The 226,646-nt window shown below is 72.2% G+C and carries 213 protein-coding genes and 2 tRNA genes (2 of these 215 only partly in view); 67 read left to right on the top strand and 148 right to left on the bottom strand.

All coding sequences use genetic code 11. The features are described from left to right. Window positions 1-1,175: the 5' portion of a DNA gyrase/topoisomerase IV subunit A gene (locus tag H9X71_RS08015; protein ID WP_191146622.1), read on the bottom strand. The gene continues 1,372 nt to the left of window position 1, outside the view; only the first 1,175 of its 2,547 coding nucleotides appear in the window; its start codon is at window positions 1,173-1,175; its stop codon lies beyond the left edge, outside the window. 84 nt (window positions 1,176-1,259) lie between these two features. On the opposite strand from H9X71_RS08015, the gene H9X71_RS08020 reads away from it, so the two are divergent. Further along, window positions 1,260-2,399 carry an alkaline phosphatase family protein gene (locus H9X71_RS08020; RefSeq protein ID WP_191146623.1) on the top strand — a complete coding sequence of 380 codons (1,140 nt, stop codon included), beginning with the start codon at window positions 1,260-1,262 and terminating at the stop codon, window positions 2,397-2,399. 67 nt (window positions 2,400-2,466) lie between these two features. Here H9X71_RS08020 and sepH read toward each other — a convergent pair whose 3' ends face one another. Beyond that, complete coding sequence (gene sepH, locus H9X71_RS08025) at window positions 2,467-3,675, bottom strand: septation protein SepH (RefSeq protein WP_191146624.1); 1,209 nt, start codon at window positions 3,673-3,675, stop codon at window positions 2,467-2,469. A 326-nt stretch (window positions 3,676-4,001) separates the two neighbouring features. On the opposite strand from sepH, the gene H9X71_RS08030 reads away from it, so the two are divergent. Continuing rightward, window positions 4,002-4,295, top strand: coding sequence for a DUF4193 domain-containing protein (locus H9X71_RS08030; RefSeq protein ID WP_012038342.1), 294 nt, complete (start codon window positions 4,002-4,004; stop codon window positions 4,293-4,295). A gap of 48 nt (window positions 4,296-4,343) precedes the next feature. Here the strand turns inward: H9X71_RS08030 and H9X71_RS08035 are convergent, their stop codons facing one another. Next, window positions 4,344-4,793, bottom strand: a complete 450-nt coding sequence (locus H9X71_RS08035; protein WP_191146625.1) for a DUF3093 domain-containing protein — start codon at window positions 4,791-4,793, stop codon at window positions 4,344-4,346. A gap of 38 nt (window positions 4,794-4,831) precedes the next feature. Here H9X71_RS08035 and dut point away from each other — a divergent pair, with 38 nt between their 5' ends. The 5 genes from dut to dxs all read left to right on the top strand — a co-directional run bounded on the left by dut (window position 4,832) and on the right by dxs (window position 11,906). Continuing rightward, window positions 4,832-5,302: a dUTP diphosphatase gene (gene dut / locus H9X71_RS08040; RefSeq protein WP_191146626.1), complete on the top strand. Its 471-nt coding sequence runs from the start codon at window positions 4,832-4,834 to the stop codon at window positions 5,300-5,302. Further along, window positions 5,299-5,988 carry a DUF3710 domain-containing protein gene (locus H9X71_RS08045; RefSeq protein ID WP_191146627.1) on the top strand — a complete coding sequence of 230 codons (690 nt, stop codon included), beginning with the start codon at window positions 5,299-5,301 and terminating at the stop codon, window positions 5,986-5,988. Before dut ends, H9X71_RS08045 begins: the two co-directional genes overlap by 4 nt. Before the next feature lie 2 nt (window positions 5,989-5,990). Beyond that, entirely contained in the window at window positions 5,991-6,818 is an 828-nt protein-coding gene (locus H9X71_RS08050) for a DUF3159 domain-containing protein (protein WP_191146628.1), read from the top strand. A gap of 207 nt (window positions 6,819-7,025) precedes the next feature. Continuing rightward, entirely contained in the window at window positions 7,026-9,839 is a 2,814-nt protein-coding gene (gene acnA / locus H9X71_RS08055; RefSeq protein WP_191146629.1) for an aconitate hydratase AcnA, read from the top strand. 114 nt (window positions 9,840-9,953) lie between these two features. Beyond that, window positions 9,954-11,906, top strand: coding sequence for a 1-deoxy-D-xylulose-5-phosphate synthase (dxs, locus tag H9X71_RS08060; RefSeq protein ID WP_191146630.1), 1,953 nt, complete (start codon window positions 9,954-9,956; stop codon window positions 11,904-11,906). A gap of 60 nt (window positions 11,907-11,966) precedes the next feature. On the opposite strand, the gene H9X71_RS08065 is transcribed toward dxs, so the two are convergent. The 7 genes from H9X71_RS08065 to H9X71_RS08095 all read right to left on the bottom strand — a co-directional run bounded on the left by H9X71_RS08065 (window position 11,967) and on the right by H9X71_RS08095 (window position 19,759). Continuing rightward, window positions 11,967-14,096, bottom strand: a complete 2,130-nt coding sequence (locus tag H9X71_RS08065) for a 3-hydroxyacyl-CoA dehydrogenase NAD-binding domain-containing protein (RefSeq protein ID WP_191146631.1) — start codon at window positions 14,094-14,096, stop codon at window positions 11,967-11,969. Next, on the bottom strand, window positions 14,093-15,304 hold the full coding sequence (locus tag H9X71_RS08070; RefSeq protein ID WP_191146632.1) for a thiolase family protein: 1,212 nt from the start codon (window positions 15,302-15,304) through the stop codon (window positions 14,093-14,095). Before H9X71_RS08070 ends, H9X71_RS08065 begins: the two co-directional genes overlap by 4 nt. 71 nt (window positions 15,305-15,375) lie before the next feature. Beyond that, window positions 15,376-16,968, bottom strand: coding sequence for a ribonuclease D (locus H9X71_RS08075; RefSeq protein ID WP_425321395.1), 1,593 nt, complete (start codon window positions 16,966-16,968; stop codon window positions 15,376-15,378). Then, window positions 16,965-17,561: a DUF3000 domain-containing protein gene (locus H9X71_RS08080; RefSeq protein WP_191146633.1), complete on the bottom strand. Its 597-nt coding sequence runs from the start codon at window positions 17,559-17,561 to the stop codon at window positions 16,965-16,967. The genes H9X71_RS08075 and H9X71_RS08080 overlap by 4 nt, the downstream gene beginning before the upstream one ends. 106 nt (window positions 17,562-17,667) lie before the next feature. Continuing rightward, on the bottom strand, window positions 17,668-18,354 hold the full coding sequence (locus H9X71_RS08085) for a dihydrofolate reductase family protein (RefSeq protein ID WP_244961511.1): 687 nt from the start codon (window positions 18,352-18,354) through the stop codon (window positions 17,668-17,670). Between the two features lie 56 nt (window positions 18,355-18,410). Then, window positions 18,411-18,851, bottom strand: a complete 441-nt coding sequence (locus tag H9X71_RS08090) for a SufE family protein (RefSeq protein ID WP_191146635.1) — start codon at window positions 18,849-18,851, stop codon at window positions 18,411-18,413. Further along, window positions 18,848-19,759: a sulfurtransferase gene (locus H9X71_RS08095; protein WP_191146636.1), complete on the bottom strand. Its 912-nt coding sequence runs from the start codon at window positions 19,757-19,759 to the stop codon at window positions 18,848-18,850. The genes H9X71_RS08090 and H9X71_RS08095 overlap by 4 nt, the downstream gene beginning before the upstream one ends. A 156-nt stretch (window positions 19,760-19,915) precedes the next feature. On the opposite strand from H9X71_RS08095, the gene zapE reads away from it, so the two are divergent. The 10 genes from zapE to H9X71_RS08145 all read left to right on the top strand — a co-directional run bounded on the left by zapE (window position 19,916) and on the right by H9X71_RS08145 (window position 30,501). Continuing rightward, the gene (gene zapE / locus H9X71_RS08100; protein WP_191146637.1) at window positions 19,916-20,980 is read left to right on the top strand and encodes a cell division protein ZapE; all 1,065 of its coding nucleotides are present in this window, start codon (window positions 19,916-19,918) and stop codon (window positions 20,978-20,980) included. 250 nt (window positions 20,981-21,230) lie between these two features. Beyond that, entirely contained in the window at window positions 21,231-22,517 is a 1,287-nt protein-coding gene (locus H9X71_RS08105; protein WP_191146638.1) for an ammonium transporter, read from the top strand. A gap of 243 nt (window positions 22,518-22,760) precedes the next feature. Further along, on the top strand, window positions 22,761-23,600 hold the full coding sequence (locus tag H9X71_RS08110) for an aldo/keto reductase (RefSeq protein ID WP_191146639.1): 840 nt from the start codon (window positions 22,761-22,763) through the stop codon (window positions 23,598-23,600). A gap of 194 nt (window positions 23,601-23,794) precedes the next feature. Continuing rightward, window positions 23,795-24,226 carry a MarR family winged helix-turn-helix transcriptional regulator gene (locus tag H9X71_RS08115; protein WP_191146640.1) on the top strand — a complete coding sequence of 144 codons (432 nt, stop codon included), beginning with the start codon at window positions 23,795-23,797 and terminating at the stop codon, window positions 24,224-24,226. Window positions 24,227-24,236: 10 nt separating this feature from the next. Then, on the top strand, window positions 24,237-25,082 hold the full coding sequence (locus H9X71_RS08120) for a putative protein N(5)-glutamine methyltransferase (protein ID WP_191146641.1): 846 nt from the start codon (window positions 24,237-24,239) through the stop codon (window positions 25,080-25,082). A gap of 166 nt (window positions 25,083-25,248) precedes the next feature. Next, window positions 25,249-26,532, top strand: a complete 1,284-nt coding sequence (locus tag H9X71_RS08125; RefSeq protein WP_191146642.1) for an endo-1,4-beta-xylanase — start codon at window positions 25,249-25,251, stop codon at window positions 26,530-26,532. Window positions 26,533-26,818: 286 nt separating this feature from the next. Beyond that, window positions 26,819-28,708 (top strand): endo-1,4-beta-xylanase, encoded by a 1,890-nt coding sequence (locus tag H9X71_RS08130; RefSeq protein WP_244961513.1) that lies wholly within the window; start codon window positions 26,819-26,821, stop codon window positions 28,706-28,708. 139 nt (window positions 28,709-28,847) lie between these two features. After that, window positions 28,848-29,597 (top strand): SAM-dependent methyltransferase, encoded by a 750-nt coding sequence (locus H9X71_RS08135; RefSeq protein WP_191146644.1) that lies wholly within the window; start codon window positions 28,848-28,850, stop codon window positions 29,595-29,597. Window positions 29,598-29,660: 63 nt separating this feature from the next. Continuing rightward, complete coding sequence (locus H9X71_RS08140) at window positions 29,661-29,906, top strand: hypothetical protein (RefSeq protein ID WP_244961515.1); 246 nt, start codon at window positions 29,661-29,663, stop codon at window positions 29,904-29,906. Window positions 29,907-29,943: 37 nt separating this feature from the next. Beyond that, window positions 29,944-30,501, top strand: a complete 558-nt coding sequence (locus tag H9X71_RS08145) for a hypothetical protein (RefSeq protein ID WP_191146645.1) — start codon at window positions 29,944-29,946, stop codon at window positions 30,499-30,501. Window positions 30,502-30,603: 102 nt separating this feature from the next. On the opposite strand, the gene H9X71_RS08150 is transcribed toward H9X71_RS08145, so the two are convergent. Next, entirely contained in the window at window positions 30,604-31,047 is a 444-nt protein-coding gene (locus H9X71_RS08150) for a DoxX family protein (protein WP_191146646.1), read from the bottom strand. 493 nt (window positions 31,048-31,540) lie between these two features. Then, entirely contained in the window at window positions 31,541-31,867 is a 327-nt protein-coding gene (locus H9X71_RS08155; RefSeq protein WP_213003934.1) for a DUF1330 domain-containing protein, read from the bottom strand. Between the two features lie 191 nt (window positions 31,868-32,058). On the opposite strand from H9X71_RS08155, the gene H9X71_RS08160 reads away from it, so the two are divergent. The 3 genes from H9X71_RS08160 (at window position 32,059) to H9X71_RS08170 (ending at window position 34,035) form a co-directional block, all read left to right on the top strand. Next, window positions 32,059-32,688, top strand: coding sequence for a TetR/AcrR family transcriptional regulator (locus H9X71_RS08160; RefSeq protein ID WP_213003935.1), 630 nt, complete (start codon window positions 32,059-32,061; stop codon window positions 32,686-32,688). Between the two features lie 235 nt (window positions 32,689-32,923). Further along, entirely contained in the window at window positions 32,924-33,565 is a 642-nt protein-coding gene (locus H9X71_RS08165) for a recombinase family protein (RefSeq protein ID WP_191146647.1), read from the top strand. A 227-nt stretch (window positions 33,566-33,792) separates the two neighbouring features. After that, window positions 33,793-34,035: a hypothetical protein gene (locus tag H9X71_RS08170; RefSeq protein ID WP_191146648.1), complete on the top strand. Its 243-nt coding sequence runs from the start codon at window positions 33,793-33,795 to the stop codon at window positions 34,033-34,035. An 81-nt stretch (window positions 34,036-34,116) separates the two neighbouring features. Here H9X71_RS08170 and H9X71_RS08175 read toward each other — a convergent pair whose 3' ends face one another. Continuing rightward, window positions 34,117-34,596: an anthrone oxygenase family protein gene (locus tag H9X71_RS08175; protein WP_191146649.1), complete on the bottom strand. Its 480-nt coding sequence runs from the start codon at window positions 34,594-34,596 to the stop codon at window positions 34,117-34,119. A gap of 12 nt (window positions 34,597-34,608) precedes the next feature. After that, entirely contained in the window at window positions 34,609-35,469 is an 861-nt protein-coding gene (locus H9X71_RS08180) for an NmrA family NAD(P)-binding protein (RefSeq protein WP_191146650.1), read from the bottom strand. 128 nt (window positions 35,470-35,597) lie between these two features. Between H9X71_RS08180 and H9X71_RS08185 the strand changes: the two genes are divergently transcribed. Next, entirely contained in the window at window positions 35,598-36,617 is a 1,020-nt protein-coding gene (locus tag H9X71_RS08185; RefSeq protein ID WP_191146651.1) for an AraC family transcriptional regulator, read from the top strand. Between the two features lie 333 nt (window positions 36,618-36,950). On the opposite strand, the gene H9X71_RS08190 is transcribed toward H9X71_RS08185, so the two are convergent. From H9X71_RS08190 to H9X71_RS08205, 4 genes are all read right to left on the bottom strand, one after another. Further along, entirely contained in the window at window positions 36,951-37,352 is a 402-nt protein-coding gene (locus H9X71_RS08190; protein WP_191146652.1) for a hypothetical protein, read from the bottom strand. Between the two features lie 98 nt (window positions 37,353-37,450). Further along, complete coding sequence (locus H9X71_RS08195; protein ID WP_191146653.1) at window positions 37,451-38,053, bottom strand: hypothetical protein; 603 nt, start codon at window positions 38,051-38,053, stop codon at window positions 37,451-37,453. 378 nt (window positions 38,054-38,431) lie between these two features. Further along, window positions 38,432-38,830 carry an SdpI family protein gene (locus H9X71_RS08200; protein ID WP_191146654.1) on the bottom strand — a complete coding sequence of 133 codons (399 nt, stop codon included), beginning with the start codon at window positions 38,828-38,830 and terminating at the stop codon, window positions 38,432-38,434. Between the two features lie 142 nt (window positions 38,831-38,972). After that, on the bottom strand, window positions 38,973-39,476 hold the full coding sequence (locus H9X71_RS08205) for a helix-turn-helix domain-containing protein (protein WP_191146655.1): 504 nt from the start codon (window positions 39,474-39,476) through the stop codon (window positions 38,973-38,975). Between the two features lie 206 nt (window positions 39,477-39,682). Between H9X71_RS08205 and H9X71_RS08210 the strand changes: the two genes are divergently transcribed. Next, window positions 39,683-40,444 (top strand): alpha/beta fold hydrolase, encoded by a 762-nt coding sequence (locus tag H9X71_RS08210; RefSeq protein WP_244961519.1) that lies wholly within the window; start codon window positions 39,683-39,685, stop codon window positions 40,442-40,444. A 342-nt stretch (window positions 40,445-40,786) separates the two neighbouring features. Here H9X71_RS08210 and H9X71_RS08215 read toward each other — a convergent pair whose 3' ends face one another. Continuing rightward, window positions 40,787-41,215 carry a hypothetical protein gene (locus H9X71_RS08215; RefSeq protein ID WP_191146656.1) on the bottom strand — a complete coding sequence of 143 codons (429 nt, stop codon included), beginning with the start codon at window positions 41,213-41,215 and terminating at the stop codon, window positions 40,787-40,789. On the opposite strand from H9X71_RS08215, the gene H9X71_RS08220 reads away from it, so the two are divergent. Both H9X71_RS08220 and H9X71_RS08225 read left to right on the top strand, forming a co-directional pair. Beyond that, window positions 41,205-41,699, top strand: coding sequence for a hypothetical protein (locus H9X71_RS08220; protein WP_191146657.1), 495 nt, complete (start codon window positions 41,205-41,207; stop codon window positions 41,697-41,699). The two genes, H9X71_RS08215 and H9X71_RS08220, sit on opposite strands and share 11 nt — an antisense overlap. Before the next feature lie 5 nt (window positions 41,700-41,704). Further along, window positions 41,705-42,172 carry a hypothetical protein gene (locus tag H9X71_RS08225; RefSeq protein WP_213003936.1) on the top strand — a complete coding sequence of 156 codons (468 nt, stop codon included), beginning with the start codon at window positions 41,705-41,707 and terminating at the stop codon, window positions 42,170-42,172. Window positions 42,173-42,196: 24 nt separating this feature from the next. Here the strand turns inward: H9X71_RS08225 and H9X71_RS08230 are convergent, their stop codons facing one another. The 5 genes from H9X71_RS08230 to cmtR all read right to left on the bottom strand — a co-directional run bounded on the left by H9X71_RS08230 (window position 42,197) and on the right by cmtR (window position 45,495). After that, window positions 42,197-43,027 carry a CorA family divalent cation transporter gene (locus H9X71_RS08230; protein WP_191146659.1) on the bottom strand — a complete coding sequence of 277 codons (831 nt, stop codon included), beginning with the start codon at window positions 43,025-43,027 and terminating at the stop codon, window positions 42,197-42,199. Continuing rightward, on the bottom strand, window positions 43,024-43,572 hold the full coding sequence (locus H9X71_RS08235; RefSeq protein WP_191146660.1) for a hypothetical protein: 549 nt from the start codon (window positions 43,570-43,572) through the stop codon (window positions 43,024-43,026). The genes H9X71_RS08230 and H9X71_RS08235 overlap by 4 nt, the downstream gene beginning before the upstream one ends. Before the next feature lie 200 nt (window positions 43,573-43,772). After that, window positions 43,773-44,423 (bottom strand): DsbA family protein, encoded by a 651-nt coding sequence (locus tag H9X71_RS08240; RefSeq protein ID WP_191146661.1) that lies wholly within the window; start codon window positions 44,421-44,423, stop codon window positions 43,773-43,775. 41 nt (window positions 44,424-44,464) lie between these two features. Next, window positions 44,465-45,145, bottom strand: coding sequence for a cation efflux transmembrane domain-containing protein (locus tag H9X71_RS08245; RefSeq protein ID WP_213003937.1), 681 nt, complete (start codon window positions 45,143-45,145; stop codon window positions 44,465-44,467). Continuing rightward, window positions 45,142-45,495 (bottom strand): Cd(II)/Pb(II)-sensing metalloregulatory transcriptional regulator CmtR, encoded by a 354-nt coding sequence (gene cmtR, locus H9X71_RS08250; RefSeq protein WP_191146662.1) that lies wholly within the window; start codon window positions 45,493-45,495, stop codon window positions 45,142-45,144. Before cmtR ends, H9X71_RS08245 begins: the two co-directional genes overlap by 4 nt. A gap of 40 nt (window positions 45,496-45,535) precedes the next feature. On the opposite strand from cmtR, the gene H9X71_RS08255 reads away from it, so the two are divergent. Next, window positions 45,536-45,799, top strand: a complete 264-nt coding sequence (locus H9X71_RS08255; protein WP_191146663.1) for a hypothetical protein — start codon at window positions 45,536-45,538, stop codon at window positions 45,797-45,799. A gap of 179 nt (window positions 45,800-45,978) precedes the next feature. Here H9X71_RS08255 and H9X71_RS08260 read toward each other — a convergent pair whose 3' ends face one another. The 10 genes from H9X71_RS08260 to H9X71_RS08305 form a co-directional block, all read right to left on the bottom strand. Further along, window positions 45,979-46,851, bottom strand: coding sequence for a cation-transporting ATPase (locus H9X71_RS08260; protein WP_191146664.1), 873 nt, complete (start codon window positions 46,849-46,851; stop codon window positions 45,979-45,981). Window positions 46,852-47,138: 287 nt separating this feature from the next. Beyond that, entirely contained in the window at window positions 47,139-50,252 is a 3,114-nt protein-coding gene (locus H9X71_RS08265) for a S8 family serine peptidase (RefSeq protein WP_191146665.1), read from the bottom strand. A gap of 484 nt (window positions 50,253-50,736) precedes the next feature. Next, on the bottom strand, window positions 50,737-51,141 hold the full coding sequence (locus H9X71_RS08270; RefSeq protein WP_191146666.1) for a nuclear transport factor 2 family protein: 405 nt from the start codon (window positions 51,139-51,141) through the stop codon (window positions 50,737-50,739). Window positions 51,142-51,300: 159 nt separating this feature from the next. Continuing rightward, on the bottom strand, window positions 51,301-52,083 hold the full coding sequence (locus tag H9X71_RS08275; protein WP_191146667.1) for an L-threonylcarbamoyladenylate synthase: 783 nt from the start codon (window positions 52,081-52,083) through the stop codon (window positions 51,301-51,303). An 885-nt stretch (window positions 52,084-52,968) separates the two neighbouring features. Further along, a complete protein-coding gene (locus tag H9X71_RS08280) occupies window positions 52,969-54,900 on the bottom strand; it encodes an acyltransferase family protein (protein ID WP_342355626.1) in 1,932 nt (643 codons plus the stop codon). Between the two features lie 126 nt (window positions 54,901-55,026). Beyond that, window positions 55,027-55,524 carry a hypothetical protein gene (locus H9X71_RS08285; RefSeq protein WP_191146669.1) on the bottom strand — a complete coding sequence of 166 codons (498 nt, stop codon included), beginning with the start codon at window positions 55,522-55,524 and terminating at the stop codon, window positions 55,027-55,029. Between the two features lie 613 nt (window positions 55,525-56,137). Beyond that, window positions 56,138-56,887: an MBL fold metallo-hydrolase gene (locus H9X71_RS08290; protein WP_191146670.1), complete on the bottom strand. Its 750-nt coding sequence runs from the start codon at window positions 56,885-56,887 to the stop codon at window positions 56,138-56,140. A 651-nt stretch (window positions 56,888-57,538) separates the two neighbouring features. Beyond that, entirely contained in the window at window positions 57,539-58,636 is a 1,098-nt protein-coding gene (locus H9X71_RS08295) for a sensor histidine kinase (protein WP_191146671.1), read from the bottom strand. Window positions 58,637-58,647: 11 nt separating this feature from the next. Further along, window positions 58,648-59,301: a response regulator gene (locus tag H9X71_RS08300; protein ID WP_191146672.1), complete on the bottom strand. Its 654-nt coding sequence runs from the start codon at window positions 59,299-59,301 to the stop codon at window positions 58,648-58,650. Window positions 59,302-59,703: 402 nt separating this feature from the next. Beyond that, a complete protein-coding gene (locus H9X71_RS08305) occupies window positions 59,704-60,222 on the bottom strand; it encodes a hypothetical protein (protein WP_244961521.1) in 519 nt (172 codons plus the stop codon). Between the two features lie 1,154 nt (window positions 60,223-61,376). On the opposite strand from H9X71_RS08305, the gene H9X71_RS08310 reads away from it, so the two are divergent. The 6 genes from H9X71_RS08310 to H9X71_RS14840 all read left to right on the top strand — a co-directional run bounded on the left by H9X71_RS08310 (window position 61,377) and on the right by H9X71_RS14840 (window position 66,664). Next, window positions 61,377-62,204: an ABC transporter substrate-binding protein gene (locus H9X71_RS08310; protein ID WP_244961523.1), complete on the top strand. Its 828-nt coding sequence runs from the start codon at window positions 61,377-61,379 to the stop codon at window positions 62,202-62,204. 16 nt (window positions 62,205-62,220) lie between these two features. After that, a complete protein-coding gene (locus tag H9X71_RS08315) occupies window positions 62,221-63,285 on the top strand; it encodes a FecCD family ABC transporter permease (protein ID WP_191146675.1) in 1,065 nt (354 codons plus the stop codon). Next, complete coding sequence (locus H9X71_RS14830) at window positions 63,282-64,328, top strand: FecCD family ABC transporter permease (protein ID WP_213003938.1); 1,047 nt, start codon at window positions 63,282-63,284, stop codon at window positions 64,326-64,328. Before H9X71_RS08315 ends, H9X71_RS14830 begins: the two co-directional genes overlap by 4 nt. Continuing rightward, window positions 64,325-65,125 carry an ABC transporter ATP-binding protein gene (locus H9X71_RS14835; protein ID WP_213003939.1) on the top strand — a complete coding sequence of 267 codons (801 nt, stop codon included), beginning with the start codon at window positions 64,325-64,327 and terminating at the stop codon, window positions 65,123-65,125. Before H9X71_RS14830 ends, H9X71_RS14835 begins: the two co-directional genes overlap by 4 nt. A gap of 728 nt (window positions 65,126-65,853) precedes the next feature. Continuing rightward, a complete protein-coding gene (locus tag H9X71_RS15105; RefSeq protein WP_244961525.1) occupies window positions 65,854-66,321 on the top strand; it encodes a hypothetical protein in 468 nt (155 codons plus the stop codon). Continuing rightward, window positions 66,308-66,664, top strand: a complete 357-nt coding sequence (locus H9X71_RS14840) for a hypothetical protein (RefSeq protein ID WP_213003940.1) — start codon at window positions 66,308-66,310, stop codon at window positions 66,662-66,664. Before H9X71_RS15105 ends, H9X71_RS14840 begins: the two co-directional genes overlap by 14 nt. A 494-nt stretch (window positions 66,665-67,158) precedes the next feature. Here H9X71_RS14840 and H9X71_RS08335 read toward each other — a convergent pair whose 3' ends face one another. Beyond that, entirely contained in the window at window positions 67,159-67,998 is an 840-nt protein-coding gene (locus H9X71_RS08335) for an SDR family oxidoreductase (RefSeq protein WP_191146678.1), read from the bottom strand. Between the two features lie 45 nt (window positions 67,999-68,043). Here H9X71_RS08335 and H9X71_RS08340 point away from each other — a divergent pair, with 45 nt between their 5' ends. Further along, on the top strand, window positions 68,044-68,490 hold the full coding sequence (locus tag H9X71_RS08340) for a winged helix-turn-helix transcriptional regulator (RefSeq protein ID WP_244961526.1): 447 nt from the start codon (window positions 68,044-68,046) through the stop codon (window positions 68,488-68,490). A 565-nt stretch (window positions 68,491-69,055) separates the two neighbouring features. On the opposite strand, the gene H9X71_RS08345 is transcribed toward H9X71_RS08340, so the two are convergent. From H9X71_RS08345 to H9X71_RS08400, 12 genes are all read right to left on the bottom strand, one after another. Beyond that, on the bottom strand, window positions 69,056-69,862 hold the full coding sequence (locus tag H9X71_RS08345; protein WP_191146679.1) for a DsbA family protein: 807 nt from the start codon (window positions 69,860-69,862) through the stop codon (window positions 69,056-69,058). A gap of 25 nt (window positions 69,863-69,887) precedes the next feature. After that, window positions 69,888-70,532, bottom strand: coding sequence for a vitamin K epoxide reductase family protein (locus H9X71_RS08350; protein WP_191146680.1), 645 nt, complete (start codon window positions 70,530-70,532; stop codon window positions 69,888-69,890). Further along, on the bottom strand, window positions 70,529-71,767 hold the full coding sequence (locus H9X71_RS08355) for a Dyp-type peroxidase (protein ID WP_191146681.1): 1,239 nt from the start codon (window positions 71,765-71,767) through the stop codon (window positions 70,529-70,531). The genes H9X71_RS08350 and H9X71_RS08355 overlap by 4 nt, the downstream gene beginning before the upstream one ends. Next, on the bottom strand, window positions 71,764-72,318 hold the full coding sequence (locus H9X71_RS08360) for a copper chaperone PCu(A)C (RefSeq protein ID WP_191146682.1): 555 nt from the start codon (window positions 72,316-72,318) through the stop codon (window positions 71,764-71,766). Before H9X71_RS08360 ends, H9X71_RS08355 begins: the two co-directional genes overlap by 4 nt. Window positions 72,319-72,355: 37 nt before the next feature. Further along, window positions 72,356-73,012: a copper resistance CopC family protein gene (locus tag H9X71_RS08365; RefSeq protein WP_191146683.1), complete on the bottom strand. Its 657-nt coding sequence runs from the start codon at window positions 73,010-73,012 to the stop codon at window positions 72,356-72,358. After that, window positions 73,009-75,093: a bifunctional copper resistance protein CopD/cytochrome c oxidase assembly protein gene (locus tag H9X71_RS08370; protein WP_191146684.1), complete on the bottom strand. Its 2,085-nt coding sequence runs from the start codon at window positions 75,091-75,093 to the stop codon at window positions 73,009-73,011. The genes H9X71_RS08365 and H9X71_RS08370 overlap by 4 nt, the downstream gene beginning before the upstream one ends. A gap of 168 nt (window positions 75,094-75,261) precedes the next feature. Further along, the gene (locus H9X71_RS08375; protein ID WP_191146685.1) at window positions 75,262-75,657 is read right to left on the bottom strand and encodes a hypothetical protein; all 396 of its coding nucleotides are present in this window, start codon (window positions 75,655-75,657) and stop codon (window positions 75,262-75,264) included. 537 nt (window positions 75,658-76,194) lie between these two features. Beyond that, the gene (locus tag H9X71_RS08380) at window positions 76,195-76,749 is read right to left on the bottom strand and encodes a GNAT family N-acetyltransferase (RefSeq protein ID WP_244961529.1); all 555 of its coding nucleotides are present in this window, start codon (window positions 76,747-76,749) and stop codon (window positions 76,195-76,197) included. Window positions 76,750-76,868: 119 nt separating this feature from the next. Next, complete coding sequence (locus H9X71_RS08385) at window positions 76,869-77,222, bottom strand: hypothetical protein (protein ID WP_213003941.1); 354 nt, start codon at window positions 77,220-77,222, stop codon at window positions 76,869-76,871. Beyond that, on the bottom strand, window positions 77,219-77,743 hold the full coding sequence (locus H9X71_RS08390) for a hypothetical protein (RefSeq protein WP_244961531.1): 525 nt from the start codon (window positions 77,741-77,743) through the stop codon (window positions 77,219-77,221). The genes H9X71_RS08385 and H9X71_RS08390 overlap by 4 nt, the downstream gene beginning before the upstream one ends. Further along, window positions 77,740-78,105 carry a hypothetical protein gene (locus H9X71_RS08395; protein WP_213003942.1) on the bottom strand — a complete coding sequence of 122 codons (366 nt, stop codon included), beginning with the start codon at window positions 78,103-78,105 and terminating at the stop codon, window positions 77,740-77,742. The genes H9X71_RS08390 and H9X71_RS08395 overlap by 4 nt, the downstream gene beginning before the upstream one ends. Then, window positions 78,102-78,755 (bottom strand): DJ-1/PfpI family protein, encoded by a 654-nt coding sequence (locus H9X71_RS08400; protein WP_191146686.1) that lies wholly within the window; start codon window positions 78,753-78,755, stop codon window positions 78,102-78,104. The genes H9X71_RS08395 and H9X71_RS08400 overlap by 4 nt, the downstream gene beginning before the upstream one ends. Before the next feature lie 112 nt (window positions 78,756-78,867). Here H9X71_RS08400 and H9X71_RS08405 point away from each other — a divergent pair, with 112 nt between their 5' ends. Next, complete coding sequence (locus H9X71_RS08405) at window positions 78,868-79,806, top strand: GlxA family transcriptional regulator (RefSeq protein WP_191146687.1); 939 nt, start codon at window positions 78,868-78,870, stop codon at window positions 79,804-79,806. A 309-nt stretch (window positions 79,807-80,115) separates the two neighbouring features. Next, the gene (locus H9X71_RS08410) at window positions 80,116-81,330 is read left to right on the top strand and encodes an MFS transporter (protein ID WP_191146688.1); all 1,215 of its coding nucleotides are present in this window, start codon (window positions 80,116-80,118) and stop codon (window positions 81,328-81,330) included. Window positions 81,331-81,458: 128 nt separating this feature from the next. Here H9X71_RS08410 and H9X71_RS08415 read toward each other — a convergent pair whose 3' ends face one another. Next, a complete protein-coding gene (locus H9X71_RS08415) occupies window positions 81,459-81,863 on the bottom strand; it encodes a nuclear transport factor 2 family protein (RefSeq protein ID WP_191146689.1) in 405 nt (134 codons plus the stop codon). 75 nt (window positions 81,864-81,938) lie between these two features. On the opposite strand from H9X71_RS08415, the gene H9X71_RS08420 reads away from it, so the two are divergent. Then, window positions 81,939-82,316 carry a winged helix-turn-helix transcriptional regulator gene (locus H9X71_RS08420; RefSeq protein ID WP_244961533.1) on the top strand — a complete coding sequence of 126 codons (378 nt, stop codon included), beginning with the start codon at window positions 81,939-81,941 and terminating at the stop codon, window positions 82,314-82,316. A 148-nt stretch (window positions 82,317-82,464) separates the two neighbouring features. Here the strand turns inward: H9X71_RS08420 and H9X71_RS08425 are convergent, their stop codons facing one another. Genes H9X71_RS08425 through H9X71_RS08435 form a run of 3 tightly spaced genes read right to left on the bottom strand, consistent with a single transcriptional unit; the run spans window position 82,465 to window position 85,849 of the window. After that, a complete protein-coding gene (locus tag H9X71_RS08425) occupies window positions 82,465-82,938 on the bottom strand; it encodes an NUDIX hydrolase (protein ID WP_191146690.1) in 474 nt (157 codons plus the stop codon). Further along, window positions 82,935-85,022, bottom strand: a complete 2,088-nt coding sequence (locus H9X71_RS08430; RefSeq protein WP_191146691.1) for a S9 family peptidase — start codon at window positions 85,020-85,022, stop codon at window positions 82,935-82,937. The genes H9X71_RS08425 and H9X71_RS08430 overlap by 4 nt, the downstream gene beginning before the upstream one ends. A gap of 47 nt (window positions 85,023-85,069) precedes the next feature. After that, complete coding sequence (locus H9X71_RS08435) at window positions 85,070-85,849, bottom strand: SDR family oxidoreductase (RefSeq protein ID WP_191146692.1); 780 nt, start codon at window positions 85,847-85,849, stop codon at window positions 85,070-85,072. A gap of 176 nt (window positions 85,850-86,025) precedes the next feature. Here H9X71_RS08435 and H9X71_RS08440 point away from each other — a divergent pair, with 176 nt between their 5' ends. Genes H9X71_RS08440 through H9X71_RS08450 form a run of 3 tightly spaced genes read left to right on the top strand, consistent with a single transcriptional unit; the run spans window position 86,026 to window position 87,585 of the window. Then, complete coding sequence (locus H9X71_RS08440) at window positions 86,026-86,343, top strand: hypothetical protein (protein WP_191146693.1); 318 nt, start codon at window positions 86,026-86,028, stop codon at window positions 86,341-86,343. Between the two features lie 27 nt (window positions 86,344-86,370). Further along, entirely contained in the window at window positions 86,371-87,159 is a 789-nt protein-coding gene (locus H9X71_RS08445; protein WP_191146694.1) for a glycerophosphodiester phosphodiesterase family protein, read from the top strand. Window positions 87,160-87,219: 60 nt separating this feature from the next. After that, window positions 87,220-87,585, top strand: a complete 366-nt coding sequence (locus H9X71_RS08450; RefSeq protein WP_191146695.1) for an RNA polymerase-binding protein RbpA — start codon at window positions 87,220-87,222, stop codon at window positions 87,583-87,585. Window positions 87,586-87,695: 110 nt separating this feature from the next. Here H9X71_RS08450 and lnt read toward each other — a convergent pair whose 3' ends face one another. From lnt to H9X71_RS08495, 9 genes are all read right to left on the bottom strand, one after another. Continuing rightward, on the bottom strand, window positions 87,696-89,288 hold the full coding sequence (gene lnt / locus H9X71_RS08455; protein WP_191146696.1) for an apolipoprotein N-acyltransferase: 1,593 nt from the start codon (window positions 89,286-89,288) through the stop codon (window positions 87,696-87,698). Further along, a complete protein-coding gene (locus tag H9X71_RS08460) occupies window positions 89,285-91,747 on the bottom strand; it encodes a DEAD/DEAH box helicase (RefSeq protein WP_191146697.1) in 2,463 nt (820 codons plus the stop codon). Before H9X71_RS08460 ends, lnt begins: the two co-directional genes overlap by 4 nt. Window positions 91,748-91,851: 104 nt before the next feature. Beyond that, window positions 91,852-92,604, bottom strand: a complete 753-nt coding sequence (gene tatC / locus H9X71_RS08465; protein WP_191149134.1) for a twin-arginine translocase subunit TatC — start codon at window positions 92,602-92,604, stop codon at window positions 91,852-91,854. A gap of 54 nt (window positions 92,605-92,658) precedes the next feature. After that, a complete protein-coding gene (tatA, locus tag H9X71_RS08470) occupies window positions 92,659-92,994 on the bottom strand; it encodes a Sec-independent protein translocase subunit TatA (RefSeq protein WP_191146698.1) in 336 nt (111 codons plus the stop codon). A gap of 197 nt (window positions 92,995-93,191) precedes the next feature. Further along, complete coding sequence (locus H9X71_RS08475; RefSeq protein ID WP_191146699.1) at window positions 93,192-94,181, bottom strand: helix-turn-helix transcriptional regulator; 990 nt, start codon at window positions 94,179-94,181, stop codon at window positions 93,192-93,194. Beyond that, entirely contained in the window at window positions 94,178-95,185 is a 1,008-nt protein-coding gene (locus H9X71_RS08480) for a helix-turn-helix transcriptional regulator (RefSeq protein WP_191146700.1), read from the bottom strand. Before H9X71_RS08480 ends, H9X71_RS08475 begins: the two co-directional genes overlap by 4 nt. A 48-nt stretch (window positions 95,186-95,233) precedes the next feature. After that, window positions 95,234-96,280, bottom strand: a complete 1,047-nt coding sequence (locus H9X71_RS08485; RefSeq protein WP_191146701.1) for an FKBP-type peptidyl-prolyl cis-trans isomerase — start codon at window positions 96,278-96,280, stop codon at window positions 95,234-95,236. A gap of 61 nt (window positions 96,281-96,341) precedes the next feature. After that, entirely contained in the window at window positions 96,342-97,415 is a 1,074-nt protein-coding gene (locus tag H9X71_RS08490) for a tRNA (adenine-N1)-methyltransferase (RefSeq protein ID WP_191146702.1), read from the bottom strand. Next, a complete protein-coding gene (locus H9X71_RS08495) occupies window positions 97,412-98,110 on the bottom strand; it encodes an HAD family hydrolase (RefSeq protein ID WP_191146703.1) in 699 nt (232 codons plus the stop codon). The genes H9X71_RS08490 and H9X71_RS08495 overlap by 4 nt, the downstream gene beginning before the upstream one ends. Window positions 98,111-98,201: 91 nt before the next feature. Between H9X71_RS08495 and H9X71_RS08500 the strand changes: the two genes are divergently transcribed. Then, window positions 98,202-99,152 (top strand): PAC2 family protein, encoded by a 951-nt coding sequence (locus H9X71_RS08500; protein WP_191146704.1) that lies wholly within the window; start codon window positions 98,202-98,204, stop codon window positions 99,150-99,152. Window positions 99,153-99,241: 89 nt separating this feature from the next. On the opposite strand, the gene mshC is transcribed toward H9X71_RS08500, so the two are convergent. The 3 genes from mshC to H9X71_RS08515 are packed head-to-tail and all read right to left on the bottom strand — an operon-like array spanning window position 99,242 to window position 102,704. Continuing rightward, entirely contained in the window at window positions 99,242-100,528 is a 1,287-nt protein-coding gene (gene mshC / locus H9X71_RS08505; RefSeq protein ID WP_191146705.1) for a cysteine--1-D-myo-inosityl 2-amino-2-deoxy-alpha-D-glucopyranoside ligase, read from the bottom strand. 4 nt (window positions 100,529-100,532) lie between these two features. After that, window positions 100,533-101,351 (bottom strand): undecaprenyl-diphosphate phosphatase, encoded by an 819-nt coding sequence (locus tag H9X71_RS08510; RefSeq protein ID WP_191146706.1) that lies wholly within the window; start codon window positions 101,349-101,351, stop codon window positions 100,533-100,535. A gap of 42 nt (window positions 101,352-101,393) precedes the next feature. After that, window positions 101,394-102,704 (bottom strand): M20/M25/M40 family metallo-hydrolase, encoded by a 1,311-nt coding sequence (locus H9X71_RS08515; protein WP_191146707.1) that lies wholly within the window; start codon window positions 102,702-102,704, stop codon window positions 101,394-101,396. 116 nt (window positions 102,705-102,820) lie between these two features. Here H9X71_RS08515 and H9X71_RS08520 point away from each other — a divergent pair. The 3 genes from H9X71_RS08520 (at window position 102,821) to H9X71_RS08530 (ending at window position 105,071) form a co-directional block, all read left to right on the top strand. Continuing rightward, a tRNA-Leu gene (locus H9X71_RS08520) sits at window positions 102,821-102,906 on the top strand. Between the two features lie 138 nt (window positions 102,907-103,044). Further along, on the top strand, window positions 103,045-104,061 hold the full coding sequence (locus H9X71_RS08525; RefSeq protein WP_191146708.1) for a magnesium and cobalt transport protein CorA: 1,017 nt from the start codon (window positions 103,045-103,047) through the stop codon (window positions 104,059-104,061). A 44-nt stretch (window positions 104,062-104,105) separates the two neighbouring features. Next, a complete protein-coding gene (locus H9X71_RS08530) occupies window positions 104,106-105,071 on the top strand; it encodes an NAD-dependent epimerase/dehydratase family protein (protein WP_191146709.1) in 966 nt (321 codons plus the stop codon). Window positions 105,072-105,078: 7 nt separating this feature from the next. Here the strand turns inward: H9X71_RS08530 and H9X71_RS08535 are convergent, their stop codons facing one another. Continuing rightward, a complete protein-coding gene (locus tag H9X71_RS08535; protein ID WP_191146710.1) occupies window positions 105,079-106,419 on the bottom strand; it encodes a J domain-containing protein in 1,341 nt (446 codons plus the stop codon). A 246-nt stretch (window positions 106,420-106,665) separates the two neighbouring features. On the opposite strand from H9X71_RS08535, the gene H9X71_RS08540 reads away from it, so the two are divergent. The 4 genes from H9X71_RS08540 to H9X71_RS08555 are packed head-to-tail and all read left to right on the top strand — an operon-like array spanning window position 106,666 to window position 110,348. After that, window positions 106,666-107,307, top strand: coding sequence for an ABC transporter permease (locus tag H9X71_RS08540; RefSeq protein ID WP_191146711.1), 642 nt, complete (start codon window positions 106,666-106,668; stop codon window positions 107,305-107,307). After that, window positions 107,300-108,571 carry an ABC transporter ATP-binding protein gene (locus tag H9X71_RS08545; RefSeq protein WP_191146712.1) on the top strand — a complete coding sequence of 424 codons (1,272 nt, stop codon included), beginning with the start codon at window positions 107,300-107,302 and terminating at the stop codon, window positions 108,569-108,571. Before H9X71_RS08540 ends, H9X71_RS08545 begins: the two co-directional genes overlap by 8 nt. After that, a complete protein-coding gene (locus tag H9X71_RS08550) occupies window positions 108,568-109,338 on the top strand; it encodes an ABC transporter permease (protein ID WP_191146713.1) in 771 nt (256 codons plus the stop codon). The genes H9X71_RS08545 and H9X71_RS08550 overlap by 4 nt, the downstream gene beginning before the upstream one ends. Further along, window positions 109,338-110,348 carry a glycine betaine ABC transporter substrate-binding protein gene (locus H9X71_RS08555; protein ID WP_191149135.1) on the top strand — a complete coding sequence of 337 codons (1,011 nt, stop codon included), beginning with the start codon at window positions 109,338-109,340 and terminating at the stop codon, window positions 110,346-110,348. The genes H9X71_RS08550 and H9X71_RS08555 overlap by 1 nt, the downstream gene beginning before the upstream one ends. Window positions 110,349-110,367: 19 nt before the next feature. Here the strand turns inward: H9X71_RS08555 and H9X71_RS08560 are convergent, their stop codons facing one another. The 3 genes from H9X71_RS08560 to H9X71_RS08570 form a co-directional block, all read right to left on the bottom strand. After that, complete coding sequence (locus H9X71_RS08560) at window positions 110,368-112,176, bottom strand: DEAD/DEAH box helicase (RefSeq protein WP_191146714.1); 1,809 nt, start codon at window positions 112,174-112,176, stop codon at window positions 110,368-110,370. A 199-nt stretch (window positions 112,177-112,375) separates the two neighbouring features. Next, window positions 112,376-113,566, bottom strand: a complete 1,191-nt coding sequence (locus H9X71_RS08565; RefSeq protein ID WP_191146715.1) for an acyl-CoA dehydrogenase family protein — start codon at window positions 113,564-113,566, stop codon at window positions 112,376-112,378. A 51-nt stretch (window positions 113,567-113,617) separates the two neighbouring features. Further along, window positions 113,618-114,469 carry a VOC family protein gene (locus H9X71_RS08570; RefSeq protein ID WP_191146716.1) on the bottom strand — a complete coding sequence of 284 codons (852 nt, stop codon included), beginning with the start codon at window positions 114,467-114,469 and terminating at the stop codon, window positions 113,618-113,620. A gap of 152 nt (window positions 114,470-114,621) precedes the next feature. On the opposite strand from H9X71_RS08570, the gene H9X71_RS08575 reads away from it, so the two are divergent. Then, on the top strand, window positions 114,622-115,413 hold the full coding sequence (locus H9X71_RS08575; RefSeq protein WP_191146717.1) for an SGNH/GDSL hydrolase family protein: 792 nt from the start codon (window positions 114,622-114,624) through the stop codon (window positions 115,411-115,413). Window positions 115,414-115,476: 63 nt separating this feature from the next. Here the strand turns inward: H9X71_RS08575 and H9X71_RS08580 are convergent, their stop codons facing one another. Then, on the bottom strand, window positions 115,477-116,691 hold the full coding sequence (locus H9X71_RS08580) for a D-alanyl-D-alanine carboxypeptidase family protein (protein ID WP_191146718.1): 1,215 nt from the start codon (window positions 116,689-116,691) through the stop codon (window positions 115,477-115,479). Continuing rightward, window positions 116,688-117,497: a TrmH family RNA methyltransferase gene (locus tag H9X71_RS08585; RefSeq protein ID WP_191146719.1), complete on the bottom strand. Its 810-nt coding sequence runs from the start codon at window positions 117,495-117,497 to the stop codon at window positions 116,688-116,690. Before H9X71_RS08585 ends, H9X71_RS08580 begins: the two co-directional genes overlap by 4 nt. A gap of 154 nt (window positions 117,498-117,651) precedes the next feature. Here H9X71_RS08585 and H9X71_RS08590 point away from each other — a divergent pair, with 154 nt between their 5' ends. Both H9X71_RS08590 and H9X71_RS08595 read left to right on the top strand, forming a co-directional pair. Next, window positions 117,652-118,506, top strand: coding sequence for a Sir2 family NAD-dependent protein deacetylase (locus tag H9X71_RS08590; protein WP_191146720.1), 855 nt, complete (start codon window positions 117,652-117,654; stop codon window positions 118,504-118,506). Further along, the gene (locus tag H9X71_RS08595) at window positions 118,503-119,138 is read left to right on the top strand and encodes a histidine phosphatase family protein (RefSeq protein WP_191146721.1); all 636 of its coding nucleotides are present in this window, start codon (window positions 118,503-118,505) and stop codon (window positions 119,136-119,138) included. The genes H9X71_RS08590 and H9X71_RS08595 overlap by 4 nt, the downstream gene beginning before the upstream one ends. A 7-nt stretch (window positions 119,139-119,145) precedes the next feature. Here the strand turns inward: H9X71_RS08595 and H9X71_RS08600 are convergent, their stop codons facing one another. Together H9X71_RS08600 and H9X71_RS08605 are read right to left on the bottom strand one after the other, a co-directional pair. Beyond that, window positions 119,146-120,240 carry a glycosyltransferase family 4 protein gene (locus H9X71_RS08600; protein ID WP_191146722.1) on the bottom strand — a complete coding sequence of 365 codons (1,095 nt, stop codon included), beginning with the start codon at window positions 120,238-120,240 and terminating at the stop codon, window positions 119,146-119,148. After that, window positions 120,237-121,133, bottom strand: coding sequence for an alpha/beta fold hydrolase (locus H9X71_RS08605; protein WP_191146723.1), 897 nt, complete (start codon window positions 121,131-121,133; stop codon window positions 120,237-120,239). The genes H9X71_RS08600 and H9X71_RS08605 overlap by 4 nt, the downstream gene beginning before the upstream one ends. Before the next feature lie 139 nt (window positions 121,134-121,272). On the opposite strand from H9X71_RS08605, the gene treS reads away from it, so the two are divergent. Further along, window positions 121,273-122,994: a maltose alpha-D-glucosyltransferase gene (treS, locus tag H9X71_RS08610; protein ID WP_191146724.1), complete on the top strand. Its 1,722-nt coding sequence runs from the start codon at window positions 121,273-121,275 to the stop codon at window positions 122,992-122,994. Between the two features lie 10 nt (window positions 122,995-123,004). Beyond that, window positions 123,005-123,706 (top strand): 3'-5' exonuclease, encoded by a 702-nt coding sequence (locus H9X71_RS08615; RefSeq protein ID WP_191146725.1) that lies wholly within the window; start codon window positions 123,005-123,007, stop codon window positions 123,704-123,706. Between the two features lie 105 nt (window positions 123,707-123,811). On the opposite strand, the gene H9X71_RS08620 is transcribed toward H9X71_RS08615, so the two are convergent. The 3 genes from H9X71_RS08620 to glgA all read right to left on the bottom strand — a co-directional run bounded on the left by H9X71_RS08620 (window position 123,812) and on the right by glgA (window position 126,225). Further along, window positions 123,812-124,066, bottom strand: coding sequence for a type B 50S ribosomal protein L31 (locus H9X71_RS08620; RefSeq protein WP_191146726.1), 255 nt, complete (start codon window positions 124,064-124,066; stop codon window positions 123,812-123,814). Window positions 124,067-124,197: 131 nt separating this feature from the next. Beyond that, window positions 124,198-124,986, bottom strand: coding sequence for an ABC transporter ATP-binding protein (locus H9X71_RS08625; RefSeq protein ID WP_191146727.1), 789 nt, complete (start codon window positions 124,984-124,986; stop codon window positions 124,198-124,200). A gap of 54 nt (window positions 124,987-125,040) precedes the next feature. Further along, a complete protein-coding gene (gene glgA / locus H9X71_RS08630; RefSeq protein ID WP_191146728.1) occupies window positions 125,041-126,225 on the bottom strand; it encodes a glycogen synthase in 1,185 nt (394 codons plus the stop codon). 46 nt (window positions 126,226-126,271) lie between these two features. Between glgA and H9X71_RS08635 the strand changes: the two genes are divergently transcribed. Both H9X71_RS08635 and serB read left to right on the top strand, forming a co-directional pair. Continuing rightward, window positions 126,272-127,513: a glucose-1-phosphate adenylyltransferase gene (locus H9X71_RS08635; protein ID WP_191146729.1), complete on the top strand. Its 1,242-nt coding sequence runs from the start codon at window positions 126,272-126,274 to the stop codon at window positions 127,511-127,513. Then, window positions 127,510-128,202: a phosphoserine phosphatase SerB gene (gene serB, locus H9X71_RS08640; RefSeq protein WP_191146730.1), complete on the top strand. Its 693-nt coding sequence runs from the start codon at window positions 127,510-127,512 to the stop codon at window positions 128,200-128,202. The genes H9X71_RS08635 and serB overlap by 4 nt, the downstream gene beginning before the upstream one ends. A gap of 39 nt (window positions 128,203-128,241) precedes the next feature. Here the strand turns inward: serB and H9X71_RS08645 are convergent, their stop codons facing one another. Continuing rightward, window positions 128,242-129,198 carry a phosphotransferase enzyme family protein gene (locus H9X71_RS08645; protein WP_191146731.1) on the bottom strand — a complete coding sequence of 319 codons (957 nt, stop codon included), beginning with the start codon at window positions 129,196-129,198 and terminating at the stop codon, window positions 128,242-128,244. 23 nt (window positions 129,199-129,221) lie between these two features. After that, window positions 129,222-129,932 (bottom strand): 3-oxoacyl-ACP reductase FabG, encoded by a 711-nt coding sequence (fabG, locus tag H9X71_RS08650; RefSeq protein WP_191146732.1) that lies wholly within the window; start codon window positions 129,930-129,932, stop codon window positions 129,222-129,224. Window positions 129,933-130,051: 119 nt separating this feature from the next. Here fabG and H9X71_RS08655 point away from each other — a divergent pair, with 119 nt between their 5' ends. From H9X71_RS08655 to H9X71_RS08665, 3 genes are read left to right on the top strand one after another with little or no spacing between them, the layout of a single operon-like run. Next, complete coding sequence (locus tag H9X71_RS08655) at window positions 130,052-130,525, top strand: DUF3099 domain-containing protein (protein ID WP_191146733.1); 474 nt, start codon at window positions 130,052-130,054, stop codon at window positions 130,523-130,525. Then, complete coding sequence (locus H9X71_RS08660; RefSeq protein ID WP_191146734.1) at window positions 130,522-130,779, top strand: hypothetical protein; 258 nt, start codon at window positions 130,522-130,524, stop codon at window positions 130,777-130,779. The genes H9X71_RS08655 and H9X71_RS08660 overlap by 4 nt, the downstream gene beginning before the upstream one ends. Further along, on the top strand, window positions 130,776-131,621 hold the full coding sequence (locus H9X71_RS08665) for an SURF1 family cytochrome oxidase biogenesis protein (protein ID WP_191146735.1): 846 nt from the start codon (window positions 130,776-130,778) through the stop codon (window positions 131,619-131,621). Before H9X71_RS08660 ends, H9X71_RS08665 begins: the two co-directional genes overlap by 4 nt. 69 nt (window positions 131,622-131,690) lie before the next feature. Here the strand turns inward: H9X71_RS08665 and H9X71_RS08670 are convergent, their stop codons facing one another. From H9X71_RS08670 to sufB, 6 genes are all read right to left on the bottom strand, one after another. Further along, on the bottom strand, window positions 131,691-133,289 hold the full coding sequence (locus H9X71_RS08670; RefSeq protein ID WP_191146736.1) for an ABC-F family ATP-binding cassette domain-containing protein: 1,599 nt from the start codon (window positions 133,287-133,289) through the stop codon (window positions 131,691-131,693). A gap of 224 nt (window positions 133,290-133,513) precedes the next feature. Continuing rightward, window positions 133,514-133,843, bottom strand: coding sequence for a metal-sulfur cluster assembly factor (locus tag H9X71_RS08675; RefSeq protein WP_191149136.1), 330 nt, complete (start codon window positions 133,841-133,843; stop codon window positions 133,514-133,516). Window positions 133,844-133,845: 2 nt separating this feature from the next. Then, complete coding sequence (gene sufC, locus H9X71_RS08680) at window positions 133,846-134,616, bottom strand: Fe-S cluster assembly ATPase SufC (protein ID WP_045528103.1); 771 nt, start codon at window positions 134,614-134,616, stop codon at window positions 133,846-133,848. A gap of 13 nt (window positions 134,617-134,629) precedes the next feature. Then, window positions 134,630-134,950, bottom strand: a complete 321-nt coding sequence (locus H9X71_RS08685) for a non-heme iron oxygenase ferredoxin subunit (RefSeq protein ID WP_045528105.1) — start codon at window positions 134,948-134,950, stop codon at window positions 134,630-134,632. Further along, entirely contained in the window at window positions 134,947-136,155 is a 1,209-nt protein-coding gene (gene sufD / locus H9X71_RS08690) for a Fe-S cluster assembly protein SufD (RefSeq protein ID WP_191146737.1), read from the bottom strand. Before sufD ends, H9X71_RS08685 begins: the two co-directional genes overlap by 4 nt. Continuing rightward, window positions 136,156-137,574, bottom strand: a complete 1,419-nt coding sequence (sufB, locus tag H9X71_RS08695) for a Fe-S cluster assembly protein SufB (RefSeq protein ID WP_191146738.1) — start codon at window positions 137,572-137,574, stop codon at window positions 136,156-136,158. A gap of 323 nt (window positions 137,575-137,897) precedes the next feature. Here sufB and H9X71_RS08700 point away from each other — a divergent pair, with 323 nt between their 5' ends. Then, a complete protein-coding gene (locus H9X71_RS08700) occupies window positions 137,898-138,848 on the top strand; it encodes a COX15/CtaA family protein (RefSeq protein WP_425321396.1) in 951 nt (316 codons plus the stop codon). 331 nt (window positions 138,849-139,179) lie between these two features. On the opposite strand, the gene H9X71_RS08705 is transcribed toward H9X71_RS08700, so the two are convergent. After that, window positions 139,180-140,100 carry a heme o synthase gene (locus tag H9X71_RS08705; RefSeq protein ID WP_191146740.1) on the bottom strand — a complete coding sequence of 307 codons (921 nt, stop codon included), beginning with the start codon at window positions 140,098-140,100 and terminating at the stop codon, window positions 139,180-139,182. 174 nt (window positions 140,101-140,274) lie between these two features. Here H9X71_RS08705 and tkt point away from each other — a divergent pair, with 174 nt between their 5' ends. From tkt to pgl, 6 genes are all read left to right on the top strand, one after another. Next, window positions 140,275-142,365 carry a transketolase gene (tkt, locus tag H9X71_RS08710; protein WP_191146741.1) on the top strand — a complete coding sequence of 697 codons (2,091 nt, stop codon included), beginning with the start codon at window positions 140,275-140,277 and terminating at the stop codon, window positions 142,363-142,365. A 153-nt stretch (window positions 142,366-142,518) separates the two neighbouring features. Further along, window positions 142,519-143,634 carry a transaldolase gene (gene tal, locus H9X71_RS08715; RefSeq protein ID WP_191146742.1) on the top strand — a complete coding sequence of 372 codons (1,116 nt, stop codon included), beginning with the start codon at window positions 142,519-142,521 and terminating at the stop codon, window positions 143,632-143,634. Then, a complete protein-coding gene (locus tag H9X71_RS08720) occupies window positions 143,631-145,226 on the top strand; it encodes a glucose-6-phosphate isomerase (RefSeq protein WP_191146743.1) in 1,596 nt (531 codons plus the stop codon). The genes tal and H9X71_RS08720 overlap by 4 nt, the downstream gene beginning before the upstream one ends. Window positions 145,227-145,264: 38 nt before the next feature. Beyond that, complete coding sequence (gene zwf, locus H9X71_RS08725; protein WP_191146744.1) at window positions 145,265-146,806, top strand: glucose-6-phosphate dehydrogenase; 1,542 nt, start codon at window positions 145,265-145,267, stop codon at window positions 146,804-146,806. Next, on the top strand, window positions 146,803-147,801 hold the full coding sequence (locus tag H9X71_RS08730) for a glucose-6-phosphate dehydrogenase assembly protein OpcA (protein WP_191146745.1): 999 nt from the start codon (window positions 146,803-146,805) through the stop codon (window positions 147,799-147,801). Before zwf ends, H9X71_RS08730 begins: the two co-directional genes overlap by 4 nt. Next, entirely contained in the window at window positions 147,798-148,571 is a 774-nt protein-coding gene (gene pgl / locus H9X71_RS08735) for a 6-phosphogluconolactonase (protein WP_191146746.1), read from the top strand. The genes H9X71_RS08730 and pgl overlap by 4 nt, the downstream gene beginning before the upstream one ends. Window positions 148,572-148,738: 167 nt before the next feature. On the opposite strand, the gene H9X71_RS08740 is transcribed toward pgl, so the two are convergent. From H9X71_RS08740 to polA, 16 genes are all read right to left on the bottom strand, one after another. Next, window positions 148,739-149,107 carry an RNA polymerase-binding protein RbpA gene (locus H9X71_RS08740; protein ID WP_053774592.1) on the bottom strand — a complete coding sequence of 123 codons (369 nt, stop codon included), beginning with the start codon at window positions 149,105-149,107 and terminating at the stop codon, window positions 148,739-148,741. 11 nt (window positions 149,108-149,118) lie between these two features. Beyond that, window positions 149,119-149,370 (bottom strand): preprotein translocase subunit SecG, encoded by a 252-nt coding sequence (gene secG / locus H9X71_RS08745; RefSeq protein ID WP_012299313.1) that lies wholly within the window; start codon window positions 149,368-149,370, stop codon window positions 149,119-149,121. 142 nt (window positions 149,371-149,512) lie between these two features. Further along, a complete protein-coding gene (gene tpiA, locus H9X71_RS08750) occupies window positions 149,513-150,316 on the bottom strand; it encodes a triose-phosphate isomerase (RefSeq protein ID WP_191146747.1) in 804 nt (267 codons plus the stop codon). Continuing rightward, window positions 150,307-151,521, bottom strand: coding sequence for a phosphoglycerate kinase (locus H9X71_RS08755; RefSeq protein WP_191146748.1), 1,215 nt, complete (start codon window positions 151,519-151,521; stop codon window positions 150,307-150,309). Before H9X71_RS08755 ends, tpiA begins: the two co-directional genes overlap by 10 nt. Before the next feature lie 6 nt (window positions 151,522-151,527). Next, window positions 151,528-152,535, bottom strand: a complete 1,008-nt coding sequence (gene gap / locus H9X71_RS08760; RefSeq protein WP_191146749.1) for a type I glyceraldehyde-3-phosphate dehydrogenase — start codon at window positions 152,533-152,535, stop codon at window positions 151,528-151,530. Between the two features lie 127 nt (window positions 152,536-152,662). Continuing rightward, window positions 152,663-153,289: a superoxide dismutase gene (locus H9X71_RS08765; protein ID WP_191146750.1), complete on the bottom strand. Its 627-nt coding sequence runs from the start codon at window positions 153,287-153,289 to the stop codon at window positions 152,663-152,665. 166 nt (window positions 153,290-153,455) lie between these two features. Further along, on the bottom strand, window positions 153,456-154,436 hold the full coding sequence (gene whiA, locus H9X71_RS08770) for a DNA-binding protein WhiA (protein ID WP_191146751.1): 981 nt from the start codon (window positions 154,434-154,436) through the stop codon (window positions 153,456-153,458). 29 nt (window positions 154,437-154,465) lie between these two features. After that, window positions 154,466-155,341, bottom strand: a complete 876-nt coding sequence (gene rapZ, locus H9X71_RS08775; protein ID WP_191146752.1) for an RNase adapter RapZ — start codon at window positions 155,339-155,341, stop codon at window positions 154,466-154,468. A 76-nt stretch (window positions 155,342-155,417) separates the two neighbouring features. Continuing rightward, window positions 155,418-157,346, bottom strand: coding sequence for an excinuclease ABC subunit UvrC (uvrC, locus tag H9X71_RS08780; protein WP_191146753.1), 1,929 nt, complete (start codon window positions 157,344-157,346; stop codon window positions 155,418-155,420). After that, window positions 157,346-160,267 carry an excinuclease ABC subunit UvrA gene (gene uvrA, locus H9X71_RS08785; RefSeq protein WP_191146754.1) on the bottom strand — a complete coding sequence of 974 codons (2,922 nt, stop codon included), beginning with the start codon at window positions 160,265-160,267 and terminating at the stop codon, window positions 157,346-157,348. Before uvrA ends, uvrC begins: the two co-directional genes overlap by 1 nt. A gap of 91 nt (window positions 160,268-160,358) precedes the next feature. After that, complete coding sequence (uvrB, locus tag H9X71_RS08790) at window positions 160,359-162,425, bottom strand: excinuclease ABC subunit UvrB (protein ID WP_191146755.1); 2,067 nt, start codon at window positions 162,423-162,425, stop codon at window positions 160,359-160,361. 10 nt (window positions 162,426-162,435) lie between these two features. Next, window positions 162,436-163,050: a dephospho-CoA kinase gene (gene coaE / locus H9X71_RS08795; RefSeq protein WP_191146756.1), complete on the bottom strand. Its 615-nt coding sequence runs from the start codon at window positions 163,048-163,050 to the stop codon at window positions 162,436-162,438. Between the two features lie 88 nt (window positions 163,051-163,138). Then, window positions 163,139-164,593: a 30S ribosomal protein S1 gene (rpsA, locus tag H9X71_RS08800; protein ID WP_086513559.1), complete on the bottom strand. Its 1,455-nt coding sequence runs from the start codon at window positions 164,591-164,593 to the stop codon at window positions 163,139-163,141. Window positions 164,594-164,776: 183 nt separating this feature from the next. Beyond that, window positions 164,777-166,456, bottom strand: a complete 1,680-nt coding sequence (locus tag H9X71_RS08805) for a DUF885 domain-containing protein (protein WP_191146757.1) — start codon at window positions 166,454-166,456, stop codon at window positions 164,777-164,779. Continuing rightward, the gene (locus H9X71_RS08810) at window positions 166,453-166,911 is read right to left on the bottom strand and encodes a PTS mannitol transporter subunit IIA (protein ID WP_191146758.1); all 459 of its coding nucleotides are present in this window, start codon (window positions 166,909-166,911) and stop codon (window positions 166,453-166,455) included. The genes H9X71_RS08805 and H9X71_RS08810 overlap by 4 nt, the downstream gene beginning before the upstream one ends. 37 nt (window positions 166,912-166,948) lie before the next feature. Next, window positions 166,949-169,633: a DNA polymerase I gene (gene polA, locus H9X71_RS08815; protein ID WP_191146759.1), complete on the bottom strand. Its 2,685-nt coding sequence runs from the start codon at window positions 169,631-169,633 to the stop codon at window positions 166,949-166,951. 54 nt (window positions 169,634-169,687) lie between these two features. Here polA and H9X71_RS08820 point away from each other — a divergent pair, with 54 nt between their 5' ends. Continuing rightward, on the top strand, window positions 169,688-170,122 hold the full coding sequence (locus H9X71_RS08820) for a PaaI family thioesterase (protein ID WP_191146760.1): 435 nt from the start codon (window positions 169,688-169,690) through the stop codon (window positions 170,120-170,122). A 55-nt stretch (window positions 170,123-170,177) separates the two neighbouring features. On the opposite strand, the gene H9X71_RS08825 is transcribed toward H9X71_RS08820, so the two are convergent. Next, window positions 170,178-170,786 (bottom strand): ANTAR domain-containing response regulator, encoded by a 609-nt coding sequence (locus H9X71_RS08825; protein ID WP_191146761.1) that lies wholly within the window; start codon window positions 170,784-170,786, stop codon window positions 170,178-170,180. An 84-nt stretch (window positions 170,787-170,870) separates the two neighbouring features. Between H9X71_RS08825 and H9X71_RS08830 the strand changes: the two genes are divergently transcribed. Further along, a tRNA-Leu gene (locus tag H9X71_RS08830) sits at window positions 170,871-170,953 on the top strand. 106 nt (window positions 170,954-171,059) lie between these two features. On the opposite strand, the gene pyk is transcribed toward H9X71_RS08830, so the two are convergent. The 48 genes from pyk to H9X71_RS09070 form a co-directional block, all read right to left on the bottom strand. After that, on the bottom strand, window positions 171,060-172,505 hold the full coding sequence (pyk, locus tag H9X71_RS08835; protein ID WP_191146762.1) for a pyruvate kinase: 1,446 nt from the start codon (window positions 172,503-172,505) through the stop codon (window positions 171,060-171,062). A gap of 88 nt (window positions 172,506-172,593) precedes the next feature. Beyond that, window positions 172,594-174,051: a glutamate synthase subunit beta gene (locus tag H9X71_RS08840; protein WP_191146763.1), complete on the bottom strand. Its 1,458-nt coding sequence runs from the start codon at window positions 174,049-174,051 to the stop codon at window positions 172,594-172,596. Next, window positions 174,044-178,618 carry a glutamate synthase large subunit gene (gene gltB, locus H9X71_RS08845; protein WP_191146764.1) on the bottom strand — a complete coding sequence of 1,525 codons (4,575 nt, stop codon included), beginning with the start codon at window positions 178,616-178,618 and terminating at the stop codon, window positions 174,044-174,046. Before gltB ends, H9X71_RS08840 begins: the two co-directional genes overlap by 8 nt. A 101-nt stretch (window positions 178,619-178,719) precedes the next feature. Beyond that, complete coding sequence (gene lgt / locus H9X71_RS08850) at window positions 178,720-179,742, bottom strand: prolipoprotein diacylglyceryl transferase (RefSeq protein ID WP_191146765.1); 1,023 nt, start codon at window positions 179,740-179,742, stop codon at window positions 178,720-178,722. A gap of 71 nt (window positions 179,743-179,813) precedes the next feature. After that, entirely contained in the window at window positions 179,814-180,629 is an 816-nt protein-coding gene (gene trpA, locus H9X71_RS08855; protein ID WP_191146766.1) for a tryptophan synthase subunit alpha, read from the bottom strand. Continuing rightward, window positions 180,626-181,840, bottom strand: a complete 1,215-nt coding sequence (gene trpB, locus H9X71_RS08860; RefSeq protein ID WP_191146767.1) for a tryptophan synthase subunit beta — start codon at window positions 181,838-181,840, stop codon at window positions 180,626-180,628. The genes trpA and trpB overlap by 4 nt, the downstream gene beginning before the upstream one ends. Then, window positions 181,837-182,613 (bottom strand): indole-3-glycerol phosphate synthase TrpC, encoded by a 777-nt coding sequence (gene trpC / locus H9X71_RS08865; RefSeq protein WP_191146768.1) that lies wholly within the window; start codon window positions 182,611-182,613, stop codon window positions 181,837-181,839. The genes trpB and trpC overlap by 4 nt, the downstream gene beginning before the upstream one ends. Beyond that, window positions 182,614-182,850, bottom strand: a complete 237-nt coding sequence (locus H9X71_RS08870) for a DUF6704 family protein (protein ID WP_191146769.1) — start codon at window positions 182,848-182,850, stop codon at window positions 182,614-182,616. It lies immediately after the preceding gene. A 40-nt stretch (window positions 182,851-182,890) separates the two neighbouring features. Further along, complete coding sequence (locus tag H9X71_RS08875) at window positions 182,891-183,580, bottom strand: Trp biosynthesis-associated membrane protein (protein ID WP_191146770.1); 690 nt, start codon at window positions 183,578-183,580, stop codon at window positions 182,891-182,893. Continuing rightward, window positions 183,580-185,130 carry an anthranilate synthase component I gene (locus H9X71_RS08880; RefSeq protein WP_191146771.1) on the bottom strand — a complete coding sequence of 517 codons (1,551 nt, stop codon included), beginning with the start codon at window positions 185,128-185,130 and terminating at the stop codon, window positions 183,580-183,582. The genes H9X71_RS08875 and H9X71_RS08880 overlap by 1 nt, the downstream gene beginning before the upstream one ends. Then, window positions 185,127-185,537, bottom strand: a complete 411-nt coding sequence (hisI, locus tag H9X71_RS08885; protein WP_191146772.1) for a phosphoribosyl-AMP cyclohydrolase — start codon at window positions 185,535-185,537, stop codon at window positions 185,127-185,129. The genes H9X71_RS08880 and hisI overlap by 4 nt, the downstream gene beginning before the upstream one ends. After that, window positions 185,534-186,316, bottom strand: coding sequence for an imidazole glycerol phosphate synthase subunit HisF (gene hisF, locus H9X71_RS08890; RefSeq protein WP_191149137.1), 783 nt, complete (start codon window positions 186,314-186,316; stop codon window positions 185,534-185,536). The genes hisI and hisF overlap by 4 nt, the downstream gene beginning before the upstream one ends. Window positions 186,317-186,339: 23 nt before the next feature. Beyond that, entirely contained in the window at window positions 186,340-187,179 is an 840-nt protein-coding gene (gene hisG, locus H9X71_RS08895) for an ATP phosphoribosyltransferase (protein WP_191146773.1), read from the bottom strand. A 48-nt stretch (window positions 187,180-187,227) separates the two neighbouring features. Then, the gene (locus H9X71_RS08900; RefSeq protein ID WP_012038459.1) at window positions 187,228-187,491 is read right to left on the bottom strand and encodes a phosphoribosyl-ATP diphosphatase; all 264 of its coding nucleotides are present in this window, start codon (window positions 187,489-187,491) and stop codon (window positions 187,228-187,230) included. Window positions 187,492-187,600: 109 nt separating this feature from the next. Continuing rightward, entirely contained in the window at window positions 187,601-187,969 is a 369-nt protein-coding gene (locus H9X71_RS08905) for an FKBP-type peptidyl-prolyl cis-trans isomerase (RefSeq protein ID WP_063071764.1), read from the bottom strand. Between the two features lie 34 nt (window positions 187,970-188,003). After that, window positions 188,004-188,672, bottom strand: coding sequence for a ribulose-phosphate 3-epimerase (gene rpe / locus H9X71_RS08910; protein WP_191146774.1), 669 nt, complete (start codon window positions 188,670-188,672; stop codon window positions 188,004-188,006). Window positions 188,673-188,681: 9 nt separating this feature from the next. Beyond that, entirely contained in the window at window positions 188,682-190,157 is a 1,476-nt protein-coding gene (locus H9X71_RS08915; protein WP_191146775.1) for an RsmB/NOP family class I SAM-dependent RNA methyltransferase, read from the bottom strand. Then, window positions 190,154-191,071 carry a methionyl-tRNA formyltransferase gene (gene fmt / locus H9X71_RS08920; protein ID WP_191146776.1) on the bottom strand — a complete coding sequence of 306 codons (918 nt, stop codon included), beginning with the start codon at window positions 191,069-191,071 and terminating at the stop codon, window positions 190,154-190,156. The genes H9X71_RS08915 and fmt overlap by 4 nt, the downstream gene beginning before the upstream one ends. Window positions 191,072-191,174: 103 nt before the next feature. Then, entirely contained in the window at window positions 191,175-193,289 is a 2,115-nt protein-coding gene (locus H9X71_RS08925) for a primosomal protein N' (protein ID WP_191146777.1), read from the bottom strand. Between the two features lie 41 nt (window positions 193,290-193,330). Then, on the bottom strand, window positions 193,331-194,542 hold the full coding sequence (metK, locus tag H9X71_RS08930; protein WP_191146778.1) for a methionine adenosyltransferase: 1,212 nt from the start codon (window positions 194,540-194,542) through the stop codon (window positions 193,331-193,333). A 41-nt stretch (window positions 194,543-194,583) separates the two neighbouring features. Further along, window positions 194,584-195,798 carry a bifunctional phosphopantothenoylcysteine decarboxylase/phosphopantothenate--cysteine ligase CoaBC gene (gene coaBC / locus H9X71_RS08935; protein ID WP_191149138.1) on the bottom strand — a complete coding sequence of 405 codons (1,215 nt, stop codon included), beginning with the start codon at window positions 195,796-195,798 and terminating at the stop codon, window positions 194,584-194,586. A gap of 81 nt (window positions 195,799-195,879) precedes the next feature. Further along, on the bottom strand, window positions 195,880-196,149 hold the full coding sequence (gene rpoZ / locus H9X71_RS08940; protein ID WP_012038467.1) for a DNA-directed RNA polymerase subunit omega: 270 nt from the start codon (window positions 196,147-196,149) through the stop codon (window positions 195,880-195,882). Window positions 196,150-196,197: 48 nt separating this feature from the next. Continuing rightward, entirely contained in the window at window positions 196,198-197,106 is a 909-nt protein-coding gene (gene gmk, locus H9X71_RS08945; protein WP_191146779.1) for a guanylate kinase, read from the bottom strand. Further along, window positions 197,103-197,999: an orotidine-5'-phosphate decarboxylase gene (pyrF, locus tag H9X71_RS08950; protein WP_191146780.1), complete on the bottom strand. Its 897-nt coding sequence runs from the start codon at window positions 197,997-197,999 to the stop codon at window positions 197,103-197,105. The genes gmk and pyrF overlap by 4 nt, the downstream gene beginning before the upstream one ends. Beyond that, the gene (gene carB / locus H9X71_RS08955; protein ID WP_191146781.1) at window positions 197,996-201,286 is read right to left on the bottom strand and encodes a carbamoyl-phosphate synthase large subunit; all 3,291 of its coding nucleotides are present in this window, start codon (window positions 201,284-201,286) and stop codon (window positions 197,996-197,998) included. The genes pyrF and carB overlap by 4 nt, the downstream gene beginning before the upstream one ends. Then, window positions 201,286-202,455 (bottom strand): glutamine-hydrolyzing carbamoyl-phosphate synthase small subunit, encoded by a 1,170-nt coding sequence (gene carA, locus H9X71_RS08960; RefSeq protein WP_191146782.1) that lies wholly within the window; start codon window positions 202,453-202,455, stop codon window positions 201,286-201,288. Before carA ends, carB begins: the two co-directional genes overlap by 1 nt. 5 nt (window positions 202,456-202,460) lie before the next feature. Continuing rightward, entirely contained in the window at window positions 202,461-202,988 is a 528-nt protein-coding gene (locus H9X71_RS08965; RefSeq protein ID WP_191146783.1) for a PH-like domain-containing protein, read from the bottom strand. Further along, a complete protein-coding gene (locus H9X71_RS08970) occupies window positions 202,985-204,397 on the bottom strand; it encodes a dihydroorotase (RefSeq protein ID WP_191146784.1) in 1,413 nt (470 codons plus the stop codon). Before H9X71_RS08970 ends, H9X71_RS08965 begins: the two co-directional genes overlap by 4 nt. After that, window positions 204,394-205,350 carry an aspartate carbamoyltransferase catalytic subunit gene (locus H9X71_RS08975; protein WP_191146785.1) on the bottom strand — a complete coding sequence of 319 codons (957 nt, stop codon included), beginning with the start codon at window positions 205,348-205,350 and terminating at the stop codon, window positions 204,394-204,396. Before H9X71_RS08975 ends, H9X71_RS08970 begins: the two co-directional genes overlap by 4 nt. Next, window positions 205,347-205,925: a bifunctional pyr operon transcriptional regulator/uracil phosphoribosyltransferase PyrR gene (gene pyrR / locus H9X71_RS08980; protein ID WP_191146786.1), complete on the bottom strand. Its 579-nt coding sequence runs from the start codon at window positions 205,923-205,925 to the stop codon at window positions 205,347-205,349. The genes H9X71_RS08975 and pyrR overlap by 4 nt, the downstream gene beginning before the upstream one ends. Window positions 205,926-206,039: 114 nt before the next feature. Then, window positions 206,040-208,079: an acetate--CoA ligase gene (gene acs, locus H9X71_RS08985; RefSeq protein WP_191146787.1), complete on the bottom strand. Its 2,040-nt coding sequence runs from the start codon at window positions 208,077-208,079 to the stop codon at window positions 206,040-206,042. Window positions 208,080-208,152: 73 nt separating this feature from the next. After that, window positions 208,153-209,070, bottom strand: a complete 918-nt coding sequence (locus H9X71_RS08990; RefSeq protein ID WP_191146788.1) for an ABC transporter permease — start codon at window positions 209,068-209,070, stop codon at window positions 208,153-208,155. Further along, window positions 209,067-210,122, bottom strand: coding sequence for an aliphatic sulfonate ABC transporter substrate-binding protein (locus H9X71_RS08995; RefSeq protein ID WP_191146789.1), 1,056 nt, complete (start codon window positions 210,120-210,122; stop codon window positions 209,067-209,069). Before H9X71_RS08995 ends, H9X71_RS08990 begins: the two co-directional genes overlap by 4 nt. Before the next feature lie 75 nt (window positions 210,123-210,197). Then, a complete protein-coding gene (locus H9X71_RS09000; protein ID WP_191146790.1) occupies window positions 210,198-211,064 on the bottom strand; it encodes an ABC transporter ATP-binding protein in 867 nt (288 codons plus the stop codon). Between the two features lie 119 nt (window positions 211,065-211,183). Next, window positions 211,184-211,597, bottom strand: coding sequence for a transcription antitermination factor NusB (nusB, locus tag H9X71_RS09005; protein WP_191146791.1), 414 nt, complete (start codon window positions 211,595-211,597; stop codon window positions 211,184-211,186). A gap of 4 nt (window positions 211,598-211,601) precedes the next feature. Beyond that, a complete protein-coding gene (gene efp, locus H9X71_RS09010) occupies window positions 211,602-212,165 on the bottom strand; it encodes an elongation factor P (protein ID WP_063071749.1) in 564 nt (187 codons plus the stop codon). 114 nt (window positions 212,166-212,279) lie between these two features. Then, window positions 212,280-212,720 carry a type II 3-dehydroquinate dehydratase gene (locus tag H9X71_RS09015; RefSeq protein ID WP_191146792.1) on the bottom strand — a complete coding sequence of 147 codons (441 nt, stop codon included), beginning with the start codon at window positions 212,718-212,720 and terminating at the stop codon, window positions 212,280-212,282. Between the two features lie 21 nt (window positions 212,721-212,741). Continuing rightward, a complete protein-coding gene (locus H9X71_RS09020; RefSeq protein WP_191146793.1) occupies window positions 212,742-213,524 on the bottom strand; it encodes an SDR family oxidoreductase in 783 nt (260 codons plus the stop codon). Next, complete coding sequence (gene aroB, locus H9X71_RS09025; RefSeq protein ID WP_191146794.1) at window positions 213,521-214,684, bottom strand: 3-dehydroquinate synthase; 1,164 nt, start codon at window positions 214,682-214,684, stop codon at window positions 213,521-213,523. Before aroB ends, H9X71_RS09020 begins: the two co-directional genes overlap by 4 nt. Beyond that, window positions 214,681-215,172, bottom strand: a complete 492-nt coding sequence (locus H9X71_RS09030; RefSeq protein ID WP_191146795.1) for a shikimate kinase — start codon at window positions 215,170-215,172, stop codon at window positions 214,681-214,683. Before H9X71_RS09030 ends, aroB begins: the two co-directional genes overlap by 4 nt. Before the next feature lie 2 nt (window positions 215,173-215,174). After that, a complete protein-coding gene (gene aroC, locus H9X71_RS09035) occupies window positions 215,175-216,413 on the bottom strand; it encodes a chorismate synthase (protein WP_191146796.1) in 1,239 nt (412 codons plus the stop codon). Between the two features lie 51 nt (window positions 216,414-216,464). Further along, window positions 216,465-217,355, bottom strand: a complete 891-nt coding sequence (locus H9X71_RS09040) for a shikimate dehydrogenase (protein WP_191146797.1) — start codon at window positions 217,353-217,355, stop codon at window positions 216,465-216,467. Further along, a complete protein-coding gene (gene mltG / locus H9X71_RS09045; RefSeq protein ID WP_244961536.1) occupies window positions 217,348-218,793 on the bottom strand; it encodes an endolytic transglycosylase MltG in 1,446 nt (481 codons plus the stop codon). The genes H9X71_RS09040 and mltG overlap by 8 nt, the downstream gene beginning before the upstream one ends. A 184-nt stretch (window positions 218,794-218,977) precedes the next feature. Further along, complete coding sequence (gene ruvX, locus H9X71_RS09050; RefSeq protein WP_191146798.1) at window positions 218,978-219,463, bottom strand: Holliday junction resolvase RuvX; 486 nt, start codon at window positions 219,461-219,463, stop codon at window positions 218,978-218,980. Continuing rightward, on the bottom strand, window positions 219,463-222,120 hold the full coding sequence (alaS, locus tag H9X71_RS09055; protein ID WP_191146799.1) for an alanine--tRNA ligase: 2,658 nt from the start codon (window positions 222,118-222,120) through the stop codon (window positions 219,463-219,465). The genes ruvX and alaS overlap by 1 nt, the downstream gene beginning before the upstream one ends. A gap of 5 nt (window positions 222,121-222,125) precedes the next feature. Then, entirely contained in the window at window positions 222,126-222,347 is a 222-nt protein-coding gene (locus H9X71_RS09060; protein ID WP_191146800.1) for a hypothetical protein, read from the bottom strand. A gap of 192 nt (window positions 222,348-222,539) precedes the next feature. After that, window positions 222,540-223,169, bottom strand: a complete 630-nt coding sequence (rpsD, locus tag H9X71_RS09065; protein WP_012038492.1) for a 30S ribosomal protein S4 — start codon at window positions 223,167-223,169, stop codon at window positions 222,540-222,542. A gap of 247 nt (window positions 223,170-223,416) precedes the next feature. After that, on the bottom strand, window positions 223,417-224,844 hold the full coding sequence (locus H9X71_RS09070) for a replication-associated recombination protein A (RefSeq protein WP_191146801.1): 1,428 nt from the start codon (window positions 224,842-224,844) through the stop codon (window positions 223,417-223,419). Between the two features lie 73 nt (window positions 224,845-224,917). Here H9X71_RS09070 and H9X71_RS09075 point away from each other — a divergent pair, with 73 nt between their 5' ends. Further along, window positions 224,918-225,196, top strand: coding sequence for a dioxygenase (locus tag H9X71_RS09075; protein ID WP_191146802.1), 279 nt, complete (start codon window positions 224,918-224,920; stop codon window positions 225,194-225,196). Between the two features lie 258 nt (window positions 225,197-225,454). Next, window positions 225,455-226,646, top strand: the 5' portion of a protein-coding gene (locus H9X71_RS09080) for a DUF349 domain-containing protein (protein WP_191146803.1). It continues 41 nt past the right edge of the window; only the first 1,192 of its 1,233 coding nucleotides appear in the window; its start codon is at window positions 225,455-225,457; its stop codon lies off the right edge, out of view.

The raw sequence follows: 226,646 nt of genomic DNA on the forward strand, positions 1-226,646 counted from the left end.
AGCAGGCCGAGCACGAGGTGCAGCCGCTCCTGCCGCCGGGCGAGGCGGTAGCGCGTGCGCCGCGTGACGACGTCGAGCCGGTGCGCCACGTAGACCTGCAGCAGCTCCTTCAGCCCCAGCGTCTGCGGGCTGCCGTCGACGAGCGCCACGTTGTTGATGCTGAAGCCGTCCTCGAGCGGCGTGTAGCGGTAGAGCTGCTCGAGCACGGCCTCGGGGTTGAAGCCCGTCTTGATCTCGATGACGAGCCGCAGCCCGTGTGTGCGGTCCGTGAGGTCGGTGACGTTCGTGATGCCGGACAGCTTCTTGTTCTGGACGCCGTCCTTGATCTTCTCGATGACCTTCTCGGGGCCCACGAGGTACGGCAGCTCGGTGACGACGAGGCCCGACTTGCGCGGCGTGAGGCTCTCGACGGAGACGCGGGCGCGCGTCTTGAAGCTGCCGCGCCCGGTGGCATAGGCGTCCTTGACGCCCGACAGCCCGATGATCGTGCCGCCGGTGGGGAGGTCCGGCCCGGGGACGAAGGCCATGAGGTCGTCGAGCGTGGCGTCCGGGTGGTCGATGAGGTGGCGGGCGGCGCCGACGACCTCGATGAGGTTGTGCGGCACCATGTTGGTCGCCATGCCGACCGCGATCCCGCTGGCGCCGTTGACGAGCAGGTTCGGGAACGCCGCGGGCAGCACGGCGGGCTGCATGAAGGCGTTGTCGTAGTTGGGCACGAAGTCCACGACGTCCTCGTCGAGGCCCTCGACCATCGCGAGCGCCGACGCCGCGAGCCGGGCCTCCGTGTACCGGGGGGCGGCCGGCCCGTCGTCGAGCGACCCGAAGTTGCCGTGCCCGTCGATGAGCGGCACGCGCAGCGTGAACGGCTGCGCCATGCGCACCATCGCGTCGTAGATGGCCGAGTCGCCGTGCGGGTGGAGCTTGCCCATCACCTCGCCCGTGACGCGCGCGCTCTTCACGTGCCCGCGGTCGGGGCGGAGGCCCATCTCGCTCATCTGGTAGAGGATGCGGCGCTGCACGGGCTTCAGCCCGTCGCGCGCGTCGGGCAGTGCCCGGGAGTAGATGACCGAGTAGGCGTACTCGAGGAACGAGTTCTCCATCTCGGTGGAGACGTCGACGTCCTCGATCCGCTCGGCGGGCTCGTCGGGCGTGGTGTTCGTGGTGGAGGGACTCATGGACTCTCTGGGTCGGGATCGGCGCTGCGACGATCGGCGTCGTAACGCGGATGCGCGCCGGGCTGCTGTGGCAGACTGGGCCGGATGGCCCCCATGCTACCGGCGCCCGGATCCGGCCGGATGAGCCTCACCGCCGTGATGCCCGGCTGCCTCGCCGCCCTCGCCGGGGAGGAGTCGGAGGCCGGCCTCCCGGCCGTCGACCGGGCGGTCGTCGTCCTCGTCGACGGCCTCGGATCCGCCGCCCTCCGCGCGCGCGCCGGACACGCCCGCCACCTGGTGCGGGGCTGGCGCAAGAAGGACGTCGTCGACGTCGGCTTCCCCACCACGACGGCCGCGAGCATCACCTCGCTCACCACGGGCGTGCGCGCGGGCGAGCACGGCCTCGTCGGCTACAGCGCGCTGGATCCCGCGCACGACCGCGTCGTCAAGCTCCTGTCGGGCTGGGACGCGATGAGCGTGCCGGAGGAGTGGCAGCCCGTGCCCACCGTCTTCGAGCGCGCGACCGCCGCGGGCGTGCCCGCCTTCGTCGTGGGCGCCGCCCGCTACTCCGGCTCCGGCTTCTCGCGCGCCGCGCTCCGCGGCGCCACCTACGTGCCCGCTGCGTCGATCGCCGACCGCTTCGCCGCGACGCGCGCGCTGATGGACCGGGAGCCCCGAGCGCTCGTCTACCTGTACGTCCCCGAGCTCGACCAGGCCGCGCACTCCCACGGCTGGCAGTCGGACCGCTGGCTCCGCGGCCTCGAGGAGCTGGACGCGGCCGCCGGGCCGTTCCTCGACCGGCTCGGCCCCCGCGAGGGCGCTCTCATCACCGCCGACCACGGCATCGTCGACGTCCCCGCCGCATCCCAGGTCCTGTTCGACCGCGTGCCGGAGCTCGTGGCGGGCGTGCGCCACGTCGCGGGCGAGCCGCGCTGCCTCCACCTGCACCTCGAGCCCGGCGTCGACGCCGACGGCCTGGCGGAGGCCTGGCGCGCGTCCGAGGGGGCCCGCGCGCACGTCGCCACGCGCGCCGAGGCGATCGCCGCCGACTGGTACGGCCCGGTCCGCGACGGGGTCGCGGAGCGCATCGGCGACGTGGTCGTCGCGACGCGCTCGCTCATCGCGTACTACGACGGGCGACCCCGCGACCAGGGCGCACGACGCATGGTCGGGCAGCACGGCTCCTTCTCCGACGACGAGCGGCTGGTCCCGCTCATCCGCGCGGGCGCCTTCACCCGGGGCTGAGCCGACCCCGGGGCCGGCTCGACGGCGGCGGGACGGCCCGCGGAGGGGCGCCCCGCCGCCCCGCCGATCAGGCCAGGTGGTCGTCGTCGCTGCGCGCGCCGAAGACGATCTCGTCCCAGCTCGGCATGGCCGTGCGGCCCCGACGACCGGACGGCTTCCCGGATCCCCGTCCCTCGCCGGCCCCGGGCGTGCGCAGGCCCTCGTCCTCGGCGTCGTCGCGGGCGCGGTCCCGACCGCTGTCCACGCGGCCGATGCCGGGGATGACGGCGGAGCGCAGCGGCGGCACCGAGCGCTGGCCCCCGCGCGGGCGGGACAGCGGCTCGTCGCGGCGGGCGGCGGGCGCGGGGGACGCCGCGGGCGCGGGCGCCTCGTCGACGGCGTCGTCGCCCTCGTCGTCGCGGGGCACGGACTCGCGCTCCCCGCGGCGGCGGCGCAGCGCCTCGAGCAGGTCGGCGGTCTCGTTCAGCTCCGCCTGCGCGACCCGCGCGGGCTGCTGCGTGCCGGCCGGGTGGTTGCCCTGGCGGCCGAGGTGCGCGACGGACGCACCCTCGTCCCGGCGGGGCGCCTCCCACTGCTGCGGGGCCGTGTCCTCGGTCGCGGACGCGGTGGACTCAGGGAGACGGAACGCGCCGCTGTCGAAGCGGGTCACCCCGTCCTCCTGGTGCGTCGCCACGGCCTCGGGCGGCAGGGCCCGGAGACGCGGGATGAGGGCTCCGCGGATCTCGCCCTGCTGCGAGAGCGTGATGGCCTCGTTGTTGCCGGGGGAGAGCGCGTGCTTCTTCGCGTCGTAGGACCAGCGCGCGTCGTGGTCGATCTCCTCGCTCGTGAAGGCGACCTTCACGACCCATCCGCCCAGCTGCTCCTTCCAGCTGCTCCAGCGCACCTCGGTCGCGCCGAGTGACTCCAGGCGCTCCTCGATGACCTGGCCGAAGAGCGTGCCCTGGCCCATGGGGTCGACCTCGATGGCCGTGTGCACGGGCACCTTCATCGCGCTGCGGACGACGTGCTCGCGCTCGGCGACGACCGGACCCTCGAACTTGCGGACGTACTCGACGGACGCGCCGGTCTCCCGCGCGACGTCCTCGGCGCTCATGCCCTGCCGGATGAAGGACTGGATGATGCGCGGGGCGGCCTTGCGCGTGGCGGCTCCGTCCCCGGACTGGCGGCGCAGCGCCTGGCGGAACGAGTCGTCCATGACGAGGCGGTGCCGTTCACCGCCCGCCGTCTCGACGACGAGGGCGCCGTCCTCGACTCCGACGATCTTCAGATCCTGCATGTGTTCCACGCCTCTCGCGCTCACTGGACGATTCACGATGACACGAGTCGGCCCCTCTTCCGGGGAATACGCGTGGCGCGCCGCGACTTGTGTCCGACGAGAGCGCCGGGAGGCGGGATCACGGCCCCGGACGGCACTCAGTTAGTGCGCGAACGGTGTACCGTGTGAGTCCGCATCCACGGCTCGGGGACGGGCCGGCTCCCCGCATCCAAACCGCCGATCAGGAGCCCCGTCAGGGGCTCGGAGGACGGTTTGCTATCCGGATGCGATTCATGCAAACTGTGCCCGCCGATTCCGTTCGGCGGTTATTCGAGAAGTGGACAGGAATGGCAACTGATTACGACGCCCCGCGCAAGACGGAGGACGACTCCGACTCGATCGAGGCTCTGAAGGAGCGCGTCCCGGACCGCATGTCCGGGGTCGTGGACGTCGACGATGCCGACAACCCCGGGAGCTTCGACCTCGCCGGAGCCGACCTCTCGGACCTCGAGCTCGAGACGGTGGTGCTGCCTCCGCAGGCCGACGAGTTCACCTGCGTGAGCTGCTTCCTGGTGAAGCACCGCTCGCAGATCGACCACCAGGAGAAGCTCGGACCCATCTGCCAGGAGTGCGCCGCGTAGAGCGACGCCGGGCGAGAGCCCCGCAGAGGTCCCCGACCTCACCGCACGTCATGATCGCCGCGATCCCCGGATCGCGGCGATCAGTCGTTCCGGGGTGCGGGTGGAGAGCAGCCAGTACGGAGCGGGATCCGACGCGTCGAGGAGCGGAACCCGCACGACCGGATCCACCCAGCCGCGGATGACGAGGTGGGCCCGCGCGTGCAGCCGCGTGCCGCGTTCCGCCGTCGCCTCCGCCCCGCGGAAGCCCTCCGGCTCGCCGAGCTGGTCGACGTCGATCGACGCGCGGCCCGCCCGCAGCCGGCCGTCGGCCACCTCGAGCACGGGGCTCGTCATGACGAGGATCGCCACGACGCCCGCGTACAGCACGATCGCGACGACCACCCCGGCCAGCACGCTGATGGGGAGGAACACGAGCAGGCTCGCGGGGATGACGAGGGCGGTCGCGACGAACAGCCAGGGAGCCGGCCACAGCCGCTCCCGGTAGGGGGAGGGGTGCATGCGCCTATTCGATCAGATTCCTGCACTAGCCTCGGACCGTGCCCGATCCCGTCGACGTCCTCATCGCGGGCGACGCCCCGATCCCGGCCTACGCGCACCCCGGTGACGCGGGAGCGGATCTCACGAGCGCGGAGTCCCTCCGCCTCGATCCCGGCCAGCGGGCGACCGTGGGCACGGGCGTGTCCATCGCCCTCCCCGACGGGTACGCCGCCTTCGTGCTCCCGCGCAGCGGCCTCGCGGCCGAGCACGGCATCACGATCGTGAACGCGCCCGGGACCGTCGACGCGGGCTACCGCGGCGAGATCCGCGTGACCCTGCTCAACACGGACGCCGACGCCGCGTACGATGTCGCGGTCGGCGACCGCATCGCGCAGGTCGTCGTCATGCCGGTCAGCCGCGTGCGCTTCGTGCCCGTGGAGAAGCTGCCCGGGAGCCACCGCGGCTCGGGGGGCTTCGGCTCGACGGGCAGCGGCGCCCTCCCCGCCCGAGAACCAGGAGACCTGACATGACCGACGAGAACCTCCCCCAGCCGGACGCCGCCGTCGACGAGGACGCCGAGCACGTCCTGGACGCCAAGTCCGCTCCCGACGACCGCGCCGACGAGGGCCCGCTCGACGAGACCGAGGCGAACCCGGTCCGGCCCTACGTCGACCTCGGCGGGATCAAGATCCTGCCCCGCGAGGGTCTGCACCTCCGGCTCGAGGTCGCGGAGGGCACGCAGCAGGTCGTGGCCGTCGGCCTCGACTACGCCGAGTCCAGCCTCCAGGTGCAGCCGTTCGCGGCGCCCCGTTCCAGCGGCCTCTGGCACGAGATCCGCACCACCATCGGTGAGCAGATCCAGCGGCAGGGCGGCACGACCCGCCTGGCCGACGGCCCGTTCGGCCCGGAGCTCCACGCCGTGATCCCCGTGGTGCAGCAGCCGGGACAGCCGGCGGCGAGCACGCGCGAGGCGCGCTTCATCGGCGTCGACGGCCCGCGCTGGTTCCTGCGCGGCGTCATCACCGGCCGTGCCGTCTCCGACGCGGACGCCGCCGCCGCGGTCGAGGACCTGTTCCGCAGCGTCGTCGTCGTGCGCGGCACGTCGCCCATGCCGCCGCGCGACCTCATCCCGCTGAAGATGCCGGCCGCGCAGGTCGGCACGACGCCCGGCGCCGCGCCCCTCGGCGAGAGCCCCGCCCCGGCCCTGGGCTCCTGAGCGTGACGGGCGACGGCCCGCTCGACCGCGATCCCGCGCGGGCCGAGGACGAGACGGCCGCACGACGGGCGGAGGCGACCCCCTCGTCCGCCGCCGACCACGCGGACGGCGGACCCCGCCCACCGGCGCCCGCGACCGCGCCTGGCGAGGCCCTCGGCGCGAGCATGGCGCAGGCCGCCGAGCGCGCCGGCCTCGGCCAGGCCGCTCGCGGCGAGACCATGACCGCCTCCGCGCTCCTCACGGCGATGGGCGGCGTCCGCGGCGTGCTCGAGGCCATCGTGCCCGGGCTCCTCTTCCTCGTGGCCTTCACCATCACGCGCGACGTCGTCCTCTCGGTCGCGGTACCGGTGGCGGTCGCGGTCGTGGCCGTCGTCGCCCGGCTCCTCCAGCGCTCCGCCGTCGCGCCCGCCGTGGGCGGCCTGGTGGGCATCGTCATCTCCGCGTTCCTCGCCCTCCGGTCGGGGGAGGGCCGGGACTTCTACGCCCTCGGGCTCTGGACCAACGGCGCGTACTTCGCGGTGCTGCTCGTCTCCGTCGTCGTCGGCTGGCCGCTCGTGGGCGTGGCCGTGGGGTTCCTCATGGGCGACGGCACGGCCTGGCGGCAGGACCGCCGGAAGGCCCGCGCCCTGCGGCTCCTCACGCTCGTCTGGGTCGGCTTCTTCGCGCTGCGCCTCGCGGTGCAGCTCCCGCTCTACCTCGCCGACGCCATCGACGCGCTCGGCGTCGCCCGCCTGGTGATGGGCACGCCCCTCTACGGCGTGCTGCTCGTGCTCTCCTGGCTCTTCGTCCGCGCCGTCTACGCGAAGGACCCCGCCGCACCGACGGCGTGAGCCCGACGGGCCGACCGCGCGGCGGGGCGTGATCCCCGCGGCGCGGTGGTAGATTCATCTCGACGTCGAGATACATCGGCGCCGTCCCGCCCCGCGTCGGCGCGCCCGTTCAGGGTCGCCTTACTGGACCCGGCCGCGGCGGGCGACCAAGATCGGGTGACGGGCGGAACGGGATTCCGCGCCCATCCAACGAGGGAAGAGGGCCACGTGTCTGCAATCAACAGCTTCGGCGCGAAGGACACACTCCGCGTCGGGGACACCGACTACGAGATCTACCGCATCGACACCGTGCCGGGCCACGAGCGTCTCCCGTTCAGCCTCAAGGTGCTGCTGGAGAACCTCCTCCGCACCGAGGACGGCAAGAACGTCACCGGGACGCAGATCAGCGCCCTCGGCGACTGGGTGCCCGAGTCCGAGCCCGACACCGAGATCCAGTTCACGCCGGGCCGCGTCGTGATGCAGGACTTCACCGGCGTGCCCTGCATCGTCGACCTCGCCACCATGCGCGAGGCCGTCGGCGAGCTGGGCGGCGACCCGACCCGGATCAACCCGCTGGCGCCCGCGGAGCTCGTCATCGACCACTCCGTCATCGCCGACCTCTTCGGCTCCGAGGACGCGCTCGAGCGCAACGTCGACATCGAGTACGAGCGCAACGGCGAGCGGTACCAGTTCCTCCGCTGGGGCCAGACGGCGTTCGAGGACTTCAAGGTCGTCCCGCCCGGCACCGGCATCGTCCACCAGGTCAACATCGAGCACCTCGCCCGCGTCACCATGACGCGCGAGGTCGGCGGCGTCCTGCAGGCCTACCCCGACACGTGCGTCGGCACCGACTCGCACACCACCATGGTCAACGGCCTGGGCGTGCTGGGCTGGGGCGTCGGCGGCATCGAGGCGGAGGCGGCCATGCTCGGCCAGCCGGTCTCGATGCTCATCCCCAAGGTCGTCGGCTTCAAGCTCGCGGGGGAGATCCCCACGGGCGTCACCGCCACCGACGTGGTGCTCACCATCACGCAGATGCTGCGCAAGCACGGCGTCGTCGGCAAGTTCGTCGAGTTCTACGGATCCGGCGTCGGCGCCGTCCCGCTCGCCAACCGCGCCACCATCGGCAACATGAGCCCCGAGTTCGGCTCGACCGCCGCGGTCTTCCCCATCGACGACGTCACGCTCGAGTACCTGCGCCTCACGGGCCGCAGCGAGGAGCAGGTCGCGCTCGTCGAGGCCTACGCCAAGGAGCAGGGCCTCTGGCACGACGCCGCGGTGGAGCCCACCTTCAGCGAGTACCTCGAGCTGGACCTCTCCACGGTCGTCCCCTCCATCGCCGGCCCGAAGCGCCCGCAGGACCGCATCGAGCTCACCGACGCCAAGTCGCAGTTCGAGCGCGACCTCAACGACTACGCGAAGGTCGACCACGACATCGTCGACCTCGCGTCGGCCATGAGCTTCCCCGCGTCCGACCCGGGCGAGCTGCAGCCGGAGGACGAGCACTCCACGCACGAGACGCACCACGCGTCGAACAGCCCCGCGAGCGTCACCAAGCCGACGCGCGTCACCCTCGAGGACGGGCGCGACTTCACGCTCGACCACGGCGCCGTGGCCATCGCGGCGATCACGTCGTGCACCAACACGTCGAACCCGTCGGTCATGCTCGCCGCCGGGCTCCTCGCCCGCAACGCCAGCAAGAAGGGCCTCAAGGCCAAGCCGTGGGTGAAGACCACGCTGGCGCCGGGATCCAAGGTCGTCACGGACTACTACGAGAAGTCCGGCCTCACCACGTACCTCGAGGACCTCGGCTTCTACACGGTCGGCTACGGCTGCACCACCTGCATCGGCAACTCCGGACCGCTGCTCGACGAGATCTCCACCGCCGTGCAGGACAACGACCTCGCCGTCACGGCCGTCCTCTCGGGCAACCGCAACTTCGAGGGCCGCATCAACCCCGACGTGAAGATGAACTACCTCGCGAGCCCGCCGCTCGTCATCGCCTACGCGCTGGCCGGGTCGATGAACTTCGACTTCGACGCCGACGCGCTCGGCACCGACACCGAGGGCAACGAGGTGTTCCTGAAGGACATCTGGCCCGACGCGGCCGAGGTCCAGTCGACGATCGACAGCTCCATCGACACGGGCATGTTCACGCACCAGTACGCCGGCGTCTTCGACGGCGACGAGCGCTGGCGCTCGCTCCCCACTCCCACGGGCGCCACGTTCGAGTGGGACGCGGAGTCGACCTACGTCCGGAAGCCCCCGTACTTCGAGGGCCTGACGATGGAGACCACGCCGGTCTCGGACATCACGGGCGCGCGCGTGCTCGCCAAGCTGGGCGACTCGGTCACGACCGACCACATCAGCCCGGCCGGCTCGATCAAGGCGGACAGCCCCGCCGGCCGCTACCTCGACGAGCACGGGGTGGGCCGCAAGGACTACAACTCCTACGGCTCGCGTCGCGGCAACCACGAGGTCATGATCCGCGGCACGTTCGCGAACATCCGCCTCCGCAACCAGCTGCTGGACGGCGTCGAGGGCGGCTACACGCGCGACTTCACGCAGCCCGACGGCCCGCAGTCGTTCATCTACGACGCCGCGCAGAACTACGCGGCCTCGAGCACCCCGCTGGTGATCCTCGCGGGCAAGGAGTACGGCTCCGGCTCGTCGCGCGACTGGGCGGCCAAGGGCACGAGCCTGCTGGGCGTCAAGGCGGTCATCACCGAGAGCTTCGAGCGGATCCACCGCTCCAACCTCATCGGCATGGGCGTCGTCCCTCTGCAGTTCCCGGCGGGCGAGACCTGGGACACGCTCGGGCTCGACGGCACCGAGGAGATCAGCATCACCGGTCTCGAGGAGCTGAACTCGGGCACCACGCCGCGCACCGTGCGCGTGGTCGCCGCCCCCACCGCCGACTCGCCCGCGGGCAAGCAGACGGTGGAGTTCGACGCGCTCGTGCGCATCGACACCCCCGGCGAGGCGGACTACTACCGCAACGGCGGCATCCTGCAGTACGTGCTGCGCAGCCTGGTCGCGTAACAGGAGGCTGAGGAGGCCGGGCGGCGACGCCCGGCCTCCTTCGTGCATGCAGGGCCCTGCGTACACTCGATGAGGCGGACGTCGCGACATGGCGTCCGATGGAAGGCGGTCAGCATGGGAATCCTCGAGACGATCACGGGACCCCGGGACCTCGACCGGCTGAGCGGCGAGCAGATGCTCGAGCTGGCCGCGGAGATCCGGCAGTTCCTCGTCGCGGAGGTCTCCAAGACGGGTGGCCACCTGGGGCCGAACCTCGGCGTCGTGGAGACGACCCTGGCGATCCACCGGGTCTTCGACTCGCCCAAGGACCCGATCGTCTTCGACACGGGCCACCAGTCGTACGTCCACAAGCTCCTCACGGGCAGGCAGGACTTCTCCCGGCTCCGGGAGTCCGACGGCCTCGCCGGGTACCCGCAGCGCTCCGAGTCCGAGCACGACATCGTCGAGAGCTCGCACGCGTCCAGCTCGCTGAGCTGGGCCGACGGGATCTCCCGCGCGTTCGAGATCACCGGGCAGACCGACCGCCACGTGGTCGCGGTCGTCGGCGACGGGGCGCTCACGGGCGGGATGACGTGGGAGGCGCTCAACAACATCTCCGACGACAACACGCGGAAGCTGATCATCGTCGTCAACGACAACGGCCGCTCCTACGCGCCGACCATCGGCGGCATGGCGCGCTTCCTCAACACCGTGCGCACGCGCCGCTCGTACCGCGGCCTGTACGAGACGAGCCAGCGGGTCTTCGGCGTCTTCGGCGCGCCGGGCGACAGCCTCTACCGCGGGCTCCGCGGCGGCCTCCACGGCTTCCTCACCCGCGTCACCGACAACGAGGCGCTGTACTCGAACCTCGACATCAAGTACCTGGGGCCCATCGACGGGCACGACCAGCAGGCGATGGAGGAGGCCCTCGAGCAGGCGCGCGACTACGGCGCGCCCGTCATCGTGCACGCCATCACGGAGAAGGGCCGGGGCTACGAGCCGGCCCGCCGCGACGTCGCCGACCAGTTCCACGCCGTGGGGCAGATCGACCCGGAGACGGGTGAGCCCATCGACGCGTCGCACGCGGTCAGCTGGACCAGCGTCTTCGCGGACGAGATCCTCGCCCTGGCCGACGAGGATCCGCGCATCGTCGGGATCACGGCCGCCATGCTCCGCCCCGTGGGCCTCCACCGCTTCGCCGAGAAGCACCCCGAGCGCGTGCACGACGTCGGAATCGCCGAGCAGCACGCCGTGACGAGCGCGGCCGGCCTCGCGTTCGGCGGCCTGCACCCGGTCGTCGCCCTCTACGCCACCTTCGTCAACCGCGCCTTCGACCAGGTGCTCATGGACGTCGCCCTGCACCGCGCGGGCGTGACCTTCGTGCTCGACCGCGCGGGCGTCACCGGCCCCGACGGCCCGAGCCACCACGGCATGTGGGACCTCGCGCTGCTGCAGATCGTGCCGCACATCCGCCTGAGCGCCCCGCGGGACGCCACGCGCCTCCGCGAGGAGCTGGGCGAGGCGGTCAGGGTCGACGACGGGCCCACGGTCGTCCGGTTCTCCAAGGGCACGGTCGGCGACGAGATCGAGGCCGTGCGACGGCTCGACGACGGCGTCGACGTGCTGCTCGAGTCGGCGTCGAAGGACGTGCTCATCGTCACGGTCGGACCCATGGCGGCCATGGGCATCGAGGTCGCGGAGCGGCTGGCCGCCCAGGGCATCGGCGCGACCGTCGTGGATCCCCGGTGGGTCGTCCCCGTGCCCCGGAGCGTCGTCGAGCTCGGCGGCACCCACCGGCTCGTCGTCACCATCGAGGACGGCGTCGTCGTCGGCGGCATCGGCACGCGCATCCGCCAGGACCTGCGCGCGGCCGGCATCGACACGGGCGTCACCGAGCTGGGGCTCCCGGACGAGTTCCTCGACCACGGGTCGCGTTCGCAGATCCTCGAGCGCGTCGGCCTCACCCCGCAGCACATCGCGCGCGACGTGGTGGCGCAGGTGCTCGGCAGCCGCGTGCCGTCCGCGCGGCCCCTGCCGGAGGACGCCGACCGCGTCTCCATCGCCCACGAGGACGACGACCAGGTCTAGCCCGGGCGACGACGAAGGGCCCGGCCATGACGGCCGGGCCCTTCGTCGTGCGCTGCGGCCCTACTCGACGCCGCGGATCACCGGGTGGTGGAACGTGTCGCCGAAGGCGCGCTCGCTCGCCCCGACCCGGTCGAGGTACGGCGTGAGGCCGCCCATCTGGAACGGGTAGCCGGCGCCGAGGATGAGGCACAGGTCGATGTCCTCCGCCGCGTGCACGACGTCGTCCTCGAGCATGCGGTGCACCTCGTCGGCGAGGCCCGTCTCCACCCGCTCGCGGATCCCCTCGGCCGTCATGGGCGAGTCCCCGCCCTTCACGATGCGCACGGCCTCCTTGTCGAAGCCCGTGGGCCGGCCCTTGGCGTCGCGCGCGTAGATCCGCCCGAGGTCCGCCAGCCGGTGCAGGTTGGGGCTCTCGAAGAACCGGTCGGGGAAGGCGGCGTGGTGCGTGTCGAGCACGTGCGCGCCCACCTTGAGCCCCACGAGCTCGAGCAGCTCGAAGGGGGTCATGGGCAGGCCGAACGGGGCGAGCGACCGGTCCACGACCTCGAAGGGCGTGCCCGTGTCGACCGCGTGCATGGCCTCGCCGAGCACCTTCGCGAGGATCCGGTTCACCACGAAGCCCGGGGTGTCCCGTGTGATGACCGCGTTCTTCTTCAGCTTCCGGGCAACCTGCATGGCCGTCGAGAGCGTCGCGTCGGTCGTCCGCGGGGTGCGCACGACCTCGATGAGCGGCATGACCGCCACGGGGTTGAAGAAGTGGAAGCCGACGACGCGCTCGGGGTGCGCCAGCCGCTCGGCGATGCGCTCGACCGACAGGCTCGACGTGTTCGTGGCGAGGATCGCGGTCTCGGAGACGTGCTGCTCGATCTCGGCGAACACCGCCTGCTTGACGCCCAGCTCCTCGAACACGGCCTCGATGACCCAGTCCGCGTCCGCGAAGTCGGCCTTGTCGGTCGTGCCGGTGACGAGCGCGGCGAGCCGGTTGGCCTCGTCGGGGGAGACGCGCCCCTTCTCGGCGAGCTTCCGGATCTCGCCGTGGATCCCCGCGACGCCCGCGTCGACGCGCGCCTGGTCGAGGTCGGTGATGACCACGGGCACCTGGAGGCGGCGGACGAACAGCAGCGCGAACTGCGACGCCATGAGCCCGGCGCCCACGACGCCGACCTTGGTGACGGGACGCGCGAGGTCCTTGTCCGGAGCGCCGGCCGGGCGCTTGGCCCGCTTCTGCACGAGGTCGAACGCGTAGATGCTCGCGCGGAACTGGTCGCCGGAGATGAGGTCCGCGAGGGCCTCGTCCTCGGCGGCGAAGCCCTCCTCGCGCGTGCTCCGCTTGGCGGCCTGCAGCAGGTCGAGCGCGCGGTACGGCGAGAGCGCCACCGTGCCGATGCGCTGCTCGAGCGACTTCCGCGCGATGCCGATGGCGATGTCCCACTTGGCGAGGCGCTCGAGGCGGCCCGGCGCGTTCGGGCGCTTCACCTCGACGGCGCCGGAGAGGACGCCGTCGGCCCAGAGGATCGACTGCTCGAGGAACGACGCGGACGGGAAGGACGCGTCGGCGATGCCGAGCTCCATCACGTCGGCGGCCTTCAGCGTGCGGTTGTTCTTGAGCGGGTTCTCGATGATCACCTTGAGGGCGTTCTCGATGCCGATGAGGTTCGGCAGCAGCCACGCGCCGCCCCAGCCGGGGATGATGCCGAGGAAGACCTCGGGCAGCGCGACCGCGGGCACGGACTCGTCGACCGTGCGGTAGTCGGAGTTGAGGCCGATCTCGAGCCCGCCTCCGAGCGCGAGACCGTTGATGAACGTGAACGAGGGCACGCCGAGGCGGTGCAGGCGGCCGAGCGTGTCGTGGCCGAGCTGCGCCATCTGGCGCCCGACCTCGCGGCTCGGGATCTCGCCGACCTTGCTGAGGTCGGCGCCGGCGGCGAGGATGAACGGCTTGCCGGTGATCGCGACGCCGCGGACCTCCCCGGCGGCGGCGCGCGCCGCGAGCCGGTCGAGCACGTCCGCCAGCTCGATCAGCGTGGCCGGGCCGAGCGTGGACGGCCGCGTGTGGTCCCGACCGTTGTCGAGCGTGAGGAGCGCGAGCACCCCGCCGGAGGGCAGGGGCACGTCGCGGACGAACGAGTGGGTGACGACCTCGTCGGGATCGAGCGCCACGAGCTCCCGGAAGCGGCTGGTGTCGGTCACTTGTTCCTCTTCTTCCTCTTGCCGGTGAAGTGCGGGTTCTCCCAGATGACGCTGCCGCCCTGGCCGAGGCCCACGCACATCGCCGTGAGGCCGTAGCGGACCTCGGGGTGCTGCTCGAACTGGCGCGCGAGCTGGTTCATCAGCCGGACGCCGCTGGAGGCGAGCGGGTGGCCGACGGCGATGGCGCCGCCGTACTCGTTGACGCGCGGATCCGCGTCGTCGATGCCGAAGTGGTCGAGGAGGCTGAGGACCTGGATGGCGAACGCCTCGTTCAGCTCGAACAGCCCGATGTCGTCGATGGTGAGGCCGGCCTTGCGGAGCGCCTTCTCGGTGCTCGGCACGGGTCCGATGCCCATGATCTCGGGCTCGACGCCCGCGAACGCGAAGGACACCAGCGTCATCTTCGGCGCGAGGCCGAGCTCCTTCACGGCGTCGCCGCTCGCGAGCAGGGCGGCGGTCGCGCCGTCGTTGAGGCCCGACGAGTTGCCGGCCGTGACGCGGCCGTGCGGGCGGAACGGGGTGCGGAGGCCGGCGAGGCCCTCGAGCGTCGTCTCCGGGCGCATCGCCTCGTCGCGCGTGGCGAGACCCCAGCCCTCCTCGGAGCGGGTGGCGACGGGCACGAGGTCCGGCTGGATGTGGCCGTTGGCGTAGGCGAGCGCCGTCTTCTGCTGGCTGGCGAGGGCGTAGCGGTCGGCGCGCTCCCGGGTGAGCGCGGGGAAGCGGTCGTGGATCCGCTCCGCCGTGCTCCCCATGTTGAGCGCGTCCTGGCTCACGATCCGCTCGGCGAGGAACCGGGGGTTCGGGTCGGCGTCGAAGCCCATCGGGTGGCGGCCCATGTGCTCGACGCCGCCGGCGATCGCGAGGTCGTAGGCGCCGAACGCGATGCCGCCGGCGGTGGCGGTGACGCTCGTCATGGCGCCCGCGCACATGCGGTCGATGGCGAAGCCGGGTACCGAGCGGGGGAGCCCGGCGAGGAGCGCGGCCGTGCGGCCGAGCGTGAGGCCCTGGTCGCCCGTCTGCGTGGTGGCGGCGATGGCGACCTCGTCGATGCGGTCCTTCGGCACCTGCGGGTTCCGCTCGAGCAACCCGATCATGGCCTTGACCACCAGGTCGTCGGCGCGGGTCCGCCAGTACATGCCCTTCTCACCCGCTCGTCCGAACGGGGTGCGGACCCCGTCCACGAAATGGACTTCGGCTCTCTCGACCACTGACGCCTCCTCGCATCGCTTTCCCCCACCCTAGGGAGAGGCCGGTGGGGAGCCGAATCCGTTGACTGTTCCTACGAGGCCCCGTCGTCGGTCGCGTCGTCGGCTTGGTCCGCATCCACAAAGGCCGCGGCCACGGGAGCGGCGGTCGCCTCGATCTGCCAGGGACGCGCGCCCCAGGACGCGAGCGCCTCGGCGACGGCCTCCGGCGCGAGGTCGGCGGGCGGCGTCCAGGCGACACGGCGCAGGACCTCGGGCGTGAGCAGGTTCTCCTGCGGGACGGACATCGAGGACGCGACCTCCTGCACGGCCACGCGGGCGCGCTTGAGGCGGCGGTCGGCCGCCGGGTCCTTGTCGGCCCAGGCCTTGGGCGGCGGCATGGTCTCGCCCGTGCCGCGCAGCTGCGGGAACTCGGTCGCGGCGAGCCCGCGCTCGACGGCGGCCCACCAGCGGTCGATCTCGCTGCGGCTCGCGCGGCCCGAGAACTCCCGGACGGCGGCGAGGTCGCGCTTGGACTGCGGGAGGACGCGCGCGACGGCGACGAGCGAGCCGTCCGGCACGAGCCGGCCGGGGCTGGTGTCGACCTCGCGGGCGTAGGCGTCGCGCGCCTCCCACAGCTCCTTGGCGACGGCGAGGTTGCGACCCCCGCGCACGCCGTGCAGGCCGCTCAGGCGACGCCACGGCTCGACCCGCGCGGGCTTCGCCTCCTTGGCGATCGTCGCCTGGAACTCCTGCTCGGCGATGCCCGACTTGCCCTGCTCCTCGAGCCGGCGCGCGATCTCGTCGCGCACGTCGACGAGCAGCTCCACGTCGAGCGCGGCGTAGACGAGCCAGGCGCGGGGGAGGGGGCGGGTCGACCAGTCGGCCGCGGAGTGCTCCTTGGCCAGGTGGATCCCGAGCAGCTCCTCCACCACGGTGCCGAGCCCCACGCGCGGGAGACCCAGCAGGCGGGAGGCGAGCTCGGTGTCGAAGATGCGCTGCGGGTCGAGGCCGACCTCGCGCAGGCACGCGAGGTCCTGGCTGGCGGCGTGCAGCACCCACTCGACGTCGCGGATCACGTCGTCGAGCTCGGAGAAGTCGCCCACCGCCGGCGGGTCGAAGAGGAAGGTGCCGGCGCCGCGGCGGAAGACCTGGATGAGGTAGGCGCGCTGGCTGTAGCGGAAGCCGGACGCGCGCTCGGCGTCGACGGCGACGGGACCGGTGCCCCCCGCGATCGCCTCGACGGCGCGCAGGTACTCCTCGCGGGTGTCGATGACCGTGAGGTCGCCGGTGGCGGCCGCCTCGCGGAGGGGCGCGCGCGGGGGCGCGGCGGCGTCCGATGACGCGGCGGCGGCCTGCTCCTCCCGCGGGGTCGCCGCGGCGGGCGCGGTGGACGCGCGGCGCGCGGACCGCGGGGCGCGCGGGCTGTCGACCGTCGGATCCGCGGCCGGGGCGCCGTCCGCCGGCGCCGGCGCCGGCTGGACATCCTCGACCGGCTCGCGCCGCGTGCGGGTGCGGGTGCGGGACCGCGCGGCGACCGCGTCGGTGGCGGTGGAACCGGGGACGTCCGAGAAGAGCGACGCGCCCATGGCCGGGCGGCCGAGCGGGACGGCGGGCGGGGCCGCGGCAGGGGAGTCGCGGACGGGTGCCGCGGACTCGGGGTCGGGGATGTCGGACGGGGCGTTCACGTCCGGGTGCGTCGCGCTGATAGCAGTGTCACTCCTTCGCCCGCGGGAGGCAGCCCGGCGAGCATGCACAGTAGTTCCCCCCAGCCTTCCACATGGGCGGTCACGTCCGCGTCCGCGGGGGTCCACGAGGCGCGCAGCTCGATCTTCGCGCCGCTGCCCTGGCGGGCGAGCTCGCCGTAGCCGGTGCTGATTATCCGGGTCGCGGTGCCCGAGGGCGCCGAGTAGCGGGCGCCGCGCGAGGCGAGGCCGTCGACGAGCCACGACCAGGCCACGTCGGCGAGGAACGGATCCGTGCCCATGTCGGTCTCGAGCGGGGCCTGCGCGAAGCAGACGATGCGGAAGGAACCGCCCCAGGCGTCCGGCTCCTCGGGGTCGTGGAGGAGGATGAAGCGGCCCGTGCCGAGCTCCGAGTCGGACGCGTGGCCGGACGGCGAGACGTCGGCGGCGAGGGCGACCGCGTAGGGCGCGAGGCCGCTCGACGGCGAGGGGATCTCCGTCAGCACGAGCTCCGACCGCGTCGTCGCGCGTCGCAGCGCGTCCAACGCCGCGCGGAACTCGGGCGGATCCTCGGGACTGTCACGGGTCTCTACCACGTGTGCAGACTAGGGTCCGGCGCGCCGCGTCCCGGGAGCCACGCCGGGACGCATCCGGCCGACGGACGCGCGCGACGACGCGGCGGACGGCCCGCTGACCGGGGGATCAGGCCCGGCGGACCGCCCAGCGCGCGTACGTGCGGTGGTCGTCGTCGACGAGCAGCTGCTCGAGCGACATGGCCGCGTGCACGCCGGACCCGGCGGGGACGAGGGGCGTGAGCGGCGTCACCAGCTCCGGCGACGTGGTGAGGCAGAGCTCGTCGACGCGCCCCGCCGCGAGCAGCGACGCCGCGAGCGCGGGCCCGCCCTCGCAGACCACGTGCGCGAGACCGCGACCGGCCAGGGCCGCGATCACGTCGTCGCCGCCGAGCCGTCCGTCGGCCGCGGCGCCCAGGGGGACCGGCACGATCTCGGCGGGCACGCCCCCGAGCGTCGCGACGGCCCGGTCGCGCGCCTCCGGCGGGCACAGCACGAGGAGTCGGCCGTCCGCGGCGTCGGGATCGAAGCGGTGGCCGTCGAGGTCGCCGGTGGAGGTGGCGACGGCCAGCGGCGTGCGGCGGGGCAGCACGTAGCGCTCGGCGCGCACCGTGCCGGCGCCCACGAGCACGACGTCGGCCAGCTCGCGGATCACCCCGAGGATCCGTCGGTCGACGGCGCTGCTCAGGCTGTCCGACGAGCCGTCGGCACCGGTGACGCTGCCGTCGACCGACGCCACGAAGTTCAGGCGCACATGCGTGGCGGATGCCGGCCGGTACAGGTCCTCGAGCCAGTCGCGCGTGCGGTCGTCGTCCAAGGCCCGGGAGGCTTCGGGCTCGCCGACCCCGGCCACGGGGAGGATCCGCGTGATCCTCACCCCGCGAGCCGCTCGCGCACCTGGCGCTTGACCCGGCCGAGCATCGCCGTCATCCCGCGCATGCGCAGCGGCGAGACGGCGGCGTCGAGGCCGATGGTGGAGGGGTAGTCGTCGGGCACGGCCAGCACCTCGTCCGCCGGCAGCCCGTCGAGCCCCTGCGCGAGGATCGACGCGAAGCCGCGGCTGGTCGGCGCCTCGGCGGGCGCCTGCGCGTGCACGTGCACGTCGCCGTCGACGACCTCGACGAACATGAACACCGGCGACTGGCACTCCTCCACGCGCTCGAGGAGGTCCGGGTGCTCGGCGTAGCGCGGGGGCAGCTCGGGCAGCTCGTTGCTGAAGTCGAGCAGGAGCAGGAGCCGGTCGCGCTGGCCGAGCGCGAGGAAGTCGTCGCGGATCTCGGCCAGCGCGGCGGGCAGGGCGGGGGAGCCGGTCATCGAGCGGGCAGCTCCCCGGGCTCGGCGCCCTGCACGATGGGGACGCGCACGGCGGAGCCCCACTCGGTCCAGGAGCCGTCGTAGTTGCGGACGCCCTCGAAGCCGAGGAGGTGCGTGAGCACGAACCACGTGTGGCTCGAGCGCTCGCCGATGCGGCAGAGGACCACGACGTCGTCGCCGTCGCCGAGGCCCGCGCCTTCGCGGTAGACCGCGTCGAGCTCGGCGCGGGACCTGAAGGAGCCGTCCTCGGCCGCGGCCTTGGCCCACGGCACGTTGCGCGACGTGGGGATGTGGCCGGCGCGGAGCGAGCCCTCCTCGGGGTAGGCGGGCGCGGTGGTGCGCTGGCCCGTGTACTCCTCGGGGCTGCGGACGTCGATGAGCGGGTTGCCGAGGTGGGCGAGGACGTCGTCCTTGAACGCGCGGATCTCCTCGTCGCGGCGCTCGACCACGGGGTACTCGACGGGCGCGACCTCGGGCTGGTCGGTGGTCATGGGACGGCCCTCGGCGATCCACTTGTCGCGGCCTCCGTCGAGGAGGCGGACGTCCTCGTGGCCGAACAGCGTGAACACCCACAGGGCGTACGCCGCCCACCAGTTGCTCTTGTCGCCGTAGATGACGACGGTGCTGTCCCGGGCGATGCCGCGCTCGGACATGAGCTGGGCGAACCGCTCGCCGTCGACGTAGTCGCGCTGGACCGGGTCGTTGAGGTCGGTGTGCCAGTCGAGCTTCACGGCGCCCGGGATGTGGCCGGTCTCGTAGAGGAGCACGTCCTCGTCTGACTCGACGACCACGAGGCCGGGCGTGAGCGCGCCGTCCGCGAGGCGCTCCTGCAGCCAGTCGCCGCTCACGAGCCGCTCCGGGTGGGCGTACTCGGCGAACCTGGGGGTGGTGTCCGGCTCGACGGCCATGGGGCTCTCCTGATCTCGCGGCCGCGGGGGCCGCGCTGGGTGGGACGCGATTAGTCTGGGGGTCTTCCGCGGGCGCTCGGCGCACCGCGACGACCACCATCCACGGTAACGGTTCACGCTGCGCGGGACCTTCCCATGACAGCCGGAGATCCACCTGTGACCAACGCCGACATCGGATCGCGGAGCCACGACGAGCGCGGGGCGGGACCGGGCGCGCTCGTCGGGCGCTCGCCGAGCATCTCGGGCGCGGAGATCGCGGCGCACCTCGTGCCCCCGCGCCAGTTCGACGAGGCGCGCTTCGACACCTACCGGCCCGACCCGGAGTACGACACGCAGGCGCAGGCCGTGGAGCTGCTGCGCGCGTTCTCGGGCGACCGGGCGGGATCCCGCGGCGGGCTGTTCTCCCGGCGGAAGGCCCCGGCGCCGAAGCCCGGCGTGTACCTCGACGGCGGGTTCGGCGTGGGCAAGACCCACCTCCTCGCGTCGCTCTGGCACGCCATGCCGGGGCCGAAGTACTTCGGCACCTTCATCGAGTACACGGCGCTCGTCGGCGCGCTCGGCTACCAGGGCGCCGTCGGGATCCTCCGCGGGGCGACGCTCGTGGCCATCGACGAGTTCGAGCTCGACGACCCGGGCGACACCATGATGATGACGCGCCTGCTGTCCGACCTCGTGGCCGACGGCACGCGCATCGCCGCGACGAGCAACACCCCGCCGAACGCCCTGGGCGAGGGGCGCTTCGCCGCGGCGGACTTCCTGCGGGAGATCCAGGCGATGAGCGACCGGTTCGACACGATCCGCATCGACGGCCTCGACTACCGCCGCCGCGCCTTCGAGGGCCACGCGGTCACGGTCGACGACGCCGACCTCGCCGCGCGCGCCGACGCGGCGCAGGCGGCCGGCCGCGCGGTGACGCTGGACGGCTTCGCCGAGCTCGTCGCGCACCTGTCCCGGCTGCACCCCTCCAAGTACGTCAAGGTCATCGAGGGCGTGGACGCCATCGCGCTCCGCGACGTGACCGAGCTGACGGGCCAGACCGACGCGCTGCGCTTCGTGGCGTTCGTGGACCGCGTGTACGACGCGCAGATCCCGCTGCTCGCCTCGGGTACGCCCTTCGACGAGGCGTTCTCCGCGGAGATGCTCGCCGGCGGCTACCGGAAGAAGTACCTGCGGGCGATCTCGCGGCTCATCTCGCTCACCGCGGCCGGACGCGACCTCTAGCCGCGCGGCGCCCGCCGCGCCAGGTCGGGCGCTCGCCCGGGAGGATCCCCGAGGCCCGCGGAAACACGATGTTCACACGGCCGGCGTCCGTGTAACGCGCTCGAAACACGTCCGGCGAGCCGGCGAAACCTCGTCCCCGGACACTGGACGCGTACCCGGCACCCGGCTCGCGCCGAACCCCCCGACCACACGGGCGGCCGCTCGCCTCCGTCGGTCCGACCCCTGCACGATCTACGAGAGGTGAAACACCATGGATCAAGGCAACACCGCCTTCCTCCTGATCGCCGCGGCGCTGGTCCTCCTGATGACGCCGGGTCTGGCGTTCTTCTACGGCGGGCTCGTCAAGGCCAAGAGCGTCATCAGCATGATGATGATGAGCTTCGGGGCCATGGGCCTCATCGGGCTCCTCTGGGTGCTCTACGGCTATGCGGTCACGTTCGGCAACGGACCGGACGGCGCCGCGGGCAACCCGCGCTTCGTCGGCATCGACGGCGTCCTCGGCGTCGACCTCGGCCAGCTCGGCCTCGGCGACGCGTACACGGCGGCCCTCGGCGAGCAGACCTCGGCCTACCCCACGCTCGCGTTCGCCGCCTTCCAGGCGACCTTCGCGATCATCACGGTCGCCCTCATCTCCGGCGCCATCGCCGACCGCGCGAAGTTCGGCGCGTGGATGGTCTTCGCCGGCGTGTGGGCCACGGTCGTCTACTTCCCGGTCGCCAGCTGGGTCTTCAACTTCACGCTCGCCGACGGCGCCACCGTCGACGGCGGCTGGATCGCCTACAACGTGGGCGCCATCGACTTCGCCGGCGGCACGGCCGTCCACATCAACGCCGGCGCCGCCGCCCTCGCGCTGTCCCTCGTCCTCGGCAAGCGCGTCGGGTTCGCGAAGGGCATGCACGTGCCGCACAACCCGCCGTTCGTCCTCCTCGGCGCCGGCCTCCTGTGGTTCGGCTGGTTCGGCTTCAACGCGGGCTCCGAGCTCGCGGCCGACGGCATCGCGGCCATCGCGTTCCTCAACACCATCGCGGCGCCCGCCGCGGCCATCCTCGGCTGGCTCGTGGTCGAGAAGATCCGCGACGGCAAGCCCACCTCCGTGGGTGCCGCGTCCGGAGCGGTCGCGGGCCTGGTCGCCATCACCCCGGCCTGCGCCGCGCTCTCGCCGATCTGGGCGATCGTGCTCGGCCTCGTCGCCGGCGCCGTCTGCGCCGTGGCCATCGAGCTGAAGTTCAAGCTGGGCTTCGACGACTCGCTCGACGTGGTGGGCATCCACCTCATCGGCGGACTCATCGGCACGCTCTACATCGGCTTCTTCGCCACGAACGTCGGCCTCATCTACTCGGGCTCGCTCGCGCAGCTCGGGAAGCAGGCCCTCGCCGCCGGCGCCGTGCTCGTGTACTCGTTCGTGCTGTCGTACCTCATCGGCACGATCATCCAGAAGACCATGGGCTTCCGGGTGAAGAACGAGGACGAGATCGCGGGCATCGACACGATCGTGCACGGCGAGGAGGGCTACGTGCTGGAGACCTCCGGCCGCTGACCCGATCCACCGACGGGCACCACGGGCGCCGCACCTCGCGAGAGGGCGGCGCCCGTCGTCGTGTCCGGGGCGCCCGTCCGCCGGACGAGGCCGCGGCTGGGGGTGTGTTCGCCCAGCGCGGAGCGAGCGCCCCGGGCTGCCGCCCGGGTGCGGGCCGGGCGTACGGTGGACGGATGCGGTGAGGTGCGCACGACGGCGCCTCCCGCACCACCGTGACCATCGAGACGAAGAAGACGAGAGCACATGGCATCCCCCCTCATCACCCTGAACAACGGCGTCACCATCCCGCAGCTGGGATTCGGAGTCTTCCAGACCCCGCCCGCCGAGACCCAGCAGGCCGTCGAGCGCGCGTTCGAGGCGGGCTACCGCCACATCGACACCGCGGCCGGCTACTACAACGAGGAGGGCGTGGGCGCCGCCATCAAGGCGACGGGCATCCCGCGCGAGGAGCTCTTCATCACCACGAAGCTCCGCAACGGCGACCAGGGCGCCGACAGCGCCCGCACAGCCTTCGAGGACAGCCGCCGCAAGCTCGGCGTCGACGCGGTGGACCTCTACCTCATCCACTGGCCCTACCCCAAGCACGGCCTGTACGTCGAGACCTGGAAGACGTTCGAGGCGCTGCACGCCGAGGGCCTCATCCGCGCCATCGGCGTCTCCAACTTCCTCCCGGAGCACCTGGAGACGCTGGCGGCCGAGAGCGACGTCGTGCCCGCGGTCAACCAGATCGAGGTGCACCCGACGTTCCAGCAGCACGACCTCTCGACCTTCTCGGTCGAGCGCGGCATCGAGGTCGAGGCGTACAGCCCGCTCGGCCAGGGCGCCGACCTCGAGTCGGAGATCGTCACGCGCCTCGCGAAGGAGCACGACGCCACCCCCGCCCAGATCGTGCTCGCGTGGCACCTGGCGCAGGGCCGCATCGTGATCCCCAAGTCGGTCACGCCCGAGCGCATCGTGCAGAACTTCCAGAGCATCGAGGTCGAGCTGTCCGTCGAGGAGCTCGCCGAGATCGACACCCTCGAGACCGGCACGCGCCTCGGCGCCGACCCGGCGACGGCGGACTTCACGCAGTTCCCGTCCTGATCCACCCGCCGGTCCGCCGGCACGACGACGCCCGCCCGGCACACGCCGCGGCGGGCGTCGCCTTGCCACCCGGAGGCCCGTCCGCGGTGCCGCGGACGCGGATCCCCGACAGGGCTAGCGTGAGCGGCACGACGCTCCCGAGGGCCGGGACCCTGCGTCCGGACCGATCCGGGGGTGCCACCGTCAGGAGCACCGTGACCGATCCCACCTCCCCGCACGCCCGCCTCTCGGACGCGCTCGTCGCCATCGCGGAGCGCATCGACACCTCGGTGGACGCGAGCTGGGACGGTCTCACCGGGGTGCAGATCCTCATCCTGCGTCGCCTCTCCGGCGTCGAGCGCATGGACCGCGCCTCGCTCTCCCTCGACACCCGCACCGCGCGCGCGGCGACGGTCCCGAGCCTCGCGTCGCTGATGCAGAAGGGCCTCGTCGTGGAGTCCCAGGACGCCGCGGGCTCCTACCTGCGCCTCACCGACGGCGGACGCGCACTGCTGACGGGCGTCGGCGTGGCGCGCGCGGCCTGGATGGAGCGCGCCGCCGCCCAGGCGGAGCCGCCGGTGCGCGGCGACGACCTGGTGCGGGCCGCCGCGCTGCTCGAGCACCTCGGCAGCGCGGGACTCGAGTGAGCGCAGCGGCGTGAGCGGCGAGGCGGGGCTCGACGGACTGGTCCGTCGCCTGCGCGCCGCGGGTTGCGTCTTCGCCGAGGAGGAGGCGGCCCTGCTCGTCGCGGAGGCCGCCGATCGTCAGCCGGCTCACGCCGGCCGCGACGTGACGCGCGCCCGAGCCGCCGTGCTCGAGGCGATGACCGCCGCCCGCGTCGCGGGGGAGCCGCTCGAGACCGTGCTGGGCTGGGCTCAGTTCGCCGGGCGGCGGATCCTCGTCGACCCGGGCGTCTTCGTGCCGCGGCGCCGCACCGAACGCCTCGCCCGTGCCGCCGTGCAGGCGGCGAGCGCCGTCGTGCACCCCGTCGTCGTCGACCTCTGCTGCGGGTCCGGAGCCATCGGGGCCGTCCTCGCGGACGACGTGCCGGGCGCCGTCGTGCACGCCGCCGACGTGGATCCCGTCGCCGTCGCCTGCGCCGCCCGCAACCTCGCGCCGCGCGGCGTCGCCGTGCACCGGGGCGACCTGCTCGACGCGCTGCCGGACGAGCTGCGCGGCCGCATCGACGTCCTCGTCGCGAACGTGCCCTACGTGCCGCACGCGGGCCTCGACCTCATGCCGCCCGAGGCGCGCCTGCACGAGCCGGCGGCCACGCGCGACGGCGGCGACGACGGGCTCGACGTGCTGCGCCGGGTGGCCCGGGACGGCGGATCGTGGCTCGCGCCGGCCGGCGTCGTCCTCCTCGAGGTGGCCGACGCGCAGGTGCCCGCGGCCCGGCAGGCCCTCGCGGCGGCCGGGCTGGAGGCGCGCGTGGATCCGCGCGCGGAGAGCGAGGACGAGGACGACGGCACGCGCGTCGTGTCGGGCCGCCCCGCACGCTGAGCCGTGGACCCGGGGTCCCGCGCCGCGGACCGGCAGCGGTGCTGGTGTGGAGCGCCGCTTGCGCGGACGCGTCGCGCAGATGGTGGCTCCCTGTCCACAATCGGCTCGCCGCCGTGACGACCCTCCGTAGGGTCGCCGTGTCCCGTCCACCCCTCGAGAGGAATCCATGACCCCGTCCCCACCCCGTACCGACGCGTGCCCGTCCCTTCCCCCGCGCGACCCGCGCCGCCGCCCCCGCCTGGGCGTCGCGGTCCTCGCCTCCGCCGCCGCCGTGGTCACCGCCGCGGCCGTCGGCGTCCCGGTCGCCTCCGCGTCCGCCGCGGCGCCGAGCTCCCCGGTCCCCGGCATGGAGGTCCCCGCGCTCAAGGACGTCCTCGGCGACGCCGGGATCGAGCACGTCGGCGTGGCCATGGGCAGCGGGGAGGTGCAGGGCACCTCGGCCGACCTCATCGCCCGCCACTTCAACGCGATGACCCCGGAGAACGAGGGCAAGGCGGACGCCATCCAGCCCGTCGAGGGCCGCTTCGACTTCACCGGCATCGACAGGCTGCTTGACTTCGCCGATGCCCACGGCATGAAGATGTACTTCCACGTCGACTTCTGGATGCCGCAGACGCCCGACTGGTTCTTCCTCGACCACGGTCGTCCGCTCACGGACAGCCCGGCCGACCAGGCGCTGCTCAAGGCCCGCATGGAGGCCCACGTCAAGGCGATCTCCGACCACATCGCGTCCCGCTACCCGAACGGCGGCAGCCCGATCTGGGCGATGGACGTCGTCAACGAGGTCATCGGCGACGGCCCCACCGGCAACCCGCACGACCTGAAGGACACGCGCTGGACCCAGGTGCTGGGCGAGGGCTTCGTCGACGAGGGCTTCCGGCTCGCGAAGAGGTACTTCCCGGGCGTCAAGCTCTTCATCAACGAGTACAACACCGACGTGCCGAGCAAGCGCGCCGACTACCTCGGGCTGATCTCCGACCTCCTCGGTCGGGGCATCCCCGTCGAGGGCGTGTCGCACCAGAGCCACGTCGGCATCCGCAGCGACATCGAGGAGCTCCGCACGTCGATCAAGGCGGTGAAGGCGCTCGACCCGGACCTCCTCGAGGCCATCTCCGAGCTCGACGTCGGCGCATCGCAGGCGGCGGCGACCGGTGACAGCGAGAACCGCAACCACACGGCGCCGATCTACTCGAACCCGGACGACACCGCCGCGGCCGTCGGCTGGTTCTACAAGGACCTGTTCACGATGATCCGGCAGGAGGCCGGCGACCTCGACTCGGTCACCTTCTGGGGATCGGACGACTCGCGCACCTGGCTGCACGGTCCCGCGATCGACCAGCCCTGGGAGCAGCCGCTGCCGTTCGGGATCCACCAGGAGGCCATGCCCGCGTACTGGGGCATCGTGAACCCCGGCCTGCTCCCGGCGCGTCCGCCCCTCCCGAAGGGCTGATCCCCGCCCGACGCTCCCCGCGGCCCCCGTCCTCCTGGAGGACGGGGGCCGCTCCGCGTTCGTTGCCTCACGCAACAAAGGTTTTCGAAACCCCACCCCCGGAAGGGGGAGGGTGCCTACGGTGCGAGCATCCGACATCGACGTCGGACCACATGGAAGGTGTTCGACGATGAGCATTCCCCGCACCACCCCGTCCGCGCTCGCGGACGTCAGCCCTCCGCGCCCGGACCGCAGCAGGTCCGCAAGCGCACTCCCCGGCGGCACCCGTCGCGTCCGCCGAGGGGGAGTGGCCGCCCTCACCGCCCTCGGCCTCGTGGTCGCCGCCGGCGCCCTCGCCACCCCGGCCGCGCAGGCCGCCGTCGCCGCACCCGCGGGCGTCGGCTCCGACTTCGAGTCCGGCACCGGCGCGTGGGCGCCGCGCGGCGACGGCGTCCGCATCGCGCCGAGCACGACCGCGCACACCGGATCCGGCAGCCTCCTCGTCACCGACCGCACGCAGGAGTGGCACGGCGCCGCGCTCGACGTCACGTCGTCCCTCGCCGTCGGCCAGCAGGTCGAGGTCACCGTGTGGGCGCGGCTCGCGCCCGGCGAGGAGCCGGCGTCGCTCAAGCTCTCCGTGCAGCGGGACCTCGGCGGCGGCAGCGGGTACGACGGCGTCGCGGGGGCAGCCGCGCGCGTCACCGCGGACACGTGGACCGAGCTCACCGGCACGTACACGCTCGGCGGCCCGGTCGACAAGGCGCAGGTCTACGTCGAGGGGACGGTCGGCGCCGACTTCCTCATCGACGACTTCCAGCTCGGCGACGCCGTGGGGACCCCCGTGCAGACCGACATCCCCGCGCTGGACGACGTCCTCGGCGCCCGCGGCATCGAGCACGTGGGCGTCGCCATCGACGGTCGCGAGACCGTCGGCGCGGGAGCCGACCTCGTGACCCGGCAGTTCGACGCCTTCACCCCCGAGAACGCCGGCAAGCCCGAGAGCATCCAGCCGGAGGAGGGCCGCTTCACCTTCGGGCAGATCGACCAGCTCCTCGACTACGCCGACCGGACGGGCACGCAGGTCTACTACCACGTGCTGTTCTGGCACTCCCAGACGCCCGCGTGGTTCTTCCTCGACGGCGAGCGCCCGCTCACCGACAGCCCCGCCGACCAGGCGCTGCTGAAGGCGCGCATGGAGGCGCACGTGAAGGGGATCGCCGATCACATCGCGGCGCGGTACCCCGACGGGGACAGCCCGATCTGGGCGATGGACGTCGTGAACGAGGTCATCGACGACGGCCCCAACGACAACGCGCACGACATGCGCGACAGCCGCTGGTACCAGGTGCTGGGGGAGGGCTTCGTCGACGAGGGCTTCCGCCTGGCGCGCGCCTACTTCCCGGACGTGAAGCTGTTCATCAACGACTACAACACCGAGCTGCCGACGAAGCGCGCCGACTACCTCGAGCTGATCTCCGCGCTCGTCGCCCGCGGCGTGCCCGTCGACGGCGTCGGGCATCAGGCGCACGTCGACTTCGCCCGGCCCGTGCAGTGGCTGCGCGACTCCATCCGGGCGGTGGAGCGCATCGACACGCGCCTGCTGCAGGCGATCACGGAGCTCGACGTGAACGCGTCGAACCAGAACGAGGGCGCCGACGTGAGCGGCGCGCCGCAGGATCCGTACACGCCGGTCTACGCGGACGACGCCCAGGCGGCGGCCGAGGTCGGCTACTACTACCGCGACCTGTTCCAGATGATCCGCCAGCAGTCGGCGTCCATCGACTCGGTCACCTTCTGGGGCGTGAGCAACGCGCGCAGCTGGCTGCGCACGTGGCCGATCGCGCGGCCCTGGGAGCAGCCGCTGCCGTTCGACGACGACCTGCAGGCCGCGCCCGCCTACTGGGGCATCGTGGATCCGAGGCAGCTCCCGGCCCGACCGGCCGACCTGTCGGCGCCGCGCATCGCGGACGTCGACGACATCACGGCGGTCGCGACGAAGGCCACCGGCGTGCGCGTCGCGTACGCGCTGCCGTCCGCCATCGACACGCGCGACGGGAACGTCCGCGTGGTGTGCGCGCCGCCCCGCAGCGGGATCTTCCCGGTCGGCACCACCACGGTCACCTGCACCGCGAAGGACCGCGCCGGCAACGTCCGGACGAGCGACTTCGACGTGATCGTGACCCGCGCCGGCTCGTGACGCGCTGACGCACGGCACCGCACCGCACGACGCGGCCCTCGTCCCTCGCGGGGCGGGGGCCGCGTCGTGCGCGGGACGCAGCGCGTCGATCCGCCGCGGCGGGACCCGGACGCACGTCGGACCGCCCTAGGCTGACCCCGTGGACAGGGACCGGATCAGCGACCTCGCCCACGCGGACCACCCCATCGCCTCGCCGCTGGGCGACGACAGCGTCGATCGCCTCCTGGCCCTCGCGGTCGCCGGGCGCGGCACGGTCCTCGACCTCGGCTGCGGCGACGGCAGCTGGCTGCTGCGCGCGCTGCGTCGCGAGCCGTCGCTCACCGCGGTCGGGGTGGACCGCTCCGACGCGGGCTTCGACCGGGTCCGGGAGGCGGCCGCGCGCGAGGGCCTGTCCTCGCGCCTGGAGCTCGTCCGCGCCGACGCACGCTCGTGGACCCATGACGAGCGGTTCGACGTCGTGCTCAGCGTGGGGGCGACGCACGCGTTCGGCGGGCTCGAGCCGACGCTCGCCGCGGTGGAGGGGCACCTGCGTCCCGGCGGTCGAGCCCTCGTCGGCGAGTGCTTCTGGGAGCGTCCGCCGTCGCCGCAGGTGCTGGATGTGCTCGGCGCTCGGCCGGACGACTACGGCGACCTGGCGGCCACCGTGGAGGTCGCCGCCGCGAGCGGATGGGTGCCGCTGCAGGGGCACGTCAGCACCCTGCAGGAGTGGGACGACTACGAGTGGTCGTGGACGGGGGCGCTCGCACGTTGGGCGCTGGAGAACCCCGGCGACCCGGACAGCGAGCAGGTGGCGACCGCGTCGCTCGAGCACCGCCGGGCCTGGCTGGAGGGGTACCGCGGCACTCTCGGCTTCCTCACGATGCTGCTCGGTCGTCCGCCGGCCGCGTGAGCGCTCCGCGGGATCCTCCCCGCGATGGATCCGCGCCCGGCGCCTCGCCCGTACCGTCGGACCATGCACATGATGCGGAGGAACGCCCCGCTGGCCCTCGGCGCCGCCCTCGCAGCGCTCGGGACGGCGGTCACGGCGCTCTACGCGTTCCAGCCCTGGCGCACGTGCCCCTCCGACGACAGCGCCGCCGGCTGCGGGATGCTCCCCGGCGACGCGGCCGTGATGTCGGTCGCCGTCCTCATGGCGCTGGTGGGCGTGATCGTCCTCCTGGCCGGCGCGCGGAGGCGGTGGGGGAGAGGTGGCCGATGAGGGCGCGCCCTCCGGTGGCGTCGGGCCGGCAGGTCGGATGAGGCGGCTCCTCGCTGCCGCGGCGCTGGGGAGCACCTTCGCGCTCCTGCAGGTGGGCGTGTTCGCCGTCGCGGTCTCGCCCGAGGGGATCCGGTCGACGACCCTCGTGCAGGCGTTCGCGTTCCTCGACCTGGGCTCGATGTGGGCCGTCGTCGGCCTGGTCGGCGGGGGCCTGATGCCGCGGATGCGGGGGTCGATCGTCGCCGGAGCGCTCACGCTGCTCGCCGCGGTGTGGTCCTACTACGGGGTCCTCTGGCTCGGCACCCCGGGGACGCGCTCGTCCCTGTGGCCCGTCGCCGTCTGGTCGTCGGCCGCGGTTGTCGGAGGGCCGGTCCTCGGCGCGGTCGGCGCCCTCGGGCGCCGTCGTGACGGCTGGTCCCTCGTCGCGTGGATCGGCGGCCCCCTGCTCGTCGTCCTCGAGACCGGCCGGGAGGTGCTGGTCGGCGATGAGGGGGGATACGTGCCCCTGCACGTCGCCGCATGGATCCTGACGGGCATCGCGGCCGGCATCGCCGCTCGCCGCTTCCGGGTGGCGTCGCGCACGGAGGCGGCCTGACCCCGCGCTCCCCGTCGATCCTCACGGCGTCGACGAGGGGCGCGAGCCCTGGGCCCGCGCCCGTCTCACGGGTCCCGGGGGATCCTCGTGATGCGCTCGCGCTCAGGCGGTCCGACGGCGTCGACTGACGAGCTGGTCGAGGCTGATGCGGCCCGCTCCGAGCAGCGCGACGACCACGAGGTCGGCGATCAGGGCGAGCACGAGCTCGTAGCCCCCGCCGTCGACGAAGACGCCCTTGCCGGCGTGCACGATGACGAGGGCGCCGATCAGGTTGAGGACGTTCAGCGCGGCGGCCACCGGCGTGAGCAGACCGAGGATCAGCGCCGCCCCGCCGACGGTCTCGACGGTCGCGGCGAAGACCGCCGAGAACCCGGGGGCCGGCACGCCCATCTGCGTGAAGGAGGCGGCCGTCCCGTCGAGGGTGTACTCGAGGTACTTCTGCAGCCCGTGCGCCATCAGGATGAAGCCGATGGCGACGCGGGCGATGAGCAGTGCGGCGTCCTGGAGGACGGGCGACGTGCGGGCGGGGTGGAGCATCGTGCGCATGCGGGTTCTCCTCTTTTCGGTGATGAGCGGGAGGCGGGGGAGTGCGGGCCCGGGTGCTGCCCGTCGAGGTGCGCCGGAGCGGCCGCCGGGACCGGGGCTCGCGATGGCGCCGCGCTCGGAAGGCGGCTCCGACGTCGCGGCCCGGAGCGGATCCCGTCCGCCGGACGGGCAGGCCGGACAGCATCTCCGGGCGCGCACCAGTGGGGAGGGTGCTGCCGCGTCGCGCCTGCGCTTGGGCGCCTGACACGTCGCGGCATGCTCCGGCGATGACGCCCTGCCGGACGGCGCTGCCGTGAGCATCGCCTCCGACGGCGACCCGGACTTCCCCCCCCCCCGTTTTATTGAACTTTCAATCACCGTACGGCGCGGAGTCACGAGTGGTCAAATCCCGTCGCCGTGACGAGCGCGCGGGTCGTCGCGGGGACGCCCGGGCGGCCGCCTCCTGCACCCGCCTCCACGAGTCGCGGAGCCGAGCCGCGCGGGGACGCCGCGGTCACTCCGCGGCGGGGACGCCGGGGAGGAAGGTGAGGCGGCGCCGCATCGCGGTCGCGGCGATCTCACGGGCCGGGGCGTAGTCGGGGGAGTCGTACCAGGTGGTGAGGCTCTCCATGTCGGGCCACTCGACGACGGCCACCGCGATGCCGGCGTCACCCTCGGCGGCGACGGGGGAGGCGCCCATGACGACGAAGCGACCGCCGAACCTCTCGACGACACCGGGGGTCAGCTCCGCGTAGCGCTGGGCGCCGGCGGGGTCGAGGATCTCGAGGACCTCGGTGATGCTGTAGGCCGGGATGCGGGCGCTGGTGGTGGTGTCGGACATGGTGTTCTCCTCGGTCGTCGGGGGAGGCCCAGGAGCCGACCCCGCTTTTAATGTCGAGCGACATCAAAGTGATGATGACAAGCGACAGCGCGGGAAGTCAAGCCCGATCGCGCCCTCGTCGACCTCTTTGATGTCATGTAACATCGAAAGCTCGTGAGGGCCGACCTCACCCATCCGGATCGGGTGTCGACGTGCAGGAGGTGGCCGAGGTGCCGCGCATCACCCAGGAGCAGAAGCAGCTCAACCGCGAGAGGATCGTCAGCGCGGCGAGCGAGGGCTTCAAGCTCCATGGCGTCGACGGCGTCGGCATCCAGGACGTCATGAAGACCGCCGGCATGACCAACGGAGGGTTCTACAACCACTTCGCCTCGAAGGAGGAGCTCGCCCTCGAGGTGTACCGGCGCGGCTTCGCCGACTCCCTCGACGCCCTCACCCGCATCCGAGCCGCGCACCGCGACTCGGCCGCGGACGCGCTCGAGGACATGGTGGACGCCTACGTGACGGACCGCCACCGCGACCACCCGGAGACCGGCTGCCCGTCGGCCGCCTTGCCCGTGGACGCCGGTCGCCACGGCGTCCTGCCCCAGGGCGAGTACCGGATCGGGCTCGAGGGCCACATCAGCACGATCGCCGACATGGTCCTCGACCGTGCACGCGAGACCGGCGTCGAGGTGACCGCGGCGGAAGCCCGTGAGCGGGCCGTCGCGATGTTCTCCCAGATGGTCGGATCGATGATCGTGTCCCGTGCGGTGGCCGACGCGGACCCCGACCTGTCCGACGAGATCCTGGCCGCCAACCGGGCGCAGCTCACGCGCGGCTGACGCGGCGCGCCTAGTCCGGTCGCGCCCCGACGGGACGGGAGGGGTTACTCCGCCCCCACATGTCGCGAGAAGGGTCACCGGCGGCCTGACCGAGCGGTGACGGCGCGTGGCAGCGGCGGCGCGACTCGGGAGCCTCGGGTCGCATGACGCCTCACGAGCCGCCCTCGGGGTGCTGCTGCTTCCTGGTGGGGGAGTGTCGCTCGACCATGTGATCCACGTAGGTGCCTGATCGGCTGTGCCACCGTCGGGTGCGAGACAGGTCGGTCGCCGGGGGAAGCTCATCAGGTCCGCGCGGCTGTCGACGCGGCAGCAGGACGCGGATCGACGGACCACCGACCTCCTCGCCGCCGGCATCCGGCGCGATGACCTCCACGTCGACCACGGCGTCTCCGGAGCTCGCGCGTCGCGGCCTGCCTTCGACGAGGCGCTGCGCGCGCTGCACGACGGCGACACCCTCGTCATCACGACCCTCGACCGCCTCGGTCGGTCCACGCAGAACATGCTCGCTCTCGCGGAGGACCTGCGGGGGAGGGGTGCGTCGCTTCGGGTGCTGAACCTCGGCGGGGGAGACGTCGACACGGCGACCCCGATGGGGTCGATGGTCTTCACCGTGATGGCGGCGCTCGCGCAGATGGAGCTCGAGATCAAGCGGGAGAGGATCACCGACTCGGTGTCGAAGCGTCGGGCCGCGGGCAAGGACCTGGGCGGCCGGCGCCAGGCCTTCACCGATAGCCAGGTCAAGAACGCGGCCCGGCTGATCGATGCCGGCGAGCCGGCCGCCCAGGTCGCGCGCGACATGGGCATGTCGAGGGCGACGCTATACCGCCGACGTCGGGACATTCAGAGAGCCGAAGCCGCGGCCGCGATCACGAGCTGAGAGGCCACGGAGGGTGTCTCGCTTAGCCCCCCTTCACCGGACTCTTCAGCGGACTGGTCTGTTGAGACACCGCGCCGTGTCGGGGCCTCGACCGGGCGCCAGTCGTCCGCGGCGTCCGGTGAAGGGTCCCCTAGCGGACGCCTCGCGTCGTGCCGGCATGGCCCGTCTGATCGCCTTGCATTCCCACCGCCCATCGGCCATGAACGACAGGCGGCTACGTTGGCGGCATGGACAGCGAGAAGTTTCCGCGGTGGCTCCACCGGTTGGAGTGGATGTGGTTTGCCGTGGGCGTGCTGATGGTCGTCGGCACTATCGCAAGCATCGTCATCGACCCCAACCCAAGCTTTCTATGGCTGCAAGGCGTGCTGGGGCTGATTTTCGCGAGCTCTGGACCGAAGTTGATCCGTGACCTCCGCGCGCGTCGCGTCGCCGAGCGACGAGCTCGTCTTGATCGCACGACGCACGACTGACATCCGGGAAGCCATCCCCATCCGGACACTGCCCCACGCACCGTGCAGCATCGAGGGAGACGTGCGTAGTCGGTAGGCGGTTCACGATGCGACGGCGGCCCATCCGAGGGTCAGGACGGCGGCTAGGCACGCGACCGTGCGTGCGGCGTTCGCGCGGTCCCATCGGTCGGCGAAGCGGTCGCGGGCGATGAGGGCCCGCGCGTCATCGCCCGCGTAGGACTCCTCGAGGGCGCGGTTGAGAGGGACGTTGACGGCCACGGTGATGACGAAGGCGGTCAGGGAGCACGCTGCCGCGACGATCCCGGTCACCTGGCACGTCGCTGACGACCAGGTCATGACCGCCGCCGCGACAGCGGTGACCGGCGCCCCGAAGAACAGGGTCAGGAAGACCGGGTTGACGATGACGCCGTTGATGCTGGCGAATGCCTGCACGTGGGTGCGTGCGTCGAGGCGGCGGAGGGCGGGGGAGACGGCGACCGCGAACGCCAGGTAGACGCCGGCGAGCAGACCGTTCGCGGTGATCGCGACGAGGAGGATCACGTCCGGGGCGTAGGGGCTCACCGGGTGCGTGCCTCAGCGGGCGAGCAGCTGCTCGATGGTGGCTGCGATCCCGGTGCTCACGTGCACGCGCCTGTCGCCCCGCGGCGCGAGCAGCCCGTGCGCATCCGCGTGATGCAGCTCCACGAGGCTGCGGGAGGCGTGCGGCGGGAGGCCGGCGTCCATGAGCGTGGTGAGCCATGCGGCCTCCTCGATCACCTCCACGTGCAGCTCCCCACCGAGGGCCGCGCCCAGGACGGCGGCGACCTCCCTCTCCGACCACGAGGGGCCGACGATGTCGACGGCTTCGCTGACCGCCGGCGGATCCAGCAGGCTGCCGGCGGCGATCGGACCCACGTCAGCGGCGGCCACCATCGGCACGGGAGCGTCGGCGGTGGGCGCGAGGACGGGGAACACGCCCGCGGTTCTGGCGGTGTCGATGACGTCGGCGACCTTCTCCTGGAAGTGCCCGGGTCGGAGCGCGGTGATGATGGCGCCGGTGGACCGGAGTGCCCGCTCCAACCGGTGCAGGCCCGCGATGGGACCGGTGTCCGTGGGGAGATCGGCGCCGCCGGAGGAGAGGGCGACGACGTGGGGGACGCGCTGGTCGGCGACGGCTCCCGCGATCGAGGCGATCAGCGCGTCGGCGTGCGCGTCGAGGTCGTCGACGGACGGGTCGAACGGCAGCAGGACGAAGAAGCCCGCGCATCCGCGCAACGCCAAGTCGAGCGCGTCCCTGTCGACGAGGTCGACGATGTGCGCCTCGGCTCCCCGACCCCGCCAGTCCTCGGCGTCCGCTGCTCGGCGGACGAGGACCCGGATCTCGGCCCCCTGTCCCAGCAGGGCGCGCGCGGTCGCGCCTCCGACTCGTCCTGTCGCTCCGGCGATCACGTGCATGGCTCGTCCTCTCGTCGTCGAACTCCTGATCCGACAGTAGGGAGCGCGCGCGGCGGCAGGATGCTGCTCCGTCGCCTGATCTTGCTCATCCGTCCGAATCCTCTCGTGACGGGTGGGAGGATCGAGCCATGACAGTGGACCCGGACGCTGATCCGCGTCGCCGGTTGGACCGGGTGCTGCATTCCCTGCGCATGACGGGAACCTTCTACTGCCACGCCGAGCTCCGGGACCCATGGGCGCTGGAGATGCCGGCGGTCGCCGACTCCGTCAGCTTCCACGTCCTCACCAGCGGCGTGTGCTGGCTGCGTCTGCCGGGCGCGGAACCGATCGAGCTCCGCCCGGGTGACCTCGCGCTCGTGCCGCATGGGCTCGGCCATCACCTCCTCAGCGCTCCTGACGGCGGACGCGGTGCGCGGGTGGACCTGCTGCCGCAGCGGTACCTGAGCGACCGCTTCTCCGTGCTCGAGCACGGGGGAGAGGGGGCGGTGACGCAGTTGATCTGCGGGATCGTCGCGTTCGAGGGTCCCGCTGCCCGGCAGCTGATGCGCGGGCTCCCAGAGGTGCTGCGAGTGGAGGACGCTGATGCCTCGGCAGGCGCCTCCATCCACGACACCGTGCGGCTGATGGCCGACGAGCTCTCGACCGTCCAGGTCGGCGGCGACACGGTCGCGACACGACTCGCCGACGTCCTCGTGGTCCAGGCGCTCCGCTCCTGGATCCGACGGGACGAGGCCGGCTCCGCCGGGTGGATCCGAGCGCTTCGGGATGAGCGCATCGGCCGCGTGCTCGAGGCCGTGCATGCCCAGCCGGGGAATGCATGGGATCTCGAGCGCCTCGCGCGCACCGCCACCATGTCCCGATCCTCGTTCAGTGCGCGCTTCGCAGAGCTCGTGGGCGCGAGCCCCATGGCCTACATCGCCCGGTGGCGGATGGACGTCGCGCGGCACCGACTGACGACCGAGGACATCACGGCGTCACAACTCGCGGGGGAGCTCGGCTACCGCTCCGAGGCCGCCTTCCATCGGGCCTTCACCCGGATCGTGGGTACCACGCCAGGGGGTGTCCGTCGCGGCCGCGACGGTCTGACGAGGCCGGCGGCGTCCTCGCCGTCACGTGACGGGTCGTGGCGCGCATCCGAGTCCGGGTAGGGATCCCTTCGCGGTCATCCTGAGGAACCAGTTGACGTCCACGGTGCAGACGTCCGGTCGGTGCACATGGAATGGGCGCTCTGAGGTGTGCGACCTCAGAGGACACCGACACCCCAGTACGGTCGCAACGCGGGTAGGAAGAAGCGGCCGCAGGCGGCGGACTACGGGCCAAGAGGCCGCACGGTCAACGCAAGAACCCCAAGCCGGGGATAGGGGTTCGCGGGGTGCAAGACCCCGTGAGCGACTCCGAAGAAGATCGCAGAGGGCCCGCCTCAAGAAATGCGAGCCACGGCTTCTGTGCCACCGAGGTGCTGCACGGCCTGTGTGACGTCATCAAGCGCTGTCGAGACCCTCTGGCGAGTCGGGCGTCTCACGCCGCAGTGCGTACCGTGCCGCGCCCGCGGCGATGGCAGCGAGCACGACGGAGATGACCAGCAGAGTCACGGCGTCGATCACGGCCTCGGGCGACAGGAGCAGGCGTGGTCCTCCGACGGTGAGGACGACGAGCATGATGATGGCGAACGTGCGTCGGGAGGAGCCGAAGAAGTAGGCCACCAGCGGTCGGGATGCGATCGTGATCGCTGGCACGGCAAGGAATCCGGCGATGACTGCTGCACCCAAGAGCCATGGCGCCGCATCTCCCGTGCCCTGGCGCCATGCGGTGACGGCGGCCCAGAGGCTCCCCCACGCGCCGCCCAGCAGAAGCGGATACAGCCACCGTGCGAGGTCTCTCATCGGTCCACTCTCCTATCTCGTCCAAACGGGTATCTCGTCCAAACGGGCCGGGACGGCGAGGTCGGGGGCACGTGATGACGCCCCCGACCTCGAGGAACTCAGTCGTTGTTGCGCTGGAACGTCTCGATGACCTTCTTGACCGCCGGTCGGAGGGTGTCCTTGATCGGCTGCGTCAAGGTCTTCTTCGCTGCAGCGCCGATGGCGCCGCCGGGCACGGCGCCGAAGACGCAGTCCACGCCGATGCCGAGGGCGATGTCGGTGGCACTGTCCACACCACCGGTGCGCAGGGCGTTCTTGACCTGGTCGGCTCCCTCGCCGAGCATGACGCTGCCGGCGCATCCGATGATGGCGGCTGCCGCCCACACAGGGAGCGCCTGCGTCGACACCTCGCCACTACCGCCGCTGCCGGTGGTCAGCAGGTGCTGGCGGAATGCTGCCGCGTCCGCCGCAGTGATCTCACCCCGCGCTTCTGCCGCCGCTAGCGCAGCCTCCGCCTCGCGCACGATCGCGTCAGCGTCCTCTCTGGTGAGGCCCACTTCCGCGAGCTCGGCTTCGGTCAATGTCGGTGCGCTGGTGGATGCCGGCGCGATGACGGCATTCGTAGCTGTCGGGGCGGCGGATGCCATCGACGTCGACGTCAGCACCAGGCCCCCGGCCAAGAGGACTGCGGTGGGGATGCGATAACGGTGCGCGTTCATCATTCTCCTTCATCGAGTACTGATTGGTGTCACCGAACGTACGCAGGGTGCGTCCAGCTCGACAAGCAGCCGACCACCACCGCGCACGTCCCCTATCTAATGAATCCGGCTCTCGTCAGGCAGTTGGGCCGTTGCTCCAAAAAACCTGGCAATGCCTAGGTGAGGCGATGAAGCTACAATCGCTGAACTGAACACGGCGAATCCCATCTTTAGGGACCGTCTACCTGATGGAATCTTGAGGAATCTGCGGTTGGCCACTGCATGACCAATTGGTGATGAGGTGGATCAGCGACGTGATTTCCGTTTCTGGCCGTGCCCGCTTGCCTGGCGCGAAAAGATTCTGCGGTCCAAGTCTCACGCGGGTCAGTACCTTTTCCCGGCTCAGTGCCCCCGGTCGCGCTCCGGCCTCCGCCCGTGCTCGCTCTGCTGCGCCTCGCGTGCTGCCCGCCCGCCGACGACCGTCCCATGGATCGCGAAGCCGAGCATCGCGAGGCACCCGGCGAGAACCGTGGCCAGCACTGCTCCGAACGGCACGGGCAGCACCGTGGGCACCGCCGAGGCGATCGCGCACGCGCCCGCCGCGAGGGTCGACCGCTTTGCCCGCTGATGCGCGGCGAGCCAGGCGGCGTCGCTCGCGAGCGTCGACGCCGTGCGGATGCCCGCGACCTGGTTGCGCCCCAGCCTCCCGTTCGCCGTGCTGTGCGCGACCCGGATGACCAGTACCCCGCTGGCGACCATGACCAGGCCCAGCACGATCCGTCCGATCACGTCCTCGTCCATCTTCCGAGCCTAGGAAGGGCCGGCCGGGACGACGAATCCGCTCCTCCCGCTCCAGGCGCGCCCGTCGGTGCACTCCTCCCGCGGCGTCCCGGCACGCATCCCTCGCCGACGCGCCGGTGCAACGTGGTCCGTCGTGCCCGGCTCAGGTTCGCGCGTCGGATGTCGGCGGCTTCCGGTTGCGCGACAGCGGGTAGCGGCGGTCCAGGCGTGGGCTGAGGATGACGAGGAACAGGAATATCGAGAGCAGCCATCCGGCGATCCAGTAGGCGGGGATGAGGAAGATCGCGAGGTTCGTGAACGTGTTCGAGGCGACGCCGACGATGACGGCGATCGTGAACAGCGCGCCGATGCCGTAGTAGAGGGCCTCGAGTCCGTCGGTGATGGTGTCGCGGCGTTCCTGCTGCCGTGCGGCTCGGGTGTCGAGGGCGGTGACGGAGCGTCCGTAGTCGCTCTGGTCGACGGTGGCGAAGAGGTCCCGCACGGGGACCTCGAGTGCCTTGGCGACGCGGGTGAGGGTGTCGAGGCTGGCGTCGTTGCCGGCTTCGAGGCGCTGCACCGTACGGACGGTGATGCCGCTGGTCTCGGCGAGTCGTTCCTGGGTCCAGCCGCGCTGTGTGCGGAGGTCGACGATTCGTATCTCGTTCATGCTCTCCACGGTAGGGACGGGCATCCGCGCGCACCACGACATGAACCCGACAGCACCCCGACAGCCACGCGACAGGCCGCGGAGGGCGACCCGGTCCACCCCATGAGGGAGAGGTGGGAGCCCCGGAGGAGACGTCCGATACGGGATACCCGTCCGGGCTGGTGGAGGCGACGACCGCCCGCCACCTGATTTGCCGGGATGCGATCATGACGACCATGCACATCGCCAGGTTCGGCACGGACACCAGCGCTGCCGTCCTGCTCCTTCACGGCGGTGGAGTAGCCGGCTGGATGTGGACCTCGCTGCGGCAGCACCTCGAGTCCACGCATCTCGTGCTCGTTCCCGACCTGCCAGGACACGGCAACAGCGCTGACGAGCCCTACCGCGCACATGCAGCCACAGTGGATGCTCTCGCCACGATGCTGAGCCGTAACGCCGAGGGACCGGTCGCCGTGATCGGCTTCTCTCTGGGTGCCCAGCTCGCCATGCAGCTTGCGTCCGAACATCCACACCTCGTCAGCCGAGCCATGATCGTAAGTGCCCAAGCGCGCCCGATCCCGTTCACGCGACTCACGCTGAACGCACTGGCGATCTCGGCGCCTCTAGCGCGACGCCGCTGGTTCGCCCGCCTCCAAGCCCGCGAGCTCTTCATCCCTCCTAAGCTGATGGAGGACTACATCGCGACGAGCGCCGCCATCACCCGACCCACTCTGCTCAAAGCCGTCGAGGAGAACATGCGCTTCCAGATCCCGACGGAGTGGCCAGCCTTCCCCGGTGTAGCGCTTGTTCTGGCCGGGCGGAAGGAGCGGGCCGTGATGCGCGAGTCTGCGACGGCGACCCAGGCGGCGCTGCCCGGTAGCGCCCTGGAGCTCGTTGACGGTGCCGGGCGCGGCTTGCCCCTTCAGTGCGCGGAGTGGTTCAACGCTCGCGTCTCTACTTGGCTATCCGCGAGCACGCCCGCAGTCTGACGCCAATGGCGGTCACTGCCTTTGGATTTACGGCCGTGCGTGTCCGGGTATGGATCCCCTGCCGGACGCCGAGTCCTTCGTCGCGGCGGGACATGTGAGCGGGTCGTGATGATCCCGACGATAGGCGTGCGCCTTTTGTGAGGGTCCCTTTCTCGAGTGCATGCGCAGCGTGATCCTGAGGTCATGGAGTCGTCTGTGAGGGATCGTGTGGTGCCTGTCGGTGGGGATGTCGTGGTGCGGGGTCTTTCGCTCCTGCGGCTGGTGGAGCTCTGCGGCACCCCGTGCGTGCACAGTGAAGAGGCCCAGCCCGCGGACGGACAGCATCCGGTCGGCGGCTCCGTCCTAGTGCGGGTCACGGCCGTGTTCGACGATGAGGAGACGGGTCGCGTCGTGTGCATCGACGCCCACCTGGACCGTGTCTCGCCCGACTGGGGTCGCGCTCGGGTCCTCGGCCGCGTCCCGGCAGCGATGTCGGCGCCGACGTGGATCGTCGCGGGACGCGCGGACGCAGGTCCAGGCATGTGCCGGCCGTCGCTCCCGCAGGACCTCGTTGTCGGCGACGTCCTCGTCATCCCCTGCCGCGATGACATCACGCTCCACGACGTGCGCTTCTCCGAGGAGGTGCACCCCGTCCTGCCCCGTGACGCCCGCCCATGGGCTGACGCCCGTCGCGTGCCGCCGCGTCGACGTCGCCGGTTCTGACTTGATGCCGTGGATAGGCGTGCCTTGCTCGATGCCGTCTTCCCGTGTCCTGGCCTCGATGGCCGGCATCGGCTCGTGGCCTGAGGGGACTGTCCACGTCGATGGCGATGTCGTCATCGACGGCGTCTCGCTCACGGCCCTGGCGGCGGAGGCCACTACGCCGTACCCCTGTGTGAGGGCGTTGATCGAGCCCTGGTCGGACGGTGTCGTGACCTCACCGGTCGCGTTCATCAGCGCAGTGCTCACGCACGTGACGGCCGTGGAGGGTGATGCGCGCGGACGGCGCGTGATCGTGGTGGATGCGGCGCTTGAGGGGCGTGCGGCGATCCTGTCCGAGGCTTGTCTCATCGGGCGGAGCACCGCGAGGGTGCGTCGCGTCCGGGCACGGGTCCGCTTCGCGGGCTCGTCGTCGACTCACCGCATCTCCCTGCCCCTCGACGTGGGCGTGGGCGAGCTGCTGGTGATCCCGTGCGACGGCACTCTGCTCCGCGCTGATCTCGTCGGCGAGGAAGTGCGAGCGCCTGCGGATCCGCGGCCCTCGTCGCATCCATGACGCGCATGACTGCTGCATCCGTGACACCGCGGGTGGCGTTCAGCGGTGATCCCCTCCGGATCCTCAGCGCGAGGAGCGAAGGCGGCTTGCCGCTGCACGAGGCGCGAGTCGTGGTCATCGGCGTGGACGCACGGCAGCGAGGACTGCGCAAGCGGCTCCGATCCCTTGGCGTCCCTCAGGGGCTCTCGCCACTGCGTCACCTGGTGTTCGTCATCGACGTCGACCCGACCCGGGGCGCGTGGCGTGCCGTGGACGCCTTCGTCGGAACAGTCCAGGCGCGGGTGGAGCGCGAGGTCGGCAGGCGCATCGTCGTCACCGGCATCCTGGCGGCGGGATGCCCGTCAGCGGAGCTGCTCGAGGCGCGAATCGTGCATCTGGTGACCCACCCGCTCGTCGTGCCGCGGATCGTGGTCAGCTGGGCGGATATCCGGCGTCGAGACATCCGGGACGTGGCCCTCGAGGAGTGGTGCTGATCCTCCGGCGTCACGCGGGGAGGGTCAGAGCCAGCCGCGTCGGCGGAAGATCAGCCACAGGGTCACACCCATCGCGATCATCGCGGCGACCGCCAGGGGGTACCCGTAGACGAAGTCGAGCTCGGGCATGTGGCGGAAGTTCATCCCGTAGACGGTGCCGATGAGGGTGGGCGCGAACAGGATCGCCGCCCACGAGGAGACCTTCTTGCTCTCATCGGCACGCTGAAGGCTGAGCTGGGCGAGGTCCCTGGTCTCCTGGCTGAGCGTCAGGCTCGCTTGCGAGAGGGCACGCAGCTCCGCGCCCTGCTGCTCCGCCATCAGGGCCGAGTGGATCGCGAGGTCCTCGCGCACCTGGTGCCGGATGCCGCCGAGGCGTCCCGTGAGCGCGACGATGCCATCCTCTGTGCGGCGCCGGTAGCCGGCGTCCAGCTGCGACCGACCGTGCGTCCCGCTCGCGGCGTGGATGGCGGCGACGGCCCGGGTCTGGGAACGGAGCGCCCGTTGCAGGACCGCGATGTCATCCAGCACCCGGCCCATGATCTGCGACCCGTCCTCGGATGGGGCGAGCACGACGTCACCGGCTTCATCCGCATGAGTGGCGAGGTCGGAGATGAACCCGTCGATGGTGGACACGGATGCGGTCAGGAGGCGAGCAGTCTCCCGGATGCGCGGACCCGAACGCGCCATATCGCCGATCAGGATCCGCCGCTCCGACAGGACGAGCGCGCCCTCATCGCCCCGCTCCACGAGAGCGAGGAGGAGGGTGCGGGGATCCTTCGTCGGGGTGGCTTCTGTCCCCGGTCCGGCAGGAGAGGCGTCGCCGAGGTCGGCCGCCGTCGCGGCGCGCGTCGTCATGCCGCGGTCACGGGCAGTGGGACCGCACGGAGACCTACGGTCACGTGCTCGCGTCGGATGCTCCCTGCCGCCGGTACCGCCAGGAGGTCTCCGGTGCACAGGTCGGCTGGAAGGCCGGACCCCAACCGGAGGAACGGAGCGCCATGCGCGGACGGCACCTCGTGGACGAGGAACGCCGGCGCGTCATGAGCGGTCGAGACGCGACCGAGCAGCCGCATCTCCTCCAACGCGGCAGGGACTCCGGACAGGTCCGCATCGACGTGCAGGAGCAACGCGCCGCCTGGATGATGAGCGACGAAGAGCACGCGCAGCACGATCACCGTCGCCCGCATCCCCGTCGCGATGCGCAGACCCTGCGTGCGGCGCACGCATGCGTCGCCCTCACGCAGCAGGGGAGTCCCGTGCATCTGCGCAGCCTCGGTCATCGATGCGCCTTCCACGATCAGGTCGTCGACCCTGGCGATCGTGCCGGCAGGCCACGCATCGCGGTCCATCGGATCCGGAAGGGAGCGACGAAGTGACGGGAGGATGTCGGTCAGGGTCATTCCCTCAGGTGTAGCCGCCTCGGGGGGCGGATCTGCACATCCTCACGAGGCTCCTACGGCTCGCACACGATCCCATCGAAACCCTCATGGGCGTGGCCTCATCGCCTCGGAAGACCACGGTTGCAACGGAGATGTCAATCGATGGAGGAGGGCGAGTGGCGGGCATCTCCTGTCGCCCGTGGTTGCGTTCGGCCCGGCGACTACTTGTTCGCTACCGCCTCTTCGAGCTGGGCGCGGAGGGCGTCGGGGGAGGTGAGCTCGATGGGCTGGTCGTCGAGGAAGATCGTGGGTGTTCCTGTCACGCCGAGCGCGATGCCGGCTTCGAAGTCCTGCTGCACGCGGGCTTCGGTCGCGGGATCGGCGATCGCCGCGTCGTACTCGGTCATGTCGAGCCCGAGGTCCTTGGCGAAGCCGCGGAACACGTCCGCCTTCGAGTCCTGCTGCTCGCCCCACTGGGTCTGGGTGTCGAACATGCGCTGGTACATGGCCTCGAACTGTCCCTGCTGGGCGGCGGCCTCGACGGCGACGGCGGCGTTCATCGAGTTCTTGTGCGCGGGGATGGGGAAATACCGGGTGACGAAGGTGACCTGACCGGCGTACTCCTCGCGGAGCTCCTCGACGTAGGGGTGCACGGCGAGGCAGACCTCGCACTCGAAGTCGAGGAACTCGGTGAACACGACCGAGCCATCCGGCGCCGTGTCCAAACGGTGGCTGTTCTCCGCCACGACCGTGACCGTGGCCGCGTCCACGGTCGACTCCGGTTGCGCACGGCTGATGACGAACGCGGACGCGAGGACCGCGACGACGAGGCCGGCGGCGAGAGACAGCTGGATCTTGGTGGTGCGCTTCATGGATCTCCGTACGGTGATGCGGGGTCAGGGGAGGTGCGGGGTCAACAGCAGTCGCAGGCCTCGACCTCACGCTCACCGGTGAGGGCGGACACTGGCGTCTTGCACGCATCCCCGCGCCACGCCTCCAGGCCCTCGCGGACGGCGAAGACCACGATCACGAGCCCGGCGACGGGATCGGCCCAGGTCCACCCGAGGGTGAGGTTCAGGACCAGGCCGAGGAGCACGGCCGCGGACAGGTAGCTGCAGATCAGGGTCTGCTTCGAGTCCGCGATCGCAGACGCGGACCCGAGCTCGGTGCCGGTGCGGCGCTCCAGCAGGCTGAGGAACGGCATCACGGCGAGGCTGACCGCGGCGAGCACGATGCCGATGGGGGAGTGCTCGGGCTCGCGGATGCCGGTGAGGGCGAGGACCGCGTCGGTGCTCACGAATGCGGCGAGGCCGAAGAAGGAGACCGCGATGACGCGGAGGGCGACGCGTTCGCGCTTCTCCGGGTCGGGGGCGGCGAACTGCCAGGCGACGGCGGCGGCGGACAGGACCTCGACGATGGAGTCGAGGCCGAAGCCGATGAGCGCCGTGGAGGACGCGATGGTGCCGGCGGAGATCGCGACGATCGCCTCGATGACGTTGTAAGCGATCGTCGCGGCCACGATCCACCGGATCCGGCGCTGGAGGACGAGGCGGCGGGCGGCGGAGAGCGCTGTCGGGCTGATGAGGGTGCTCACGGGGTCGGCTCGCAGCACAGGGGCACGTCGCAGTCCGCGTCGGCGCAGGGCAGGCCGTCGTCGACGGCGAGCACGACGTCGACAAGCGCGGTGAGCGCCCGGGTCAGGTGCGCGTCGGCGATCTCGTACCGCGTCGACCTGCCCTCGGGTACCGCGACGACGATCCCGCAGCCGCGCAGGCACGTCAGGTGGTTCGAGACGTTCGAGCGGGTGAGGCTCAGCTCCTCGGCCAGAAGGCTCGGGTAGCCCGGGCTGTCGAGCAGGTGCAGCAGGATTCGAGATCTCGTCGGATCGGCCATCGCCCGGCCCAGGCGGTTCATCACGTCGACGCGCGAAGCAAGAGTCAGCATGCGCTGACTATACAGTCCACGCTGACGTTTCGAAGGTTTCATGAGTCTGACCATGACCACGCGTCTTGATGGTCCGGCTAGCCGTCCTTACCCGGACCCGAACTCGTCAGGGACGACGTCGACCGGCACGGAGGTTCCGTCGTCGAATGATCCGGAGCCCTACGAACGTGACGACGAGGACGACGCCTGCTCCCAGCGCCATGCGAGGCAGCAGCTCGACATTCGAAAACGCCTGAACTCCGGCGGCGATGAAGACAGTAATCACCATGAGGGTCATCGCCTGCCCAACGGATGCGCGCCCTGAGCTCCGTCGCTCCTCTTGGCCGTCCCGGTCAGTCTCTAACTCGCCAGCCATACACAGACCCTGACAGATGAGGGTCGAGATGCATCGACGCGTCCGGATGGGGACCGGCTAACGGACACGGCCGTCTTGGGCCCTCACTTGAGCCTTCCGGCTGGTGAGCAGGCGCGGCAGGCGAGCGCTCAGCGGTCGAAGAAGTCGCCCAGCCCCGGGATCTGGAAGTGCTCGCCGAGCCCGCCGACCTGGTCGCCGATGCCGGTGAGGTACTCCTCGCCGCCCTGCGCGATGCCGCCCATGCCCTCGGACAGTCCACCGAGGTCGGGGAGGCCGTCGAGCCCGAAGCCCTCTGTGAGGTCGGCGAAGTCGATCCCGTCCGCCATGGCCCCCGACAGGAGCGGGCCGGCCGCCGCGCTGAGCGCGGCGCCGGACGCGACCGCGACCGCCACGCCCCCGATCGCCGCCACCCCCACGCCCGCAGCCGCGCCACCCGCGAACATGGCGGCACCGTTGCGGCTCCCGCGGTTCGACGTCCTATGGCCGCCCAGCACCCTCTGCATGAGGCCCGGTCGGCTGGTCTGCCCTCGGGTGGCCGCGCGGGCAAGGTCGGCGGCGCTCCCGCTGCGGGGCCGTTCGTGAGCGGGGAGCTCCTCGGTGAGACGTGCGAGGACGAGCTCGCGCTGCGCGGGGGTGAGGCGCTCGAATGCGTCCTGGTGGACCTGCTCGAGCTGCTCCGGGTCCGCGGTGCGGAGGAGGTAGTCGTACTTGCCGAGCGCGATGCGGTCGGCCTCGGTCAGCTGGCCGGCCTGGCGCCGGCCGTATTGTTGCTGTTCCGGGTGTCCCGAGCCCCGCTGCCCGTCGCCCTGCCCGGGATCGGCGCCACGGACCTGATCGCGCTGAGTGCGCTCGTCCCCGGTGAGCCTGTCTGCCGCGGAACGGACGACGCTGCGCCACTCGGTATCACCGCCGCGAGACGGCTGCTGCCGGTCGTGGCTGGAGGAGGAGTGGTCGCCTAGCGCTCTCGCGGCGGCACCGAGGAGACGGCGGAAGTTGGGCATGAGCATCATCCTGCTGTGCGGCGATGTGTGAAACCCGGGGGGGGCAGCGGTTGAGGCGACACCGGCGCGTGCAAGCTGACCTCGCGTGTCAGTCCCGAGAGCGTTACGGCGCGCTCGTTCCGCTGGGAAGGAAACTGCCGCGCAAGAGGGGCTCGCGGCGAGCACGGATTCCACAGGCCGGGCACCTGCTCTGTCCCGCCGGGGCCGCTACGGCCGCTGGTCGTACTCCTCCACCGCCCCCGTTCGAGTACTTCGCCGTGCAAGCCACTTCCGCCTCGGGGCTCGGGTCATGGTTCGTTGGGAGGCTCCGAAGCGGTCGGCGTGATCGAGGGATGCGCCCGCTTCGAGTGCGGGGACGCGGAGGCTGAAGAGGTATCGACGTCGACGATCGTCGTCTGAGGAGATCCCGCATACGACACGACTCCGACGTACTTCGCATCGGGTTCGAGCCCTGTCCAAGATGCCCGGAATGTCGCCTTCCTCCCCTGCTTCACAGGGATGGATGTCGGCGACGCGGAGAATGCTCCCTCATGTGTGTCGCTGTCGATGCGGTACTGCGTGACGTTGAAAGCCGCAGCGGTGCCTGCGGTCCCGCCGGGCTCGACCACGATCGTGTACTCGCCCGCCGATAGATCGGAGGCGATGATCCATTCCGTCAGCGATGGCGACTCGGCGATCTGCACGGCTTCGAGTGCGCCGTCGTCGTCGCGACGAGCGAGCACAAGGTCCATGTCCGTCTTCCCATCGACAGGGGCGACATCGAGTACCAGCGTGCGGAGCGATGAGGCCAGGGTGAGGGGGTACATGAGCGATTCACCCCGTGCGCCTCTGCCAGTCGGCGTCCCCGGTCCCTGTCCGGTACCCGTCAGATGCTCGCCCCGTGCCAGCCCGGCCAATGCGGGAGTGACGCGTCCCCTGACACCTCCCGTGACGGTGATGCTCGTCGATCCGGACGATCCGGACGATCCGGTCCCCGTCGCTGAGGCAGGAGCGTCGATGGCCTGCGGGTTCACCGCGACAGGAATTCGCGCTGTAGTGGTCCCATCGGTCCACGTGAGCGAGCCCGTGGACCACGTGTCCGTGTCCGCGCCGTTCCTTGTGGTCAGACGAACGGAGAATGTGCGCGTCTGCCCTGCTGCCGAGAAGGACAGCGTCTTGGGCGTCACCTTCGCATCGACGCCGTCGAGCCCCTGCACCGAGGGCTTCCATGTGCCGGCTCTCGTCGAGGTGACGGTTCGCATGACGGTCTGGGTGTCGAGGAGCTTGCTGACGGCGATGCTGGGTAGGTTGAGCTGCGAGGCAGGTACGGCCTTCGCTGGTCTGGGGAGTTGTAGTCCCACTGCCGCCGCATAGCCAGCCCACTCCTTGGGCCCACTGAGGTACAGCAGACCGGGGTCCAGGTAGCGCTTCGGCAGGACCTCTCCGGCACCTTGCGCGAATGGATCCGTGACCACCGTGCCCCTGTTGTCGAGCGTGTCGTACGCCGTGGTCATCATGGCGGACTTCACCTCCGCGGGTGAGGCCTTCGGGTGCTCGCCGAGATAGAGGAGTCCGAGACCCGCGATGTGCGGTGACGACATGGACGTCCCGGATTCGGCGCCGAAGGCCGGTTTCCCATCCACGTCTGCGACCGCGGCGACGATGCCGCTGCCGGGCGCCGCGATGTCGGGCTTCACGACATCCCCACCCTCGTCCTGCTTCGGTCCGCGCGAGCTGTAGTTGGCGATCTGGGGCGCCGGCTCGCTCGTGCCGGTTGTGTTGCCCGGTACCAGGGTGGCTGTCGCGCCCATCTGCGCGGCGTAGTCGGTGATCTTCTGACGGGCGCCGGAGTCGAAGTGGATAGTCGGAACGGAATGCGCGTCCAGGTCCACTGAGTCGGCCGTGGGGTTGACGAGGACCATCCCGATGCCCCCCGCACGCCGCACCTCGGCGCTCTTGTCGACGCGATTCACGGTGCCGCGGTCGCACACCACGATCCGGCCTGACACCTTCGAGCGGTCAAGGGTCATCGGCCCGCAGAGCTCCGGCTGGACGGCACCGGAGACGCCTGACATGGCGGCGAGGGAGAGGTAGCCGGACACTGGAGACACGACCGTGACGGACTGCCCAGCCAGACGGTGGCCGTCCCCCAACACGAGCGTTGAGGAGTAGTTGTCCGGCACGGTGCTTGCTGCGACCGTGGTCACCCAAGGTTCGGCGTTCCCGACGGTACCGGCGTCGGGGCCGCCGTTTCCGGCGGACGCCGCGACGAATACCCCCGCAGATGCCGCGCCGAGCAACGCGCGCCGGGTCTCTGCATCATCGGTGTCGCCCTGGAACGACATGTTGATGACGTCGACCCCGTCCTTCGTCGCCTGCTCGATCGCGGCGATGATGTCTGAGTGCGCGCATCCGTCATCGGCGTCGGACGACGCGTCCGGTCCGGCCCAGCAGGCCTTGTATGCCGCGATCTTTGCGGCGGGGGCCACACCGGAAATCCGGTCGATTACACGCCCGGCCACCGTCGCCTCGACGTTCGCGTTGCCGGCCGCCGTACTGGCCGTATGGGAGCCGTGGCCGCGCGTGTCGAGTGGAGAGCGGGGCTCCTGCATCCCGTTCGCCTCCGCCGCTGCGTCTCGGCCGGCGATGAAGTACCGGGCGCCGATCACCTTTGTGGAGCAGTCGGCGGACGTGAAGCCCTCGCCTTCCTGGCAGACGCCGTGGAACACGCCGCCGTCCGACTTCCGGAAGGAGATGCCGGCTCCGTCGCGCCACGGGTCCGCGCCGGCTTTCGAGCCGAGCGGCGCACCGGCGAAGGACGGGTTATGTGGTGCTATGCCGGTATCCAGGACGCCGATCACGGTACCCTCGCCGGCTCGATCCTGGCCGCCCGTCTGCGCCCACACTCCGTCGTCGCCGTCGAGGCCGAGCGAACGGATGGAGGGTGTCGACGCTGGATGCATCACCGCATCCGGCTCGACGCTCAGCACGTCCTGCGAGCTCCGGAGGCGTCTCACTTGGGCAGCGGTGAGCGAGGTGGAGAAGCCGTTCGTCGTGAGCGAATAGTCCTCTGATATGGACGCCCCGACGCTGCTCACCGTCGTCGCATGCAGATCCTCGAGGTGGGAGCTGTAGCGCTGCACATCGTCCGATGTGGCATCGAGGCGACCTCCAGGAGCCACGCGAGTGGCCGCGAGCCCCTCCACGTCACCGTCGTACGACGCCGCTGGCTCGTCACGGAGCGTGACGATGTAGTGACCATCGGTTGCGGGTATCGCTTCGACGTGATCCACCTCGGCAGCCGATGCGGTCGAGCCGGTGGAGAGGACGACGGTCGCAAAGACGACCCCGACGGCGACGGCGCGGATGGTGCTGCCACCTCGTCGCGTGCGCTTCGAGGAGGCCTGATGATGGACTGACATGGAAGATCCTTGCTGCCGCTGGAGTCGGCCTCGGAACGAACTCTGAAATGCGGCGTAGCCGGGATGCTCAGCGTCTGGGAAGGACAGCCATGCCGAAGTGGCGGCAAAAGTCGTCCCTTTCGGTCTGACCGGATCGACTCGCATCAATGATGTGCGTGTGGGCGCAAAGCGTCGCGGGCGACGCCCGCGGGAGACATCACAAGTAGAAGACGGACACGCCTCACATGACATCGACCCGGAGGGTGACACTCATCGGCGCATCGGCGGCTGCCGGACAGTCGATTGGAGCGCATTCGCCGCCAACAGGTCGGGGGAAGAAGCACAGACGCGTTACGGGGCCCTTCCCTTGGCGAGCGTCCGGACTCTTAGTGAGAAGCGAGCTGGCGGACCGAGCTCGATCGATCCGCCAGCGCGACTTCGACAGGGAATGGCGAGCATCAGAGCTGCGACTGAGCCGCTGCCCGCATGATTCCGGTGGTGTCCTCTAGACGGCGTCGCCCCAGAATGCATCTTCGGCGGTGCCGTCCTCGGAGAAGAGGCGAACCTCGGCGATGTGGCCGTCGCGGACGGTGAGGAGGTCGACGCCGGCCATGTCCATGCTCTTCTCACCGTAGAATCCGGTGAAGCGGATGGGTACGGCGACGTCATCGCCGTTCACCATGGGCGCGCCGGTCACGGTGAGCTGGAAGGTGCCCCGGCTCGCTTCCATCATCCCTCCGAGGAGGGCTCCGACTCCGTCGGCACCGCGGTGGGTCCCGGAGAAGCGGTTGGCACCGGGCTGGTGCCAGATGACGTCGTCGGCGAACTGCGCCATCACGGTGGGGATGTCTCCGCGGCCGAGCGCCTCGAAGTAGGTCGTGGCCACGTGGGCGGCAGTGTTCTCAGACATATGAAACTCCTAATCAGATGGGGTGGGACGTGATCTTCAAAGCGCCGTAGATGGATCCAGAGCGGGGGAACGGCGCGTATTCGCGTGCATCGGTCAGTGCGCCGGCGCTCAGTGCCGATGTTCTGCACTCGCACATGGAATCGATGGAGGGAGTCCAGGTCAGTAGTACTGGCCGTGGCGGTAGTCCCACGACGGGAACGACCGGGCGAGCGCCGACATGATGGTGTCCACCGCGAGGCCGCGGCGGATGAGCGTCGGGTTCGGGCTGACCGAGCGCTCACCGCGCTGCTCGGGGATGAGCGCGCCGGACGCGTCGACCATGGACACCATCACGCCCTGCTCGTAGCGGCTCGTCTCGTCGAGGCCCGGCTGGATGGACGCGACGTAGTCGTCGGCCGCGACGATCACGTCGGCCTGCCGCTCGATGCGCTCCCCGATGCCCTCGACCCGGCCGCGGTTGCCCTTCCCGGATGGATTCGCGGAACTTGCGAACGAGACCCGGCGGCTCTTCCAGAGGTGCTCGGCGATCTGCTCGGACGGGCGGCCGAACTTGATCACGAAGCAGCTCGTGCCGCGGCGGTCCATGGCGAGCTCGCCGGCGACCTCGTCGGGGATGAGGTGCTTCGCGTCCTCGCGCCACGGGAGGATGCAGCCGAGCAGCACGTCGGCGTCCCAGTGCTCCTGGTAGAACGCGAGGATCTCGTCGTTCAGCACCGCGAGCTCCTTCAGCTGCTCGATGCTCGTGCAGAGCACCACGCCGGGCTTCTCGCGGTTGCGCTGCTTCGCGTCGAACTTGCGCTCGAGGCCGGCGCCGTCCGTGGTCATGAGGATGTAGCCGACCTTCGTGGCGGCCACGACGAGGCCGCCGGGTGCCTCGAGGGCCCGGGCGGCGCGGTCGTCGAGGGAGCCGTCCCAGGGGATCGTGCGGGTGGTGTCGGTCATTGTGCTTCCTATCTCTCTAAGGGAATGTGCTACCTGCGGAAGCCCAGGCGATGGGAGTTCTACCCGGGAATGCAGGGAGTAGGACGTAAAACGCCGCACAAGATCACGTGCCTTCGCGACGAGGGTGGTGTCTTGTGTCGTGGCGGAAGTTTGAGCTAGTTCGACCAGAGGTCAGAGGCAGGCATTGGCCCCGAGGGGCGGAGTTGGGCACTATTTGAGCAGTGCGTTCGCTGGCTTGTCGTAAAACGCAACGTTGCCCGCGGTGCCGTATTCGCGATGCGGCTCCTCTGGCTTGCCTCGCGGCTGCCGAGAGGCGCGAGTGTCAAATGTACATCGCCTGGTGTTCATTCTTCGAAATCTTGTCCTGTGGCCAGCGTGATGCATCCAACGCGTCGCGGCCCATCCCGTCAGCACGAGATGGGGGATACGTCCCGAGCCGGGCGCTACTTGGCGGACCAAATCAGCAGCATGCAATGGATTCGAGCCAACAAGCGTTATGTGCCGCACCGCGCATCGCGGCAGGTCAGGACCAGGCCGGTGACGAGACAGACGGTGGTGTTCTGATCGCGGATACCTCGGGGGGCGGGAAGGCGCCCGAGGACGAGAACATGACGGGAGCCGCCAGAGCGCTGGCGGCAACAGTCACGAGGGTGATTCGAAAGGAAAGGGCGAGGGTCATCTGGATCTCAAATCTATAGTGGGCAGTTTTGGCGTTCGAGTTCGAGCGTTTCATGCTCGAGATGTAGTACATGTTAGATTGTCGCCGCCATGAGTGGGAGAGCCATCCACAGGCGGCACCGCGTCCTTCGGCGCCGCACGACGTGCGGAGCCGAATGGGCCGCGCCGCCGTCGATAAGGCACTTTCCGAGGCCCAGCGTGCATCACTCAATCCAGTCGGTCATCCGAAGAAGCGGAGTGTATTGCTGCCTTTATTGCAGACACATACAGATCGGCAGCACGAGGGCCAGGATGGATGCGATCTCTCGCGAGGAGATCGGGATGCGCACTGGCCTCTGCTTGCCATTTGGCGACATGGACATTCCGGCGATCTCTCGCGGCGTCATACACCATCTCGTTGACTCGCGTCGTCCAGGACATAGGACCCGCGACATCCACGAGCACGACCTCGCGAGCTCCTGCGGCATCGATCGCCTCGGCGAGGTCGCGGCTGGTACCTGCGCCGTTCGTGCCCAGCCCGATGATCACCACCTTCGCCGCAGGCCGGTCAGCGAGAAGCGCGCGTATGTACCGCGCGGAATGAGGTAGCTGGCGGCTCACGACCGCATCGATGGCGATACCGGGGAAGGCCTGCTGGAGAGCGCGCCCCGAAGCGAGCATGACCGAGTCGCCGACCGCGATCATGGACGCGCCATCTACTTCGCTCGGCGGCACGACCGGTTGCGTGGGGGAAGCCTGGGGGGAAGGAGCGGCGGTCTGCGGCGTCGCGGCGGGTGGCGATGGTGATGCCAGCTCCATACCGCCATCAGGTCCCGGCGCGGTCTGATCTGTCATGCCGTCGTCGCCTGGGGAGGCGAGCCCTGTGCTGCCCTCCTCGACGAGCCGCTGCGCCTCGGTTCGACCGGGATCGGCGTGGACCGTGGCAGCAGCCGATGCCCCCAGGCCGATTACCAGGGCGACCGCGAGCATGGCAGCAGCTGGTCGCTGCAGCGTCAGCCGGAACCCTTGCCGAATGACGGGAAGCTCCAACCACCTGTAGCTCGCTGCTGCGGCGATGACAGACACCCCGATGGCGGCCAGCGTGCCCAAGGCGGCCTCCCAGCCGTCGGCATCGGGCACAGCGTTCGCCACGAGGACGACCATGGGCAGATGCCAGAGGTAGAGCCCGTACGACCGTCGGCCGATCCATCCGATGGGCCCCTCGTCGACCCGGGCCAGGAAGCGCTCACCTGACTGCACGCAGGCCACCACCATGGTCGTGCCAAAGGCGGCGCCGAGTACTGTCACCGCGGCGCGGGAGGACGGATCGGCTGCGATCGGAGCCAGGATCATGCTCCCGAAGCCGACCAGCGAGATTGACCCCGCTACCATCCATACGCGTCGGGTGCGCCGTGATCTCTGGGTAGGTGGCACGTGCCGTCGCCGAATCGACACGGCGAGGGCTGCGCCCGCCATTAGCCCGAAGGCGTGTGCTGGGCTGGCGAGGTAGGCGGCGTTCGGCATACCTGCCAACGTGAGGAGCAGGGGGACTGCTGCAGCTACCGTCGCTGCCACCCAGAGCCACCGGCCACGGAGCGTCCGTTTACCACGCATGACCCCCGCCAGCACGAGAGGCCAGATGACGTAGAACTGCTCCTCGATCGCGAGGGACCAGAAGTTGTCGAAGAGGCCCGCGGTCGTGTGTTGGAAGTAGTCGACGCCTGCGAGGAGCATCTGCCAGTTGGTCACGAACAGCGCCATGCTCAGCAACTGAGCTGGCAGACCGACCAGCACGTCTCCACCCACGGCGACGGCGCACGATGTTGCGATCAGGACGACCACCGTGGCGGCTGGAAGGAGCCGTCGGGCGCGCCGGGCTGCAAAGGCTCCATAGCGGATAGTGCCGGTAGCGCCCCACTCCCGCAGCATCAAGTCCGTGATGAGGAAGCCGCTGATGACGAAGAACACATCGACACCGGCGTACCCCCCAGGCACTGCCGTCGGTGCTGCATGGAAGAGGATCACGGCCGTGAGCGCGACTGCGCGTAGAGCATCGAGCCCTTTGTGCCTCGGCGACTCTGTCAGTGCAACGACAGACTGCCTCCGAGTCGTTGCTCCCCACGCAAGGTGGGCGGGCTGAACCGGCATCCAAGTCTCCATCTCTTCTTCAATAGGGCTGCCTGCCGCAGATCGGCATGATCGACGTCCGTCTTGGCCCCGGGCCAGTGCGGCACCCGAGGGGGAGCGGGCGCCGACAGAGGGATCGGCACGGGCCGCATGTCGCGCCTAGGCAGAGATGATGGGGGCGTCCTTCGACTCGACGTCGTTGTGCTCGGCGCCGCGTTTGATCGAGGTGTCCGTGGGATCGCCGGCGTCGGGTGTCTGGGTGAGCAGCGACCAGGTCCAGACGCCCACCCCGAACATGCCCTTGTAGACGGTGGTGACCTCTGCAGGTCCGCGCTCTCTTAACAACGGGTTCCTTGTCGCCGTGCACGTGATGATGACGGTCTGGCCGAGGACGCCGGAGCCGCGGATCGGGGTGCACGCATTCGCGCCGATGCAGATCGAGGGAGGGGCGATCGCCAGGGCCCTGTCCTCGGAGGGGCTGGTGAGGTGCGTCGGCGTGGGCAACGCGGTCCAACTGGAATGGGCGGCCGGGGCGGCATAGGCGCGTATGCGTTCGTCGGCCTGAGTGGCCGCCGGCGCGATGAAGCCGATCGACAGGCATCCGGTGATGGCGATGGCCGCCGCCGCCGCTGCGAGCCCGCTGGTGGCGATTCTCATGTTGTCTCCGAGCTTCATCGGGTGAGTGACGTGCCTCCCTCAGGAGGAGCTCCGCAACGTCAGCTTCAGAGCGGCGGGGCTTGACCAGTATCGGAAGACGGTCCCTCGTCGCGCGTCCTTCCCGAGAAGCGTTCTCTGCAACCGATCGGCGTGACCGTCCAGCCGATCGGCCGTGGGTGGTACGGCCCGCGACGACCTAGTCGACGGATGCGGGAGTACACGAATCGTTCCTGGCGGACCTGCTCGCCCATCCCCCCACAATTGGCTCCCGGCTCGTGGCGAGGGTGATCACCAGCAAGCGCAAGCCCCTCGCTACGCGCGCCGGCCACCCCTATTCGGCGGGCTCCTGAGCATCGGGCTTTCGTGCCCTTCGCCGACGTGGTATCGCCGCGCTAGCCCTGGCCTGGCCTGGCCCGGTGGCGAAGCTCGACGGTGCTCCTCGTACCCGCCGCGTACAACGTTCCCGCTCGAGATCCTGTCCGTGGTGTGCCGAGGGCATCCCCTGCCGACATCATGCGCGAATGCCCTCTGCTGCGCGGCAGGCACGCCCCTGGCCGCGAACACGCCACCCTCGGATCAGGGACGATCGACCATCGTGCGTCCACATCTTGGATCAGCTGTACCGGGACGTCGCCATGGGCCCGTGGCCCGGGACGTAGCGGACCGGGCGCGGCCACGCCACCAGTCGTTCGAAAGATAATCGAGTGGCATCCGCATCCGCATTGAACATGTCGTGGAGCACCTGCGGGCCGGCCTCCCTCGACGTGGCGTGACCGGTGATGAGCGCATCACCCGTGACCAGAACCGCAGCGCGCTCGAGTGAGAAAGAGGTGTGCCCAGTGGTGTGTCCAGCGGTCCCGAGCGATGTCGGCCGGCCGGGGACGTCGAGCACTGCATCGAGACGGAACTCCCCGACATTCGGGAACCCGACCTCCTCGAGGCCGCCGTGCCGCACTGCGGCGAGCAACCACCCGAGCACACGTGGGTCGTATGCATGACGCAGTGCCTGGCCCAGAGTCACCTGCTGGACGTAGTCGCGCCGGACGTGGCCCACCTCGAGGGGCGAGCAGAGGACGCGAGGCGGCTGCGGCATCGCGGCGAGGACGCGCCCGAGGCCGCCGATGTGATCCGTGTGACCGTGCGTGAGCAGGATGGCCTCGAGGTCGCGTGCCCCTGTGCGCCTGCTCACGTCCGCGAGGCTGGCGAGGACAGCGTCGGCGTCCCCCGGGTACCCGGTGTCCACGAGGGTCATGGCCGATCCCTCCGTGAGGATGGTCCAGTTGACGTGCGTCCCCTGGACGAGGAACACATCCGACTCGACCGGGACGATGGTGTAGGCGTCTGCGATGCGGGTCCCGTGCATGGACTGTTCTCCATCTGTTCGTCGAGGTGGCCACGGTGATGTGCAGGCGCGCGGGAGGTGAGTTGGCGCCGATGCGAGCGACGGCGCCGCACCTGCACGGTAGGGGATGTCGATGTCCACGCGTTCGCTGGACTGACAGCCCTGCTGATTGCTCGCCTCCGGATTCGGACCCGCTCAGGCCCGCACAGCTGCATCCACTCACGATGGGCCCAGGGTCTCCTTGATCGGGAGGAGATGCGGTTCCGCATGCCGCTTGGGTACCACCGAGTTGCCGAGGACTGCGAGAAGCGCTCCGTCGTCCGTCGGGCACCTAGGTCTTCCCCGCGACCATCAGCCGCGACTCCGTCTTGCCGGTCACGACCGTGCTGGACCGACGCCCACACGGGATTGGGCCACGTGCATTCCAGATTGCCGTCCCGACGTCCGCCGAATGTCGCGAGTCCGTGATATTCGCCGCGATGCGTGGAGATCCGCCGTCCACGCCGCCGCCGCCGAGGGGCTGACGGCCATCCGATCAGGGTCGGCAGCGGAGAGGAAGGCGGGTCGGCGATGTGATCCGGCGACAGGCCCTCGAACTCGAGATAGCAGGAGGCGGGCACGGACTCGTGCTCGTCCCGGTGTGCGGCTTCGTCGGGACTTGAGTGGTCCGGATCAGACCGGGAGACGGAGCCGCAGGTCGTGAGAGCCGTCCGGGCGAGTGCCGCTCGTGAGCGTGCCGCCGAGGAGCTGCGCCCGCTCTCGCATGCCGGTGAGACCGTAGCCGCCGCTCGGGAGATCGAGGAGCGGCTCTGTGGCCACGCCGGCGTGGACGTCGACGACGACCACATCCGCCTCGAGCCACCCGGTCACTGTCACCGCGCCACCGGTCGAGTGCTTGCGCGCGTTGGTGAGGCCCTCTTGCACGGTCCGGTATATGGCGCGCTGTACCGCTGGGCTGAGGCTGGCTGGTAGATCCAAGGAGCACGTGACGTCGATGCCGCTCGACGCGATGAGCGCCGGGAGGTCGTCAAGAGTCGGCTGCGGCGCGATTGGACGATCGGTACCTCCCGCGTTGCGAAGCACGCCGACCATCGACCGGAGCTCGTCCAGAGTGACCGTGCTCAGCCCTCGGATCACGCGCGCGACGTCCTTCGCCTTCGGATCCTCGGATGCCACCTGCAGCGCGCCCGCTTGCACGGCGATGAGGCTCACCTGATGCGACACCACGTCGTGCATCTCCCGTGCCAGCACGGCCCGCTCCCGCGCCAGCGCCATCTCCGCTGCCTGGCTCTGCCCGAGGGCCTGCGCCTCCTGGAGCGCGTCGAACTGCCTTACAACGATTCGCCGCTCGCGCAAGATGTCGCCGAGCATCGTCGGTACGACGGTGAACGGGGAGGCGTACAGCACCAGTTCGAGGATGGCCTCGGGAGCCACGGAGCCGCCGACGGTGCCGAACGCCACGCCCACGGCGAGGCTGGCGGCGTAGGCGTGCCATCGCTTTCGCCTAACCAAGCCGATCTGGAGCTGCGCCACCATGACGGGCACCAACGCTATTCCGGTCATGAATGCCGGGACGGCCAGGACGAGGCACACCCACGGCAGCCGCCGACGCAGGAACAAGCCGAGGAACGCTGCCGCCGCGGCGACCACGGCCGGTGTGTCCGGGCCAAGAAGCAGGAAGGGCGTGGAGAAGGCGGTCGCGGCAGCGACGATCACGACGTCGACGAGGATCGGGTGTTTTCGGATGATGTGCGCGAGCGCCGCGCGCATCCGAAGGAGTGTCACGGGCGCGGCACGAGCCCCGCGCGAGCGGCGACGATGGCTGCCTCCACACGGGAACCTACGCCGAGAGTCGAGATGACGGAGCTGACGGTCTCCTTCACGGTTCCCAGCCTCATCCCGCATTCCGTGCCGATGTCTGCGTTGGAGAGGCCGCGGGCGAGGGCGCGCAGCACGGCGATCTCGCGTTCTGTGAGATGCGAGAGCAGATCGGCCTGAGCCAACTCGTCGGGGGAACGGAACAGCCGTTCGGGAGGCAGCCCTGCCGCGAGGACTGTGCCGCCGGCAGCGAGCGTCAGCACATGCCGCACGAGCTGCTCCGGGTCGGTGTCCTTCAACAGGAAGCCGGACGCGCCCCGGTGCAGTGCCTCGAGGACGTGTTCGTCCAAGCCGAATGTCGTGAGCATGGCGATCACGGGTGGAGCGGGCTCGGCCATCAGGCCCCGCAGGATCGTCAACCCGTCGGGTTCGGGCATCCGGATGTCGACGAGCACCACATCGGGCACATGCTGGCGGACGGTGTCGACCGCGGTCTTGCTCGAGGTGGCCGCCAACACGGTGATGCGCGGCGATGAGTCGAGCACGAGTGAGATGCCCGAGCGCACGAGCGCCTCGTCGTCGACGACGACGACGCTGATGACGGGATCGGCGTCCATGGGCCTGCCTCTCTAATGCGGCGTGCGGTTTGCTGTGTACGGTGTACGCGCCGGGAGCGGGCGCTGGCGCTGAGGCTAGTGGGTGCGGGTCTCCCAACACGGTGGCGTATCCCCATAGTGAGGACACAGCGACGGAACGACAGTGCCCCGCCTCGTGCCTCCCCCAGCGATCGGCGGCGCCGGCTCGCTCATGGGCTGAGCTATGGGGCGTTCAGCCGGGACGGCCCACCGATCGGCATCCCGGTAGGTCGCGTCGGGCTTTCTGTCCCCAGGAAGCGCAGGCAGGTAGACGGTGGATGCGGCCAGCGCTACGGCCATGTGGATCACATACGACATCTTCATCCTCGAGGACCCGAGAGGCACGGCGTCTGTGCGGGCCGAGGGCCCCACCGCCAGCCGGGTTCAGAAGAGCAGGCCGGCCTTGACCAGCGCGACGCCGATCCCCACGAGAGCGAGCACGACACCTGCTACGAAGGTCCGCAGGGATGGACGCTCCCCGCGGAGCCGCGAGACCACGGGGCCGAGGAGGGCGAGGCGGATCACGAGGTATGCGATGGCGATGATCTCGGCAACCAAACCGGGCATGTCGGTCAGCCATGCGTAAGCGAGGATGGCGGCGGGGAGGAGGCTTGAGGTCAGCACAGGCACCGAGTCGCGAAGCTCGGCTCGGATGGTCGCCGCGGTCAGCCGATGGTCACCCCTCGCTCGACGGCCGACGGATTCGGCGAACGTGTGCGCGAGGAAGGTAGAGAACGCGGTCGCGAGCACGTATGCCAGCCCCTGACCGCTCTCGGCGGCGTCGATGGTCATGGGGGCGATCGTGGCGAGGGTGACTATGTTGCCGTACACGTAAGCCGTGGTGCGGCTGGCCGCGTCCTCGCGAGTCAAGCGCTTTTGTCTGGCGGATGTCGACTCGGGCATGGCGCTCACCCTAGGCGAACGGGGACCGACGACGTCGCGGCTGTCGTCATCTCACGGCCCGTCTGTGAGCGCGGCCCTCGTGAGCGATGCATGCATGTGGACCGCCGGTACGTCGAGAAGACTACGAAGGGCCTCACCGGGCACGGGTGCAGGGCGTCTCTGGCCGCGACTCGTGTCACGTCTGCCTGTCAGCGTGCCACCTCGCCCCATAAACGAGGCTGTTCGTGCCAAGTAGCCGAACTGGGGCAGCAAAGGGTTGAGAATTGCGCCACGGAGGCCGCAGGATCGGTGCTCGCTCATCCGCCGGCGATCCCGCTCTACAGCGTGGCACCGGCCGCAGGCACCAAGTCGACGAGCACCTGGCTGCTCACGGATGACACGCAGATCGTGGTGCCAGCTCCCCCCTCGAGTCGACCCTCTCCCCAGAACCGCCCATGTCAGGCAGGAGAGGCATTGAAGCGTCGGCGGGGAGGGGCGCTCCGCCAGCCGTCCGGACAGCGAAGGCGCCTGCCGAATGCCGAAGCTCTGTCCGTGCCTGACGCTGTGATGCGCATAGCCAAACTACGGCCACCAGTGCCCAGCAACGACGAGTGACGGGCCCAGCCATCGCTCGTGACGGTCGGCTTGCCCGACAGGTAGCGATCTGTAGAAGGCCGCCTCCAAACGTGCATCGCCACGGACTGCGCACTCTCGCTCTCTCCGCCGCTAGGGAGCACGAACACGACCCCGCCGGTCGCGTCGCTTTTGCGGCGACCACCGGCTACGGCGCGCTCCCGGTAGGCCGACCAAAACCATCACAACGGTGATGCTGGGACGCTCACACTCTTACCCGTCTTCGGGCACGCGCTCCTGCTTCTACGGGATCGGGATCGGGACCGGGACCGGGACCGGTGCCTGGTGGGGCTGGTAAACGAATTCGCGATCGACCCCAAAACCCGCCTCGATGGAGCTCCTCGGGCTCGAACTTAACAGGATCCTCCGCTGTATCACGCGGCGTAGACGGTTAGGTTCGGCTAACCTCCATGACGACGTTTCTCAGCCGCCCTCTTGTGCACTTTGCCGCCGTGGTCGTGGTTGTGGCTTTCGCTGGTTGCAGCACGTTCGATTCGCGGGAGGGCGAGTCGGGTGGTCGCACCGTCGCTACTGTGCTCGGCGTGGTGACGGTGCCTCGGGAGATCGAGTCGGTGGTCGTGATCGAGGGGCGCCGCGACCTGGACATCGTCCTGTCGCTCGGCCTGCCGCTCGTGGGGCACCCGTACGACGAGGAGGGCTCGCTGGATCTGCCGTCGCCGCTGGAGGAGCCCCTCGCGGCGGCGAGCGACGCGGGCGCCGAGGGCCTGTTCCTCGCCGACGAGATCGACGTCGAGGCGATCGCCGTCGCGGCGCCCAGCGTGATCATCAGCCGCGCGGAGGACGTGGAGCCCCTGCTCGACGAGCTGAGCGCCATCGCCCCGGTCGTCGCGATCGGCGACCAGGACACGAGCACGTGGCAGGAGGACCTGGCGCTGGTCGCCGAGGCCACGGGGACGCAGGCCCGTGCCGCGGAGCTCGTGGCCGCATACGACGCCCGCGTGGCGGACATCGCGACCCGGTACGCCACGCAGCTCGCGGAGACGACCATCGCCCCCGTCGGCATCGACTCGGAGGGCTCGCAGGTGCGGCCATCGCGGCTGCTCTCCACCGCGCTGCGCGACGTGGGCGCGACCCCGTCGGCCGCCTTCCAGCAGGCCATCGACACGGGCGAGGGCGTCGAGTACGGGCCGGAGCAGCTGGTCGCCGGGTTCGGGGACGCGGAGGCGGTCATCGCGCTCGTGAACGAGCCCGATGTGTGGGCCTCCACGCAGACGTCGCCGCTCTGGCTCCAGCTGCCCGCCGTCGCGGAGGGGAACGTCGTCCGCTCCGACAAGCGGACGCACGAGGGCGCCGCGCTCACGGCGATGTGGTCGTTGGACGTCATCGAGGACCTGCTCCAGACGCTCTGATCCCGCTCCCCTCGACATGACGCCCTCTACGCCCGCGCTGGTGGCGCGCGCCCGCACGGGCGGCGACGTCCGTCGCCGGCTCCTCGTCGTCCTCGGCGCGTGCCTCGCGGTGGCCGCGGTGACGGCGCTCGGGCTGCTGCTCGGATCCCGGTCCCTGGATCCCGTGACCGTCCTCCGGGCCCTCGCGGCCGGCACCGACCGCGACGGGTCGGAGGCCGCGGCGATCGTCGTCGGCCAGCGGCTGCCCCGCACGCTCGTGGGCCTCGCGGGAGGCGCCGCCCTCGCGGTGGCGGGTGCCGTGATCCAGGGCCACACCCGCAACCCGCTCGCCGACCCGGGGCTCCTCGGCGTCACGAGCGGGGCGTCCCTGGCGGTGGTCGCGGCCATCTCGTTGCTCGGGATCACGGCTCCCGCCGGCTACGTCTGGTTCGCGTTCGGCGGCGCCGCGGCCGGGACCGCGGTCGTCGTAGCGGTGGGCATGGCGGCCGGGCGGCGGAGCGACGCGGGTCCGGCGTCGCTCGTCCTCGCGGGCGCCGCCGTGTCGGCGTTCCTCGGCGCGGCCACCGGCCTGCTGCTGCTCGTCGACGTCGCCGCCCTCGACGCGTACCGCTTCTGGTCGGTGGGGTCCCTGGCGGGCGGACGGGGGCTCGAGACGCTGGCCAGCGTGGCGCCCGCCCGGGTCCTCGGGGGCGCGCTCGCCCTCGTACACGCGCGCGCCCTCGACGCCCTCGCCCTCGGCGACGACTCCGCGCGAGCCCTCGGACGGCGGCTCCTCCCCACCCGGCTGCTCGGCCTCCTCATCGTGACCGCGCTGGTGGGCGGGGCGACGGCGATCCTCGGCTCCCTCGGCTTCGTCGGGCTTCTGGTGCCGCACATGGCGCGATGGATCGTGGGCCACGGGCACCGTGCGCTGATCCCGCTGTGCGCCGCGCTCGGCGCCTCGCTCACCGTCGCCGCGGACATCGTGGGGCGACTCGTCGTGCTCCCTGCGGAGCTGCCGGTCGGCGTCGTGCTGGGCGTGCTCGGCGCACCCGCGTTCATCGTGCTGGGGCTCCGGGCGCGGGGAGCGGGTGCCGCGTGAACCCGGTCGCCGTACGGCAGCGCCCCGGCCGGGCGCGAGCGCGTCTCGCCCTCCTCGGGGCGACGGCGGGCGTCCTCGCGGCCGGGCTCGCGGGCCTCGGCGTCGGCGAGGTCGCGTTCACCCCGTGGCGCGTGGCGGCCGTCCTCCTGGGCGACGGGAGCCCGCTGGAGGCCCTGATGGTGCAGGACCTGCGCCTGCCGCGCATCGTGCTCGGAGCCGTGGCCGGCGCGTCCCTCGGCATCGCGGGCGCCGTCACTCAGACGACCGCACGCAACGCGCTCGCCAGTCCCGACCTCCTCGGGGTGACGGCGGGCGCGGGGGCAGGAGCTGTCGCCGCCATCGTCCTCGGAGGCGGAGGAGCCGCAGGGCCTGGGGTGCTGGGGACGCTGGCGCTCCCGGGGGCCGCGCTCGTCGGCGGGCTCGTCGCGGCCGCGCTCGTCGGCGTCCTCCTGCGGGTGGGAGGAGGCCGGGGGCTGCGTCCCGTGCTGCTGGGAGTCGCCGTGTCGACCTTCTTCTCCAGCCTCACCAGCTGGATGCTCATCGAGGCGTCCATCGACGACGTCGAGCGGGCGACCGCATGGCTCACCGGATCCCTCGGCGGCGGGCGCAGCTGGCCCGAGGTCCTGACGGTGGCGGGTGCCCTCCTCGTCGCCACCGCACTCATGATCCCCGCGCGGCGCGGGCTGGACGGCCTGCAGCTGGGTCTCGACGTCGCCCGGTCCATCGGCGTGCGCGTGCCCCGCACGGTCGCCGTGCTGCTGGGGTCGGCCGTCCTGGTGACGGCCGTCACCGTGTCGGCCGTGGGGCCCATCGGCTTCATCGCGCTCGTGGCCCCTCACCTCGCGCACCTGGTGAGCGGGACGTCCCGCCCGCCCCTCGTGGCGTCCGGCCTCGTCGGAGCCGGCCTCCTGTTGGCGGGCGATCTCGTCGCGCGCACCGTGATCCCCGCCTTCACCGTCCCGACCGGGGCCGTCACCGCCCTCGTCGGCGCGCCCTTCCTCGTCTACCTCCTCGTCCGCCGGGCGCCGGGGGGAAGCAGGTGAGCGCCGGGTTCGAGGTCGAGGACGTGGCGGTGCGCTTCGGCGACCACGCGGCCGTCGACGGGGTGAGCCTGCGGATCCGTCCCGGGCGGATCACCGCGGTCATCGGCCCCAACGGGTGCGGCAAGTCGACCCTCCTCCGTGCCGTCGCGCGTCTGCACGTGCCCGATGCAGGCCGCGTCACGCTGGACGGCGCGGACGTGCACCGGATCCCGCCGGGGGAGTACGCGCGTCGGGTCGCCGTGCTGCCCCAGGCACCGATTGCCCCGGCCTCACTCACGGTCGCCGATCTCGTCGCGAGGGGCCGGGACCCCCATCGTCGCTGGTGCGACCGCTGGTCGGCGGCGGACGAGACCGCGGTCCACGAGGCGCTCGCCCAGACGGGCCTCGTCGAGCTCGCGGATCGGGCGCTCGAGTCGCTCTCGGGCGGTCAGCGCCAGCGCGCGTGGATCGCGCTGGCGCTCGCGCAGCGCACCGGGGTGCTGCTGCTGGACGAGCCGACCACCTACCTCGACATCGCGCATCAGCTGGAGGTACTCGACACGGTGCGGCTCCTGCATCAGGAGCGCGAGGTGACGGTCGTGATGGTGCTGCACGACCTCAGCCTCGCGGCGCGCTACGCGGACGACCTCGTCGCGATGCGCGACGGACGGGTGATAGCGACGGGCCCGCCCGCGGAGGTCATCACCCCCGAGGTCCTCCGCGAGGTGTTCGGGGTGGAGTGCCGCGTGCTCGTCGACGAGGACGACGGGCACCCCATTGTCGTCCCCCGATCCGTCGTGTCCTCATCGCCGGCCTAACCTCTTGATGAGGATCGCCGAACAGGCAGCCCTTATTCACGGCGCCGCATCGTGTCCGGGTAGCCATCCCTCACCGGACGCTCGCGAGCTCCCGCCAGAGCATGACGCCTCGCGCGCCCGGCGCTGCACTGATCGAGCAGATATGCCGTCTCCTCAGACGTTTCGGTCTCGGCCGGACATGAACAAGATGAGACCGCGACCGGAAGACCACGTGATCTGTCTCGAAAGTGCCGTTGGTAGCTCAGCCCCAGTTTGTCTGCCCCAGCCACTTTTCGCCGTTCAATATGGTAGCGACGTCGGGCCGGGTAAGGCCTGCAAGATCGATGGCATCTTGATTGAGGGGATTGGATGCACAGAGCCCTGTAATAGTTTGCATGTTCGCTCGGATGGTTTCGTACTGGCCTTGCCATTCAGGTGCAGGAGTTGTGTTTTCCATTTGGGCTGCAACATATGCCGTGTATTGGCAGTCGTCCGAGGTTGGGGACGATGAAGCCGATCCTGCTAATGCGCCGATGGCAAGGCCCAGCTGAGTAACCGCGCCAGAATGATCAGCGGATGCCGAGGGGCGCGAAGTCGACGGCGATTGCGTGGGAAGATTGACGGTGATACATCCAGCGAGGGACAGCGCCAGTAGGGGGACGAGCACCGTCACTCCTATAACCCGATGCTTCACGCGTATGATCATAGTGATTGCTAGTTCGCCGTAGGAGCTCGCCACGGGTCAGAGCGTGCACCGCCGCCAGGGCCAGCTCGACGCGCACGCCGTGACCGTGCCGGAACCGCCGCAGGAGTTCCGGTTCCCGGATCTCCCAACGCGCACCGGGGCGGCGCTGCTCACGGCGGACGGCGTGAGCGTCGACGGTCGGCTGCCGGAGGCGACCTCACTGGGTCTGTCGCATCGGGGACGGCTCTTGGTGACGGGCCGAACGCGATGTGCGAGACGGCCCAGCAGTGGAAGGGCTTCGACCCCCGCGCGGGTAGCGGCCGAGACGACTGCACGCGAGTTCCAGCAGCGCTACGGCACTGACATTACCGATCCGAAGGCGAACCCGGACGACGTGCGCGCGGCCCTCGCCCGGGCCGAGGTGGAGCATGCCGGGGCCGCCCTGGCGTCGCAGAATGCGCAGGCCGAGAGCGGTGGTCGCGGTGGGGAAGCCGTCGAGTTCACGCTCGCCGAGCAAGTTGTGGGAGGCTGAACGGCTCGACACCCGTGCCTCAGACGAGCGGGTCGGCACCTCCGCCAGCACCGACGACAACACCGACGGCAACCTGGACCAGGCCCGCATCGACCAAGCCGATGCGCTCGAGCTCCAGGCCCGCGAGTACGACCAGGAGGCTGTCCCCCTCGGCACTCCCACGCAGAACCCGGGAGAGCTTCGTGAACTCGCCGGCGACGCCCGCGCACAGGTCCAGCTCCACCGCACCGACGCAGAGACCAGCCATGACACGAACACCGCGCAGCAGCCCGCGCAAGCCAACTCCGAGATGAATGCGGCCAGTGACCAGGGCCCGCGCCAACGCGGAACGCACGGCCGGTGAGGTGAAGTACGACAGCACAGAGCGTCGGGCGGGCATGGCTGCGCAGATGAGCGAGCAGGGCATCCCGCAGGAGACCATCAACCTCCGCGTGCGGCACGAGATCGCCCAGGGCCGACCCGCCTCTGAGGCGCCTGCCCAGGGGCATCGCGTGGATGTCCCGCAGACCAGGCGTGGACGCGGGGCGAACCGCTCGACTGAGCGCACGCAGCAGAGCCGCTAGCGGAGGCACGAGGAGGGGGGAGCACAAACGTGCTCCCCCCTCACGTTTATTGCTCGCGAGCTCCCGATAAGTCGGCAGCAACATCGGGCGTTGGCAACTGATTAGAGGTCGGCGAGGTCATACCTTGCCATTCCCTGCCATCGCACTAATAGTGCTCGGCGCCGCGCCGCGTCGGCTCTGGTTGCGCCGCTGACGGTTGCTGGTGCGTGAAAGGAGCGGCTAGATGGCGATCGCTTCTCGCTGCCACTTCGTTTACGAGTGAGCGATCGAGGGTTTAGGAATCGAGATCCTGCAGCCATTCCTCGACCGACCGCGGCGAGAGATCCAGCAGGACTTGTGCACTGCGCGCCTCCTCGATCAGCTCGTCCGGCTGCGTGGCGCGCCAGCGATACGAGTCGATCACGGGGGTCATCCCCTGTTCGCCGAAGAGGGGGATCGTCATGGCACCGAACTCGTCTGGGGTTTGCGCGTGGAAGACCACGTCCTTACCGAAGTATCGGGTGAATCCGACAGCGAGGTCCTCGCCCAGCAGCCCAGGCAATGCGCCGACGGCGACGACGCCGGTTACGTCGATTCGCTCGAACAGGCGCACTGCGGCGTCGGCGACATCGAGGTGCGAGCTCCAGGACACGCGGAAGTCATCCCGGATCGGGTACGGGAGGACGGCCTGCTCGCGGACGGAAGCGATGACGGGCGAAAGGAGGAGATTCTCCAGGTAGAGGCGGGGCGCGAGTACCGCAGTCGAGACGCCCGTGGCGGCGAGCCCGCGCGCGAGAACCCCGTGCGGGCTGTCGTCTGTCTCCCCGAGCAGATAGCCACTGGTCGAGAAGACCACGCGTGCGGGGCGGGCGCGGTCGACAGCCGCGACGATCGTCTGAGCGTGCTCGAGCTGCTGCGTCGGAGAGCCCAGTGCCAGGTGGACGAAGACACCTTCGGCGCCCATGTATGCGGCGACAAGGCTGTCGACGTCGGCGGCGTCGACAGCGACCGCAGGTCCAGCGGTGTAGGCGCCGGGAGTGCGGATGGCCGCGGTGACGGTCTTGCCGGAGCGGAGGAGGGCGGCGGCAACGGGAGCGCCCTGCGCACCAGTTGCTCCGTGGATGATGTATGTCATGAGGCCATTACTGCATATACTGCATCAGTTACGTCAACTGCAGTAATGGAGATGAAGGTCGATTCCATGTCTTTTTCCGCAGATCAGTGGCCCGAGTGCGGGATCGCGCGCTTCCTGACTCTCTTGGACGGCCCCTGGGCAACGCTCGTCATCCGCGAGCTCCTCAGCGGCCCGATGCGGTTCGGCGACCTGATGAAGGCGCTACCGGGAGTGAGCGCACACACCCTGACCAACCGGCTGCGGCGCTTCGAGGCGTACGGGCTGGTCACCCGCACCGCCTACTCGGAGATCCCGCCAAGGGTCGAGTACGAGCTGACCCCGGTCGGCCACGGTTTGCGGAGCGTGCTCGACGCCATGAACGACTGGGCCGGAACCGTGCCTCGAATCGACGGCGAGCACGCAGTGCCCGTGCCGGCATCGTGTTCCGGCGTTAGTCCCTCCGCCGCCGATCGAGACAGCATTACCGCCGACCTGCTGCCAGCGCGGCGATGATGGATCCGGGACAAGGGCACAGTTCGCTCCCCAACGAAAATTCCGCTGGATCATCCCCTGTTGGACGGGGTCGTCCTTTTGAGTCCGGCTTGTAGTGCAGAGGGCTGCAGCCCTGAAGGAGATCAGTCGATCCGTGGATTTATGCGGGCAAGCGTCCCGATGGGGAAGCTAGATCGGTGGTTCATCGGAAAGCGGGTCGCATCCTTTTGCGATAGCTCGGCGCGGACCATCGATGAGCCGGGAGCCGCGCCTGGGGTTCGCCATCTCCGTCTCCGTAGACATCAGGACCTCGGCGTTCGTGGGGCTCGGGGCATGGGCGTCGTCATCGCCGGCCGTCGTCACGACCATGGTTCGCGCGGACGGGCCCGAGGAGCGCGTCCAGTGGCTTGATCAACTCGGGCATGCGAAGTGGAGCGCCGCCGAAGCGCTGGCGGTGAGGACCGTCGCGCAGTGGTCGGACGCTCTGAGGCTGTGAGGACTCACTCTGCTCGTCTGTCCGCCGGGCTCGCGCAGTGGCTGAGACGTTTCCCGATGAGCCTGTAGGTGCTCGAGCATGCGAGGCCGCTCATCCCGCGGTGATCCCCGTGGGCAGCGTCGCGCCGGCGGCGGTGAGTGCGTCGACGAGGTCCTGACCGCTGACGGTCGCCGTCTCCTGCCCGTCGATGCGGAGCGTCGGGGTGCCGGTGATGTCGGCGGCGGCCGCGGCCTGCGTGTTGGCGGTGATCCATCCGGCGAAGGCGCCCTCCGTCGTGCAGTTCAGGGCGTCGGCGTCCGTGACGCCCTGGGAGGTGAGCCAGGAGGAGAAGTCGGCGCCGGTCCACGAGTCGGTCTCGGCGGAGTGGTTCGCGAACAGGGCGGAGTGCACGCCCGGCCAGGCGGCCGGGTCGTGCTGGAGGACGCAGGCGGCGGTGCTGCCGGCGGCGCGCCCGTAGTTGGTCACGATCTGTATCGGGTGGTAGACGACGCGGACCTGCCCGGATTCGGCCAGCCGGTCCAGGAGCGGCCCGGTGGCGGCTTCGTACTCCTGGCAGTGGGGGCAGGAGTAGTCCTCGTAGATGTCCAGCATCACCGGGGCGTCCGCGGCGCCGACAGAAACGGCATCTGCTGCGGCGGTCACCCGCGCCTGGCCGCCGCTGGCCAGCTCGACGGTAGCGTCGGCGGTGGGCGGCATGCTGCCGGCGGCGGCCTGGTCGCGCAGCAGGCTCGCGCCGCCCCAAATGCCGGCTACGAGGATCACGACGGCGGCGGCGACGCCGAGCTGGGTGAACAGGCGTCGGCGCTTCCGCTTGGCCTCGTCGAGTCGACGTTGGGCGTTGGCCTTCTCTTGGATCTCGCGGGTGCGGTCGCGGTCGGCGGTGGTCTTCTTGCTCATGGTCGGGTGCTCCTGTCGGGGTCGGTCAGGGGAGGAGAGAGGGGATCAGGGCGGGGAACTGGGTGATGATCGCGATCGCGATGACCGCGTAGTTCAGCACCACCACCGCCCACGTGTACGGCGCGACCGCGGTCGCGATGCGGCGGACTGCGGCGGGCGCGGGGATGTGTCCGTGCTGCAGGGCGTGGACGAACGTGGTCCACCAGAGGGGGATCATCGCGGTCCACACGAGGAGGCAGTACGGGCAGAGGGCGCCGATGACGAAGACGGTCTGTGTGAACAGCCACGTGATGAACACCCACCCCGTGAACAGCCCCGCGGTGAAGACGGTCCAGAACCAACGCGCGTAGCGGGCGCCGGCGAGTAGTCCCATCCCGACGACGATCGGCGCGATGAACGCCGCCACGCCGATGAGCGGGTTCGGGAATCCGAGTAGCGAGGCTTGCGGGGACTGCATCACCGTGGCGCAGGACACCAGCGGGTTGATGTCGCAGGACAGGGCACGGTCGGGGTGCTCGAGCAGCGACATGCGCTCGAGCACCAGGACGAACGAGCCCAGCCAGCCGAGGACCCCGGTGAGCACGAGCAGCACGGCGAGCCCCACCGGCCGGCGGTTGCCGGCCGACACTGCCGCCACGCTGTTCGGGCTCTGCTCAGTGAGGGAGCTCATAGGAGGGTGTCGCCGATGTACCCGTCGGGTGCGCATCCGGGCGGGATGGCGAACACGGCGGAGCCGACGGGGGTGACCCACTGGTTGAGGAGGTCGAGCTCGTCGAGCCGCTTCTGCAGCGGCACGAACTGGGCGTCGACGTCGGCCTGGTAGGAGACGAACAGGAGCCCGGAGTTGGACACGCTCGCACCCGGCACCGCGGTGTCGTCGTAGTTGTACGCGCGGCGGAAGATCCGCTCGTCCGGGTTGTCGGAGCGGGCCCGTCGCATGTGGGAGAACTCCGGGATGACGGGGAACCCGATGGAGGTCGTGGCGGTGAAGTCCGCCTCGTCGGTCTCGTTGACCCCGGTGAGCGGGGCACCGTTGGCGAGGGTGCGGCCGACGGACTGCTCGCGGCCCGACCGGTCGAGCTCGTCCCATTTGTCGAGGTCCATCGCGATGCGCCGCAGCACGAACCCGGTGCCACCGGCCATCCACGCGGGCCCCGTCTCCCGCCACACGAGCTGCTCGAAGTCAGCGCTGCCGGGGGCGAGGTTCACGGTCCCGTCGACCTGCCCGAACAGGTTCCGCATGGTGGTGCCGGGCTTCTCGGAGCCGGTCGCGCGCCGGAACCCGGTCTGGGTCCAGCGGAGCGTCGCGAACGAGCGGGTGTCCTTCAGGAGCATCCGGCTCGCGTGGGCGACGGTGAGCGGATCGTCGGCCGCGATGTGCAGCAGCAGGTCCCCGTCCCCGTACGCCGGATCGAGCCGATCCACCGTGAACGCGGGCAGCGGGCGCAGCCACGATGGGACCGCCGCGTCCCCGGCGGCACGAGCGACAAGCCCCGGGCCGAAGCCGAAGGTGACGGTCAGGCGCGCGGGGACGACGGCGAGCTCCGGCTCGGAGTCCGCGAGAGCGGACGTTCCCTGGCTGAGCCTCGCGGCGTCATCGGTGAGGATCCGCATCAGCCGCCGCAAGGCCGCGCCGTCGGTCTCGTCGCGGAGATCCAGGGCGTGGTAGACCGCATGCGCCTGCGGGGCGGTCTCGACCCCGGCCTGGTGGGTGCCGTGGAAGGGCACGGTCTCCGACCCGGTCAGCGCTGCAGCCGGGGTGGTCGCGGGTGCGCCGGGGCCGCGGCCGAGGAGATCGATGCCGACCGCGCCGGCCGCGCCGAGGGTGCCGGCGGCACCTCCGAGGAGGAGGTGCCGCCGGCTGAACCGGCGACCGGTCGGGGGCTGCTCGTCACCGTGTGTCACTGGTCCATGTCCATGTCCATGTCGCCGCCCTCGTACGTCTCGTTCGCGCCGGAGTAGTCCTTGACGGGGGCACTGAAGTCGTACGTGGAGCCGTCGGAGAGGGTGAGGGTGACGTCGATCTCGTCGCCGGCGGCCAGGGGAGCGGTAAGTCCCATCAGCATGAGGTGGTTCGCCCCCGGGGCGAGCTCGAGGGAATCGCCGGCAGGGATGGTGAATCCGCCGTCGCGGGGCCGCATCACCATCTCGCCGGCGTCGTTCGCGACGGTCTCGTGCAGCTCCATCATCGGTGACGCGGGGGAGTCCGCGGAGACGATGGTGACGTCCTGGGCGGAGTCGTTCACAATCGTGCCGAAGGCGGCGGACATGCCGCTCTCAGCGGATTTGACCCACGCGTCGTCGACCTCGAGCTCCGGCGCAGCCGCCGCCGCGGTGGCGGACGGGGCCGCAGCGGGTGAGGCGCCGCTGCTCTGGGCAGGGCTACCGCAGCCGCTCAGGGCGAGGACGAGGATCGCGCTGGTCGCGAGCGTGGTGGTGAGGGTGGTGGTGCGCATGGTGTTCTTCCTTTGCTAGGTGATGGATCGAGGTGGTCTAGGAGGTGCGGCGGCGGCGGCCGTACTTGACGGCGGCGGCGAAGATGCCAATGCCGAGGAGCGCACCGATGGTGCCGACGCCGACCGTCGTCGCGGTGCGGCTGCTGGCATCGTCCGGGGCAGCGGCCTCGTCGGCCGGCGCCGAGGGCGCGGACGCATCTTCTGCTATGACTTCAGGGGGCGGGGTCGCAGCAGCTGCGCTGTCCGCGGCGGCTTCTGCAGGGGCGGCGGCCGAGTCTGCCTCTCCGACGGCGAATGCGTACGTGCCGGCGATGGGGTGCCCGTCGCTGGAGACGACGCGCCAGCGGACTTCGTACATCCCGTCCGGCATGCCGGCGCGCAGTGGTTGGACGGCGTCGGTACCGGCGAGCGTGACCGGCCCATCGGCCCAGTCCGTGCCGTCCTGATCGACGACGACGACGGCTGCGCCGACCCCGATGAGACTGTCGGTGTAGAGCATCGACACCTCAGAGGGAGCGGTCTCGACGTGACCGCCGTCGGCGGGCGTGGTGGAGATGATGCTGTCGTGTGCCCACGCGGCGCTGGTCGGTCCGGGTGCGACGGCGCTGGTGATCGCGAGTGCGACAGCGGGCAGCAGTACGCGGGCGGCTCGTCGCACCCGTGAGCGGCGGCGGGGGTGGTTGTGCGGTGTCATGGGATCCTCCGGGGGTCGTGGGTGTGCTCGTCGAGGGCGGAGAGGCGGGCGTTGTAGGCGTTGAGCTCGGCGTCGCCGTCGCGGGCGGCCGCCCGGTCGTAGCGCTTGGCGGCGCGGGTCTCGGAGGTGGACCACTGGCGCACCACCATGAGGGCGACGAGGACCACGGGCAGCTCGCCGGCACCCCAGGCGATGCCGCCGCCGGCGGCCTGGTCGGCGAGCAGCTGCGCGTCGGGCTCGAGCCCCAGCTGGTGCCACCAGTCGATGGCGAGGATCTCGGTGCCCGACATGATCGCGAGGCCGAAGAAGGCGTGGAACGCCATCGTGGCGAGCAGGAGCATCAGGCGGATCGGGTACGCCGGGCGGCGGGGTCCGGGGTCGACGCCGATGAGGACGAAGAAGAAGAGGTACCCGCTGATCAGGAAGTGGACGCTCATGATCATGTGCCCCTGGTGCGTGGAGAGGGACCACTCGAACCAGGGCGTGTAGTAGAACGCGACGAGGCTCCCGGCGAAGACCACGGCGGCGACGACGGGATGCGTCACGAGCTGCGCGTAGCGGGAGTGGGTGCCAGCGAGTACCCATTCGCGGATGCCGCGGCTGCTGTCCTGTCGGGCGGGCAGCACCCGCAGGATCAGGAGGATCGGGGCGCCGAGCACGAGCAGCGGCGGTACGTACATCATCAGCAGCATGTGCTGGATCATGTGGGTGCTGAAGTGCACGGCCCCGTACACGCCGGGCCCGCCGCTGGTGGCGTAGACGAGCATCGCGCAGCCCAGCATCCACGGGACGGTCCGGGCCGCGGACCATGCGTCACCGCGTCGCCGCAGGCGCGCGACGCCGACGAGGTAGAGGCCGGCCATCACCGCGGCGACGCTGAGGAAGAGGAAGTCCGGGTGGAAGGCGGTGAGCATCCGCAGCGGGGTGACGGGGTCGGGGAAGGTGAAGCCGATCAGCGACGCCAGGGGGTCGACGTCCGCGATCGTCGTCTGCGGCACGGGCGGCTCGCTGCGGGACAGGGCGACGGAGATGCCCATGGCGACGGACATGACCACGACCTCCCCTACGGCCAGTCGGATGAACGCGGTTCGGCGGGTCGCGTCCCGGACGAGTCCGGGGATCACGATGCGGCGATGCGCGAACCCGGCGAGGCCCAGCGCGATCAGGAACGCGGTCTTCACCAGCAGGAGCGCCCCGTATGCGGTGGTGACGAGGTCCAGGGGCGTCCCGATCCGCAGGGACGCGTTGACGATCCCCGACAGGGCGACGGCGGCGAACGACCATCCGGCGAGCATCGAGTAGCGGCTGACGACGGTGGGCAGCGACGCCTTGGCGAGGCCCTGGCAGAGGATGACGGCGACCAGACCGCCGGCCCACACGGTGACGCCGATGAGGTGGATCCCGAGGCTGTTCACGGCGTTCGCGTGCTCGTAGGTGCCTGCCGCGTGCCCGGAGAGGGACAACGGCAGCAGCGAGGCGAGGGCCACGCCGGCGGCGATGCCTGTCCCGGACGTGCGCCGAGTCCAGACGCTGATGCCGAACACCACGGCCACGCACATCAGCGATGCGAGGAGCGTCTGCCCGAGCTCGAGCTGGAGGGTGAAGTATCCGAACTGTCCGCGGAAGGTGGGGGATGTCAGCGGCACCCCGATGACGTTCGCTCCTGACAGCCCGAGCACGGCGATGCTGGCGGCCAGCCACACGGCGGCGGCGTGAGAGGCCCATCGGGTCGCCTTCCACTGCGCGAAGCTCGCCATGCCGGGGTGCTTCCGTTGTCCCGGGAGCGCGAACGCGGCCACCACGAGCAGGCCGATGGTCACCGACGCCGCTGCGTCGTGGATGACGCGCGCGGTGGGAAGCGCGTAGGTGACGAAGTCACCCGGGTAGACCAGCAGGGTCCGGGCCGTCGCGCCGGTGAGGGCGGCGGCGGCGAGCATCACGGCGACCGCGAGCGGCAGGGATGCCCACAGCGCGACGTCCCGGGGGCGGACGCGGGGGAGGGCCAGGGTCCGCTGCTCGAAGACGGGATCGTCGGGATGGGTCCCGGGGTCGACGGAGGGCAGGGGGGAGTGCGAGGGCACGGAGGTACGTCCTGAGGTGGGTGCCGCGCGAGCAGCACGGAGGGCCGAGCGCGGCCGGGGCCGCGGACCGGTTCAGGCCGCGTCAGGCGACGCGGAAGTCGCACGGCGCACGCAGAGGCGCCATGCAGTCTCGGGGCGCGGGGGAGCGCTCCGGACGTGGAGGTCGGGTCAGGCGGTCGCCGGTGGCCCGCGATGCGGGGACGTGTCCACGCACACGCCGAGCTCGCGCATCTCCGACCGCAGGACGCGGGGGACCCGGTGTCGCAGCTCAACCCGGGGGACGATCACGAGCGCGACGACGCGGAACACGACCGCGAGGCTCGTGCGGGCGAGGGCGAGGAGGTCCCAGAAGGCGCGCTCTCCGAACCGCAGCGCGACGATGGTGACGACCGCGGCGAGAGCGTGGGCGACCCACATGGAGGAGCCGGTGTGCATGCCGGCCATGTCCGCCATCCCGGGAGCGGCGGAGCCGGTCGTGATCAGGTGGCCGCCGTGGCCGTGATGTCCGCCGAGGACCTGCACGGTCATCGCCGCCGGGGTGCCGACGGAGAAGAGCAGGTGCATCACCGCTTGGCTGCAGGCCACTGCCACGGACAGCCGGACAGCGGAGACGGCGCGTCCGGCAAGCAGGATGCACATGGGGACGGCGAGAGCGGCCGCGAGGACCAGCCCGACGGCGCCGGGAGCATGCCCCCCACCGGCCATGTGGGACAGCATGGCGACCAGGATCGCGAACACTGCCGTCACGGTGCCGCGCACCACGCGCGTGCCCCGTCCGGCCGATCCCAGCGTCCCTGATTCCATCATCTGTAGAACAGCGTAGGTGCGGCAGAGCGATCGCGCACCCCTCGTGGGGCAGGGACTCTTACGGAACGGCCGTCCATCGGCGACTCGCCATCTCGTCGTGGCGCGGAGCTTCGATCACGCACGAGAGATGGTGGAGGTCTACGAGGCGTGGCTTCAGGGCAGAGCCTCGGCCGCGACACTGAAGGGTCGGGACTGCGCCTGCGTGCGCCGGTCGTTGGAACCATGCCGTCGTGTCCTGGACGGTCTCCGAGAACTGCCGTGCCCGGAGCGGACGCGCGTCTCCTACGTGCGGAGTCAGATGTGCGGTGGTGTCGGCGTTTCGACGTCACTGTGGTCGATGCTGCCGGCTCGGCGCTCGATGAGAAGCGTGTCACGCCAGACACCAGCCTGAGGACCCGCGAGGGCAGCGGCGATGCGTTCCCGGCGGCCGACGACACGAAATCCGAAGCGGTCGTGCAGAGCGAGGCTTGCATGGTTCTCGGGAAAGACGACCCCTTGGATGGTCCAGATTCCCGCAGCCTCGGTGGAGGCGATGAGCGCCTCGAGCAGGGCCGAGCCGATGCCGCGTCCGGCTGCGGCGGCACCGACGTAGACGGAATGCTCGACGACGCCGGCGTAGACGGCGCGAGAGGACACGGGGGCGACAGCGGCCCAACCGAGGGCCTTTTCTGCATGGTCCACCGCTACCAGGCGATGCTCGTGTGAACGGTGAGCGTCGAACTGCGCCCATGTGGGGGACTCGGCTTCGAACGTCGCCGCACCTGAGTCGATGCCCTCCCGGTAGATGCGCTCCACCTCCGGCCAGTCGCGTTGATGCATCTGGCGGATGGTCGGACTGATTCTGGTCATCACGGTGCCCTCGCAGATCGTCGGCGGAAGGGCATGAGCGCGGCAGCGGGCTGCGCCTGACGATCCCGTCGTCGGTCAAGGATGGCAGGGAAAACCCCCGAGACGATCGACACGACCGGCTAGCTGGCGTCCGTGGCGTCTCCATGCTCCGTTCGACGTGCAGGCCGCTGGGGTACCTCGATGGCGCCGCGCTCAGCACCAGGGAGAGCAGTGCGCGCCCGTTCACGTCGGACGTTGATGAGGGTGAGCACGCCGCCGAGCAGGGGCACCAGCGCCAGCAACCGCGTGCGGAGCAGCAGCCCGCGTCCGAGGAGGGCCGTGACCGCGACCGCGAGGTAGAGGGCGCCGTGCACCGGCCCGAGGACGGCCGCGAGCCCCGGGACGTGCACCGTGACGAGGTTCCCGAACAGGGCCGCGATGCTCACGAGCTCCAGCATCGACAGGACCTCCAGGGTCCGGAGGAGAGGCCTCATCCGTACGCCCCCGGCCGGAGGACCATCAGCACGACCACCGTCACCCACAGCAGGTTGAAGATCCCGGTCAGCGAGCGGAGGGCGCGCAGGTCGGCCGGGGCCGCCGGCCGATCCAGCGTGTCGGCCTGGAGCGGAACGATGCGGAGGGCGAGCAGGCCGCCGGCGACCGCGGTGAGGACCATCGCCGCGACGATCCAGACCTCCGTCAGCCGGCCCTGCGTCGCCGCGAGGACCAGCCCGATCACGGGCACGGCCAGGGCGGCGACGGCGTACGTGCGGGTGATCCGGTGCAATGTCGCCGCCACGGGTGCGCTCTCCCTCCGCTGCATCTGTCGCGGGAGGTATCCGCTGACGCCGCCTGTCTCGGTGCCGGCGCCGCCGCCAGCGCCGACCACGGCGCCCGCCGCTGCCGGCGCCTCCGACGGCACGACGCGGGGGAACATGCTCGTCGTCACGGCGACGGGCCCGACGAACAGGATCCCGGCCACCACGTGCGCGGCCAGGAGGATGCCCTCGATCATCGGGCGACCACGCGCGTGCCGGTCACGGCGGTGCCGGGGAGCCGTCCCGCCCGTGACCGGCCCGACATCCGGTCCCCGTCCACCACGACCTCGAAGTCGAGATCGAGGCGCAGGGGCTTCGTGATGGTCTGAGACCAGGTCACCCGTAGGCCTGCGTCGGTGGCTGCCGTCCGGATGTCCCGGAGCTGCACCGTCTCCCCCTTGCCTGCGGCGGTGCCGACCACCGTCCCGGTCTCGTCACGGAACGCGAGCGTCGCGTGCATTGTGCCGACGGGCGTGCGCATCGCGAGCTCCCAGGTGCCGAGGAGGGCGCGCGTCGTGGGGTCCCCGGGCGCGGCCGCGGGGGAGCGGTCGGCGTTCACGCGGGCACCGCCTCGAGACCGCGCGCGGCCCACACGGTGCCGCGGCGCTCGTGTTCGAACAGCACCTCCACCGCATGCGCGATGCGCGGGCCGAGCTCCCGCTCGAGGAGGTGCAGGGCGAGGTCGAGCCCGGAGGTGACGCCACCGGAGGTGACGAGGTCGCCGTCGTCGACCACCCGCGCGCGGACCACCTGCGCACCCGTGGCCTCGAGCACGTCGTTCCCGAGGTGGTGCGTGACGGCGGTCCTTCCCTCGAGGAGGCCCATCATGCCGAGCGCGAGACCGCCGCCGCAGACGGTCGCGACGATCACGTCCGGGGCATCCAGCGCGCGGCGCATGAGGTGGGGGAGGGCGGTGGTGGCGAGCCCGGCGAGGACGACGGGGATCGTCCGCACCTCGTCCGGGTCGCCCGCGACGGGGCCGGCGGCGCCGGGGAGGATCACGATGCCCGGCGACTCGGGGTCGAGCACGTGCGTCGCCGTGAGTGCGAGGCCGCGCGTGCCGCCCACCACGGGACCGGCGGAGTCCATCCCGACGAGGCGGACGTCGAGACGGCCGCCCGCCGCGTCGGATCCGGCGGCGAGCACCTCGAAGGGGGCGATGACGTCGAGCGGGTCGAACCCGTCGAACAGGATGATCTGGGCGAGCAATCGTTGTCCTCTCGTTGACCCTGCCGACGCTACGGACGCCGGAACTCCGCCACGAGTGGCGGATCCGACTCCTTCCGCCGGATTCTCGCCAGGACGGCCCTATGGTCGGAGCATGCATCGGATCGTCGTGCTCGCCCTGGATGGCGTCATCGCCTTCGACCTCGCCACGCCCGTCGAGGTGTTCGGACGGGCGGTCGACGACGCGGGACGGCCCCTGTACGACGTGCGCGTCGCCGGCCCCCTGGCGTCAGCGGGTTCGGGGCCCCTGCGGATCGGCATCCCGCACGGCCTCGACGCACTCGACGACGCGGACACCGTCGTCGTCCCTGGACGCTACGACCCCACGGCGCCCGCGGACGCCGCGGCCCTGGACGCCGTCCGGCGCGCGGCGGGACGCGGCGCCCGGGTCGCGTCGATCTGCGTCGGAGCGCTCGACCTCGCCGCCACGGGTCTCCTCGACGGGCTGCGCGCAACCACGCACTGGCGAGCGGCCGGCCTCCTTGCAGCCCGGCACCCCGCCGTGGACGTGACGCCCGACGAGCTGTTCGTCGACAACGGCCAGATCCTCACCTCCGCGGGAGCGGCGGCCGGCATCGACCTGTGCCTGCACCTCATCGGCCGGGACCACGGCGCCGCTGTCGCCGCCGACGCGGCCCGGGCCGCCGTCGTCCCGCTCACGCGGGAGGCCGGCCAGGCGCAGTACGTGAAGGACGACTCCCTGGGGGCGACGAGCCTCACGGCGGCGCTCCGCTGGATCGACGCCCACGCCGCGGAGCCGATCACCGTCGCGGACATCGCGGCAGCCGCCTCGGTCAGCACGCGGACCCTGAACCGCCGCTTCCTCGCGGAGCTGAAGCTGCCGCCGACGCGCTGGCTGATCCGCGCGCGCGTCCGCATCGCCCAGCGGCTCCTCGAGACGACCGACCTCGGCATCGACCAGGTCGCCCAGCGATCGGGCCTCGGCTCCGCCTCGAACCTGCGCGAGCACTTCGCCCGCGTCGTCGGGACGACGCCGGGCCGCTATCGACGAGCCCTGACGATGGCGCGATGACGCGTGAATACGGATCGGCGGCCATCTCCTGGACGTCGGCGCTGCAGGCCACTGGTGAGGGAATGTCCCGTCCACCAAGCTCCTGTGCCGCTGGGCGGGTCGGACGGGTGGCGACGAAACGATGACACCTGGTCGCCTCGGGCCACGATGACCCTTCCGCTCCGTCGGGTTCTTCCGCCCCCGCGGGAGTGGCGAGCACTCGACAAACGAGCGGCGGTTGTCGCGGTTCGAGGCACGGTGCCGGGCGAAAGTGACAGCCAAGCGGCTCGGGCCCTAGGCTAATTTTACAACGTTGTAATCGGAGGTTCCATGTACCGGATCGACCCCTTGCGAGCACGGCGGCGTTGGCTCCTCGCCATCCTGGGCGGGTTCGCGCTGGGCGGCTTCACTCTGTCGAGCTGGGCCGCCCGGCTCCCGTCCATCCGCGCGGGGCTCGACCTGAGCGACGCGGAGCTCGGGTTCGTCCTGCTGGCGACGACCGCGGGATCCGGCGCGGGCCTCGTCGCGTCGCGCCTGCTGCTCGGCGGAGGGGGAGCCCGGCGGTCATTGGCAGTCGCGGCCCTCGCGATGGCCGCGGGCGTCGGCATCGTGGGGGCGGGCGTGGCGGTCGAGAGCGTCCCGGTCCTCCTGGTCGGGTTCGCGATCGCGGGGGCGGGGGTCGGCGCCACCGACGTGCTCATCAACATCGACGGCGCCGTCATCGAGCGCCTGTCGCGCCGCACCCTCATGCCCCTCATGCACGCGGCCTGGCCCGCCGGCGCGGTCGTCGGGGCCGGGGTGGGCGCCGGATGCGCGGCGCTGGGGATCGCCGCCGAGGCCCAGTTGATCGCGCAGGCCGCGGTCATCGCGGTCGCCGGGCTCGCGCTGGTGCGGGCGGTGCCGGCCGGCAGCCGCGGGACCCGTCGCGCGCGGCGACGACGCGGCCAGGCGCGGGCGCGACGGGCCCCGCACGTGGACGCGCGCCTGCTGGCGATCGGCGTCGTCATGCTCGCCGCGGAGTTCGGCGAGGGGGCCGCGAACGGCTGGATCAGCGTCGCCGTCCGCGACGCCATGGGCCGCCCGGAGGCCTTCGCGGCCGCGGCCATCGGCATCTACGCCGCGGCCCAGGTGGTGGTGAGGGTCGCCGCCGGCCCGCTGGTGGACCGGTTCGGCCGTGCCGCGATGATCCGCTGGACCTCCGCGCTCGGCCTCGCGGGCGTCATCCTCTTCATCCTCGACCTCGGCACGGTGCCGCTCGTGATCGGCGTCGTCCTCTGGTCCGTCGGCGTCTCGATGGGCTTCCCGCTCGGCATGTCCGCCGCGGCCGAGGGCGACGACCCGACCGCGCGCGTGACGCTCGTCGCGAGCGTCGGATACGTCGCCAGCTTCATCGGCCCGCCACTCATCGGCCTGCTGGCCCAGGGGTTCGGGCTCCTGCCCGCGCTGCGGCCGGTCGCCGTGCTGTTCCTGGTCGCGGTGCTCCTGGCCCCAGCCTTCGCGCCGCGCCGCCGCGGGACGGATCCCGTGGTCGGCGCGTCGGCCTGAGGCGGCGGGCCCGTCGCGCTCACCGGTATGCGGAGCACCCCTCGCCCGACTCCACGCCGAGCTTGCCCTGGTCGAGGTACTCGCTCGTGAGGTGCGCGGCCCCGGCCCGCGCGCCGCGCAGGTCGGTTCTAGGCCTGCGTACCCCAGAACGCGTCCTCTGCGGGGCCGTCCTCAGAGAACAGGCGGACCTCGACGATACGGCCGCCCCGGACCGTGAGCAGGTCGATGCCGCTCATGTCCATGGCGACGTCGCCGCGGGACCCGCTGAAGCGGATAGGGACGGCGACGTCGTCGCCGTTGAGCATGGGGGTACCGGAGACGACGAGCTGGAAGGTGCCCTGGCTGGCTTCCATCATTCCGCCGAGGAGAGCCCCGATGTCGCTCGTGCCGTGGTGCTCGCCGGAGAAGCGGTTCGCGCCGGGCTGGTGCCAGACGACATCGTCCGCGAACTGCGCCATGACGGTGGGGATGTCGCCCTGCGCAAGCGCGTTGAAGTAGGTGGTAGCGACGGTGGTGGGGGTGATCTCGGACATGTTGTCTCCTTCGTGGATGGAATGCTTGATGGTCACATCCAGTAACCTGTTACTTCAACGTAACTAGGAGGATCTGTGGAGAACGAGCCACCTGTCTGGAACGTGATGCTGGCGACGTGCCCGTCGCGGACCTCTCTGGCCCGCATCGCGAACAAGTGGACAGCCATGATCGTCATCGCCCTGAGCAACGGACCGCTGCGTTTCGGCGCCCTCAAGGACGCGGTAGGTGGGATCAGCGGCAAGGTCCTCGCGGACACTCTGCGCGATCTGCGACGCGACGGAATCCTCACACGCACCTCCTACGACGAGATGCCGCCGCGGGTCGAGTACGAGCTCACTCCACTCGGATTGACGCTCCGAGCCCCGCTCACGGCCCTCGGCGAATGGGCGGAGCGTCACATTAGAGAGGTGCTGGATGCCCGCTCCGCCTACGACGACGACTCCTTGCGCTGACAGTGGCCTGACGCTGTCGTGGAGCGCGACAAAGCCATGCTCGCCGGGCATCATCCGAGCCCAGCATCCGCTATCGGACATAATGTGCATTATCAGCGCACCACTGGCGACCCGAGAGGGGCCGAGCGCGCAGCCGCACCGCCCCGCGTCAGACGTCGCGGGACAGCACGCCGCGCGCGACCTCCACGAGCTCCGCGGGCTCGATCGGATCCTCCGTCGTCGCGAGCTCGTCGAGCCCGAACCAGCGGTGCGCGTGGATGTCGTCGAACTCGTCGGGCATCCAGTTGTCCGACACGGGCGCGAACGCGTCGACCCGCACGAGGTAGAACGTCGAGTGCCCGACGTCGAGCCCGCCGTCGATGCGTCGGCGCGCGTAGTCGTGCTCCCAGACGGGCTCGCCGACGGATTCGACCCGGAGCCCGGTCTCCTCGAACAGCTCCCGGCGCGCGGCGACGGCGGGCGTCTCGCCCGGGTCGATCCCGCCGCCGGGCGTGAGCCAGCGCGGCGGCAGGTCGACGTTCGTGGAGTAGTTCGTGAGGAACAGCAGCAGCCGGTCGCGCTCATCGACCAGGAGGATGCGCGCGGTGTCCCGGACGTGCCGCACCGGCCCGCCGTCGGTCATCGGGCGCCGCCGTCGACGGGCAGGTGCGTCGCCCACCAGTCGAGGATCGCCTCGAACCGCTGCACGCGGTGGCGCGGCCGACCGGAGCGGCTGAGCTCGTGGTCCTCGCCCGGGAAGACGAGCATCTCGGTCTCGACGCCGGCGCGCACGAGCGCCAGGTGGTACCGCTCCGCCTGCGACAGCGGGCAGCGGAGGTCGTCCTCGGAGTGCACGACGAACGTGGGCGTCCGCACCCGGTGGGCGACCGCCTGCGGGCTCTGCGTCAGCCGCGTCTCGGCGTCGTGGCCCGTGTACTCCTCGCCGAAGAACGTCCCGATGTCGGAGGTGCCAGTGAACAGCTCCGGGTCGAGGAATCCGCGCTCGACGATGGCGCCCTGGAATCGGTGCTCGTGCGCGATGGTCCAGGCGGTGAGGTACCCGCCGTAGGACCCGCCCATGATGCCGGCGCGGGATCCGTCGATGGAGTCGTGCACGGCGATCGCGCCGTCGAGGAAGTCGAGCACGTCGTGCATGTCGACCGTGCCCATGCGCTCCTTGATCACCCGTCCGTGCGCCTGGCCGTACCCGGCTGCGCCGCGCGGGTTGCAGAGCAGGACCGCGTACCCGGCATCGGCGTAGACCTGCGCCTCGTCGAACAGGTGCACGCCGTACGCCGCGTACGGCCCGCCGTGGATGACGAGGAGCACGGGGTGCGGCCCCTCCCCCTCCGGCCGCACGACCCAGCCGTGCACCGGGTAGCCGTCGCGGCCGTCCACGACGAGCTCGTGCAGCGGGCGGATCCCCGTCTCGCGCAACGCCGCCGAGAAGTCGGTGAGGGGCTCGAGGGCCGATTGCCCGTCGGCGGGGCGGTCGGTCCGGACGAGCGCGAGGTCGCCGTGCGTGCGCGGGTCGGTGAGGGCCACGACGACCGCCCCTCCCCCGAGCCCGACGCCCGTGACCTCGACCTGGTCGTCCACGAGCGCCTCGACGGCGCCGTCCGCGGTGACGCGCAGCAGCTGCACGGTGCCGCGCGACGCGTTGAGGACGAGGACGGCGTCGCGGTCCTCCACGGTGATGTCGCTGCCGCCGAGGTCGACGGTCTCCGCGTCGGTGAGCGCGCGCGGCGCGACGTCGTCCGCGTCGAGCACGTAGAGCGCCGTGTTGCGGGCGACGAAGTCGACGCCGCGCTCGCCCAGATCCTGCGCGAGGAGGTAGACGCGTCCGCCCGGGACCGACGCCACGGCGTCGACGCCGAGCCCCGCCTCGTGCGACACGATCGTGCGCACCTCGGGCACGCCAGAGGGGGTGTCGCCCGCGGCGGGGACGGCGACGGCGTAGGCCCCTGCGAGCAGGTCGTCGTCGCGACCGTCGTGCCGGGACGCGACGAAGAGGACCTCGGTGCCGTCCGCGGAGAACCGCGGGGACCGGTGGTCGACGGGCTCGTCGGTGAGCCGGATCACGGGGCCGACGCCCGCGCGCTCGGCGGCGGTCGGCGTGGCGTCGGCGCCCTCGCCGCGCACGGCGGGATCCGCGGCGTCGGGGTACCCGGAGGGGACGGTCGCCGCGAAGGGCTCGGCGTCCAGCGCCGGCAGGTCGACGAGGAACAGCTGCACGTGCCGGTCGACGGACCAGCCGAGGCCGTTGGCGAGGTACTTCGTGGTGCGGATCCGGCGTGCGGCCTCGGCCGCGGCGGACACGCCCTCGACGCTCCCGTAGCGGCCGGGCTCGGCGACACGCGCGGCGTAGACGATGCGGGTGCCGTCGGGCGACCAGTCGAACGCGCCGACGCCGAGGAGCTCGTCGGTCAGCGCGACGGGCTCGCCTCCGGTCGCCCGGACGACGTGCAGCTGCGGCGGGCCCTTCGGCTCGGCCCGCAGGAACGCGATGACCGCGCCGTCCGGCGAGAGCCGCGGGGCGGTGTCGCGGAAGCCGCGCGTGATGCGGCGGGGCGGGGCGGATCCGTCCGTCGTCACCTCCCACAGCTGGCCGGTGTACGCGTCGGCATGCACCCGCGGGCGCGTCACCGAGACGACGGCCAGGCGGCCGTCGGGCGAGACGGCGGGGCGGGAGACGGAGGTGAGGAGGTCGAGATCCGTGGTCTTCATCGGATCGAGCCTAGCCCGGGCGCGTCACGCCGCCCGGGCGGCGCCGCTCACTCGGGCTGGAAGCTGCCCGTGTCGCCGACGAGGCGCGTGTGGTCGGCGGGGATCGGGTCGACGACCGCGCGCGCGACCTCGGCCGCGAACTGCGACACGTTGTAGAGGCCGCCGGACGCCTCCTTGCGCTGCTGGATCGCCTCGGGGTTCATCCGACTGAGGAGGGTCGCGGTGATGGTGCCCTCGATCATGTCGCCGGAGACGACGACGAAGCCGATGCCGCGCGCGTCGAGCTCGGGAAGGAGCTCGCGGAGGGCGTCCTCCCCCGCACGCTTGCTGCGCGCCACGCCCTCGTACTCGGGCATGGTCGGGGTGGTGCCGATGAAGTGGGCCTGGTGGCTCGTGACGAAGACGACGCGCCCGCCCTCCGACATCAGGGGCAGGGCGCTCCGCAGCACGTTGACCTGCGCGTCGCGGTTGAGGGTCATGGCGTAGTCCTCGGCCATGCCGCTCTCCATGCCGCCGGAGGCGTTGAGCACGAGCACGTCGAGGCCGCCGAGCTCGGCGCGGACGGTCTCCATCAGACGGTCGACGGACGCGGGGTCCGTGAGGTCGGCGCCCACCGCGATGGCCTTCGTGCCGCCCTCGACCAGCTTCGCGACGAGCTTCTCGGCGCGCGCGGCCTTGTTGCGGTAGTTGACGACGACGTCGGCGCCCGCGTCCGCGAGGTACGCGACGGTGTCGGCGCCGATGCCGCGCGAGGAGCCGGTGACGAGGGCGCGGCGGCCGCGGAGCTCGTCGGGGGCGAAGGGGCGGATCTCGTCGACGGTGCTCACAGCGGTACTCCTCCAGGGATGCGCACCGGTCGGGGCGCGTGACGGGTCGTCCGGCGAGGGACGGGACGGGCCGCGCGGGCGAGGCGCCACGCTGACGGCCTTGAGAGCCTACCGCCCGCGCTCCGCGAGGTGCGTTAGGTTCGGGGCGTCCGATCCACGTACCGAGGGAGCAACGGGTGACGGTCCTCCTCGACGACCACATGTGGATCGGCTGGCTCGTGCTGATCCTCGGCCTCATCGTGGTGGAGATGCGCCGACTCGACCTGGCCGCCCTCTGCGGCGGGGCCGCCGCCCTGGCCGCCCTCCTCGCGGGCCTCCTCGGCGCGCACTGGTGGCTGCAGGTCGTCGTGGCCCTCGCCGCCGCCGTCGCGCTCCTCCGCGGTGCCCGCCCCGCGCTCCTGCGCGCCCTCCCGGTCGACTCCCCCTCCTCCGAGCGCCGGCGCCACGCCGACGACCCCAGGTCCGGATCCGACGACGAACCGGGCGCCCCGTGAGGCGCCGCCGCGCGCGATGACGTCGCCGTGAGCGCGGTCCGCTACTTCGACGGCGACGGCCCGCGGGTGCTCGCGCACCGCGGCTGGACGGGATCCGGCGCCGTCGAGAACACGCTCGGCGCCTTCCGGGCGGCGTGGGACCTCGGCGTCACCCACCTCGAGACCGACGTGCACGCGACGGCGGACGGCGCCTGCGTCCTCTGGCACGACGCCGACCTCCGTCGGGTCGCGGGCCGCCGCGTGCGCGTGCGCGACGTGACGCTGGCCGAGCTCCGCGCCGTCGACCTCGGATCCGGGACACGCGTCGCCACGCTCGGGGAGCTGCTCGCGGCCCTGCCCGACGCCCGGGTCAACGTCGACGTGAAGGGCCGGGGCGCCGCCGAGGCCGCGGCCCGGGAGATCCGCGCGGCCGATGCGGTCCACCGGGTCCTCGTGACCTCGTTCTCCGCCGGCCGGCGGCGCCGCGCCGTCGCCCTGCTCCCCGGCGTGGCCACGTCCGCCGACGCCGTCCGGCTGGTCGCCGCCGTCGTCGCGGCCCGGCTCGGGATCGCGTCGCTCGTGCGCGTGGCCCTCCGCGGCGTGGACGCCGTGCAGATGCCCGGCCGCGTGCTGGGCATCCGCACCGAGTCCCCCGACATGGTCGCCCGCCTCGCGCGCGGCGCGCGCGAGGTCCACGTGTGGACGGTCGACGACCCCGAGGAGATGATCCGCCTGGTCAGGGCCGGGGTGCGCGGGATCGTGACCGACCGCCCCGATCTCGCGCTCGCCGCCCTCGGCGCCAGGGACTGGGATTCGCCTGGGAACCGGTCGTCCTGAGAAAGGATCCTCACAGCCGCGCGGTTTACAACGACAAGTGCATCGCGAGAGGAGACCACCATGGCAGATCGCAGCTTGCGCGGGATGCGGCTCGGGTCCACGAGCCTGCAGAGCGAGGAGGGCGTCAGCTTCTCCCCCCGGCAGAGGAAGACCTACCGCACGTCCGACGGCACCACCTTCGAGGTCGTGTTCTCGGCGGACGCCGAGGTCCCCGAGGTCTGGGAGTCGCCGAAGAGCGGCTTGGAGGGGCGCCTGCTCGACGCCGAGGGCGCGCCCGTCGCCCACGACGAGGTCGAGGCGAAGGTCCCCCGGAGCCACTGGGACATGCTGCTCGAGCGCCGGACGCGCGCCGAGCTCGAGGAGCTCCTCGAGGAGCGCCTCGCCACCCTCCGCGCGCGGCGCGGTCAGCACCGCATCGGCGCCTGACCCGACCCCTCCGCTCGCGAACGGAACCCAGGAGCACCCCCGGCATCGCCGGGGGTGCTCCTGTACGTGGGCGCTGCCCGCCCGGCGCGACGCCGCGGAACCGTCGTCGCTCAGCGCGCGGAGCGCCGCCCGCGCCGACCCAGGGCGATCCCGGCCACGGCCAGGGCCCCCAACCCGAGCCCCGACACGAGCCACTCGATGTCGCGCCCCACGAGGATCGCCGGCGTCACCACGTCGGCGGTCGGCACGTCGACCACCATCGATCCCGCGGTGAACCAGGGCAGCCGGTCGAGGTCGCGCCCGTCGGGGCCGACGATCGCGCTCGTGCCGACGGTGGAGATGTTGACGACGCTGCGGCCCGTCTCGAGCGCACGCATCCGCGCGATGGCCAGCTGCTGCACGCTCTCGTCCGTGCGCCCGAAGTCGGCGTTGTTCGTCTGGGCGAGGATCAGGTCGGCGCCCTCGTCGACCATGTCGGTCGTGAGCTGGTCGTCGACGATGTCGAAGCAGATGGCGATGCCCGCCGTGACGCCGGCGACGTCCATCACCTGGTCGGTGGTGCCCGGCGTGTACTCGCGCTGGATGAGGCCGATGAGGTCGGGCGCGAAGGGCTCCCAGAACGCGCGGTCGGGCACGTACTCGCCGAACGGCACGGGGTGCTTCTTGTCGTAGTGGTCGGTCGCCCCTCCCCCGGTCCACACGAGCGACTCGTTGTAGTACCGGCCGTCGCGCTCGGTGACGGTGCCGACGACCAGGGGCGCGTCGAACCGCGCGACCACGCGGTCGAGCGCGGCGGCGGAGCCCGGGTCGCGGAGCGGATCCGCGTCGGCCCCGTTCTCGGGCCACACCACCATGTCCACGTCCGCGTCCGTCGGGATCTCTGCGGTGGCGGCGAGGTGCGCCCGGAGGATGTCGCCGTAGCGCGCGCCGTCGAAGTAGCCGGCCTTCGCGTTGCCCTGCACCGCGGCGACCCGCGTCGTCCCCGTCGTCGTCACGGGGAACGCCGGCACGACGAGCACCAGCGCGACGGCGATCCCGGCCACGAGCGCCCGGCTCGACGCGCGCACGCGCCCCTCCGCGGCGAGCTCGAGGAGGAGCGCGACGAGCAGGACGAGCACGAAGGACAGGCCGGACAGGCCGATCCAGGTGACGAGGTGCGCGAACGGCCCCTCGGACTGCGACAGGGAGACCCGACCCCACGCGAAGCCGCCGTACGGCCAGACGGCGGAGATCGCCTCGCGCGCGGTCCAGAGTCCGGCGACGGCGACGGGCAGGAGCACGACGCGGCCCGCGATCGTGGGGAAGGCGCGCGGGATCCAGCGGGTGGTCGTCGCGATGGCCATGGCCCCGGTCGCCACGAAGAGCGACTCGAGCGCGGAGAGGGCGATCCACGGCACGGGCCCGAGGTACAGCGAGGCCCACTCGATGTGGGTCAGGTAGAAGGCGAGGCCGGCGACGAGGCCCACGAGGAACGCCGGCCCGGCACGTCGTCCGCGCAGCGCGAGCAGCACGAGCGCGATGCCGGGGAACACGAGCGGCCAGAGCCCGCGGTCGGGGAAGGCGGCGTCCAGCACGGGGCCGGACGCGGCGGCGGCGAGGAACGCGCCCCACAGCGGCAGCGGCGGACGGACGGGCGCCGGCGCGAGGGCGGCGGACGGGACGGCAGCGCGCTCCCGACGGGGCGCGCGAGCGAGCGCGGTCACACCGAGGAGTACGCGACGATGCCGCGCCGGATGCTGTCGAGGGCCGTGCGGGCGTTCCGGGACACGGGGCCGTCCGCGACGATCGAGAGCTGGTCGAGCAGGTCGATGGTCTGCTTGGTCCAGCGCACGAAGTCGCCGGCGGCGAGGTCGGCCTCGTCGAGCACGGCGTCGAGGCTGCCGCCGCGCGCCCACCGGTGCATGGGCGCGCAGAGGCCGGTGGACAGCGGCTCGGTGGTCGGCAGGCGGCGCTCGCGCTCCACGTCGTCGAGCCGCGACCAGATCTCCTCGGTGCGCTCGAGCGCCGGCCGGAACGCCCCGCGCGGGAGGTTGCGGTCGTTGCGGTCGCCCTCGTCGCGGCGCGGCTGGTAGACGAGCGACGCGGCCATGGCGGCGAGGCCGGCCGGGTCGAGGTCCACCCAGACCTGCGTGCGCAGGCACTCGGCGACGAGCAGGTCGCGGTCGCCGTAGATGCGCTTGAGCATCCGGCCGTTGGGCGTCGGCGCGACCTGGCCGTCGGCGGCGCGCTTGAGGTACCCCAGCGACAGCAGCAGCTCGGTGACGCGGTCGAAGACCTTCGCGACGGCGTTGGTGCGGGTGCGGATCTGCTGGCCGAGGGCATCCGTCTGCCGCTTGAGGCGCCACCAGCGCTCCGCCCAGCGCGCGTGCGACTCGCGGTCCTTGCACGCGTGGCAGGGGTGCGCCTTCATCCGGCGGCGGAGGTCGGTGAGCTGGCGCTGGCGCTTGTCGCGCTCGCCGTGCTGGCCGGGCTGCTGCATGTCGGCGCGGGCGGCGGTCGCGCGCTCGAGGTCGCTGAGCTCGCGGCGGAGGCCGGAGTACTCGCGGAAGTCGCCGAGGTGGCAGACCATCGCCTTCTCGTAGCCCGCCAGCGACTCCTCCTGCGTGCGGACCTTGCGCGCCAGGTCGACGACGGCGCGGTCGGCCTGGAACTGCGCGAACGACGACTCGAGCACCTCGCGCGTGCGCTCTCGGCCGAACTGGTCGATGAGGTTGACGGCCATGTTGTACGTCGGCCGGAAGCTGGAGTTGAGCGGGTACGTGCGGCGGGAGGCGAGAGAGGCGACGGCCTGGGGGTCCAGCCCGTCCTTCCACTGGATGACCGCGTGGCCCTCGACGTCGATGCCGCGGCGGCCGGCGCGGCCCGTGAGCTGCGTGTACTCCCCCGGCGTCAGCGGCACGCGCGCCTCGCCGTTGAACTTCTCCAGCTGCTCCAGGACGACGGTGCGCGCGGGCATGTTGATGCCGAGCGCCAGCGTCTCCGTGGCGAACACGGCCTTCACGAGCTTGCGCTGGAACAGCTCCTCGACGACCTCCTTGAAGGCGGGCAGCATGCCGGCGTGATGGGCGGCGACCCCGCGCTCGAGGCCCTCGAGCCACTCCCAGTAGCCGAGGACGGCGAGGTCCTCGTCGCGGAGCGTGCGGCAGCGCTCCTCCACGACGGCGCGGATCTCGTCGCGCTCGTGCGCGTGGGTGAGGCGCACGCCGGCGCGGAGCACCTGCTTGACGGCGGCGTCGCAGCCAGCGCGGCTGAAGATGAAGAAGATGGCGGGCAGGAGGTTGCGCTCCTCGAGGAGGGCGACGACCTCGGGGCGGTCCATGCGCCCGCGATCCCATGGTCCGGGTCCGCGCCGGCCGGCGGCACCCGCTCCTCCGCGGCCGCGTGCCTGGCCGCCGCGCACCCGCACGGCCTCTCGGCCGCCGCCGTGCGTCATGCGGACGAGCTCGGGGTTCACGCGATGGGTCGCCGCGAGTCCCGACGAGTCGAAGAGGTCGACCATGCGGTGCCGCACGATGACGTGCTGCTCGAGCGGCACCGGCCGCTCCTCGGAGACGATGACGTCGGTCTCGCCGCGCACGGCCTGGAGCCAGTCGCCGAACTCCTCGGCGTTCGAGACCGTGGCGCTCAGCGAGATCATCCGCACGCTCTGGGGCAGGTGGATGATGACCTCCTCCCAGACGGCACCGCGGAAGCGGTCGGCCAGGTAGTGCACCTCGTCCATGATCACGAAGGCGAGGTCGCGCAGCAGGTCGGAGTCCGCGTAGAGCATGTTGCGCAGCACCTCGGTCGTCATCACGACGATGCGCGCGCGGCTGTTGACGTTGGTGTCGCCCGTGAGCAGGCCCACCTCGTCCGGCCCGTACGCGGCCACCAGCTCGGCGTACTTCTGGTTGCTGAGCGCCTTCATGGGCGCCGTGTAGAAGATCTTCGCGCTCGGGCGCTGCATCGCGAGGTAGACGGCGAACTCGGCGACGACGGTCTTGCCGGCGCCCGTGGGCGCGGCGACCAGGACGCTGCGGCCGTTCTCCAGCGACTCGGCGGCCGCCCGCTGGAAGGGGTCGAGGTCGAAGCGCAGCCCGCTCGCGAACGACTCGAGGAGCGGGAGGCTCCGGCGGTTCCGGGAGGCGGCGTAGCGTTCGGCGGGCGAGAGCTGGTCTGTCACGATGCCGCCATCCTAGGCTCCGGATCCGGGCGTCGACCACGTGCGGACGCGACGACGCCCGCCCCCGGAGGGACGGGCGTCGGAGGCGGTCGGATGCCCGCGGGTCAGGGCAGCAGGTCCTCGGCCATCGCCGCGGCCTTGCGTGCGCGCCGACGGTCGTTGAGCAGCGAGATGCCCGCGGCCACCAGGTACAGCAGCGTCATCGGCACGGCCAGCAGGAACATCGACATGACGTCCGCGGCCGGCGTCGCGATGGCGCAGAACAGGATGATCAGCAGGATCGCGATGCGCCACGACCGGATGATCGTCGCGCCGCTCAGGATCCCCATGAAGTTGAACAGCACGAGGAACACCGGCAGCACGAACGCGATGCCCACCGCGAAGACGAGCTTCAGCACGAAGTCGAAGTACTCCCGCGCGGTGATGAACGAGGAGTCCCCCGCGCCGGCGAACTGGGTGAGGAGCGCCACGATGTGCGGCAGCACGAACCACCCGGCGGCGCAGCCGGCGAGGAAGAGCGGGACGGCCGAGAAGAAGAAGCCGAACGTGTAGCGCCGCTCCGTCTTCGTGAGGCCGGGCACCAGGAAGGCGAAGACCTGGTACAGCCAGACGGGGCTCGAGATGATGAGCCCCACGTAGAGGGCGATCTGCAGGCGCAGGTCGAAGGCCGACGTGATGGTCGGGAAGTTGAGCGAGGCGTTGCGACCCTGCTCCGCGTTGATCGTCTCGATCGGCTGGCGCAGCGCCTCCAGCACGAAGGTCGAGAGGAACCACCCCGCCACCATCGCCAGGATGATCGCCACGCCGGCGATGAACAGCCGCTTCTTGAGCTCCAGCAGGTGCTGGACGAGGGACATGCGCCCCTCGGCGTCGCGCTTCGTCTGGCGAGGACGCTCCGTGGTGCTCACGGATCAGACGCTGGGGCGGGAGTCCCCGCCGTCGCGCGGGGAGTCGTGGCGCGGGGCGTCGTAGCGGGGCTCGTCCACGCGGGAGTCGCTGGGACGGACGTAGTCGCGCGGGCGGTCGTCGGCGCGGTAGCGGTCGTCGTCGCGGCGGCGGTCCTCATCGCGCACGTCGTCGCGGCGGTCGGATCCGCTCTCCTCCTTCATGGTCTTCACCTCGCCCTTGAAGATGCGCATGGACTGGCCCACGCTCTTCGCCAGGGCGGGCAGCTTCGTCGAACCGAAGAGCAGCACGATGACGACGAGGATGATGACGAGGTGCCATCCGGTCAGGTTTCCGAGCATGTGGTTCACGTTCCTTCAGGTCGGGGGGCCGGACAGTCGTTGTCGGATCCACGACGAGTGTAACGTCGCGACCCGTCCGCATGCCCTGTCCGGGGACGCGGTTCACACGGAGTTCCCCTCGCCTGTCCGCTGACCGACGGGGACCTCTCCGGTGATGGGTGTTCGGAGCGCCGCGCCGGGCCGCTCGGTCCCGTCGCTCAGTCCGCGTCGTCGTATGCGGCCGCCGCGCGCTCGGCCCACTCGGCGACGGCGGCGCGCGCCTCGGGCGGCGACGTGACGACCACGACGCCGGCCATGCCGGAGACCAGCCGCACGAGGCCCTGGTAGTGGGCGACGCGGACCGTGACGGACACGCGCCCCGGCCGACCGGGGACCGGGATCGGCCGGTCGTCCCCCACGAAGTCGCCGAGCAGCGGCACGGCGCCCTCGGCCACCTCGAGCGTCACGCGCAGGTCGTCGGGGCTCGGCTCGAAGAGCGTGTCGCCGAGCACCACGTCCTGCGGCCGGTGCTCGGGCGGCAGGTCGGTGACGGCGAGCTGGTCGAGGCGGTCGAGGCGGAAGGTCCGCACGGCACCGCGGGCCAGATCCCAGCCGCGCAGGTACCAGTCCTCGTCCATGGACTCCAGGCGCAGCGGATCCACGACCCGGCGCTCCGTGCCGCCCCGCGGGCTCCGGTAGTCGAACTCGACGCGCCGCTCGTCGGCGATGGCGCGGCGGAGGTCGTCGCGCGTCCCGTCGCCCGCCCCGGCGGCCACGGCGACCTGGCTGGGGCTCGCGGACGAGCCGCGCGCGAGCTTGGCCATGAGCTGGCCCACGAGGTCGAGGTCGCTGGCGTCGGCCTGCGACGACACGTACTGGAGGCCGGCGATGAGCGCGGCCGCCTCCCGCGCGGAGAAGCGCGGCGAGTCGTCGATCGCGACCATGTGCGTGATGACGATCTGGTCGTTGTCCTCGAAGTCGTCCCAGGCGATGTCGAACAGGTCGCCGTGCTGGTACGAGGCGGTGGATCCGGGCACGCCGGAGACCGCGATGAGCCGCACGGCCTGGCGGATCTGCTCGGGCGGCACCCGGAAGTGCGCGGCGGCCTGGCTCACGCTGACGCGGCCGTGGTCGGTGAGGTACGGCACGAGCGCCAGCAGGAACGCCAGCTTGTCCTGCGCCTGGAGCGGCGCGGCGCGGTCGGTCACGAGGGGTCCTCCCGGTGGGCGGCGACCGTCTCGGCGAGCCGGGCGCGCACGGCGTCCCGCAGGCGGGGCGGGGCGATGACGCGGGCCTCGGGGCCGAACCCGGCCACCTCGTCCGCGAAGAGGTTGGTGTCGGAGTAGTGCACGCGGAGCCGGCCGTCGCCGAGCTCCTCCGTGCCGCGGCGCCGGCGCAGGCGGATCTCGGCGTCGGATCCGGGCGTCACGACCACCTCGCCCACGCCGTTCGACCACACGCGGTCGAGGTCCGCGAGGGCGCGCTCGGCGTGGTCCTCCCCCTCGGGGACGAAGCCGCGGCTCGTGATGCGGACGCGGTCGACGATGCGGGACAGCAGGAAGGTGCGGGGGCCGGACGCGTCCTGGTCGATGCCGTGCAGGTGCCAGCGGCCCTGGTGCTGCACCAGCGCGAGCGGCGCCACCGTGCGCAGCCGCGCGGTGCGCTCGCCCGGCTTCAGGTAGCCGAAAGTCACGAGCACGTGCCGCTCGAGGGCCACGCTCAGGGGCGCGAACGCGGCCTCGCGCGTGCGCAGCCGCGGCGCGTAGCCGATGACCGGGTCGTCCGACTCCACGCCGAGCGAGCGCAGCTTGATGAGGGCGCGGCGCGACTCCCCCGACAGGGATCCCTCGCGCCACACCATGGCCGCGAGGTTGAGGAGCGTCGTCTCCTCCGGGGTGAACGAGAGGTCGGCGGGCAGCTCGTAGGCGCCGCGCGGGATCCGGTAGCGCAGGAGCTGGTTGTTGCCCTCCTGGCCGGGCGCCTCCACGGTCTCCAGCGGCACGCCGAGGTCGCGGATGTCGTCCTTGTCGCGCTCGAACTGGCGCTCGAGGTTGGCGTTGTCGCCGCCCGGGCTGTACCGCTGCCGGTACCCCTGCACGCTCGAGAGGACCTCGTTCTTCGTCAGCCCCTGCTCGGTGGCGAGCAGCGCCAGCACGAGGCTGAAGAGGCGCTCCTCGACCGGCACGGTCGGACGGCGGGATGTTCCTGGCACGCGATGGTCCTCACGGTGGTGCAGCCCCCGGCCGGTGGCGATGCGACGTTACTTGCTCTGCTTGCTCGTCCCGAGGATATCCACCACGTAGACGAGCGTGGAACCGGCGGGCACCTTGGCGGTGGCCTGGTCGCCGAAGCCGTCGCCCGGGGGGACGACCGCGATGACCTGGTCGCCCACGTGCTTGCCGACGAGCGCCTTGGCGAGGCCGGGCGTGACGACGGCGGCGGACGGCGCACCCGCGGAGGCCCCGCCGGCGCTGGCGGCGGCCGGGACCTGCAGGGGTCCGCCGCCGGTCCAGCTCGACCCGAACACGGCCTGCTTCTGGGCCGACGTGCTCGTGCCCCACACGACGCCCGTGTACTGCATCGTGACGACGTCGCCCTCGGCGACCTCGTCGCCGTCGCCCGCGCGGAGCAGGGCGTCGCGGTACTCGGCAGGCGGCGTGCTCGGCGGGATGGTGACGCCGGGGATGCCGTCGTCGGTGGTGACCACGGAGGGGAAGCCGGCGGGGGCGGGCTGCGGGTCGCCGGTCGCGCGCTCCGGGAAGGAGGACGTGATGTCGACGATGAGCACCAGGCCGTCGGTGGGCTCGAGGCCCTGGGCCGAGAGGTCCTGGCCGGGGAAGACCGTGGCGACGGGGACGGCGACGGCCAGGCGCGAGCCGACCGGCATGCACTCCATGGCCTTCTCGAGGTAGGGCAGGCCCTCCCGGAGCGATGCGGTCGTGAAGACCTCCGAGCCGGTGGTGCGCGAGTTCGGCGCGACGCGCGCGTACTGGGCGAGCGTCTCGCCCGTCTTGCCGTCGACGATGGAGGCGGCGGCCGTGATGCCCTGGCGGGGCTGCACGCGGGGCCCGTCGCCCTCGACGATGGTGGAGACCTCCACGTCCGCGGGCTTCAGCGGCGTGGGGAACGCGACCGAGGCGGGCGCGCTGCCGATGTCGCCCGTGGCCGTGACCGTGCTCGACGACGTGCCCGGCTGGGCGAGGGGCGTGCAGTCCGCCGCCGCATCGGATCCGGCGCCCGAGGGGCTGCAGGCGGCGAGCGTCAGGACGAGCCCTGCGCAGACGGTGAGCGCGGCGGAACGGCGCACGTGACTCCTCTTTCGATGGTGGGGGCGGCCGGCGCGGACCCGCGTGATCGGCCCTGTCATCCTAGGCGGTGGGCTCGGTGGGCTCCGGCGCATCGGACGCGGCGGGCGCCTCGTGGGCGGCGGCGGCGTCGTCGGACCCCGCCGCGTCCCGCGCGCCGGCGAGCTGCGCGCCGTGCTCGGCGACGCGGACGCGCTTGCGCAGCACCTTGTCGCTGACGCGGCGCTCCCCGAGCGAGCCGGGCGTCCACGCCTCCATGTCCTCGTCGCTGAAGTCGGACTTCGACGCGCGGCGCTTGAGCTGCGGCAGGACCGACCCGGGCGCGAGGCGCCGGGCGGTGATGAGGAAGCCGGTGTGCCCGATCATGCGGTGCTCGGGACGGACCGCGAGCCCCTCGACGTGCCAGCCGCGGATCATCGTCTCGCTCGCGTCGGGGTTGGTGAACAGGCCGGTGTCGCGCAGCGCCTCGGCGACGCGCGACAGCTGCGTGACGGTGGCCACGTAGCAGAGCAGGACGCCGCCGGGCGTGAGCGCCTCGGCGACCGCGTCGACGCACTCCCACGGGGCGAGCATGTCCAGGATCACGCGGTCGACGGAGTGGGGCTCGGTGACGGTCGGCAGCGCCTCGGCCAGGTCGCCCAGCGTGATGGACCAGTTCTCCGGGCTGTGGCCGAAGTAGCTGGAGACGTTGCCGCGGGCGACGTCCGCGAACTCCTCGCGGCGCTCGAAGGAGAGCAGCGTCCCGGTCGGGCCGAGGGCGCGGAGCAGCCACATGGACAGCGCGCCGGACCCGACGCCCGCCTCGACGACGGTAGCGCCGGGGAAGACGTCGGCGAGGCCGAGGATCTGCGCGGCGTCCTTCGGGTAGATGATCGCGGCGCCGCGCGGCATCGACATGACGACGTCCGAGAGCAGCGGCCGGAGCGCGAGGCACTCGATGCCCGCGCTGTTCCTCACGACGCTGCCATCGGGGAGGCCGATGAGGTCGTCGTGGTCGATCATGCCGCGGTGGGTGTGGAACACCTTGCCGGGCTCGAGCAGGATCGTGTTCAGGCGGCCCTTGGGGCCCGTGAGCTGGACGCGGTCGCCCGCGCGGAAGGGGCCGCTGAAGCGGGCGGCCGCGGTGTCGACGGTCATGCGCGCACCTCGTCGCGGGTCGGGGCGGCGGCCCGGCGGCGGTCGCCGTGGGCGGAGGAGACGTCGTCCGGCGTGCGGCCGGCGAGCGTGTCCCAGAGGACGTAGGCGTCGTCCGCGGGCAGCGGCACGTGGTGCGGCACCGCGACGACGGTGGCGCCGGACGCGACGGCCGATGCGACGCCGGGCGCGGAGTCCTCGATGGCGACACAGTCGGCGATGTCGACGCCGAGCAGACGGGCCGCGGTGAGGTAGGCCTCGGGATGCGGCTTGCTGCGCGTGACGTCGTCGCCGGCCACGACGTGGTCGAAGGCGTCGAACGGCACGGCGGCGGCGACCTGGTGCGCCATGCGGCCGAGGGACATGGTGACGAGCGCGGTGGGGATGCCGGCGTCGCGGATCCCCCGCAGGAGCTCGCGCGCGCCCGGGCGCCACGGCACCTCCACGCGGATCTGCTCCATGACGCGGTCGCTCAGGCGGTCGACGATCTCCGTGACGGTCAGGTCGACGCCCGCCTCCTGGAGGATGCGCGCCGAGTCCGACAGGCCGTTGCCGACGAGCCGGAGCCCGTCCTCGTGGGTCCACGCGCCGCCGAACGAGCCGACCAGCTCCTGCTCCGCCACCATCCAGTAGGGCTCGGTGTCCACGATGGTGCCGTCCATGTCCCAGAGGACGGCCGCGGGTCTGTTGCTGATCACGGGGAGCGAGTCTATCGGTGGGCGGCGCGTCCTAAGCTTGTCCGGCGACCGCCGGCCGGGCGGTCCGAGGGCGAGACGGAACGGGAGTCACGTGGCGGATGCCGAGAGGTTCGTGAGCGGACGGCTGCTGGTCGTCGCCTTCGAGGGCTGGAACGACGCGGGCGAGGCCGCCAGCGGAGCGGTCCGGGCGCTGAAGGAGCTGCTCGACCTCGAGGCGGTGTCGTCGGTGGATCCCGAGGACTACTTCGACTTCCAGTTCAACCGCCCCACCATCGGCTTCGCGGAGGACGGCACCCGCGAGCTCGAGTGGCCGGGCGCCACGCTCTACGGCCCCAAGCAGCCCCGCCGCCCCGCGCAGGACCTGGCCGCCGACGCACAGCTCGGCGTGAGCGGCGACAACGGCGGCAGCATCCACCTCCTCCTCGGCGTCGAGCCGTCCAGGCACTGGACGGCGTTCACCGCCGAGGTCCTCGACGCGGCGCGGGCCGCGGGCGTCGAGGGCGTCGTGCTGCTCGGCGCGCTGCTGGCCGACGTGCCGCACACGCGCCCGATCTCCGTCTACTCCACCAGCGAGAACGCCGCCGTCCGCACCGAGCTCGGGATCGAGCGGAGCACGTACGAGGGCCCCGTCGGGATCCTCAGCATCATCGCGCAGCGCGCCGAGGAGATGGGCATGCCCACCGTCTCCCTCTGGGCCTCCGTGCCGCACTACGTGCACAGCGCGCCGTCGCCCAAGGCCACGCTCGCGCTCATCGACAAGCTGGAGGAGATGGTCGACGTGGTGATCCCGCGCGGCGAGCTCGTCGAGGAGGCGGCCACGTGGGAGGCCGGCATCGACCAGCTCGCCGGTGAGGACGAGGACATGGCGGCCTACATCCAGCAGCTCGAGCAGGCGCGCGACACGGTCGACTCCCCCGAGGCGAGCGGCGAGGCCATCGCGCAGGAGTTCGAGCGGTACCTCCGCCGGGGCGACGGGCCGCGCGGGCGCGGCGACGACCGCCCCGAGGAGCCGTGGCGGCCGAAGGACCCCAAGGACCAGTAGCCGCAGCGGCGACCCGGGGCACGGCCGGCGTCCAGCCCGACCGGAGTCCGGTCCGACCGGACCGGACCGGACCGGATCGCGCACGCGGATCAGGCCGCCGGGCTCCCCAGGCGCACGCCGAGGAGCGCGTCGACCGCGTCGAGCTCGACGGGCGTGGCGGGCACGTCGGTCGCGACGCGCAGGTCGAGGAGCAGGATCGCCCCCGGGGTGTCGAGGTCGTCGGCGAGGCGCTCGCGCACGAGCTGAACGAGCTCGCCGGGCGCGTCCTCGAGGGCCGGGGCGTCGCCGGATGCGGAGTCGGCGGCCCACGCGTCCCATGCCGCCAGGCGCGCGACGGACTCCTCGAGGAGGGCGTCCGTCCACTCCCAGTCGGCCCGGTAGTGCTGCGCGAGGAGCGCGAGGCGGATGGCGCGGGGATCGACGCCCGCCGTCCGCAGGCGCGACACGAGCACCAGGTTGCCGAGCGACTTGCTCATCTTCTCGCCCTGGTAGGCGACCATGCCGGTGTGCGCGTAGACGCACGCGAAGTCCTCGCCCGTGAGCGCCGCCGCGTGGCCGGCGGACATCTCGTGGTGCGGGAAGATCAGGTCGCTGCCGCCGCCCTGCACGGTGACCGGCCGGTCGAGCTTCCGCAGCGCGATGACGGCGCACTCGATGTGCCAGCCCGGCCGGCCTCGGCCGACGACGCTGTCCCAGGCGGGCTCCCCCGCGCGCTCGGCGCGCCAGAGCAGCGGGTCCAGCGGGTCGCGCTTTCCGGGCCGCTCCGGGTCGCCGCCGCGCTCCGCGGAGAGGACGGCCATGGTCGCGCGGTCGTAGCCGCTCTCGTCGCCGAGGGTCCACGGGCCGGTCTCGCCCGCGCCGGCGACGTCGAAGTAGAGGTCGCGCGCGCCGGGCTCGGCCGCTTCGGGCGTGTCGACCGGGTAGGCGGTGCCCCGGCGGACCAGCTCGGCGACGGCGGCCGCGACCTCGTCGACGACCTCGGTGACGCCGACGTACGAGTCGGGCGGGAGGATCCGGAGCGCCTCCATGTCGGTGCGGAAGAGCTCCACCTGCTCCGCGGCGAGGTCGCGCCAGTCGACGCCGGTCGCGGTCGCGCGCTCGAGCAGCGGGTCGTCGACGTCGGTGACGTTCTGCACGTAGGCGACGTCGTAGCCGCGGTCGAGCCACACGCGCTGCAGCGTGTCGAAGGCGAGGTACGTGGAGGCGTGGCCGAGGTGCGTGGCGTCGTACGGCGTGATGCCGCACACGTAGAGGCCGACGCGGCCGTCGCCGGCGCACTCGGCGGGGCGCACGGATCCGGTGCTCGTGTCGTGCAGGGACGGGACGGGCGGCTCCCCCGCGACGGCGGGGACGGCGGGACGTGACCAGGCGCGCACGGGATCAGGCCGCGATCGCGCCGGTGCCGAGGAGCACGAGCAGCACGGCACCGAGGGCGACGCGGTAGACGACGAAGGGCATGAACGTGCGCGTGGAGATGTAGCGCATGAGGCCCGCGATGACGGCGAGGCCGACGACGAACGCGATGAGCGTGGCGACGGCGGTCTGCCCGGCGCCCGCCTGGCCGGTCTCGTCGAAGCTCTTCACGAGCTCGTAGAGCCCGCTGCCGAAGACGGCCGGCACGGCGAGGAGGAAGGAGTACTCCGCCGCGACCGGGCGGGAGTAGCCGAACGCGCGCGCCGCGGTGGTGGTGGCTCCCGAGCGGGAGACGCCGGGGACGAGGGCGAGGGCCTGCGCGATGCCGATGCTCACGCCGTGCCCGTAGGTCATGTCCTTCTCGAGGCGGTCGCTGCGGCTGTACCGGTCGGCGAGGCCGAGCAGGATGCCGAACACGATGAGCACGATCGCGACGATCCACAGCGAGCGGAACGTGGAGCGGATCGTGTCCTGGAAGAGGTAGCCGGCGATGCCGATGGGGATGGTGCCGATGATGACGAGCCAGCCCATGCGCACGTCCGGGTCGCCCTTCGGCATGCCGCCGCGGAGCGAGCGGAACCAGGCCGACAGGACCTTGCCGATGCGCCTGCGGAAGAACACCACGACCGCGAGCTCCGTGCCGAGCTGCGTGATGGCGGTGAACGTGGCCCCCGGGTCGCCGCCCATGAAGAGCCCGGCGATGCGGAGGTGCGCGCTCGAGGAGATGGGCAGGAACTCGGTCAGGCCCTGGACGAGGCCCAGGATGATCGCCTCGAGATAGCTCAAACGGGTGCTCCAAGTGTCGGGTGGCCCACCTGGGGCTCGGTTCTAGTAGTCAAGCAGGAGGTCCCGCAGGACCTGCCTCCCGAAGACTAGTGCGTCGAGCGGGACGCGCTCGTCGACGCCGTGGAACATGGCCGGGAAGTCCATGGAGGCCGGCAGGCGCAGCGGCGCGAAGCCGTAGCCGGTGATCCCGAGCCGGCTGAGCGCCTTGTTGTCGGTGCCGCCCGAGAGCATGTACGGCAGGACCTCCGCCTCGGGGTCGTGCGCGCCGAGGGTCGCCACCATGGCGTCGACGAGGGGGCCCTCGAACGGGTTCTCGAGACCCACGTCCCGGATCACGATCCGCACCTCGACGCCGTCGCCCGCGAGCTCGCGGACCCGTGCCAGCACCGCGTCCTCCTCGCCGGGCAGCACGCGGATGTCGACGAGCGCCTCCGCGGTGTCGGGGATCACGTTGTGCTTGTAGCCGGCGGTGAGGAGCGTCGGGTTGGTCGTGGTGCGGAGCGTCGCCGCGATGAACTTCGAGGCCGTCCCCGTGGCGATCGCGAGGTCGTCCGGCGTGACCTGCTTGGGGTCCGCGCCGACGATGCGGGCGATCTCGTCGAGCAGCTGGCGCGTCGTGTCGGTGAGGTGCACCGGCCACTCCTCCATGCCGATCCGCGCGACCGCGCCCGCGAGCCGCGTGACGGCGTTGTCGCGGTTGACCTGCGAGCCGTGGCCCGCGGTGCCGGTGGCGACGAGGCGCACCCACATGAGCGCCTTCTCCCCCGTCTGCAACAGGTACGCGCGCTTGCCGGCGAGGTCGATGGAGTAGCCGCCGACCTCGCTGATGGCCTCGGTCGCGCCCTCGAACCACTCGGGCCGGTTCTCGACGACGTAGGCGGAGCCGAGCACGCCCCCGGCCTCCTCGTCGGAGAAGAAGCCCATGATGAGGTCGCGCTCGGGCGCGCGGCCCGAGGTGATGATCTCCTGCAGCGCGGTGATCATCATCGCGTCCATGTTCTTCATGTCGACCGCGCCGCGGCCCCAGAGCATGCCGTCCTTGATCTCGCCCGCGAAGGGGTCCACCGACCAGTTCGCCGGATCGGCGGGGACCACGTCGAGGTGGCCGTGCACGACGAGCGCCGGCTTGTCGCGGTTGCGGCCGGGGATGCGCGCGAGGACGCTCGTGCGGCCGGGCGCCGCGTCGATGAGCTCGGGCGCGAGACCCAGGTCCTTGAGGTGCTGCTCGACGTACTCCGCGGCCTCCGTCTCCCCCTCCGACCGGCCCTCGCCGTGGTTGGTGGTGTCGAACCGGATGAGGTCGCGGGCGATGCGGGCGGTGGCGTCGAGGTCGTCGGGCAGCGTGTCGGTCATGGGTCCACGCTACCGAGGCCGGGTGGCGGCGTCCGGTCGGGCGGGTGGTCGAGGGACCCTCGGAACCCGTGCTAATGTCGTCTCTCGGCAGCCGGAGACGGCGGGCCGCACATCCTGTCCGGATGGCGGAATTGGTAGACGCGCTAGCTTGAGGTGCTAGTGCCCGTATTAGGGCGTGGGGGTTCAAGTCCCCCTTCGGACACACACGAGAGCCGGTCGGATCCTTCGGGATCCGACCGGCTCTTCCTCGTCGTGGGCCCCTCTCCCGGGTCGCGCGTCCCGGGCCGGGCTACAGTCGCTCTCGGCCCGCGCGCGGGTCCCGACCCGAGAGCGAGATCCCATGACCGTCGTCGACAGCGCCGTGTACGTCCAGGGGGTCCGCACCGCGGATCCGGAGAGCCTCGACGAGACGTTCGAGGTGATGCGCGCGCGGCAGGGCGTCGCCTGGATCGGCCTGTACCGCCCGGATGCCGACGAGCTGCACCGCGTCGCCGAGGAGTTCGGCCTGCACCCGCTCGCCGTCGAGGACGCCCTCACCGGCCACCAGCGCTCGAAGATGGAGCGCTACGGCGACACCTGGTTCGTGGTGCTCCGGCCCGCCCGCTACCTCGACGCCGAGGAGCGCGTGGAGTTCGGCGAGCTGCACGTCTTCGTGGGGCCGGACTTCGTCGTCACCATCCGGCACGCCGAGTCGCCGGACCTCTCCGCCGTGCGCCGTCGCCTGGAGGAGGATCCCGCGCTCCTCGCCCTCGGCCCGACCGCGGTGCTCTACGCGATCCTCGACCAGGTCGTCGACGAGTACGGGCCCGTCGCCGGCGGCCTCGAGCACGACGTGGACGAGATCGAGGACCAGATCTTCGGCGCCGACCCCGACGTCTCCCGCCGCATCTACGCGCTCATGCGCGAGGTCACCGCCTTCCAGCGCGCCACCGCCCCGCTCGGCGCCATGCTCGACGACCTGCGGCACCGCGCCGAGGAGCGCGAGGTCGACCTGGAGCTCCGCCGCGGCTTCCGCGACGTGCACGACCACGTCATCCGCGTCGCCGAGCGCGCCGACGCCTTCCGGACCCTGCTGCAGAACGCCCTGACGGTGCACACCACCCTCGTGGGCCAGCGGCAGAACGACGAGATGAAGAAGCTCACCGAGACGAGCCTCGCGCAGAACGACCAGGTGAAGCGCATCTCCTCGTGGGCCGCCATCCTCTTCGCGCCGACGCTCGTCGGCACCGTCTACGGCATGAACTTCACGAACATGCCGGAGCTGCACTGGACCTACGGCTACCCGCTCGCGCTCGGCCTCATGGTCGTGATGGGCGGCATCCTCTACGCGGCGTTCCGGAAGCGCGGCTGGATCTGATCCCCGGGCCGGTCGGGCGTCCGCCGCGCCGCTAGGGTGACGGGATGCGCGTCGTCGTCATCGGAGCCACCGGCCACATCGGGACCTTCCTCGTCCCCCGTCTCGTCGAGTCCGGCCACGACGTCGTCGCCGTCAGCCGCGGCACCCGCGAGCCCTACCGCACGTCGCCTCTGTGGGACCGCGTCGAGCGCGTCCGGGTCGACCGCGACGCCGAGGACGCCGCCGGCACCTTCGCCGACAGGATCGCCGACCTCGCCCCGGAGGTCGTCGTCGACCTGGTCTGCTTCACGCCCGAGTCCGCGCGTCATCTCGTCGAGGGCCTGCGCGGCCGCGTGCGCCATCTGGTGCACATCGGGAGCATCTGGACCCACGGCCTCAGCACCTCGCTGCCGCTGCGCGAGGACGACCCGAAGGAGCCGTTCGGCGACTACGGCGTGCGGAAGGCGGAGATCGAGCGCTACCTCATCGCGGAGTCGCGCGGCGGCGGCGTGCCGTCGACGGTCGTGCACCCCGGCCACATCTCCGGGGGCGGCTGGCCCGTGATCACCCCCCTCGGCAACCTGGACCCCGCGGTGTGGACCGCTCTCGCGACCGGCGGCCCGCTCGCGGTCCCCGGCTCGGGCAGCGAGACCATGCACCACGTGCACGCCGACGACGTCGCGCAGGTCGTGCAGCTGGCCATCGCCAACCGGGAGACGAGCGTCGGCGAGAGCTTCCACGCCGTGTCCGAGCGCGCGCTCTCGGTGCGCGGCTTCGCCCGCGCGGCGGCCGCGTGGTTCGGCCGCGAGCCCCGGCTGGAGCACCTCGACTGGGACGGCTTCCGCGCGCGCACCGAGGCCGACCACGCGGACGCGAGCTGGGAGCACCTCAGCCGCAGCCACGTCGCGAGCATCGACAAGGCGCGCGACGTGCTCGGCTACGCGCCGCGGTACACGAGCGAGGAGGCCGCGCGCGAGGCCGTCGAGTGGATGGTGCGCGCAGGCGACCTGGACGTGCCGCTCCCCCGCTGACCGCGCGTCAGACGAAGCGGGCGTCGAGCACCAGGCGGGTGCGCACCGCGAGCAGCCGCTCCGGATCCATCGAGGTCAGCCCCGGGAGACCCGCGGCCACGTGGTCGGCGAGCAGCGTGCGCGCGACCGCGTAGGCCGGCAGCGCCTGCGGGTCGTCGGCGGCGTGCAGGACGACGGGCGCCGCGCCGAGCACGCCGGAGGGCAGGGAGAGCACGAGGCCCACCACGGGCACATCCATCTCGCGGGCGAGCGCCCGGGCGCGCGCGTCGAGGCCATGCAGCGCGGCCGCGCGCGCGGTCGGGTCGGTCGCGGCGTCGGATCCATCCGGCACCGACTCGACGGCGACCAGCCCCTGCGGCCCGAGCACGAGGTGGTCGAGGGCGTCGCCGGAGCGCGGCACCGCGACGCCGTTCCAGAACGCGTACGACGGGCCGAGCTCCATCAGCTCGCGCGCCGTCTCCTCCTGCGCGACCGCGGCCCGGAGCGCGTCGGACGCGGCGACCGGGACCTCGGCGACGAGGTCGGGCGCGTAGGCGTCCGCCTCGAAGCGGCGGCGGAGTCCCTCGAGCCGGGCGAGCCGCGCGCTGTACGCGGCCATGAGATCGGGGTAGGCGCGCAGGGCGCGCTCGTGGGCGAGGACGTCCTCCTGGAGCCGGGCTGCCGCGCGCCGCCGCGGCTCCTCGGACCGGTGCCAGGCGCGGCCCGCGGGCCCCGCCGCCGCGAGGCCGATGCCGGCGCCGACCACGAGGCCGACGAGGGCCGCGACCGCGCCGAGGCCGGAGACGAGCAGGACCAGCGCGAGCAGCACGGCGGCGACGGGCGGCACGATCGCCCGCGCGCGGCGCACGTAGGGGCCGGGCTCGTCGGCGAGGGCGGGGCCGCCGCGGGGCGGCACGGGCGCGGCGGGCACCGAGGGCTCGGCGGGATCCGCGAGCCACTCGCGCACGAGGGAGAGGTAGCGGAGGCGGGCGAAGCCGCCCGGGTGGCCGAAGCTCCGCGTCCGCGCGGGCGGGCGGCTTCGGGGCGCGCCGGGGCGGCCGCGACGCGCGGCGGGATCCCACGCGGCGCCCGAGGACGTCGACGCGGGCGACGCCGGATGGGCGCGGCCGGCGGGATCCTCCTGCGGCGGGGCGGCGTGGAGCGTGCGCTCGTAGCGGGCGCGGCTCTCGGGGTCGCCCACGGCCTCGAAGGCGTCGCGCACGGACTGGAACTCGTCGGCGCTCCCGCCCATGTCGGGGTGGGCCGCACGGACGCGGCGACGGTACGCCCGGCGGATCTCGTCCTGCGACGCGGACGGCTCCACGCCGAGCACGGCGTACGCGTCGGCATCGCGCGACGGGACGGGCATCGGGGCTCCTCGCGGGCGCCGGTCGGGGGCTCCCAGGATGACGAGCGTAGGCGAGGGCGGCTGGACGGCGCCCGAGCGCGGGCCGTGCGCCGCCCGGACCCTTCCCCTGACGGGCGCGGCCGTCCGCCCGCGGCGCGCGTATCACGTCCCGCTGGGATGGACCTGTCCCGCCACCCCCTGCCTCCTGGGTAGCCTGGCCCCCGCCGATGCCCCTCCCGGTGACCGACCGATGCAGAGGAGACCGACATGTGGGACTTCCTGTCCTCCCGCGCCGACCAGATCGCCTTCTCCGCGTGGCAGCACCTCAGCCTCGTGGTGCAGTGCCTCGTCCTCGCGACCGTCCTCGCCGTGGGGATCGCGGCGCTCGTCTACCGGAGCGCCCCGCTGCGCTCCGTCGCCAACAGCGTGTCCGCCATCGGCCTCACGCTGCCCGCCTTCGCGCTCGTGGGCCTGCTCATCGCGCCCCTGGGCTTCGGCGTCGCGCCGGCCGTGGCGGTCGTCACGTTCTTCGCGACGCTGCCGATCCTCCGGAACGCGGTGGTCGGGCTGTCCGGCATCGACCCTGCCGTCGTCGAGTCCGCGCGCGGCATCGGCATGGGGCGCCTCCGCACGCTCCTCCGCGTCGAGCTGCCGCTCGCGTGGCCCGTCATCCTCGGCGGCATCCGGGTCTCGGCCCAGATGGTCATGGGGATCGCCGCGGTCGCCGCGTACGTGCTGGGCCCCGGTCTCGGCGGCTTCATCTTCTCCGGGCTCTCCCGCCTCGGCGGCGCGAACGCGACCGAGTCCGTCCTCACGGGCGTGCTCGGCGTCGTCCTGCTCGCCCTCCTGCTCGACCTCGTCCTCGTCGGCATCGGCCGGCTCACCACACCGAGAGGCATCCGTGTCTGAGACCCCCACCGCTCCCCCGGCCCCCGTCGTCAGCGGGCGCTCGATCCTGCTCGACGGCGTCACCAAGCGCTACCCCGGACAGGCGAAGCCCGCCGTCGACGGCATCACGCTCGAGATCCCGGCCGGCAAGATCGTCATGCTGGTCGGTCCCTCCGGCTGCGGCAAGACCACGACGCTGAAGATGATCAACCGCCTGATCGAGCCGACCGAGGGCCGCGTGGTGCTCGGCGACGAGGACGTGACCGGCATCGACGGCGACGAGCTGCGGCGCCGGATCGGCTACGTCATCCAGGCCGGCGGGCTCTTCCCGCACATGACCGTCGCCGCGAACATCGCCGTGGTGCCGAAGATGCTCGGCTGGGACGCCGCCCGGATCCGCGCCCGCGTGGACGAGCTGCTCGAGCTCGTCTCCCTCGACCCGGCGCAGTACCGCGACCGCTACCCGAAGGAGCTGTCCGGCGGCCAGCAGCAGCGCGTCGGCGTGGCCCGCGCGCTCGCGGCCGACCCGCCCGTGCTCCTCATGGACGAGCCGTTCGGCGCCGTGGACCCCATCACCCGGCAGCGCCTGCAGGACGAGCTGATCCGCATCCAGGCCGAGCTGCAGAAGACCATCGTCATCGTCACGCACGACTTCGACGAGGCCGTGAAGCTCGGCGACTGGATCGTCGTCTTCGCCGAGGGCGCGCGCATCGTGCAGTACGACACCCCGGAGCGGATCCTCGCGGAGCCCGCCGACGCCTTCGTCGAGGAGTTCATCGGCTCGGGCGCCGGCCTCAAGCAGCTCACGCTCCGTCGGGTGGACGAGGTGCCGCTCGCCTCCGCCGTGATCGCGCGGCCCGGCGACGCCGCCCGCGACGTGCTCGCCCGGATGGACGAGGCCGGCCACCAGCACGCCGTCGTCCTCGACGGCCGGGACCGCCCGCTGCAGTGGCCGTCCCGCCGCGTCCTCGGCCGGCTCGACGCCGTCGGCGCCCAGGCGGATCCGCGCCTGCCCGTCATCGGCAGCCGCGCCACCCTCAACGACGCGCTCGACACGATGCTCGTCTCGAGCGCGGGCGCGGCCCTCGTCACCGGCCGCGGCGGCGCCTTCCTCGGCGTGATCGACGTGGAGACCGTCATGGACGCCATCACGCGCGTGCGCGCCGAGGCCGCGTCCGGTCTCGACGACGCCCCCGTCGGCACCAACACGGGCACCATCGGCACGGTCGGCGCCACCGCCGCGCGGGCCGACGCGGACTCCTCCCCCGCCGGGCAGGACGGATGAGCGCCGCCCTCGACGCCCGCACCGGCGCCGCGGACGCCGACTCCGGCTCCTGGCGCGCCCTCGTCGCGCAGCCCGTCGCCATCGCCGTGGTCCTCGCCGCGTACCTCGTCTGGCTCGCGGTCGCGCCGCTCTCGGCGACGGAGCGCACGACGCTCGCGCCGGCCGCCCTCGGCAAGGCGACGCTCGAGCACCTCGGGCTCACGTTCAGCGCCGCCGTCATCGTGCTGGTGATCGCGGTCCCGCTCGGCGTCCTCCTCACCCGCGGGCGGATGCGTCGCGCCTCCGCCCCCGTGCTCGCCGTGGCGAACTTCGGGCAGGCGGCGCCGGCGATCGGGCTGGTGGTGCTCCTCAGCATGGTCGTCTCCGGCAGCGGCTTCGTCGCGAGCCTCATCGCCCTCGTCCTGTACGCCGCCCTGCCCGTGCTCCGGAACACCATGCTCGGCATCCGCGGCGTCGACGAGCGGCTCGTCGAGGCCGGCCGCGGCATGGGCATGAGCCGCGCGGCGGTGCTGTTCCGCATCGAGCTGCCGCTCGCCGTGCCCGTCATGCTCGCGGGGATCCGCACCGCGCTCGTGCTGCTCGTCGGCACCGCGGCGCTCGCGGCGTTCGTCAACGGCGGCGGGCTCGGGATCCTCATCACGACCGGCGTCAACCTGTACCTCTATCCCGTGCTCGTCTCGGGCGCGCTGCTCATCGCGCTCCTCGCGCTCGCCATCGACTGGCTCGGCCGCGTCGTCGAGCACGTCGCCCGCCCGAAGGGACTCTGATCGTGCCGACCCCCTCCCGCTCCGCCCGCCTGCGCCGCGCCCTCGGCGTCCCCGCGCTCGCGGCCGCCGCCCTCGTGACGCTGACCGGCTGCGGGCTCCAGCCCGCGACGGCCTACGTCCCCGACGCGGCGCCCGGCTCCATCCGGCCGCTGGACCTGCCCGAGGGCGCGTCCCTCACCGTGACGTCGAAGAACTTCACCGAGCAGCTCATCCTCGGGAAGATCGCGGTCATCGCGGCGAAGGCCGCCGGGTTCCAGGTCACCGACAAGACGAACGTGCCGGGCAGCGTCCCCGCCCGCGAGCTCATGACGAGCCACGGAGCGGACATGACGTGGGAGTACACCGGCACCGCGTGGCTCAGCTACCTCGGCGAGGCGAAGGGGATCCCCGACCAGCGCGCCCAGTACGAGGCCGTGCGGGACGCCGACGTCGCCAACGGCCTCACCTGGCTGACCCCAGCGCCGCTCAACAACACGTACGCGATGGCCATCCGCGAGGAGGAGGCCGAGCGGCTCGGCATCACGCGGATGTCCCAGGTGGAGGACCTGCCCGTCGAGGACCGCACCTTCTGCGTGGAGGCCGAGTTCAACTCGCGGTCCGACGGGCTGTCGCCCCTGCTGGAGGCCTACGGCATCCCGCGCGGGTCCGCCGACGGCGTGCCCGACGGCAACGTCTCGATCTTCGACACGGGCGCCGTGTACACCGCGACCGACCGCGGCACCTGCGAGTTCGGCGAGGTGTTCACGACCGACGGGCGCATCGACAAGCTCGGGCTGCGGATCCTGCAGGACGACCTCGGGTTCTTCCCCGCCTACAACGTGGCGCCCGTGCTCGACAGCGCGACGCTCGCCGAGTACCCGGGCCTGCAGGACGTCTTCGACCGCATCACCCCTGTGATCACGGACGACGCGCTGCGCGAGATGAACCTGCGGGTGGACGACGCGGGCGAGGAGCCGGCCGACGTCGCGTTCGACTTCATGGTCGACAACGGCTTCGTGACAGCGCCCTAGCGCGCGGGCCGGCGGGACGTCAGCTGCGCATCCACCGGCGCAGCTGGTCGATCCGCTGCTGCAGCTGCGTCACGCTGCACTGCCCGACCGCCGGCCCGCCGCACACGCGCCGGAGCTCGGCGTGCACGAGGCCGTGCGGCTCGCCGTGGAGCTTCGCCCGCATGCCGACGAGGCTGTTGAGGAGCTGGCGCTGCTCCTTGAGCGTGCGGTACAGCGGGATGTCGTCCGGGTCCTTGGGCGCGCCGCTCTCGGCCTGCTTCCGCTCCCGCTCCGTCGCGTGCTTCGACTGCCGGTGCTGCCGCTGGGCGAGGAGCTCGCGCACCTGCTCCGGCTCGAGGATCCCGGGGAGCCCGATGAACTCCTCCTCCTCGAGGCTGCCGACGTCGGCCATCTGCCCGAACTCGGCGCCGTCGAAGAGGACCTTGTCGAAGGTCGCCTCGGATCCCATCGCCTCGAAGGAGAACTCGCTGAGCAGGGAGTCGGACCCCTTCTCGCTGCGGTTCGCCTCGCCCATCATGGCGTCCTCGGGGTTGTAGAGGTCGCCCTCCTTCGAGGAGTCGCGGTCGAGGGCGTGGTCGCGCTGGCGCTCCAGCTCGTTGGCGAGCACGAGGAGGTTCGGGACGCTCGGCAGGAAGATCGAGGCGGTCTCGCCCCGGCGCCGGGCGCGCACGAAGCGGCCGATGGCCTGCGCGAAGAACAGGGGCGTCGACGCGCTGGTGGCGTAGACGCCGACCGCGAGCCGCGGCACGTCGACGCCCTCGGACACCATGCGGACCGCGACCATCCACCGGGAGGTGCCGGCGGAGAAGCGGTCGATGTTGGCGCTCGCCTCGACGTCGTCGGAGAGCACGAGCGTGACGGGCTGTCCGCTGAGGCGCTGGAGGATCGCCGCGTAGGCCCGCGCCGTGGTGTGGTCGGTCGCGATGACGAGGCCGCCCGCGTCGGGGATCGACTGCCGCACCTCGGTGAGGCGGCGGTCGGCGGCGGCGAGCACCTGCGGGATCCACTCGCCGTCGGGCGCGAGCGCCGTGCGCCACGCCTGCGAGGTGATGTCCTTCGTGTTGCCCTCGGCGAGCTGCGCCTCCATCTCGTCGCCCATCTTGTTGCGCCAGCGCATGCTGCCGGCGTAGGCGAGGAAGATGACCGGCCGGACGACGCCGTCGGCGAGCGCGCGCCCGTAGCCGTAGTCGTAGTCGGTCTGCGAGAGGCGGACGCCGCGGTGGTCGCGGAGGTAGCTGACGAACGGGATGGGCGCCGTGTCGGAGCGGAACGGGGTCCCCGTGAGCGAGAGGCGGCGCGTGGCGCGCTCGAAGGCCTCGCGGATGGCGTCGCCCCAGCTGAGCGCGTCACCGCCGTGGTGGACCTCGTCGAGGATCACCAGGGTGCGGCTCTGCTCGGTCATGGTCTTGTGCAGGTACGGGTTCGCGGCGACCTGCGCGTAGGTGACGGCGGCCCCGTGGTAGTGCCTGCCCAGCGCGCCGGAGCTGTTGCTGTACATCGGGTCGAGGCGCACGCCCGCGCGCGCGGCCGCGTCGGCCCACTGCTTCTTGAGGTGCTCGGTGGGGGCGACCACGGTGATCCGGTCGACGGTCTTGCGGTGCAGGAGCTCGGAGGCGAGGCGGAGGGCGAACGTGGTCTTGCCGGCGCCCGGAGTCGCGTTGGTGAGGAAGTCGCGCGGCTCGTTCTCGAAGTAGGCGGTGAGGGCCTCCTCCTGCCAGGCCCGCAGCTTGCTGACGGTGCCCCAGGCGGCGCGCTCCGGGAAGGCCGGCGAGAGGTGCTCGGCCGCGGCGGATCCGACGTGCGGAGGAGGGGACGGCAGGGTGCTCACTCGACCTCACGATACCCGCCCGCGCGGGTCCGCCCGACGGCCGACGCCCCCGTCGCGGAGACAGGAGCGGCCGGATCCGCACGGCCGACGGGCACCCGTCGCGGGGCGCGCGGCCCGGCGGATCCGGCCTCCCCGCGGCACCCGGGCGCGTCGCGTCGAGGAGCGCCCGTCCCGCTCCCGGCAGTCGTCCGGCGGCCGCTCAGGCGGACCGCGCCACGGGCCCGAGCAGCGCGCTCGCGAGGGTCTCCTGCGCCTGCCGGTCGCTCGACGGGTGGAAGCCGCCCGCGAGCACGTCGCGGTACAGGCGCCCCAGCTCGTCGCCCGTGCGGAAGGACCCGCCGCCCGCGACGGCGACCGCGTTCCGCACGACGTCGGCGGCCGTGCGCGTGGCGCGGACCTTGGCGCCCACGAGCAGCGACGGCCAGCGGTCCCCGTGGTCGACGCCGCGGTCGACGTCCTCGGCGAGCGCCCGGAGCTGCGGCGCGAGCGCGTCCTGCGCCAGCGCGGCGTCGGCGACGAGCGCACGCACGGCGGGATCCTGCGCGAGGGTCGCGCCGCCGGCCGCGTGCGAGGTGCGGTGCCGGGCGGCCTCCACGGCGAGGTCGAGCGCGCGCTGGCCGAGGCCCGCGTACACGGCCGCGATGAGCAGCTCGAACGCCTGGAGCACGGCGAGGACGAACGGGTCGTCGCGGCGGCCGACCTCGCGGATGCGGATCACGTCGGCCGCGGGCGCGCGCACGCCGTCGAGCACCACGGTGTGGCTCTGCGTCGCCCGCATGCCGAGGGTGTCCCAGTCCGGCACGATCCCGAGGCCCGGTGCGTCGCGCGGCACGAACGCGTGCACGAGCAGGGGCCGGTCCGGGTCCCGGTCGTCGCGCCCGAACAGGCCGAGCCTGCTCCATGCGGGCGCCATGCTCGAGGAGACCTTGGTGCCCGTGAACCGGTACCCGCCGTCGGCGTCGGGCTCGGCGCGCGTGAGGGAGTCGGCGAGCGGCGCGTCGTTGCCGGGCTCGCTGATCGCGAAGGCCAGCACCTCCCCACGGCCGGCGTCCTCGAGGACCCCGCGGAGGGTGTCGTCGCCGCGGTCCGCGAGGATGCGCGCCACAGCGGTCCACACGAGGTGCATGCCGACCCCGAGCGCGGTCGCGGGCGCCGCCTGGGCGAGGAGGGTCTGGCAGCGCACGGCGTCGGCGAGCGACGCGCCGGATCCGCCGAGGTCGCGCGGGACGAGGAGGCGCAGGTACCCGGCGTCCCGGAGCTCGTCCAGGTCCTCGGCGAAGAACGCGTTGCGGGCGTCGTAGCCGGCGGCCCGCGAGCGGATGCGCTCGAGAAGGGCGTGGTCGAGGAGCGCGTGCGGGTCGAGCGGGTCGGCCGGGGTGGCGGGCGTCATGCGCCCATCCTCCCCCGGCCGCCTCCCGCGCGGTCGCCCGCCGGGAGCCGCTCAGCCGGCCGACAGCACCAGGGCGTTCCCCCACGGGTCCTCGAAGGCGAGCGCGCGACCGTCGTCGCGCGTGGCGACCCCGGCGCGGCGCAGGCGCGCGTCCACGGCCTCGACCTCGTGGCGCGTGGGCACCTGGATCCGCACGGTGCCGAGCCCGAGGGTCGCCGGGCGCCGTCCCGCGCCGCGGCTGTTCCACGTGTTCATGGCCATGTGGTGGTGGTACCCGCCGGCGGAGACGAAGATCGCGGACCCGTGCCAGCCGGCGACGAGCTCGAAGCCGAGCGTGTCGACGTAGAACGCGCCGGCGGTCTCCGTGTCGCCGACCTGCAGGTGGACGTGCCCGATGCCCGCCGCGTCGTCGGCCGGGCCCGCGGCCGCGGCCAGCTCGTCACGGAGGAACGCCTCCGGGTCGAGCCGCAGGGAGTCCATGACGACCCGGCCGTCCTGCCACGTCCACTCGTCGCGCGGGCGGTCGGTGTAGAGCTCCACGCCGTTGCCCTCGGGGTCGGTGAAGTAGAACGCGCGGCTGACGAGGTGGTCGGCGCTGCCGGTGTACGTGCCGGGAGCCCGTCGCGCGACGGAGGCGACGGAGCGGGCCAGCGCCGCGGGGGTGTCGAAGAGGACGGCGGTGTGGAACAGCCCGGCGTCCCCGGGGCTCGGCAGGTCGAGCCCGTGTCCCGTCTCGAGGACCACGGCGGGGGCGCTCCCCCGGCCGAGCGTCGTGGATCCCGCGCCCTCGGCGACGACGTCGAGGCCGACGGCGTCGCGGTAGTAGGCGGTCATGCGGTCGAGGTCGGCGACCAGGAGGGTCACGGCCCCCATCGTCGTGTCGGCGGAGAGCAGGTCGGGCATGGGGTCCTCGGGTTCGTTCGGGCACGGGTCGGGTTGCTTGAATGCTCAACCAAAGTGCCCGCTCGCGTATTCCACTACCTGAGGAAAGGGGCGCTCCTCGCCGGAGCGGGAGGCGTTCCTATGATGGGGACGTCCCACCCGGAAGGAAGCGCATGACCGAGCCCCATCCCTGGCGCCGCTACGTCGCCCTCGGCGACTCCTTCACGGAGGGCATCGGCGATCCCGAGCCGGGCAGCCCCGGCGGGCACCGGGGCTGGGCGGACCGCGTGGCCGAGGTGCTGGCCGACCAGGTCGACGGCTTCTCCTACGCGAACCTCGCGATCCGCGGCCGCCTCCTCGCGCAGATCGCCGACGAGCAGGTCGAGCCGGCCATGGCCCTGCACCCCGACCTCGTCTCGCTCTCCGCCGGCGGCAACGACATCCTCCGGCCCGGCGCCGACCCGGACCGCCTCGCCGACCGGCTCGACCGCATGGTCGAGCGGCTCTCCTCCGAGGGCGCGACCGTGGTGCTCTTCACGGGCACCGACGTCAAGTTCTCGCCCGTGTTCGGGCGGCTGCGGGGCAAGGTCGCCATCTACAACGAGGACATCCGCGCGATCGCCGCCCGGCGCGACTGCATCGTGGCCGACCAGTGGGCGCTCACCGAGATCCAGGACCCGCGGATGTGGGACGTCGACCGCCTGCACCTCGCGCCCCTCGGCCATCACACGGTCGCCCGCATGGTGCTGCAGGCGCTCGCCGTGGAGAACGACCTCCAGCCGCTCCAGCCCGAGCCGCTGCCGACGCGCACGTGGCGTCAGGCCCGCGCGGGCGACATCGACTGGGCCCGCTCCTACTTCGTCCCGTGGGTGCTGCGGCGCCTGCGGCACCAGTCCTCGGGCGACGGGCGCACGGCCAAGCGGCCCGACGCGTCGCCGTGGTCCCGGCCGGACGCCGCGGGCTGATCCCGGCGTCGTGCGGTCGAGCGGACCGCGCGGCGCGCACCCTCCCCGGACCGCGCGAGCGGCTCAGCCCAGCAGCTCGCCGGGGTTGCCCAGCCGCCACCAGCCGTCGGGCCCCGGCAGCGCCCGGTCGAGCGCCAGCGGGATCCGGACGGCCTGCTGCCCGGCCGTGACCGTCGCCGCGCCGACCTCCGTGCCCGCGGCGGCCTCCGCGGTGCCGGACGCCTCCACGGTCGTCGCGACGGGGGTGTCGCCCCAGACGAGCAGCGACTCGTCCGCCGTGGCCACGGCCTGCGCGGTCGCGCCCCATGCCGTCTCGTAGTCGGCGAAGGGCTCCCCCGCCGTGGCCACCTGGACGACGTGCATGTTGGCGGTCACCGTCGGCAGGAGCGCCAGGACCTGCGCGGCCAGCTCCGCGTGGTCGCGGGCGCCGAGGGTGACACCGACCACCGTCACGTCGCGGTCCCCCACCTTCGTGTCGACGGCCCAGAGGAGGCACTTGCCGGCCTGCTCGAGCGTGCCCGTCTTGATGCCGCGGAAGCCGGGGACGGTCGCGAGGAGGTTGCGGTTGACGACCTGGCCCACGCCCGTGACGTCGGCGCTCCGCTGGTCGACGATGCCCGCGAGCACCGGATCCGCGAGCACCATCTCGCCGAGCCGCACGAGGTCGGCGGTCGTGCTCACCGTCTCCGGGGAGAGCCCCATCGCGTCCGCGACGTGCGTGCCGGTGAGGCCCTGCTCCGCGAGCCACGCGTTCGCGGCGGCGACGAACGCGTCGTTCGAGCCGTACGCCCACACGCCGAGGGCGGCCGCGTAGTTGTTGGCGCTCGCGAGCAGCGCGCCCTCGATCAGGTCGCGCTGGGAGAGGCTCGTGCCCGGCACGGCGGGCTCGACGATGCCGTCCTGCGTGAGGATCTGCCGCCGGAGCGCCTCGTCCTCGGCCGTGAAGGTCACCTGCGGACCCTCCTCGCCGGGCGCGAGCGGCTTCGCCCGCAGCACGACGAGGGACGTGACGACCTTGGTGATGCTCGCCATCGACCGCGGGGTCGGATCGGCGTCGTTCGTCGCGAGCACGCCGTCGAAGCCCACGGCCCCGACCGCGGAGACGCCGGCGCCCGGCCAGGTCTCTGGGGTGACGACGTTGACGACGGGCGGCGGCGCGTCGACCTGGGCGACCGCGGCCGGCGGATCCGCCGTGAGGGTCACCGGGACGTAGACGCCCGCGGAGACCACGAGCGCCGCGGCGACGCCGGCGAGGGTCACCCGGCGGGTGCGGCTCACGCGCGGACCCGCAGGGCGTACAGGGCCACGGCGCTCGCCGCGGCCACGTTGAGGGAGTCGACGCCGTGCAGCATCGGGATCACGACCGTGGAGTCCGCGTGGCGGAGCGCCGCGCGGCTCAGGCCGTCGCCCTCCGTGCCGAGCACGAGCGCGATCCGCGCGGGCGGGTCGGCGGCGAACGCGTCGAGGGTCACGGCGTCGTCCTCCAGCGCGAGGGCCGCGAGGTGGAAGCCGGCCTCGTGCAGGAGCGGCACGGCCTCGGGCCACTCGGGCAGGCGGGTCCAGGGCACCTGCAGGACCGTGCCCATGCTGACGCGGACGCTCCGGCGGTAGAGCGGGTCGGCGCAGCGCGGGGTGATGAGCACCGCGTCGGCGCCGATGCCCGCGACGGCCCGGAAGATCGCGCCGACGTTGGTGTGGTCGACGACGTCCTCCAGCACGACGACGCGGCGCGCGTCCCGCAGCACGTCGGCGACCGCGGGCAGCGGCGGCCGGTGCATCGCGGCGAGCGCCCCGCGGTGCAGGTTGTAGCCCGTGAGCCGCTCCAGCACCGCCGCCTCGCCCACGAAGACGGGGACGTCGGGGAAGCCGGCGAGGAGCGGGGCGACGTCGTCGAGCCACTGCTCCTGCAGCAGGACGGAGCGCGGCACGTGCCCGGCGGCGAGCGCCCGCCCCATGACCTTGGTGGACTCGGCGATGTACAGCCCGCCCGCCGGCTCGCTGACGCGCCGGAGGGCGACGTCGGTGAGCCGGGAGTAGTCCTCGAGCCCCGGGGAGTCGATGTCCTCGATGCGGTGGATGTGCACGCGGGTCCTCTCCGTCCGCCCCGCGACGGGGGCGCTGCCTGCTCGCGCGGAGCCTCCGCGCGGGTGCGCTGTCTAGACTCGGCAGGACAATGATGCCCTGCCCCGTCGCCGCCCGCCGACAGGCGCGGGCGTCCGCTCGGCACCGGGAGGCCCCATGAGCACCGCTCTCCGTGACGATCCCCGACCCCCCGTGGGATCCACCCTCGCCGAGGCCGTCGGCCTGATGCGCGGACGCCGCACGGCCGTCCTCACGGGCGCCGGCGTCAGCACCGACTCGGGCATCCCCGACTACCGCGGTGAGGGCGCCCCCAAGCGGAACCCGATGACGTTCCAGCAGTTCCGCAGCGAGGGCGACGACTTCCGCCGCCGCTACTGGGCGGGCGGGCACCTCGGCTGGAAGGCCTTCAGCTCCGCGCGTCCCAACGACGGGCACGCGGCGCTCGCCGACCTGGAGGCCGCGGGCGTCGTCTCGGGCCTCGTCACGCAGAACGTCGACGGGCTGCACGAGCGCGCCGGGTCCCGCCGCGTGGTCGACCTGCACGGCTCACTCGACCGGGTCCTCTGCCTCGACTGCGGCCAGGCCTACGCGCGCTCGGCGATCGCGGAGCGCATCAGCGCCGAGAACCCGTGGCTCGACGCGCCGGACGCCGTGGAGCTGAACCCCGACGGCGATGCGCAGGTGCACGACGTGGACCGCTTCCGCATCCCCGTGTGCAGCGTCTGCGGCGGCATGCTCAAGCCCGACGTCGTGTTCTTCGGCGAGCTCGTGCCTACCGAGCGGTTCCGCGAGGCGAGCGCCATCGTGGCGGAGGCGGACGTGCTGCTCATCGCCGGATCCTCGCTCGCCGTGAACTCCGGCATCCGCCTGCTCGAGATCGCCCGGAGGAGCCGCATGCCGATCGTGATCCTCAACCGCGGCACCACCAAGGGCGACACCCGCGCCACCGTCCGCCTGGAGGGCGGCACGAGCGAGACCCTCCGCGCGATCCAGACGGAGCTCGCGTCGTGACCCGCATCGTCCTCGTCCGCCACGGCCGCACGGCCTGGAACGTCGAGCGCCGCGTGCAGGGCTCGAGCGACATCCCGCTCGACGACACCGGTCGCGCGCAGGCCGCCACCGCGGGCGCGCTCCTCGCCGAGGCCGTCGCGGGCGGGGCCGGCTGGGACGCGGTGCACGCGAGCCCGCTCAGCCGCGCCTTCGAGACCGCGTCGATCATCGCGGAGCACCTCGCGCTCGGCGGCGCGCCCACGACGGGCCCGCTGCCGGAGCCGGCGCTCGCGGAGCGCCGCTACGGCTTGGCCGAGGGGCTGACGCACGCGGAGATCGAGGCGCGCTTCCCCGACGGCGACGTGCCCGGGCGGGAGACCGTCGAGTCCGTCACCGAGAGGGCGGGCGCCGCGCTCCTGCGGCTCGCCGAGCTGCACCCCGGCGGGTCGCTCATCGCGGTGTCGCACGGCGGCGTCATCGCCGCTCTCGCCCGGAGCCTCGACGCCTCGCTCGTCGGCCGACCCGGGCCCATGATCGAGAACGGCTCGGCGCACACGTTCGGCGTGGTCGACGGCGCGCTGTCCCTGCTGCGCTTCGGCGGGATCGCCGAGCTCGGGCCCGTCGCCGACCTGTCCGCGGGGCGCCCGGCCTGATCCGGGCCTAGGCCCCGGCGCGTCCGGCGCGGGCGACCCGCTCCAGCAGGTCGCCCAGCTCGGTCGCGGAGGCGTCCCAGCTGTACTCGGCGGCGCGCGCGATCGACGCCGCGGAGCGCCGCCGCCACTCGGCGGGATCCTCCAGCGCGCGCACGGCCGCGGCGAACGCCTCGGGGTCGTCCGGGTCCGCGTAGACGGCCGCGTCGCCGCCGATCTCCCGGAAGATCGGGATGTCGCTGACGATGACGGGCAACCCCACGCTCATCGCCTCGATGACGGGGATGCCGAAGCCCTCGTCGCGCGAGGCCGTGAGCAGCGCCGTCGCGCGTCGCAGCGTCGCCGCGTACTCGGCGTCGTCCGCGCCGTCCCGGAAGACGAGGCGCGCGCCGTCGGCGATGCCCTCGAGCCGCTCCCGCTCGGCCGGGTCGACGCGGCTCATGAGGTGCAGCTCGTGGTCCGGCAGGTCGTCGGCCGCGCGCACGAGCGTCTCGACGTTCTTGTACGGCATGTACGAGCCCATGTAGACGAGCGTCTGCTCGGCGGGGGCGTCCCGCGGGCCGTCGGGCGATCCGTCGGGCGCCGGTGCGAGCTCGGCCGCGTTCGGCACCACGACCACCGGCCGGGACGTGAGCCGGTGCCGGCGGATCAGGCCGCGCGTCGTCTCGCTGACGGTCACGATCGCGTCCGCCCGGTCCAGCAGCAGGCGCTGCGGCCACCAGGCGAGGTGGAACGCCCGCCACAGGGCGCGCACGGGAGCGGGCAGGTCCCGCGGCGGACGCCGGTGCCGGTAGTAGATGAGGTCGTGCAGCGTGAGCACGAGCGGGTAGGCGCGGCCGCGGGAGCCCATGGTCTGCATGGGGCTGTAGACGACGTCGGGCCGCATCCGCGAGATGCGCCGCGCCAGCCACGGCTCCCGCGGGCCGGTCGGCGAGCTGACCAGCTGCCATGGCAGGTCGGGCAGGAGCGCGAGCTGGCGGTGGTCGCTGATGAGCATGGTCACGTCGAAGCGCGTGCCCAGCCGCGCGACGAGCTCGGCGCCGTAGCGGCTGATCCCGTCGTGCCGGCCGATGCGGGTGTACCGGCAGTCGAACACGAGCCTCACGGCGCGCTCCCCTCGTCCAGGAACGCCCGGACGAAGCCGGCCGCCTCCCGGGGCGTCTCGTAGTGGATGAGGTGCCCGACCCGCGGGATCACCTCGAGCCGCGCGTCCGGGAACAGCGCCCGGAGCCGGTGCTGCGCCGCGACGGGCGTGATGTCGTCGCGCTCGGCCGCGACCAGCAGCACGGGCACGCGGACGCGCGCGGCGTAGGTGCTCGCGTCGGAGGAGACCGACGCGCGGAACGCCTCGAGCACCACGCGGCGGTCGCTGAACGCGCTGAAGAACCGGTCGTGCTGGTCGTTGATCCAGCGGCGGAGCCCCCGGTCGCGCGTCTTCGCCATGGCCTCGCTCATCACGCGCACGATCGCGCGGTTGCGCAGCAGGCCAAAGCCCGCGCGCTCGGGCAGCAGGGCGGCGGAGCGGTAGTAGAGCACGGCGAGGCGCGTGAGGATCCCCCGGGGGCCCTCGAGCGCGGGCGCGGCGATGGGGTTCACGAGGATCGCGCGCGGAGCGGGCAGCCCGTCCGCGAGCGCGGCCGCGACGACGATGGAGCCGAACGAGTGCCCCAGCACGGTCGCGTCGCGCGTGCCCGTCGCGTCGACGAAGGCGCGCAGCCACGCCGCGTAGCCGGGGATGTCGTGCCGCGCGTCGCCGAGCGGCGTCGAGTCGCCGAAGCCCGGCAGGTCGGGCGAGAGGATCCGCACGCCCGGCAGCTGCGCCACGACCGGCTCGAGCCCGTGGTGGTCGCCGCGGAACCCGTGCACGACCACGACCACCTGCGCGGCGTCGGCGGGCCCGTACTCCCACCACGCGGTGCGGCTCCCGAGGAGGTCGACGGTGCGGCGGACCACGGGGATGCGGTCGAGCTGGGCGGCGTAGGGCGAGGGGACGGTCATCGGGGTCGAGTCTACGAGCGGCGGCCGCCCCCGCCCCCGGGCGCGCCGGGCTCGGGCTCCCGCCCACCCCGCCTAGAGTTGCCCACGAGCCTTCCCCGCCCCGCCGTCGACGCGCCCCGTCGCGCCCCAGAGGAGAACCGTGAGCTTCACCGCCCCCATCACCCTGCCCGGACTCACGCTCGACAAGCAGTGGTACAAGCGCTCCGTGTTCTACGAGGTGATGATCCGCTCCTTCGTCGACTCCAACGGCGACGGCACGGGCGACATCCAGGGCCTCATCTCCAAGCTCGACTACCTGCAGTGGCTCGGCATCGACGGCCTGTGGCTCCCCCCGTTCTTCCAGTCGCCGCTCCGCGACGGCGGCTACGACATCAGCGACTACATGGCCGTGCTGCCCGAGTTCGGCACGCTCGACGACTTCAAGGAGCTCGTCACGAAGTCGCACGAGCGCAACATGCGCATCGTCATCGACCTCGTGATGAACCACACCTCCGACCAGCACGAGTGGTTCCAGCAGTCCCGGTCCGACCCGGACGGCCCCTACGGCGACTTCTACGTCTGGAGCGACACCGACGAGAAGTACGAGGACATCCGCGTCATCTTCGTCGACACCGAGGAGTCCAACTGGACCTTCGACCCGGTGCGCCGCCAGTTCTTCTTCCACCGCTTCTTCTCGCACCAGCCCGACCTCAACTTCGACAACCCGAAGGTGCACGAGGCCATCTACGGCGTCATCCGCCACTGGCTCGACATGGGCGTCGACGGTCTCCGCCTCGACGCGATCCCGTACCTCTACGAGACCGAGGAGGGCAACGGCGAGGGCGAGCCGGCCACGCACGAGTTCCTCAAGCGCCTGCGCGCCATGGTCGACGAGGAGTACCCGGGCCGCATCCTCATCGCCGAGGCGAACCAGTGGCCCCGCGAGGTCTCCGCGTTCCTCGGCACCGAGGAGGAGCCCGAGTGCCACATGGCGTTCGACTTCCCGATCATGCCGCGCATCTTCTACTCCCTCCGCTCGCAGACCGCGGACGAGCTGAAGCGCATCATGAGCGAGACGTTCGAGATCCCGGAGGGCGCCGCCTGGGGCGTCTTCCTCCGCAACCACGACGAGCTGACGCTCGAGATGGTGAGCGAGGAGTACCGCCAGGCCATGTACGGCTGGTACGCCTACGACCCGCGCATGCGCGTCAACATCGGCATCCGCCGCCGCCTGGCACCGCTGCTCGACAACTCGCGCGCCGAGCTCGAGCTCGTGCACGCGCTCCTGTTCTCGCTCCCCGGCAGCCCGTTCCTCTACTACGGGGACGAGATCGGCATGGGCGACAACATCTGGCTGCCGGACCGCGACGCGTCGCGCACGCCCATGCAGTGGACTCCGGACCGCAACGCCGGCTTCTCCACCGCCGATCCGGGCAAGCTCTACCTGCCCGTCGTGCAGTCGCTCGTCTACAACTACGCGCAGATCAACGTGGAGTCGCAGCTGGCCCAGTCGCGCTCGCTGCTGCACTGGGTGCGGAACGTGATCCACGTGCGGAAGGCGCACCCCGTCTTCGGCCAGGGCACCATCCGGGTCCTGCCGACCGACCACGAGAGCGTGCTCGCGTTCGTCCGCTCGTACGAGGGCAGCGGCACGCACTTCGGCGACCGCGCCGAGGACGTGCTCTGCGTGTTCTCGTTCGCGCACAACCCGGTGTCGGTCACGATCGACGCGTCCGACTTCGCGGGATCCCAGCTCTACGACCTCTTCGGCGGCGGCGTCTTCCCGACGGTCGGCGACGACGGCCGGCTCACCCTCACGCTCGCCACGCAGAGCTTCTACTGGCTGCACATGGGTGCGCCCGCCATCGGCGGTCGCCCGTAGCATCTACAGGATGAGCTCCCGCTGGCACCACTCCCTCGCCTCCTTCGACCTCGAGACGACGGGGGTGGACGTCGAGACCGCCCGCATCGTCACGGCGTGCATCGTCGTGCTCGACGCGGACGGGCGGGTCACCGAACGGCACGACTGGCTCGCGGATCCCGGCGTCGAGATCCCCGCCGGCGCCGCGGCCATCCACGGCGTCACCACCGAGCGCGCCCGGGCCGAGGGCCGCGACGCCGCGGCCGTCGTCCTCGAGATCGTCACCACCATCCGCGAGATGTTCGCGCGCGGCCTCGCGCTCGTCGTCTACAACGCGCCCTACGACCTCACGCTGCTCAACCGCGAGGCCGTGCGGCACGGCGTGGAGCCGCTCCGCGACACGGGCCCCGTCATCGACCCGCTGGTCATCGACAAGGCGGTGGACACGTACCGCCGCGGCAAGCGCACCCTCTCCGTCGCGGCCGAGCACTACGGCGTCGCGCTCGACGACGCGCACGACGCGGGCGCCGACGCCATCGCCGCGGGCCGCGTCGCGCAGGCCATCGCCGGGCGCTACGCCGACCAGCTCGACATCCCCGTGCTCGACCTGCACGACCGCCAGGTCGACTGGTCGCGCGTGCAGGCCGAGAGCTTCCAGGACTACATGCGCCGCACCCGCGACCCCGCGTTCACGACGTCCGGCGCGTGGCCCGAGCGGCACGCCGGCAGCTGATCCGCTCCCGCCGTCCGCACGTCCCTCGCCAGACGCGCGGGTAGCGGGGACGACGAAGGGCGCCCGGCCGGAGCCGGGCGCCCTTCGTGGTGCAGCGGGGAGCTGCTACTTCTTGCCGAAGCCCGCGTAGCGCGAGTTGAACTTCTCGACGCGGCCGGCGGAGTCCATGATGCGCTGCTTGCCCGTGTAGAACGGGTGCGAGGCGCTCGAGATCTCGACGTCGATGACGGGGTACGTGTTGCCGTCCTCCCACTCGATGGTCTTCGAGCTGCCCACGGTGGAGCGCGTGAGGAAGGTCTCACCGGAGGCGAGGTCGCGGAAGACGACCGGGGCGTACTGGGGGTGGATGGCGGTCTTCATCGGGGGTGTCCTTCGTCGTTTCTGGTGTCTGCGTGGGAAGCATGGGTGCCCGGGATGATCACCGGACCAGTGGACAAGCCTACCAGACGGGTGCCGGTTCCGGGCAGGCGCGCCGGAGGCGTCCGATCGGGTCAGCGGCGGACGGCCCGGGCGGTGAAGCGCCCGTCGTCCTGCGTGACCTCGAGCTCGAGGCCGAACGTGCGGCCGAGGGCGTCGGCGGTGATCACGTCGCCGAGCGGACCGGCCGCGACGACGGCGCCGTCGCGCAGGAGCAGCCCGTGCGTGAACCCGCGCGGGATCTCCTCGACGTGGTGGGTGACCATGACGATTCCGGGCGCCTCGGGTGCCGACGCGTAGCCGCCGAGGAGCTGCAGCAGCTCCTCGCGGGCCCCGAGGTCGAGGCTCGCGGCGGGCTCGTCGAGGAGCAGGAGCTCGGGGTCGGTCATGATCGAGCGGGCGATCTGGACGCGCTTCTGCTCGCCGTCGCTCAGCGTGCCGAACTTGCGCTGCTCGAGGTGGTCGAGCCGCCACTCGGCGAGCACGCGCTGGGCGCGGCGCACGTCGATGTCCTCGTAGTCCTCGTTCCAGCGGCCGGTGACCGAGTACGCGGCGGTGAGCACCACGTCGAGCACCGTCTCGTCCGCCGGGATGCGGCGGGCCATGGCGGTGGACGCGAAGCCGATGCGCGAGCGCAGCTCGAACACGTCGACGCGGCCGAGCTCGTGGTCGAGGACCGTCGCGGTGCCCGAGGACGGGTGCGCCATGGCGGAGGCGATCTGCAGGAGGCTCGTCTTCCCGGCGCCGTTCGGCCCGAGGACGACCCAGCGCTCGTCGCCGTCGACCGTCCAGTCCACGCGGTCGAGGATGGTCGTCCCGTTCCGGACGAAGGACACTCCGGACAGGGAGAGGACGTGGCTCATGCCCACGAGTCTACCGGCCCCGATCCCGCGCGCGGCCCGCCCGGGAGAGCCGGGTCAGCGCAGGATCGACGCGTAGATCGCCTCGGTCTGGCGGGCGATCCGGTCCCAGCCGAACTCGCGCTCGGCGCGCGCACGGCCGGCCTCGCCCATTCGGCGGGCGGCGTCGGGATCCTGCACGACCTCGGTGAGCGCGGCGGCGAGGTCGCGGACGAAGCGCTCGGGGTCGGTGGGCGTGCCCGTGCCGTCGGTGGCCTGGTCGATGGGGACGAGGCGGCCGGTGACGCCGTCGTCGACGACCTCGGGGATCCCGCCGGTGGCGGTGCCGACGACGGGCGCGCCGCAGGCCATGGCCTCCAGGTTGACGATGCCGAGGGGCTCGTAGACGGACGGGCAGACGAAGACGGTGCCGGCCGTGAGGACGGCCGAGAGCTCGCGACGCGGCAGGAGCCGGTCGATCCAGACGACGCCGGAGCGCTCCTCCTGCAGGCCGCGGACGAGGGCCGTGACCTCCTCCATGATCTGCGGGGTGTCGGGCGCGCCGGCGCACAGCACCATCTGCACGTCGGCGGGCAGCAGGGCGGCTGCGCGCAGCAGGTACGGCAGGCCCTTCTGGCGTGTGATGCGCCCGACGAACACGACCGAGGGCCGGGTCGGGTCGATGCCGAGGGAGCGGACGAGCTCGTCGTCGTGCACGGGCGCCCATGCCTCGAGGTCGATGCCGTTGTAGACGGTGTGCACGCGCGCCTCGTCCAGGGAGGGGTACGAGCGGAGGATGTCGCGCTTCATCCCGTCGCTGACCGCGATGACGGCGTCGGCCGCCTCGTACGCCGTGCGCTCGATCCAGCTGGACACGCGGTAGCCGCCGCCCAGCTGCTCGGCCTTCCACGGACGCAGCGGCTCGAGGCTGTGCGCCGTGACGACGTGCGGGATGCCGTGCAGCATCGACGCGACGTGGCCCGCGTGGTTGGCGTACCAGGTGTGCGAGTGGACGACGTCGGCGCCGGCCACGTCGCTCGCGATGGCGAGGTCGACGGCCATCGTCTGCAGCGTCGCGTTCGCGTCGCGGAGCTCCGCGGGGACGGGGTAGGAGAAGACGCCGGGCTCGTCGCGCGGGGCGCCGAACGCGCGGACGACGACCTCCGTCCGCTGTCGCATCGCCTTCGCGAGCTCCGTGACATGGACCCCGGCACCCCCGTAGACCTCCGGCGGATACTCCTTCGTGATGACGTCTGCTCGCATTCGTCGAACGCTAGTACATGCCCCGCGGTGCATCTACGCTGGGGCAATGGCATCGAAGAAGATCTTTGGAATCGTGCTCGCCGGCGGCGAGGGCAAGAGGCTCATGCCGCTCACCGCGGACCGCGCCAAGCCCGCCGTCCCGTTCGGCGGGCAGTACCGGCTCATCGACTTCGCGCTCTCGAACCTCATCAACTCGGGGCTCACGCAGATCGTCGTGCTGACGCAGTACAAGTCGCACTCGCTCGACCGCCACGTGTCGCAGACCTGGCGCCTCAACCAGATGCTCAACTCCTACATCGCGTCGGTGCCCGCCCAGCAGCGGCTCGGCAAGCGCTGGTTCAGCGGATCGGCGGACGCGATCCTGCAGAGCCTCAACCTCATCAACGACGAGAAGCCCGACATCGTCGTCGTGGTCGGCGCCGACCACGTGTACCGCATGGACTTCAGCCAGATGATCGACGCGCACATCGCGTCGGGCCGCGGCGCGACGGTCGCCGCCATCCGCCAGCCCATCGAGCTGGCCGACCAGTTCGGCGTCATCGACACGGATCCCGCGAACCCCGCCGCCATCCGCGCCTTCCTCGAGAAGCCGAAGGACCCGGTCGGCCTCGACGACTCCCCCGGCGAGGTGCTCGCCTCCATGGGCAACTACGTCTTCGACACCGACCAGCTCATCGACGCGGTGCGCCGTGACGGCGAGAACCCCGACTCGGCGCACGACATGGGCGGCGACATCGTCCCGTGGTTCGTCGAGCAGGGCAACGCGGGCGTCTACGACCTCAACCGCAACGAGGTCCCCGGGGCCAACGACCGCGACCGCTACTACTGGCGCGACGTCGGCACGATCGAGTCGTTCTTCGATGCGCACCAGGACCTCATCTCGGCGCTGCCGGTGTTCAACCTCTACAACAAGGACTGGCCGATCTTCAGCCAGCAGCTCAACAGCCCGCCCGCGAAGTTCGTCCGCGACGCGCAGGGCAACACGGGCACCATGATCGACTCGATCACGTCGCTCGGCGGCGTCATCAGCGGCGCCCACGTCGAGCGCAGCGTGCTCGGTCCGTGGGTCATCGCCGAGTCGGGCGCGCGGATCGTCGACTCGATCGTGTTCGACAAGGTCCACATCGGGGCGGGCGCCGACATCCGCCGCGCGATCCTCGACAAGGACGTCGAGGTCGAGCCCGGCGCGACCGTCGGCGTCGACCACGACCGCGACCGCGCGCGCGGCTTCACGGTCACCGACGGCGGCATCACCGTCGTGGGCAAGGGCGTGCGCGTCACCCCGTGAGCGCCGTCCTGCCGCTGACGCCCCCGACGGCGTCGCCCGTCGAGCGCGCCCTGCCGCGCATGCTCGTGGTGCTCGATGTGGACTCGACCCTCATCGAGGACGAGGCCATCGAGCTGCTCGCCGCCGAGGCGGGGTCGCTCGACGAGGTCGCCGCGGTCACCGACCGGGCGATGCGCGGCGAGCTCGACTTCGCGGAGAGCCTGCGCTCCCGCGTCGCGACGCTGGCGGGGCTGCCCGTGTCGGTTTACGCGACCGTCGGGGCGCGGATCCGGCTCACGTCGGGGGCGGAGCGGCTGGTGGCGGGGCTGCACGATGCCGGCCACGTCGTCGCCGTCGTCTCGGGCGGCTTCCACGAGCTGCTGGATCCGCTGGCCGAGCGCCTCGGGCTCGACCGCTGGCGCGCGAACCGGCTGGAGTCGGCGGAGGGCCGCCTCACGGGACGCGTCACCGGTCCCGTCATCGACGCGGCGGCCAAGCGCGCCGCCGTCGAGGAGTGGAGCGCCGACCTCGGCATCCCGCTCGACCGCGTGGTCGCCGTGGGCGACGGGGCGAACGACCTGGAAATGATGGCCGCGGCCGGCCTCTCCGTCGCGTTCGACGCGAAGCCCGCCGTGCGCGCACGCGCCGACGTGTGCGTCGACCGGCGCGACCTCGCGCAGGTCCTCGCGCTCCTCGGCCTCCCGCGCTGAGCCGTCCGACGGCACCGCGGCCGATCGGGGCCGCGCGCGTCAGCCGGTGACGACCGCGCGGGCGATGGCGGCGAGCTGCGCGATGTTCGCGGGCATCCGCTCGCGCTCGGACGGCAGGCTGGCGAGGTGCGTGACGTTGTCGAGGTACGCCAGGAAGATGAAGGCGCCGAAGCGCGCGTCCGGGACGCCCGTGCTGCCGCCCGCGGCCGTGTAGGCGCGGTGGAACTGGGCGCGCTGCCGGGGCGCCAGGTACATGATCGCCGCGGCGACGTCGAGGCCCGCGGGCCCGAGCCCGCAGCGGTCGAAGTCGATCACCGAGACGCCGTCCGGCCCCTGGATCAGGTTGCCGGGGTGGTAGTCGCCGTGCACCATGATCGGCGGTCCGGCCTCCGCGAGGGTGGCGCGGAGCTCGCCGATCGCGCCGGCGAGGGCGTCCGCGGTCGAGCCGTCGGCCATGATGCCCGGGTACCCCTCGACGAGGCGCTCCAGCCGGGTGGCGGCGTAGTCGGCGTCGTAGCGGCGGCGCTGGCCGGCGAGGGCGACCGCCTCGGGAGCGCCGCCCGCGGCGTGCAGCGCGGCGAGCGTCTCGGCGAAGGGGCCGGCGTCCGACGACGCGGGCAGGCTGCTCAGCATCTCGCCGTCGTGCCAGGTGAGCAGGCTCGCGAGCCGCACCTCCACCCGCTCGCCGGCCGCCCCGACGACCGCGCGGCGGAGGCCGACCTCGTCGTCGTCGGGGACCGGGACCTCGACCTCGGCGGTCCATGATCCGGCGCGGGTGCGGTGCGGGACCGGCACCGAGGGCCCGCCCCGGGCCGCGAGCATCGCCAGCCAGTCGAGCTCCAGGTCGATCTCGTGCCGCTTCCGGCGCGCGACGTGCAGGCGCAGCAGGTACCGGGATCCGCCGTCGACGTCGACGCGGTAGGCGTGGTTGTGCGTGGCCCCCAGCTCGGTGAGCGCGGCGGGACCGATGTCCCAGGCCGCCAGGAGGTCGGACACGGCGCTCTCCTCGTTGGGCGGCGTCAGTGGCCCATGCCGAGGCCGCCGTCGACGGGGATGACGGCGCCCGAGACGTAGGCGGCCTCGTCGGAGGAGATCCAGGCGACGACACCCGCGACCTCGGCGGCGGTGCCGTAGCGGCCGGCCGGGATGGACTTCTTGTACTCGGCGGCCGTGGCCTCGGGCAGCTCGGCGGTCATGTCGGTCTCGATGAAGCCGGGAGCGACGACGTTGGCCGTGATGCCGCGACCGCCGAGCTCGCGCGTGACGGAGCGGGCGAGGCCCACCAGGCCGCTCTTCGACGCCGCGTAGTTGACCTGGCCGCCGGAGCCGTACAGGCCGACGACGCTGGAGATGAGGACGATGCGCCCGAAGCGCGCCTTGAGCATGCCCTTCGACGCGCGCTTCGCGACGCGGAAGGCGCCGCCCAGGTTCGTGTCGACGACCTCGGTGAAGTCGTCGTCGCTCATGCGCATCATGAGGGTGTCGCGCGTGATGCCCGCGTTGGCGACCACGACCTCCACGGGTCCGTACGCCGCCTCGACCTCGGTGAAGGCGGCGTCGACGGAGGCGGCGTCGGTCACGTCGGCGCGCACCGTGAGGCTGCCCGCGGGGCCCTCGCCGGAGCGCGCGGTGACGGCGACGCGGTGCCCGCGACGCAGCATCTCCTCGGCGATCGCGAAGCCGATCCCCCTGTTGCCTCCGGTGACGACGACGGTGCGAGCGGTGCTCATGGGGGACCTTCCCTTACGGCTTGGAGGGGGCTGGCGGACTCGGACGAGCCTATCGGTGGCGCGGCGTACCCTGGTCTCGATGGGGCGCGCGACGCGCCCTCGAAGGACGCCATCCACCCATGCCAGCTCCGCAGCAGTCGGTCACCAGCCTCCCCCGGTCCCCGCAGGAGGACCGTCACGCCCGCATGGTGAAGTACACCATCGCGATGACCATCCGCATGGTCTGCATCCTCTCGTGCCTCTTCCTCCAAGGCTGGTGGCTCGCCGTCGCCGCCGTCGGCGCCATCGTGCTGCCCTACTTCGCCGTCATCCTGGCGAACGTCGGCGGCAACCAGGGCACCGCGGTCGAGCGGCCGGGCGGCGTCGTCGCCGTGTCGGCCCGGCACTCCGGATTCCCGCCGCCGGCGGAGCCGTTCGCTCCCTCCGCGGCGTACACGCCGTCGGAGCCCTACACGCCCTCGGAGCCCTTCACGGCCCCGGCGTCCTTCACCACCTACGAGACCGGCCGCGCGCCCGACCCCGCGCGCCCCGCCGAGGACCGCCCGACCCCCGCCCGGGACGCCCCGACGCCCGGCACCCCCGACGCGGCGTGAGCGGGCTCGCGTCCTGGGGGCTCGGATCCTCCGGGCCCGACGCCGACGTCGTCGAGTGCTCGCGCGCCAGCTGCCGCGCCGAGGCCGCCTGGCGGGTCGAATGGCGGAACCCGCGCATCCACACGGCAGACCGGGTGAAGACCTGGACCGCGTGCGACGAGCACGTCGGCTTCCTGCGCGACTTCCTCGCCGGACGGGACTTCCCCGTCCGCACCGCCGCGATCGACGCGCCCGTCGAGGGGGCCATCGCGTGAGCCGCTGGCGCTTCGTGCTCAACCGCCGGTGGGCGGGCTACCTGACGGTCGCCGTGGTCTTCGCCATCGCGTGCGTGCTGCTCAGCCACTGGCAGTTCGCCCGCCGCGACGAGGCCCTCGCCGAGATCGCCAAGGTGGAGGACAACTGGGACAGCGCTCCTCTGCCCGTGGACCAGGTGCTCGCCGACGCCTCCGCGTACGTCGACACGCAGAAGTGGACGCCCGTCACGATGACGGGCACCTACCTCGTCGACGAGCAGCTGCTGGCGCGGAACAGGCCCTTCAACGGCCAGCCCGGCTTCGAGGTCCTCACGCCGTTGCGGCTGGAGGACGGCCGGGTCTTCGTCGTCGACCGCGGCTGGGTGCCCATCGGCAACTCGCAGGACTCCCCCGACTCCGTGCCGGCGCCGCCGTCGGGGCAGGTGACCGTGACCGCGCGCCTCAAGGCCGGGGAGCCGGAGCTGCCCGGGCGGTCCGCTCCCGAGGGCCAGATCGCCACGGTCAACCTGCCGGACATCGCGTCCCGCGTGGACGCGCCGACCTTCACGGGCGCCTACGGGCTGCTGATCTCGGAGGATCCCGCGCCCGCCGACGCCGCGCCGTTCGCGACGCCGCGACCCGAGGAGGACGAGGGCCCGCACCTCTCCTACGCTTTCCAGTGGATCGTGTTCGCGATCATCGGCTTCGCGGGCCTCGGCGTCGCGGTGCGCAACGAGTACCGCATCATCAACGCCGACGACCCCGAGGAGCAGGAGCGCGAGCGGGCCCGGCAGGCGAAGCGCGCGCGGAAGCAGCCGTCGGACGCCGACGTCGAGGACCGGATCCTCGACGACGCCCGCTGAGGCCGCCGGCCCGCCGCGGGAGCGGTCGGGCGGCGGGCCGGGCAGCCGCGCGTGCGTCCGCCCGGGCTATCAGGCCAGCTCGATGAGGTCCATGTAGTCGGGGCTCCAGTGGTCCTCGGTGCCCTCCGGCATGATGAGGACGCGCTCGGGGTTCAGCGCCTCGACGGCGCCGGAGTCGTGGCTCACGAGCACCACGGCGCCCGAGTAGGTGTTGAGCGCACCGAGGATCTCCTCGCGGCTCGCGGGGTCGAGGTTGTTGGTGGGCTCGTCGAGGAGCAGCACGTTCGCACCGGACACGACGATCATCGCCAGCGCCAGGCGCGTCTTCTCGCCGCCCGAGAGCACGCCCGCGGGCTTCGCCGAGTCGTCGCCCGTGAACAGGAACGAGCCGAGGACGCGACGCGCCTCCATCTCGGAGATGTCGGGCGAGGACGACACCATGTTCTCCAGCACGCTGCGCTTGACGTCGATGGTCTCGTGCTCCTGCGCGTAGTAGCCGACGCGCAGGCCGTGGCCGGGCTCGAGCCGGCCGGTGTCGGGCTGGTCGACGCCCGCGAGGATCCGCAGCAGCGTCGTCTTGCCCGCGCCGTTGAGGCCGAGGATGACGACCTTGCTGCCGCGGTCGATGGCGAGGTCGACGGCCGTGAAGATCTCGAGCGAGCCGTAGTTCTTGCTGAGGTCGCTCGCCATGAGCGGCGTGCGGCCGCAGGCGACGGGCTCGGGGAAGCGCAGCTTCGCGACGCGGTCGACCGCGCGCACCTCCTCGAGGCCGGAGAGCATCTTCTCCGCGCGCCGCACCATCTGGTGGGCGGCGGCGGCCTTCGAGGCCTTGGCCCCGAACTTGGCGGCCTGCAGCTGCAGGACGCCCGCCTTCTTCTCGACGTTGGCGCGCTCCTTCTTGCGGCGCTCCTCGTCGGCGGCGCGCTGGCGCTGGTAGTGCTTCCAGCCCATGTTGTAGATGTCGATGACCATGCGGTTCGCGTCGAGGTAGAAGACGCGGTTCACGGTGTCGCCGACGAGCTCCACGTCGTGGCTGATCACGATGAGCCCGCCCTGGTACCCCTTGAGGAACTCGCGGAGCCAGGTGACGGAGTCGGCGTCGAGGTGGTTGGTGGGCTCGTCGAGGAGCATCGTGTCCGCGCCGGAGAAGAGGATGCGCGCGAGCTCGATGCGGCGGCGCTGGCCGCCGGAGAGCGTGCTGAGCGGCTGGTCGAGGATCCGGTCGGGCAGGCTGAGGTTGCTCGCGATCGACGCGGCCTCCGCCTCGGCCGCGTACCCGCCGAGCGCGACGAAGCGCTCCTCGAGGCGTCCGTAGTCCTTCATCGCCTTCGACGAGACCTTGTCGTCGGTGGACGCCATGTCGAGCATCGCCCGCTGCATGTCGAGCGACAGCGTGCCGAGGCCGCGGGCGTCGAGGATGCGCGTGCGGGCCAGGTCCTCCGGGTTGCCGGAGCGCGGGTCCTGCGGGAGGTAGCCGATCTCGCCGGAGCGGTCGATGCGGCCGCCCGTGGGCTGCCCCTCCCCCGCGAGGATCTTGGTGAGCGTCGTCTTGCCGGCGCCGTTGCGGCCGACGAGGCCGATCTTGTCCCCCGGGCTCACCCGGAACGAGACGTCCTCCATGAGGACGCGGGCGCCGACGCGCAGCTCCAGGTCGTGTACAGCGAGCACGGTGAGGGGTCCTTCTGGTCAGCGGATGTCCCACGGTCCGTGGGAGGAGGGCGACCCGCAGCAGAGGGGGTCGAGCCCGGTCGGTCGAGGGCGTCCATCGGACCCGACCGGTCCAGTGTACGAGACGCGGGCGTGCGGCCCCTCCCGACGGCGCCGGGACGGCCGGTGACGTGACGACGGCCCCACCCGCAGCGGGTGGGGCCGTCGTGGTCGAGCGGCGCGGATCAGATGGAGAAGCCGAGCGCCCGCATCATGTCGCGGCCGTCGTCGGTGATCTTCTCGGGACCCCACGGCGGCATCCAGACCCAGTTGATGCGGAACGCGGCCACGACGCCGTCGAGCGCCTCCGCGGTCTGCTCCTCGAGCACGTCCGTGAGCGGGCAGCCCGCGGACGTCAGGGTCATGTGGATGATGAGGGCGTCGTTCTCGTCGTCCCACGCCAGGTCGTAGATGAGGCCCAGGTCGACGATGTTGATCCCGAGCTCGGGATCCATCACGTCTTTGAGGGCCTCCTCGACCTCGTCGAACTTCTGCGGGGGCAGCGTGCTCTGCATCGTCACGCCGTCACCGTGGTGGAGGGCGCGAGGAAGCGGTCGTAGCCCTCCTCCTCGAGGCGGTCGGCCAGCTCGCGGCCGCCCTGCTCGGCGACCCGGCCCGCCACGAACACGTGGACGAAGTCGGGCTGGATGTAGCGGAGGATGCGCGTGTAGTGCGTGATGAGCAGGAGCCCGAGGCCCGTGTTCGCCTTCGCGCGGTTGACGCCCTCGGAGACGATCTTCAGCGCGTCGACGTCGAGGCCGGAGTCGGTCTCGTCGAGGACCGCGAACTTGGGCTTCAGCAGCTCGAGCTGCAGCACCTCGTTGCGCTTCTTCTCGCCGCCGGAGAAGCCCTCGTTGACGTTGCGCTCCGCGAACGCGGGGTCCATCTTGAGCGCGGCCATCGAGGTGCGCACGTCCTTGATCCAGCCGCGGATGGCGGGCGCCTCGCCGTCGATCGCGGTCTTGGCGGTGCGGAGGAAGTTCGTCGTCGTGACGCCGGGGATCTCGACCGGGTACTGCATGGCGAGGAACAGGCCCGCGCGGGCGCGCTCGTCGACCGTCATGTCGAGGACCTCGACGCCGTCGAGCGTGATGGACCCGGAGTCGACGTGGTACTTCGGGTGGCCCGAGATCGTGTACGCCAGCGTGGACTTGCCCGAGCCGTTGGGGCCCATGATCGCGTGGATCTCGCCCTCGTTGATCGTGAGGTCGACGCCCTTGAGGATCTGCTTGCGACCCTGCTCGGTGTCGACGCTGACGTGCAGGTCGGTGATGGTGAGAGTTGACATGCGTGCGGTTCCTCTAGCTCTTCGGGGTGGTGTCGATGTGGATGTCGCCGTCCACGATCGACACGGGGTAGACGGGGACGGGCTCGTACGCCGGCAGCGTGCGCGGCTTGCCCGTCTCGAGGGAGAACTTCGACCCGTGGGCCCAGCACTCCAGGGTGTCGCCCTCGACGAAGCCCTCGGCCAGCGAGATGTCGCCGTGCGTGCAGGTGTCGCCGATGGCGTGCACCGTACCCGAGGAGTCCTTGACGAGCGCGATGGCGAGGCCCTCGATCTCGATGCGGAGCGCCTCGTTCTCGCCGAGCTCGTCGACGGCGCAGATGCGCACGGCGGTCATCGGGCGACCGCCCCGGTGCTCGTGCCGGCCAGCTCGGCCTCGATGGCGGCCTGCAGCCGCTCCTCGAGGTCGGGGACGCCGATCTGCTGGACGATCTCGCTGAGGAAGCCGCGGACGACGAGGCGACGCGCCTCCTCCTCGGTGATCCCGCGGGCCTGCAGGTAGAACAGCTGCTCGTCGTCGAAGCGGCCCGTGGCGCTCGCGTGACCGGCGCCGGCGATGTCGCCGGTCTCGATCTCGAGGTTCGGGACCGAGTCGGCGCGCGTGCCGTCCGTGAGGACGAGGTTGCGGTTCTGCTCGTAGCTGTCGGTGCCGGGCGCGGAACGGCGGATGAGCACGTCGCCGATCCAGACTGTGCGGGCGCCCTTCCCCTGCAGCGCGCCCTTGTAGGTGACGCGGCTGCGGGTGTTCGGGGCGTCGTGGTCGACGTACACCTGCTGCTCGAGGTGCTGGCCCGCGTCGGCGAAGTACACGCCGAGCAGCTCGCCGTCGGCGCCCTCGTTCGAGAGGTGCGCCGAGGGGTTGACGCGGACGATGGATCCGCCGAGCGTCACCACCACGTGCTTGAGCTTCGCGTCGCGGCCGACGACGGCCTGGTGCGCCGCGAGGTGGCGCGCCTCGTCGTCCCACTGCTGGACGGTGACGACCGTGAGCTCGGCCTGGTCGCCGACGACGATCTCGACGTTCTCGGCGAGCGACGCGGATCCGGCGTTGTCGAGGATCACGACGCCGCGGCTGAAGGGCGCGGCCGTGATGACGGTGTGCGCGGCGCGCGGCGCGGCGCCGAGCTCGGAGCGGCCGACCGTGACGGTGACGGGCTCCTCGCCCGACACCTCGATCGACAGCGCCTCGCCGAAGGACGACCAGGCGTTGGCCGCCGCGCGGTCCTCGGGGGCGCCGGCGGTGCCGACGCGGGCGTCGTCGCGCGGGATCCACGAGACGGACGTGCCCGCCGCCTCGGAGGCCGTGAGCGGATAGCGCGACCCGTCGAGCGCCCCGGCGATGAGGTCGTCGAGGCGTCGGACGGGCGTCAGCTTCCAGACGGCCTCACGGCCGGTGACCGCGTCGAACGCCTCGACGTCGGTGGACGTGAAGCGCTCGGAGCGGGTCTGGATGGGTATGACGCCCCACCCTCCGTCGGTGTGCGGTCGGGCGCCGTTCCCCAGGGGGGCGACGGCTTCGGTGGTGGCGAGTGGGGTCGTCATCTAGCCGACGGATCCTTCCATGCCCATCTCGATGAGCTTGTTGAGTTCGAGCGCGTACTCCATGGGCAGCTCTCGGGCGATGGGCTCGATGAAGCCGCGGACGATCATGGCCATGGCCTCGTCCTCGGGCATGCCCCGGCTCATCAGGTAGAACAGCTGCTCCTCGCTGACGCGCGAGACCGTGGCCTCGTGGCCGAGCTGCACGTCGTCCACCCGGATGTCGATCGCGGGGTACGTGTCGGAGCGGGAGATCGTGTCGACCAGCAGCGCGTCGCAGCGGACGGTGTTGGCGGAGTGGTGCGCCGCCGCGTCCACGCGGATCTCGCCGCGGTAGCCGGCCCGGCCGCCGCCGCGCGCGATGGACTTGGAGACGATGGACGACTGCGTGTACGGCGCCATGTGCACCATCTTCGCGCCGGCGTCCTGGTGCTGGCCGGGGCCCGCGAAGGCCACGGACAGGGTCTCGCCCTTGGCGCGCTCGCCCATGAGGTAGATGGAGGGGTACTTCATCGTGACCTTGGAGCCGATGTTGCCGTCGATCCACTCCATGGTCGCGCCCTCGGCCGCCGTCGCGCGCTTGGTGACGAGGTTGTAGACGTTGTTGGACCAGTTCTGGATGGTCGTGTAGCGGACGCGGGCGTCCTTCTTCACGATGATCTCGACGACCGCGGAGTGCAGCGAGTCGGACTTGTAGATGGGCGCGGTGCAGCCCTCGATGTAGTGGACGTAGCTGCCCTCGTCGGCGATGATCAGCGTCCGCTCGAACTGGCCCATGTTCTCGGTGTTGATGCGGAAGTACGCCTGCAGTGGGATCTCCACGTGGACGCCCTTGGGCACGTACACGAACGAGCCGCCCGACCAGACGGCCGTGTTCAGCGCCGCGAACTTGTTGTCGCCCGCGGGGATGACGGTGCCGAAGTACTCCTTGAACAGCTCCGGGTGCTCGCGCAGCGCCGTGTCGGTGTCCATGAAGATGACGCCCTGGTCCTCGAGGTCCTTCTGGATCGAGTGGAAGACGACCTCGGACTCGTACTGGGCGGCGACGCCGGAGACGAGGCGCTGGCGCTCCGCCTCGGGGATGCCGAGCCGCTCGTACGTGTTCTTGATGTCGTCGGGCAGGTCGTCCCACGTCTGGGCCTGCTTCTCCGTGGAGCGCACGAAGTACTTGATGTTGTCGAAGTCGATGCCGGACAGGTCGGCGCCCCACGTCGGCATGGGCTTCTTGCCGAAGAGCTCGTAGCCCTTCATGCGGTTGGCGAGCATCCACTCGGGCTCGCTCTTGCGCCGCGAGATGTCCGCGACGACCTCGGGCGAGATGCCGCGCTTGGCGGAGGCCCCGGCGACATCGGAGTCGGACCAGCCGAACTCGTACTGTCCGAGGCTCTCGAGCTCGGGTCGGTCGATCAGCACATCTGACATGGCTACCTGCTTTCCTGACGATCTGGGCGTATCAGCGCCGTATCGGCATTCCCCCGCACGGCGACGCCGCTTCGGTGACGAGAGGAAGACTGTGGGTGTCCGGGATGCGGCGGCTTCACGCCTCGCACCCCTCTTAGGATGAACACGAACGCGGGTGGACTTGTTCCCGCCGTCCTCGCTGACGTGCCGGATGCCGCAAGGCCCGACGTGTTCCATGAACCACCCGATTCTACGGGCAATCCAGCGGGCGCGGAAGGCAGGCAGTGACTCACGGCACCGATGCGGGGCACTCTCCCAGTGGGAGCGTGCTAGGTCAGACGCTCATGGTCGGAAGGCGGCTGCGGGAGCGGCTGCCGGACGGGATCACGCGCACGACGCGGTTCCTCGTCTGGACGACTCTGGTCGTGCAGACGCTCGTCGTCGGCACGGGCGGGCTCGTCCGCCTCACGGGTTCGGGCCTCGGCTGCCCCACCTGGCCGCGCTGCACCGCGGACTCCTTCGTCTCCACGCCGGAGATGGGCGTCCACGGGATCATCGAGTTCGGCAACCGCCTCCTCACCTTCCTGCTCGTCATTGTCGCGATCGCCACGTTCCTCGCCGTGCTTCGCCTCCGGAACCGCGGCCGCGGGCTCTTCTCCGTCGCGCTGGCCATCGGCCTCGGGATCCCGGCGCAGGGCGTGATCGGCGGCATCACGGTGCTCACCGGCCTCAACCCCTACATCGTGGGCCTGCACTTCGTCGTGTCGGTGGTGCTCGTGGTGCTGTCGACCGTGCTCGTGTGGCGCACGTACCACCCGCTCGACGAGGCGGAGCGCTCCGTCCCCTCGTCCTTCCTGGCCCTCGCCCGCACCACCGCGGTCGCCGTCGGCATCACCATCCTCGTCGGCATCGTCGTGACCGGATCCGGCCCCCACGCCGGCGACCAGGGCGCGGCCCGCAACGGGCTCGACCCCGAGCTGCTGCAGCACGTGCACAGCTGGCCCGCCTACACGACGTTCGGGCTCACGATCGCCCTCGTCGCCGTCGCCGCGCGCAACCGCTGGACGGCCGTGTCCCGCTGGACCCGGGTGCTCCTTGCCGTCGAGCTGACGCAGATCGCCGTCGGCCTCGTCCAGGCACGCACGGGCCTACCGGAGTTCCTCGTCGGGCTGCACATGGTGCTCGCCTGCGTGCTCGCGTCCGCCATGACCGCGACGCTGCTCAGCACCACCCGACGCGCGGACACCCTGAAGCTCACCCCGGCCGAGGTGCGACGCGCGGCCCACGTGGGCTGATCCCCGGCCCGCACCCCGACGCCCGCCCGAGCCCCGCTCGAGGCGGGCGTCGTCGCATGGGGTGGAACGTGCGCGCGCTCGGGCCGCGCGTCCGCCGGTCGCACGGGGTGGGCTGCCCGCTGCAGGACCGCGTGGACACGCGCACGCCGACGACCCGCACGGGTCCGAGCGACCGGCATCCGCGGTCGGTGACGGCGGCGACGCCGCGCCCCCCTGCCGAAAGACCCGTGGCGCAACTGCAGACCGGCGCCGTCAGACGTCGACGGCTGTCGTCACGCGGCGGACGTCGGGGCAGCGGCCGGACGTCAGGCCGAGGCGGTGGCCGCGCGGCTCAGAAGGGCAGCAGCGGGTCGATGCCGACGGCGAGGAACAGCAGCGACAGGTACGAGATGGACGCGTGGAACACGCGCATCGGCTTGATCGGCTCGTGGCGCACCGCGAGGTCGTACAGGCGGTGCGTCTCGTAGACGAACCAGCCGCCGCCCGCGAGGGCCGCGAGCGTGTAGACGAGGCCCATGTCCGCGACGGGGATGAGCAGCAGCGAGCAGGCCAACGTCGCCCACGCGTAGAGGATGGTCTGCAGGCCGACGGCGGCGCGACCGCGCACGACCGCGAGCATCGGCACGTTGACCGAGGCGTAGTCGTCGCGGTACTTCATCGACAGCGGCCAGTAGTGCGGCGGCGTCCAGAGGAACACGATCATGAAGAGGATGACGGGCGCCCACGAGATGTCGCCCGTGACGGCGGCCCAGCCGATGAGGACGGGCATGCACCCGGCCGCCCCGCCCCAGACGATGTTCTGCGGCGTGCGGCGCTTGAGCCACAGCGTGTAGACGAAGACGTAGAAGAGGATCGCGGCGAGCGACAGCGCCGCGGCGAGCCAGTTGGCGATGACGCCGAGCCAGAGGATGCTCGCGACGCCGATGATCCAGGCGAACACGAGGGCCTCGCGGTCCGTGAGCTCCCCGGTGACCAGCGGCCGGCGCTGCGTGCGCTTCATGACGCGGTCGATGTCGCGGTCGATGTAGCAGTTGAAGGCGTTGGCGCTGCCGGCGCTCAGGGTGCCGCCGATGAGGACGCCGAGCACGAGCCAGAGGTCCGGCAGCCCGCCCTGGGCGAGGATCATGACGGGCGCGGTGGTCACGAGCAGGAGCTCGATGACGCGCGGCTTCGTCAGTGCGACGTACGCCTTGGTCTTCCTCGCCACGCCGATCGTCTCCCGATCGACCCGACTCTGCACCGCAACGTTCATCGCACCTCTAACTCGCCGGACATTCCCTCCCCATGGTAGGCCACGGCACCTGCGAGCCGAGCCGCGCGGGGGCCGTCCGAGGCGCATCGGAACACCGAGGGCCGAGTGGGTGTTCCCTATACTGATAGGCGGTCCGGCTGGGCCTCCCCCCATCTTCAGAAGGGCTAGAACCAAGTGGCAGCATTGCAATGGGACCCCATCGACAGCAAGGCGGTCGACACCGCACGGATCCTCGCCGCGGACGCGGTGGAGAAGGTCGGAAACGGTCACCCCGGCACCGCCATGAGCCTGGCCCCCGCGGCCTACCTCCTGTTCCAGAAGGTCATGCGCCGCGACCCGTCCGACAGCACCTGGATCGGTCGCGACCGCTTCATCCTCTCGGTGGGCCACAGCTCGCTCACGCAGTACACGCAGTTCTTCCTCGGCGGCTACGGCCTCGAGATCGAGGACCTCCAGGCGCTCCGCACGTGGGACTCCAAGACCCCGGGCCACCCCGAGTACGGCCACACCGACGGCGTCGAGATCACCACCGGCCCCCTCGGCCAGGGCCTCGCCTCCTCCGTGGGCTTCGCCTACGCCGCCCGCTACGAGCGCGGCCTCTTCGACCCGGAGACCCCGGCCGGTGAGAGCCCCTTCGACCACTTCGTGTACGTGATCGCCGGCGACGGCGACATGCAGGAGGGCATCACCTCCGAGGCCTCCTCCCTCGCGGGGCACCAGGAGCTCGGCAACCTCATCGCGATCTACGACAGCAACCAGATCTCGATCGAGGACGACACCGACATCGCCTTCACCGAGGACGTCGCCGCGCGCTACGAGTCCTACGGCTGGCACGTCCAGCTCGTCGACTGGAAGAAGACCGGCGAGTACGTCGAGGACGTCCAGGAGCTGTTCGACGCCGTGGAGGCCGCCAAGGCCGAGACGCGCAAGCCGTCGCTCATCATCCTGAAGACGATCATCGGCTGGCCCTCCCCGAAGAAGCAGAACTCGGGCAAGATCCACGGCTCCGCCCTCGGCGCCGAGGAGCTCGCGGCCGTCAAGCAGATCGTCGGCTTCGACCCCGAGAAGAGCTTCGAGGTGCCGGACGGCGTCCTCGAGCACACCCGCCAGGCCATCGAGCGCGGCCAGCAGCAGCACCGCGAGTGGGACGAGAAGCTCGCCGCGTGGGCCGAGGCGAACCCCGAGCGCAAGACGCTGCTCGACCGCGTCCTCAAGGGCGACGCACCCGAGGGCCTCGACGACGCGCTCCCCGTGTTCCCGGCCGGCAAGGCCGTCTCCACGCGTGCCGCGTCGGGCAAGGTCATCAACGCCATCGCCGAGGTCATGCCCGAGCTGTGGGGCGGCTCCGCCGACCTCGCCGAGTCGAACAACACGACCATCGAGTCGGCGCCGTCGTTCGTGCCCGCCGAGCGCTCCACCGACATGTGGAAGGGCGACCCCTACGGCCGCGTCCTCCACTTCGGCATCCGCGAGCACGCCATGGGCGCGATCCTCAACGGCATCGTCCTGCACGGCAACACGCGCCCCTTCGGCGGCACGTTCCTCATCTTCAGCGACTACATGCGCCCGGCGGTCCGTCTCGCCGCGCTCATGAAGGCGCCGTCGATCTTCGTCTGGACGCACGACTCGGTCGCCCTCGGCGGCGATGGGCCGACGCACCAGCCGGTGGAGCAGCTCGCCAGCCTCCGCGCCATCCCGGGCCTCGATGTCATCCGCCCCGCGGACGCCAACGAGACCGCGCAGGCGTGGAAGACGATCCTCACGCGTCGCATGGGACCCGCGGGCATCGCGCTCTCGCGCCAGAACCTGCCCGTGCTCGAGCGCGGCGCGGGCGAGGCCACGGCCACCGAGTTCGCCTCGGCCGCCGGCGTCGCGCAGGGCGCGTACATCCTCGCCGACACGGAGGGCACGCCCGACGTGATCCTCATCGCCACGGGCTCCGAGGTCCAGTTCGCCGTCGAGGCCCGCGAGGCCCTCGCCGCGGACGGCGTCCAGGCCCGAGTCGTCAGCGCCCCGAGCCTCGAGTGGTTCGAGGAGCAGGACGCGGCGTACAAGGAGCACGTGCTCCCCCAGGCGGTCGCCGCGCGCGTGTCCGTCGAGGCGGGCGTCTCGCTCTCCTGGAAGCAGTACGTCGGGCACCACGGCCGCAGCATCTCGATCGAGCACTTCGGCGCGAGCGCCGAGTACGAGGTCCTGTACCGCGAGTTCGGCATCACGACGGAGGCCGTCGTGGCCGCCGCCAAGGAGTCCATCGCCTCCCTCTAGGAGCTGACGAGGAGCGGGGCGGCCGAGCTGCTCCGCTCCCCGCCGGCCCGACCTGACCGACCCGCCTCCCTGGCCCGTCGATCGGGTGCCCGGGAGGGGCGCGCACGCGCGCCCCTCCCCCCAGATCCTCACAACCAGCATGAAGAAGGCAACATGACCGACACCACTTCCCCCACCGCGCAGCTCTCCGCCGCGGGCGTCAGCATCTGGCTCGACGACCTGTCCCGCGAGCGCATCGATGCCAAGGGCATCGAGAAGGTGATCGCCGAGCGCGACGTCGTCGGCATCACGACGAACCCCACCATCTTCGCGTCGGCCCTCGCCAAGGGCGAGGCGTACGACGCCCAGGTCCGCGAGCTCGCGGCCGACGGCGCCGACGTCGACCGCGCGGTCTTCGAGATCACCACCCGCGACGTCGGCGAGGCCGCGCGCATCTTCCGCCCCGTCTACGACCGCACCGCCGGCTTCGACGGCCGCGTCTCCATCGAGGTCTCCCCGGACTTCGCCAACGACACCCAGGCGACCATCGACGAGGCCCACAAGCTCTGGGACAAGATCGCCGAGCCCAACGTCATGATCAAGATCCCCGCGACCCGCGAGGGCCTCGAGGCGATCACCGAGGTCATCGGCGCCGGCATCAGCGTCAACGTCACCCTGATCTTCTCGCTCGAGCGCTACCGCGAGGTCATCAACGCGTACCTCACCGGCCTCGAGAAGGCCAAGGCGGCGGGCATCGACCTGTCGACCATCCACTCGGTCGCGTCCTTCTTCGTGTCGCGCGTCGACACCGAGATCGACAAGCGCCTCGACGCGCTCGGCACCGACGAGGCCACCTCGCTCAAGAGCAAGGCCGGCGTCGCCAACGCGCAGCTCGCGTACCAGGCGTTCGAGCAGTCCTTCGCGTCCGAGCGGGCCCAGGGCCTCCTCGGCGCCGGCGCCAACAAGCAGCGCCCCCTCTGGGCCTCGACGGGTGTCAAGAGCCCCGACCTGCCCGACACCCTCTACGTCACGCAGCTCGTCGCCGCGGACGTCGTCAACACGATGCCGGAGAAGACGCTCGACGCGACCTTCGACCACGGCGTCATCGAGGGTGACACCATCACGGGCTCCTACGACGCCGCGAACGACGTGCTCAACCGCGTCGACGCGCTGGGCATCTCCTACAAGGAGGTCACCGAGCTCCTCGAGGAGGAGGGCGTGGCGAAGTTCAAGGTGTCGTGGAGCGAGCTCATCGAGACCGTCACCAACGCCCTGGACGGCGCCAAGTGAGCGTCCGCATCGCGCTGAGCGGCGCGGCGGCCACGGCCGTCGAGACCCACGTCCCCGCGCTCGTCGAGGCGCACGTCGCGTCCGGCATCACCGGGCTCGACGGCACGCTCTGGGGCCCGGACGCCGAGTCCGAGGCCACCAAGCGCCTCGGCTGGACGCAGGCGGTCTCCGTCTCCCGTCCCCTCGTCGCCGAGATCACGGCGCTCCGCGAGGAGCTGCGCGGCCAGGGCGTCGACCACATCGTCCTCGGCGGCATGGGCGGATCCTCGCTCGCGCCTGAGGTGATCACCCGCACCGCGGGCGTCGAGCTCACGGTCCTCGACTCGACCGACCCGGGCCAGGTCCTCGCCGCCCTCGGCGACCGCCTGTCCACCACGGCCGTCGTCATCTCGTCGAAGTCCGGCTCCACGCTCGAGACCGACAGCCAGAAGCGCGTCTACGAGAAGTCGTTCCGCGAGGCGGGCATCGACCCGACCGCGCGCATCGTCATCGTGACCGACCCGGGCTCCCCGCTCGACGAGTCCGCGCGCGCCGACGGCTACCGCGTCTTCAACGCCGACCCCGACGTGGGCGGCCGCTACAGCGCGCTGACCGCGTTCGGCCTCGTGCCGTCCGGCCTCGCCGGCGCGGACATCTCGGGCCTGCTCGACGAGGCCGAGGCCGCGTCCGCGCAGCTCTCCGTCGACGACGTGTCGAACCCGGGCCTCGTGCTCGGCGCCGCGATCGCCGGCACCTCGCCGCTGAAGGACAAGCTCGGCATCGTCTCCGACGGCACGCACATCGTCGGCTTCGGCGACTGGGTCGAGCAGCTCATCGCGGAGTCGACCGGCAAGCTCGGCACGGGCCTCCTGCCCGTCGTCCTGCCGACCGACGCGCCCGAGCTGGGCCTCGACCTCGCCGACCTGCAGATCGCGCGGCTCGTCGCCGACGTCGACGCGCACGAGGCCGCCGAGGGCGAGATCGTCATCAGCGGCACGCTCGGCGCGCAGATCCTCACGTGGGAGTACGCCGTCGCCGTCGCGGGACGCCTGCTCGAGATCAACCCGTTCGACCAGCCCGACGTGGAGGCCGCCAAGGTCGCCGCGCGCGGTCTGCTCGACGACCGTCCCGCGCCCGAGGCCCCCGTCGTCACGACGGACGGCATCGAGGTCCGCGGCACGAGCGACGTCACCGAGGGCGCGACCGACGTGTCGTCCGCCGTCGACGCCCTACTCGCGCAGGTCGGCCCGACGGGCTACGTCGCCGTCCAGGCCTTCGTCGACCGCCTGGCCCTCCCCGAGCTCGAGCGCCTCCGCGACGCCGTCGCCCGCAAGGTCGGCCGTCCGGTCACGTTCGGTTGGGGACCCCGCTTCCTGCACTCCACGGGGCAGTTCCACAAGGGCGGCACCCCCGTCGGCGTGTTCCTGCAGATCACCGCGGACGCGGCCGAGGATCTCGCGATCCCTGACCGTCCCTTCACCTTCGGCGAGCTCATCCAGGCCCAGGCCGCCGGCGACGCCACCGTGCTCGCCGAGCACGGCCGTCCGGTCCTGCGACTGAACCTGACCGACCCCACCACGGACGCCCGGGCCCTGCTCTCGACGCTCGAATGACCGCATCGCCGGATCCGTCCGGCAGATCGAGGAGTTACATGTCGCCGGTGGATATCACCCCGGAATTCAATCCACTGCGGATCCCGGCCGATCGTCGGCTGAACCGCATCGCGGGGCCGAGCAGCCTCATCATCTTCGGCGTGACGGGTGACCTGTCGCGCAAGAAGCTGATGCCGGCCGTCTACGACCTCGCCAACCGGGGGCTCCTGCCCCCCGGCTTCGCGCTCATCGGCTTCGCCCGGAGGGACTGGGAGGACCAGGACTTCGAGCAGGTCGTGTACGAGGCCGTCAAGCAGTACTCGCGCACCAAGTTCGACGAGGACGTCTGGCGCCAGCTGGCGCAGGGCATCCGCTTCGTGCAGGGTACCTTCGACGACGACGAGGCGTTCCAGACGCTGAAGGACATCACCGAGGAGCTCGACCGCGAGCGGGGCACGATGGGGAACCACGCGTTCTACCTGTCGATCCCGCCGAAGTCCTTCCCGTTGGTCACCGAGCAGCTCCGCCGCTCGGGCCTCGCGGAGCAGAAGGAGGGCCACTGGCGACGCGTCGTCATCGAGAAGCCCTTCGGGAGCGACCTCAAGACGGCCCGCGAGCTCAACGCGGTCGTCGAGACGGTCTTCCCGCCGGACTCGGTGTTCCGCATCGACCACTACCTGGGCAAGGAGACGGTCCAGAACATCCTGGCGCTGCGCTTCGCCAACCAGCTGTACGAGCCCCTGTGGAACGCGAACTACGTCGACCACGTGCAGATCACCATGGCCGAGGACATCGGCGTGGGCGGCCGCGCCGGCTACTACGACGGCATCGGCGCGGCGCGCGACGTGATCCAGAACCACCTCCTGCAGCTCCTCGCCCTCACGGCCATGGAGGAGCCCGTCGCGTTCGACGCGTCGAGCCTCCGGGACGAGAAGGAGAAGGTGCTGTCCGCGGTGCGCCTGCCGAAGGACCTCTCCACCGCCACCGCCCGCGGCCAGTACGCCGGCGGCTGGCAGGGCGGCGAGGAGGTCGTGGGCTTCCTCGACGAGGACGGCATGGACCCCCAGTCCACGACCGAGACCTACGCGGCCATGCGGCTCGACATCAACACGCGCCGCTGGTCGGGCGTGCCGTTCTACCTGCGGGCGGGCAAGCGCCTCGGTCGCCGGGTCACGGAGATCGCGGTCGTGTTCAAGCGCGCCCCGCAGAACCTGTTCGCGGAGGACCAGACCTCGGCCCTCGGGCAGAACGCGCTGGTCATCCGGGTGCAGCCCGACGAGGGCGTCACCATCCGCTTCGGCTCCAAGGTGCCGGGCGCGGGGATGCAGGTGCGCGACGTCACCATGGACTTCGGCTACGGCCACGCCTTCACGGAGGCGAGCCCGGAGGCGTACGAGCGGCTCATCCTCGATGTGCTGCTCGGCGACCCGCCGCTCTTCCCCCGTCACCAGGAGGTCGAGCTGAGCTGGAAGATCCTGGACCCCATCGAAGAATTCTGGCGCACGCAGGGCCAGCCCGAGCAGTACCGTCCGGGCACCTGGGGGCCGGCCTCGGCCGACGAGCTCCTCGCCCGCGACGGACGGACCTGGAGGCGGCCATGAGAGTCGATCTGCCGAACACCACCACCGCCAAGATCTCGAAGGCGCTCGTCAAGATCCGCGAGGAGGGCGGCGCCGTCGCCCTCGGCCGCGTCCTGACGCTCGTGATCTCGACGTCGCACGGCAGCGAGGAGGAGGCCATCGAGGCCGCCAACGACGCGTCGCGCGAGCACCCCATGCGCGTCATCGTCATCTCGACCGAGCGCGGCGCGGGTCCGAACACGACCACCGAGTCGGCACGCGTCGACGCGGAGATCCGCGTGGGCGGCGACGCCGGTGCGAGCGAGGTCGTCGTGCTCCGCGTCTACGGCGCGGCCGCCGAGGACGAGGAGAGCCTCGTCACCGGCCTGCTCCTCCCCGACGCGCCCGTGGTCGCCTGGTGGCCGCACGACGCCCCCGCGGTCGTCAGCCAGTCGCCGCTCGGCCGCATCGCGCAGCGCCGCATCACGGACTCGTCCACGAGCAGCAACCCGCGCGTCGCCCTCGAGCACCTCGCGGAGACGTACGCCCCCGGCGACACGGACTTCGCGTGGACGCGCCTGACGCTGTGGCGTGCGCTGCTCGCGGCGGTGCTCGACCAGCCGCCGTACGAGCCCGTCACGCAGGTGGAGGTGTCCGGCGCCGCCGACTCCCCCTCCACCGTCCTGCTCGCGGCATGGCTCGGCCTGCAGCTGCAGGTCCCGGTGCTGCACGAGGTCACCACCCGGGCCACCGGCTCGAGCGGCATCCACGGCGTGCGGCTCCACCGCGCGTCGGGGGTCATCGACCTCGACCGGCCCATCGCGAACGTGGCGACGCTCAAGCAGCCGAACCAGCCGACGCACGACGTGAGCCTCCCCCGCCGGAGCCTCCGCGACTGCCTGGCCGAGGAGCTGCGGCGACTCGACCCCGATTCCCTGTACGGGGACGTGATCCGTCACGGCCTCGAGCGCGCGACGGCGGGCCAGGGGTACATCACCGCGTCCACCACCGCACGGAAGGACTCGGGAGACCGATGACCACGAACGACCGCAGGGTGCTCGTGCACCCCGACAAGAAGGCCATGACCGGCTCCGTCGCCGCGCGCTTCCTCACGAAGCTCGTCGACATCCTGGATGAGGAGGAGACGGCCAACGTCGTCCTCACCGGAGGGACGGTGGGCCCGAGCATCCTCGCGGCCGTGAACGACTCCGCCGCACGCGACAGCGTCGACTGGACGCGCGTGCACTTCTGGTTCGGCGACGAGCGGTGGCTGCCCCAGGGCGACCCCGAGCGCAACGACACCACGGTGCGCGAGGCGCTGCTCGACCACATCGACGTGCCCGCGGAGAACATCCACGCCATGGGCGCGAGCGACGCGGGCCTGACGCTCGAGGAGGCCGTCGCGGCGTACCGCGCGGAGCTCGCCGAGCACGCGAACGGCGATTCGGGCCTCCCGCGGTTCGACATCACGTTCCTCGGCGTCGGACCGGACGGGCACGTCGCATCGCTCTTCCCCGACAGCGAGGGCATCCGCACGATGGACGCCGCCGTGATCCCGGTGCGCAACTCGCCGAAGCCGCCGGCGGAGCGCATCTCGCTCACGCTGCCGGTGCTCAACTCGTCGCTGCGCATCTGGATGGTGCTGGCCGGGCCGGACAAGGCGTTCGCGCTGGGTCTCGCCCTCGCCGGCGCCGACCGCACCGAGGTGCCCGTCGCGGGCATCAAGGGCCGCAAGCGCACGGTGTTCTTCATCGACCGCGAGGCCGCGGCGGACGTGCCGGAGAACCTCATGCTGTCGTCGTACTGACGACCGCGCCGGCGCGAGCCGGACGTGCGGTGACGGGCGGGTCCTCTCCGGAGGCCCGCCCGTCGTCGTCCGTGCGGTGGTCGTCCGGTGACCGCCCGCACCCGGCCGAATGACGCAGAACGCCCCCGTCCTGGTGGACGGGGGCGTTCCACGTGGTGCGGGTGGGGCTACTTGGTGGCCTTCACGGTGCCGCGGCGGGCGCGGAGCTGCTCCAGCGCCTCCTCGAGGAGCTGGCTCGCCTCCTCCTCGCTGCGACGCTCCTTTACGTAGGCGAGGTGCGTCTTGTACGGCTCCAGCTTGGCGACCGACGGCGGGTTCGCCTTGTCGCGCCCGGCCGGGAGACCCGACTGCGGGGAGTCGATGGTCTCGGGGATCTCCTCCTCGGGCAGGTTCGCCGCGAAGTGGCGGACGGTCTCGTTGCCGAGGGCGTCCCAGTACGAGATCGAGATGCGCTCCGCGTGGAAGCCGCGGTCCTGCTCGCCCATGGGGCCCGCGCCGACGCGCGAACCGCGGATGGCGCTTCCTCCTGATGCCATGTGGCTGCTCCTTACAATCCGGTGTCGAACTTGGTGATCAGCCCGAGGACCACGATGCACGTGACCCAGATCAGGCCGAGGATGACGGTGATGCGGTTCAGGTTCCGCTCGGCCACGCCCGACGAGCCGAGGCTCGACGTGGTGCCGCCCCCGAACATGTCGGACAGACCGCCGCCCCGCCCCTTGTGGAGGAGGATGAGCATGGTCAGCAGGAGGCTGGTGATTCCCAGAACCACCTGCAGGACTACCTGGAGGATTTCCACGTGCGGCCTTTCGGGTGCGCGGTGCTGTGGCCGAGACCGACCGGTGAACGGCCGATGGGCCGTTGTCGATTATAGCGGGCACCTGGATGCGGCGAGCCGCCCGCGCCGAGGTGGCGCGGGCGGCTCGTGGGGATGCAGCGGATCAGACGCCGACGTGGGAGCGGAACCGCGCGATGGCGGAGAACTCCTGCACGTCGAGGCTCGCGCCGCCGACGAGCGCGCCGTCGACGTCCGGCTCCCGGAGGAAGCCCGCGATGTTGCCGGACTTGACCGAACCGCCGTAGAGGATGCGCGTGGCCTTCGCGGCCTCGTCGCCGAGGAGCTCGGCGACCACGGCCCGCAGCGGGGCCGCGACCTGCTGAGCCTGCTCGGGCGTCGCGGCCGTGCCGGATCCGATGGCCCACACGGGCTCGTAGGCGACGACCACGTCGGCGCCCTTCGGGAGCCCCTGGAGCGCGACGCGCAGCTGGGCCACGGGGACGGCGCTCGCGCCGTGCTCCTCGAGGTCGGCCGCGGTCTCGCCCACGCAGATCACCGGGACGATGCCGTGCTTCACGGCCGCGGCCGACTTCGCCGCGACCTGCTCGTCGGTCTCGCCGTGCAACGTGCGCCGCTCGGAGTGGCCGACGATGACGTAGCGGCAGGCGAGCTGCGCCAGGAACGCCCCGGAGATCTCCCCCGTGTACGCGCCCGACTCGTGCTCGGAGACGTCCTGCGCACCGTAGGCCAGCTCGAGCTTGTCGGCCGCGACGAGCGTCTGCACGCTGCGGATGTCGGTGGCCGGCGGGAAGACCGCGACCTCCGCCTCCGCGTAGTCGTGCTTCGCGTCCTTGAGGCTCCACGCGAGCTTCTGCACGAAGGCGATGGCCTGGAGGTGGTCCAGGTTCATCTTCCAGTTGCCCGCGATGAGGGGCGTGCGCCCCTGCGGGCGATCGGTCACTGCCATCCGAGGACCTCCAGTCCCGGCAGGCGCTTCCCCTCGAGGAACTCGAGGCTCGCGCCGCCTCCGGTCGAGATGTGACCGAATCGGTCATCATCGAATCCGAGCGCGCGGACGGCCGCGGCGCTGTCGCCGCCTCCGACCACGGACAGCCCCTCGACCCGCGTGAGCGCGTCGGCGACCGTCTTCGTGCCGGCCGCGAAGGGCTCCAGCTCGAAGACGCCCATGGGGCCGTTCCAGAACACGGTCGTCGAGCCGCGGATGATCGTCGCGAACGCGTCGGCGGTCTCGGGGCCGATGTCGAGCCCGAGCCCCTTCGCGCCCGCGGGCGTCGCCTCGATGGCGTCGGCGCGCGTGACCTCGTGGGCGGCGTCGGCGGAGAACCCGTCGGCGACGACCACGTCGGTGGGGAGCACGATCTTCACGCCGCGCTCCTCCGCCTCGGCGAGGTAGCCCTTGACGGTCTCGACCTGGTCCTCCTCGAGGAGGCTGGATCCCACCTCGTGGCCCTGGGCCTTGAGGAACGTGAACAGCATCCCGCCGCCGATGAGCAGCGAGTCGACGCGCGGCAGCAGGTGGCCGATGACGCCGAGCTTGTCCGACACCTTGGATCCGCCGAGCACGACCGTGTAGGGCCGCTCCGGGTTCTCCGTCAGGCGGTCGAGCACCTCGAGCTCGCTCGCGATGAGCGAGCCGGCGGCGCTGGGGAGAGCCGACGCGAGCTCGAACACGCTCGCCTGCTTGCGGTGCACGACGCCGAAGCCGTCGGACACGAACGCGTCCCCCAGCTCGGCGATCGACTCCGCGAAGCCGCGGCGGACGGACTCGTCCTTGCTCGTCTCCTCCGCGTGGAAGCGCAGGTTCTCGAGCACGACGACGTCGCCGTCGCCGAGCGCCTCGACGGCTGCGCGGGCGGAGTCGCCCACGGTGTCGGTCGCGAAGGCCACGTCGGCGCCCAGCAGCTCGCCGAGGCGGGCCGCGACGGGACGCAGGCTGTACTTCTCATCGGGCGTGCCGTCGGGGCGGCCGAGGTGCGAGATGACGACGACGCGGGCCCCCGCCTCGCGGAGACCCGAGAGGGTCCCCAGCGAGGCGCGGATGCGCCCGTCGTCCCCGATCACGCCGTCCTTCAGGGGGACGTTGAGGTCGCATCGCACGATGACGCGACGACCTCGGAGGTCCCCCAGGGAGTCGATGGTGCGGAGTGCCACGGCCGGTTACAGGCGATCGGCGACGTACTCGGTGAGGTCGACGAGGCGGTTGGAGTAGCCCCACTCGTTGTCGTACCACGACGCGACCTTGACCTGGTTGCCGATGACCTTCGTGAGGCCGGCGTCGAAGATCGAGGAGTGCGGGTCGTTGACGATGTCGCTGGAGACGATGGGGTCCTCGGTGTACTTGAGGATGCCCTTGAGCGGGCCCTCGGCCGCGGCCTTGTACGCGGCGTTGACCTGCTCGACCGTGACGTTGGCCGTGGTCTCGACGGTGAGGTCGGTGATCGAGCCGGTGGGCACGGGCACGCGGAGGGCGTAGCCGTCGAGCTTGCCGACGAGCTCGGGGATCACGAGTCCGAGCGCCTTGGCGGCACCCGTCGACGTGGGGATGATGTTGGCGGCGGCGGCGCGGGCGCGACGCAGGTCGCTGTGCGGGCCGTCCTGGAGGTTCTGGTCGGCCGTGTAGGCGTGGACCGTCGTCATGAGCCCGCGCTCGATGCCGAACTCGTCGAGGAAGACCTTGGCGAGGGGCGCGAGGCAGTTCGTGGTGCAGGACGCGTTGGAGATGACGTCGTGCGTGGCGGGGTCGTAGGTGCCCTCGTTGACGCCGAGGACCAGGGTCGCGACGTTGTCGCCCGTGGCGGGCGCGGAGACGAGGACCTTCTTGGCGCCGGCGGTGATGTGCTTGCGCGCGTCCTCCGCCTTGGTGAAGCGGCCCGTGGACTCGATGACGATCTCGACGCCCAGCTCGCCCCAGGGGAGGTTCGCGGGGTCGCGCTCCTCGAGGACGCGGATGGCCTTGCCGTTGACGACGATGTTGTCGCCGTCGAGCTCGACGGTGGCGTCGAGACGGCCCGTGATGGAGTCGTACTTGAGCAGGTGCGCGAGCGCCTTGTTGTCGGTGAGGTCGTTCACCGCGACGATCTCGATGTCGCTGCCCTTGGCGAGCGCTGCGCGGAAGTAGTTGCGGCCGATTCGGCCGAAGCCGTTGATGCCGATCTTGACGGTCACGTGTTCTCCTGATGTTCTGCGCGCTCGGGGGCGGCGGTGGGTGATGGAGGTCGGGTTCTTCGGGGAGCCGTGGCGTGCGGGATCCGCGGGTGGCCGGGGTCTCCCGGCCGGCCACCCGCGGATGCGGCTACGAGAGGAGGAAGAGGCCCTGCGTCTTGGTGCGGGCGGCCTCGAAGCGCGCCTGCACGTCGGCCCAGTTGACGATGTTCCAGAACGCCTTGACGTAGTCCGCCTTGACGTTGACGTAGTCGAGGTAGAAGGCGTGCTCCCACATGTCGAGCAGGAGGATCGGGACGGTGCCCGCCGCCAGGTTGCCCTGGTGGTCGTACAGCTGCTCGATGATGAGCTTCTGGCCGAGCGAGTCCCACGCGAGGATGCTCCAGCCGGAGCCCTGGATGCCGAGGGCGGAGGCGGTGAAGTGCGCGCGGAGCTTGTCGTACGAGCCGAAGAACTCGTCGATCGCCGCGGCGAGCTCGCCGGTGGGCGCGTCGCCGCCGTCCGGGCTGAGGTTGTTCCAGAACACGGTGTGGTTCACGTGGCCCGCGAGGTTGAACGCGAGGTCCTTCTGGAACTTGTTGACGAAGGTCAGGTCGCCGGCGTCGCGCGCCTCCTGCAGCTTGACGAGGGCGGTGTTCGCGCCGTCGACGTACGTCTTGTGGTGCTTGTCGTGGTGCAGCTCCATGATGCGGCCGCTGATGCTCGGCTCGAGGGCCGAGTAGTCGTACGGGAGGTCGACGAGAGTGTAGTCAGCCATAGGTGTATCTCCTCTTCATTGCCCGGGGGCTCCCGGCCAGAGGCCGGGGGTGGGTGACGGATCGAGTCTAGTCCGGCGGCCCTCCCGGGCACCTGGCCGGATGACGCCCGACGTCGAGCGGATCCCGGGCCCGATGCGTCGCCGCCGTGCGCCGGGGCGGCCCGGATCAGACGTCGTCGAGGTCGGCCGGCAGGTTCGCGTCGGTGCCGGGCAGGCCCTCGTCGACGGCCTTCTTGTCGGCCATCGCGAGGAGGCGGCGGATGCGCCCGGCGACCGCGTCCTTCGTCATGGGCGGGTCGGCGTGGTGGCCCAGCTCGTCGAGGCTCGAGTCGCGGAATCGCAGGCGCAGGTCGCCGGCGTACTTGAGGTGCGCGGGGATGTCCGGGCCGAGGATCTCCATGGCCCGCTCCACGCGCGCGCACGCGGCGACGGCCGCCTGCGCGGAGCGGCGGAGGTTGGCGTCGTCGAAGTTCACGAGGCGGTTGGCGGTGGCCCGCACCTCGCGGCGCTGGCGCATCTCCTCCCAGTTCACGACCGTGCCCTGCGCGCCCATGGCGCGGAGCATCTGGCCGATGGCGTCGCCGTCGCGGATGACCACGCGGTGCACGCCGCGGACCTCGCGCGCCTTTGCGCTCACGTCGAGCCGACCTGCGGCGCCGACGAGCGCCATGGCGGCCTCGTTGCCCGGGCAGGTGACCTCGAGCGCGGCCGAGCGGCCGGGATCCGTGAGCGTGCCGGCGGCGAGGAACGCCCCGCGCCAGACCGCCGCGATCTCCTCGCGGGACCCCGTGGTGAGGCGGTTCGGCAGCCCGCGGATGGGGCGGCGGCGCGCGTCGAGCAGGCCCGTCTGGCGGGCCAGCGTCTCGCCGCCCTCCATCACGCGCACGAGGTAGTGCGTGGCCCGGCGCATGCCGGACGCGGGGATGACCGAGATGTCGCTGCGCACGCCGTAGAGCTCGGCGAGGTCCTTGCGGACGCGACGGGCGAGGAGCGGGGTGTCGAGCTCGGACTCGACCGCTATGCGGTTCGAGATGAGGTGGAGCCCGCCGGAGAAGCGCAGGATGGTGGCCAGCTCGGCGGCCCTCACCGTGGTCTTGCTGACCTCGACGCGTGACAGTTCTTCCTTGACGTCCGAGGTCAGAGGCAAATGCTTACTCCCTTGATGAGATGGGTGCCCTACTCCCGGCCGAGGTCGCGGTGCTTGGTGCTGACAGCGACGCCGGGAAGGGCGCGGAGGAGGCTGGAGAGCTCCTCGGCGACGGCCACCGAGCGGTGCTTGCCGCCGGTACAGCCGATAGCGATCGTAGCGTGTCTCTTGTTCTCCCGCTGATAGCCCGCGAGCACCGGGGCGAGGGCGCCGGCGTAGGCGTGGACGAACTCCTCCGCCCCCTCCTGGCCGAGCACGTAGTCGCTGACGGCCTTGTCGCGGCCGGTGAGCGGGCGCAGCTCCGGCGTCCAGAACGGGTTCGGCAGGAAGCGCATGTCGGCGACCATGTCGGCGTCCGTGGGCGTGCCGTACTTGAAGCCGAAGCTCATGACGGTGACCCGGACGCCCGCGTCGTCAGCCCCGCTGAACTGCTCGGTGATGGCCGTGGCGAGCTGGTGGATGTTGAGCTCGGACGTGTCGATGACGAGGTCGCTCGCCTCGCGGATCTCGATCATGCGCGCGCGTTCGGCCGCGATGCCGTCGAGGAGCGTGCCGTTGCCCTGCAGCGGGTGCGGGCGGCGGACCTGCTCGAAGCGCCGGACGAGCGCCGCGTCGGTGGCCTCGAGGAACAGCACGCGCAGGCGCGGGCCGGTGCCGAAGGTCTGGAGCACGTCGCGCAGCTCCGAGAAGAAGTCGCCACCCCGGACGTCGACCACCGCGGCGATCTTCGGCAGCGACGTGCCCGCGCGTCCGGCGAGCTCGACGAGGGGCTTGAGCATCTGCGGCGGGAGGTTGTCGACGACGTACCAGCCGAGGTCCTCCAGCGCGTTGCCGACGGTGGAGCGGCCCGCGCCGGACATCCCCGTCACGATCATGACGTCCTGCTGGGGGATCTCCACGCTCATCCGGGGCTGCACCTCTCGTCGCGCTGGTCGGTGGGTCCAGTCTAGGCGGGACCCGCGACACCGGGCCGGGCCCGGGTCAGGAGCGGAGCCGCTCGTAGACCGCCTGGGCGAGCGTCGGCCCGATGGTGCGCACCGCCGCGATCTCCTCGACCTCGGCCTGCTTGAGCTTGGCGACCGATCCGAACTGCTGCAGCAGCCGCTGGACGCGCGACGGCCCGAGCCCGGGGATCTCGTTGAGCACCGACGTGATGTCGCGCTTGCGCCGGGCGCGCTGGTGCGTGATCGCGAAGCGATGCGCCTCGTCGCGGATGCGCTGGATGAGGAAGAGGGCGTCGCTGTTGCGCGGCAGGATGATCGGGTAGTCGGAGTCCGGCAGCCAGATCTCCTCGAGGCGCTTGGCGATGCCCGCCAGCTGGATCCCCGTGACGCCCGACTCCTCGAGCGCCCGCTGGGCCGCTGCCACCTGCGGCTGCCCGCCGTCGACGATGAGCAGGTTCGGGCTGTACGAGAACTTGTTGACCGGCGGCGCCTCGCCGAGCTCGGGCGGCGCGGCGTCGGCCGGCACCTCCGCCTCCTTGCCGAGGTAGGCGAGGCGACGGGTGATGACCTGGTGGATCGACTCGGTGTCGTCCGTGGAGTCGGCGATGTTGAAGCGGCGGTACTGGTCCTTGCGCGGCAGGCCGTCCTCGAACACGACCATGGACGCGACGATGTTGGTGCCGCTCAGGTGCGAGACGTCGTAGCACTCCATCCGCAGCGGGGCGTCGGGCATGCCGAGCGCCTCCTGGATGTCGGCCAGCGCCTTCGACCGGGTCGTGAAGTCGGAGCTGCGCCGCGTCTTGTAGAGCATGAGGGCGTTCTGCGCGTTGGTCGCGGCGGTCTGGGCGAGCGCCGCCTTGTCGCCGCGCTGCGCGACCCGGAGATCGACCTGCCACGAGCTCGGGCGGCCGCGGCGCACCGTGCCGTCGTCCTCCCCCGCGGCGCGACGCTGGCTGAGCCAGAGCTCGAGCTCCGCGGCGTCGGCGGGCAGCTCGGGCACGAGGACCTCGCGAGGCGGATGCGCCTCGTCCTCGTAGGCGTTGTGGAGCACGGTCTCGACCAGCTCGCCGATGCCGATGTCGAGCTCCTTGTCGACGACCCACGTGCGCGTGCCGCGGATGCGGCCGCCGCGCACCATGAACTGCTGCACGGCGGCGGCGAGCTCGTCGGCGGCGATGCCGAAGACGTCGGCGTCGACGCGGTCGTCGAACACGACCGCGGTCTTGGAGAGGGCGGCCTCGAGCGCGCCGATGTCGTCGCGGTGCCGGGCTGCGGCCTCGTAGTCCATCTCCGCCGCGGCGTCCTTCATCCGCTGCGTGAGCTGGCCCACGTACTTGGAGTCGTTGCCGGCCATGAAGCTGACGAAGTCGTCGGCGATCTCGCGGTGCTCCTCCTCCGACACCCGGCCGACGCACGGCGCCGCGCAACGGCCGATGTCGCCGAGCAGGCAGGGGCGGTTCGTCTGCCGGGCGCGCTTGAAGGTGCTCTCCGAGCACGACCGCATGGGGAACACCTTGAGCAGGTGGTCGACCGTCTCGCGGATGGCCCAGACCTTCGTGTAGGGCCCGAAGTACTTGGCGCCGCGGATCTTGCGGTTGCGGGTGACCATCACCCGCGGGTAGTCCTCCCCCAGCGTGACCGCCAGGTACGGGTACGACTTGTCGTCCCGGAACTTGACGTTGAACGGCGGGTCGAACTCCTTGATCCAGGTGAACTCGAGCTGGAGGGCCTCGAACTCGCTGCCGACGACGGTCCATTCGACTCCGGCCGCGGACGTCACCATCCGGCGCGTGCGCTCGTGGAGGCTCGCGAGCGGCGCGAAGTAGTTGGCGAGGCGCGCGCGCAGGTTGTTCGCCTTGCCCACGTACAGGACGCGGCCCGCTGCGTCGCGGAAGCGGTACACGCCCGGCGACGTAGGGATCTCCCCCGCCGCCGGACGGTAGCCGACGGTGTCGGTGCGGGCCATCAGACGGCCGCGCGCTCCTCGCGCGCACGCTGGGAACCGGCCGCGGACGCCTCGGCCTCGGCCTCGAGCACCTCGCGGAGGAACCCGCCGGTGTAGCTCTCCGGCACCGTGGCGAGATGCTCGGGCGTGCCGGTCGCGAGGACCGTGCCGCCGCCCGCGCCGCCCTCGGGACCCATGTCGATGAGCCAGTCGGCCGACTTGATGACGTCGAGGTTGTGCTCGATGACGATGACCGTGTTGCCCTTGTCGACCAGCCCGTTGAGCACGAGGAGGAGCTTGCGCACGTCCTCGAAGTGGAGGCCCGTGGTCGGCTCGTCGAGCACGTAGATGCTGCGGCCGTTCGAGCGGCGCTGCAGCTCCGTGGACAGCTTGACGCGCTGCGCCTCGCCGCCCGAGAGCGTGGTGGCGCTCTGGCCGAGGCGCACGTAGCCGAGGCCCACGTCGACCAGGGTCTTCATGAAGCGGTGGATGGCCTGGATGGGCTCGAAGAACTCCGCCGCCTCGCTGATGGACATGTCGAGCACCTCGGCGATGCTCTTGCCCTTGTAGTGGACGCTGAGGGTGTCGCGGTTGTAGCGCGCTCCCCCGCAGACCTCGCAGGCCACGTAGACGTCGGGCAGGAAGTTCATCTCGATCTTGATGGTGCCGTCGCCCGAGCAGGCCTCGCAGCGCCCGCCCTTGACGTTGAAGCTGAAGCGGCCGGGGAGGTACCCGCGCGCCTTGGCCTCGGTGGTCTCGGCGAAGAGGGTGCGGATCCGGTCGAAGACGCCCGTGTACGTGGCGGGGTTCGAGCGCGGGGTGCGGCCGATGGGGTTCTGGTCGACGTGGACGACCTTGTCGAGGTTCTCGAGGCCGGTGACGCGCGCGTGCTTGCCCGGCACCTTGCGGGCGCCGTTGAGCTCGTTGGCGAGCACCCGGTAGAGGATGTCGTTCACGAGCGACGACTTGCCCGACCCGCTGACGCCCGTGACGGCCGTGAGCGTGCCGAGCGGGAAGGACGCCGTGACGTTCTGCAGGTTGTTGGCGCGGGCGCCCACCACCTGGATCTGCCGCTTCTTGTCGATCTTGCGGCGCTTCGCCGGCGTGGCGATGGCGCGACGGCCCGCGAGGTAGTCGCCCGTGAGCGACTCGCGGTTCTCGATGAGGCCCTCGTAGGAGCCCGAGTGCACGACCTTGCCGCCGTTGACGCCCGCGCCCGGTCCGATGTCGACGATCCAGTCGGCGGTGCGGATGGTGTCCTCGTCGTGCTCGACGACGATGAGCGTGTTGCCGAGGTCGCGCAGCTTCACGAGCGTCTCGATGAGGCGGCGGTTGTCGCGCTGGTGCAGGCCGATGCTCGGCTCGTCGAGCACGTAGAGCACGCCGGTGAGGCCCGAGCCGATCTGCGTGGCCAGGCGGATGCGCTGCGCCTCGCCGCCGGAGAGCGACGCCGCGGCGCGCGCGAGGTTGAGGTAGTTGAGGCCGACCTCGATGAGGAAGTCGAGCCGCACGCGGATCTCCCGCAGGACCTGCGCGGCGATGTGCGCCTCGCGGTCGGTGAGCTCGAGCTGCGCCATGAACGCCTGCGCGTCCGAGAGGCTCATCTCCGCGACCTCGGCGATGTTCGCGCCGTGCACGAGGACCGCGAGCACCTCGGGCTTCAGCCGCTTGCCGTCGCAGACCGGGCACGGGATCTCGCGCAGGTACTCGCCCCAGCGCGCGCGCTGGTTGTCGGTCTCGGCCTGCGCGAACTGGCGCTCGATGTAGGGCATGACGCCCTCGAAGCCCGACGAGTAGGTCATCTCGCGGCCGTAGCGGTTCTTCCACTTGACCTGGACCTCGAAGTCGTTGCCGCGGAGCACCGCCTCGCGGACCTCCTCCGACAGCTTCCGCCACGGCGTGGTGAGCGAGAACTTGAGGTCGCGCGCGAGGCCGGCGAGCAGCTTCTCGTAGTACTGGAAGAGGCCCTTGCCCTGCGTGGTCCAGGGGAGGATGACGCCGTCGGCGATGCTCAGCGACTCGTCGCCGATGAGCAGCTCCTGGTCGACCGACATGCGCGTGCCGAGGCCGGAGCACTCGGGGCAGGCGCCGAAGGGCGCGTTGAAGGAGAAGGTGCGCGGCTCGATCTCGGTGAGCTGGATGGGGTGGTTGTTCGGGCACGACAGCTTCTCCGAGTACGTCTGGAGCCCGCCGGGGCCCTCGACGTCGACGAAGTCGATCATGACGATGCCGTCGGTGAGGCGGAGCGCCGTCTCGAGCGAGTCGGTGAGGCGCCCGAGGATGTCGTCGTTGGCGACCAGGCGGTCCACCACCACGGAGATGTCGTGCTTGTACTGCTTCTTGAGCTTGGGGGGCGAGCTGAGCTGGATGAGCTCCCCGTCGACGATGGCGCGCGAGTAGCCGCCGGAGGCGAGCTCCGCGAACAGGTCGACGAACTCGCCCTTCTTCTGCGACACGATGGGGCTGACGATCTGGTACCGCGTGCCGGACTCGAGCTCCATGAGCTGGTCGGCGATCTGCTGCACGGTCTGGCGCGAGATGCGCTCCCCGCAGACGGGGCAGTGGGCGACGCCGATGCGGGCCCAGAGCAGGCGCATGTAGTCGAAGATCTCGGTGATGGTGCCGACCGTGGACCGGGGGTTGCGGTTCGTGGACTTCTGGTCGATGGAGACCGCGGGGCTCAGGCCCTCGATGAAGTCCACGTCGGGCCGGTCGACCTGGCCGAGGAACTGGCGGGCGTACGCGGACAGCGACTCGACGTACCGGCGCTGGCCCTCCGCGAAGATCGTGTCGAACGCGAGGGACGACTTGCCGGACCCGGACAGGCCGGTGAAGACCACCAGCGAGTCGCGCGGGATGTCGAGGTCGACGTCACGGAGGTTGTGGACACGGGCACCGCGGACGCTGAGGAGGGAGGAGGACTCGACGGGGGAGATTGACACCTGTCCATCGTATGCGCCGCCACCGACAGCGCCGACGGAGGGGAGCGGCGGCGGCCTCCGGCGGCGCGCGCCCCCGCTCCCCCGCTTCGACTCAGGACAGGTGCCCGGCCTTCTCCATCTGACGGAGCTCGCGCTTGAGGTCGCCCAGCTCGTCGCGGAGGCGCGCCGCCAGCTCGAACTTGAGCTCGCCCGCGGCCTGCAGCATCTGGTCGTTGAGGTCGGAGATGATGGTCTCCAGCTCGTTCGCCCCGGCGGCCGCCTTGCCCTCGCGACGGAGGTTCGGCGTGGGCGACCGCTTGCCGCCGCCGCGCCCCTCGAGCATCTTCTTCGTGTCCTCGCCCTCGCGCGCCAGGATCTCCGTGATGTCGGCGATGCGCTTGCGCAGCGGCGTTGGGTCGATGCCGTGCTCGGTGTTGTAGGCGACCTGCTTCTCGCGACGGCGGTCGGTCTCGTCGATGGCGCGCTTCATGCTGTCCGTGAGGACGTCGGCGTACATGTGCACCTCGCCCGAGACGTTGCGCGCCGCGCGGCCGATGGTCTGGATGAGCGACGTGGACGAGCGGAGGAAGCCCTCCTTGTCGGCGTCGAGGATCGCGACGAGCGACACCTCCGGCAGGTCGAGGCCCTCGCGCAGCAGGTTGATGCCCACGAGCACGTCGTAGATGCCGGCGCGCAGCTCGCTGAGCAGCTCCACGCGGCGCAGGGTGTCGACGTCCGAGTGGAGGTACCGCACGCGCACGCCCGCCTCCGCGAAGTAGTCGGTGAGCTCCTCCGCCATCTTCTTCGTGAGCGTGGTGACGAGGATGCGCTCGTCCTTCTCCACGCGGATGCGGATCTGCTCGAGCAGGTCGTCGATCTGCCCCTTCGTGGGCTTGACCACGATGGCCGGGTCGATGAGGCCGGTGGGGCGGATGATCTGCTCCACCACGCCGTCGCCCATGCCGAGCTCGTACTTGCCGGGCGTGGCCGACATGTAGACGGTCTGGCCGACGCGCTCGGTGAACTCGTTCCACTTCAGCGGCCGGTTGTCGAGCGCGCTGGGCAGCCGGAAGCCGTGCTCCACGAGCGTGCGCTTGCGCGAGGAGTCGCCCTCGAACATGGCGCCGATCTGGGGGACGGTGACGTGCGACTCGTCGATGATGACGAGGAAGTCGTCCGGGAAGTAGTCGAGCAGGCAGTGCGGAGCCTCGCCCGCGTCGCGCCCGTCGATGTGGCGGGAGTAGTTCTCGATGCCGGAGCAGAAGCCGATCTGCTGCATCATCTCGATGTCGAAGTTGGTGCGCATGCGCAGGCGCTGGGCCTCGAGCAGCTTGCCCTCGCGCTCGAGCACGGCCAGCCGCTCCTCGAGCTCCTGCTGGATGGTGCCGATGGCGCGCTGCATGACCTCGGTCTCGGCCACGTAGTGCGATCCCGGGAAGACGGAGACCGAGTCCATCTTGCGGACCACGTCGCCCGTGAGCGGGTGCAGCGTGTAGAGCGCCTCGATCTCGTCGCCGAACATCTCGATGCGGATGGCCAGCTCCTCGTACATCGGGATGATCTCGATGGTGTCGCCGCGCACGCGGAAGTTGCCGCGGGAGAAGTCGACGTCGTTGCGCTGGTACTGCATGGAGACGAACTTGCGGATGAGCGTGTCGCGGTTGATCTGCATGCCCACCTGGAGCGCGACCATCGCGTTCATGTACTGCTCGGGCTGGCCGAGGCCGTAGATGCAGGAGACCGTGCTCACCACCACCACGTCGCGGCGGCTGAGCAGCGAGTTCGTGGTGGAGTGGCGGAGGCGCTCGACCTCGGCGTTGACCGACGAGTCCTTCTCGATGAAGGTGTCCGTCTGCGGGACGTACGCCTCCGGCTGGTAGTAGTCGTAGTACGAGACGAAGTACTCGACGGCGTTGTCCGGCATGAGCTCGCGGAACTCGGTGGCGAGCTGGGCGGCCAGGGTCTTGTTGTGGGCGAGGATGAGCGTCGGCCGCTGGACCTTCTCGATGAGCCAGGCCGCGGTGGCCGACTTGCCGGTGCCCGTGGCGCCGAGCAGCACCACGTCGGGTTCGCCGGCGTTCACGCGCCCTGCCAGCTCGGCGATGGCCGTGGGCTGGTCGCCGCTCGGGGAGTACTCGCTGACGACCTTGAACGGGCGCACGGACCGGGTGGGCTGCATGCCTCCGAGTCTACGAGCGGCCTCCGACACCGCTGGACAGGTTCGCCCAGAGCCGATCCGTCTGCGCGAGCGTCGACGCCAGCGAGACGCCGGAGTCGATGACGTCGTCGGCGACGGCGAGGCGGTCCTCGTCGGAGGACTGCGACGCGATGCGCCGCTCGGCCTCCTCGACCGGCATGCCGCGGAGCTCGACGAGGCGGCGGATCCGCTCATCGCGCGGCGCGTGCACCACGACGATCCGGTCGAACTCGTCGACGCGGCCGGACTCGACGAGGAGCGGGATGTCGTACACGACGACCGCGTCGGGATCCGCCTCCCCCGCCTCGGCCATGCGGCGGGCGGAGAGCGCGCGGACGGCGGGGTGCGTGATGGCCTCGAGGTCGCGTCGGGCGTCCGGGTCCTGGAACACGATCGCGCCGAGGGCCGGCCGGTCGAGCGTGCCGTCGGCGGCGATGACCCCGGAGCCGAAGCGCCGGGCGATCTCCGCCAGCGCCGGCGTCCCCGGCTCGACGACCTCGCGGGCGAGCCGGTCGGCGTCGATGCGCACCGCCCCGAGCTCCGCCAGCCGGTCGGCCACCACCGTCTTGCCCGCGGCGATGCCGCCCGTCAGTCCGATCACGCGCATGGATCCAGCCTAGGCGGGCGGCTCCTCCGGGAACGACGGAGGCCGCCCTCCCCGAAGGAAGAGCGGCCTCGTCGTGGTGCGGGTGGGACTACTTCGAGCTGGACAGCTTCTCGCGCAGGGCGGCGAGGCTCTCGTCGTCCGCCAGCGTGCCGGCGCCCGTCGAGTCGCTCGTGAAGCCGGGGCCGGCGGACGTGATGCCCGTGTCGGCCGCCTCGGCCTCGGCTGCTGCCGCGACCTGCTTCTTGTGGGCCTCCCAGCGGGCCTGAGCGGCGGCGTACTGCTGCTCCCAGGTCTCGCGCTGGGCCTCGAAGCCCTCCTTCCACTCGTTGGTCTCCGGGTCGAAGCCCTCGGGGTACTTGTAGTTCCCCTGGTCGTCGTACTCGGTGAGCATGCCGTAGAGGGCGGGGTCGAACTCGGTGCCCTCGGGGTCGACGCCGTCATTGGCCTGCTTGAGGCTCAGCGAGATGCGGCGGCGCTCGAGGTCGATGTCGATGACCTTGACGAACACCTCGTCGCCGACGGACACGACCTGCTCGGCGAGCTCGACGTGCTTGCCGGAGAGCTCCGAGATGTGCACGAGGCCCTCGATGCCCTCGGCCACGCGGACGAACGCACCGAACGGCACCAGCTTGGTGACCTTGCCGGGCGCGACCTGGCCGATGGCGTGCGTGCGGGCGAAGACCTGCCACGGGTCCTCCTGCGTCGCCTTGAGCGACAGCGAGACGCGCTCGCGGTCCAGGTCGACCTCGAGGATCTCGACGGTCACCTCCTGGCCCACCTCGACGACCTCGCTGGCGTGCTCGATGTGCTTCCAGCTGAGCTCGGAGACGTGCACGAGGCCGTCGACGCCGCCCAGGTCCACGAACGCACCGAAGTTGACGATCGAGGAGACCACGCCCTTGCGGACCTGGCCCTTCTGGAGGTTGTTGAGGAACGTGCTGCGGCTCTCGGACTGCGTCTGCTCGAGGAGCGCACGGCGCGACAGGACCACGTTGTTGCGGTTCTTGTCGAGCTCGAGGATCTTGGCCTCGATCTCCTGGCCGAGGTACGGCGTGAGGTCGCGGACGCGGCGCAGCTCGATGAGCGAGGCCGGGAGGAAGCCGCGGAGGCCGATGTCCACGATGAGGCCGCCCTTGACGACCTCGATGACGGTGCCGGTGACGACGCCGTCGGACTCCTTGATCTTCTCCACGTCGCCCCACGCACGCTCGTACTGCGCGCGCTTCTTCGACAGGATCAGACGGCCTTCCTTGTCCTCCTTCTGGAGGACGAGGGCCTCGACGGTGTCGCCGACCTTGACGACCTCCGTGGGGTCGACGTCGTGCTTGATCGACAGCTCACGCGAGGGGATGACGCCCTCGGTCTTGTAGCCGACGTCGATCAGGACCTCGTCCCGATCGATCTTCACGACGGTGCCCTCGATGAGGTCTCCGTCGTTGAAGAACTTCAGTGTCTTCTCGACCGCGGCGAGGAAGTCCTCAGCAGATCCGATGTCGTTGATCGCGACCTGCTTGGGCGCCTTGTCGGTCGTTGCGATTGTCATGTAGTTAGTGCTCCAGGATGGGCATGAATAAGGCCGCTGGCGCGGACCCGCGCGGGTACCGGTCGAGCGGCGGACGGATGGGTCGTCGCAGAAGTGCGACAGTCGATCTTAGACCCGGCCCGGGAGCGGGGACAACCGCGCCGCGCGGGCCGGAGCGGACCGCGCGGCGCGAGGGCCGACGCCTCAGCGGAGGACGGCCGCGCGGAGGGTGTCGAGGCCGACTCCCCCGACGTCGAGCGCGCGGCGGTGGAACTCGCGGATGTCGAACGCGTCGCCCTCGCGGCGGCGGGTCTCGTCGCGGAGGTCCTCCCAGATGCGCTGCCCCACCTTGTAGGACGGGGCCTGGCCCGGCCAGCCGAGGTAGCGGTTGACCTCGAAGCGCACGAAGGACGGGTCCATGTTGACGTTGCGGCCCATGAAGTCGAACGCGTACTCCGCGTCCCACGCGGCCTCGCCGTCGGGGCGGGTCTTGCCGAGGTGCACGCCGATGTCGAGCACGACGCGGGCGGCCCGCATGCGCTGGCCGTCGAGCATGCCGAGGCGGTCGGCGGGGTCGTCGAGGTAGCCGAGCTCCTGCATCAGGCGCTCGGCGTAGAGGGCCCAGCCCTCCGCGTGGCCCGACGTGCCGGCGAAGCGGCGCCATGTGTTGAGCTCGGCCTTGTTGTAGGTGGCCTGCGCGATCTGCAGGTGGTGGCCCGGGACGCCCTCGTGGTAGACGGTGGTCAGCTCGCGCCAGGTGTCGAACTCGGTGACGCCTTCGGGCACCGACCACCACATCCGGCCGGGGCGGCTGAAGTCGTCCGCCGGGCCGGAGTAGTAGATGCCGCCCTCCTGCGTGGGCGCGATCATGCACTCGAGCGCGCGGATCTCCTCGGGGATGTCGAAGTGCGTGCGGCCGAGCTCCTCGACGGCGCGGTCGCTCGTCTCCTGCATCCAGGCGCGGAGGGCGTCGGTGCCGTGGAGCTTGCGGGACGCGTCGCCGTCGAGGTGCGCGATGGCCTCCAGCACGCTGGCGCCGGGGAGGATCTCGCGGGCGATGGACTCCTGCTCCTCCACCATGCGCGCCAGCTCGCCGACGCCCCACTCGTAGGTCTCGTCGAGGTCGACCTCGGCGCCGAGGAACGAGCGGGAGCGGAGCGCGTACTGCTCGCGGCCGACGGCGTCGACGTCACGGCCGGCGGGCTCCAGCTCCGAGCCGAGGAACGAGGCGAGGCGCTCGTAGGCCGCCCGGGCCTCCTCGGCGCGCGCACCGAGGTCCTGGCGGAGGGAGACGGGCAGCTCGCCCGCGTCGGGGCGCGCCTCCGCGGCGAAGGCGCGGAAGAAGCCGTCGGGGGCGGCCTGGCGCTCGACCTGGCCGAGCACCTCGCGGATCTGCCGCTTGGCGGGGACCTGGCCGCGGCGGACGCCCTCGCGGAGGGTCTCGATGTAGCCGTCGACGGCACCGGCGACGTTGCCGAGGCGCGTGGCGACGTGCGCCCAGTCGTCCTCGGTCGCCGTCGGCGAGATGTCGAAGACCTCGCGGATGCCCTGCGCGGGCGACGCGATGACGTTGAGGTCGGAGAGGTGGACGCCCGCGTCGTGCATCTCGACGTCGAGCTCCAGCTCGCGCGTGAGGTCCATGCGCGTGACCTCGTCGACGGCGTCGACGGGCGTCGCCGCCGCGAGCCGACGGACGACCGCGCGGGCCGCCTCGGCGTGCGCGGCGTGGCCCGCGGGCGACGTGTCGCCGTACTCGCCCTCGCGCCCGGGACGGCCGAGGTAGACGCGCTCCTCGGGGTGCAGGTCGAGCGAGGCGTCGATCCACCCCTCGGCGATGCGGTCGATGTCCGTCTGCGGTCGGGGTGCCCTCGGCGTCGTCGTCATGCCTCGACCGTACCGGCTCCCAGGAGAGACCGGACGGTCGCGGGATCCGTGGCGCCGCGCAGCTGCTCGGCCCGCACGGGGTCGAGCAGGATCTCCGCGAGCCGCGACAGCAGGGCGATGTGGCCGCCGCCGGTCGCCGCGATGCCGACGACGATGCGCACGTCGTGGCCGTCCCAGTCGACGCCGTCGGGCAGGCGCAGGACGCTCAGGGCGTCGGCCTTGACGAGGTCGCGGCCGGCGGCGAGCGTGCCGTGGGGCACCGCGACGCCCTCGCCCACGAAGGTCGACACCGAGCGCTCCCGCTCGACCATCGCGTCCACGTAGCCGGGCTCGACGGCGCCGGCCTCGACGAGCGCCTCGCCCGCCTGGCGGATCGCCGCCTCGCGGTCGGCGGCGCGGGCGTCGAGCCGGATGGAGCCGTCCGCGAGGAGGTCCGAGAGTCGTGCGTTCGTCATGCGCTGGTGCTCCTCGTGCTGGGTGGATGGGGCTCGGTCAGTGCGCGGCGGCGGCCCACGAGTCGCCGCGGCCGACCTGCACCTCGAGCGGCACCCGGAGGTCGGCGGCGTGCGCCATGCGGTCGGTGACGATGCCCTCGAGCGCGTCCCACTCCCCCGCGGCGACCTCGAGGATGAGCTCGTCGTGCACCTGCAGGAGCACGCGCGAGGCCATGCCGCGCTCCTGCATGTCGGCCTCGATGCGGATCATCGCGATCTTCATGATGTCGGCGGCGGACCCCTGGATGGGCGCGTTGAGAGCCGCCCGCTCCGCGTTGTCGCGCAGCACGCGGTTGGGGCTCGTCAGGTCGGGGAACGGGCGGCGGCGGCCGAAGATCGTCTCGGTGTACCCGGCGGCCCGGGCCTCCTCGACCACCTGGCGCAGGTAGTCGCGCACGGAGCCGAAGCGCGCGAAGTAGTCGGTCATGAGCTGCTTCGCCTCGGAGGACGGGATGCGCAGCTGCTTGGAGAGCCCGAATGCGCTCAGCCCGTACGCGAGGCCGTAGCTCATGGCCTTGACCTTGGTGCGCATCTCGGCGCTGACCTCCGCCGGCTCGACGCCGAAGATGCGGGAGCCGACGAAGCGGTGCAGGTCCTCCCCCGCCGCGAACGCCTCGATGAGGCCCTCGTCGCCGGAGAGGTGCGCCATGATGCGCATCTCGATCTGCGAGTAGTCCGCCGTGAGCAGCGTCTCGTAGCCCTCGCCCACCCGGATGGCGCTGCGGATGCGGCGGCCCTCCTCCGTGCGGACCGGGATGTTCTGCAGGTTCGGGTTGTTCGAGGAGATGCGGCCGGTGGTCGTGCCGGTCTGCACGTACGTGGTGTGGATCCGCTCGTCGTCGCCGATGCCGCGCTCGAGCGTCTGGATGATCTGGCGGAGCTTGCTCGCGTCGCGGTGCTCGAGGAGCAGGTCGAGGAACGGGTGCGGGTTCGACGCCTGCAGGTCGGCCAGGGCCCCCGCGTCCGTGGAGAAGCCGGTCTTGTTGGCCCGCGTCTTCGGCATGCCGAGCTGGTCGAAGAGGACCTCCTGCAGCTGCTTGGGCGAGCCGAGGTTGATCTCCTTGCCGATCTCCGCGAAGGCGCGCTGCGCGAGGTCGGTGATGCGCTCCTGCAGCTGCGCCGACAGCTCGGCGAGGCCGGCGCGGTCGGTCGCGACGCCGCGGAGCTCCATCTCCACGAGCACGAGCAGCGTGGGCATCTCGATGTCGACGAGCACCCCGAGGGTCCGCTCGTCGAGCACCTCGCGGAGCGCGTGCTCCACGCGGAGCGTGTACCAGGCCTCGGTGGGCGCGGTGAGCGCCTCCGTCTCCGGGACGAGCTGGTTGGCGTCGGGCTCCGGCAGGTCCTCCAGCAGGTAGCGGCTGACGAGCGCGGCGAGCGTCTTGTCGGTGAAGCCGGGACGCAGCAGCCATCCGGCCACGAGCACGTCGAAGGCGAGGCCGGAGAACGCGAGGCCGGCGCGGCGCATGGCCTTCACCTGCACCTTGGCGTCCGACATGATCTTCGGCGCGTCGCTCGCGAGCCAGCGCTCGAACGGCGCGTAGTCGGCGCGCCCCTCCTGCCACGGCAGCGTGACCGACTCGGTCGCGCTCGCGAGGCCGAAGCCGACCGGCTTCCCGTCCTGCGTCTCGACCGTGAGCCCCAGGCCGTGGGGCGAGGCGGCGCTCTGCCGCTCGATCCACTTCGCCAGCTCCTCGTCGAGCAGCTGCTGGGCCTGCGGGGCCGCGGGCGCCGTGGACGGCTCCTGCTCGACGGCGCCGACGGGCGTGCCCTCGCTCGAGGCCGATGCGCCGGATCCCTCGAGCTTCAGCACGCGCTCGAGCAGCTGCTTGAACTCCAGCACCGCGAAGACCTCGCGGAGCGCGGGCTCGTCGATGGGCTTGCGCTCCAGGTCATCGGGGCCGAGCGGCAGCTCGACGTCGGTGAGGAGGCGGTTGAGGCGCCGGTTGCGGATGACGTTCTCGTACTGCGCCCGGAGGTTGTCGCCGACCTTGCCGGTGATCTCGTCGCGGTGCTCGATGACCGCGTCGAGCGAGCCGTACTGGTTGAGCCACTTGACCGCCGTCTTCGGGCCGACCTTGTCGACGCCGATGAGGTTGTCGCTGGTCTCGCCCACGAGCGCCGCGATGTCCGGGTACATCTCCGGCTGCACGCCGTACTTCTCGAACACCTTCTCGGCGTCGTAGCGCGTGAGCTGCGAGACGCCCTGCGTCGACGGGTAGAGCAGCGTGACGTCGTCGTTGACGAGCTGGATCGCGTCCCGGTCGCCCGAGACGACGAGCACCCGGTAGCCCTGCTCACGGCCCTGGGTGGCGAGGGTCGCGAGGATGTCGTCCGCCTCGTGGTCCTCCTTGGTGAGCGTGGGGATGTTCATGGTCTTCAGCGCCCGCTCGAGCAGCGGCACCTGGCCCGTGAACTCGGCCGGCGTCTCGCCGCGCGTGCCCTTGTACTCCGGGTACTCGCGCGTGCGGAACGAGAAGCGCGAGATGTCGAACGCGACGCCGACGTGCGTGGGCTTCTCCTTCTGCAGGAGGTTGATGAGCATCGCGATGAAGCCGTGCACGGCGTTCGTGTGCTGCCCCTCGCGGTTCTGGAAGCTCTCCGCCGGCAGGGCGTAGAAGGCCCGGAACGCCAGGGAATGGCCGTCGATGACGAGGAGGGTAGGCTTTTCCGTGTTCGGCACGGGTCCAGCCTATCGAGGGCTCCCGACCTCGGACCCGGCCTCGGAGGATCGCCCATGACCCACCCCGCACCCGAGGACGACGCCGTCGCGGACCGCCTCCGCCAGCCCCAGGACGTGGGCGCGCTCGCGGAGAAGATGGGCATCGTCTTCCAGGAGCTCAGCCCCGAGCGCTCGGTCGCGACCATGCCGGCCGAGGGCAACACGCAGCCCTACGGCGTGGTGCACGGCGGCGCCTACGTGGTGCTCGCGGAGTCGCTCGGATCCATGTCGGCCAACGTGCACGCCGGCCCCGACCGCGTCGCGTTCGGCATCGAGCTCAACGCGAGCCACACGCGCTCGGCGTCCACGGGCACGGTCACCGGCACCTGCACGGCGATCCACCTCGGCGGCACGCTGACGACGCACGAGATCGTCCTGACGGACGACGAGGGCCGTCGCCTCTCGACGGTGCGCATCACCAACATCATCCGCGAGCGCTCGCGGCGCTGACGCGTATCCGACGCCGTCGTCGGACAGTGCAGCGGGACGCGCGCCGGCGTGGAGGCTAGGACTTCTTGGCGCTCAGCTGCTCGATGATGGCCTGGGCCACGTCGTGCATGGTGAGGCGGCGATCCATGGAGGCCTTCTGGATCCAGCGGAACGCCTCGGGCTCAGTGAGCCCCATCTTCTCGTTGAGGAGGCCCTTGGCCCGGTCGACGAGCTTGCGGGTCTCGAAGCGCTCGACGAGGTCGGACACCTCGGCCTCGAGCGTGATGATCTGCGCGTAGCGGGCCAGCGCGATCTCGATCGCGGGCAGCAGGTCGTTGGGCGTGAAGGGCTTGACGACGTACGCCAGGGCGCCGGCCTCGCCCGCGCGCTCGACGAGCTCCTTCTGGCTGAAGGCCGTGAGGAGGACGACGGGCGCGATGTGGTTGCGGTTGAGCCGCTCGGCCGCGGAGATGCCGTCGAGCTGGGGCATCTTCACGTCCATGATGACGAGGTCGGGCCGCAGCTCCGTGGCCAGCGCGACCGCGGTCTCGCCGTCGCCCGCCTCGCCCACGACCTCGAATCCGTTGTCGCGGAGCGTCTCCACGATGTCGAGGCGGATGAGCGACTCGTCCTCGGCGACGACGACACGGCGGGGGGCTGCGGGGGCTGTTTCCTGGTCACTCACGGATAGGAGCCTACGGTATCGTCGGGCGGGCCGGTGCGCGCCGGACGGGCGGATCACAGCCCTCCGGGCGTCGCTGCGGTGCATGCCGGATTGGCGGAATGGCAGACGCGGAGCACTCAAAATGCTCTGTCCGTGAGGGCGTGTGGGTTCGAGTCCCACATCCGGCACCGAGGTCGCGGATGTCCCGCGGCGCGCACGCGAGAGGGCGGGCGACCACGTGGGTCGCCCGCCCTCCGGCGTCTCCCGCGGGGCCGGAGCCCCGCAGGTGGTGCGCTACTTCTCGTACGCGGGAGCCGCCTCGTTCACGGCGTCGCCCACGACGTGCACGCGCAGCTCGTTGGTCGAGCCCGCGATGCCGGGAGGGGACCCGGCGATGACGACGACCTTCTGGCCGACCTCCGCGAGGCCCTCCGCGAGGAGCACGTCGTCGACCTGGTGGAACATCTGGTCCGTGTGCGTGACCGGCTCGACGAGGTAGGACTGCACGCCCCACGACAGCGCGAGGCGACGGCGGATGCCCTCGTTCGGCGTGAACGCGAGGATCGGGATGCCGTTGCGCAGGCGGGTCATGCGGCGGACCGAGTCGCCCGACTCGGTGAAGACGCAGAGGAACTTCGCCTCGACGAACTCCGCGACCTCCGCGGCCGCGAGCGTGATCGCGCCGCCCTGCGTGAAGGGGCGCGAGCCGAGCGCGGGGATGCGCTCCAGCCCGTGCTCCTCGGTGGACTCGATGATGCGCGCCATCGTCTTGACCGTGACGACGGGGAACTCGCCCACGCTCGTCTCGCCGCTCAGCATGAGCGCGTCGGCGCCGTCGAGGACGGCGTTGGCGCAGTCGGAGGCCTCGGCGCGCGTGGGGCGGGGGCTCGTGATCATCGACTCGAGCATCTGCGTGGCGACGATGACGGGCTTCGCCTTGCGGCGGGCGAGCTCGACGGCGCGCTTCTGCACGATCGGCACGGCCTCGAGCGGCAGCTCGACGCCGAGGTCGCCGCGGGCGACCATGATCGCGTCGAACGCGTCCACGATCTCCTCGAGCGCGTCGACGGCCTGCGGCTTCTCGACCTTGGCGACGACGGGGACGCGGCGGCCCTCCTCGTCCATGATCTCGTGCACGCGGACGATGTCGGACGCGTCGCGGACGAAGCTCAGGGCGATGAGGTCCGCGCCGAGGCGGAGGCCCCAGCGGAGGTCGGCCTCGTCCTTCTCGGACAGCGCCGGCACGTTCACCGCGACGCCCGGGAGGTTGATGCCCTTGTTGTTGCTGACCGTGCCGGCCACCTCGACCGTGGTCGTGACGCGCGTGCCGTCGGAGGAGACCACGCGCAGCGTGACCTTGCCGTCGTCGATGAGCAGCGGGTCGCCCGGCTTCACATCGCCGGGGAGGCCCTTGTACGTGGTGGAGCAGATGTCCTTCGTGCCGAGGATGTCCTCGACGGTGATGACGAAGGTGTCGCCGAAGGCCAGGTCGTGCGGGCCGTCGGAGAACTTGCCGAGGCGGATCTTCGGGCCCTGCAGGTCGACGAGGACCGCGACCGCGCGGCCCGCGTCGTCGGCGGCCTTCCGGATGGTGGAGTAGATGCCCTCGTGGACGTCGTAGGTGCCGTGGCTCAGGTTCATCCGGGCCACGTCCACGCCGGCGTCGATGATGGCGCGGATGCTCTCATAGGAGCTGGTCGCGGGCCCGAGGGTCGCGACGATCTTCGCTCGTCTGGTCATGCTCTGTCTGTCTCGCGTTTCTGCGTCGGATGGACGCGGGTCGGGTCAGGGATCGCGGACGCGCGCGGACGTGCGGCGAGCGGCCGGGTCAGATGGAGAGAGCGCGGTCCGTGGGACGGACCGGGAACGGGAGCTCCGTGTCCCCCTCAAGGTACCGGTCGACGGCGGACGCCGCTGAACGCCCCTCGGCGATGGCCCACACGATGAGCGACTGGCCGCGGCCCGCGTCGCCCGCGACGAACACGCCGGCCTGGTCGGTCTGGTAGTCCTCGCCGCGCGCGACGTTGCCGCGCTCGTCGAAAGGGACCGCCAGCTGCGACTCGAGCGCGTCCTTCTCGGGGCCCGTGAAGCCGAGCGCGAGGAGCACGAGGTCGGCCGGGATCTCCCGCTCGGTGCCCGACTTCGGCACGCGGCGGCCGTCGCGGAACTCCGTCTCGGCGACCCGGACGGCGCGGACGTGCCCGTCGTCGTCCTTCAGGAACTCGACCGTGGAGGCGAGGTAGTGGCGCTCGCCGCCCTCCTCGTGCGCGCTCGACACCTCGAAGAGGGTCGGGTACGTCGGCCACGGCTGGTCGGGGCGGCGCTCCGACGGCGGCTGCTGGCCGATGGCGAGGTTCGTGACCGAGGCCGCCTTCTGGCGGTGGGCCGTGCCGATGCAGTCCGCGCCGGTGTCGCCGCCGCCGAGGACGACGACGTGCTTGCCCTCCGCGTGGATCTGCTCGGGCACCTGGTCGCCCGCCGTGGCGTGGTTGGACTGACGCAGGTAGTCCATGGCGAAGTGGATGCCGTCGACGTCGCGGCCCGGGATGTCGAGGTCGCGGGGCACGAGCGCGCCCGTGCAGACCACGACGGCGTCGTAGCGCAGGCGCAGGTCGGACCAGGAGATGTCCTTCCCGATGTCGACGCCCGCGCGGAAGCGGGTGCCCTCGGCGGTCATCTGCGCGAGACGGGCCTCGAGGTGGCGCTTCTCCATCTTGAAGTCCGGGATGCCGTAGCGCATGAGCCCGCCGATGCGGTCGTCGCGCTCGAACACCGCGACCGTGTGCCCGGCGCGCGTGAGCTGCTGGGCGGCGGCGAGCCCGGCGGGGCCGGATCCCACGACCGCCACGGTCTTGCCCGTGAGGCGCTCGGGCGGGTGCGGCTCGACCCAGCCCTTCTGGAAGGCGTCGTCGATGATCGACACCTCGACCTGCTTGATCGTGACGGGCGGCTGGTTGATGCCGAGCACGCACGAGCTCTCGCACGGCGCGGGGCAGAGCCGGCCCGTGAACTCCGGGAAGTTGTTCGTCGCGTGCAGGCGCTCGATGGCCTGTCGGCCCTCGCCGCGCCAGGTGAGGTCGTTCCACTCCGGGATGAGGTTGCCGAGCGGGCAGCCCTGGTGGCAGAATGGGATGCCGCAGTCCATGCACCGGCCGGCCTGGCGGACGAGCTCGCCGCGCTCCTGCTGCTCGTACACCTCCTTCCAGTCCATGAGCCGGACCGAGACGGGTCGGCGCTTGGGGAGCTCGCGCTCCGTCACCTTGAGGAAGCCCTTGGGGTCAGCCACCGGTCACCTCCAGGATGCGCTTCCAGGCGACGTCGCCGTCGGGGTCGAGGCCCTCGTCGACCGCCGTCTGGCGGGTGGCGAGGACGGCCGCGTAGTCCCGCGGCAGGATCTTGGTGAAGCGTCTCATGGAGGTCTCCGGGTCGGCGAGCAGGCGCTCGGCCACGGTCGAGCCGGTCTCGGCGAGGTGCCGGCGGAGGAGGTCGAGCACGATCTCCGCGTCGGCGCTGCCGAGCGGGTGCAGCTGGAGCTCGCCGGTGGCGAGCGCGTCGGTGTTGATGCGGTCGCGGTCGAGGTCGATCACGTACGCGGTGCCGCCCGACATTCCCGCGCCGATGTTCCGGCCGGTGCCGCCGAGCACGAGCGCGAGCCCGCCCGTCATGTACTCCAGCGCGTGGTCGCCCACGGCCTCGACGACCGCGGTCGCGCCCGAGTTGCGGACGAGGAAGCGCTCCCCCACCATGCCGCGGATGAACATGGTGCCCTGGGTCGCGCCGTAGCCGATGACGTTGCCGGCGATGACGTTCTCCTCGGCGGGGAAGCCCGCCCGCGAGTCCGGGCGCACGACGATGTCGCCGCCCGAGAGGCCCTTGCCGAGGTAGTCGTTGCTGTCGCCGACGAGGCGCAGCGTGATGCCCGACGGCATGAACGCGCCGAAGGACTGCCCGGCCGAGCCACGGAGCGTGACGTCGATGGATCCCGTCGGCAGCCCGTTCTCGCCGTGGCCCTTCGTGACGAGGTGGCCGAGCATCGTGCCGACCGCGCGCGCCGTGTTGCGCACGGGCAGGTCGATCTCGACGCGGCCGCCGCCCTCGAGCGCGTCGCGGCTGAGGCGGATGAGCTCGTTGTCGAAGTGGTCCTCGAGCTCGTGGTCCTGCGAGCGGGCGTGCTTCATCGGCTCGTCGTCGGCGAAGGTCGGGCCCACGAGGATGGGCGACAGGTCGAGGCCCGACGCCTTCCAGTGGTCCACCGCGTCCTCGACGCCGAGCAGGTCGTTGCGGCCCACGATCTCGTCGAGCGAGCGGTAGCCGAGCGCGGCCAGGTGCTCGCGCACCTCCTGCGCGATGAACTCGAAGAAGTTGACGACGTGGTCGGCCTTGCCCGGGAAGCGCTTGCGCAGCTCCGGGTTCTGCGTCGCGACGCCCACGGGGCAGGTGTCGAGGTGGCAGACGCGCATCATGATGCAGCCGGAGACGACGAGCGGCGCCGTCGCGAAGCCGAACTCCTCGGCGCCGAGCAGCGCGCCGACGATGACGTCGCGGCCGGACTTCATCTGCCCGTCGACCTGCACGACCACGCGGTCGCGCATGCCGTTCAGGCGGAGCGTCTGCTGCGTCTCGGCGAGGCCCAGCTCCCAGGGGGTGCCCGCGTGCTTGAGCGAGTTGACGGGGCTCGCGCCCGTGCCGCCGTCGTGGCCCGACACGAGGATGACGTCGCTCAGCGCCTTCGCGACGCCCGCGGCGACCGCGCCGATGCCCGACTGGCTGACGAGCTTCGTGTGGATCCGGGCGGACGGGTTCGCGCGCTTGAGGTCGAAGATCAGCTGCTTGAGGTCCTCGATCGAGTAGATGTCGTGGTGCGGCGGCGGCGAGATGAGGCCGACGCCCGCGGTCGCGTGCCGGGTGCGCGCCACCCACGGGTACACCTTGCCGGGCGGCAGCTGACCGCCCTCGCCGGGCTTGGCGCCCTGGGCGAGCTTGATCTGGATGTCGTCGGCGTGCGTGAGGTACATGCTCGTGACGCCGAAGCGCCCGGACGCCACCTGCTTGATGGCGCTGCGGCGCTCGGGGTCGAGCAGGCGCTCCACGTTCTCGCCGCCCTCGCCCGTGTTCGACTTCGCCCCGAGCCGGTTCATGGCGATGGCGAGCGTCTCGTGCGCCTCCTCGGAGATGGAGCCGTAGCTCATCGCCCCCGTGGAGAAGCGCTTCACGATGTCGCTGATGGGCTCCACCTCGTCGAGCGGCACCGGAGGACGCGTGCCCGTCCGCAGCTGGAACATGCCGCGCAGCGTCATGAGGTCCTTCGACTGCGCGTCGACCATGGACGTGTACTCGCGGAAGATGTCGTACCGGCGCATGCGCGTGGCGTGCTGCAGCCGGAAGATGGTGTCCGGGTTGAACAGGTGCGGGGATCCGTCGCGGCGCCACTGGTACTCGCCGCCCGTCTGCAGGCGCTCGTGCGAGAGCACGGCGCCGTCGGTGGGGTACGCGCTGCGGTGGCGCGCGGCGTTCTCGGCCGCGATGACGTCGATGCCGACGCCGCCGAGGCGCGTGGTGGTGCCCGAGAAGTACTGGTCGACGAGCGCCTGCGAGAGGCCGACGGCCTCGAAGCACTGCGCGCCGGCGTACGACGAGACGGTGGAGATGCCCATCTTGGACATGATCTTCAGCACGCCCTTGCCGAGCCCCTTGATGAGGTTCCGCGTGGCCTTCTCCGGGCTCACGCCCGTGAGCATGCCGCTGCGCACGAGGTCCTCGCAGGACTCCATCGCCAGGTACGGGTTGACCGCGGAGGCGCCGTAGCCGATGAGGAGCGCGATGTGGTGCACCTCGCGCACGTCGCCGGCCTCGACCACAATGCCGACGTTCATGCGGGTCTGCTTGCGGATGAGGTGGTGGTGGACGGCCGCGATCATGAGCAGCGACGGGATCGGCGCCAGGTCGCGGGTGGAGTCGCGGTCCGAGAGCACGATGAACTTCGCGCCGTGCTCGATGGCGCGGTCGACCTCGTCGCACATGGCGTCGATGCGCTTCTGCATGGCCAGCGGGCCGTCGTCGACGCGGTAGAGGCCGCTGACGATGGTCGTGGTGCGGCTGCCCGGCCGGTGGTCGATGTGGATGACCTTGGCCAGCTCGTCGTTGTCGATGACGGGGAAGTCGAGCACGACCTGCTTGGTGTGCTCCGGTCCGGCGTCGAGCAGGTTCCGCTGCGGGCCGAGGCCGAGGCGGAGGCTGGTGACGACCTCCTCGCGGATGGAGTCGAGCGGCGGGTTGGTCACCTGCGCGAACTGCTGCGTGAAGTAGTCGAACAGCAGGCGCGGGCGCTGCGACAGCACGGCGATGGGGGTGTCCGAGCCCATGGCCCCGAGGGGCTCGGCGCCGACCTTCGCCATGGGCATGAGCAGCATCCGCACCTCCTCCTCGGTGTAGCCGAAGGTGCGCTGGCGGCGGACGACGGACGCGGGCGTGTGCACGATGTGCTCGCGCTCGGGCAGGTCGGCCAGGTGGATGCGGTTCCGGAGCCACTCGCCCCACGGGGCGCTCGCCGCGAGCTGCGACTTGATCTCGTCGTCCTCGATGATGCGGCCGGCCTCGGTGTCGACGAGGAACATCTTGCCGGGGCGCAGCCGGCCCTTGCGCGCGATGCGGGCGGGGTCGATCTCGAGCACGCCGATCTCGCTGCCGAGGACCACGAGTCCGTCGTGGGTGACGAGGTAGCGCCCGGGGCGCAGGCCGTTGCGGTCGAGGGTCGCGCCGACGAGGGTGCCGTCGGTGAACGTGAGCGCGGCCGGGCCGTCCCACGGCTCCATGACCATCGAGTGGTACTCGTAGAAGTCGCGGCGGACCGGGTCGATGTCGCCCTGCTTCTCCCACGCCTCGGGGACCATCATCATCATGGCGTGCGGCAGGCTGCGGCCGCTGAGGCTGAGGAGCTCGAGCACCTCGTCGAAGGACGCCGAGTCGCTCGCGCCCGGCGTGACGATGGGCAGCAGCGGGCCGAGGTCGCCGAGGAGCTCGGACTCGAGCTGGGACTGCCGGGCGCGCATCCAGTTGCGGTTGCCCGCGACCGTGTTGATCTCGCCGTTGTGCGCCATCATCCGCAGCGGCTGCGCGAGCGGCCACGACGGGAACGTGTTCGTGGAGTACCGCGAGTGCACGATCGCGAGCTTGGAGGCGAAGCGCTCGTCGGAGAGGTCGGGGTAGAAGGGCTCCAGCTGGAGCGTCGTGACCATGCCCTTGTAGACGAGGGTGCGCGACGACAGCGAGATGAAGTAGGCGCCCAGCTCCCGCTCCGCGCGCTTGCGGAGGCGGAACGCGAGGCGGTCGAGGGCGAGGCCCGCGGGCCGCTCCGCCGCGTCGACCGGCGCGTCCGACGTGAGGAAGAGCTGACGGAACGCGGGCATGGCCTTGCGCGCCAGGTTGCCCAGATGGGTCGCGTCGACGGGCACCTCGCGCCAGCCGAGCACGCGGAGGCGCTCGTCGCCGGCGATGCGCTCGATCCCGGCCTGCAGCTCCTCGCGCTCGGCGTCGTCCGTGGGCAGGAACGCCATGCCGACGGCGTACTCCCCCATGGGCGGGAGGTCGAACCCGGCGACGCCGCGGAGGAACGCGTCGGGGATCTGCGTCATGATGCCGGCGCCGTCGCCGGTGCCCGCGTCGGAGCCGATGGCCCCGCGGTGCTCGAGGTTCCGGAGCGCGTCGAGCGCGTTCACGATGATGTCGTGACCCGGGGTGCCGCGGAGGGTGGCCACCATGGCCAGGCCGCAGGCGTCCTTCTCGAACGCCGGGTCGTAGAGGCCCTGCTTCGCGGGGAAGGAGCCACCGGGAGGGGAGGTGGAGGAGAACGCCATGGGAACCGTCCTAGATGCACTGCGGAGGGACGTCGCTGGCCCTGTGGTGGGGACCGCCTCACGCGAGGAGGCGGTGACCGCGGGGGTGCCCGCGCTGGGGACTAGGCGCCGCGTCCGCTTGTGGCGGGGAGAGCGTGGGAGTCCGACCCGGTGGATGCCCGATCGGCGTCGCCGTCGGTGAAATCCGAATCCGTGTACACCGATGCTACCTCGCCGTCGCGGCCCGCCTTCGCGCGGCGGCTTACGTCATCCGGGGTCCGGCCGGGGAGGTACGGGCTCGGCTCGCTGCCGACGTGGCGGCGGGTCTGGACGAGGAAGAGGATCAGGCCGATCGCGACCGCGAGGAAGGCGGCCCACACGTTCGTGCGGATGCCGAGGATGATCTCGCTCGGGTCGATGCGGATCGACTCGAAGACCATGCGGCCGAGTCCGTACCACATGAGGTAGACGGCGAGGCCGCGACCCCACTGCAGGCGCACCGCGCGGCCCAGCAGCATGATGAGCAGCGCCCCCGCGACGTTCCAGACGATCTCGTAGAGGAACGTGGGGTGGAACAGGGTGCCGGCGGGGAGGCCGGCCGGGAAGGCGGCGTTCGTCGGGTCGACCTCGAGGCCCCAGGGCAGCGTCGTCGGCGTGCCGAACAGCTCCTGGTTGAAGTAGTTGCCCATGCGGCCGGCGGCCTGCGCGAGCAGGAGGCCGGGGGCGAGCGCGTCGGCGAAGGTCCAGAAGCGCACGCCGGTCCACTTGGAGCCGAGCCACACGCCGACGGCGCCGCCGATGAGCGCGCCGAAGATGGCGATGCCGCCCTCCCAGACGAAGAGCACGCGCCACGGGTTCGCGCCCTCGTAGAAGTAGTCGCCCGGGTGGGTGAGCACGTGGAACGCGCGGGCCCCGATGATGCCGAGGACCAGCGCGCACAGCGTGAAGTCGATGACCGTGCCGGACTCGACGCCGCGGGCGACCAGACGGCGGTTGGTGAGGTACGCCGCGATGAGGATGCCGATGAGGATGCAGACGGCGTACGCGTGGATGACGAAGGTGAGCGGGAGGTCGATGCCGAGGCCCTGGAGCCACGCCGTGACGTCGAAGCGGGTGTCGGACGGATCCGGGCTGGGGATGCTCATCGGGGCGAACAACGGATGGCGCTCACTTTCGCAGGGGGGTCGGCGGACGCGGCGGGACCGCGGGCCGGGGGCTACTGTAGCGCGGTTCCGCGCGCGAGATCCGCCGCGGCGCGGGCGACGCCGGGCACCCCGCCGTCGGCCAGGGCGGCCACCAGCGCGGATCCGACGATGGCGCCGTCGGCGTAGTCGAGGACCTCGCGCACCTGGTCGCCCGTCGAGATGCCGATGCCGACGCACGCGCTCGTGGAGCCGGCGTCCCGCAGGCGCGACACGAGGCCGCGGGCGGCCTGGTCGACGTCCTGGCGGGCGCCCGTGATGCCCATGGTCGACACCGCGTACACGAAGCCGCGGCTGCGCTCGACGGCCTGGTGCAGGCGCGCCTCGCTCGAGGAGGGCGCCGCGAGGAAGACGCGGTCGAGGCCCGTGCGCTCGGACGCGGCCAGCCAGTCGGCGCCCTCGTCCGGGATGAGGTCGGGCGTGATGAGGCCGGCGCCGCCCGCGGCGACGATGTCGTCCGCGAAGCGCTCGACGCCGTACTGCACGACGGGGTTCCAGTAGGTCATCAGGAGCACCGGCGCGTCCACGCGCTGCGTGATGGCGTGCAGCGCGTCGAAGCCGTCGCGGAGGCGGAAGCCCTGCGCGAGCGCGGTCTGCGTCGCGCGCTGGATGACGGGCCCGTCCATGACGGGATCGCTGTACGGCAGGCCGAGCTCGATGACGTCGACGCCGTTCTCGACCAGCGCGACGGCGGCCTCGATGCTCGTGGCGACGTCCGGGAAGCCGACGGGGAGGTAGCCGACGAGGGCGCCGGATCCCTGCTCGCGGCGGAGGGCGATGGTCCGCTCGACGGGGCTGCCCGTGGGCGCGGCGGCGTGGGCGGCGCTCACGACTGCTCCGCCCCGGCGTCGATGAGGTCGAAGTAGGCGCCCGCCGTCTCCATGTCCTTGTCGCCGCGGCCGCTGAGGTTGATCAGGATGATCGACTCGGGTCCGAGCTCCTTGCCGAGCTCGAGCGCGCCGGCGAGGGCGTGCGCGGACTCGATGGCCGGGATGATGCCCTCGGTGCGGCTGAGGAGTCGCAGCGCGCTCATGGCCTGGTCGTCCGTGACGGGGCGGTAGGTGGCCCGCCCGAGGTCCGACAGCCACGAGTGCTCCGGACCGACGCCCGGGTAGTCGAGGCCCGCGGAGATGGAGTGCGAGTCGATGGTCTGGCCGTCCTCGTCCTGCAGGAGGTAGCTGCGCGCGCCGTGCAGCATGCCCGGGCGGCCCTTCGTGATGGTTGCGGCGGTGCGCGGCGTGTCCGCGCCGTCGCCGCCGGCCTCGAAGCCGTAGAGCGCCACGTCGGCGTCGTCGAGGAACGCGTGGAAGATGCCGATGGCGTTGGATCCGCCGCCCACGCACGCGGCGACCGCGTCGGGCAGCCGGCCGGTGAGCGCGAGGACCTGCTCGCGCGCCTCCTCGCCGATGACCTTCTGCAGGTCGCGGACCATGGCCGGGAACGGGTGCGGGCCCGCGACCGTGCCGAAGACGTAGTTGGTGGTCTCGACGTTCGTGACCCAGTCGCGCATGGCGTCGTTGATGGCGTCCTTGAGCGTGCGCGAGCCGGAGCGCACCGGCACGACCTCGGCGCCGAGCAGGCGCATCCGGGCGACGTTGAGGGCCTGGCGCTCGGTGTCGACCTCGCCCATGTAGATGACGCAGTCGAGCCCGAAGAGCGCGGCGGCCGTGGCGGTGGCGACGCCGTGCTGGCCGGCGCCCGTCTCGGCGATGATGCGCTTCTTGCCGATCTTCTTCGTGAGCAGGGCCTGGCCGAGCACGTTGTTGATCTTGTGCGAGCCGGTGTGGTTGAGGTCCTCGCGCTTGAGGATGATGCGCGCACCGCCGGCGTGCTCGGCGAACCGCGGCACCTCGGTGATGAGCGACGGGCGCCCGGTGTAGGTGCGGTGGAGCTCCTGGAGCTCCTGGATGAACGCGGGGTCCACCTTGAGCTCGTCCCACGCCTCCGACAGCTCGTCCAGCGCCGCGACGAGCGACTCGGGCACGTACCGCCCACCGAAGTCGCCGAAGTAGGGGCCGGTCGCGCTGCGGAGGTCGGTCACGGGCGGGTCTCCAGGAACTCGGTGAGGGTGCGGACGGGGTCGCCGGTGACGAGGGCCTCGCCCACGAGCACGACGTCGGCGCCGGATCGGCGGTAGTGGGCCACGTCGTCGGCGGTCTTCACCGCGGACTCCGCGATGCGGACGACGCCGGAGGGGATGGAGTCTGCCAGGCGGCCGAAGAGGTCGCGGTCGAGCTCGAAGGTGGTGAGGTCGCGGGCGTTGACACCGACGACCTGCGCGCCGAGGTCGAGCGCGCGGGAGACCTCATCCGCCGAGTGGGTCTCGACGAGCGCGGTCATGCCGAGCTCCTCCACGAGGGCGTGCAGCTCCACGAGCCTCGGCTGGTCGAGGGCCGCGACGATGAGGAGCACCAGGTCGGCGCCGGACGCGCGCGCCTCGAGCACCTGGTACGCCTCGCCGATGAAGTCCTTGCGGAGCACGGGGATGGAGACCGTGTCGCGCACCTGCTCGAGGTCCTGCAGCGAGCCGCCGAACCTGCGGCCCTCGGTGAGGACGCTGATGGCGCTGGCGCCGCCGGTCTCGTAGCGGGACGCGAGGAGCGCGGGGTCGGGGATCTCGGCGAGGGCGCCGCGCGAGGGGCTCGAGCGCTTGACCTCCGCGATGATCTTGACGCGGTCGGCGGGCGCGAGGGCGCTCAGGGCGTCGAGGGCGGCGGGACGCGCGAGCGCGGCGGCCTCGACCTCGGCCAGGGACCGGAGCTCGCGACGCGCGGCCGCGTCCTCGATGGCCCCGGCGAGCAGGTCGCCGAGCATCTAGGAGTGCGCCTTCGTGGGCGAGGTGCGGTGTCCGTCGACGCCGTAGCCCATCTTCTTCATGATGCCGCCGATGGCGAACCCGAGGAGGACCAGGCCCGCGGAGGCCCACACGACGGGCGCGAGGTCGAACCAGAAGGCGACCGTGCCGACGGCGAAGCCGACGAGCGCGATGACGACAGCCGTCCAGGCCGCCGGCGAGTTTCCGTGACCGGTGTCTGCTGACTCTGTGGACATGCGTGCTCCTCGAAGGTGGTGCGGGCGGGATGGGTCGAGTCTACCGGGCGTCGCCTGGGGCTCCGTCGGTCTGGGGACGGGCGTCGGAGCCGTCCGTGCGCGTCGCGGCGGGGGCATCGTCGGCGTCCCCCTCCTGCCGGCGCGTGGGGTCGGCGCCGCCGCTCAGGCTGTCCCACGCGGCGACGGGATCCTCACGGGGGACGATGCGCGGGGCCGGGGAGTCGGTCGGCGCGTCGTAGCGCGAGCGGCCCGTCGGCCAGCGCGGCCCCGTGATCGCGACGAGCACGCCGGTGAGCGCCGACGCGATGCCGGCGACGACGGTGACCGGGCCCCATGGCGTAATGGTCCAGCCGACGACGAGGTCGGCGACGGGCGCGGATCCGGCGACGCCCGTGACGGTCGTGACGGCGGCCTCGCCGGCCTGGACGGGACCCGCGACGGCGGCGAGGGCCGACAGCGCGACTGTCGCGCCGATGAGCACCTGCAGCACGCCGAGCACGACGCGCAGGGCGCGGCCCGCGATGGCGAGCGCACCCGCCAGGGCGAGGCTGGAGAGCGCGAGCGCGCTGAGCGCGGGTGCCGCGACGCTGCCCGCGACCGGGACGAGCGCGGGCGCCTGGCCGCCGATGCGGAGCGTCGACCAGTCCTGCGACCAGCCGAGGAAGGTGGCCGCGCTCGTGGCGAGGACGAGCAGGAGGGCGAGGGACTTCGTGCGGCGGGTGACGCGCATCAGCGCACGCGCCGCATGGCCTCGGCGACCGCGACCGCGCGCAGCGGCGCGGCGGCCTTGTTCTGCGACTCCAGGTACTCCGCGTCCGGGTCGGAGTCGGCGACCATGCCGCCGCCGGCCTGCACGTGCGCGACGCCGCCGACGATGGTGGCCGTGCGGATGGCGATGGCGAGGTCGGCGTCGCCCGCGAAGTCGAAGTAGCCCACCACTCCCCCGTAGACGCCCCGCTGGGCGGGCTCCAGCTCGTCGATGATCTGCAGCGCGCGCGGCTTCGGCGCGCCGGAGAGCGTGCCCGCCGGGAAGGTGGCGCGGAAGACGTCGATGCTCGAGACGCCGGGGCGCAGCGTCCCCTCGACCGAGCTGACGAGGTGCATGATGTGGCTGAAGCGCTCGACCCGCATGAACTCGGTGACCTCGACGGATCCCGGGGCGCAGGCCTTGAGCATGTCGTTCCGCGCGAGGTCCACCAGCATGAGGTGCTCGGCGCGCTCCTTCGGGTCGGCCAGGAGCGACTCCTCGTGCGCGAGGTCCTCCTCCACGGTGCCCCCGCGCGGCCGGGACCCGGCGATGGGGTGCATGTAGACGTGGTCGTCCGTGACCGTGACGAGCGCCTCGGGCGACGAGCCCACGATGGAGTAGGGGACGCCGTCCGCGTCCTCCAGCGTGAGCAGGTACATGTACGGGCTCGGGTTGAGCACGCGGAGGATGCGGTAGACGTCGATCGGGTCGGCCGTCGTCGGCTGGTCGAAGCGCTGCGAGACGACCACCTGGAAGACGTCGCCCTCGTGGATGTGGTGCTTGCTGCGCGCGATGGCCGCGTGGAAGTCGGCGGGCTCGGTGCGGAGCGTGGGCGAGGGCTGGGCCTGGAGGTCCACCTCGGCGAGGAACGTCTCGGTGGGCCGCGCGAGGTCGGCCTGCATGCGGTCGAGGCGCGCCTGCGCGTCGGCCCACATGGCGTCCTCGTCGTCGACGCCGTCGTTGAGCGCGGTGGCGACGAGCGTCACGGTGCCGCGGCGATGGTCGAGCACGGCGAGCTCGGACACGAAGCTCAGGGCCTGGCCGGGGACGGGCACCTCGGCCGGCGGTCGGTCGGGCAGGCGCTCGATCTGGCGCACGGCCTCCCAGCCGATGAAGCCGACGAGCCCGCCGGTGAGAGGCGGCAGGCCGGGGATGCGCGGCGTCTCCCAGCGCGCGTAGAGCGCGGCGAGGGCCGCCAGCGGTCCGTCGGGCGCGTCGTCGCCGAGGGCGCGTCGCGCGTCGATGCCGTAGTCGAGCCAGCGGGCCTCGTCGCCGTGCTGCGTGAGGACGCCGAAGGACGAGACGCCGACGAACGAGAAGCGCGTCCAGATGCCGCCCTGCCCGGCGGACTCGAGCAGGAAGCTGCCCGGACGGCCCGCGGTGAGCTTGCGGTGCACGCCGACCGGCGTCTCGCCGTCCGCGAAGACCTCGCGGAGGACGGGGATCACCCGGTGGTCGGCCGCGAGGGCGTGGAAGCCGTCCCGCGTGGTGGTGCCGGGAGCTGGCGCGGCGGGGCGCGGGGACTCGGTCATGCGGTGGGCCCTTCGTCGGCGGCGGGACGCGCGGCCTGGACGGGGTGGAGGTGGTCGGCGTCGAAGCACGTGCGCGTGCCGGTATGGCACGCCACTCCTACCTGGTCGACCTGGACGAGGACCGTGTCGCCGTCGCAGTCGAGCGCCGCGTCGCGGACGTACTGCGCGTGGCCGGAGGTGTCGCCCTTCCGCCAGTACTCGCTCCGGGAGCGGGACCAGAACGTCACGCGGCCGGTGGTGAGGGTGCGGCGGAGCGCCTCGCGGTCCATGTAGCCGAGCATGAGCACCTCGCGCGTGTCGTGCTGCTGGATCACCGCGGGCAGCAGCCCGTCGTCGGCGAACGAGGCGCGGGCGAGGATGCCGTCCACGTCGGGGAGGGCGGTGGATCCGCTCGCGGCTGCGCTCATCGTCGGACCACCTGACCGGCGCCCGCGAGGGCGCCCTTGACGTCGCCGATGGTGAACCGGCGGGAGTGGAAGACGCTCGCGGCGAGCACGGCGTCGGCGCCGGCCTCGATGGCGGGCGCGAAGTGGTCGAGCTCGCCGGCGCCGCCCGAGGCGATGACGGGGACGCGGCTCGCGGCGCGCATGGCGGCCACCAGCTCGAGGTCGAAGCCGTCGCGCGTGCCGTCGGCGTCGATGGAGTTGACGAGCAGCTCGCCCGCGCCGCGCTCCACGGCCTCGCGGGCCCAGGCGACCGCGTCGATGCTCGTGCGGGTGCGGCCGCCGTGCGTGGTGACGACGAAGCCGGACTCCGTGTCGCCGCGCGTCACGTCGAGCGAGAGCACGCAGACCTGCGCGCCGAAGCGGTCGGCGATCTCGCCCACGAGGTCGGGCCGGGCGATGGCCGCGCTGTTGACGCCGATCTTGTCGGCGCCGCTCGCGAGGAGCCGCGCCACGTCGTCGGCGCTGCGCACTCCCCCGCCGACGGTCAACGGGATGAAGACCTGCTCCGCGGTCGCGCTCACGACGTCGTACATGGTCGAACGGTCCTCGACCGTGGCCGTGACGTCGAGGAAGGTGAGCTCGTCGGCGCCCTGCTCGTAGTAGAGGCGCGCCAGCTCGACGGGGTCGCCCGCGTCCTGCAGGTCGAGGAAGTTGACGCCCTTGACGACGCGGCCGGCGGCCACGTCGAGGCAGGGGATCACGCGGACGGCGAGGTCGCCGGAGGACGGGGACCCGGGCACGGGGCGATCGGCGGCGGCCACGGTCAGATCCGGGCGGCGTGGATCGGGCTGACGAGGATGGCGCGGGCGCCGACCTCGTGCAGGCGGTCCATGATCTGGTTCGTGTCGTCGCGCGGCACCATCGAGCGGACGGCGACCCAGGCGGGGTCCTGCAGCGGCGAGATGGTGGGCGACTCGATGCCGGGCGTGATGGCGGTGGCGGCGTCGAGGAGGTCGAGCGGCACGTCGTAGTCCATGAGCACGTAGCGGCGGGCGACGAGCACGCCCTCGAGGCGGCGGAGCAGCGTGGCGGCGCCGGGCTTCTCCTCGGATCCCGAGATGAGCACGGCGGTGGAGCGGAGGATCACGGGGCCGAAGATCTCGAGGCCGGCCTTGCGGAGCGTGGTGCCGGTCTCGACGACGTCGGCGATCGCGTCCGCGACGCCGAGCTGGATGGCCGACTCGACCGCGCCGTCGAGGCGGATGAGCTGCGCCTCGACGCCGTGCTCGCGGAGGAAGCCGCCGACGAGCACCGGGTAGCTCGTGGCGATGCGGACGCCCGCGAGGTCCGTGAGGTCGGCGAACCGGCCGACGGGACCGGCGAAGCGGAACGTGGATCCGGCGAAGCCGAGCTCGGCGGTCTCGGTCGCGTCGGACGACGAGTCGATGAGCAGGTCGCGGCCCGTGATGCCGACGTCGAGCGCGCCGGATCCCACGTAGGTCGCGATGTCGCGCGGGCGGAGGTAGAAGAACTCGACGTCGTTGCGGGCGTCGAGGACGTAGAGCTCCTTCGGGTCACGACGGCCGGCGTACCCGGCCTCGGCGAGCATCTGGGCGGCGGTCTCGGCGAGCGAGCCCTTGTTGGGCACGGCGACACGGAGCATGGGGATCACTTCTTCCGATGGAGGGGACGACACGGGTGACGGGACGCGTCACAGATGTCGGCCGACGTCCTCCAGGGTGAGGCCGCGCGCGATCATCATGACCTGCACGTGGTACAGCAGCTGCGAGATCTCCTCGGCCGCGCGGTCGTCGGACTCGTGCTCGGCGGCCATCCAGACCTCGGCGGCCTCCTCGACGACCTTCTTGCCGATCGCGTGCACGCCGCCGTCGAGCTCGCGGACGGTGCCGGACCCCTCGGGCCGCTCGGCGGCGATGCGGGTCAGCTCGCCGAACAGGTCATCGAAGGTCTTCACGTGCTCCAGGGTACAGGCGTCCCGGCCGCCCCTCGCACGACGACGGGAGGCCGGGAGCGCGATGCTCCCGGCCTCCCGGTGGTGGTGCAGGCGGTGCGACGGCTGGTCGCTAGCCGACGCCCTGCAGGTCGATCACGAAGATCAGGGTGCGGCCGGAGAGGCGGTGGCCGCCGCCCGCGGGGCCGTAGGCGAGCTCCGGCGGCACGACGAGCTGGCGGCGTCCGCCGACCTTCATGCCGGGGATGCCCTGCTGCCAGCCGGCGATGAGGCTGCGGAGAGGGAAGCGCACGGACTGGCCGCGGCTCCACGAGGAGTCGAACTCCTCGCCGGTCTCGAAGTCGACGCCGAGGTAGTGGACGTCGACGGTGTCGCCGGGCTGGGCCTCGGGGCCGTCGCCCACGGTGACGTCGGAGATGGTGAGCTCTGCGGGGGCCGGGCCGTCGACGGGCTCGACCTCGGGCTTGGTGGTGTCGGTCATGGATCCAGTCAAGCAGATCCGCGCCGGGCCTCCGTCAGTGCGCGTGCGTGTGCGCCTCCGCCGCGCGGCGGAGCTCCGCGATGGCGGACTCCGGGTCGCCGCCGCGGAAGACGCCGGATCCGGAGACGAACGTGTCGGCGCCGGCCTCGGCGGCACGGCCGATGGTCTCGACGTCGATGCCGCCGTCGACCTGCAGCCACACGTCGTGGCCGGTGTCGCGGAGTCGGGCGCGGAGGGCGCGCAGCTTGGGCATCGTCTCGGGCATGAAGGACTGGCCCCCGAAGCCGGGCTCGACCGTCATCACGAGCACCTGGTCGAACTCGGCGAGCAGGTCGAGGTAGTCGTCGACCGGCGTGCCGGGCTTCAGCGCGATGCCGGCGCGCGCGCCGATGTCGCGGAGCCGGCGGGCGAGCGCGACGGGCTCGCGCGTGGCCTCGGCGTGGAAGGTGACGCTCGCGGCGCCCGCCTCCGCGTAGCCGGGGGCCCAGCGGTCGACGTCGTCGATCATCAGGTGGATGTCGAGCGGGACCGGCGTCACCTGCTGGAGGCGCTCCACCATGGGCAGGCCGAACGTGAGGTTCGGCACGAAGTGGTTGTCCATGATGTCGACGTGCACGAGGTCGGCGGTCGCGAGGCGCTGGATCTCGCGCTCGAGGTTCGCGAAGTCGGCGGACAGGATGCTCGGTTCGATGCGGACGGGCATGATCCGACCCTACCGGCGGGTCAGCAGGGCGATGAACATGGCGTCCGTGCCGTGCCGGTGCGGCCAGAGCTGCACGCTGGATCCGCGGTCGGCGGCGTCGCCCTCCGCCGCCGGCAGCTCGAGGTCGCCGTCGGCCACCTCCTGGAGGACCGCGCGCGTGTCGAGCGCGGTGACGTCGGGGTGGCGCTGGAGCGCGGCCTGCACGATGGCGCGCGTCTCCGCGAGGTGCGGCGAGCACGTGACGTAGGCGAGGATCCCGCCGGGCGCGAGCGCGCCGATCGCGGAGTCGATGAGGCCCGTCTGCAGGGCGCCGAGCCCGGCGACGTCGCGCGGGGACTTGCGCCAGCGCGCCTCGGGACGGCGGCGGAGGGCGCCGAGGCCGCTGCACGGGGCGTCGAGGAGGATCCGGTCGAAGGCGCCCGGGTGCTCCTCCCCCACGGTCGTGCCGTCGAGCTCCCACACCTCGGTGTCGCCGGGGACCGCGCGGAGGGCGTCGCGGACGAGCCCCGCGCGCGCGGGGACGAGCTCGTTCGCGGTGAGCAGGGCGCCGGAGCGGCCGGCCTCCGCGGCCAGGAGCGCGGCCTTGCCGCCGGGTCCCGCGCAGAGGTCGAGCCAGCGCTCGCCGGGCGTGACCGCGCGGGCGCGGCTGAGCGCGAGGGCGGCGAGCTGGGAGCCCTCGTCCTGCACGCGGACGCGGCCCTCGGCGACGCCGGGCGCGTCCATCGGGTCGCCGCCCTCGAGGTACGCGCCGACGGGCGAGAACGCGGCCGGCTGCTCGCCGGTCTCCTCGACGGTGGCGAGGCCCGGGAGCGCGACGAGGCTGACCGCGGGTGCGGCGTTGTCGGCGCGCAGCAGGTCCTCGAGCTCGTCGGCGCGGCCCTCGCGGGCGAGCGCCTGGCGGAGGGCGCGGAGCACCCACAGCGGGTGGGAGTGCTCGAGGGCGAGGCGCTCGTCGTCGCTCGCGGCGCTGTCGAGCACGCGCTGCCGCCACTCCGCCGGCTCCGAGCGGGTGATGGTGCGGAGGACGCCGTTGACGAAGCCGGTGGCGGAGCGGGAGCCGACCGCGCGCGCCATGTCGACGCCCTCGTTGACGGCGGCGTGCGTGGCGACGCGCATGCTGAGCAGCTGGTGCACCGAGAGGCGCAGCACGTCGAGGATGGGCGCGTCGATCGCGGTGACGGGGCGGCCCGCGGCCAGCTCGATCACGCGGTCGTAGTAGCCGGACATGCGCAGCGTGCCGTAGGCCAGCTCGGTGGCGAGGGCGGCGTCCTGCGCGGAGAGCGCGGCGCGGCGGATCCTCACGGGGAGCAGCAGGTTCGCGTACGCGTCCGACTCGCGGACGGCGCTGACGACCTCGTAGGCGACGCGGCGGGCGGGGCTGACCGTCGCGGGGCCGCCGACCTCGGCGCGGTCGTCCGGGCGGCGGCCTCCCGCGGGACGGCGTCCGCCCGGTCGACGGGCGGGGGATCCGGTGCTGTCGCTCATCGCGCGGTGAGGTCCTTCCTCGTGACGCCGCGCCACCAGTCGGCGGCGGGCATGGGGCTCTTGCCGGCGGGCTGCACCCAGATGAGCTCGACGGGGTGGCTGGCGGTGCCTACGGTGACGCGGCCGTCGACCGCGGCGACGGCGCCGGGTGCGAGCGGCGCGGCGTCGCGCAGGGCGGCCGCGCGGTGGATCTTCAGGCGCACGTCGTCGACGGACGTGTGCGCGCCGGGCTCGGGCGTGACGCCGCGGATCCGGGCGAGCACCTCCTCGGCGGGCCGCGCCCAGTCGACGCGGCCGTCGTCGATCGTCGTCTTGGGGGCGAGGCTCGGCTCGCCCTCCTGCGGGCGGGCGACGGCGGTGCCCGCGGCGATCGCGTCGACCGTGCGGACGAGGAGGTCGGCGCCCTGGACCGCGAGCGCGTCGAGCACGTGGCCGGCCGTCTCGTGGTCGCCCGTGGGCCGTTCCTCCATCGCGAAGACGGGGCCGGTGTCCATGCCGCGCTCGAGCTGGAAGACGCTCGCGCCGGTGACGCGCTCGCCGGCCATGATGGACCGCTGGACGGGCGCGGCGCCGCGCCACCGGGGCAGCAGGGAGAAGTGCAGGTTGATCCAGCCGCGGGCGGGCGTGGACAGCAGCGGCTCGCGCACGAGGCCGCCGTACGCGACGATCACGCCGAGCTCGGCGCCCGCCTCGGCGATCCGGGCGGTCGCGTCCTCGTCGAGCCGGTTGACGCGGAGCGTCGGGATGCCGAGGCGCTCGGCCTCGGCAGCCACGGGCGACGGGGTGAGCACGCGCTTGCGGCCGAGCGGCGCGTCGGCGCGCGTGACGACGAGGGCGACCTCGTGACCCGAGGCCGCGAGGAGCTGGAGCGAGGGCACCGCCGCGAGGGGCGTGCCGGCGAAGACGAGTCTCATTGCGGATCCCTCCCGGGGACGGCGTGCGGGTGAGCGGGGCGGGCGGAGGAGGCGGGGGCCGGGGCGATCGGAGCGGCGGCCCGGGCGGCGCGGCGGACGCGGATCAGAACAGCCCCGTGTCGTCGAACCGTACACGGAGCGGGACGGTGGGCCGGAACCCGGTGCGGCCCGCGACGGGCTTCCGGCGGCTGGAGGCGTTGCGGACGACGGCCGCCCGCAGCTCCCGCGCCGCATCGCCGCCGCGGGCATAGTCGAGGCGGACGATGGCGCGCACCTTCCCGCCCTCGGTCGACACGGGCCCGAGGACGTCGACGCCCTCCATCCCGTCGAGGCGCTCCACGGCCGCGGCCACCGCGTCCGGCAGGCCCTCGACGCTCGCGGCGCGCACCGCGGGCGGGAACCGCAGGGCCCGGCGCTCGAGCAGCTCCTCGCGCGCGTACCGCGGCTGCTGCCAGGTGGCGAGGGCGCGGGCGACCTGGCCGCCGACGCCCACGAGCATCACGGGCGCGCGCGGGGCCGCGAGGGCCGCGGCGTTCGACCACTGGCGGAGCACGTCCTCCCCCACCCGCAGGCTCTCCCGCGCCAGCATCCGCTCGCCGTCGAGGAGGAGGACCGCGCGGTAGCCGCCCGCCGCGACCGGCTCGGCGCCGCGCGTCGCGACCACGAGGCGCGACTCCGCGTCGACCTCCTGCACGTGGCGCTCGCCGTCGGCCAGCACGACCTGCACGCCGGGGAACGCGCGGCCGAGCTCCTCGGCCGTGCGGCCGGCGCCGATGGTGACGAGGCGCAGCTCGTCGGAGCCGCAGTTCGCGCACCGCCAGTCGCCCGCGAGGTGCCCGCACCAGCCGCACGTGGGCGTGCTCGTGGCGGTGGACATGCCGAGCGGACCCGTGCAGACGGTGCAGCGGGCGGCCTGGCGGCAGGCGCGGCACGCGACGAGCGGCGCGTAGCCGGGGCGCGCGACCTGGATGAGGACCGGCCCGTGCTCGACGGCGTCCTTGGCCGCGCGCCAGGCGCCCGAGGGGATCCGCGCCTGCCGCGCGAAGCCCTCGTCCCCCGTCTGCGACGTGGTGGGGATCACCCGCGGCGTGCGGGTGACGGCCGGCGCGACGCTCCCCAGGTAGCCGATGGCGACGAGCCGCTCGACCTCCGTGCTCCGCGAGTGCGCGAGCAGCACGAGGGCGGTGCCCTGCTGCTGCGCGCGGAGGAGCGCGACGTCGCGGGCGTGCGCGTAGGGGCTGAGCGGCTCGGCGTGCAGCGGGTCGCCCTCGTCCCACATGGCCACGAGGCCGAGACGGGCTGCCGGCGCGTAGACGGCGGAGCGGTTGCCGACGACGATGCGGGGCGCGTCGCCGAGGCCGGCGAGGAAGGAGCGGTAGCGGTCGGGGCCGGACTGGCGGGCGTCGGTGCGGATCACGGATCCGGCCGGCGCGTGCGCGCCGAGGGCGGCCTCGAGCTGGTCCTGGTCGCGGTAGTCGGGCACGACGAGCACGCTGCTGCGGCCCGACGCGAGCACGCGCGCGGCCGCCTGCGCGAGGGTGACGGCCCACCGGCCGGCCCAGATCCCGCCCCGCAGCTCGACGACCTCGGGGATCGCCTCCACCGCGACGCGGCCGGACGCGTCGACCGCCGCGTCGAGCGTGCCCGGCGCGTAGCCGTCGATCGCCGGGAGGGCGGGCGGTCCCGCTGCCTCGCCGGCGGCCCCGGGTCCCGCGTCCGCGGCCGCGACGGGGTCGTCCGCGTCCGCCTCCGCGGCGTCCGCGTCCGCCGCCTCGGCCGCCGCCGCGAGGGCCGCGAGGTGCGCCTTCTCGACGCGCACCTGCCGCGGCGGCACGGCGAGCCGCACGACGTCGGACGCCGTGCCCGCCTGCCGGTCGGCGACCGCGCGCGCGAGCGCCCAGACCTCCGGCCGGAGCACGGGCAGCGGCGAGACGACCTGCTCGACCTCGCTGAGCGCGCCGTCGTAGCCCTGCCCGTCGCCCGCCTCGATCACGTAGCCGTCGGCCACGCGTCCGGCCGAGCGGAGCGGCACGCGCACGCGCACGCCGGGCACGCAGACCACGCGCAGCGCCTCGGGCACGGCGTAGTCGAAGAGGCGGTCGAGCTGCGGCAGCGGCGAGTCGACCATGACCCGCACCACGGGCGGGCGCGAGCCAGACGCGGCTGCAGTCGGCGCGGATCCGGGCACGGGCACCCGCGCGGCCTCCTCCGCCGTCATCGTGCGCCCCCGGTCACGGCGCGACCCGCGCGGTGGACGCGTCAGAGCCCCGCGGCGCTCTGCAGGTCGGCGACACGGTCGAGCGCCTCCCAGGTGAAGTCCGGCAGCTCGCGGCCGAAGTGGCCGTAGGCGGCGGTCTGCGCGTAGATGGGGCGGAGCAGGTCGAGCTGCTCGACGATGGCGGCGGGACGCAGGTCGAAGGTCTCGCGGATGGCGCGGGCGATGCGGTCCTCGGGCACGTGCGCCGTGCCGAACGTCTCGACGTAGAGCCCCACGGGCGCGGCCTTGCCGATGGCGTAGGCGACCTGCACCTCGAGGCGGTCGGCGAGGCCCGCGGCGACCGCGTTCTTCGCGACCCAGCGCATGGCGTACGCCGCGCTGCGGTCGACCTTCGACGGGTCCTTGCCGCTGAACGCGCCGCCGCCGTGCCGGCTGAACCCGCCGTACGTGTCGACGATGATCTTCCGGCCGGTGAGGCCGGCGTCGCCCTTGGGGCCGCCGATCTCGAACTTGCCGGTGGGGTTGATGAGCAGGGTCGCGTCGCGCGAGTCGAGCTCGATGCCGATCTCCGCGGCCTGCGCGAGCACCGGGCGGATGACGTGCTCCTCGACCTCGCGGCGGAGGTCCTCCTGGGAGACCTGCGGGCCGTGCTGCGTGGAGAGCACGACCGTGTCGACGGTGCGCGGCACGAGGCCGTCGTAGCCGATGGTGACCTGCGTCTTGCCGTCGGGGCGGAGGTAGGCGAGCTCGCCCGAGTGGCGGACGGCCGCGAGGCGCTCGGCGAGGCGGTGCGCGAGGTAGATGGGCAGCGGCAGGAAAACGGGGGTGTCGCGCGACGCGTAGCCGAACATGAGGCCCTGGTCGCCGGCGCCCTGGAGGTCGTGCGCGTCGGTGGACGCGGATCCCGAGCGGGACTCGTACGAGCGGTCGACGCCCTGCGCGATGTCGGGCGACTGGGCGCCGATGGACACCGTGACGCCGCAGTTGCTGCCGTCGAACCCGACCTCGGAGGAGTCGTAGCCGATGTCCCGGATGCGGTCGCGGACGATCTGCGGGATGTCGACGTAGCCGGAGGTGGTGACCTCGCCCGCGACGTGCACGAGGCCCGTGGTGACGAGCGTCTCGACGGCCGCGCGGCTCGTCGGGTCCTGCGCCAGGAGCGCGTCGAGGATGCTGTCCGAGATCTGGTCGCAGATCTTGTCGGGGTGGCCCTCGGTGACGGACTCGGAGGTGAACAGGCGCAGGTCGGTCACGTGGGGAGCTCCAGGGGGATCGCGTGGTCGCCCGCCGGTCGCTACCGCGGAGTCGGCTGGCCCACTACGTCGAGAATTCGATGGGCCACCTGCTCCTTCGAGCCGGAGGCCTCGGCCAGTGTATCTCCGCTCCTCGCGAGCACCGTGATCGTGTTGCCCTCCGTGGCGAAGCCCTCGGACCACCCGACCCTGTTGAGGACGAGCAGGTCGCAGCCCTTCCGCGCGAGCTTGGCGCGCCCGATCCGCAGCAGCTCGGCCGGGTCCTGCTCGGTCTCGGCCGCGAAGCCGACGACGACCCGGCGCGTGCCGTCCGCGCGGGGGGTCGCGGCGTCGGCCGCGAGGCGCTGGAGGATGTCCGGGTTCCGCACGAGCTCGACGCTCAGCTGCTCCCCCGCCTCCTCCTTCTTGATCTTGCCCTCGGCCACGGCGACGGGCCGGTAGTCGGCGACGGCCGCGGCCATGATGACGACGTCGGCGTCCTCCGCCTCGCGCGTCATCGCGTCCGAGAGCTCGACGGCGGTCGACACGGGCACCACGCGGACGCCCGCGGGCGCGGGCACCTCGAGGTGCGCGGCGACCAGCACCACGTCGGCGCCGCGGTCGCGCGCGGCGACGGCCAGGGCGACGCCCTGCCGGCCGGAGGAGCGGTTGCCGAGGAAGCGCACGGGGTCCAGCGGCTCGCGCGTGCCGCCGGCGGACACGACGACGCGCCGGCCCTCGAGGTCGCGGCCGCCCGGCCGGACGGCGGCGAGGGCCGCGGCGATGACGTCCTCGACCTCGGCCATGCGGCCGGGCCCGGAGTCGGTGCCGGTGAGGCGACCGGAGGTGGGGCCGACGAGCGTGACGCCGCGGGAGCGCAGGAGCGCCGCGTTCGCCTGGGTGGCCGGGTGCTGCCACATCTCGGTGTGCATCGCCGGGGCGACGACGACGGGCGCGCGGCTCGCGAGGATCGTGGTGCCGAGGAGGTCGTCGGACAGGCCGAGGGCCATCGACGCCAGCGTGTGGGCGGTGGCCGGGGCGACGACGATGAGGTCGGCCGCCTGGCCGAGCGCGACGTGGCGCACCTCGGAGACGCCGTCGTAGAGGTCGCTCGTGACCGGGTTGCGGCTCACGGCCTCGAGCGTCGGCTTGCCGACGAAGCGGAGCGCGGCCTCGGTGGGCACGACGTGCACGTCATGGCCGAGGAGCACGAGGCCCCGGACGACGCCGACGGCCTTGTACGCGGCGATGCCCCCGGTGATGCCCACGACGACCATCACGCGGCGGCGCTCCGGGGCTCGGTGGCCGGGAGGGCGCGCGGCGGACGGTCGGCGGGGGTCATCCGGGACGGCGGGCGGCTAGGAGGCCGCGGGCTCCACGATGGGCGTGGCGACGAGCTTGTCCTCGTTGATCTCGTGCATGGCGACCGAGAGGGGCTTGTCGTCGATGGTGCTGTCGACGAGCGGTCCGACGTTGTCGAACAGGCTGCCCTCGTGGAGGTCGGCGTAGTAGTCGTTGATCTGGCGGGCCCGCTTGGAGGCGAAGATCACGAGCGCGTACTTCGAGTCGACCTTCGAGAGGAGCTCGTCGATGGGCGGGTCGATGATGCCCTGGGTCTTGTCAACCATGGATGTGCCGCTTCCTCATTGCATGGAAGAAGGCCGCACTGGTCCGCGTCATGGACCGACGGCCTTCCTGGATCTCATCAAGTCTACGACCTCGCGCGCCGCCTCCGCGACATCGCGGTTGACGACGAGGTGGTCGAACTCGTCCTGGGCGGCCAGCTCGACCTTCGCGGTGTCGAGGCGGCGCTGCTGCTCCTCGGGTCCCTCCGTGCCGCGGCCGACCAGGCGGCGCACGAGCTCCTCCCAGGTGGGCGGCAGCAGGAACACGAGCCGCGCCTCAGGCATGGCGGCCTTCACCTGGCGCGCGCCCTGGATGTCGATCTCGAGCAGGACGCTGCGGCCCTCGGCCAACGCCACGTCGATGGGCGCGCGCGGCGTGCCGTAGCGGTGCGCGTTGTGCACCGTGGCCCACTCGAGCAGCTCCTGTCGCTCGACCATCGAGTCGAACTCCGCGTCGGAGACGAAGTAGTAGTTGACGCCCTCGACCTCGCCGGGACGCGGCGCGCGCGTCGTGGCGGAGACGGACAGCAGCACGTCGGGCTCGTTCTCGCGGATGAAGGTGGAGACGGTGCCCTTGCCGACGGCCGTGGGGCCTGCGAGCACGACGAGGCGGCTGGGCTCCACGATCTGCTTCGCGGCCTGCCACTCCTCGAGGAAGCGGGAGAGGCGCACGCGCTGGTGCACGCCGAGCCCGCCGAGGCGCTTGGCGGTGGAGATGCCGAGCTCGCCGAGGATCCGCTCGAGCTTGGTCGGCCCGATGTTCGGGATGCTCGTGAGGAACTCGGTGACGCGGAGCGTGGCCTCCGCGCGGTGCGCGGGATCCGCGGACGCGTCGAGCACGCCGAGCGGGGTGCGCTCCCCCGTGACGATGTCGTGCTTCACCTCGGCACGCGCCCGGCGCGCGGCGACCGCGGCCTGGGAGGCGGCGACGCGGTCGACCTCGGGTGGTTCGGGCCTCATGGCAGCACCTCTTCGAGTCGTCCGGCGTGGTCGGTGACGGCCTCCGCGACACGCCGTGGCCCAGTCGCGAGGATACTCCGGGACGCGCTCGCGATCACAACGCCGGCGGCCGGGCCGAACAGCTTCCGGACATCGCCGAGCAGCGCGCCCTGGTGGCCGAAGCCGGGCGCGAGGATCGGCGTGCGGGTGAGCTGCGCCAGGTCGAGGCCGGCGTCCGCGGCGTCCACCGTGGCGCCGATCACGAGCCCGAAGGCGCCGGGGTCGGCGGCCGGATCGCCCGTCGGGCCGTTGGCGGCGACCGCGGCGTCCTGGATCCCTCGGGCGACCGTGCGGGCGGGGCCGGCGGATCCGTCGGCGGGGAGCAGCGCGCGCTGGAGCCGCTCGGCCTCCGGGTTCGAGGTCGCGGCGAGGACGAACACGCCCGCGCCCCAGGAGTCGGCGGCGGCGCGCACGCCGTCGAGGGACCCGACGCCGGTGTACGCCGTGAGGGTCACGGCGTCGGCGCGGAGCGGGCTGTCCGGTGCGAGCCAGGCGGCGCCGTACGCGTCGACCGTGGAGCCGATGTCGCCGCGCTTGGCGTCGGCGATCACGAGGAGGCCGGCGTCGCGCGCGGCGGCGAGCACGCGCTCGAGGGCGGCGTAGCCGGCGGATCCGTGGCGCTCGAAGAACGCGACCTGCGGCTTGACGATCCCGGCCCGCCCCGCGGTCGCCTCGACCACGCGCAGCCCGAACTCCTCGAGGCCGCGCGCGTCGTCGGCGAGGCCCCACGCGTCGAGCAGCGACCGGTGCGGGTCGATGCCGACGCAGAGGTGGCCGTGCTCCCGGAAGGCGCGGGCGAGGCGCGCGCCGAACGGCGGGGCGACCTGGGCCGCCCCGCCGTCCGCGGTCGTCACCGGCGGGCCTCGCGGGCGATCGCGTAGTCCTGCAGGCTCGTGACGTCGAAGCCGGCGCGGATCGCGTCGAAGGACGCGACCGCGGCCGTGAGCTGCGCGATGGTCGTGAACAGCGGCTTGTCGGCCGCGACGGCCGCCGCGCGGATCTCATAGCCGTCCGCGCGCGCCGTGCGGCCCGACGGCGTGTTGATCACGACGTCGACCTGGTCGCGGTTGATGAGGTCCACGATCGACGGCGAGTCGCCCGCGGCGGGCTCCTCGCTGTACTTGCGGACGACGCGCGCCTGGATCCCGTTGCGGCTGAGGATCTCCGCCGTGCCCTCGGTGGCGAGCACCTCGAAGCCGAGCTGCTGGAGCCGGAGCACCGGCAGGACGATGGAGCGCTTGTCGCGGTCGGCGACCGAGACGAATACGGTGCCCGAGAGCGGGAGTCCGCCGAACGCCGCCTCCTGGCTCTTCGCGAACGCGCGCGGGAAGTCGCGGTCGATGCCCATGACCTCGCCCGTGGAGCGCATCTCCGGGCCGAGCACGGAGTCGACGATGAGGCCGTCCTTCGTGCGGAACCGCTTGAAGGGCAGCACGGCCTCCTTGACGGCGACGGGCGAGTCCATGGGGACGTCGGATCCGTCGCGCTCGGGCAGGAGGCCGGAGGCCCTCAGCTCCGCGATGGACGTGCCGACCATGACGAGCGACGCGGCCTTGGCGAGCGGGATGCCGAGCGCCTTGGAGACGAACGGCACCGTGCGGCTCGCGCGCGGGTTCGCCTCGAGGACGTAGAGCACGCCCGCGCCGATCGCGAACTGCACGTTGAGGAGGCCGCGCACGCCCACGCCCTCGGCGATGGCGCGCGTGGCGTCGACGACCTGCTGGATCTGGCCGCGGCCGAGGGTCACGGGAGGGAGCGTGCAGCTCGAGTCGCCCGAGTGGATCCCGGCCTCCTCGATGTGCTCCATGACGCCGCCGACGTACAGCTCGGTGCCGTCGTAGATGGCGTCGATGTCGATCTCGATGGCGTCGTCGAGGAACCGGTCGATGAGGAGCGGCTTGCCCTCGCCGATGATGCCCTGGTCGGCCATGCGCAGGAAGTAGTCGTGCAGGGTGGCCGTGTCGAAGACGATCTCCATGCCGCGGCCGCCGAGCACGTAGCTCGGGCGGACGAGGACGGGGTAGCCGATCTCCTCCGCGACGACCACGGCCTCGTCGATCGCGACGGCCGTGCCGTTCCGCGGAGCCACGAGGCCGGCGGCGTCGAGGATGCCGGAGAACAGGCCCCGCTCCTCGGCGAGGTCGATGGCCGACGGGCTCGTGCCGAGGATGGGGACGCCCGCGGCCTCGAGGCCCTTGGCGAGCCCGAGCGCGGTCTGGCCGCCGAGCTGCACGACGACGCCGACGAGCTCGCCCGCCTGCTGCTCCGCGTGCACGATCTCCAGCACGTCCTCGAGCGTGAGCGGCTCGAAGTAGAGCCGGTCGCTCGTGTCGTAGTCGGTCGAGACCGTCTCCGGGTTGCAGTTGATCATGATCGTCTCGTACCCGGCCTCGGCCAGCGCGAAGGACGCGTGCACGCACGAGTAGTCGAACTCGATGCCCTGGCCGATGCGGTTGGGGCCCGAGCCCAGGATGATCACCTTGCGGCGGTCGGACGGCACGATCTCCGTCTCGGAGTCGTAGCTGGAGTAGTGGTACGGCGTGAGCGCCGGGAACTCGCCCGCGCACGTGTCGACCGTCTTGAACACGGGGCGGATGTCCGCCGCATGGCGGGCGTCGCGCACCTCCTGCTCGGTCTGCCTGCGGATCTCCGCGATCTGCGCGTCCGAGAAGCCGTGGTCCTTGGCCTCGCGCAGCGTCTCCGCGTCGAGCTCACGGGCGTCGCGCACCGCGTCGGCGACCTCGTTGATGAGGACGATCTGGTCGATGAACCAGGGGTCGATCTTGGTGGCGTCGAAGACCTGCTCCGCCGTGGCGCCCGCGCGGAGCGCCTGCTGCACCGTGACGATGCGGCCGTCGGTGGGCGTGCGGCTCACCTCGAGGAGCTCGTCGACCGAGCGGGTCTCCGGGCCCCAGTGGAAGGAGGATCCGCGCTTCTCGAGCGAGCGCAGCGCCTTCTGCAGGGCGGTGGAGTAGTTGCGGCCGATGGCCATGGCCTCGCCCACCGACTTCATGGTGGTGGTGAGCTCGGCGTCGGCGGCCGGGAACTTCTCGAACGCGAAGCGCGGCACCTTCACGACCACGTAGTCGAGCGTGGGCTCGAAGCTCGCGGGCGTGACCTTGGTGATGTCGTTCGGGATCTCGTCGAGGCGGTAGCCGATGGCGAGCTTGGCCGCGATCTTCGCGATCGGGAAGCCCGTGGCCTTCGACGCGAGCGCGCTGGAGCGGGAGACGCGCGGGTTCATCTCGATGACGATGAGGCGGCCGTCCGCGGGGTCCACCGCGAACTGGATGTTGCAGCCGCCCGTGTCGACGCCCACGCGGCGGATGATGTCGATGCCGATGTCGCGCATGTGCTGGTACTCGCGGTCGGTGAGCGTGAGGGCGGGCGCGACCGTGATCGAGTCGCCCGTGTGCACGCCGACGGGATCCACGTTCTCGATGGAGCAGACGACGACCGTGTTGTCGGCCGTGTCGCGCATGAGCTCCAGCTCGTACTCCTTCCAGCCGAGGATCGACTCCTCGAGGAGCACCTCGGTGGTGGGGCTCGACTGGAGGCCGTCGGCGACCATGCGCTCGAGCTCGGCGCGGGTGTGCGCGAAGCCGGAGCCGAGGCCGCCCATGGTGAAGGAGGGGCGGATCACGAGCGGGTAGCCGAGGTCCTCGGCGAACTCGACGGCCTGCTCGAGCGTCTTGGCGACGTGCGAGCGGGCGACGTCGGCGCCGGACTCGAGGACGAGGTCCTTGAAGAGCTGGCGGTCCTCGCCCTTCTGGATGGCCTCGACCTTCGCGCCGATGAGCTCGACGCCGTGCTTGGCGAGGATGCCGAGCTCGTCGAGGCGGATGGCCGCGTTGAGCGCCGTCTGGCCGCCGAGCGTGGGGAGCACCGCGTCCGGCTTCTCCTTGATGATGATCTTCTCGAGCACCTCGCTCGTGATCGGCTCGATGTACGTCGCGTCGGCGAAGCCCGGGTCGGTCATGATCGTGGCGGGGTTCGAGTTCACGAGGATGACGCGCACGCCCTCCTCGCGGAGCACGCGGCAGGCCTGCGTGCCCGAGTAGTCGAACTCGGCGGCCTGGCCGATGACGATCGGCCCGGAGCCGATGACGAGGACGCTGTTGATGTCGTCGCGCTTGGGCATTACACGGTCTCCTGGGGGGTCGCGGCGGATGCGGGGGCGTCGCCCGCGGCGTGGATCAGCTCGATGAACCGGTCGAAGAGGTACGACGAGTCGTGCGGGCCGGCGGCCGCCTCCGGGTGGTACTGCACGGAGAAGGCCGGGATGTCGAGGCAGTTCAACCCCTCCACCACCTGGTCGTTGAGCGAGACGTGGCTGACCTCCGCGCGGCCGAAGCCGGCGGGGCTCTCCACGGGGCCGTCGAGCGGCGCCGAGACCGCGAAGCCGTGGTTCTGGCTCGTGATCTCGACGCGGCCGGTCCGGCGGTCGAGCACGGGCTGGTTGATCCCGCGGTGGCCGAACGGCAGCTTGTAGGTGTCGAAGCCGAGGGCGCGGCCGAGGAGCTGGTTGCCGAAGCAGATCCCGAAGAACGGGATGCCCTTCCGCAGCACGTCCTGGAGCAGCTCCACGTGGTACTGCGAGGCCTCGGGGTCGCCGGGGCCGTTCGAGTAGAAGACGGCGGTGGGCGCGAGCTCGGCGAGCTCCTCGGTGGTGATGGACTGCGGCACCACGTGCACGTCGAGGCCGCGGGCGGCGAGGTGCTTCACCGTCGCGGTCTTGATGCCGAGGTCGAGCACCGCGACGGAGCCGATGCGCTCGCCGACGGCGGGGATCGTGTACGTCTCCTGCGTGGAGACCTCGGCGGAGAGGTTGCGGCCCGTCATGTCGGGCGCCCGCCGGACCTGCGCGAGCTGCTCCTCGTCGCCGAGCGCGAAGGCCTCGCCGGAGAAGACGCCGGCGCGCATGGCGCCCTCGTCGCGGATCCGCCGCGTGACGGCGCGCGTGTCGATGCCGGAGATGCCGACGACGCCCTGCGCCACGAGGTCGTCCTCGAGCGTGCGGGTGCCGCGGAAGTTGGAGACGACGCGGGAGGGGTCGCGGACCACGTAGCCGGCGACCCAGATGCGGCGCGACTCCATGTCGTCGTCGTTCATGCCGGTGTTGCCGATGTGCGGCGCCGTCTGGAGCACGATCTGGCCCGCGTAGGACGGGTCGGTGATCGTCTCCTGGTAGCCGGTCATGCCGGTCGCGAAGACGGCCTCGCCGAGCGTGGTGCCGCGGGCGCCGTACGCGCGTCCGACGTACCTCCGTCCGTCCTCGAGTACCAGGACCGCCGGTTCGTGTCGGGCCATGTCGGTCACTTCCCTTCGTTGTCGTCGTCGTGCGCGAGGCGCGGGATCTGGTGGAGGGCGTCGACGAGCGCGGTCTTCTCGCGCGGGTCGATCACCCGGAGGTACGTGTCGACGCGGGTGCCGACCCGCTCGTCGAGGATCCAGGTGACGGCCACGAGGCCGCCCTCCTCCACGACGCGGTCGATGGCGTAGGTCGCGAGGCCGGATCCGGTGATGCGGTCGGCGGGCACGAGCACCTCGCGCTCGCCGTCGATCGCGAGCACGAGCCCGGCGTCGTGCACCCGGGCCGCGGCGCGACCCCGGAAGCCGAGGGGCCGGACCGTCAGCCGGTCGAGGGGCTCGCCCGCCGTGGTCGTGGCGACGTAGAGCACGTCGACCTCGAGCACGGGCGGCGCCAGGCCCGCGGGCGGGCGCGGCGGCTCGGGCAGCGCGCGCTGGCGGCGGCGGCGCGCGCGCCAGCCCAGCACCATGAGGGCGAGCAGCAGGAGGAGGAGCGCGATCACGGTGACCGCGGGTCCGACGCGGTCGCTCATGCGCGTCCCGCCGGGGCATCGCCGTCGGCCGCGACCCGGCGCGCGTCGGCGTCGGCCCGGTCGCGGAGGACCGCCGCGCGGGCGACCGTCTCCCGGTCGACGAGCGCGCCGTCGAGCACGGTCGGGTAGCCGCGGTGGAAGGTCGCGACGACGCGGCCGGGCAGGGTCATCTCGAGGTACGGCGAGTTGCCGCTGAGCCCGCCGAGGTCGTCGCGGCCGAAGACGCGCGAGGCGGCGGGGTCGTAGAGCGTGACGTCGGCCGGGGATCCGGCCTCGAGCGCGTGCCCGTGCTCGGCGAGGCGGCCGATGCGCGCGGGTGCGTGCGACATGACGCGCGCGACGCCCTGCCAGTCGAGGAGGCCGGTGTCGACCATCGCGAGCTGCACCACGGAGAGCGCCGACTCGAGGCCGACCATGCCGAACGCCGCCGCGTCCCACTCGCAGTCCTTCGCCTCGACGGGGTGCGGGGCGTGGTCGGTGGCGACGACGTCGATCGTGCCGTCGGCGAGCGCGAGGCGGAGCGCCTCCACGTCCTCCCGGCGGCGGAGCGGCGGGTTCACCTTGTAGCGGGCGTCGTAGCCGGCGACCAGGTCCTCGGTGAGGAGGAGGTGGTGCGGCGTGACCTCCGCGGTGACGTCGACGCCGCGGGCCTTGGCCCAGCGGATCACGTCGACGGATCCGGCGGTCGAGACGTGGCAGACGTGGAGGCGGGATCCGACGTGCTCGGCGAGCAGCACGTCGCGCGCGATGATCGACTCCTCGGCCACCGCGGGCCAGCCCGTGATGCCGAGCTCGCCGGACAGCGCGCCCTCGTTCATGGTGGCGCCCTCGGTGAGGCGCGGGTCCTGCGCGTGCTGCGCGACGACCCCGTCGAACGCCTTCACGTACTCGAGCGCGCGGCGCATGAGCAGCGGGTCGGAGACGCACTTCCCGTCGTCGGAGAAGACGCGCACCGCGGCGCGGCTGGAGGCCATCGCGCCGATCTCGGCCATCGACTCCCCCTGGAGCCCGACCGACACCGCGCCGATGGGGCGGACGGTGGCGTAGCCGGCCGCGTCGCCGAGCGCCTTGACCTGCTCGACCACGCCCGCGGTGTCCTGCACGGGCATCGTGTTGGCCATCGCGAACACCGCGGTGAAGCCGCCGAGGGCCGCGGCGCGGGATCCCGTGAGCACGGTCTCGCTCTGCTCGTAGCCGGGCTCGCGCAGGTGCACGTGCAGGTCGACGAGGCCGGGCAGCGCCACGAGGCCGTCGGCCTCGACGACGTGCGCGTCGGCGGGGGCCCGCAGGTCGGGACCGACCTCGCGGATCAGCCCGTCCGCGATGAGGATGTCGGCGCGCGCGCCCCCGGGCAGGGTCGCCCCGCGGATGAGGTGGACGTCGTCGTGGAGCGTGTCGTTCGGGGTCATCGGTCGGCCTTCCCGTCGCCGGACAGCAGGAGGTAGAGGACGGCCATGCGCACCGAGACGCCGTTGGCGACCTGCTCGCGCACCGTGGACCTCTCCGAGTCGGCGGCGGCGGCGGATATCTCGAGCCCGCGGTTCATGGGCCCCGGGTGCATGACGATCGTATCGGGCCCGAGGAGCGCGAGCCGCGCGTCGTCGAGGCCCCAGATGCGCGCGTACTCCCGCGGGTTCGGGAAGAAGGCGGCGCGCATGCGCTCGGCCTGGATCCGGAGCATCATCACGGCGTCGGGCGCGCCCTCGCGGATGGCGGCGTCGAGGTCGTAGCGGACCCGGACGGGCCAGGAGCCGATGCCCACCGGCACGAGCGTGGGCGGCGCGACGAGCGTGACCTCGGCGCCGAGCGTCGTGAGCAGCCACGCGTTCGAGCGGGCGACGCGCGAGTGCAGGATGTCGCCGACGATGAGGACGCGCGCGCCGTCGAGGCCCTTCCCGCGGGCCGTCGGCCCGTGCAGCCGGCGGCGGATCGTGAAGGCGTCGAGCAGCGCCTGGGTCGGGTGCTCGTGCGTGCCGTCGCCCGCGTTGACGATGCCCGCGTCGATCCAGCCGCTGCCGGCGAGCGTGTGCGGGGCGCCCGAGGACGGGTGGCGGACGACCACGCCGTCGGCGCCCATCGCCTGCAGGGTCTGCGCGGTGTCTTTGAGGCTCTCGCCCTTGGAGACGCTCGAGCCCTTGGCGCTGAAGTTGATGACGTCGGCCGAGAGGCGCTTGGCGGCCGCCTCGAACGAGATGCGGGTGCGGGTCGAGTCCTCGAAGAACAGGTTCACGACCGTGCGTCCGCGGAGCGCGGGGAGCTTCTTGATCTCGCGCGTGCCGACGTCGGCCATGTCCTCGGCGACGTCGAGGATGCGGACGGCCTCGTCGCGGCTGAGGTCGCGGGTGCTCAGCAGGTGCCTCACGCGCTCGCCCCCGCGTCGGCGCCCGACGGCGCGTCGTCGGGACCCTGGATCGTCACGGCGTCCTCGCCGTCGATCTCCTCGAGCCGCACGAAGATCCGCTCGGCCAGGCTCGACGGCAGGTTCTTGCCCACGAAGTCGGCCCGGATGGGGAGCTCGCGGTGGCCGCGGTCGACGAGCGCCGCGAGGCGCACGGCCGTGGGCCGGCCGAGGTCGCCGATGGCGTCGAGGGCGGCGCGCACGGTGCGGCCGGAGAAGAGCACGTCGTCCACCAGCACGACCGTGCGGCCGTCGACGCCGCCGGCGGGCAGCCGCGTGGGCGACGGCGCGCGCGTCGGGTTCCGCTGCAGGTCGTCGCGGTACATGGTGACGTCGAGCGAGCCCACCAGGTCGGCGGGGGCGTCGGGCTCGAGGCGGGCGATGATCCGGCCGATGCGCTCGGCGAGGACGGTGCCGCGGGTCGGGATGCCGAGGAGCAGCAGGCCGGCGGGGCCGCGGTTCGACTCGAGGATCTCGTGGGCGATGCGCGTGAGCGCTCGGGTGACGTCAGAGGGCTGCAGCACGGTGCGCTGAGGCAATCCGACCTCCTTCCCCGCCTCTCGGGACGGATGTTAAAGGTGGTCTGTTCCGCGGACCACCCTAGCGGGTGTCCCCCCCGGACGCGGGGCCCGTCGCCCGGCCCGCGCGTGTCCTCAGCCGGCCGACGCGTCGAGCACCGCGCGGATCCGGCCGAGCACGGCCGCGTCCTGCAGGCTCGTGGCGTCGCCGAGGGGGCGGCCCTCGACGAGGTCGGCGAGGAGACGGCGCATGATCTTCCCCGAGCGCGTCTTCGGCACGTCCGGCACGACGACGACGCGGCGGGGCTTCGCGACCGGGCCGATCGCGCGGGCCACGTGCGCGGTGAGGAGCGGCTCCAGCTCCGCGGCGAGCGCGTGCCAGCCGGCCGCGTCGTCGTCCGTGGGCCGGTCGTCGCCGGGCGGCACCACGAACGCGACCACCCGCTGGCCGGTGAGCTGGTCGGCGACGCCCGTCACGCCCGCCTCGGCCACCCGCGGGTGCGCGACGAGCGCCGACTCGATCTCGATGGTCGACAGCCGGTGGCCGGACACGTTGACGACCTCGTCGATCCGCCCCTGCAGCGCCACGTCGCCGTCCGCGTCGCGCCGGGCGCCGTCGCCCGCGAGGAACCAGCCGCGGTCGGCGAACCGCTCCCAGTAGGCGCTGCGGTAGCGGGCCGGGTCACCCCACACCGTGCGGGCCATGCCGGGCCAGGGGCGCTGGATCACGAGGAGCCCCGCCTCCCCCGGCGCCGTCTCCTCCCCCGCCTCGTCGACGACGGCCACGCGGAACCCGGGCAGCGCGCGGCCGGCGGCGCCGGGCTTCAGCGTCGCGACGCCCGGCAGCGGCGCGATGACCGCAGCCCCCGTCTCCGACTGCCACCACGTGTCGACGACGGGCGCGCGCCCGTCCCCGATCTCGCGGTGGAACCAGCGCCACGCGGCCGGGTTGATCGCCTCCCCCACCGACCCCAGCAGGCGGATGCTCGACAGGTCGTGCCCGGGGACCCCGTCGGGGTGCCAGCTCATGAGCGAGCGGATCAGCGTGGGCGCCGTGTAGTAGGTGGTCACGCCGTACCGCTCGATGATCTCCAGGTGCCGTCCGCGGTGGGGCGTGTCGGGCGTGCCCTCGTAGATCACCTGCGTGAGGCCGTTGGAGAGCGGGCCGTAGATCTCGTAGGTGTGCGCGGTGACCCAGGCGAGGTCGGCCGTGCACCAGTGCACGTCGTCGGGCTGGGCGTCGAAGTGCGCCCAGTGCGCCCACGACGCGTGCGCGAGGTACCCGCCGGACGTGTGCACGAGGCCCTTGGGGCGGCCGGTGGTGCCGGACGTGTAGATGATGAAGAGCGGGTGCTCGGCGTCGAAGGCCTCGGGCGCGTGCACGGGCGAGGCGGATCCGACGGCGTCGTGCCACCAGACGTCGCGTCCCTCCGTCCACGGCACGTCCTGCCCGGTGCGGCGGACCACGAGCACGTGCTCGACTGAGGCGACGCCCGCGACGGCCTCGTCGGCCTGCGGCTTGGTGGCGACCGCGGTGCCGCGCCGGTTCTGCCCGTCGCTCGTGATGAGGAGCTTGGCGCCCGTGTCCTCGACGCGGAAGCGCAGCGCCTCGGCGGAGAACCCGCCGAACACGAGCGAGTGGACGGCGCCGATGCGGGCGACGGCGAGCGTCGCGACGACCGTCTCGACGAGCACCGGCAGGTAGATGACGACGCGGTCGCCGGGTCCGACGCCGAGCGCGATGAGGGCGTTCGCGGCGCGGGACACCTCATCCTGGAGGTCGCGGTAGGTGACGATGCGGCGGTCGCCCGGCTCGCCCTCGAAGTGCAGCGCGACCTTCCCGCCGCGACCCGCGGCGACATGCCGGTCGACGCAGTTCGCCGCGACGTTGAGGCGGCCGCCCGCGAACCAGGTGGCGGCCGGCACCTGCGGCGTGCCGTCGTCGGCGACCGGCGGGATCCACGTGTGCGCGGTGCGCCAGGGCGTCTCCCAGTCGAGGCGGCGGGCGGCCTCCTCCCAGAACGCCACCGGATCCGCGTCGGCCCGCGCGAACGCCTCCGCCGTGACGTTCGCGGACGCGGCGAGCGCGGCGGGCGGCGGGAAGAGGTCCTGCTCGATGCGGGCGTCGGTCCCGTCGGGGGCGGTCACGGCCTGCTCGGTGCGCGGGGAGGTCATGGGCCGACGCTACGTGCCGGTGCCGGCCTCCCCCGGATCGGGGCGTCACGCGACGACACGGAAGCGGCGGCGCTCAGCCCCAGCGGCGCACGAGCGCGCGCTCGACGAGCCCCACGACGGCGTCGGTCACGGCGCCGAGGACCGCCAGCAGCACGATCGCGAGGAGCACCCGGTCGACCCGCCCGTTCGCCGACGACTCCGTGAGCAGGAAGCCGAGGCCCATGGACGCCGCGAGCAGCTCGGCCGCCACGAGGAAGAGCCACGACTGCGCGAGCGCGAGACGGAGTCCCGAGACCACGGCGGGCAGCACGGCGGGGAGCTGCACGGTGACCAGCAGCGGGATCCGCGTCAGCCCGAACGCGCGCCCCACCTCCACGAGGTGCGGGTCGACGTGCCGGAGCGCGCCGGCGACCGTCGTGTAGACGGGGAACATCGCGCCGATGGCGACGAGCGTGACCTTGGAGTCCTCGTTGATCCCCATCCAGAGCAGCAGCAGCGGCACCCACGCGAGCGACGGGACGGTGCGGAACGCGCCCGCGGTGGGCGCGAGGAGGAGACGGCCGATGCGGGAGAGCCCGACGACGGCGCCGAGCACGAGGCCGACCGTGGCGCCGAGCGCGAAGCCGAGGAGCACGCGCTGGAGCGAGATGGCGACGTACTGCCCGAGGATCCCCTGCTCGGCGAGCGGCACCCCGGCGCGCACCACGTCGAGCGGCGCGGGCAGCAGGTGGGCGGGCACGGCACCCGTCGCGGTGACGACGGCCCAGAGGCCGACGACGAGGACGGGGACCACGAGTCCGACCGCGGTCCGGAGGAGCGCGCCGCCTGCCGTGCGGCCCGGAGCGGGGCGCACGACGCGGGCGTCGGCGGACGGGACGACGGGATCGGCCCCGGAGCCGGCCTCGGAGCCGGCCTCGGAGCCGGCCCCGGAGCCGGCCCCGGCGTCGACGGATCCGCGCAGGTCGCCCCGCGCGGGCCGGAGCGCGGTCATCCGGCCGACCCCGCGGCGGGATCCGCGGCCTCGGCATACCGCGGCTCGAACAGCTCGTCGAGCGCCGTGTCCACCTTCCCCTGGTCGGGGACGTCGCCGGAGTCCACGAGGATCGGGCCGACGCGCTCGAGGACCTGGCGCTGCGCGTCGCCGGGCACGGGATCCACGCCCAGGTTCGTGCGGTCGATGACGGTGGTCGCGACGGCCGGGTCGATCGCGGCGGCGGCGGCGAGGATCGACGCGGTCTCCTCCGGGTTCTCGACGGCCCAGGCGCGCGCCTCCTCGTACGCGTCGACGACGGCCTGCGCGAGGTCGGGCGACGCGTCGAGGAACGACTCGGTGGCGTTGAGGACCCCGTAGGTCGCGAAGTCGACGTTGCGGTACAGCAGCGTCGAACCGGCCTCCGACTGGCTCGCGGCCATGAGCGGGTCGAGCCCGGCCCACGCGTCGACCGAGCCGTTCTCGAGGGCGGCGCGCCCGTCGGCGTGCTGCAGGTTCTGGATCGTGACGTCGGAGGCGGGGATGCCCGCCTCGTCCAGGGTCTGCAGGAGGAAGAAGTACGGGTCGGTGCCCTTCGTGGCCGCGACGTCGGCGCCGCGGAGCTGGTCGACGCTCGTGATGGGCGACCCCTGGGGCACGACGATCGCGGTCCACTCGGGCTGCGAGTACACGTCGATGGTGCGGATGGGCGAGCCGTTGGCGCGGGCGAGCAGCGCCGCGGATCCCGCGGTGGAGCCCACGTCGACGGCGCCCGCGCGCAGCAGCTCGTTGGCCTTGTTCGACCCGGCGCTCTGCACCCAGTCGACCTGCACGTCGGATCCGAGCCGCTCCTCGAGGAGGCCGCGCTCCTTCACGATGAGGCTGAGCGGGTTGTAGGTCGCCCAGTCGACGGTGAGCGTGTCGGCGCTCCAGCCCGCGGGATCGGCGGACGTCTCGGCGGCGGGCGCGACGGACGAGCCCTCGCCCGCGGCGCAGCCGGCGAGGAGCAGCACGGCGGCGCTCGCGAGCGCGAGGGACGGGAGGGCGGATCGGCGGGGCAGGTGTCGGGTCACGGTGGGTCCTCGGTGCGGTGTGGGCGGGCGGCGGGATGGGGCGGATCGGGGGTCGTGCGGTGGCGGGCGGGCGGGTCAGCCGGCGCGGTGGCCCGGCACGCCGAGCCCCTCGAGCAGCTCGGCGCGGAGGGCGGCGAGGGTCGCGTCGCCGCGGTCGCGCGGGCGCGACCCGGGCACCTCGAGCACGCGGCGGACGATGGCGCCGGGCGCGCTGCCGGGCGCGGGATCCGGCCCGAGCAGCACCACGCGGTCGGCGAGGTGCAGCGCCTCGTCCACGTCGTGCGTGACGAGCAGCACGGTGGTCGGGATCGCGGCGTGCAGGTCGAGGAGCAGGTCCTGCATGCGCAGGCGCGTGAGGGCGTCGAGCGCGCCGAACGGCTCGTCGAGCACGAGGACGCGGGGCCGCCGCGCGAGCGCGCGGGCGAGCGAGGCGCGCTGGGCCATGCCGCCGGAGACCTGGCGGGGCCGGAGGTCGGCCGCCTCGGCGAGGCCCGTGAGCTCGAGGAGGTCGCCTACGCGGGCGTCGCCCTCGGCCCGCGGCACGTCCCGGGGCAGGCCGAGCCGGACGTTCGCGCGGAGGGTGCGCCACGGCAGCAGGCGCGGCTCCTGGAACGCGACCGCGGAGCGCTGGTCGACGTCCCGCACGGGCGTGCCGTCGATCAGCAGCGATCCGGCGTCGGGCCGGTCGAGCCCGCTCACCTGGCGCAGCAGGGTCGACTTCCCGCAGCCCGAGGGGCCGAGGACGGCGACGACGTCGCCGGCCGCGAGGTCGAGGTCCACGTCGCGGAGCACCGTCCGGCGCTCGCGGGCGCCGGCCACCGGGAAGGAGCGGCCCACCCCGCGGAGCACGACGGCGCCGGCGGTGAGGGGCGCGGGATCCGGTGCCGGACCGGCAGACGCGGTCGTCGCGGGGTCGCGGTGCGAGGCGGCGGTGGCGGGCATGACCCGACGCTAGGGGCCGGCGCGCGCCGCCGCCCCGGGCCGCGTCACACGCCGTCGCCGGGCGTCACGGGGCGTAACCGGGGTCCGGTCCGGCCGCGTGAGCGGCTCGGCGGAGGCGATCAGGCCTGCGTCGCCGCGATCCGGGCGAGCATGCCGTTCACGAACGAGGCCGACTCGTCCGTCGAGAGCGACGACGCGAGGTCGACGCTCTCGGAGATGGCGACGCCGTCGGGCACGTCGGCGTTGAAGAGGATCTCCCAGATGCCCATGCGCAGGATCGCGCGGTCGACCGCGGGCATGCGGGCGAGCGTCCAGTTCACCGAGTACGTCTCGATGAGCTCGTCGATCTCGTCCTGGTGCTCCACGACGCCCTCGGCGATCTCGCGGGCGTACTGCCACGACGCCTGCCGGTCGGGCTCGGCCGCGGCGCGCTGCTGCTCGACCGCGAGGGTCGCGGGGATCGTCTCCCCGCGGATGTCGGCGACGTACAGGACGTCGAGGGCGCGCTTGCGCGCCTTGGTGCGTGCGCTCACGGGGTCAGTCGGTGACGCGGCCGAGGTAGTCGCCCGTGCGGGTGTCCACCTTGACGCGCGTGCCCTGCTCGAGGAAGAGCGGGACCTGGATCTGGTGCCCGGTCTCGACGGTCGCGGGCTTGGTGCCGCCCGTCGAGCGGTCGCCCTGCAGGCCCGGCTCCGTGTACGTGATGGTGAGCACGACCGACGCGGGCAGCTCGACGTAGAGCCCCTCGCCGTTGTGCAGCGCCACGGTCACGTCCTGGTTCTCGAGCATGAAGTTCTTCGCGTCGCCGACCTGCGCCGCGGACAGCGTGATCTGGTCGTAGTCGCTCGTGTCCATGAACACGAAGTTCTCGCCGTCGGCGTAGAGGTACTGGAAGTCGCGGCGGTCGACCGTCTCGGTCTCGATCTTCGCGCCCGCGTTGAACGTGCGGTCGACGACCTTGCCGGTCATCACGTTCTTGACCTTGGTGCGCACGAACGCGCCGCCCTTGCCCGGCTTCACGTGCTGGAACTCGATGACGGTCCACAGCTGGCCGTCCATGTTGAGGACGATGCCGTTCTTGATGTCAGCGGTAGAGGCCATGCGGGGAGGGTCCTTGCCTGTTCGACGAGCGGGATGCGGCGATCGAGCGGCCGCGCGGAGGATGCCGGCTTCGCTCCCGTCGTCGGGTGCGTGCGGTCGATCCGAGGGATCAGCCTATCGGGTGCCGGTCACCACGTGCGCGAGGGCGAGGAGGTACGAGCCCTGCCCCAGCCCGGCGATCACGCCCGTCGCGACGGGCGAGATGACGCTCTGGTGCCGGAACTCCTCGCGCGCGTGCGGGTTCGAGAGGTGCACCTCCAGCAGGAGGATCCCGGCCTTGGTCACGAGCGCCGCGGCGTCGCGGAGCGCGTACGAGTAGTGCGTGAACGCCGCCGGGTTCATGATCACGGGCGTCCGGGTGTCGACGGCCTCGTGCAGCCAGCCGATGAGGGTCGCCTCGTCGTCGGTCTGGCGGAGGTCGATCTCGACGTCGGCCGGCGCGAACGCGACGAGCTCCCGGCGGAGGTCCTCCAGCGACCCCGTGCCGTACACGTCGGGCTCGCGGCTGCCGAGCCGTCCGAGGTTGGGGCCGTTGAGGACGAGCACGCGTGACATGCGACCCAGCCTAGGGGCGGGTCAGCCGACGCTCTGGCCGCCGTCCGAGCGGATGCGCTGGCCGTTGATCCAGCCGCCCTCGGCCGAGACGAGGAAGCACACGAGCGCCGCGGCGTCGCGGGGCTCGGCGAGGCGGCCGCGGGGCGTGGTCTCCCGCAGGGTCTCGCGGATCTCGTCCGTGAACCAGCCCGTGTCGGTGGGCCCGGGGTCCACGAGGTTCGCCGTGATGCGCACGTCCTCCAGCTCGCGCGCGGCGGCGATGACGACGCGGTCGAGCGCGGCCTTGCTCGCGCCGTAGGGCACGTTGCCGACGACGTGGTCGCTCGTGAGCGCGACGATGCGGCCGGCGCCGGGCACCGCGCGGTACCGGCGCGCGAACCCCTGGATGAGCTGGAGCGACGCCCGCACGTTGACGGCCAGGTGCCGCTCGAGGCTCTCGACGCTGGTGTCGAGGAGCGCGCTGTCGACCGACTCGGCGTGCGAGAGGACGAGCGCCGTGATCGGGCCGAGCCCCGCCTCGACCGCGTCGAGGATCCGCTCGGCCGCGGCCGTGTCCACGAGGTCGGCCTCGACGCCGTGCGCCCGGCCGCCCGCCCGCTCGACGGCCTCGGCGACGCGCGCGGGGTCCTCGGGCTGCCGGCCCCAGGGCATCCGGGCGTCGTAGTCGGACCAGTAGGTGAAGGCGACGTCCCAGCCGTCGAGCGCCAGGCCCTCCGCGATGGCGGCGCCGATGCCGGAGACGCGGCCGACGCCCGTGACGAGCGCGACGGGCCGGGGCCGGTCGGGATGCGCGGGGTCGGTCACGAGCCGATCTCCTGGTACGCGGCGAACAGCAGCGCCTCCTCCGGGCCGTTGAGCACGCTCGCGCGGCCGACGCCGTCGAGCACGATGAACCGCATCATGTCGCCGCGCGCCTTCTTGTCGCGCTTCATGCTCGCGACCAGCGTGGGCCAGCGGCCGACGGGGTAGCTGGTGGGCAGGTCGAGCGAGTCGAGGATCCGCCGGTGCCGGTCGACCGCCTCGTCCGAGAGCGAGCGGGTGAGGCGCGACAGCTCCGCGGCGAAGACCATGCCCACCGCGACGGCCGCGCCGTGCCGCCAGCGGTAGCGCTCCGCGTGCTCGATGGCGTGGCCGAGCGTGTGGCCGTAGTTGAGGATCTCGCGACGGCCATTCTCGGTGAAGTCCTCCCCCACGACCTCGGCCTTCATGGCGATCGCGAGCTCCACCACGTGGCGGAACTCGGGGCTCGTGGTGTCGGTGACCCGCGCCACGTCGCGCTCGATGACGTCGAGGATCTCCGGCACGGCGATGAACCCGGCCTTCACGATCTCGGCGAAGCCCGTGACGATCTCCTCCCGCGGCAGCGTCGCGAGCAGGTCGAGGTCGACCACCACCGCGGTCGGCGCGTAGAAGGCGCCGACGAGGTTCTTGCCCTCGGAGGTGTTGATGCCCGTCTTGCCGCCGACGGCCGCGTCGACCATCGCGAGCACGGTCGTGGGGACCTGGATGAGCATGACGCCGCGCAGCCACGTCGCCGCGACGAAGCCGCCGAGGTCGGTCGTGGCGCCGCCGCCGAGCGTGATGACGGCGTCGGAGCGGGTGAAGTCGGTGGTGCCCATGATCTTCCAGCAGAAGGCGGCGACCTCGACGCGCTTGGCGCCCTCGGCGTCGGGCACCTCGGCGAGGTACACCTCGACGTCGCCCTGCAGGCGCTCGCGGAGGCGCGACGCCTCCTCGGCGAGGGCCGGCGCGTGCACGATGAGCACCTTGCGGACGCGCGGGCCGAGCAGGCCGCCGACGCCCTGGATCAGGCCGCGGCCGACGGTGACGTCGTATCCGGACGTGCCGGAGACGCGGATCACGGTGGGCGCGTCGGGCTCGGCGACCGCCGGCTCCCCGGCGTCGGGTGCGGGGGCGGCGGTGTCGGTGTCGGTGTCGGTGTCGGTGGGGTGTGCGTCGGTCATGGCTGCCTCTCCCGGGCGAAGCGCTCGATCTCGCGGGCGATGCGCGGGAGCGGGCGGTCGGAGGTGTCGATGGTCAGGTCGGCGAGCGAGCGGTACAGCTCCTCGCGGTCGGCGACGAGGCGGCGCCAGCTGTCGAGGCCGTCGACGAGCGGGCGGTCGTCGCCGCGGATGCGCGACCGGACGGCGTCCTCGCTCACGGTGAGCAGCACGACGGCCGACGCCGCGAGGTCGGCGCGCGTGGCCGGGTCGAGCACGGCGCCCCCGCCGAGCGACACGACGCCGCCCTCCGCGAGGGCCGCGACGACGGCGGCGCGCTCCAGCTCGCGGAAGCGCGGTTCGCCGTGCTCGCGGAAGATGTCGGCGATGGACCCGTGGGCCGCCACGACCGCGCGGTCGGTGTCCGTGAACGGCTCGCCCAGCGCGCGGGCGACGCGACGGCCGACCGTGGTCTTGCCCGCGCCGGGCGGGCCGATCAGGACGACCGGCACGATCAGGCCTCGGGCGGGGCGGGCGGCGCGGCGTCCGCCTCGTCGACGAGGTCGGCGCCGGAGCGGCGGCCCTCGGGGATAGCGGCGAGGTAGCCGCGGAGGTTGCGGAGCGTCTCGCCCACGGAGTCGCCGCCGAACTTCTCGAGCACGGCGTCGGCGAGGGTGAGCGCGACCATGGCCTCGGCGACGACGCCCGCGGCGGGCACGGCGCACACGTCCGAGCGCTGGTGGTTGGCGGGGGCGGCGCCGCCCGTCGCGGTGTCGACGGTGCGGAGCGCGCGCGGGACGGTCGCGATGGGCTTCATGCCGGCGCGGACGCGGAGGACCGTGCCCGTGCTCATGCCGCCCTCGGTGCCGCCGGCGCGGTCGGTGGAGCGGCCGATGCCCGCCGCCGTGGAGAACAGCTCGTCGTGGGCCTCGGATCCGCGGCGCGTGGTCGTGAGGAAGCCGTCGCCGACCTCCACGCCCTTGATGGCCTGGATGCCCATGAGCGCGGCCGCGAGCTTCGAGTCGAGCCGGCGGTCCCAGTGCACGTGCGAGCCGAGGCCCGGCGGGAGGTCGTAGGCGAGGACCTCGACGACGCCGCCGACCGTGTCGCCGCTCGCCTTCGTGTCGTCGACCTCGGCGACCATGCGGGCGCTCGTCTCGGCGTGGAAGCACCGCAGCGGATCCGCGTCGAGCGCGTCGACGTCGGCCGGCGTCGGCAGCGGCGCGCCCTCGGGCACGCGCACGGGGCCGATGGAGAGGGTGTGGCTGACGAGCGTGATGCCGAGCTCGGCGAGGAACGCACGCGCCACGGCGCCGAGCGCCACGCGGGCGGCGGTCTCGCGGGCGCTCGCGCGCTCGAGCACGGGACGGGCCTCGTCGAAGTCGTACTTCTGCATGCCCACGAGGTCGGCGTGGCCGGGGCGCGGGCGGGTGAGGGCGGCGGCGCGCGCGCCCTGGAGCTTCGCGGGATCCACGGGCTCCGGGCTCATGACGTCGACCCACTTGGGCCACTCGGTGTTGCCGATGCGCACGGCGATCGGGCTGCCGAGCGTCCGCCCGTGCACCACGCCCGTGGAGAGGCTCAGCTCGTCCTGCTCGAAGCCCATGCGCGCGCCGCGGCCGTAGCCGAGCTTGCGACGGGCGAGGTCGGCGCGGATGCCGTCGAGGCTGACGGGCACGCCCGCGGGCAGGCCCTCCAGGACGGCGATGAGTTCGGGGCCGTGGGATTCCCCGGCGGTGAGCCAACGCAGCATGGCCCCATCCTCCCACAGCGGTCGCGGGCGATCCCGCGGGTCAGGGAGGCGTCAGGCCCCGGTCCAGTCCGTCCGCGGATCCCGTCCGACGGCGGCGAGCATGGCCTCCAGCACGCGCGCCTCGTCCGGCAGCGGCCGCTCGGCGTCGCCCTGGACGAACAGGCGCACCTGGCCGAGCGCCTGCTGCACGAGCATGTCGATCCCCGGCACGACGCGCCCGCCCGCGCGCTGCCACCCGGTCGCGATCCCGGTGGGCCACGGCGCGTACGTCACGTCGAGGAGCACGGTCGCCTCGGGCAGGTCGCGGGGCAGCGGCACGGCCGCGGCGGCGTCGCCCGGGAGGGTGCTGACGACGGTGTCGGCGTCGCGGAGCGCGGTCGCCGCGTCCGCCAGCGGCACGACGCGGAGCGCCAGCCGCAGCTCGTCGGCCAGGGGCGCGAGCTCCCGGCCCTGCTCCGGGCGTCGCGCCGCCACGGCCACCTCGCGCGCGCCCATGCGCTCGAGCGCGACGACCGCCGAGCGCGCGGTGGATCCGGCGCCGAGCACGACCGCGCGCCGGCACTGCTCGACACCGCCCATGCCGAACGCCCGGACGATCCCCGCGACGTCCGTGTTCGCGCCGCGTCGCCGCGTCGCGCCCTCGCCGTCGTCCTCGAGCAGCAGCGTGTTGGCCGCGCCCGCGAGCCGGGCCGTGTCGTCGAGCCGGTCGAGCAGCGGCAGCACGTCGCGCTTGAGCGGCATGGTGAGCGACAGGCCGCGCCAGCCGGATCCGAGCCCCGCCACGAACGTGGGCAGCTCCGCCCCCGTGCACTCCACGGCCGCGTACGACCAGTCGAGCCCGAGCACGCCGTACGCCGCGTCGTGCAGGCGCGGTGACAGCGAGTGCGCGATGGGGCTGCCGAGGACGGCCAGCCGCACGGCCGGCGTCCGCGGATCAGCCATTGCCCGGGTTGTCCCTCATGAACTGCTGCCACTGCGCGACGGCCTTCAGGTGCTCGTCGTAGGACTGCGAGAAGACGGTGTCGCCCGTGATGGTGTTGACCGTCACGAAGTACAGCCACGGCCCGTCCGCGGGCGCCATGGCCGCCTTGATCGCGAGGTCGCCGGGGTTGGAGATCGGCCCGATCGGCAGGCCCGGGTGCACGTACGTGTTCCACGGGTTGTCGTCGGCGCGCTCCGCGTCGGTGGTCGTGACGCGGCCGACGGACTGGGCGCCGTACGCGACGGTCGCGTCCGACTGCAGCGGCATGCCGGCGTCGATGCGGTTCTGGAAGACGCGCGAGACCTTGTAGAAGTCGCCCTCGAAGCGCGCCTCCTTCTGGATGAGCGCCGCCATCGTCAGCACCCGGTGCCGGTCGGCGGCGGGCACGCCCGCCTGGTCGAGCGACTGGAACGTGCGCGCGACCATGGCCTTCACCATGTCGACGGCGGAGGTGCCCGGCGGGAAGTCGTACGTGGCCGGGAAGAGGTAGCCCTCGATGTTCGGGGCCTCGGCGGGGATCCCGAGCGCGCCGCGGTCGGCGACGGCGGCCTCGAGGTCGGCGACGGGCGTGCCGGTCCCCTCCGCGATCAGCTCGAACGCCTGCGCGGCGGTCTGCCCCTCGGGGATGGTGACCTTGGCCTGCACCTGGCTGGCCGGATCCTGCAGCATCTCGAGCGCGGACGCCGCGCTCATCTGCTTCCGCAGCGTGTACGTGCCCGGCTGGAAGACGACCTCGCTGCCGGAGCGGACGACGGCCTGGTAGAAGGCCTTCGAGGTCTTGACCACGTCCTGCGACTGGAGCGTGTCGCCGATGGTGCTGCCGGTGTCGCCGGTCTTCACGACGACCTGCACCTCGCCGGTGCCGTCGCCGTCGTAGTCGGTGGGCTCGGCCGGGGTGAGGAGCGCGCTCACGACGGGGCCGAAGAGCGAGGTGGCGATGACGGCGGCGCCGCCGAAGAGCACGACGAGCAGCACGAGCACGTACGGCCACTTGGGGTGGCGGCGCTTCGGCTTCGCCGGGACGGCCGCCGCGGGGCCGGTGCCGGTCGGCACCGTGCGGCGGGGCGCGCGCTCGTCGGACGACGCCGTGCGAGGCGACGTGCGGGCGGCCGCGGCGGCGGGGACGGCGGACGCGGCCCCCACGGCCGCGGCGGAGGCGGCGGACGCGTCCCCGGCGGCGGCGGACGCCGAGGTGGCGGCCGCGGCGGCGCGGTCGTCGGAGCGGCGGCGCTCGTCGGCGCGGGACGCCTCGGCGGGCGGGGTCGCACGCGACGCGGACGGCGCGGCCGAGGTCGCGGGAGCCGCGGCGGCGGACGGTGCCGCGTCGGGCGCGGTCGACGCGGTGCCGGAGCGGGCCTCGGCCGCCTCGCGGAGGGCGCGGAGCTCGCGACGCGTCATGGGCGCACCCGTGCCGATCCCCGGTCCGTCGCCGCGCGGGGCGTCGGCGGGCGGGGTCGGAGCGGAGGGTCGACCCGCGGCGTCCGCGGGAACCCCGGGAGCCGCGGCGACGTCGCCGAACAGGCTCTCGAAGGGGTCGACTCCCTCACCCGGGGCCGTCGTGGCGCGTCGGGCGGGATCGTTCTCAGGCGTGTCGGTCAGGATCGACTCGGTTCCTCGGGACGAGAGCACCGGGTGGGGAGCCGGCGGAGCGCTCGGTCTCGAGCGCATGTTGAAGGATTATAACGGCCGCCACCTGGTCGATCACGGGCCTCTGCTTACGGGACCCTCTGCCGGAGGACCGCAGCGCGCTCTGGGCCGACACCGTGGAGAGCCTCTCGTCGACGAGCCGCACGGGGATCGCGGTGGCGTCCGCGAGCCGGTGCGCGAAGCCCTCGGCGTCGTCCGTGGACGCGGTCGCCCGCCCCGAGAGCGCGAGCGGCAGGCCCACCAGGAGCTCCACGCAGTCCATCTCGGCGGCCACCTCGAGGATCCGCCGCACGTCGGCCGAGCCTCCCGCGTCGCGCGGGACGGTCTCCACCGGCGTGGCGATCAGCCCGTGCGGGTCCGACCGGGCGAGGCCGATGCGGACCTTCCCCACGTCGACCGCGAGCCGGGATCCGACCCGCATCAGGACGCGAGCGCCTGGCGGACCGCGGCCAGCGCGTCGGCGATGGCCGACACGTCGGACCCGCCGCCCTGCGCGAGGTCGTCCTTGCCGCCTCCGCCGCCGCCGAGCACCGCCGCCGCCGCACGGGCGAGCTGCCCGGCCTTGGCGCCGGCGTCGCGCGCGGCCTGGTTGGTGGCGACGATGACGGTCGGCTTGCCGCCCGCGTCGCCCGCGAGGGCGACCACGACGGGCTCGGATCCGGCGCGCTCGCGCACGAGGGTCACGAGCTGGCGGACCTCGTCGGCGGAGCGGACGGTGCCGAGCGACTCCTGGATCAGCGTCACGGCGCCGACGCGCGCGCCCTGCTGCAGGAGCGCGGGCACGCGCTGCTGCAGCGCCTGCGCCTCGAAGTCGGCGATGCGCCGCTCCGCGGCCTTGAGGTTCTGCATCAGGTCGGCGATGCGGTCCGGCAGCTGCTCGCGCGGGGTCTTGAGGCTCGAGGTGAGCTGCGACACGATGGCGCGCTCGACGGCGAGGTCCTGGAACGCCTCGCGACCGACGAGCGACTCGATGCGGCGGTTGGTGGACCCGACGGACGACTCCCCCACGACGTTGATGAGCCCGATCTGCGCGCTGGAGGACACGTGCGTGCCCGCGCACAGCTCGCGCGACCACGGGCCGCCGATGTCGACGACGCGCACGGTGTCGCCGTACTTCTCGCCGAACAGCGCCATGGCGCCCAGCTGCTTGGCCTCGTCGATGGGCATGACGCGCGTGATGACCTGCAGGTCGTCCCGCACGGCGCCGTTCGCGATGTCCTCGATCTCGCTGCGGGTCGCGGGGCTCAGCGCCTGGTTCCACGCGAAGTCGAGCCGCATGTAGCCAGCGCGGTTGTAGGAGCCGGACTGGTGCGCGTCCTGGCCGAGCACCTGGCGGAGCGCGGCGTGCACGAGGTGGGTGCCCGAGTGCGCCTGCGTGGCGCCGCGTCGCCAGTCGGCGTCGACGACCGTGGTGGCGGCGTCGCCGACCCCCACCTCGCCCGAGCGCACCTGCACGCGGTGGCTGATGAGGCCCTTCACGGGCTTCTGCACGTCGAGCACCTCGAGGTCGAAGCCGTTCCCGACGATGCTGCCCGCGTCGGCCTCCTGGCCGCCGGACTCCGCGTAGAGGCTCGTCTCCGGGAGGATGACCTCCGCGATGTCGCCGGCGACCGCGTGGTCGACGCTGTGGCCGCCCACGATGAGGCCGAGGATCGTCGTGCCCGTCTCGAGCTCGTCGTAGCCCGTGAAGCGCGTCTCGCCCGCGGCGCGGAACGCGCTGTACACGGTGAGGTCGGCGAGGGCCGTCTTCTTCGACTTGGCGTCGGCCTTGGCCCGCGTCCGCTGCTCCAGCATCAGGCGGTCGAACGCCTCGCGGTCGACCGTGAGGCCGTTCTCCTCCGCCATCTCGAGCGTGAGGTCGATGGGGAAGCCGAACGTGTCGTGCAGGAGGAACGCGGTGTCGCCCGCGATCCGCTCGCCGCCGTTCGCCTTCGTCTCGCCGACGGCCACGTCGAGGATCGTCGTGCCCCCGGCGAGCGTGCGGAGGAAGGTCTCCTCCTCCGCGTACGCGAGGCGGGAGATGCGGTCGAAGTCGTCGGAGACCTCGGGGTATGCGGCCTTCATCGCGTCGCGCGACGCGGGGAAGAGCTCGCCGAAGGTCGCGGTGTCGACGCCCAGGAGGCGCATGGCCCGCACGGTGCGGCGCATGAGGCGGCGCAGGATGTAGCCGCGCCCCTCGTTGGACGGCCGCACGCCGTCGGACATCAGCATGAGCGACGAGCGCACGTGGTCGGCGACGATGCGCATGCGCACGTCGTCCTCGTGCTCGGCGCCGTAGCGGCGGCCGGAGAGGTCGGCCGCTCGGTCGAGGACCGGGCGCACCTGGTCGATCTCGTACATGTTCTCGACGCCCTGCTTGAGGAACGCGACGCGCTCGAGGCCCATGCCGGTGTCGATGTTCCTCTTCGGCAGGTCGCCGAGGATCTCGAAGTCGCTCTTGCCCGTGCCCTGACCACGCAGGTACTGCATGAAGACGAGGTTCCAGATCTCCACGTAGCGGTCGTCGTCCGTGGCGGGGCCGCCGTCGGCGCCGTACGCGGGGCCGCGGTCGAAGAAGATCTCCGAGCAGGGGCCGGCGGGGCCGGGCTGGCCGGTGTGCCAGTAGTTCGTGTCGCGGCCGAGGCCCTGGATCCGGTCGTCGGGCAGGCCCGCGATGCGCTTCCACGCCTGCCGCGCCTCGTCGTCCTCGTGGTAGACGGTGACCCAGAGGTCGTCGGGCGAGAAGCCGAGGCCGCCGTCGGCCTCGCTCGTGGTGAGCAGCTCCCACGCGTACGCGATGGCCTGCTCCTTGAAGTAGTCGCCGAAGGAGAAGTTGCCGTTCATCTGGAAGAAGGTGCCGTGCCGGGGCGTGCGGCCGACCTCCTCGATGTCGAGCGTGCGGATGCACTTCTGCACGCTCGTGGCGCGCGGGAACGGCGCGGGCACGACGCCCGTGAGGTACGGCACGAACGGGACCATGCCGGCCACCGTGAACAGCAGCGTGGGGTCGTCGCTCACGAGCGACGCCGACGGCACGACGGTGTGCTCCCGGTCGCCGAAGTACGTCAGCCAGGCGTTGCGGATGTCTGCGGTCTGCATGCGGTCTACTGCTTTCCCAGCTCGGTGATGGTGTCCTCGGCCTCGCCCACGGCGGAGCGGAGCTCGGCCTCGCGGCGGCGGTAGCCGTCCTCGACGGCCTCGCCGAAGCGGCGGGCCCGGGCGTCGACGTCCTGGAACAGGCGGTGCCCGGCGGGCGTGCGGTCGACCACGTGGGCGACGGCGAAGCCGAGGACGACCCCCACGGCGATGAGGACGAGGTTCTTCATGCTTCTCCCCTTCCGGGAGCTGCCCCCAGACGGAGGTGACGTGCGGTGCGGAGGCCAGCGGGGGCCGAGGGCGATCCTACCGGCCGGTCCGCGCGCCGCCCGGTCGCCCGGGACCCGCGCACGGGTCCGGATGCGCCGAGAGGCGGGCCGCCCGGACGGACGACCCGCCTCGCGGACGGTGATGCGGTGGGGCTAGCGAGCCGCGTAGTACTCGACGACCAGCTGGACCTCGCAGGTCACGGGGACCTCGGCGCGCTTCGGCAGGCGCACGAGGCGGGCCTGCAGCTTGTCGAGCTCGACCTCGAGGTACGAGGGGAGCTTCGGCAGCACGTCGGCGTGACCGCCGGCGGCGGCGACCTGGAAGGGCTCGGTGCCCTCGGAGCGCGGCTTGACGTGGATCATCTGGCCGGCCTTCACGCGGAAGGAGGGGCGGTCGACGATCTTGCCGTCGACCATGATGTGGCGGTGCACGACGAGCTGGCGGGCCTGCGCCGTGGTGCGCGCGAGGCCGGAGCGGACGACGAGCGCGTCGAGGCGCTGCTCGAGGATCTCGACGAGGTTCTCACCGGTCAGGCCCTGCGTGCGACGCGCCTCCTGGAAGGCGATCTTGAGCTGCGCCTCGCGGATGCCGTACTGGGCGCGCAGGCGCTGCTTCTCGCGGAGGCGGACGGCGTAGTCGCTGTCCTGCTTGCGCTTGGACCGGCCGTGCTCGCCCGGCGCGTAGGGGCGCTTCTCGAGGTACTTGGCCGCCTTCGGCGTGAGCGGGATGCCCAGCGCGCGGGAGAGGCGGGTCTTGCTGCGGGTGCGTGACTTGGTGGACACGTTTTCCTTCCAGGGAGAAAGTCTCTGACTACGGGTGGTGCAGGGCGTCCGCGCACACGCATGGGCGCGCGACGATCGACACCGCTGATGCGGTTCCTGCGTGAGTAGAGGGATTCGCCACGGGTCGTCCGGCTACAGGACGTGTCCCTTGATCATGATGTCGACGCAGCCGCACGCGACACCCGATTGAGGCGTCAGCAAGCGTAGCACGCGGTCGCCGTGATCCCGCGGGTGCGCCGCGCCGTGGTCAGCCCCCGCGGACGATGCGCCGCAGCTTCTCCAGCCGCGCCGACAGGTCCCGCTCGTGCCCGTGCTGCGTGGGCGAGTAGTAGGTGCGGCCGACGAGCTCGTCGGGCAGGTACTGCTGGCGCACGACCCCGATGTCCGCGTCGTGCGGGTAGCGGTAGCCCTTGCCGTGGCCGAGGCGCTTGGCCCCCGGGTAGTGCGCGTCGCGCAGGTGGAGCGGGACCCGGCCGAAGGCGCCGGCGCGCACGTCCGCGATGGCCTGGTCGATGCCGAGGTAGGAGGCGTTCGACTTGGGCGCGGTCGCGAGGTGCACGACGGCCTGCGCCAGCGGGATCCGCCCCTCCGGCATGCCGATGAGCTGCACCGCGTCGGCGGCCGCGACCGCGACGACGAGCGCCTGGGGGTCGGCGAGCCCGATGTCCTCGGAGGCCGAGACGATGATCCGCCGCGCGATGAAGCGCGGATCCTCCCCCGCCTCGATCATGCGGGCCAGGTAGTGCAGCGCGGCGTCGACGTCGGATCCGCGGATCGACTTGATGAAGGCGCTGATGACGTCGTAGTGCTCGTCGCCGTTGCGGTCGTAGCGCAGCAGCGCCCGGTCGACCGCGAGCGCGACCTGCTCGGTGGAGATGGGGACGGGCGCCGGGTCAGCGTCCGGCACGTCCCGCTCGTCGCCGTCCTCGTCGTCGTCCTCGTCGTCATCGTCATCGTCGTCCGCGTCCGCCGCCGCCCGCGCCTTGCCCGCCGCGTCCGCCTGCGCCGAGACGGCCGCCGCCTCGAGCGCCGTGAGCGCGCGCCGGGCGTCGCCGGAGGCGAGCCGGATGATCATCGCCCGCGCGTCGTCCTCGAGCGCGAACCGCCCGCCGAGCCCGCGCGCGTCGGCCACGGCGCGGTCGACCAGCACGCCGAGGTCGTCGTCGTCGAGCTGCTCGAGCGTCAGCAGCAGGCTGCGCGACAGCAGCGGCGAGATCACGGAGAAGGACGGGTTCTCCGTGGTGGCCGCGATGAGGATCACCCATCCGTTCTCCACGCCCGGCAGCAGCGCGTCCTGCTGCGCCTTCGTGAAGCGGTGGATCTCGTCGAGGAAGAGCACGGTCGAGACGCCGAAGAGGTCGCGGTCGCTCAGCGCCTTCTCCATCACCTGGCGGACGTCGCGGACGCCCGCCGTCACCGCGGACAGCTCGACGAAGCGCCGGCTGGATCCGTGCGCGATCGCCTGCGCGAGCGTCGTCTTGCCGGTCCCGGGCGGGCCCCACAGGATGATCGACACCGAGCCCTGCTCCCCCGCCACGTCGGACGCGAGGCTCACCAGGGGCGCCCCGGGGGTCAGCAGATGGCGCTGGCCGGTGACCTCGTCGAGGCTCCGGGGACGCATCCGGACGGCCAGGGGCGTGGCCCCCGAGCGGAGGCCCGGTCGCGTGTCGGTCATGACCTCGATGGTAGGCGCGACCGGCTATGGTTCCCGTACCGCCGCCTCGGGCGGGACCGACCGTGAGGACGCCGTGGCCCCCAGGAACGACCGCGCAGCCCGCGAGGCGCAGGCCCGGCTCCGACGCTACGCGGCCCGCCAGGAGCTGCACGCCCGCGCCGCGCGTCGCCGTCGCCGGGACGACGTCACGGCCGTCGTCGGCGTGATCCTGGTCGCGGCGCTCGCCGTCGGCGCGCAGCTCGCGTACGCGTCCGGCCCCGGCGCCCCGGCCCCCGCTCCCGCTTCCACGCCGTCATCCCCCACGCCGTCCTCCCCCGCCCCGGCGACGCCGGACGCGACGCCGACCCCCTGAGCCCCGGCCCGCGGACTCGTCGTCGCCCTTCCCGCCGTGCGTCCCCGCCCGGACGCGTCTCGACCGCATGCGGTCCTCACGGTCCCCTGCGAGGCGGGCTCGATCCACGACGCGGCGCGCAGCCCCGGCCCTCGCTGGTGCATGATCGACAGGTCAGTCCCGCCGCCGCCCGCGGCGAACCCGCTCGATGCCCGTGCTCTAGGCTGACGTGCACGTCTCCGCACCGGTCCGTCCGGTCCTACGAACAAGGTGGAATCCGTGGCTGACAACGATCAGACCCCCTGGGGCCGCGTCGACGAGACGGGCACCGTCTTCCTGCGCGAGGGCGACGGCGAACGCGCCGTCGGCCAGTACCCCGACGGGACCCCCGAGGAGGCGCTGGCCTACTTCCAGCGCAAGTACACCGACCTCGCCGGCCAGGTGACGCTCCTCGAGCAGCGCGCCAAGCGCGGGGCTCCCGCGGCCGACGTCTCGAAGGCCGTCGCGCACCTCATCGAGGCGGTCGAGGGCGCGAACGCCGTCGGCGACCTCGCCGCCCTGCGCGGCCGGCTCGACGTCCTCGCCGCGACGGTGGGCGAGCTCACCGAGAAGCAGGGCGAGGAGCAGCGCCAGGTGGTGCAGGGCGCCATCGCGGAGCGCACCGCGATCGTCGAGGAGACGGAGCGGCTCGCGAGCCAGGACTTCTCGAAGGTGCAGTGGAAGCAGCTGACCGCCGAGGTCGACGCGCTGTTCAGCCGGTGGCAGCAGCACCAGCAGACGGGTCCGCGCCTTCCCAAGAACGAGGCCAACGAGCTCTGGAAGCGCTTCCGCACGGCGCGCTCCACCATCGACACCGAGCGCAAGGCGTTCTTCGCCGAGCTCGACAACGCGCACAAGGACGCGCGTTCGAAGAAGCAGGCCATCGTCGAGCAGGCGCGTGCGCTCGAGCCGCAGGGCGTCGGCGGGATCCCCGCCTACCGCCGCCTGCTCGACGAGTGGAAGCTCGCGGGGCGGGCCGGCAAGCGCTACGACGACGCGCTCTGGGCGCAGTTCAAGGCCGCCGGCGACGTGCTCTACGGCGCCAAGGCCGAGGTCGACGCGGCGGACGACGAGGAGCAGCAGGCCAACCTGCAGGCCAAGCTCGCGCTCCTCGACGAGGCCGAGCCCATCCTCCAGATCACCGAGCGCACCGCGGCGCGTGACAAGCTGACCGCCGTGCAGCTCCGCTGGGACGCGATCGGCCGCGTGCCCCGCGACAGCGTCAAGACCGTGGAGGACCGCCTCCGCAAGGTCGAGACGCACGTCCGCACGCTCGACGAGGAGTTCTGGCGCAAGAACAACCCGGAGACGAAGGCCCGATCGGAGGGCCTCGCCTCCCAGCTGGGCGCCGCGATCGACAAGCTCCAGCGCGAGCTCGACGCGGCCCAGGCCGACGGCGACGCCCGCCGCATCAAGGAGGCGGAGGAGGCGC

Origin of the sequence: Clavibacter zhangzhiyongii (assembly GCF_014775655.1) — a bacterium.
In the GTDB taxonomy this organism is placed as follows: domain Bacteria; phylum Actinomycetota; class Actinomycetes; order Actinomycetales; family Microbacteriaceae; genus Clavibacter; species Clavibacter zhangzhiyongii.

Coding starts and splice junctions, on each gene's coding strand:
- H9X71_RS08020 (WP_191146623.1), top strand. CDS start 1,260: ATGGCCCCCATGCTACCGGCGCCCGGATCCGGCCGGATGAGCCTCACC.
- sepH (WP_191146624.1), bottom strand. CDS start 3,675: ATGCAGGATCTGAAGATCGTCGGAGTCGAGGACGGCGCCCTCGTCGTC.
- H9X71_RS08030 (WP_012038342.1), top strand. CDS start 4,002: ATGGCAACTGATTACGACGCCCCGCGCAAGACGGAGGACGACTCCGAC.
- H9X71_RS08035 (WP_191146625.1), bottom strand. CDS start 4,793: ATGCACCCCTCCCCCTACCGGGAGCGGCTGTGGCCGGCTCCCTGGCTG.
- H9X71_RS08045 (WP_191146627.1), top strand. CDS start 5,299: ATGACCGACGAGAACCTCCCCCAGCCGGACGCCGCCGTCGACGAGGAC.
- dxs (WP_191146630.1), top strand. CDS start 9,954: ATGGGAATCCTCGAGACGATCACGGGACCCCGGGACCTCGACCGGCTG.
- H9X71_RS08090 (WP_191146635.1), bottom strand. CDS start 18,851: ATGACCGGCTCCCCCGCCCTGCCCGCCGCGCTGGCCGAGATCCGCGAC.
- H9X71_RS08095 (WP_191146636.1), bottom strand. CDS start 19,759: ATGGCCGTCGAGCCGGACACCACCCCCAGGTTCGCCGAGTACGCCCAC.
- H9X71_RS08105 (WP_191146638.1), top strand. CDS start 21,231: ATGGATCAAGGCAACACCGCCTTCCTCCTGATCGCCGCGGCGCTGGTC.
- H9X71_RS08110 (WP_191146639.1), top strand. CDS start 22,761: ATGGCATCCCCCCTCATCACCCTGAACAACGGCGTCACCATCCCGCAG.
- H9X71_RS08125 (WP_191146642.1), top strand. CDS start 25,249: ATGACCCCGTCCCCACCCCGTACCGACGCGTGCCCGTCCCTTCCCCCG.
- H9X71_RS08140 (WP_244961515.1), top strand. CDS start 29,661: ATGCACATGATGCGGAGGAACGCCCCGCTGGCCCTCGGCGCCGCCCTC.
- H9X71_RS08145 (WP_191146645.1), top strand. CDS start 29,944: ATGAGGCGGCTCCTCGCTGCCGCGGCGCTGGGGAGCACCTTCGCGCTC.
- H9X71_RS08150 (WP_191146646.1), bottom strand. CDS start 31,047: ATGCGCACGATGCTCCACCCCGCCCGCACGTCGCCCGTCCTCCAGGAC.
- H9X71_RS08155 (WP_213003934.1), bottom strand. CDS start 31,867: ATGTCCGACACCACCACCAGCGCCCGCATCCCGGCCTACAGCATCACC.
- H9X71_RS08170 (WP_191146648.1), top strand. CDS start 33,793: ATGGACAGCGAGAAGTTTCCGCGGTGGCTCCACCGGTTGGAGTGGATG.
- H9X71_RS08180 (WP_191146650.1), bottom strand. CDS start 35,469: ATGCACGTGATCGCCGGAGCGACAGGACGAGTCGGAGGCGCGACCGCG.
- H9X71_RS08185 (WP_191146651.1), top strand. CDS start 35,598: ATGACAGTGGACCCGGACGCTGATCCGCGTCGCCGGTTGGACCGGGTG.
- H9X71_RS08190 (WP_191146652.1), bottom strand. CDS start 37,352: ATGAGAGACCTCGCACGGTGGCTGTATCCGCTTCTGCTGGGCGGCGCG.
- H9X71_RS08195 (WP_191146653.1), bottom strand. CDS start 38,053: ATGATGAACGCGCACCGTTATCGCATCCCCACCGCAGTCCTCTTGGCC.
- H9X71_RS08200 (WP_191146654.1), bottom strand. CDS start 38,830: ATGGACGAGGACGTGATCGGACGGATCGTGCTGGGCCTGGTCATGGTC.
- H9X71_RS08205 (WP_191146655.1), bottom strand. CDS start 39,476: ATGAACGAGATACGAATCGTCGACCTCCGCACACAGCGCGGCTGGACC.
- H9X71_RS08210 (WP_244961519.1), top strand. CDS start 39,683: ATGACGACCATGCACATCGCCAGGTTCGGCACGGACACCAGCGCTGCC.
- H9X71_RS08220 (WP_191146657.1), top strand. CDS start 41,205: ATGGCCGGCATCGGCTCGTGGCCTGAGGGGACTGTCCACGTCGATGGC.
- H9X71_RS08215 (WP_191146656.1), bottom strand. CDS start 41,215: ATGCCGGCCATCGAGGCCAGGACACGGGAAGACGGCATCGAGCAAGGC.
- H9X71_RS08225 (WP_213003936.1), top strand. CDS start 41,705: ATGACTGCTGCATCCGTGACACCGCGGGTGGCGTTCAGCGGTGATCCC.
- H9X71_RS08230 (WP_191146659.1), bottom strand. CDS start 43,027: ATGACGACGCGCGCCGCGACGGCGGCCGACCTCGGCGACGCCTCTCCT.
- H9X71_RS08235 (WP_191146660.1), bottom strand. CDS start 43,572: ATGACCCTGACCGACATCCTCCCGTCACTTCGTCGCTCCCTTCCGGAT.
- H9X71_RS08240 (WP_191146661.1), bottom strand. CDS start 44,423: ATGAAGCGCACCACCAAGATCCAGCTGTCTCTCGCCGCCGGCCTCGTC.
- cmtR (WP_191146662.1), bottom strand. CDS start 45,495: ATGCTGACTCTTGCTTCGCGCGTCGACGTGATGAACCGCCTGGGCCGG.
- H9X71_RS08255 (WP_191146663.1), top strand. CDS start 45,536: ATGAGTCTGACCATGACCACGCGTCTTGATGGTCCGGCTAGCCGTCCT.
- H9X71_RS08260 (WP_191146664.1), bottom strand. CDS start 46,851: ATGCCCAACTTCCGCCGTCTCCTCGGTGCCGCCGCGAGAGCGCTAGGC.
- H9X71_RS08265 (WP_191146665.1), bottom strand. CDS start 50,252: ATGTCAGTCCATCATCAGGCCTCCTCGAAGCGCACGCGACGAGGTGGC.
- H9X71_RS08270 (WP_191146666.1), bottom strand. CDS start 51,141: ATGTCTGAGAACACTGCCGCCCACGTGGCCACGACCTACTTCGAGGCG.
- H9X71_RS08275 (WP_191146667.1), bottom strand. CDS start 52,083: ATGACCGACACCACCCGCACGATCCCCTGGGACGGCTCCCTCGACGAC.
- H9X71_RS08280 (WP_342355626.1), bottom strand. CDS start 54,900: ATGGAGACTTGGATGCCGGTTCAGCCCGCCCACCTTGCGTGGGGAGCA.
- H9X71_RS08285 (WP_191146669.1), bottom strand. CDS start 55,524: ATGAGAATCGCCACCAGCGGGCTCGCAGCGGCGGCGGCGGCCATCGCC.
- H9X71_RS08290 (WP_191146670.1), bottom strand. CDS start 56,887: ATGCACGGGACCCGCATCGCAGACGCCTACACCATCGTCCCGGTCGAG.
- H9X71_RS08295 (WP_191146671.1), bottom strand. CDS start 58,636: ATGCGCGCGGCGCTCGCGCACATCATCCGAAAACACCCGATCCTCGTC.
- H9X71_RS08300 (WP_191146672.1), bottom strand. CDS start 59,301: ATGGACGCCGATCCCGTCATCAGCGTCGTCGTCGTCGACGACGAGGCG.
- H9X71_RS08305 (WP_244961521.1), bottom strand. CDS start 60,222: ATGCCCGAGTCGACATCCGCCAGACAAAAGCGCTTGACTCGCGAGGAC.
- H9X71_RS08315 (WP_191146675.1), top strand. CDS start 62,221: ATGACGCCCTCTACGCCCGCGCTGGTGGCGCGCGCCCGCACGGGCGGC.
- H9X71_RS08335 (WP_191146678.1), bottom strand. CDS start 67,998: ATGACATACATCATCCACGGAGCAACTGGTGCGCAGGGCGCTCCCGTT.
- H9X71_RS08340 (WP_244961526.1), top strand. CDS start 68,044: ATGGAGATGAAGGTCGATTCCATGTCTTTTTCCGCAGATCAGTGGCCC.
- H9X71_RS08345 (WP_191146679.1), bottom strand. CDS start 69,862: ATGAGCAAGAAGACCACCGCCGACCGCGACCGCACCCGCGAGATCCAA.
- H9X71_RS08350 (WP_191146680.1), bottom strand. CDS start 70,532: ATGAGCTCCCTCACTGAGCAGAGCCCGAACAGCGTGGCGGCAGTGTCG.
- H9X71_RS08360 (WP_191146682.1), bottom strand. CDS start 72,318: ATGCGCACCACCACCCTCACCACCACGCTCGCGACCAGCGCGATCCTC.
- H9X71_RS08365 (WP_191146683.1), bottom strand. CDS start 73,012: ATGACACCGCACAACCACCCCCGCCGCCGCTCACGGGTGCGACGAGCC.
- H9X71_RS08375 (WP_191146685.1), bottom strand. CDS start 75,657: ATGCACCTGCTCTTCTCCGTCGGCACCCCGGCGGCGATGACCGTGCAG.
- H9X71_RS08380 (WP_244961529.1), bottom strand. CDS start 76,749: ATGACCAGAATCAGTCCGACCATCCGCCAGATGCATCAACGCGACTGG.
- H9X71_RS08385 (WP_213003941.1), bottom strand. CDS start 77,222: ATGAGGCCTCTCCTCCGGACCCTGGAGGTCCTGTCGATGCTGGAGCTC.
- H9X71_RS08390 (WP_244961531.1), bottom strand. CDS start 77,743: ATGATCGAGGGCATCCTCCTGGCCGCGCACGTGGTGGCCGGGATCCTG.
- H9X71_RS08405 (WP_191146687.1), top strand. CDS start 78,868: ATGCATCGGATCGTCGTGCTCGCCCTGGATGGCGTCATCGCCTTCGAC.
- H9X71_RS08410 (WP_191146688.1), top strand. CDS start 80,116: ATGTACCGGATCGACCCCTTGCGAGCACGGCGGCGTTGGCTCCTCGCC.
- H9X71_RS08415 (WP_191146689.1), bottom strand. CDS start 81,863: ATGTCCGAGATCACCCCCACCACCGTCGCTACCACCTACTTCAACGCG.
- H9X71_RS08425 (WP_191146690.1), bottom strand. CDS start 82,938: ATGACCGACGGCGGGCCGGTGCGGCACGTCCGGGACACCGCGCGCATC.
- H9X71_RS08430 (WP_191146691.1), bottom strand. CDS start 85,022: ATGAAGACCACGGATCTCGACCTCCTCACCTCCGTCTCCCGCCCCGCC.
- H9X71_RS08450 (WP_191146695.1), top strand. CDS start 87,220: ATGGCAGATCGCAGCTTGCGCGGGATGCGGCTCGGGTCCACGAGCCTG.
- tatC (WP_191149134.1), bottom strand. CDS start 92,604: ATGTCCCTCGTCCAGCACCTGCTGGAGCTCAAGAAGCGGCTGTTCATC.
- tatA (WP_191146698.1), bottom strand. CDS start 92,994: ATGCTCGGAAACCTGACCGGATGGCACCTCGTCATCATCCTCGTCGTC.
- H9X71_RS08490 (WP_191146702.1), bottom strand. CDS start 97,415: ATGACCGTCGACACCGCGGCCGCCCGCTTCAGCGGCCCCTTCCGCGCG.
- H9X71_RS08515 (WP_191146707.1), bottom strand. CDS start 102,704: ATGACCGACACGCTGCCCGACGACCTCGACGCCACCGCCCGCATCGCC.
- H9X71_RS08525 (WP_191146708.1), top strand. CDS start 103,045: ATGACCGTCGTCGACAGCGCCGTGTACGTCCAGGGGGTCCGCACCGCG.
- H9X71_RS08530 (WP_191146709.1), top strand. CDS start 104,106: ATGCGCGTCGTCGTCATCGGAGCCACCGGCCACATCGGGACCTTCCTC.
- H9X71_RS08535 (WP_191146710.1), bottom strand. CDS start 106,419: ATGCCCGTCCCGTCGCGCGATGCCGACGCGTACGCCGTGCTCGGCGTG.
- H9X71_RS08540 (WP_191146711.1), top strand. CDS start 106,666: ATGTGGGACTTCCTGTCCTCCCGCGCCGACCAGATCGCCTTCTCCGCG.
- H9X71_RS08550 (WP_191146713.1), top strand. CDS start 108,568: ATGAGCGCCGCCCTCGACGCCCGCACCGGCGCCGCGGACGCCGACTCC.
- H9X71_RS08565 (WP_191146715.1), bottom strand. CDS start 113,566: ATGACGCCCGCCACCCCGGCCGACCCGCTCGACCCGCACGCGCTCCTC.
- H9X71_RS08570 (WP_191146716.1), bottom strand. CDS start 114,469: ATGCCCGACCTGCTCTCCGCCGACACGACGATGGGGGCCGTGACCCTC.
- H9X71_RS08575 (WP_191146717.1), top strand. CDS start 114,622: ATGACCGAGCCCCATCCCTGGCGCCGCTACGTCGCCCTCGGCGACTCC.
- H9X71_RS08590 (WP_191146720.1), top strand. CDS start 117,652: ATGAGCACCGCTCTCCGTGACGATCCCCGACCCCCCGTGGGATCCACC.
- H9X71_RS08605 (WP_191146723.1), bottom strand. CDS start 121,133: ATGACCGTCCCCTCGCCCTACGCCGCCCAGCTCGACCGCATCCCCGTG.
- H9X71_RS08615 (WP_191146725.1), top strand. CDS start 123,005: ATGAGCTCCCGCTGGCACCACTCCCTCGCCTCCTTCGACCTCGAGACG.
- H9X71_RS08620 (WP_191146726.1), bottom strand. CDS start 124,066: ATGAAGACCGCCATCCACCCCCAGTACGCCCCGGTCGTCTTCCGCGAC.
- H9X71_RS08625 (WP_191146727.1), bottom strand. CDS start 124,986: ATGAGCCACGTCCTCTCCCTGTCCGGAGTGTCCTTCGTCCGGAACGGG.
- glgA (WP_191146728.1), bottom strand. CDS start 126,225: ATGCGAGCAGACGTCATCACGAAGGAGTATCCGCCGGAGGTCTACGGG.
- H9X71_RS08635 (WP_191146729.1), top strand. CDS start 126,272: ATGGCATCGAAGAAGATCTTTGGAATCGTGCTCGCCGGCGGCGAGGGC.
- fabG (WP_191146732.1), bottom strand. CDS start 129,932: ATGAGCACCGCTCGCACCGTCGTCGTCACCGGAGGCAACAGGGGGATC.
- H9X71_RS08655 (WP_191146733.1), top strand. CDS start 130,052: ATGCCAGCTCCGCAGCAGTCGGTCACCAGCCTCCCCCGGTCCCCGCAG.
- H9X71_RS08675 (WP_191149136.1), bottom strand. CDS start 133,843: ATGCAGAGCACGCTGCCCCCGCAGAAGTTCGACGAGGTCGAGGAGGCC.
- sufC (WP_045528103.1), bottom strand. CDS start 134,616: ATGTCAACTCTCACCATCACCGACCTGCACGTCAGCGTCGACACCGAG.
- H9X71_RS08685 (WP_045528105.1), bottom strand. CDS start 134,950: ATGACCGCCGTGCGCATCTGCGCCGTCGACGAGCTCGGCGAGAACGAG.
- sufD (WP_191146737.1), bottom strand. CDS start 136,155: ATGACGACCCCACTCGCCACCACCGAAGCCGTCGCCCCCCTGGGGAAC.
- sufB (WP_191146738.1), bottom strand. CDS start 137,574: ATGTCAGATGTGCTGATCGACCGACCCGAGCTCGAGAGCCTCGGACAG.
- H9X71_RS08700 (WP_425321396.1), top strand. CDS start 137,898: ATGGTCGGAAGGCGGCTGCGGGAGCGGCTGCCGGACGGGATCACGCGC.
- H9X71_RS08705 (WP_191146740.1), bottom strand. CDS start 140,100: ATGAACGTTGCGGTGCAGAGTCGGGTCGATCGGGAGACGATCGGCGTG.
- tal (WP_191146742.1), top strand. CDS start 142,519: ATGACCGACACCACTTCCCCCACCGCGCAGCTCTCCGCCGCGGGCGTC.
- zwf (WP_191146744.1), top strand. CDS start 145,265: ATGTCGCCGGTGGATATCACCCCGGAATTCAATCCACTGCGGATCCCG.
- H9X71_RS08730 (WP_191146745.1), top strand. CDS start 146,803: ATGAGAGTCGATCTGCCGAACACCACCACCGCCAAGATCTCGAAGGCG.
- pgl (WP_191146746.1), top strand. CDS start 147,798: ATGACCACGAACGACCGCAGGGTGCTCGTGCACCCCGACAAGAAGGCC.
- H9X71_RS08740 (WP_053774592.1), bottom strand. CDS start 149,107: ATGGCATCAGGAGGAAGCGCCATCCGCGGTTCGCGCGTCGGCGCGGGC.
- tpiA (WP_191146747.1), bottom strand. CDS start 150,316: ATGGCAGTGACCGATCGCCCGCAGGGGCGCACGCCCCTCATCGCGGGC.
- H9X71_RS08765 (WP_191146750.1), bottom strand. CDS start 153,289: ATGGCTGACTACACTCTCGTCGACCTCCCGTACGACTACTCGGCCCTC.
- rapZ (WP_191146752.1), bottom strand. CDS start 155,341: ATGAGCGTGGAGATCCCCCAGCAGGACGTCATGATCGTGACGGGGATG.
- uvrC (WP_191146753.1), bottom strand. CDS start 157,346: ATGGCCCGCACCGACACCGTCGGCTACCGTCCGGCGGCGGGGGAGATC.
- uvrB (WP_191146755.1), bottom strand. CDS start 162,425: ATGCAGCCCACCCGGTCCGTGCGCCCGTTCAAGGTCGTCAGCGAGTAC.
- coaE (WP_191146756.1), bottom strand. CDS start 163,050: ATGCGCGTGATCGGACTGACGGGCGGCATCGCCGCGGGCAAGACGGTG.
- rpsA (WP_086513559.1), bottom strand. CDS start 164,593: ATGACAATCGCAACGACCGACAAGGCGCCCAAGCAGGTCGCGATCAAC.
- H9X71_RS08805 (WP_191146757.1), bottom strand. CDS start 166,456: ATGACGACGACGCCGAGGGCACCCCGACCGCAGACGGACATCGACCGC.
- H9X71_RS08810 (WP_191146758.1), bottom strand. CDS start 166,911: ATGACGAACGCACGACTCTCGGACCTCCTCGCGGACGGCTCCATCCGG.
- H9X71_RS08820 (WP_191146760.1), top strand. CDS start 169,688: ATGACCCACCCCGCACCCGAGGACGACGCCGTCGCGGACCGCCTCCGC.
- pyk (WP_191146762.1), bottom strand. CDS start 172,505: ATGACCAGACGAGCGAAGATCGTCGCGACCCTCGGGCCCGCGACCAGC.
- gltB (WP_191146764.1), bottom strand. CDS start 178,618: ATGGCGTTCTCCTCCACCTCCCCTCCCGGTGGCTCCTTCCCCGCGAAG.
- lgt (WP_191146765.1), bottom strand. CDS start 179,742: ATGAGCATCCCCAGCCCGGATCCGTCCGACACCCGCTTCGACGTCACG.
- trpC (WP_191146768.1), bottom strand. CDS start 182,613: ATGCTCGGCGACCTGCTCGCCGGGGCCATCGAGGACGCGGCCGCGCGT.
- H9X71_RS08870 (WP_191146769.1), bottom strand. CDS start 182,850: ATGTCCACAGAGTCAGCAGACACCGGTCACGGAAACTCGCCGGCGGCC.
- H9X71_RS08875 (WP_191146770.1), bottom strand. CDS start 183,580: ATGCGCGTCACCCGCCGCACGAAGTCCCTCGCCCTCCTGCTCGTCCTC.
- H9X71_RS08880 (WP_191146771.1), bottom strand. CDS start 185,130: ATGACCGAGTCCCCGCGCCCCGCCGCGCCAGCTCCCGGCACCACCACG.
- hisI (WP_191146772.1), bottom strand. CDS start 185,537: ATGAGCGCAGCCGCGAGCGGATCCACCGCCCTCCCCGACGTGGACGGC.
- hisG (WP_191146773.1), bottom strand. CDS start 187,179: ATGCTCCGTGTCGCCGTGCCCAACAAGGGCTCGCTCGCCGAGACCGCC.
- H9X71_RS08905 (WP_063071764.1), bottom strand. CDS start 187,969: ATGACCGACACCACCAAGCCCGAGGTCGAGCCCGTCGACGGCCCGGCC.
- rpe (WP_191146774.1), bottom strand. CDS start 188,672: ATGCCCGTCCGCATCGAACCGAGCATCCTGTCCGCCGACTTCGCGAAC.
- H9X71_RS08915 (WP_191146775.1), bottom strand. CDS start 190,157: ATGAGCGACAGCACCGGATCCCCCGCCCGTCGACCGGGCGGACGCCGT.
- fmt (WP_191146776.1), bottom strand. CDS start 191,071: ATGAGACTCGTCTTCGCCGGCACGCCCCTCGCGGCGGTGCCCTCGCTC.
- H9X71_RS08925 (WP_191146777.1), bottom strand. CDS start 193,289: ATGACGGCGGAGGAGGCCGCGCGGGTGCCCGTGCCCGGATCCGCGCCG.
- coaBC (WP_191149138.1), bottom strand. CDS start 195,798: ATGGTCGTCGTGGGCATCACCGGGGGCATCGCCGCGTACAAGGCCGTC.
- rpoZ (WP_012038467.1), bottom strand. CDS start 196,149: ATGGTTGACAAGACCCAGGGCATCATCGACCCGCCCATCGACGAGCTC.
- gmk (WP_191146779.1), bottom strand. CDS start 197,106: ATGAGGCCCGAACCACCCGAGGTCGACCGCGTCGCCGCCTCCCAGGCC.
- carB (WP_191146781.1), bottom strand. CDS start 201,286: ATGCCCAAGCGCGACGACATCAACAGCGTCCTCGTCATCGGCTCCGGG.
- carA (WP_191146782.1), bottom strand. CDS start 202,455: ATGGCCCGACACGAACCGGCGGTCCTGGTACTCGAGGACGGACGGAGG.
- H9X71_RS08965 (WP_191146783.1), bottom strand. CDS start 202,988: ATGAGCGACCGCGTCGGACCCGCGGTCACCGTGATCGCGCTCCTCCTC.
- H9X71_RS08970 (WP_191146784.1), bottom strand. CDS start 204,397: ATGACCCCGAACGACACGCTCCACGACGACGTCCACCTCATCCGCGGG.
- acs (WP_191146787.1), bottom strand. CDS start 208,079: ATGACCTCCCCGCGCACCGAGCAGGCCGTGACCGCCCCCGACGGGACC.
- H9X71_RS08990 (WP_191146788.1), bottom strand. CDS start 209,070: ATGACCGCGCTCCGGCCCGCGCGGGGCGACCTGCGCGGATCCGTCGAC.
- H9X71_RS09000 (WP_191146790.1), bottom strand. CDS start 211,064: ATGCCCGCCACCGCCGCCTCGCACCGCGACCCCGCGACGACCGCGTCT.
- efp (WP_063071749.1), bottom strand. CDS start 212,165: ATGGCCTCTACCGCTGACATCAAGAACGGCATCGTCCTCAACATGGAC.
- H9X71_RS09015 (WP_191146792.1), bottom strand. CDS start 212,720: ATGTCACGCGTGCTCGTCCTCAACGGCCCCAACCTCGGACGGCTCGGC.
- aroB (WP_191146794.1), bottom strand. CDS start 214,684: ATGACCGACGCACACCCCACCGACACCGACACCGACACCGACACCGCC.
- aroC (WP_191146796.1), bottom strand. CDS start 216,413: ATGCTGCGTTGGCTCACCGCCGGGGAATCCCACGGCCCCGAACTCATC.
- H9X71_RS09040 (WP_191146797.1), bottom strand. CDS start 217,355: ATGGCTGATCCGCGGACGCCGGCCGTGCGGCTGGCCGTCCTCGGCAGC.
- mltG (WP_244961536.1), bottom strand. CDS start 218,793: ATGACGCGTCGCGAGCTCCGCGCCCTCCGCGAGGCGGCCGAGGCCCGC.
- ruvX (WP_191146798.1), bottom strand. CDS start 219,463: ATGCGGGTCGGATCCCGGCTCGCGGTCGACGTGGGGAAGGTCCGCATC.
- alaS (WP_191146799.1), bottom strand. CDS start 222,120: ATGCAGACCGCAGACATCCGCAACGCCTGGCTGACGTACTTCGGCGAC.
- H9X71_RS09060 (WP_191146800.1), bottom strand. CDS start 222,347: ATGAAGAACCTCGTCCTCATCGCCGTGGGGGTCGTCCTCGGCTTCGCC.
- H9X71_RS09070 (WP_191146801.1), bottom strand. CDS start 224,844: ATGACCGACACGCGACCGGGCCTCCGCTCGGGGGCCACGCCCCTGGCC.